Below are 230686 nucleotides of genomic sequence, written 5' to 3' on the forward strand. Positions count from 1 at the left end.
ACTGTACCAGAAGCCCGGGGCAAGACGTACGAACTGGGTGGACCTGATGTCATCAGCTATCTGGACATCCTTCGTCAAATCGCGCTCTCTTTCCATCGCCGACTGTGGCCAGTGCACGTTCCCATGATGCTGATGAAACCCCTGACGACACTCTTACAACGCATCCCTGCTTACCCAATTACGCCAGACCAACTGGCGATGCTTGAGGAAGGCAGTGTTTGTACCGATCCTCACACCGTATATCAGGACCTACACTTATCATATAAACCGTTCCGCATTTGATACCATTGTACGAACGATGGAGGAGGCATGAGAACGGTGGCACAGCCGTCACCCGTCGAAACCTGCATTTTGCTGCACGGATTCACAGGTCTGCCGATGGAACTCGGTCCACTCCAGACCGCCCTCTGCGAAGCCGGTTATGAGGTTGAATCGCCCGCCCTCGCTGGACACGACGGGACATACAAAGCGTTAAGACACGTGACATGGGAAGACTGGGTTCTCAGCGCTGAATCAACCGCGCGCCAAGCCGGCGCGCGAGGTCCCGTGCACTTAATCGGTTTCTCAATGGGCGCACTAGTCGCGGCCATGGTCAGCTTGAGAACACCGGTCACGTCGTTGACACTACTCTCCCCGTCCATCTACTATGCACACCCTGTGCTCGCGCTCAGACAACTGAGGTTGTTCATGCGCGCTAGATTCAAACCAAATGGATTGGAAAGGGCATACGTAGAGCGCCGACCAAGCGGCTTTCTGTGGACACCACCGAATGCACTTCGGGAGTTTCGGCGGTTTGTTGCCATCTCACGCAGACACCTTGCCAACGTTACGGCTCCGTTGTGCGTCATTCAAGGCGTACAGGATGAAATTGTGCATCCTCGTGGCGCCTCGCTTGTATGTGGGTCAACCGCCTCTGTCCACAAAGAACTACACCTGCTCCCGTACTCTCGTCACCACGTCTGCTTAGATGTCGAATCGGACACCGTCGTTCGACTCATTACGACCTTTCTGCGGCAGGCTACGCAGACCGCTCTGGTTGGCAATTAGCCGCCAACTTCAGAGTGAGTTTCCGCAAAGGAAAATTTTCTCCCCGACACAGTTCGACATGTTGCAGCGAAAAACAGTGGTATGCTGTTTGCCGAGTTCCTGTGATTGACGTAGGTAAAGGACTGACAAAGTGAAGGATTATCGAAGCAGTGTCGATGAGAGTCCATTCGTTTGGTGCGTGGCTTGCAACCACCTGGCGGGTGCAGAAGGTGCGAGGCGGATGAAAACCGTATTCCGCGTTCACCCGGAAGCCGTGTACCCATACGGTTTATGCAGTGAACACCAAAAACACGAAATAGGCGGGATACCGCGTATAACGAGGCCTGCTCGGAAATCCTAGCACTTACGGAGGGATTTCATGGAGGTCATTACACCAATGGAACCGGTCGTCGCCGACCACGTTCCTGAGGGCCCACGCTGGATCACGCAGGTGAAGTGGGATGGCGTGCGGCTTCTCACTTACGCTCAGACGGCGTCGTCTGTACGACTTTTCAACCGCCATGGGCGGGAGCGAACCGTACAATACCCGGAACTTCTCGACGTTCACTCTTATTGCTCACAAACGCCGGTGATTCTCGATGGGGAAGTTATTGCTTTAGGCCCGAGCGGTACGCCGGATTTCCATGAAGTGATGCGTCGCGATGGAGTACGAAGACCTGAGCGTGTACCTGGACTCCTGAACACTGTACCAATCGCATACATGGTATTCGATATTTTGTTTTGGCAAGGAAATTGGATCACAACTTGGCCCTTATGGAAACGCCAGGAGCTGCTTCAAAGCGCGTTGTCCCCACACCCGACCGTTCACTATGTCGAGTCAGAGGCAGATGGGACTGCACTTTTTTTTGCCATGGAAATCAAAAAGATGGAGGGTGTTGTGGCAAAACACCTTGACTCGCCGTACCGCGTCGGACAAAAACACGGAGACTGGCGCAAAGTCAAGTTTTACCGCGACGTGACAGCCGTGATTGGCGGATTCACAACCGATCACGCCGGAGTTCCCAACGCACTGGTGTTGGGCCTATACGATGCGCAGGGAGACTTTTGGCTAGTCGGACAAGTAGGACCAGGGAAGCTTAGCCGGACAGAATGGACTGACTTAATTCGGCGGTTGCGAGACTCTGTGGCCCCTGTTTGTCCATTTACACGACGTCCACGAATACAGAGGGTGACTTGGGTCGCACCAACTGTGACAGTCAAAGTGTTATATCGGGAACTGACTCGGGAACGGCTCCTTCGTCAACCGACATTACAGTCGCTGACCACCGCAGCGGCAGCCGCCTGTACGTGGGACAGGGAAGGATTAGCCTCTACCTAAACATTACACCGTTTGTGTCGCGGACGCCTTATCGACGCGACGACGGAGGTTCGTCTTTTCACCGACGATGTAGCTTAGGTAAGGAATCTTGCTCACTACGTACGCGCCAACCGCCGACAAAACATATGACCCGATTGCTGTGAACGGAATCAGCAAGTAGTGGGCGAAGCCGTGCCAGTGCACGTGGTAGTCGATGGCTTCCGTGTAGTGAAGCGCGAGTGGTTGGAAGAGAAAGATGCCAAACGAGACGCCGCCGAAGAACTGGATAATGCGGCTCGTGCGCCGCATATTTGCTGTGGCTCGAACACGGGCCCACTTCATACCGATGAACCACAAACCAATCGATACCACCAAAGAGTAAGGCACCATGATTGGTTGCAGTGTATCCACAGCGATCCAATCCACAAAGTGAAACACTTGATGCGTAAGGAAATAGGTTGCCCAAAGCAAAAGAACCATGAGAACGACAGCGCCCAACACCAACTTAGTATGCGACCACACCCAATCCCGGATCTGCGCGTACTTTATCGAGATGATGGCACCGGCAATGAACCAAAATTGATACGTGAAAATAAGTTCATCGCGGTGGTGAATCAACAGGTTGATGAAAGGTGAAGAGAACTTCCATTGAGCAGGGTCGATGTACACTTGGTTCACGTACAAAATGGCCACTTCGATGACAAAACTCACCGCAAAGACCCACCCCAAGTGATTCTCCACTTTTTTCATAAACTTCAGCGCCAGCGGAAATAGGACGTAGAACTGCATGGACACCATGAGGAAATACAAGAAGAACATATTCGCGGACAATAACGATGCTCCAAATTTGGGCAACAGCACGGCGGGCGCCCAACTGAAGCCGGGTACGTAAGTCCCTTCAAATGCATAGTAAATTGCCGTCCACGCTACATAGGGAATCGCAATCAGTGTAATCCGCTTACGCCAAAACGAAAGGATTGCGTGCTGTCGATCATAGTACGTGTAAAACAGAACAACCCCAGTGATCAGCATGAACGTCTCTCGTGTGAAGTGAAAGTTCATCGTCAACATGTCTAGACCCAAGTTAGAAATTGAACCAGGTGTCGCCTGGACATCGAAAAAGGCCAAGGTGTGGACCAGGATGACACTAAAGATTACGAACGCGCGCATCAAGTCAATTTCATATAAGTGCTGCTTCTTCAGCTGACATCACCTCAATACAAGTCTGTACTTACAAGTATATCTTTGGCATTTAATCCGACAGGGTTCATTCGTAGTATAGCGAAACAACATTTAGACTCCCTTTAACGACGCCAAACAAACATTCCCATTCCAGTCGTTGCCTCTCTCATTACCGTATTGTCCTCAGCTAAGTGAAATCTGAGAGCCGACTGAAAATAAGCTGAAAGTTTCTCGAAATCGACCACTTTCAATCGACATGTACCCGAGGTTCGTTATAGCATCAAGGAGTAGGGGGTAACAGGGGGGGTATAGCGTGAGACACCAGGCAGCAGCTAAGCAAGCGATGAAGAAGGCGGCACAAGCTAAGAGCGGGTCCCCCTGGGCAACTCTACTTGTCTCTGTCAACTCCTTCGCTGTGGTTGCCCTCGCCAGTGTCTACTGGCTAACTCAAAATCAATGGGTGGCAGGGGAGCGTTATTGGGTCATCAGCCGAGCGGCAGCCCTCGCGGCCTTTCTCGTACTGACTGTTGTCGTGGCTATCGGACTGATTCTCAGTCACCCGAAAAATAAAGCGCATTGGCATTTGACTCCTAAGCTGTTGCCTTGGCATCAGGCGCTGATGGCGGCCTTATTCGCACTCATCGGGCTACACCTTTTCTTTACAGCCATCGACAGTAAATCTGGCATCAACGGGATTGCGGTGTTTCTTCCAATTCACTCACAGTACCATCCACTGGCCGTGGAACTAGGGGCAGCTGGACTTTACTTACTGCTCTTCGTCTTCGGCACCGCCTCGTTGCGTAAGTGGGTACGCGTCTGGTTGCCAATTCACAGGTTATCTTGGCTGACCTGGGTGGTTCTCTGCGTTCACGGCTTTTTTGCCGGGACGGACACTCACCTCAGATTCATCTATTGGACAGCGGGAACCTTGTTATTTCTCATGTTCTTCTGGCGCCACTGGACGAACAATGAACGCAAACCGCTCGCACGACCGACCCTCGCCAAGACACGCCAGAGTCAAAAGGAGGTAGAGCCATGAACATGGCGTGGAAAAGAGTGTTGCTCGGCACAGCCGCCGTCGGTTTTACCGGCATGGTCGTAGGGGAGATGCACGCAGCCCACGCGGCGACACCATCAACCGGAACCAGCCAGCCACAAATCAGCCCATCGACACAAGCGCTCCAGAAACAGGCAGTGCAGTTGCAGCGCGAGATTTCTGTCATGAAGCAGAGACTCAAACAGTCCGAAAGCGCGGATAGACTCACTGTGAGCACCCTCACAGCGTTACAGAACAAAGCCGTCACCCTGCAAAAGCAGTTAGCGGCGCGCAAGCAAGCCATAGCATTGCAACAACAGCGTGTTACACAGACGAGTACGCCTCCTGCCGTACAGTCTGTGACAAGAGCATCGGGACACGGCGACGACGGGGGGGACCACCACGATGGCTCGCACGACGACTAAGCGCTGGCAATTAGCAACAGTTGGCGTCATGAGCAGCGCGGCCGTCTACTCGGGATTGGTGTATGAATTAGAGCACACCGTTACAGCACAAAATCAACAACTTCATCGCGCAAATAGCGTCGTGAGTCAGCGCAAAGCACTGACAGCAGAAATTGCACAAAGACGACAGGTCTTGACGCAACTGGAGAAGACAATCAGCCAGGTTCAAACACACACCAAAGAAGTACAGGCAAAACTGAAGACAGTCCAGCACGAAATCACGAATTTGAAATCCGGACTCACCGTTTCTGTCCAGTCGGTTGGAAGTGTACAGTCACTGTCACCCACGGTGTCTATTCCTTCGTCATCGTCACCGCCGCCGGTGCAGTCCGTCACGCGAGCTTCGGCGCCGTAATCTCGAAGCAACAACGTCAGCGAGGCAGCTCTGAAATTACCATCTGCTCATGAAGCCACGAGATGTACTGCTGCATCGCTGACGTGAATGACACAACTTGCCCCTTTGCGATAGTGAGATAGACGGCGGGCGAGTGTTCCCACAGTGGTCCGTTCATTGCGCCCCGCAAAAACACGTACTTTGTAACGACCTCGGCCAGAGCAGCACGGGCAGCCACTGCGGTAACGGCCAACAGCTGTGTAGGTGCACTCGCTCCCAAAGCCGGGTCAATCAGGTGATGCACCGTCCGTCCAGACTTCACCCACGCCTTGCGTCGGACGGAACTCGTGCAGACGGCAACCCGCTCACTTGCCGACAGCGGGATCGTCAGTGCGGCTGCAAGAGGAAATTGGCCTTCCGGGTCTTCAACCCCGATGTTCCATGGGTCACCGTTGTGCTGACAACCGCCAATCACGATGTCTCCGCCAGCATCGATCAGGTAGCCAGTGAGTGGGTGGGTGGAGGTGAACCGTGCAATCACCTCCGCAATAGCATCGACAGCGTACCCCTTGCCAATGCCACCGAGGTCCATAGGTTCATCGATTTCAACAATGGCTCCCTGCGTCAGACGCCCAATTTCACGATAGAGTGGATTGCTGGACAAAGAACCTTCAGATGAGCGCCCAGTGACCGGAGCCCCTGGGTAGCCGATTTCCTCTAGGACCGTAAGTATCCGCGGGTCGAACGCGCCGTTTGTCCATTCCCTCATGGTTTCGGCCAGACTGAGAACATCGGCTAGAGTCCGCGAGATCACGACAGGGTTGCCGATTTGACGGTTCAACAGGGTGAGTTCGCTGTCGCTCCGAAACCTCGACATGCACTGCTCCAGACGCTCTGTGTCTGCTGCCAAAGTGGTGAACAGGGACTCAACCTCTCCGGCCCTGCCCTTGACATGTGAAATATCATCCAGACGAATGCGGAAGGTGGAGCCCATCGCGGAGAACTCATGCTCATAGACGCTCATGTCTGTCACTCACCTTCTGGTCGGATCCGCCAATACACGCCGCCTTCACGAGCCATGAGACGATTTACAATAAACTCTCGCCGCAACGTGGCAAAGTCGGGGTGATACCGCTTCAGAACTTCATTTAAAGTCGCTTCGGGGTATTGCGAACCCCATTCAAACTGATCGACTAGCCACTGAAGGATGACTAAGCGTTTCTTACGACTTGCAGGAATCTCTTTTAAACGTCCTTCGATAAAAAAATCACGTAACACTTTATCTTCCCAAGAGTCACCACTTGCACTGGCAATCACCGACAAATGTTCGGGCTCAAGCCACTGGTGAAGGTTTCGCAACGACTCAACGTCAAATTTGTAGTAATGCACATTGCCTTGCGGTTGCATGTAGACAAGGCCTACGTCACGCAGCTTACTCAAGTGATGAGAGACAGTGGGGGGTTTAAGGCCCAAATAGGTGGACAATTCATCTACACTCGCAGATTTTTCCGCCAACAATCCAAGAATTCGCAGTCGACTCTCATCAGCCACGGCTTTCAGCAGCTTGACTACCGACTCGCTGTCGCCTTGCATAGACATAAAATCGCCTCCATGAATGAACTCAGCTTAAGTTTTCTTCCCGTTGAGTATATACATATATCTAATTTCGATCAATATCGAATTAATGCAGACGTCGAATTACATGAATCATGCACCGTTGCAAAGACGATCCGCAACAGTTGGTTGAACTACGAGATCAGGTGACCACTCCCCATGCCTAAAGCAAGGGGTTTTACGGCGCGTTTGATAAAGGAACGACAAACTGTTTCCTAACATCAGTAGACAGCGACGCACCGTGACATCACGCAGTCGCTTGCCACGTGATGTCACGGTGCACCGGACATTACGCCCGGCGCATATACGCTTTCACGGTCAAAGGAGCAAAGACTGCGACGATAATTGCGGCACCCAACAGGGAGAGAATGAGATCGGACCCGACGGTCCCTGAGTTTGTCAGATCACGCACAGCGCTCACTAGGTGAGAGACAGGATTGATGTTGACGAACCCTTGAAGCCATTTTGGCATCGTGCTGACGGGCACGTAGGCGTTGGACAGGAACGTCAAGGGGAACAGGATGAGCATTGCAATTCCTTGCACACTGGATGCAGTCCTGGCGATGACACCGAAAAACGCGAAAATCCAACTGATGGCCCACGAACAAACGATGACGAGAATCCCCGCGATGGCGACATCTCCAAGACCGCCAGATGGGCGATAGCCCATGATGTAGCCCATGACAAAGGTCAACACGGTGGCGATGGTGTAGCGGATGGTGTCGGCAAGCAGAGCCCCAGCCAGTGGTGAGATGCGTGCGATGGGGAGTGACTTGAACCTGTCGAATACGCCCTTTTCCATGTCCTCACGGAGTTGCACGCCTGTGACAATGGAAGTGGTAATCACGGTCTGCACCAGAATCCCCGGAATGATGACGGGTAGATAACTCTTTACGTTTCCGGAAATTGCACCACCGAAAATGTACGTGAACATCAAGGTGAAGACAATCGGCTGAAAGACGACATCAAAAAGCTGTTCTGGAGTACGGCGGAATTTCAGCAGACCTCTATACGCCATGGTCAGCGAGTTGGCTATCGACTGGCGCAGACTGGTGTGGTTTTTCAGAACGCGCGCCGTCCCTGGCGTAATCATGACCCCGCTCATGCTTTTACCCCCCCGACTTCAATCAAATCCGTCTCTGGTGTGGTGTCTCCATCCTCGACGCCATGGCCTGTAATGGTCAGAAACACCTCATCCAATGTCGGCTTTTGCACACTGACTTCCGCAAGGGCAACGCCTTCTTGACGAAGTGCGATGAGAAGGTCGGTAACCCTGTCGGCTTTGGCCATAGGTGCAGTGATTTTTCCAGTGTTGGCGGAGAAGCTGGCCTCCACCCGCAGTGTCCTTTGCACGAGTTGACAGACCTTCAGTATATCCTCCGAGTTTTCGACACGTAGATGAAGGGAGGATGTGCCTACCGATGCCTTCAACTCATCTACCGTCCCTTCGGCAATGACCTTGCCGCGGTCGATGACGGCAACACGATCGGCTAGTTGGTCCGCCTCATCGAGGTATTGTGTGGTCAATAACACGGTTGATCCCGTTTTTACTAACCGGCGGATGGTGTCCCACATTTGTGACCGGGTGCGTGGATCGAGGCCGGTTGTCGGCTCATCAAGGAAGATGAGCGGCGGTTGAGCAATTAGACTTGCGGCCAAGTCCAACCGCCGCCGCATGCCGCCGGAGAACTTCTTCAGGGGCCGCTTCGCCGCGTCCATGAGGTCGAATTCTTCCAGCAGGTCTTGCGCCTTGCGGCGTGCATCAGCGTGACTGAATCCGAGTAGGCGGCCAAACAGCACCAGGTTCTCCATGGCAGACAATGTCTCATCCACAGACGCATACTGTCCGGTAACGCCAATTAACTGTCGAACGACCTGAGGTTCACGCACGACATCGTGACCAAAAATCCGAGCAAACCCGGCGTCAGGACGCAGTAACGTGGCCAGCATCCGAATCGTCGTCGTCTTACCCGCACCATTTGGCCCTAGGACACCGTATATGGCCCCGGTTGGCACTGCCAAATCCACACCCTCAACTGCCCGATTTGTCGCAAAATGCTTGACTAGGCCTTGGGCTTCCACGGCAAGGTTTTCGTGAAGACTTCTTTGGGTATTTGCGATGAACCCATCCATAAACTCAGTCCTTCCTGTGTCATGAAGTCTTTTACAACATAGTGCATTATTGTGAACTGAACATGAACAGTCGAGCTTGCACGGCGGGTCGTTACAGCGGGTCGTTGCTAATACCCAGCCAAAACAATACGCCAAACCGCTCATGAGTACTAATTCCTCCCACTATTGCCATTTCGACAGAAAATGTCTACGTGACATGGAAAGGCTAGTAATAGGGTAGCCAAAATAATGTCATCAGGAATCCACCCACAGGGGGACTTTGTATCCGACTTTAGTTGGAGACTGGATTACTCTGTTTTTAGGTGAAGATGTGAAATGCGCGAGCTTAAGGTTGCTCGGAGTTCCCTTCTGGAGAAAAACACATTCCGGAATGATGGGTGTACGACGCTATGTGATACGATAAACAATGTAGTACGACAGCAAGATGACTAGCCAGACTAACGGCGCGTAGAGATGCGCAGTCACTCCATTGCAGGATTAATAAATAGTTGCACGACAAGTTGGTCAATAGAGTGAGACACTCTAGTCATACGATGTCAGTACGTCGTTGGGGCGTCATGGAAACGAGGGATATCTGCTTGGTCCAAAACGATTTGTCTTTGGCTATCTTGAATGAGAGGGATATCCCCCAGCTGATTCAATTGTCTGATAGCGTTGGATGGGACTATGATGAATCAGAGATCAAAACCATCATGGAATCTGGCATGATTTATGGTTACAAGACAGTGAGCGGCAAAGTCGCCGCATCTGCAGCCATTGTCCCGTATAACAAAAATTTGGCGTCACTTGGCATGGTGATTGTTCATCCACATTACAGACGACTTGGGTTAGGCAAAACAGTCACAATGAAATGCGTACAGTCACTTCCCAGTTCAGTACCTATCATGCTCATTGCAACGGCTGAGGGAATACCAATGTATGAACGGTTGGGATTTAGGTCAGTTAACAGTGTTCAGAAACTCTTATGTGACTCGTTCCAAAGGCCGATGAATCTTGATACGAACGAATTTATCTTGGAGCGATTCCATGATCGCAACCTGTCGCAAATCATTGACCTGGACCAAGTTGCTGTTGGAGCGAAACGAGACACCTTTTTGATTGCTCGCATAAAGCAAGCAAACCAAATAATCCTTGCCAAGAACACAACTGGGAGAGTAGTCGGATATGCGCTGTCAATTCAAGGAACGGTCAACCTTCTTGTCGGTCCTATTGTTGCACCCGACGCTAAACTTGCTATGCAACTACTAGAACAACTCGCAACAAACAATTCCAACACGATTCGGATAGATGTTCCTCAAGAACAAACTCAATTTACGTCTATGTTGGTTCGGTGCGGATTTGAATTGGTTAGTCAGCCCCCAATCATGCTCTTGAATGGCGATGAACTGCCACCGCGGAGCGGACAGCTATTCGCAATTGCTGCTCAAGTATTCGGGTGATTTATGTTAGAGCCGATGCCGCAGTTACTGTGGTGCGCTAACGCCTGAAGCACCTGCCATCGATATGACTTAAAAGCCAATCTGTAACGCACTCCACAGACAAATGTTCCTCGGCGACGCGAACGACAAAATCATCAATCGCTCGGTATATACCGGTAAGCGAAATAAGGTTTACCTCGTATCTAAGCTGATAGACTTATGCTTAGAAGCAAGTCAACGTCAGTTTGGACCGAAAGGACATTTGCGCCGATGATATCTTCCGCAACAGGGCTACTTGTATCTCATGAAACTCGTCTTGCTCGCTACGCGGACGCGTCTACGAATTTAGCCTTGCTCAGTAATCAACGACTTCAGGAGCGAGTGGCAAATGGTTCGATTCTGTACACCGGCATCGGTGGTACATCGGTGTTCATGCAGCTTGAAGACACGCCAATTTTTGTGAAGATAATACCACTGACGGAGTTAGAAAAACGTACTGAGAATGTCATGTCCACTCGAAACGTGTTCGATCTGCCACCGTATTGTCACTATGGTATTGGCTCTCCTCCAGGTGGCGTTTGGCGTGAAGTGGTCGCACACATCATGACAACCAACTGGGTGCTGACAGGACAGTGCGAAGGTTTTCCCTTGATGTATCACTGGCGGGTGTTGCCCAATATGCGCATGCCACTGTCTGAAGAATTTATGGATATCTCGCACATGGTGGAATTTTGGGATTCTGAGGCTGTGGGAAATCGTATCGTGGCAAGTGAACAATCAACAGACAGTATTGCACTGTTCTGCGAGTACATACCCCATAACCTTCATGACTGGATGAATGAGCAAGTCACAGCGGGGACAGATAAAGCCAATTCAGCCTTCGCGATGGTGGATTCCCAGGCGAGGTCTGTTGTATCGTTCATGAATTCGCAGGACTTACTCCACTTCGATGTTCACTTCGAGAATATTCTAACCGACGGACGTCGCATTTACATCACAGACTTTGGTCTCGTCATGTCGACTCGATTTGAACTGTCCGATTCCGAACGGGCGTTTTTTGAATTGAACAAGGCTCACGACGAGTGTTACGTAGTGACGCACCTTGTAAATTGGCTTGTTGCGGGTTTGCTTGGACTAATGGACCGAAGAGACCGTATTGACTTCATACGTCGGTGTGCTAATGGGTACGACCCAACAGCAGAAGTGGGCTGTGTAGCAGGGAATATCATCAATAAATATGCTCCAATCGCAGCGGTCCTAAATGATTTCTACACCGAATTGCGTGTGGATAGCAAAGCTACGCCATTCCCTGTAGAGGAGATTCAAAGGCTCTCCGAAGCAATTGAGTTCGAACGGAAATCAGTTGCACCATCCATGTAACCCACGCCAGTAACATGGAGGTGCCTTAGCATTCACGATTAAGTTCCGTCGCCAAAGGGTTGCCATGTCCAAAACTACAAATTAAAGGCGTGGGGTCAGTCCGAACCATCTTGCATCCTAAGACTACTCAGGTGGAGAGCGGGATTCGTTGAGAGACGCAAGTCCAGTTCGGGGAAGATCTCGGGTGTCCACCTGCCCCTTGGCCGGTGGCCTGGTCCGAGCCTATTCTACATAACAAGTCTCCTAATTTTGTTAATCTGGTTGAGTGAGGAACTCGTGCTCATCATACGAATCTCCGTTGAGGAGGGCTGAGATGGATAGGCGTTGGTCGCATTTGACCTCGAGTCCTGACATGATGTAGTTTGTAGCATCTGGATTGTCACTAATTGTGTGGATGCCAGTGTAAATGAAGACGTAGGTATGCCAAGAGACGAAAGCGGGGGACTTCAATGAAAGACATTTTGTGGGTTTTATTGGGCGTGGTAATCGGTGTTGGTGGTTTTTGGATCATTACTTATAAACCCGGGTCTGATGTGTTCAAGCCAACTAGCCCAACCAACGTATCTCTGATGTTTGAACAAGCGGTAAACAACAATAGCCTATACAGCGTGAGAGAACTAATGACTCCGCAAACCAAGGACAGCTTTACACGTAATGAGTTGAAGGCAGTCAGAAAGTATGTGAAGGCGGGTACGAAGGAGGAAAGTACTGGGACTGGATATAGCACTTACGAGGTTGTAACATTCGGATCTAAAAATATACCTATTACGCTTTGGCTCGCTCCACCGCTCACCGCCACGAAGAGCCCCCTGTGGTTGATTCAACGCATCACCGAAGGGGCAACAGTGACATCCCCTCCTAAATGACAGCCTTTGGGGGCAGGCTGTTTGCGTAGGTCCCTTAAGCAAACTGGCTTATCTCGCAGACAGATTTGCTCACGGCGGTATATGACTATTCACCAGAGAAATTTCTGAGGTCTGTCATTATCGGGCCAGCAATCTGCAAGTAGAGTACCGCTGGAAAGTGGGGATTTTGCTGCAAACCGACTGGAAGAAGGACCGATTCAGTGCCATTGAAAACCATGAAAACCCTATGATTCTTGCCCGTATGAAAAGTGGCTATGCTGTGATTGGTGATACGCAGTTCCTTCCTGGATATTGCGTTCTATTAGCGTATCCAGAAGTCAATTCTCTTGAGGACCTGAGCTTGCAAGGCAGGACAAATTTTCTACGAGACATGAGTTTGTTGGGCGAAGCCGTTCAGTTTGTGTGCAGTCCACGCCGTTTGAATTATTCCATTTACGGAAACTCGGATGAATTTCTGCATGCTCATGTCTTCCCGAGATACGACTGGGAGCCAGAAGAACGAAGCCTTATCCAGTCTGGAAGTATCCCGGTGAAATGTGGGTTATGCCGGCAGTACAATACTGTGATGAAAAACATTTGTCATTAAAGAGGAAAATCACCGATAAACTAATATCCTTGACTAGTTGTGTGATTTTTTAAATCAATTTGACGTAACCAAACACGGAGCGATTACGTCAAATTGTTGTACGCGGGGGAGGGGCATTAAGAATGAAGCACTATAGGCAATTCGCAGTCGCTGGACTGGCCCTGACCACAGTCGGTATTCTGGCTGGGTGTGGGTCGAACAGCAACAATCATGACGCAGGATCGAAGGTAACTCACGACACCGTCGTTAGCACAAACACTACCAATCATGTGACCACGACCAGCGCCGCATCTGGAAACTCGCCCGCGGTCAACCAAAATGGCACGGAATTAGGCAACAGTGTCACGGAAACAATAGGAGCGGGACATTCTTACCACGGTCAAATTCAAGGCGATGTACTTACGCTGTCTGTGAAACCCAGTACTCTCACATCTTTGCCATCAATCCAACAAACTGCAACGAATAGCGAATTGCGTTCCACATACGGGACCATTCAGGCGTCGTCCGGAAAGAGAACCGTAAACCCACTGCAAATCACTTTGACCAGTCATGGGAGCAAAGGTGTCATTTATGCGGACGACAGCAAGTCACTAAAGTACCTCATGGATTGGCAATTGAGCGGGAACTATCTCTATTTGAATATCGGTGAGCCTGCTCCAAATATGACAACCGCAGATTTCGGTGGAGAAGCGGTTGTCATCAATCTCAAAACCAGGCAGGTCGCCTTCAAGCAGTCTATCGGGATGGAAACACAACAGCAGGAATTCATTACTCCGTCTGCAATGGTGTTGCAGTGGTTCGTTCTAAGTGGACCAGGGAATAGCACTGTGAACGACTATACGAGAATCACCAACTTTTCAACTGGGAAATCCATTACACTCAAAAGCACGATCACGAAGCCTCTGGGTCAGGACCCATATGCCATCGGGAATCGTGTGTACTTCGCAAGTGGTTCAAAAATTTATTTCGTTGACTTTCCTCCAGCCGTATGGAGTGGAGGTTCCCACAAGGCTTATCAACTTGTCCTTAGACCTTCGGTGAAGATTACATCGTGACTTGTTGACCCCATGACTACATAGCCCGGATCGTCCTCCAAAAATCCCATTAATGGTCAGGAAACTTAAGTTAAACGGAGAGGAGGGAGTGTAACTTGTCATTTGCACACATTGTGGCACACCAGACGCGCGGTTCGTCAAAACTCGGACACCTTGAGCATCCCGCCATGTTGAACCATAGGGACCGTCGGTTTCTCCATCACCATACAGACAATCACAGTTGCGAATAAGAAGCGGGGCCCGAGTTTCAAAGGCGTCAGGTCCCCAACTGGCCGAGTTTCCTACAGGACAAGTTGAGCTTGGCAATGCCGACCGAGAAAACTCTCCTCACGCACGCAGACACCGGATGCGATTTTCTGGCTTCAACATTCGACGATGGAAGAAGGGGAAAGAGCGAGTTCTCACCAAACCGAGTCGCAAAACAATTCAACTTTCAAACGCAGCCTGTCTAAGGATTCCAGAGCATTTGCAATGGCAGACGTTGTAGAAAGACGCAACCAGTACCGCTACAACCAGGCAGCCAACCTCCCTCACCACCGGAGGTCTGCAACGAAGAATTTCGGATGCAAGGACGATCACGCTAATGTCTACATGCTCCACAAGCTTGGGCTCTACAAAATAGAGTACCAAAGACAAATGCTCACAACGGAATCCCTATTGTTAGTGACGGAGCATAGTGACCGAGGCTTGACGGTGTAAGTTGTCCGCGAATTGACGGCGTGATTGTCCACTGCCTCAGACAAAGAGGGGGAAGAGTTTCCCCTTCCCCAGTGCTCGTAGATTTTAGACTAGACGTCGATGTTGACTCTGTAGGTTCTTCCCTCGATAAGACCAAGGGGTACACCGTCGGCAATGACGTACCATGAGCGGACCACTTCTAGTCTGACAATCTGATCTTTGTCCATGCGTAATTAATATGCGTCCCCGCAGTGCAGGCCATACCATTCGCCGTCTCCTTCCACTACCCAGCGTTGCAGTTCCCCATCGTAGTCCAGCCTTGCCTCCTTGAGCTTCATGAGAGTCCCCCTGAATCACCCGGTTGATGCGTATTCCGGATGAAAGTAGCCACCCATTCCGGAAATTCGCGGCCACCGATTCCCGTTAATTGCAGCCACTTGTTCCGGAAAGTCACGGCCAGCCATTCCGGAAAATCACAACCACTTGTTTTGACGTCTGTCGCCTCCGTTATCTGCAATCTAGTTACATTCCGGAGAGAGGAGTTGTCGTCGCCGTTGCCTAGGGAGAGGTCACCAATGCGCAAGATTCACCAAATTTTGAGGCTGCACGCACAAGCTGGTCTCAGCGAACGAACCATCGCCAAGAGCGTTTCGCTCTCACGCAGCGGGTACAGATTGGTCACAATTCAGGTGGAATCCCCACCTGAATACGATTTGAAATTAGAATGAGGTAACCACACCTTCCGTAGCTAAATGGCAGGATAACACAAGAAGGACCGTATGGTGGTAATTCACATTTCCACACGTTATAATATCATATACGATATCGTTCTGGGCAGGGCGATGTTCCTCGTCACGGGAACCACGTGAAAGAAGTTTACGTGAAGCAAGCTATAGAAATCCTCAGCCAAAAGGGGTGGATTTGATGGAGAAGGATTTGGATTATTATATGTCATTGCCATATGCCATCACGGTGATTCCGGATCCCCAATCAGGGAGCTATGTAGCAAAGATAAACGAGTTACCCGCCTGCATTACGCAAGCGGAGTCGCTACCTGAATTGATGAATATGATTCAAGATGCAAAGCGTTGCTGGTTAGACAGCGCACTGCAGGATGGTATTGAAATTCCTGAACCAATTGACTTAAGTGATACCGAACCCAGCAAATTTCTTTTGCGTTTGCCAAAATCGCTTCAACGTGATTTGGCTGCCAGAGCAAAGTTGGAGGGTGTAAGTCTTAATCAGTACATGCTTTATCAGCTTGCGCGTTCGGTGGGACCTACAAGCATGCAAGGTCCCGCACAGGATGAGATGGCAGCAACCGTGGCCGGATGAAAATGGCGATTCGTTCAACTGTCATGTCGAGTTAGTGGTCGCTTGTGATGGCTAGAAATAGCGGGTTCAGGTTGAAATTCTTGTCTTTGTTCCACCCATGGCAGATAAAATCCCATAATGAAATCCGCTCAGCTCCGTATGAATATACAGCCGCGCATAGACAATCCATGTGGGACTAAAGGGCAGGAACGTGTTTTTACGGGGGGGATGAAAAATGGATCATCGTGACCCAGAGTCGTGTTCAAACTGTGGTAGCACTGAATTTGTTCACGGGATATTGCAGGGACACGTTAATGAAATGCCCAGACAAACTAGGCGTCCCTACTTCGCCAAGAATTCAGGAATGACTATCATAGCCTGTATCAAATGTGGCATGGTAGTGAGCATGTGGCTTAGAGAACCAGAAACCCTGAAATAGATGGTGCTGTTCGTTTCAAACTAACGGGGGCTTAACCTGAGGAAGTGTTGTCGTTTGTGGTTTACATAAACATTCGTCGACGACAAATCCATCAGATAATTGACTGGTAAGACTGTCCGGGTTGGTAAAATTCTAATTACAATTGAGGGACTAAGATGAACATGCTGGAAATGTACAACTACCATGCTTGGGCAAACAAAACGCTGCTGGAGCGATTGAAGCAACTGCCTTCTGAGGTCTTTCACCGCGAAATCAAAAGTGTTTTCCCTTCGATATCCAGCGTGATCTCCCATGTGTATACCGTTGACTAGCTGTGGTTCTACATCATTTCTGGTATGGACATGCCCGAAGCTTTAGACGTTGAAAAGGCAAGTGGAAAGGGAAAGAACATTGATGAAATCGACGCAATGTTTCAAACCTTATCTGAAACATATAAGGAAACTTTATCTCTAAAGGCAAACCCACATGAGTTAATGTGGCTAAATATCCCATGGGAGGGCAAGCGAGAAACAAGTTTGTCTGAAATGGTAATGCATGTCGTAACGCATGGAACGTATCATCGAGGAAATGTCACAGCCATGATACATCAAATTTGTATGGATTGTTGGTCTCATATACGAACTGTGGATTCTTAGCGCCGCATATACGACGAACTCAACAGTCCTTGACTCAGCCATTATTGTTGTGACCCTTGTCGTTGGATGTACGGGTTTCATGTTGTCTAAGTAACTGAGTATGTGGGATAAACCGGCGGCTTATCTGGAAGAAGGATTTGCTCTCATCCGTACATTAATATTCACCAAGGGATTTTCTGGGTTATGTCGTTAGCGGGCAGAAGAGTGCGACAGTTGGTCTATGCAGGTGTCGAGGTGAAAGGCGGGCGAAGAAAACATGCCGTGGGTGATTTTGTTTATCGTGTTCTCTCTGTCGTGCAGTTTAGTGGTGTTAATAGTAAACCCCAGATGGAGGGATGCGTCTCATTTTGCAAAGCCTCTTTTCCCCATATTGCTGATTGCATGTTTTTCGTTCATCGGTAACGGCTTTCACCAAGTATGGATGAGTGCAAAATTCTCTATCCGTTACAATCATTTGAACCAGTCGTTATTTACTGAGTCTCATAACATGCTCGTTCTATCGCGGAACGAATTTCTTGTATGCGTTGTCTTTTGCAGTTGTTTATCCGTGTGGTTCGCTTACGAATTGACGAGAATCCTTCTCAATAGGAAGCACAGTCTGTAAAACTGCAGTTCCATTTGCGGGGACAAAAGGTCTCCGTAATCTACCTGGAAAGATGATTGAGTGGGACGCTTTGCTATTGACCTATCGGGCAGAAGAGTACGATAAGGGGGGAGCAAATGGAACGATATTTGGCGTCTGTATATTTACAGTATATGTTGCCCCATTTCATAGGTAGTACTCGGGTTCTTTTGGTAAGAAGCCTTCCAACTGCAGCAAGCTCTCTTTCAATAGCAGCCCTCCCCGGTAACCCGTCAAATTACCGTCCTTCCCAATTACGCGATGGCACGGGATAAGAAACGGGATCGGATTAACGCCAATGGCATGGGCAACAGCCCTCACGGCATCTTGTCGACCGATTCTTTCGGCGATATCGCTGTAGGTTCTTGTTTGTCCAGCAGGGATGTCAATTAGTGCTTGCCAAACCGCGATTTGAAAATCCGTTCCTTGTAAATCTAGCGGCAATTCGTGAATATCTACACGTCCGTACTCTAAATATTGATGCAAAGCATCCTTGTAGGCTTTCACTTTCAACGGATCGCGGGTCAGCACACGCCCAGGCAGACGATTTTGAACAAAGTCTTCGACAGCTTCAAAAGACTCGTCTGGCCAAGAAACCAACGCCAACCCCAGATCTGTTGCAACGAGGTACAAAATACATTCCTTGAACTTTACGGTGCCCCAGTAAACTCGTTCAGCCATTGCTATACCCCCTTCGAGACATTAGAATTTTGAATCGAACTTCGATACACAGAAGGTGATTGTCCGAATTGCTTACGGAACACGGTTGAAAAGTGAGATGCACTTATGAATCCTACAGACACTGCAACTTCGGTCACATTCAGGTCTGTATCCTCGAGTAACTCATTGGCTTCCGTCAATCGTTTATGCAGTAAATATTCCGCAGGCGTCAAACCTGCCATCCGCTTGAAAACATGGTGCAAATGATACTGATTGATGTGTAACGCCTTCGAAATTCCGCCGAGCGTGAGCGGTTCACTGTAATGGGCCTCAATGTATTCCTTTGTCCTATGCACGAGTTCCTCCGCTGGCCAGCGAAACTGATCCGGCCGACAACGCTTGCAGGCGCGAAACCCGGCTTCGATGGCTGCGTCCACGGTCATGAAAACAAGGACATTGTCCTTCTTCGGTTCTCTGGACTTACAGGACGGTCTACAGAAAATTCCTGTTGTCTTCACCGCGTAAAAGAATTGTCCATCACAGGACGAATCGCAATGAATGATGGCATTCCACTGTTCATCCAGCACATGCGTTCCCCCCTCTGCCTTTAGTATAGTACCCCTTCTGAAGCGTGATAAGGCCAGTCGGATGAGACGACAAGATTACGAAAGCCAAGAAGCGGGTCAACTGTTACAACAGATGATGAAGTCATCAATTCGAGGAGGAACATCTATGAAAGTAAGAGACATAATCATGCTATTGATTTTAGCCGCCTTGTGGGGCGGATCCTTCCTATTTATGCGCATCGGCGCACCGGTTTTAGGGCCTCTTGTCCTCATTGAACTACGTGTCCTTTTTGCCGCCATCACGCTCGTGATTTTTGCACTGGTAACCAGACACCGAATTCGCATCCTTCATAAGTGGTGGCAGTATTTCGTGCTCGGCGCGACCAACGCTGCGATTCCGTTCACGTTGATTTCATACGCTGAGCTTCGCCTTGACGCGGGTTTGGCGGCTACCCTAAATGCAACCACACCTATGTTTACGGCGATAGTGGCATGGCTATGGACCAAGGAACCGTTTACGTTAAAGAAGTTTTCTGGCGTCGTCATGGGCATTGTCGGAGTTGGCATTTTGGTCGGCTGGGATTCCGGCGCGCGCGGTTCGCAACTTTGGATATCGGTTTCATTCTCCCTGCTTGCGGCGGTTTTCTACGGGATCGCAGGTGTCTTTTCTTCCAAGCATTTCAAAGGGGAAAAACCGATGGACATGGCGATTGGTCAACAGTTGGCCGCCAGTCTTCTGCTGATACCGTTCAGTCTCGCAGTGCTTCCGCACACCATGCCCTCCAAAATCGTCATTTTTTCTGTTCTTGGGTTGGCCATACTCTGTACGGCAGTCGCCTATCTGTTCTATTTCGCTTTAATCCACAGTGTTGGCCCAGTGAAAACATTGACTGTCACGTTTTTAGTGCCGGTGTTCGGAGTGATTTGGGGCGGACTATTCCTTGGGGAAGCGATTACAATCCGGCTTATCATTGGGCTGCTCATCATCTTGGCGAGTGTGGCGCTTGTTGCCAATGTTCGCCTCAAGAAGCCGCAGAGCAATCGTTCAATATCATCGAAAATCTCTTAATCTCGATTTATTGGAGGTTTTCAAATGATGCACCCTGTTGAGGAACACTTATCCTACGGTGTGATAAGTACAGAAAACGTTCTGTCGCTAACGGGGGCGTAAGTTGAGCAGCAATGGAGCAACCGTCGCCGCATGTTTACACAGGGAAGCTTATGTCGCATAGGGGCAGCAATGCTGAAGAGCGGGATGAATAACGCGTAATGTATCGCTTGGGGGTATAATGTGGAAAATGGGTGATATGTGTAAAAGGCGGTGCTGTCTAATGGCATTATCTCGTGAGCAGCTTCATCGCGTAATTGACCATCTCCCTGAGAACAAACTGCCAGCTTTAGCTGACCTTATTGACAAATTAATCGACGAAGACGAGGAGTCCGTATCCGAGGCAGCAATTGTGGAATACAAGCGTATTCGCCAGGAGATGCGACAGGGAGACTTTGTTTCCTTTGATGAAGTCTTCGGTGACAACTGAATGTATAGCCTCATCTTCAGCAAAGACGCTCGGAAGTTTATAGAGAAACAAACCCCACAGACAAAACAGCGAATTCGTAATGCCCTGCTACAATTGGCGGAAGACCCGTTTTCTAACCGGCAGGTCAAGCGCTTGAAAGGTACTGAAGACATTCTCAGATTACGAGTGGGCGACTTACCAGTTGTGTTTTCCATTGAAGACGAAAAACTGGCTATCCTCGTTATTTCGATTGGGAGTAGAGGGGACATCTACAACAGGCTCTAGGTCCCTCCACTCGATGTGGAATGGAGTCATAAAAGCCACGAATCTTTCATGTGAAACCCAGAGCGACTTGGTGCTGAACCTGCATAAACATGCAGAATGTAGCTCGCAGGTCTTGTTGCACGTAGGGGCAGCTTAGTCCCAATGGCATAAGGGGGACCAATTTGAGATACATCAAACCTCTTACCCTGTTTCTGATAATACTGTTGCTTTATCACGTAGCCGTGGGACTGATATGGCAACAAATCGGGTACAACTGGAATTTTTCCCACGGACACATTTTCGGATGGTTAACCTTCGGAATAAGTGAGATTCTATTTCCTGCGTTATTTGTGGCTATTGCATACAGATTTAAACCCGCAATACAGACTCGCTCGTGGACGGTAGGCGCATGGCTGATATGTTGGGTTCCTCTCATGATCAGCACCGTGGTTAGCAACATCGTGTTCAATGACGTGACGGGCTACTATCGTGACTACGTTCTGTCACACATCTCAGGTTGGGGTGAGACTAGGACTGCTGAACATGCGATTGTCCTAATTCAATGGATTTGGGTCACTGTGTTCACGTGGATTTTGATGCCGAACTGGCGACGGGATGCGAACAGGTAGGGACCACGTTCTGTCATTAACGGGGGCATATTTGCAGGAGGCAGATCCGGACGTCGGTTGCATAAAGATTCGGCGGCACTCAGCCTCCGTTACGGAGCTATCGGGCAGTAATGCCCCATCTCAGTCTTTAATATTGAGGTGACAATGTGAGAAGTGAAACTGAAATGTATGATTTGATACTAGGGGTAGCACAAGGAGATGAGCGTATTAGGGCTGTCTATATGAACGGTTCAAGAACCAATCCTAATGTCCCAAGAGACATTTTCCAGGACTTTGACGTTGTGTATGTCGTCACGGAGATCGCTTCGTTTATTAAGGACGAAAAATGGGTAAACGTGTTTGGTGATTTACTAATGATGCAGGAGCCAGACAAGAATAATCAAAGCCAAGGAATGGATACGGACTTCGACCGCTCATACGGCTATTTGATGCGCTTTAAAGATGGGAATAGGATTGACTTACATATTCAAACAAAAGAAGCCATGTTGGATGAGTATGGGGAAGATAAACTTACTATTTCTCTGTTAGACAAGGACAACTGTTTGCCAACAATCTCACCACCGACGGACGCCGACTATCATATTAAGCCACCAAGCGAATCGGATTTCACGAGTTGTACCAACAACTTTTGGTGGTGCCTTCAGAATGTAGCCAAAGGGATTTGGCGTGACGAACTCCCTTATGCCAAGCGGATGTTCGAAGAGGTTGTTAGAGCCGATTTGGATAAGATGGTGGGTTGGTGGATTGGAACAAATCACTCCTTTGAAATGTCAGCAGGAAAGATGGGGAAGTACTTCAAGCGATATCTGACAGCCAAGCACTGGGAGATGTATAGGAAAACCTATTCTGATAGCAATTACGATAATTTCTGGGACTCGATCTTTATCACATGTGAACTCTTTCGGATTATGTCCGAAGGGATTGCAAACGATTTTTCGTTTCCCTATCCATCGGATGATGACAAGAACATGACAGAATACCTGCAACATGTTAGTGCATTGCCCCGAGACGCAAGCGGTATATATTGATCCATCTTGAATGAAAAACATCATCCCTTCTGTCGCTAACGGGGGCGAATGCGCAAGAAGGAATACATCATGAAACAGAACTTATATGCGCGATATCTTATATAAATTCATTATTATTTGGGCATATGCTTCGTCAGAGTCGTCTCCTACGGCTCATCATTCCCCCCGAGTGCGGCATGACACAAAAATTGTTCCGCTGGTTCGTACCTTTCATTCCTCATGACTAGGCTAACGCTACGCCTTGTTAAACTCTTTAAACAGCTGCCTCCCCAATCAATTAGCATTCACGAATTTTAATAGAAATATCAGTAATTCGATGAGATATAGCACCGCCCATTAAATTCGCATACTCCTAGCGTAAATCCCCCTAACGATATGATTTTTACGATCGATATTAGAATCCTCTATAACCCTATCGTTCAAATCAACCCCCATTCTTTAGTACTACGACCCATGTGGAATTCCCATACTTATCCTTATATTATGTCCGATAAGTAAGGGTTATCGGACATGAATATCTTTTTAAATATCTATATTTTTATTATCTAGAATCCTGATAAATAGTAGTACAATTATACTTAATGAAACAATAATGTGCAGAGGTGTTACTGATATGTCGATTACAAGTGAGCGTATGCGCTATGAATTGGCTTCGAATGTATTATCGTCTGATGAAGTCGGAGAAATACTTGGGTGCACAAGGCAGCATGTGAGTTTACTAACTAGAGAAGGACACCTGCATCCGCTCAAGAAAATGAGCAAAGGAGTATTGTACCTCCGTTCCGACATCGATGACTATCTTCTGAAATCTGGCTATGATAATTCATCCTCAAGCAACCGGATCAGCGACATGGAAAACGTCCAGACTCACAAGTTCATAGACGAGTGGGAACAGACTGGTTATCTCAAAGAAGTTCAGGCAGCCTTCCTATATAACAGGACACTGGATGCAGCCATGGACGGGTTCTTTAAACTACAACCTTACTTTCATGGCCCATTGCGTACGGTCAGCAGTCCAACCTTTGTGTTGCGATTTACCGATGGGCAGGAGTTCTGGTACACAGGCGCCAACTGCGGATACGCAGGCACAGGTCCACATTTGGCCGTTAGTTTTCTGGAAAGGTGCGGTTTCAGCCAAGATGACTTGAAACCGGTCTTGAGCAACCAGGTCGTGAAGCTGTTCCGCGACGAAAACGGTACCGTTGATGTGTACGCACATGATGGCGTCGGATCAGATAAGTCCACAGACGTGCGTCTTACACCAAACACATTGCTGTACGCCAAGGATGGGCAACTCGTACTGCTTGAGACCATGTTGTATTCGTCCACCAGTGACCACAGCGTGGAGACTTTGGAGACGTACCGCAAATTCTTGCCGCGTCCAACCGAAGTCATTGTCATGACAAAGGAATCAGCGGAGGCGTCGGGGTATATTCACCAGTCACAAATTAACGAACTGGGGCACAAAACCGTGTTCAACGTGGTGCTCAAAGACGCCTCCGGGCGGGAACTCTGGCTCTCTCCGGCCGTTGATATCAAGTCAGAGCGCGACATCCTCAAACAGGGCACAGTTCGCGAGATATTGAACGCTTGTGGTTGCAACACGGATGTGGAGGACAGTTCCCTTAAGGGATGGATGTTGAGTCTCCTACAGAACGTTGCTCCTCCAAAGAAAGGCCTCTTCGTCTACAAGGCCAACTAAGAGCGGTAGGAGGCGATATGTTTGGCAATCCAGTTGCATCGCACAGTGACTGTGGAAGTATCCACAGAAATTGAACAACTCACGGCAGGGACGGAAGAGTTCCAAAGGCAGTCCAGGATAGCAAGCACTCAAAAAGCGTACAAGTCCGACTGGGAAGTATTCACTACCTGGTGCGTCCGGGTAGGATACAGCGTACTGCCTGCAACGCCCCAGGCAGTCTCCAACTACTTAACGCATTTGTCCCAGCAAGGCAGACGGGTAAGTACAATTGCCAGACACATGGCCTCCATCAGCTTTGCGCACAGGGCGAAGGGGCTGCCCTCTCCCATTGAGTCCGAGTACGTTCGGTCCACTTGGAAGGGCATTCGGCACCAACAGGGCGTGGCGGCGAAACAGAAAGCTCCCATTTTGACAGAGCACCTACGCCGTATGGTTCGGGTTGCACCGGACAACCTGCGCGGCCTCCGGGACCGAGCCATCCTTCTCGTTGGCTTTGCTGGTGCTTTCAGGCGCTCAGAACTCGTCGCTTTGGACGTAGAAGACCTGGAGATGACACAAGAAGGGATCACGATCACCATCCGCCGTAGCAAAACAGACCAGGAAGGCTACGGGCGGAAAGTCGGGATCCCATACGGATCGCGTCCTGAAACATGCCCCGTGCGAACCTTGCAAGAATGGATGAAGCAAGCAGACATTGCTAGTGGCGCGGTGTTTCGACGGGTAGATAAGGCAGGGAGAGTTGGCGTAGTTGGGATCAAGAAAGAGGGAAAAGACGAACATCTGTCCGACCGAACTGTCGCTCGCCTCGTAAAGCACTACGCCGAGGCCATTGGGCTACCAAGCGAGTTGTACGCTGGCCACAGTCTGCGATCAGGACTTGCCACGTCGGCCGCCAAAGCCGGCGCTTCCATGCATTCCATCATGAATCAGACTGGGCACAAGGGTGAGGCGATGGTGCGCCGCTACATTCGGTATGCCTCGCCCTACCAGGACAATGCTGCAACGTACGTGGGACTTTAGCAGATACTCTCATCAAGTGGGCCGCAAAACCCCCTTCTGTAGGCATGGGCAGGACGTAGCCAGGCGGTTCGAAATCAAGCTGCGTTGGAGACGTTCCTGTTGGCCCCTTGATATTGCAGATTTCTCTTGTACAGCCAAGCCTGAGAGAGCAGTCAAGACCAGGGTAGCCAGGGGAGAACTTGTCAAGGAAATCCTTTCGCCTTGATAGGCGGTGGGGGGAACCAAGGCTGATGGCGGTGGATAGATCTGCGAACTTGCGGATTCATTCCTAATTGCGACGCCGTTAGTACAGTTCCAATTGAACTGGAAGAGTCGATCTGCTGGGAAAAACATACGCGAAGTCGGGCGTCAACGTCCATTAACTTCACCAAAAACCCTTAAACGGACAAGTTGCGTCGTCATCCACACTTATGTTAACCAAACCGTCGAACACAGGACACCTTTGCTCTTCACCATGAACAGCGAAAGTGGAGCAATAACTTGACGCGGACATTGAACTCGTCAGAATCAGGACATCAGGCACCGACAACCTACGGACAAAATAGCGTAATAGTAACACTCACTTCAAACCATTCGCGGGGAACAACGGTGGCATTGACTTGCGGGGAGCGGTGAAATTGATCGAGTTCCAGCCGGTTACCGGTGACAAAATCAGTCTATTGAAAGAGATTGTTAATTCAAACCATGCGTATAACACACTGTCAGAGGGTCATTCCGAACTCACTGATAGAGAAATCCTACACATGTATGAATCCTCGAACGGTCATAACGCGGTTATGAATTTTGTTGTGGCTGGCGGTCGTGCCGTAGGGGTGATTGACTACTTGATGGAAAATCCCTATGACAACATGCCGTGGCTGGGTTTGCTCATGATACATAGCCACTATCATGGACAAGGCTATGCTGTTGAGGCGTTGAGGAAATATGAGAGTCTGATGCGGGATCTAGGAAAGGGTACGGTGCGACTCGGCGTCATTAAAGGGAATGACCATGCGTTGAGATTTTGGACTAACAGGGGATTTGCGTTTTATGAGGAGAAGCAAGGAGACAAGTGGACAGTGTTGTGTCTTGAGAAAGTGTTGTGAGAGCCGTGTCGCTAAACGGAAGATTAGCGACGGTAGGAATGTAGAAATCGAGGATACAATTGATGCTAACATACCGCAATAATTCCAGCACCGTGGTTGTAGTTCTTCATGAGATTTATGGGGTAAACGATCATATGAAACAGGTCTGTGAACGACTATCTGAAACCGGATATGATGTAGTCTATTTTGCATTTTAAAATCTGGAAATAGAATCACTGTAATGTGGGAGGGTTTAAATGCTTACCGTGCAAAAGGCAGAATTAAAACACGTAGAAGGAATTTGTGGCGTCTGCACGCGAGGTTATTGGGCTACATACGCAAGTGCACCGAAGGCTTACATACAGAGAATTGTTGACGAATTCTACAATGTCGAGCGTGTTTCCAGAGAAGTACACAACGGCGAGTATTGGGTTGCGCTGGACGGGGAATTGGTGGTGGGAGCGGGTGGAGGAGGAATGATTTCGGAAAGAGAGGGAGAGCTATATGTCCTTTACGTGGAACCAACGAGAAAGTATCAAGGTATCGGAACTCTGTTACTTCATGCGGTGACTCAAGAATTAAAAGAACTGGGTGCGGAAATGCAATGGGTATCGGTTGCAAAGGGAAATCAAATGGCTATTCCCTTTTACGAGTCCCACGGGTTTCAGTTTCAGCAGGAGAGAAAAGCTTATGCATCTTTGGAGGACGAAGACCACGTTTCCTTACGTTACAAGCGCTCCATTTGATCTTGAATCGAATACATGCCAACTGAGTAAAATGGAGGTAACGTCTTGCAAAACGGAGTAGAAGGCAATGAAATGAATGTAAAAAGATACCTAGAGCGTATTGGAATTGTCGACACTATGGCGGTGGATTACGACTCGCTCCGATTGATACAGCTACGCCATATGTTGTCTGTTCCGTTCGAGAACCTACACATCACTAGCAGAATTCCCATCAAGCTGGATTTGGAATCTTTGTATAACAAGATTGTAGAGAGCAGACGGGGAGGCTATTGTTACGAATTAAATGGATTGTTGGCATGGCTTTTGATGCGCATTGGATATCAAGTGTCCATGTTGTCAGGCCAGGTGCTTCGGGACGACGGATCATACGGACCTGAATTTGATCACATGGTTCTAATGGTACACATTGATAAGGACTATATTGTCGATGTTGGATTTGGGGACTCCGTTCGCAGTCCGTTACCACTTACAGGCGACATAGTAACCGATGTTAGCGGGTCATACCGCATCTTACATGAACCTGATTCAGAAGTTCTCTTCTTTCAGAAGTGGATTAACGGCGATTGGATTTCGGAATTTCGATTCACATTAATGCCTCGACACATCGAGGAATTTGACCACATGAACACGTATCAACAAACATCCCCTGCGTCTCACTTTACAAACAATCTTATCGTTACCATCGCAACACTTCGTGGACGAACATCAATATCTGGCGACTCATTTATTGAGACACTGGGTTCTGATAAAAAAAAGCGTCCCATTCGATCTACGGATGAACGAAACAGTTTACTAGAACGCTGTTTTGGGATCATTGTTAGGTGACTCTGAAGTTCGACATTACGAGACACAAGAGTGGCAGAGGGATTTACATCGTAACTTCACGTGCTGTCAATGGCCATTTGTGCTGAAACGAGACTGGTCATTGACAGATACTTATACCCCGCATAATTAGTTAACATAATATATATTATCGGACGTTAGTGAAATAGCACCGCAGGTCCGTGGAGGCATGCTGCTGAATGTTCATCAGTGTCGTCTGGCAGAGTCCCTCTCACCCAAGCATCGGGCTCGGATTGTGCATCAGCCGCAACCGTTTCTGGTCTGACGAGTTTGATGAGAACTCGCGCAGCCCGGCCGTGTGAGCATTGTGCAGATAGAGTCGTCGATCGACACACTGACCACGCTCGGAACGGACGTCGGCAAACGTGAACACGACCTCAGGACAGATCCTGTTCTCAGTCTGATAGGTGGTTGGAGCGCACTGGGTCATCACCCCGCATAAGCCAATATAAAATATTCAGTTTATCACGCCACAGAAGACACCCCGCTTCTTCGACGTGCGAGGCAACAGCGCCACTCTGCGTTTTGTGTCTCAGCAGGCTACTTTCGAGCATACAAGACTGCTTTCCCTCAATGGGTCTTCCTCCCCTACTGCAATTTCGAAATCGTCAGGACCACAACGGTGCAGTTTGGACCCAGGTAACGACGTGGATGTCGCTATTGTCAAAGTTCACTCCCGTCCCGGCGTCACTCAAAGGAAAAAATGTCGCTAAATCGGTTTTCACGCGCTTTTAACGACATTTTCGACATCATCAGGAGCGCAACGGTGGAGTTTGGACGCGAATAACGACGCTGGCGTCGTTATTTCCAAAGTTCACGCAGATCCCAGCGTCATTCAGAGAAAAAAATGTCGCAAAACCGCTTTTCCCGCACGTTTAACGACATTTTCGACATCATCAGGACCACAACGATGCAGTTTGCGACCAGATAACGACATAGTCGTCGCTAGGCCTACATTTATGCCAATCCCGGTGTTGCTCAGGGAAACGGTGTCGCTCCCTTTCGTCCACGCTACGTTTAACGACATTGTCAGCATTCGCCTGGTCGACTCTACAGTCTAATGTTCAATGCCGACGGCCGATTCTCGACGCTGACCTTATCTAACCTGACCCGACTTTCCGACTAACGTCAGGCAAATACGCGCTCTGACTGGGTGGCCGCTTTTGTTCGGCCACTACAACCTTCGGTCTACGATTCGGTGTTCCCGCTGCAATGGGTCTTTGATGCGTAACTTCCGGTAGATCTCCCTGTGCTCCGCCTCTGGCTTCCCCGAGACGCGGATGTGATCTACGCGATTTTGTTCATCTGTCATTGTCACTGTCATTCGTTGGTGGGTGCTGAACACGTCACGGATACTGGCCCAGAGCCGCCTATCCCCTGCTCTCGTAGCTCCCGCTCGGCCACTGCCAACAAATGATACGCCAACACTGAGATCCACAAGTGCGCCTCCGTTCGGTCGGACAACTGGTGGTACACCGGTCGTACTCCCAAATCGGTTTTCAAAGAACGGAAGCACTCTTCCACTCGTCCAAGGGTCATGTACAGGCTCCAGATTTCCTTTGCGCTCAGCTCTGCATGGCGGCTTGAAGCCTCAATCCCGTAGCATCCCGTCAGCACATTTCGCTGTTCTCGCGTCGGTTTCCTCACCCATGTGAGCGCAGTGACTCGCTTTTGCGTCTCGTCACACACAATCTCCATGTCATAGTATTGTGCAATCTTTGCTCGTCTCTCTTGAATTCTCCCGAGACGTTGCTCCACCTTCTCCGGTACCACAATCGTGCCCTTGGTCACCGATTGGCGCATCCGTTCCAGATCCTCCAAGAAGCGTTGCTCCGCCAATCCATCCATGGCCTTTTCTTTCTTCGCTCGACCTTCGCTGATACAGAGCACGTGCGCCTTGCCATCCTAAGTATGTACCTTCTTCGCATATACGGCGTCTGCACCGTCTGCTCGTTCGTCAATCCACGTAAACGTCTCCCTTTTCCTCCCGAAACTCCCGTTCATATGTCTTATGTATGGGGCTACGCTCAACCACTAAGTACGCATATCCATGATTCTGCATGAGCGCGATATTTTCTCGCGCGGCAATCCCCCGGTCCCTGACAAACGTCACGGTCCCAGCCAACATGCTTGTGCTCTCCTCAAGACGTGCTAAGATATTTCCCAATGTCTCAGGCTCAGATTGATTCCCGCCATATACATGGCTGAGTACCGGAAAGCCATATTCATCGACCAACAGGGCAAGGGTGACCAGCCTACAATCAGACCGTTACTCCTTCGAGCGCCCATACTTGGCTAAGGTGTTGCCTTGAGCCGCGCCTTCTAGATGGACATTCGTCAGATCCAAATTTCCGTCCCTTGGTGATGATGGCTCTCCCCTTCGGACTCATCTCATCAAGCAGTTTGGTTGGGTCACGATGCTCCACATCAAGCACACCTCATCTGTAAGACATTCTCTCCGGAGGCACCAGGGTGAAGGGACTTCCTCATCAGCGGGACCTTCCATCAAACACGGGCAGAGGACTGACCAGCAGCCGCAGGTGCAGGCGCTAGACCACTTCGATAATTTTTGCAGCCGTGCATTCAGACGCCCTCCACTGAATCTACATCGAGACGGCTCCCCATCCACCTGTCACCGTGTCAATTGCGACTTCGTGTACCTCGGCTGCACAGTTTTGCAAGCTTCCTTCAGATTCCACCCTGCCACGGTCACCCTCGCGATTGGCTTTACAGTAGTTATGTCACCACCCCCGACACGGAACTTTCGCCCTATAGAAACCGCCCATGCTGGGCGTACCATGAAAATGCCCCGCCGACATCAGTCGACGGGGCATTTTCTAGACTTGCTACGATAGTGGAGGGTGTCAGCCTACCTGAACGAGCCAGTAGGACACAGACCCATTCCCATCGCTAACCACATAAATGTCACCAGGTTGCAGTACCGTATTACCTGGCAACACCTGCCCGCCCCGCAGGACTTCTACTCCATTCACGCTGCCATAGAAGTCGCCTACGGACTGTTCCAATGCAGTCGCCGTGGTGCCGGGTTGCACTGTTACGGTATTCGGTCCGTAGGACACATGGGTTACCACTGCAGGGAAGTTTTCGTACAGAGGGTAAACCTGTGGGTAAACACTGTACTGCTGTGTAGCCGTAGCAGTGGTCGGATTCAACATGTACTCAGACATCTTGAGATCGTACTGTGAATTTGAGTACCAGAACGTCGGCGTGTTGATTGTGTAGCCCGTGGTCATCCAGTCGCTGAGGTAGCTTGATGAAGTGTCAATGACTGTCTGATTGGATCCAGATTTCAGGACCGACAGAGAGACACCGGCGGGGTTATTACTGGTGCTGACACCCGCGTTGGCAGCTTCAACCAAAATCTGGTTGTAACCAGGTTTCAACATTACGGAGCTAGAATTGGGGAAATTACTCGACGGTGCCGCCGAGCCGTAGCCCGAGATGTCTGTGCTAAATGCCGTTGGAACCCCGTTGACATAGGCCATCGCGACGTCGTCAGCTTTCAGTGTGACCGTCACAGGTGTTGACGCAGATTCATACACAGTCGCTAGGAAGAAGGACAAGCCGTTGTTTGTCGGATTAGCGCCTCCCCCGTTACCCCCGAACCACATATACGGCTGACCTGCGTACCCCGCGGACTGCGTGACTGGGTACATGAAACTCTTCGGCGATACCGTCCCAAAGTTAGACGCATCGTAAAACGGGATAGGCGCCGTATCCGTGGGGTCTGACGGATATGTTGTCGTCAGAGTCGTCGAACCTGAGTTCATCATCTGTAACGGAACACCCGGAAGCGTGTCCACCCCTGGTACCGCCGTGAGCACATTGTTCGCTGCGCCCACCATCGTCGGCGGAATTACGTAGGTCGTGGCCGGCGCCGTTACCATGACCATCTGCGTCGGGTTCGTACCGACCGCTGAGAAGGACACGTGTCCTACAGGCTCGTTGAACGTGGCCTGCCAGGCAGTTCCATTCCACGTCGCCTGCTCTGTGGTACCGTACGAGTCTTCGAAGTAGATGGTCGGGTTGCCGACGTTCGTAATGACATTCCCGTTCGCGTCAACGAGGTTACCCGTGACAGTAAACGCCTGCCCTGCCGTCTCAATCGCATTCACGGACAGTGTGCTGCTCGTACTGATGTTGTTCACGTTGCCATTCGACGACAGGTTGATGGTGAACGGTGTCGTGGTACCCGTCGGATACGCTACAGACTCCGTAAACGTGTAGTTACCGTTTGCGGTGGTTGTGACGTCGTACGAGTACTGACCATTACCGAGCGCTTGGAAGTTCGTGAACTGAGCTGTTGTCGGCGACATGTTCGACATGATGTCAGCCGCAGTCAGACCGTTGATTGGATTGCCATACTGGTCTTTGAGCGCCAGCAACAAAGTCGAAGTCTGATCTGTCACCAGGTACGTCGCCCCACCTGTCAGTGCCAACGAACTGTTCGTCGTATCGACTGCAGCCGGCACAACCAAAGTAGATCCGGTACCCTGTGTCGTGCTTCCGTTCGGGGCCATCAGCGTCGCCGTGTACGTGACTGTGCCAGCATGTGTCTCGGTAAACGAGGCAATGTACGCGCCAGCAGCGGAGTTCCAGTGCGCTGTCGCCTTCTGACCGGCAGAGTCCATGATGGTCAACACATAACCGTTCGGCAATGTGCCCGTCACAGGGTCATTATTGGTGCCTGTGAGCGACACGTTGACCTGAACGTTCGCTCCGGCGGTGAACTGAGACACTGGCGTGGTTGTTCCCGGTGCAGACGTCGTCACGCTCGACACTGTCGTCGCTGCCGGGGACACCACGTTCACCGTTTCACTCATGACGACGTTATTCCCGGTCGTCGGAACGATGGTAATGGTGTACGTGTAGGTTTTCTCAGCGTTTTCACTGAACGTCCAGGAGTACGCCCCACTCATCGGCGTAGCAATCTGATGTGTGTTCGTGCCGTCCGAGATTTGCACATACGCGATGGCACTCGCCGGAATCACGTTGCCGTACGCGTCAATCGGCACCACGCTGATTGGTACGTTATTACTGCCAGCCGCTACGTTGCTCGTCGGATATGTGACGTTCGCGCCAGCGACTGCGCCAGGGTTGACGGTCACGGATTGACTCATCGTTGACGTCCCCTGAATGTACGCCGTGAACGTGTAGTTGCCGGCCTTGTCCTCGGTGACGTTCGCCACATATGCCGAGCCATTCCAAGTGGCCGTCCACTGCTGGTTGTTCTGGTCGGCAATCATGACCGTGTGGCCCTGTCCAACCGGGTTCAAGTACTTGTCATTCGGTGTAAACGTGACGTTAAAGGACTGCCCTGCCGTTTGATTGGCTCCAACCGCGACAGTGGAATTGCTCGGGACTGTTAACCCCGGAAGGACGTTCACTGTCGCTGTGTTCGACAACACGACGCCGCCCACCTTGACGTAGAACGTGTCCGGATTGCCGCTGTTCGTCGCCGTCGTCAAGCTGGTTTCATAGGTGTACGTACCATCGCCATTGTTCGTGGCGTATGCCCATGTCGTGCCGTTCGAGCTGACTTGAACGGACTGGTTATTTCCAAGCAGAGTCCCATTGCTATCACGCGGCGTGATGGTCATTGTGAAGTTGTTCTGGCCAGCGATGACGTTTGTCGGCGCCTCGATTGTCGACAGTGAGCTCGCACTGCCAGGGCTGACGGTGACTGGCGCAGCAGCAAACTGGACGCCGTCGACCGTTGTCGAGAACGTGTACGTGCCCGTGTTCATCTCCATGGCCGTGCCCGTGTACACCCCACTGTTCGCAGCCGTCTCTGTAAGCGCGAACGTATGCCCATACTGGTCCGTGACGATGATGCTTGGAACTGTCACTGGATTGAGATACCCATCCTTCAGTGTCAGTGTAAGGTTGATTGGACTGCCAGCCAGCAGCGGTGCCGCACCCATAGCCGTCAGACTGGAATTCGACGTGCTAATGGCAGCCGGTAGCACGTTGACTGTGTAGGTCAGCGTCTGCACTTGGCCGTTTGCTAGCGTGATGGTCGCCGTAAATGTATCCGTCCCAGCTTGCGTCTCCTTCACCGTCGTACTGTAGGTGCTACTACCAGCTGTGCTGGTGGTAGAGGACACCTCTTTATTGGTGTCGGTCATGGTCACTGACTTCACTTGACTGGCTTGCAGCGGGTTGCCGTTTGCGTCACGCGGCACGACCGTCACTGTGACAGAGTTGCCTGCCGTCACGGTACCCGATGGAGTGGCCGTGATGGTCGATCCGTTTGCAGAATACGCCCCGGCAACCACCGTAAAGTTTGCCGTCATCGTCTGACCCGCCACGTAAGCGGTCAGTTTGTAGGTCCCAGCCGTGTTCTCCGTCAAAGTCGCAGTATAGGCGCCATTGTTCCACGTCGGATACAGTGTCTGGCCATTCCCGTCGGTCACGGAGATGTTCAAGTTCGATCCAATGCTGTTCCCGTACTGGTCGACGGGGTTCAAGCTGATAGTGAACGACTGACCCGCAGTCTGCGGAGCGCCAGAGCCACTCCCGACGACGAAGGAGGATGGGTACGTCGTATCGAGCGCCGCTGGCACGACGTTGACTGTAGCCGTGCTGGAGAGTGCCGCACCACCGTCGACACTGGCCGCGAAGGTGTACGAGGTCGCCTTGTCCTCGGTAAAGGTTGCGGTGTACTGTCCGTTCCCCGCGTACGTAGCCTGGGTCCAGCCGCTCTGGCTTGTGCCCTGAACTCCGACCATAACGGTGTGATCGCTGCCGAGCAGGTTCCCACTGGCATCCTGCGGCGTAACGGTGATGGTGAAACTATTGCCGGCCGTCGCCTGTTGTGGGCCGGACACTGTGCTTCCTACGCTTGCGTTACCTGCAGCCACTTGAATTTGGCCAGTCGAGAACTGGTCGCCGTTGACTGTGGTTGTGAAAGTATAGCTGCCAGCCGTCGACTCTGTCGCAGTGCCTGTGTACACACCGCTTCCTTGTGCCGTTTCCGTCAGCGGGAAGGCCTGCCCGTACTGGTCATACACAACCACGCCAGATGCGTCGATACCGTTGTTGTTCGCATCCTGCAGTGTAAGCTGGAGGTGAATTGGATTGCCGACCTGCAACGGAGTGGCATAGGTAGCGCTCAGTTTCGAGGTGGCCTGGTCAATCGCACCTGGCAGCACATTGACGGTGTAAGTCAAGATTTGAGCAGGACCATTCTTCGGTGTAATCGTCGCCGTGAACGTGTCTGGGCCCGCTTTGGTCTCATTCACCGTGATGCTATAGGTACTGCTGCCCGGGTTGCTTGTGCTGGTGTACGAGTTCCCATTCTGGTCCGTGATGGTCACAGACTGCACTTGGCTCGCTAACAGCGGGTTGCCGTTCGCGTCACGCGGCACGACCGTCACGGTGACAGGGTTACCTGCCGTCACGCTGCCAGACGGGGTCGACGAGATGGTGCTCCCCGATGCAGAAAATGCGCCTGGATTGACTTGGACTGATGTGGTCATGGTCTGCCCAGCCACATTCGCTGTCAGGTTGTAGGTTCCGACTGTGTTTTCGGTGAACGTCGCGGTGTATTCTGTACCGTTCCACGTCGCGAACACCGTTTGACCTTTACCATCCGAGATGGCAATGCTCTTGTTGGAACCGATGCTGTTGCCATACTGGTCGACTGGGCTCAGCATCACTGTGAATGGCTGTCCGGCCGTTTGCGTAGCACCGTTCACGATTGTGAAAGTAGACGTGGCCGTATCGAGTGCACCCGCCACGACGTTGACCTTTGCCGTGTTCGAAAGCTGTTTGCTGCCGACCATCGCGGCGTAGGTGAACGTGCCCGCTGTGTGGTCGGTGAACGTGTAGGTGTACTGGCCGTTTCCAGCATAGGTGGCTTGTTGCCAGGTGCTTGTGCCTGTCCCCTGAATACCCACCAGAACCGTTTGGCCATTCCCGAGCAGATTGCCCTGGCTGTCGCGCGGTGTCACCGTGATGACGACATTGTTGTCACCTGCCGTCACCTCGCCCTGCGGGCCAGAGACAGTGGACATCGAAGCAGCGTCGCCCGGCGTCACCGTGGCGGTGTTTGTGCCATTCGAAATGCTGGCACTTTGGTCAGTTGCTGTGAACGTGTACTGACCAGCCTTCATTTCTGTCGCGTTGGAGACCTCATAGTACCCAGAATTCCCGTTTTGGACCCACAGCGCGGACCAACTGTGTCCGTTTTGGTCGGTAACCGTGATTGTCTGTCCAGTCAGGACGTTGCCAAACTGGTCTTTCGGGTACACTTTGATGTCAATTGCGTTACCCACTTGCTGTCCGTTTGGTTGCGACACCATAATGGTCGAATTTGACGCGTCCAGTGAACCTTGATTGACTGTCACTTGCGGTTGTTCAGACAGGGTCGTCGTCGTGTTCCCTTGCACTACCGATGCCGTGTAGGTGTACACACCCGGCTTCAACTCCGAGAAGTTCGCGATGTACCCTGTGCCGTTCGGATTCGGATTGGCCACCGCCGTTTGCCCCATGCCGTCCGAAACTTGGAGCGTTTGTCCAGCTTGCAACGCAGTGACGTTGCCGTTTGAGTCACGCAACACCACCGCAATCGACACATTGCCGTTGCCGACAGTCACGCTGTTCGACGAAGCCGTAACGGTCGATTGCGAGGAATATGCGCCCGGACCCTGTGTAACAGTCGGTTGCTCGGACAGCGTTACGCCGTTCATAGCCGCCACAAAGGTGTACTTGCCAGCGGTGTTTTCCGTGAAGGTCGCCTCATAGTCGCCGTTCGTCGCGTTCCATGTCGCCGTCTTTGTCTGCGTGCCGTCAGACACTGTGACGGTCTGTCCAGAGCCAATCTTGTTGTTGAAGGCGTCTTCTGGCACGACCGACACGGTAATCGGGCTGCCAGCCACGCTGCCACCGCTCGCGCTGACGAGTGAAGTGCCCGCGTTCACAGCTGCCGGGTTCACGGTGACATTGGCAGTATTCGTAATCAGGGTCGAGTTCACCGTGGCGGTGAATGTATATGATCCCGCCTTTGTCTCGCTGAACTGCACTTCATAGTCGTTGTTGGTAGCGTTCCAAGTCGCGGTTTCTGTCGTGGTACCGTCGCTCACGGTGACCTGTTGGCCACTGCCAAGCGGATTGCCGTTCGCGTCCTTCGGCACGACCGAAATGGCGACGTTGGAGTTGCCAGCGGTTACCGACGTGCTCGCAGCAGTCACAGTTGTCTGCGACGAAATCGACCCAGCGCTCACGACGGTCTGCGGCTGGCTGTCTAGCTGTGTGCCATTAATGGTTGTGGTGAACGTGTACGTGCCAACGGTCGACTCGTTGAACGTTACCTCGTAGTCCTTGCTCGTAGCATTCCAGACAGCAGCTTTGGTGGTTGTGCCATCAAACACATTGACCGTTTGACCCATCAACTCGTTGCCGTACTGGTCCTTAGGAACGACGTGCACGACAACGCCACTTCCAGCCGTCGCAGTCGCCGGAGCGCTGACGGTGGACACGGAAGCGCTCACATTCGCAGCCGAAACAGTGAGGGGTGCCGTCTGCTGCAGGGCGACTCCGTCTACGGTTGCGCTGAAGGTGTATGTCTGAGCTGTCGTCTCCGTGAACGTGGCTTCGTAGTCATTGTTCGCCGCGTTCCAGACTGCCGGCTTCGAGTTACCGGCGCCGTCCGAGACTTCCACTGTCTGACCGGACCCGAGGGGTGCGCCTAGGACATCGTTGGGCTTGACGAAAACTGTGACGGACTGCCCAGCGACGGTGTGTGACGCTGATGTGCTGATGCTAGACTTGGTGCTGCTCGCTTGGACGGTTCCACTGAGGTTCAACACGTAGCCGTTCCAAGTCGTCGGGACTTGCAACTGGTCGAGCGTGGCCTTCACGTACCAAATCGGAATGTACGTGGTGTCGATTCCCGACGATGGGTCTGGGCGAACAATCTCTGGTGCTGCTGTGACGTACTTGCCATTCACATAGACCTTAAACGCACTCTGACCCGGCGTTCCGTGTGCTCCAACGACGATAGTCGAATTGGGCTCCGTGATGTTCAGAATTCGGGTTACGCCATCCCACTGCGATTTCAGTCCAACTTGTGCCATCGCTCGTTGTATGTACCACACTGGCATGTATTCAGTGTAATGACCGGTACTTGGGTCGATCGCGGCAAAACCGTACACTTGCGAGACAACCGTTCCATTCACTGCAATGTTCTTGAGTTGCATCTGCCCCATTTGAGTCGTACTAGCGGATGCCTGTGGAATTGCGATTGGCGCCAGTAAAGTCGACAACGCGACTACTGGTCCTAACACATGTCGTGCTTTTCTCACTACCCTTCCCCTACCTTTCATTTCTCTAAATTATTCCTCTTAAACATATGTGCGTTTTCACTAAAATGCAATAGAAATCGACTCAAAAGTCTAGATTTCAACCCTATCAGATTCCAAACTAGAACCAGGTGGATGGGATGTAATATTTCCTCACACAAATGACCTACGTAAAAACCTCATCAGCTCACTGGCCTGTTGGTGCGTGTATGTGCGTGCTGTGTGGAGATTATGCGCCATCGGCTTGCGCGCCGCCCACCAACTGGTCCACTCGAGGTCAGGTCGTAGAACGAACACATCTCGCCCCGCGAGGTCGCTGGTTTGTTTCGCCTCGTCGAGCAGTGTCGCCATCGAACGAGCCATCACGTCAACTGTCGTGACAGGTCGCCAAGTCGCAGGTAGTTGATGCACATCAATGGCTATGACCCGGTCGCAACCTGCGTTTCTCAGAGCTTGAACAGGGACGATGTCTCGTACGCCCCCATCCACGAGCAACCAACCACGCAAGGGAACAGGTGTCAGCATTCCCGGCATCGCGCAGCTACCAAGTACCTCGCGGGGCACGTCGGTGCTGCGATAGGCTGTCCCCTGCTCGATAGTCTCCGTGTGATTGGTGAAGACCACTGCCTTTGTGGAGAAAAGGTCTGTTGCGACCAGCGAGTAGTCCATTTGCGGCTTGCGGTCTGCCAGAAGATTGCGGATGTACTTCAGTAGTTTGTGACCTCGAAGAAGTCCGTTCGGCACAGGGATTTGATTGATGTGAACGGATTTGCGAACAATGTTCAAGACCGATGTGACCACTGGGAAGCCATAGTCGGAAAGCAGCAGCCCTGGAAATCGTCTGACCATGGCGTCAAAGTCACGATATCTGTAGCCGTACGCATACAGCGCGGCGACTAGCGACCCCGAACTGCTGCCGGCAACGTGGTCGATTTGCACCCCCATCTCCTCGAGTGCGCACAACACACCTGCGTGCGCGACGCCTGCCAACTCTGCGCCACAAAGTGCTACTCCAACACGCGGACGCGGATGAACGTTAGCCACTCGTCTCCACCCCCTCACCTCATGACCTGCTTGGCGGAACGACAAGTCGTGAATCAGTTCATTCTATCGGCCCCACGTGGGATTGATACTGAAAGTCACATCACAGACCGTGAGAAGGAAAAAAAGGTTGCTTCACAGGGGGAGTCCCTGCGAAGCAACCTGTGAATCTGTACCGCGAGAAGCCGTTAGCCAATCGTGATTGGGTAGGTGGTCTGATTGCCCGTCGCGTCTTGCGTCACCAGCACATCTCCGGCCACAAGGACCGTGCTGCCACTGACTGGGGCACCGGTGCTGTCCTGTACAGAGAAGGTCAGCGGCACGGACGAATTGGTCGATGTGACGTCCGACGTCAGTTGTGCAGCAGTCGTGCCCGCGGCGACAGTCACGCTGTTCGGATTAAAGCCGATGTTGGTGATGACTGTGGTGTTCGTTGCACGGATGGGGCCTGCATTGATGGACCACTTCGACGTGTTCGTCACCACGAGCGAGTTAGGGTTCAACATTTCCTCGTCAATGGTATAGTTTCCAGCCGTGCTGTACCAAAACACCGGCAATTGCGTCGTGTAACCAGTACTCATCCACTGGTTCAGGTACGTTGACGAAGAGTTGATAATCACATTGCCGGAAGGTCCCGTCATGGAGAATCCGACCCCAGCGCTGTTGTTGCCCCCTGGGTGAAATGCATTCGCAACCTCGAGCACAATCTGGTGCAACCCTGCGCCGAGCGAAATCGTCGTCTTAGTGGGCGGCATGGTCACTCCGACAGTCGCCCAGCCACTGTTGTATCCGCCAATGTCTGTGTTGTACGCCACCGGCGTGCCATCGACCCAAGCCAACCCGACGTCGTCGACTTGCGGGATGCTGACAGTCACCTGCTCCGCTTGCGGCAAGTTGACGGTTGCTGTGAAGAATGTCAACCCGTTCGGGGTATTAGATCCGCCGTCGTACCCGGACGGGTCCGTGATCCACAAACTGTTGCTATACCCCATGGACATGATTGGCTTCACATTGAAGTTCTTCAGCGACGTCGTCGGGAACTTGCTCAGGTAATAGAACCCGATGTCGGTGCCCGTGTTGCCCGTATCCGCAGCGGTTGGACCGGTGCCGGTCAGCGTCGACAAGCCAGCACCGTAGTTCGGCACTTGCATTGCCTGACCCGTGCCGCCACTGACAGACCCGACAAACTGGCTCGTATCACCCGCAGGCGGGGTTGCAGTGGGCTGAATCGGACTGCTCACGTTCGCGGGCTGGACCTGCGTGATGGCGCCAGTCGTCAAACTCTGGCCGTCCACAATGTCAAATCCGACATTGCCCGCCGGCTCCGTGAACGACACCTCGTAATTCTGATTCGTGGCGTTCCAGACTGCGGTCTCGGTTGTACCATACGAATCGGTGATGGTCACGTTGTTGGCGCCAACTATCGGATTTCCGTACTTGTCCACTAACGTAGCACTGACTGTGAACGCCGTGCCAGCGCTCACCGATGCGGGAGCACTGATAGTGGACTGGCTCAGGTTAAGCTGATTTGCATTTCCGGTAATCGTCTCTGGGCCTGCGGTCACGTATGTGATAGTTCCTGCTGGGTCTGTCACGGCGACTTTCACGGTCAGGTTTTCTGCCTTCGTGTCTGTCACGGCGAAGGTGTAGGTACCCGGTGTCGACGTCTCGGTCACAGAACTGAACTGCACATCGGCAGCTGTTCCGCTCACTACGGACGGTGTGAAATCAGCACTTGTAAGCCCGGTGATGGGGTTTCCATACTGGTCCATAAGCTTCAACGTGTACGTCATCGCCACGCCCGCTGTCCCTCCGCCGGTTGGACCGTTCAACACGGTGTAGCTTGTCCCACTGATGAAAGGCGTGAGCGGCACGATGTCTGTCGTCGGGGTTTGATCCAGGGTGAGCGAACCACTGTGTGTCGTGACCACCGCCGTGTACGTGACCGGCCCAGATGTGGTGTACGTGAACTGCGCCACATACGCATTCGCTGCGGCATCCCATGTCGCCGCAACCGAATTGTGCCGGGAGTCTTGGACGGTAATCGTCTGCGGTTCAGTGATGGTGACGGCGTATTTGTCCTTAGGAACCACAGTCACGTTCACAGTTTGCCCAGCCAGTACCGAACTTGGCGCACTGACTGTCGACCACGTCGGGTCAACCACAGCATGCACCGTTGCTGTGCCTGTCTGACTCAATGCCACACCGTTCACAGTGGCGGAGTACGTGAATGTTTCTACGTTCGGAACGCTTTCCGTGAAGATGGTCTCATACGCCTGGTCAACCGGGTTCCACTGTGCAGTCTGTTGCGTAATGCCGTCAGATACCACGACGTACTGGCCATTGCCAACAAGTGCCCCGTTTGTATCGTACGGGATGACTTTCACTTCTACCGAACCGTTGTAGACGGTGGGGGTCGGCACGATGAGTTGCGAGGTCGTAGCATCAATCGCGCTCGTGACCGTCACAGACACCCCAGTGCCAAGCGCAACGCCATTCATCCCGGCCGTAAAGTTGTACGTACCCGGCGTGCTCTCCGTAAATGTCGCTTCGTAGTCTTGGTTGGCACTGTTCCACGTCGCCGCTGTGGTATGCCCGGCTCCATCGCTCACAGTGACTGTCTGATTGTCCCCAATCGGATTAGCGTACTGGTCTTTCGGCACCACGTGAATCGTGATTGGGCTGCCAGCAGAAACGCTAGTTGGACCCGTAATCGTCGACTGCGAACCGCTGACCACCCCAGCCGTGACAGTAACAGACGGAGTTGAATTCAGCACAACACCATTGACCGTCGTAGCTGTCGCATAGGTACCCGCAGCGTCGATTGCGAACTGCGCTTCCCAATCGTTGTTGGCAGCATTCCAGGTTGCCTGTTTGTTCGTGCCGTTGACCGTGACTTCCACAGTTGGATTCTGAGCCAGTCCAAGCAGGTTCCCGTTCGCATCTTTCGGAGTCACCGCCACAGTGAACGTTGCCCCTGCCGTAACAGTGGTCGGCGACACGGTGACCGGTGAGTTCTGGTCAACGTTTCCGGCATCCACAACTGTCGTCGGTTCAGCAGTTAATGCAACACCGTTTATGGTCGCCGTAAACGTATAGTTACCGACGGCGGTTTCCGTAAACGTAGCGCGGTATGTGCCAGTGACACTGTCCCATACGGCCGTCACCGTGTGGCCAGCCCCGTCCGAAACGCTGACCGTCTGCCCTGAACCAATCGGGTTGCCGTAAAAATCCTTTGGCGTAACAGATACGGTAATGGCTTGTCCAGCCAACGCGCTGGTAGGAGCCGTCACGGTTGATTCCACACTGTCAACCGCACCCGCTACGACGTTGACCGTGTACGTGCTGTTCAGAAGTTGCCCATTGACATTCGCCTTGAACGTGAACAATCCGGCTGTGCGCATGTCGAAGGTGTACTCATAGTCCTGGTTCGCCGCGTTCCACGTGGCCGTCTCCGGTGTTCCAGTGTAAATGTACACAGTCTGACCGGCGCCCAGCGGGTTGCCGTTTGTATCCTTGGGTACCACGGAAATCGTCACGTTCTGGGTACCCGCTGTGACGTTCCCAACTGGTCCAGTGATGGTGGAATTCAAGTCGAGCGCACTGTTCGTCACATTGGTGGAAGCCGTCTGTGTGATAGCCACACCGTTCACAATTGCGCTAAATGTGTACGTTCCGGTGCTCCGCTCTGTGAAGGTAGCGGTATAGGCGCTGCCATTCCAGCTCGCGGCCTCGCTGTACTTGCCATCCGTAACCAGTACCGTTTGACCCAAACCAAGCGGATTGCCAAAGCCGTCAATTGGTGTCACCGTCACCGTGATGGGCGTTCCCGCGGTCACGCTCGTTGCACTCGCCATGACCGTCGTTCGGGATGCGCTCGCGCCCGCCGGCACAACCGTGACTCCAAGTGTATTGGTGAGGAGTTGATTGTTTACGGTGGCCGAATACGTGTAGCTGCCTGCCACCGTCTCGCTAAACGTCACCTCATAGTTCTGGTTGGCGCTGTTCCACACCGCCGTCTGCATCAGACTGCCATCCGACACCTCGACAGTCTGTCCAGAGCCGAGCGGATTGCCGTTCGAGTCTTTCGGAACCACTGCAATGGTGACGTTTGAATTCCCTGCGGTAACGTCCCCTTGCGGGCCCGTGATGGTCGACATCGATGACACGGTTCCAGCAGAAACGACAGTCTGATTGGCGCTTGTAAACGTTACGCCCTGCACGGACGCCGCAAACACATACGCCCCTGTCGTAAACTCTGTGACCTGCGCCTCATAGTCCTGATTCGTCGCGTTCCACACTGCCGTCCACGAGTGTCCTTGACCATCCGAGACGGTGACAGTCTGCCCAGACAAAATCGGGTTTCCGTTTGCGTCCTCCGGCTTGACGGCGACAACGAACGAAGCCCCTGCCACAGCCGTGGTCGGAGATGTCACGGTCGACTTCGACGCACTGGCCGTACCCGGCACAACACTTACGGTTACGGTCTGGTTGAGGAGCGTCCCATTGACCTGCACGCTATACGTGTAGGTGCCGGCGGTCGTCTCGTTAAAGGTGTAGTAGTAATCCCCATTCGTGCTGTCAAATTGCGCCTGTTTCCAGCTCACCGTCGGCGACCCAGTCCCATCCGATATCTGGACGTTTTGCGAGGCGCCCAATGGATTGCCGTTTTTATCCCGCGGAATGACCTTAATGGTCACGTTTCCGGACCCTGCTGTGACGGCCGTTGTCGGCCCGCTCACACTCGACAGCGACGCGACCGTGCCAGGTCCGAGCGTCACAGGCGTCGCCGCGAAGCTGACGCCGTCCACATGTGCCGTGAACGTATAGGTGCCAGACTGCAACTCCGTCGCATTGACTTCGTAGTTTGCGTTCGTCGGATTCCAGGTCGCCGTCCAGCTGTTGCCGTTGCCATCCGTCACTGTGACAGACTGTCCGGCACCAATCAGATTGCCGTTCGCATCCTTTGGCGTTACGACAATCGCAATGGGGTCTCCTGCGATTCCGTCGCTGATTGCGGTGATGCTTGACGTTCCAGCGTTGACTGCTGCAGCAATAACCGTTACTTTTGCCGTCTGCGTGAGAGACGTTACAGCGCCTGCGTCTGTCACGGTCGCAGTGTACGTAAAGGTGCCTGCCTGCGTCTCGCTGAACGTCGCAACATACCCGTTGCTTCCGTTCCACGTCGCTTGCTGCGTCTGTCCGTTCCCATCAGAGACCGTGATGTTCGTGACCTGCGCTGGCGTGATGACGTTGCCACTCGCGTCGCGAGGTACGACCGTAATGCTGACATTGTTGTTGCCAGCGACCACGTTCCCCTGCGGACCTGTCACCGTCGAGAGAGACGACACAGTAGCCGGAGCCACGTCTTGTGTCGGTTGCATGGTAAAGGTCACGCCGTCCATTTTTGCCGTGAAGGTGTACTTCCCTGCGGTCGTCTCCGTGAAGGTGGCCTGATAGTCCTGGTTTGCCGAGTTCCATGTGGCCACAACGGTATGTGTACCGTCTGTCACAGTCACCGTCTGGCCCGACCCGATGGGATTGCCAAGTGCATCTTTCGGGACGACCAAAACGGTTATCGGTTGACCAGCAACGCCGCTACCTGCAGCTGTCACCGTCGATGTGCCACCGTCCACAGCCGCCGGCACAACCGTCACTTGCGCAGTGTCACTGAGCGTGACGTTGTTGACCTGGGCCGTGAACGTGTACGTCTGTGCAATCGGCTCGCTGAAGGTGGCTTGATAGGAGCCCGTCACGGCGTTCCACTTGGCGGTCAGGGTTTGTCCCTTCCCATCGGAAACGGTGACCACTTGATTTGCACCCAGCGGATTGCCGTTTGTATCCTTTGGTACCACGGAAATCGTCACGTTGTTGGAACCCGCTGTGACGTTCCCGACCGGTCCAGTGATGGTGGAATACAAGTCGAGCGCACTGTTCGTCACATTGGTGGAAGCCGTCTGTGTGATGGCCACACCGTTCACAATTGCGCTAAATGTGTACGTTCCGGTGCTCCGCTCTGTGAAGGTAGCGGTATAGGCGCTGCCATTCCAGCTCGCAGCCTCGCTGTACTTGCCATCCGTAACCAGTACCGTTTGACCCAAACCAAGCGGATTGCCAAAGCCGTCAATTGGTGTCACCGTCACCGTGATGGGCGTTCCCGCGGTCACGCTCGTTGCACTCGCCATGACCGTCGTTCGGGATGCGCTCGCGCCCGCCGGCACAACCGTGACTCCAAGTGTATTGGTCAGGAGTTGATTGTTTACTTTGGCCGAATACGTGTAGCTGCCTGCCACCGTCTCACTAAACGTCGCCTCGTAGTTCTGGTTGACGCTGTTCCACACCGCCGTCTGCGTCTGACTGCCATCCGACACCACGACAGTCTGTCCAGAGCCGAGCGGATTGCCGTTCGAGTCTTTCGGTACCACTGCAATCGTGACGTTCGAATTCCCTGCGGTAACGTCCCCTTGCGGGCCCGTGATGGTCGACATCGATGACACGGTTCCAGCAGAAACGACAGTCTGATTGGCGCTTGTAAACGTTACGCCCTGCACGGACGCCGCAAACACATACGCCCCTGTCGTAAACTCTGTGACCTGCGCCTCATAGTCCTGATTCGTCGCGTTCCACACTGCCGTCCACGAGTGTCCTTGACCATCCGAGACGGTGACAGTCTGCCCAGACAAAATCGGGTTTCCGTTTGCGTCCTCCGGCTTGACGGCGACAACGAACGAAGCCCCTGCCACAGCCGTGGTCGGAGATGTCACGGTCGACTTCGACGCACTGGCCGTACCCGGCACAACACTTACGGTTACGGTCTGGTTGAGGAGCGTCCCATTGACCTGCACGCTATACGTGTAGGTGCCGGCGGTCGTCTCGTTAAAGGTGTAGTAGTAATCCCCATTCGTGCTGTCAAATTGCGCCTGTTTCCAGCTCACCGTCGGCGACCCAGTCCCATCCGATATCTGGACGTTTTGCGAGGCGCCCAATGGATTGCCGTTTTTATCCCGCGGAATGACCTTAATGGTCACGTTTCCGGACCCTGCTGTGACGGCCGTTGTCGGCCCGCTCACACTCGACAGCGACGCGACCGTGCCAGGTCCGAGCGTCACAGGCGTCGCCGCGAAGCTGACGCCATCCACGTGTGCCGTGAACGTATAGGTGCCAGACTGCAACTCCGTCGCATTGACTTCGTAGTTTGCGTTCGTCGGATTCCAGGTCGCCGTCCAGCTGTTGCCGTTGCCATCCGTCACTGTGACAGACTGTCCGGCACCAATCGGATTGCCATTCGCGTCCCTTGGCGTTACGACAACCGCGATGGGGTCTCCTGCGATTCCGTCACTGGTTGCGGTGATGCTTGACGTTCCAGCGTTGACTGCTGCAGCAATAACCGTTACTTGCGCCGTGTCGCTCAGCGTGACGTTGTTGACTTCGGCCGTGAACGTGTACGTCTGTGCAATTGACTCGCTGAAGATGGCTTGATAGGAGCCCGTCATGGCGTTCCATAGAGCGGTCAGGGTTTGTCCCTTCCCATCGGAAACGGTGACCACTTGATTCGCACCCAGCGGATTGCCATTCGTATCTTTTGGCACCACGGAAATCGTTACGTTCTGGGTACCCGCTGTGACGTTCCCGACCGGTCCAGTGATGGTGGAATTCAAGTCGAGCGCACTGTTCGTCACATTGGTGGAAGCCGTCTGTGTGATGGCCACACCGTTCACAATTGCGCTAAATGTGTACGTTCCGGTGCTCCGCTCTGTGAAGGTAGCGGTATAGGCGCTGCCATTCCAGCTCGCGGCCTCGCTGTACTTGCCATCCGTAACCAGTACCGTTTGACCCAAACCAAGCGGATTGCCAAAGCCGTCAATTGGTGTCACCGTCACCGTGATGGGCGTTCCCGCGGTCACGCTCGTTGCACTCGCCATGACCGTCGTTCGGGATGCGCTCGCGCCCGCCGGCACAACCGTGACTCCAAGTGTATTGGTGAGGAGTTGATTGTTTACGGTGGCCGAATACGTGTAGCTGCCTGCCACCGTCTCGCTAAACGTCACCTCATAGTTCTGGTTGGCGCTGTTCCACACCGCCGTCTGCATCAGACTGCCATCCGACACCTCGACAGTCTGTCCAGAGCCGAGCGGATTGCCGTTCGAGTCTTTCGGAACCACTGCAATGGTGACGTTTGAATTCCCTGCGGTAACGTCCCCTTGCGGGCCCGTGATGGTCGACATCGATGACACGGTTCCAGCAGAAACGACAGTCTGATTGGCGCTTGTAAACGTTACGCCCTGCACGGACGCCGCAAACACATACGCCCCTGTCGTAAACTCTGTGACCTGCGCCTCATAGTCCTGATTCGTCGCGTTCCACACTGCCGTCCACGAGTGTCCTTGACCATCCGAGACGGTGACAGTCTGCCCAGACAAAATCTTGTTGCCGTTTGCGTCCTCTGGCTTAACGGCGACAACGAACGAAGCCCCTGCCACAGCCGTAGTCGGAGATGTCACGGTCGACTTCGACGCACTGGCCGTACCCGGCACAACACTTACGGTTACGGTCTGGTTGAGGAGCGTCCCATTGACCTGCACGCTATACGTGTAGGTGCCGGCGGTCGTCTCGTTAAAGGTGTAGTAGTAATCCCCATTCGTGCTGTCAAATTGTGCCTGTTTCCAACTCACCGTCGGCGACCCAGTCCCATCCGATATCTGGACGTTTTGCGAGGCGCCCAATGGATTGCCGTTTTTATCCCGCGGAATGACCTTAATGGTCACGTTTCCGGACCCTGCTGTGACGGCCGTTGTCGGCCCGCTCACACTCGACAGCGACGCGACCGTGCCAGGTCCGAGCGTCACAGGCGTCGCCGCGAAGCTGACGCCATCCACATGTGCCGTGAACGTATAGGTGCCAGACTGCAACTCCGTCGCATTGACTTCGTAGTTTGCGTTCGTCGGATTCCAGGTGGCCGTCCAGCTGTTGCCGTTGCCATCCGTCACTGTGACAGACTGTCCAGCACCAATCGGATTGCCATTCGCATCCCTTGGCGTTACGACAACCGCGATGGGGTCTCCTGCGATTCCGTCACTGGTTGCGGTGATGCTTGACTTTCCAACGTCGACCACTGCAGCGATAACCGTCACTTTTGCCGTCTGCGTGAGAGACGTTACAGCGCCTGCGTCTGTCACGGTCGCAGTGTACGTGAAGGCGCCTGCCTGCGTCTCGCTGAACGTCGCAACATACCCGTTGCTTCCGTTCCACGTCGCTTGCTGCGTCTGTCCGTTCCCATCAGAGACCGTGATGTTTGTGACCTGCGCCGGCGTGATGACATTGCCACTCGCGTCGCGAGGTACGACCGTAATACTGACATTGTTGTTGCCAGCGACTACGTTGCCCTGCGGACCTGTCACCGTTGAGAGAGACGACACAGTAGCCGGAACCACGTCTTGTGTCGGTTGCATGGTAAAGGTCACGCCGTCCATTTTTGCCGTGAAGGTGTACTTCCCTGCGGTCGTTTCCGTGAAGGTGGCCTGATAGTCCTGGTTTGCCGAGTTCCACGTAGCCACAACGGTATGTGTGCCGTCTGTCACAGTCACCGTCTGGCCTGACCCGATGAGATTGTCAAGCGCATCCTTCGGGACGACCGAAACGGTTATCGGTTGACCAGCAACGCCGCTACCTGCAGCTGTCACCGTTGATGTGCCACCGTCCACAACCGCAGGGACGACCGTCACTTGCGCAGTGTCACTCAGCGTGACGCTGTTGACCTGGGCCGTGAACGTGTACGTCTGTGCAATCGGCTCGCTGAAGGTGGCTTGATAGGAGCCCGTCGCGGCGTTCCACTTGGCGGTCAGGGTTTGTCCCTTCCCGTCGGAAACTGTGACCACCTGATTTGCGCCAAGCGGGTTGCCGTTCGTATCCTTCGGAACCACGGAAATCGTCACATTGGATGTGCCAGCAGTGACAGCGCCCTGCGGACCGCTGACGGTCGAGGCTGTGTCCAGTTGCCCCACCGTAACAGCGGTCTGTGGCTGCTGAGTAAACGTCACACCATTCATTTTCGCCGTGAATGTATAATTGCCAGCTTTCGTCTCGGTGAACGTTGCCTCATAGTCATTGTTCGCGCTGTTCCAAGTCGCCGTGACGTTGTGCGTCCCGTCTGAGACGGTCACCGTCTGACCACTTCCGACCGGGTTCTGGTAGGCGTCTTTTGGCACCACCTGTACAGTGATGCTGTTTCCAGCCGTTGCCGCGGTTGGCGCGTGCACTGTGGACTCGGCGGCACTGACCGATGCAGGGTTAACCGTGACCTGTGCGGTATTGACCAAGTTGGTGTTGTTCACTGCGGCCGAATACGTGTAGGTGCCTGCGACAGTCTCACTGAACGTCGCCTCATAGTCCTGCCTCGTGCTGTTCCACACCGCTGCCTCTGAATGACTGCCGTCTGACACCACTACACCCTGTCCATCACCGAGCGGATTGCCATTCGAGTCCTTCGGTACCACTGCAATGACGACATTCGAGTTCCCCGCAGTCACCGTGCTTTGCGACGCAGTCACCGTGCTGAACGAGGACAGGGTGCCCGGATTGACGACAGTGCTTGGTTGTTGCGAAAACGTTACACCGTTCACGGCCGCCACGAATTTGTACGTACCCACCTTCAACTCTGTGAATGTCGCCTCATAGTCTTGATTTTGAGCGTTCCAAATCGCGACCTTGGTGCTACTCCCATCAGACACCGTGACGGTCTCTCCGCTGCCAAGCGGGTTCCCCTGCACATCCTTGGGTACAACCTGAACTGTGATGTTCTGCCCAGCGTTTGCGGAAGATGGAGCAGATACCGTAGACTCGGCCCCGCTGACTTGTCCGGCAACTACCGTGACGTTAGCCGTGTTCGATAAGAGTGTGCCGTTGACCGTGGCATCAAACGTGAAACTTCCAGGCTTCGTCTCACTGAATGTCGCTTCATAGTCGTTCTTCGCAGCGTTCCAAGTCGCCGTTACTGCTTGTCCTGCTCCGTCCCAAACAACCACCGATTGACCAAAGCCAATCGGATTACCGTTTGCATCGAAAGGTTTGACAACAATCGTGACGTTGGCTGAACCCGCCGTCACTGGGGAGGTTGGACCGACAACCGTTGACAGCGACGCTAACGACCCAGGTCCGACGACCGTTGTCGGTGCTTGCGCGAAGGTCGTGCCGTTCATGCTGGCTGTGAATGTGTATGACCCGTCCTTGCTCTCCGTGAACACTGCTTCGTAGTCTTGATTCGCAGCGTTCCAAGTAGCGGCCATCGTTTGCGTTCCGTCGGTGATTGTCACTGTGTCCCCTGAGCCCAGGGCGTTGCCGTAGTGGTCCTTTGGCACAACTTGAACCACTATCGCACTACCAGCGATAGCCGCTTTGGGTGCGGTCACTGTAGATGTCGAGCCGCTGAGGCCAGCTGGCACCACTGTCACGCCTGCTGTTCTCAGTAGCGGTGTCCCGTTCACCAGGGCACTGAAGCTGTACTGTTTCGCCGTTGTCTCGGCAAACGTGGCCTCGTAATCTTGGTTAGTCTGGTTCCACAGAGCAGTCACCGTTTTGCCTGTCCCGTCGGACACCGTCACGACTTGGCCTGATCCGAGCGGATTTCCGTTCGAATCTTTGGGCGTTACGTGAATCGTGACAGATTGACCAGCCGTCATCGTTGAGACGGATGAAGTGATTGTCGATTGTTGTGCGCTGACAACCCCGCTCACCGCACCGCCCAGGCTGAGGACTGTCCCGTTCCAACTCACCGAGACATTCAACTGACGCAGGGTGGACATTATGTACCAGATGGGTACGAACGTCGTCGCTTGACCCGAATATGGGTCGGTCCTGACAATCTTGTTACCGGATGTGACATACTTACCGTTCACATAGATTTTGAAGCTGTTCAGTCCGGGCTGAGTGTTTGTAGAACCGACAACCAGCGTATTGTTCGTGGTGATGTCAAGTGAGTTGGTCGTACCATTCCACTGAGAGTCTATTCCCAGTTTTTTCATGGCAAGTTGGATATACCACAGCGGTAAGTATTCGGTAGCGTGGCGCGTGGCCGGATCAATCGCGGCGAAGCCGTACGGTCTCGCGAATAAGGCGCCATTTACGTCAATCTCCTTCACCTGCATCGGCGACGACATGGCAACACCCGCCGATGCAGCCGGGATCGCTACAGGCGCTAACATGGTAGAGAGTGCCACAATTGGCCCTACCACAAATTTTACCTTTTTCACAGCCCTTCCCCCTACCTACTAATGAAAAGTCTCTGTACTTTTCAAAAATAGATTCTTGACAGGCAAAAATCAACAACAATCGACAAAATGAGCCAATCTCTCTGCATAGTTCAGAGAACCCAAAGATATTTTCGACAGATGTGGTATACTAAAGGAGATACCCTGAACGGCCAACTGCTTTATCACGCTATTCCATGAGCACGGTTGACCACGCAGAAAAGGGGCCAAGCGGCATGTTACGAGAGACCCTGCAGACGATGGAACGCCTCCTTGTCGAACTGACCGATCTGAACACCGCGCTTGACAAGGCTTTAATCGTGGCCATCACCGATGTTCAGGGCACGATCACGTTTGCAAACGGAAAGTTTTGTGAAATCTCCAAGTACTCGCTGGAAGAACTACTGGGCGCGAACCACCGCATTATCAATTCAGGTCATCACTCGAAAGAGTTCTTTCGTCAAATGTACCGAACCATTGCCAACGGAGAAATTTGGACTGGAGAAATTAAAAACCGAGCCAAAGACGGCTCGTTTTATTGGATGCATACCATCATCGTGCCGCTCATGGATGAGCACGGCAAGCCTTACCAATATGTTTCCTTCCGAAATGAGATTACAGAGCGAAAACTAGAGGAAGAAAAACTGGACGCGTTAATCGCGACGATGCCAGACATCGTGCTGTTCCAAGATGGAGACGGGCGGTGGCTGAAGGCGAACGACGCGGCCACGCGCCTGTTCACGCTTGAACCAGAAGTGTACCGCGGTCTGACCTCCCGAGAGATCAGCGCGGAGTACCCCCAGTGTCAAGTGGCGCTGCAGCCGTTTGCCGAAAGCGACAACCGAGTGTGGGATGCTGGCGAGACAGCCTATGAGGAATGCGCCATCGCGCAAACAGACGGCACGGAACGCATTTATCAAGTCACCAAAGTCCCGGTTTACCACAAGGGCGGTGAACGAAGCGGCATGATTGTGATTGGCCGTGACGTAACCGAGCAGAAGAAAGCTGAAGAGGCGCTTCGGCGCAGTGAGACCATTGCTGCAGTTGGGCAACTAGCGTCCGGAATTGCGCATGAAATTCGCAACCCACTCGCAGCCATTAAGTGGTCTGTGGAAGTGCTGCGAAAAGCAAACCCTGAAACTGAACAGCAAATTGACCTCATTGTCTCTGAACTCGATCGGGTGGATAGTATCGTTGGTGAACTTTTGCTCGTCGCCAAACCGCACGATAAACAGTTCGGCATCATGAACATTCACGACATCATCCAGAGCGTCGTCACGCTGATGGTAGGTCATGCAAGAAAAAGCCGCATCACCATTTCCACTGACGTGCCGGAAACGCTCCCCCTGCTCTACTGCGAACCACATCAATTAAAGCAAGTTTTTATTAACCTCATTAAGAATGCCATGGAAGCCATGGACCGTGGTGGGTACATCCGCGTGGAGGCAGATGTGGACGCTGCCCAAGACATCCACGTCTACATCACAGACGAAGGGACTGGAATTCCCCCGGAACTTCTAAAACGTCTAGGGGAGCCGTTCCTCACCACTAAGGAGAAGGGGACTGGACTTGGCCTGATGGTCACGCACAAAATCATCCAGGATCACAACGGCACGCTCAAGTTCTACGCACATCATCCGCAGGGCACAGTAGCGGAAGTGGTGCTGCACAGTGTGAACTCGGCTACCCCGTCCGTTTTGTGGTACGGCAAAGAGAAGTAAGAGAGGCTGATGCAACCATGGCGCAGCACCCGGGCGTGTTCGCGCGGATGTTACAGCGACTGGCCATTCTTGATCAACGGGTGATTCGCGTCATGGACCTACACACCAACCTGATGACTGCTGTCATCGTCCTGGGGTTGTGCTCGTGGGGCCTCGTTACCGGTCATTTGTGGTTCGTCATCCTACTCATCAGCACTGGCGCCGCGGGCTACTACTTCGGTGCCACCAGCGCCCTCGCCCTGTCCGTGTTCGGCGTCTTGGGACTGACGGTACGAGCAGGCTACCACGGCTTTAACCTGACTTTAACCACAGCCCTCTTCGAGTGGGTTGGCTTGCTGTTGGTTGCGCGTCTTGGCGTTCAGCATCGTCAAGAACGCGCCGCACTGGCTCATCAGTCAGATGTCCCCGCCTCCCATCGCGATCACGTTCTGCCTTGGCACGTCAGCAACAACGTCCGTACGTCACTCGCGGCTGTACGGTTTCTGCTCTTCCCCGTGCAGGACGACCGCAACCGTCAAGCCTTGGAAACTGCGGTTGCAGAACTCGCCCGGCTAGAACAACTGTTTGAAGCGATTGAAAAGGAGCACGCGGCAGGTAGTCCGTCAGAGTCTCACGAGGTGAAGTAGTCACATTCGGAGTCACCCCTTGCAACTGGCATAGCAAGCCTTCCAAATATACTCATCCGGAGTTTCGACAGAATCAGGACACAACCGTGATGTCGCCCTCCATATAACCTACGTGCGACATTGCCCAACCGTTGCCGTCGCACCGGATCACACCGACAAAACAGTAAGAAATCTAGCCATGACGACTCGTTCGAACAAACAACAAGAGGTGGCACGAAGGCCACCCTTGAAATATGTCGTCGAGGTTCGGCGTGGAACTATTCGTTATTTGTTCTCAGTGGTAGCGTGAGCCTATTCGTGGTGTCTTACCACGATGACTGGAACGCGCGCCCGGTGAGCGACTTCTTCGCTGACGCTACCGAGAAGGAAGCGGTTGACGGGGCCGAAGCCGTGACTGCCCATGACGATTGCGTCTAGTTGCGCGTCCTCCGCAGTGAGACAGATAAGCACCGAAGGTTGGCCCTCTGCTTCCATGTGCTGGTGGCGGTCGGCGTACTTGGCAAAAGTCTTCGTTGTTAATTGTTCTCGAAGCATCTTCGCCCATGCCCGTTCACGGCTCGCAGTCTCAGTCACCACTTGACCGAATGGCGCGTACATTGCGTCGTTCCTCACATATAGGCTCTGCGCTGTTAACGTGGGGAACTCTTCAAGCAGATTCTGAACGAATGCGGCAGCTTCCTCACTGCCGGGAGACCCGTCTGTTGCAAACAGGATTCGCGACAATTTGAAGGTCGCTGTGTCAATGTAGCTCGGGACGATTAGAACAGGAATACTCGTTCGGCGTGTCACCTCGCGGCTGACGGAGCCCAGTACCATCCGGTCCAGTCGACCATGTCCGTGACTGCCAACGACAATCATTTCTGCGCTATCTGCCTTGGCCACGTCGCAAATGACGCGCGCCGGCGACCCAGCGTCATGCGAATACACCACACGGTCGGCACAATCCCTGTAGACGCCAGAGGCCAACCTTTGTTCGATCTCGCTGGCCACGTGTTCTTCGTGGTGCTTGGTTGTTTCTGGACTGATGTCATACCCGTACGCAGCCTCTACCGACACATACAACACATGCAGCTTCGCATCAGGCCATTGGTCAAGCAATCTGCGCGCCGCGAGCGCGGCTGCTTCCGATGCTTTCGAACCGTCCGTAGCAAACAGAACTGTTCGCACCTTAATCCTCTCCCTCCCGTCGACGCTCTGATTCCGTGTCGATGTGTACGCTGAGAATATAAACTCAGGCAGGAAATTCCGGGAGATTACAAAAGTCTAATTATTATCAGCCATTTGGATGAGCAACAAATAGTCCGAATAGATTATCAGGTTACAGTCCTGCAGTAAGTTCCTTTATCTCCGTTCGCAGACCACGGACCACTCCATCGCAGTCAGCGATTGGACTCGCCCATGTTCAATCTGCACGCCAAAACACTGCTGAAACGATGTGTCTCTGTCTTTGAGCCAGGTTTCCACCGTAGCCGCGTGCACATCGTCTCTTGCCATTCTGCTCATCCATGGTGTAAACGTCAGGGTCTTGTTGCGCAGTGACTCCCTATGGATGGACAACCCACTCCCCGTCAGCCACGCCTTCCACTCCTCAATGGATGCGCACCGTACGTGGCTATCATCTCGCAATAACTCCAGTTCGTTAAAAGCATCTGCGAGTGCGCGGTCGGCGGGCACCACGTTGTCTACAAGCAGCAAACGTCCGCCAGGTCGCAGCACGCGCGCAGCCTCTTGGACGAACTGCTCTGGGTGCGGAAAGTGGTGTGCCGCAATCCGGCAGGTGACCGTCTCAAAAGACGCGTCCAAAAACGGCAGGTGTTCGGCATCTGCCACGACATATGTCAGATTGTCGACGTTGCGCAAATGGGTACGCGCAGTGGCCAGCATGGCAGGCGTCATGTCACTCACCACTACATGGCGAACGAGGGGCGCGAGGGCACCTGCAACGTGTCCACCGCCCGTCGCGACGTCGAGTGCAATCCCCTTTGCTGCGGGCTCGAGTTGTTCCATCAACTGTTGCAAGACCTCCGGGTCTGCATGGGAACGACTCCTCACATACGCCTCTGCTCGCGGGCCAAATTGTGCGACTACACGGTCCTTCTTATCCTCTTCCGGCATCCCGCTTCCGCCTCCCAACCTTGCCTGCGTTTCAGCCGCACAACTCGCTTCAAAAGTATGGGGCGAGCGACAGACGAGTTCCTCTTTTTGCATGCGACTCAACTGTTTAATCGCCCACTCGCGTCTCATGGCCGATGGCTTGTCACTGCAGACCTCGACGTAGCACAGTTCAACAGGTCTACGCGACCGCGTGTACTTCGCGGCCCGCCCAGTTTGGTGTGCCCGCACACGTCGCTCCAGGTCTGTCGTATACCCAGTGTAAAAGCTTCCGTCGCGGCATCGCAGGATGTATACGTACGCATTCACGGGCCTGTCTTAAGGAACCAGCAGTGAGTAGCCGCCATCGACGATGAGCGTCTGACCGCGGACCATGCGCGCCTCTTCCGAACACAGGAAGAACACCGCATTCGCAAGGTCTTCAGGCTGGAGCATCTGCCCGGTTGGGTTGTTGCGACCAGCTTCGAGCAACTGTTCCCGGTTCGGGAAGTGATTGAGTGCATCTGTCTCTACGACACCGCCCGACACCGCATTGACGGCAATGCCAAGCGGTGCGAACTCAACCGCCAAATAGCGGGTAATCGCTTCCAGCGCCGCCTTTGACACTCCGACAATCGTGTAATTTGGAAGGACGCGCACCGAGCCGATACTGGACATCGCCACCATCGCACCGCCCCCAGTCTTCTCCATCCGCACTGCCGCTTGTTGTGCCGCAAAGAAAAATGCGCGAGCATTGATGTTTTGCGTCCAGTCCCAATGCGACGCCTCCACTTCAAGAACCGGTCGCTGGACACCGGATGCTGCGTTGCTGATAAACACGTCTAAGCGACCAAACGAATGGTCGACTTCATCAAACAAGCGCTTGATGTGCTCCACATCGCCGACATTGGCTTTGACCAGATGCACCGTTGCTCCGCTTGCTTCAAGTTCTGCCTTGGTCTCCTCCGCCTTGCTCCGACTGCGCAAGAAATTCAGAACCAGGTCGTATCCGGCATTCGCGAACTTGAGTGCGACAGCTTTTCCAATGCCGCGAGTCCCTCCCGTAATCAGTGCGACTTTCCGACCGTGCATGCTTGTCCATCATCCCTTCTCGAACATTGTATTGATTGTAACATCATCGGCGCGAGGGCACCTGCATCAGCCACGCTCAGCTGCCCACTCCACGACCTCTGCAACTGTGGACAGCCCCATCGCTCGACACAGAGTCAATTGCCGCGCCCACACCTGCGCCGTCATCGCGACATCTGCGTCGGCCCGATGACGGTCTGTCACGGGCACTCCCAAACGGTCGCACACAGACTCCAGCGTCGGTACTTCCGGCAGTCTCCACAGGGCTCTGGCGACGACAGACGTGTCGATCACGATGGGTCGCAACGGCATCCGCCACATTCGCTTGGTCTGGCGCTGCAAAAACGACAGCTCGTGGCGCGCGTGATGCGCGACCCACACTTTGTTTACAGACAGCGACAGCGCGCGGAACAAAACGTCACGGATTGGCTGACCGCGTACCACTTGCTCCGGAGTCAGTCCTGTCAATGCCCACACCCGCTCTGTCACGTCTGCGACGGCATCCAATTGTACGACTTCATAGAACGTGTCAAACAGAGTCGGGTCTTGCCCGCTTATGCAGGCCGCTGCAAGCGACAGTATGTGGTCGGAAGTTGGCGAGAAGCCACTTGTCTCAATGTCGATCACGAAGTACCTCACCGACTCGAGCGGCGCTTCCCAGACAGCCGCACCCAACTCTCCGTCACGGACAGGCTGCTCCTCGTCGTGTCCAAGCTGATTGGCGCGGTCTGCGCCGTACCACCACTTCACACCCGCTCACCTCGGTTTCGGAAACCGCCGGCACACCATGTGCTCTAGCTCTTTGGCCACGCGTAGGTGCTCACGCAGCTCAGCCTGCTCTTCTTGGGATAGGCGTCCTGCATCCACCCAGTCGCGCAGTGGGTTCCCATCGAGAACGGCTTTCGCGTGACTTCTCAGGCGAAGTGACCATGCGAATGAGACGGCAGCCATAACCTCGGTCGCCTCCCCCTGCGTCAGCACGCCCAAAGCAGCAAGCTCAGCACATCGCTCTCGCGTTGACAGGCGAGTGATACCTGCGCTCATTGCGAGCAGACGAATCGAATGGACCATCGGCGCCACGAGCCGTTCCTTTACAGAAAACACCTTTCTCTCCCCGACCTGGTCCAGTACCACGCGGCCAAAGGGCCCGAGACCAACCGTTCCCCGGATGCCGAGGTGAGCCATCTCCCAACGCAAGAACGACGAACTTTCGATCGCAGTACGCACCGGCAATACCACTTCGTCCCACTCGCGTGCCCTCGCGTGAACTCGACTATCAACGAGCATGAACAGGTACCTCGCGTGATCCCAATCCGGATGCGACAAGTACTGCTGCACGCGGGTTTGCCACGAAGCTTCGGTGCCAATCCACCTTGGATTGGTCGCCATGACAAAGCCTTCGCAAGGCGGGCAGAGGACACTGCTCATGACCCGAATAAACGTGTAGAGATGTGGCACAACAGCTGCAGCCGAGTCTTCGTCAGACGCGAGCACGGCGTGGTCAAGGTCACTTCCCAAAAGGTCTTCGCGGCGTGCTGCGGACCCAAGCTGAACCAACGTCACTTTGTCACGCAACGGGTCGGGCAGTGCGCTGTGCCACGCCGACACAATCTGCGCACAACGGATGCGAGCAAATGCGCTCATCCAGGCTTCCACCGAAGTTCCTGTGGCGAGTGCAGACACTGTCATCTCCGCGACCGCCACACTCCAATTTCTCAGGGCCTGTGAATCGTGGAGAACGAACGTCCAATCGTAGTCGAGCCCAGGCATCTCCACAAAACCAGCCTCCACCCTGGTGTCAAGTAACTTCACACAAATATCTGTTCTGCCCTCACTGTACCCCCCACTGCAGCATGCGTCAATTGCTAACAGCGCGATCACCAGGTATGAACTCCTCGTAAAGCGGACGCAAGTTATTGAGGATTGGAAGTGAATCTAGCCGACTCCCAAGGAATGCGGTAGGATGAATTCAGTGAAACAACTTGGAGCGGAGGAAACCTGACATGAATGAAGCGGCACGACAGGTCATCGAACTGGCCCAAGCATCGCAAGTCCGCTTCGTGCGCTTACAGTTTGTCGATTTGCACGGAGCGTTAAAGAGCGTGGAAATCCCTCGCCATCAACTCGGAGCGGCTTTTCAAACGGGTGTCTTCTTTGACGGCTCATCTGTCGCGGGGTTTGTCCGCAGCGAAGAGTCAGACATGATTTTGCAACCGGATGCCTCGACTTGGCGCGTCATCCCGTTGGAAGTTGACCCGCGCTCTGTCGGTCAGTTGACCTGTGATGTCTGCCTGCCAGACGGATTTTCATTCTCTGGAGACTCGCGGTCTGTTTTGCGCAAAGTGCTCCTCAGGTCTGCGGAACTAGGATTCACGGATGTGCAATTGCGACTTGAAGTGGAATTTTACTTGTTCCGGCAAGACAAAGACCGTCATCCAAGATTGGAACCGAGTGATAACGACGGTTACTTTGACATGAGCGCATCGCTCGAAGACACGTGTCTGCGTCAAATTGCTGAAAGTTTGACAGCGATGAACGTTCCGGTCGCGGCTATCCACCATGAAGTTGGGCCGGGCCAGTACGAAGTGGTCCTCGACGCACTGCCGGCACTCGCGGCAGCGGATGCGCTTCTGACGGTCAAAATGGTGGTCAAGTCGGTCAGCGCTCGTCACCACCTGTTCGCGACATTTATGCCAAAACCGCTGCAGGGTTTCGATGGCTCCGGGCTGCACGTATTTCAGTCTCTCCTGACAAAAGACGGCAGTGCCTTTACCGATTCGACGCACCCCGATGGCTTGAGTCTGTCAGGACTCCACTACATTGCTGGACTTTTTCAACATGCGCCCGGTCTGACTGCGCTCACGAACCCACTCGTGAACAGCTACAAACGACTCGTGCCTCGCCTTGAAGCCCCTGCGTTCATCTGCTGGGCTGTGCGGTATCGCAACCCGTTTGTCCGGGTAACGCGACACACCGACGCACGGACGTGGATTGAACTGCGCTCACCAGACGTCACCTGCAACCCTTATCTTGCCTTCGCAGCGATGATTTCAGCGGGACTTGACGGTGTGACGCGCTCGCTCGCACCACCCCAAGCCGTAGAGGCAGAAGTGAGCGCGATGTCCAATGAGGAGCGCCTCCTGCGCGGAATCTTCACCTTGCCCACCAACCTGGCCGAGGCGCTGTCGGCACTAGAGGAAGACGTATGGCTTGAAGAGACCATCGGCGAGCACCTGCTCACACGCTTTTTGAACTCAAAGTCGCTGGAGTGGCAAGCATATCAGAATACAGTGCACGCTTGGGAGCACGATCAATACCTCGAACTCTAGCGGGCATACAACAAGAACCGCCAGACGTAGACGTCCGGCGGTCGAAATGGCAACAGAGTTATTTACGACAAGTCCGTTCAACACAGCAACCTTTCGCTTAACTGTCCAGAGCCGTTCTCTCTGCAGACCGCCGGTCACCGAAAATCTTCGGTAGTTCGTCCGTCGACAGCATCTCCGGGTAGGCGGCCTCATTGTGCAGGACGAGGTCGAGACCCATAATTTCTTCTTCCTTCGTCACGCGCAGACCCATCACTAAGTCAATGACTTTCAGCAAAATGTAGGTGCCAAGTCCGGAAAACGCCCACGTTGCTCCGACGCCGATGAGTTGAATCACGACCTGGTGCGGATTGCCGTAAAACAGCCCGTTGTGACCTGCGGAGTTAATCGCCGTAGTCGCAAACAGCCCGGTCGCGATAGCGCCCCATGTACCGCCAATGCCGTGCCCTCCGAATGCGTCGAGCGCATCGTCGTAACCCAGTTTCTCTTTCATAAACGTTGATGCAAAGAAACAGATGATGCCACCCACGAAACCGACAACGATCGACCCACCAGGGGTAACAAAGCCTGCAGCAGGAGTGACCGCTACTAGGCCTGTCACTGCGCCAGCACAGGCACCGACGAGTGTGACATGCCCCGTGCGAAGTTTCTCAACCAGTATCCAGCCGAGGGCTGCCGCCGCAGTTGCTGTGTTGGTGGTCAAAAAAGCCGTTGACGCCAACCCATTCGCGGCGAGAGCGCTGCCTGCGTTAAAGCCGAACCACCCGAACCACAACAGAGCGGTGCCAAGCAAAACGAACGGTACATTGTGAGCTCGAATCGACTTGGAGCCGTGTTCCGCGCGTTTGCCAAGGTAAATTGCTGCAACAAGTCCTGCCACACCGGAGCTGATATGAACGACCGTACCGCCCGCAAAATCCAGGATGCCCAGTTGCATCAGCCACCCACCGCCCCACACCCAGTGTGCCAACGGGTCGTAAATGAGTGTCGCCCACAAAGTTGTAAACACGAGGAAGGCCGAAAACTTCACGCGCTCTGCCAGGCCACCCACTATGAGCGCGGGCGTGATCACGGCAAACATCATCTGGAAAATTCCAAACGCTGTAGCTGGAATGGTTCCGGCGTAACTGTTCGGCGTGGAACCGACACCATTCCACAGCACCCATTGCAAGTTCCCGATTAGGTGATGCACGTCCGGCCCGAACGCCAAGGAATAACCCACAACAACCCACTGTAAGGAGACGACAAGAATGACAGCAACAACTTGCAGCATCGTCGTGATGACATTCTTTTTGCGCACCAGCCCACCGTAGAAGAAGGCCAATCCAGGTGTCATCAACAGGACCAACGCTGATGAAGCAAGTACCCAGGCCGTGTCACCCGACGAAATCACCGGTTTGGTTGTGGCAGCAAACGTAACACTCGGGAACAACAGCGCAACGAGTCCGACGAGCGCCCCCCACTGCCACCTAAATCGCCCTGAGCGGCCGATTTCACGCTCCATTCCTGCCCCCTTCAACCCAGGTGTTCGGAATCCCTGCCATGTCATGATTCTTCCCTCCTCTTCTGTATGGTCTTAGAATACGAAGTGGAGGGAAGATACGCAACACAATATGTTATGTTTTATAACATTATTAATTAATTTCTAAAAATCAGCGGCATTTATGTTAGGTTATATTACCTACCGAGGGACTTGACACCTTTGTGCAAACGCTGAACAGCTTCTTCTAGCACTGACCGCGGGCATCCAACATTGATTCTCTGGAATCCGGCGCCTTCGTCACCATATGTCTCGCCAGCCTCCAAACCAAGACCCACCTCTTGCACCAACCACTCTTGGAGTTGCACCGGCGTCATTCCGAGTTCGCGAAAGTCGAGCCAGACCAGATAGGTCCCTTCCGTATCCCGAACGCGAACACGTGGCGCAAGGGATTGCAATTGCGACTTCAGATAGGCGATGTTTCCTGCCAAGTAGCGAAGCAAGTCGTCGAGCCAGGCGTCGCCGCCCCTGTAGGCGGCCTTTAAAGCCTCTGCGCCGAGGACGTTAATCGACCCAGCGGTCTGCAGTTGAATCATGTCGCGGTAGCGAGTACGCAAGTCTTCCCGTTCCGTCACGACGAGCGCTGTATTCAGACCCGCAACATTAAACGTCTTGCTCGGTGCGAGCGTCGTGATCGAATTCATGGAGAATTCTTTCGAAATACTCGCAAACGGCGTGTGCCGGTGGGGAGCGTAGACCAAATCACAGTGAATTTCATCCGCTATCACCGTCACCCCGTGTCTTAGACAGATGTCTCCGGCTCGTTCGAGCTCCTCGCGCGTCCAGACCCGCCCAACTGGGTTGTGCGGACTGCAGAGGATGAGCAGTTTCCCACCGGCCGCAGCTTTCTCTTCAAGGTCATCATAGTCCATCACGTACTTGCCCGCTTGCTCTTGCAGAGGATTTGTCAGCAACTGACGATGGTGACTCTTGATTAAACGAGCAAACGGGTGATAGACCGGAGGTTGAATAATGATGCCGTCCCCCGGTTCTGTCAGGGCTTGAATTAAGTAATTCAGTGCCGGCACGACTCCAGAAGCCTGAGAGACCCACTCCGGCTGTATTGTCCACTGATGCCTGCGCAAAAGCCAACCGACGACAGCCTCGTTAAACGCGTCATCGCGAACCGTGTAGCCAAATACACCGTGCCCAACCCGCTTATGTAACGCTTCAATGACGCACTCCGGCGAAGCAAAGTCCATGTCTGCGACCCACATCGGAATCACGTCATCGCGCCCGAATTTCTGCATGCGCCCATCCCACTTAATGCTCGCTGTCTCTTCACGGCCTATCACGTTGTCAAATCGACTGTCCAATCCAGTGACCCCCTTATCGAACGCGCCGTAAAACCCCTTGCTTCAGCCTGCCTTTAGGCATGGGGAGTGGTCACCCTCCTCCATTTTAGCAGTGAACTAGTCCTCAGAACAGGCGTCCAGGGAGTGCGATACGCGCAGCCATCCTATGAACCGACTCACGCACGCACTCCAACAAGGCGCTCGTCGGCCGACCAACACCGAACAGCTGACGCGAACGTAAACAGCCCCGGCACTACGCCGGGGCTGAACGCTTGATAGACGCTGGAATACGGCTGCGAACTCAGGCCACAGTCGGTTGCCGGAACGGTTTGCCAACCGGCAGCACGACGCGCCCTGCCGTGGCGTTGGTGACAACCGCTGCTGAAGTGTAGAGCGCGAGCAGGCCGCACAAGAGACCGACCCAACCGCCTGCAGTGCTACCGAAACTAGCGTCGAAATTGCCGATTGCGAGTAAGAAGAAGGCCAGCCACAGTGTCAGGAACACCCAGAACAGAGCCTTATTAAGGAAGAATGTGCCAATCCAAAGATAGAAGGTCAAGATGCCAAAGAACAAGAGGAACCAGCCGACGCCGACTGTGGTCCCAGATTTCACAATCAGGTAGAACGCAATCCAGAACGCGCCGTACGAGCTAAACGCCGTTGCGCCAAACGTGTTGCCTTTGCGGAACTCCCAAATCCCAGCCAACAGTTGAGCGCCGCCGCCGTAGATGAGCGCCAAGCCGAGCACAACACCGATGGCTTTGCCGCTGACCTCGCCCGTATTAATCAAACTCAAAATGCAGGTGGTGATTCCGAATCCGGCCAGACCTAATGGCCCCGGATCGGCAATTTTGGTTTCGGACATACGAACCCTCCTCGGAAAATCAATACTGTTGGTGCACGACTGCAAAAAGACGGGAAAGATAGCGAAACACACCGCGTCTGACCAGACCAGCCTGAATCCGCTTACTTGAACATGCGAAGGTGCGCCCGAGGTCTCTTGCCGCGCGTACGCGAACGTTAAAGTCTATCTTTTCTGTGAACGGCGGCGATAGGAATACGAGACTCGCACGCTTCCACCACCTCCCTTCCCGCTACACCGACTGGCATGGCAGGTGCGCAAGCAACTGCCTGCGCACCCCTGCAATCCCTCAGTCTTTGTAGAGCTTCTTCAACTCTTCGACGACGCTGGCGTCCGCGAGTGTTGTCGTATCGCCAATCACGCGTCCCTCGGCGATGTCCCGCAACAGTCTGCGCATGATTTTTGCGCTGCGGGTTTTCGGGAGTTCGGCCGTGAAGATGATTTCCTCCGGTCGAGCCATCGCGCCAATGGCAGCTGCAACGTGTTGCTTCAATTCCGCAGCCAGCGCATCATCGGCTGTTGCGCCTTCTTTCACCGTGACAAACGCTGTAATCGCTTGGCCTTTGACATCATGGGACCGCCCAATCACGGCAGCTTCTGCTACAGCCTGATGACCTACCAGCGCGCTCTCGACTTCCATGGTGCCAATGCGGTGGCCAGAGACGTTAATCACGTCATCAATGCGCCCGAGAATCCAGATGTAGCTGTCATCGTCGAGGTGAGCCCCGTCTCCCGGTAGATACGTCCCGTCAAATTTCCCGAAGTAGGTGTTTTGGAAGCGTTCATCGTCGCCCCACACCGTGCGCAGCATCGACGGCCACGGTTTTTTAATCACGAGGTAACCGCCATTGCCTGCGCCGACAGAGTCGCCATTCTCGTCCACCACATCCACCGCAATCCCTGGGAGTGGCCGTGTTGCAGAGCCAGGTTTCGTCTCAGTGATGCCGGGAAGCGGCGCAATCATGGCGCAACCAGTCTCCGTTTGCCACCACGTATCGACGACTGGACACTGCTCCTTGCCGACGTGCACGTGATACCACATCCAAGCCTCCGGGTTAATCGGCTCGCCAACGGTGCCAAGCAAGCGCAAACTCGAGAGGTCGTGCTTCTCAACGTGCTGTGGCCCCCACTTCATGAATGTCCGAATGGAAGTCGGAGCGGTATAGAAAATGGTTGCGCCGTACTTCTCGATAATTGACCAGAAGCGGTCGCGGTCAGGGAAATCGGGCGCACCTTCATACATCACGGTCGTCGCTCCCGCTGAAAGGGGGCCATAAACAATGTACGTATGTCCCGTTACCCAGCCGATGTCGGCGCTGCAAAAGTGGATGTCGTCTTCTTTTAAATCAAAGACGCTGCGCATCGAGGTATTGACACCGACCATGTAACCGCCTGTGGTGTGCACGATGCCCTTTGGCTTGCCAGTTGTACCAGACGTGTAAAGCAGGTACAGAATGTCCTCTGCGTCCATTTCAGCTGCAGGGAACGGCGCCGTTGAGGCTTTTGCCATCAACTCGTTCCAGTCGTGGTCACGGCCGTCGACCATCTGTGCGCCGGCAGCTTTCCCGACACGCGGTACGACAACGACAGTATCGACAGAAGTGCCTTCGACGGCCTCGTCAGTGTTGTTCTTTAGCGGCACAACGCCGCCTCGCCGCCAGCCGCCATCGGCCGTAATCACAATGTTGGAGTCAGCGTCGAGAATTCGGTCTCGCAGCGACGCAGCCGCAAATCCACCAAACACAACAGAGTGAATGGCGCCAATCTTGGCGCAAGCTAGCATGCTAATCGGAAGTTCCGGGATCATCGGAAGATAAATGGTCACCCGATCGCCACGTTTGACGCCAAGGCTGGTCAGCACATGTGCCGCTTTGTCCACTTCGCGGCCGAGCATGTCGTACGTGAACACTTTGCTGTCGCCTGGTTCACCTTCCCAAATGATGGCCGCTTTGTTTTTGCGCGGCCCTTGGCGGTGACGGTCTACAGCGTTGTAGGCCGCGTTCAGCTTTGCGTCGACAAACCACTTCGCATGCGGGGGATTCCACTCGAGAACCTTCGTCCAAGGTTTGAACCACGACAAATTCTGAGCTTGTTCCGCCCAGTACGCCTCTGGGTCCGCAAGTGCCTTGTCGTAAATGTCTGGGTCGTTGAAGTTTGCTTGGGCGCGAAACGCTTCTGAGGGGGCAAACTTCCGGTCTTCCTTAAGCAGCGTATCTAAGCGGTTTGGATCCACGGACATGCCAATTCCCCTTCCAATGTGAATTTTTGTTGAACTGCAAGCGACTGAACAACGCCGAATCTTCAATCTGCCGTAAACATTATGAAAGCGCTCACCGAAAGTATACCATGCACGGTTCGAATGAACGAGGAATTTGTTACTAGAATTAAGGAAAATCCCTAGTCCATTCGAACTGTTTTTGCCATCTTCGACAGCGATTCAGAAGGTCTTCGCTTTCACGTAAGCCGTGAGACTCTCAGTTAACTCATAGCGAAGAAACGGAGTGATGAGGTAAATGCCGCGGAAGCACTCGGTTGCAACGTCCAGAATTTCCTCAGCAACCTTCAGCCCCATTTCGGTTGCCGTCTCTTCAGGCGCACTCGCCATGCGCGCGAGGACGTCTTCAGGAATGGCGATACCTGGCACTTCATTGTGCAGGAACTGTGCATTTCGATGGCTCACCAGCGGCATAACACCGATGAAGACAGGTACTCCAAGACCGTCGGTGGCACGCGCGAGTTGCTCTACCCTCTGCGGTTCAAAGACCGGCTGTGTCATCACATAGTCAGCTCCGGCGTCAACTTTGCGCTTCAGCCTTTCGAGCGCGCGGTCAAAATTGGCGACATAGGGGTTGAACGATGTGCCGACGACAAACCTCGATGGCTGTCGCATGGGTTGTCCGGAAAATGCAATGCCCGCATTCAAGCGTTTCACCAGTCGAGTCAACTCTGTCGAGGACACATCGTACACCGATGTCGCTCCAGGCAAGTCACCGAACCGGGTCGGATCGCCTGTAACGAGCAAAATATGACGAACCCCCAGCACTTCCAGCCCCATCAAGTGCGACTGCTGACCGATCAAATTGCGGTCCCGACAGGTCACGTGCACCAGCGGTTCGATGCCTTCCTGTTTTAACAAGGCAGCCAGCGCCATGTTGCTGACGCGCACATGCCCGAGCGAGTTGTCCGCCATCGTGATGAAATCTGCACCTGCGTCGCGCAGGGCACGCGCGCCGGCCAAAAACCGTTTGGACTGCACGGTCCTAGGCGGATCGAGTTCGACAATGACGGTCGTTTTTGTCGCAGCCTGCGCGACAATCGTCGCTGCGCCCGACACTGGTGTCTCGACATGGGCTGCTCTTACCTCAATCCGAGGCTTTGCCTCTGCCTGCGACAGTATTGGGGTCTGCGCGCCCGCCTCGACGTTTGCCACCCGAAGCGCAAGTTGCTCGATGTGTGTCGGTGTCGTGCCGCAGCAGCCACCAAGCCAGCGAACGCCCTGCCGCCAGAGACGCTCAGCGATGTCCGCAAAGTACTCCGCACTGCCTGTGTAGCGAAGGTCGTTGTCTTCACGCTGCAAAATGCCGGCGTTTGGCACTGCGGCGTAAGCAACACCAGGATGGAGCGTTATTTGTTCATACGTGCGAAGAATCCCCGAGGGACCCAGTCGACAATTGAGTCCAACGACCGTGGCACCAGCAGAACGCATAGCTTCAAAGGCCTCTGCGACGGGCACGCCGTCGACGGTCACACCGATCGTCTCTGGCGATAGATTCGCCAGGACTGGAAGGTCCGTCAGTGAGCGAACGACCTCAAGGGCATATACCATTTCAGTTGCCTCCGCGAACGTCTCAAGGACAATGCCATCGACCCCCGCCGCTAGCAGCGCACTCGCCTGCTCGTCGTACTCACCGCCAATTTCTTTTTGTACGTCAGGGTCAAGCGCGCCAAACCCAGCTGCTCGAGCGCCGCCGATCGACCCGATGGTGCCAAAGACGAGCGGACGGCGTCGATTGGCGCCGAGTCTTTCGGGATGAGGCTGGTCGAGAAACTCCTGCACGGCAAGCCGTGCAACATGCACAGCAGCTGTGTTGATGGACGCCACTTCACGCTCAGCGTGATAGCGTGCAAGACCACTTTTGTGGGCGCCAAACGTGTTAGTCTGAATGAAGTTGGCGCCAGCATTCAGATATGCCTTGTGCACGTTTGCGACCCACTCCGGCATGGATACGGACAGAGCTTCGTAGCAGGTGCGAATCGGCACGCCCCACTGGTGAAGGAGTGTGGCCATCGCGCCGTCGCCGACCCAAGTCTCTGCCAGCAATGTGTCCCGGGTAATCGGCGACTCGCTTTGGTCTCCATCGTGCCTCATCCTTCTACCACCTCCTCCGTCTCGGGCGACTGCGCAACCGACTCTCGTTCAGACGCATCGGCGTTGAAGTAACGCGCGTCCGGATGCGAGAACACAAGTGCGGATACGCTCGCTTCGGGCTCCATCATAAATCCATCTGTCAGTTCCACCCCAATGTCTTGTGGACGCAGTAACGCAAACAGTTTTTCTTGGTCTTCCAGGTTGGGACAGGCTGGATACCCAAACGAAACGCGAATCCCTTGATAACGAGCCATAAACCGTTCACGCATTGTCATGTCAAGCTTGTCAGGAAAACCCCATGCGTCACGAATCAAGTGATGTACCCGCTCCGCAAATGCCTCCGCCAACTCCAGCGCCAACGCTTGCAGCGCAAACGCGCGCAGGTAGTCCCCCGCCTCTTTCCACGCCTCTGCCCGCTCACGCACGCCGCGACCGGCCGTTACAGTCAGCATGGCGACATAGTCCATCACACCACTCTGTGCTTCACGGACAAAGTCCGCTAGGCACAGGTACGGGCGCACCCGCTGCCGCGGAAATTCAAACGTAGCCGCAACCTGGTCAGGCTTATCCGGGTCGTGGACGAGAAGCTTGTCGCCGACTGCTTGTGCAGGAAAGAATCTGTACATCCCGTGTACCGACAGCCAACCTTCGCGGGCACCATCCGTGAGCAGGGAGTCGACTAGAGCCAGCAGTTCAAGTGCTCGCTCGTCTCCGCTCGCCAACAACTTATCGACGTTTCCACGCAGACCGAGGTGCTTGCCAAGTAGCATCTGCAAGTTCAGATACGGGCGAACGTGCGTCAGCGGGTACGGACTCAGCACATGTCGGTCGAGGTCAGGCGGTAGGTAAACAGGTACGTCGCGGCGCACGTCGGACCGTTTGGCAGGGCCTGCTTGTCCAATCGTCTTGTCACTCCCCGCCGCGGTAGACGCCATCGCCTCTGACTGCTCCTTTGCCAAAGCAACCAGCACATCTTGACGGCTACTCGGCGTGGTCAAGCGGTTTGCTAAGTCAAGTCCGTCCATCGCGTCTTTTGCGTACAACACCGGCCCCCCGTACTGTGGAGCAATCCGTGTCAGCGTGAACCGTTTGGTCAGCGCTGCCCCACCCACGAGGAGCGGTAATGAGACGCCCGCAGCCCGCAGGTCATCGGCGGTTGTCACCATTTGTTGCGCCGACTTCACGAGCAATCCAGACAACCCAATCAGGTCTGGCTGGTGCCTGCGCACCGCCTCGATTAACTGTTCCGGCGGAACCTTAATACCGAGGTTGATGACTTCGTACCCATTGTTTGTCAGAATAATCTCGACGAGGTTCTTACCAATGTCGTGCACGTCGCCTTTCACGGTCGCAAGCAGCAGTTTGCCCTTCGTCGCCGTCTGTGTCTTCTCCATGTATGGTTCGAGATAGGCGACCGCAGCTTTCATCACCTCTGCGCTCTGCAGCACTTCAGCGACGATCAACTCGTTGTTGTTGAACAGGCGACCAACTTCACTCATGCCGTCCATCAGGGGTCCGTTGATGATGTCAAGTGGCTTTGCCTTTGTCAACATTTCGTCGAGGTCCTCTGTGAGGCTCGTTTTGCTGCCGTCCACGATGCGACGAGCCAACCGCTCTTCAACTGGCAGACTTTCCGTCAGCGCTGATGTCGACTCCGGTTTTTTACCGCGGTAAAAAGCTGTAAATTCCGCAACCAGGGCGTCCGTCGTGTGAAACAGTAATTCCTCCGCCAACTGCCGTTCTGAATCGGCGATTGATGCGAACCGCTCGAGTTTCTCGCTGTTCACAATCGCGTAGTCGAGCCCTGCTTTCGTGCAATTGTAGAGAAACACAGAGTTGAGCACTTCTCGGCCTGATGGCGGTAGACCAAACGATACATTGCTGACGCCGAGAATCGTCGGGCACAGCGGCAGGTGCTGTTTGATCAACCGAATCCCTTCCACCGTTTCCAGAGCCGCGCCCAAATACGCTTCGTCGCCGGTTCCGGCAGGGAAAGTCAGCGGGTCAATGATGATGTCTTGTGGTTTCATGCCACACTCTTTGGTCAGAATGCCGACTGTGCGGACCGCAACGTCAAGCTTCCGCTGACGAGTGACAGCCATTCCCTGTTCATCGATGGTGCCAATCACGAGCGCCGAACCATAGCGGGTGGCTAGCGCCGCGAACTCCCGCAGTCGGTGCTCTCCGTCTTCCAAATTGGCAGAGTTGATAATTGATTTGCCCTGGGCGTGTTTGAGTCCGAGCTCGACCACGCGAGCGTCTGTCGAGTCGATCATTAGCGGCACCTTTACCCTGCGCACGACGCGCGGCAAGAATGCCGCCATGTCAGCGACCTCGTCGCGGTCCGGGTCAGCGAGGCAAATGTCAATCACGTGCGCACCGGCGCGCACCTGATCGCGCGCCACTTCGGCTGCCGCATCGTAGTCCTCGTCGGCAATGAGACGACGAAACTTGCGAGATCCGATCACATTTGTCCGCTCGCCGACCAAGAGCGGGCGGTTATCCGCTTCAAGCAGCAATGACTCGAGGCCAGAGACCATGTGCGCGTGCTCGCCAGTAGCCTGGCGCGGCGCCTTGTCGCGTACGGCGGCCGCCAGAGCTCGAATGTGATCAGGCGTCGTCCCACAACACCCACCCACGACATTGAGCCACCCTTGGTCAGCAAATGCGCCTAGTTTCACGGATAGACTCGACGGTGTTTCATGGTAATGGCCGTCTTCGTCAGGTAAGCCCGCATTTGGGTAGCAACTGACTGCACAAGTCGCGAGCGTGGAAAGTGCGCGCAGATGATCGCGCATAAACTCTGGGCCAGTTGCACAGTTCAGGCCAACGGCCAGCGGTTTCAGATGTTCGACGGCCACGTAAAAGGCGTCAATCGTCTGACCCGCGAGTGTCGTTCCCATCGGTTCAATGGTGCCCGAAATGAAGACGGGGACGTCGACCCCGGTCAGCACACGCGCGCGCTCAATACCAAGACCCGCTGCCTTGACGTTGAGCAGGTCCTGAGCGGTTTCTAGCAGCAACAGGTCCACTCCGCCTTCGATCAGGCCTCGTGCCTGGAGTTCGTACGCATTTGCCAGTTCATCGAACGTAACGCCACCCGTAACCGAGAGGTTTTTCGTCGTGGGGCCCATAGACCCAGCTACGAACCGTTCGCGACCGGTTGCCTCGAATTGCTGCACCGCCCGCACCGCAATGCGCGCAGCAGCCACGTTGATTTCTAAAGCGCGGTCTGCCAGTCCATACTCGGCGAGTACAATCGGCGTAGCGCCAAACGTATTCGTCTCAATGATGTCCGCGCCAGCTTCCAAGTACGCGGTGTGAATCGCCTCTATGACTTCAGGGCGCGTGAGATTCAGCACCTCGTTGCACCCGTCTGTCTCAGGTCCGCCAAAGTCTTCCTCTGTCAGGTCTTGTTGCTGTAGCATCGTCCCCATGGCGCCGTCGAGGACCAAAATCCGCCTCTGCAGAGCTGCAGCAAGGCGCTCGCGTGTCGTCATCAAATTTACTCTCCCACTCTCACAGATACCGTGCTGACCGACTGGCAACAGGGCGTTTTGAATACATTGTACCATGGCCAAAACAGTTGCTTTTTTCGCTCTTTTCCTCGTTAACGTACCGTCTCAGTCAGTTCCTCCGCAAGCACGGTGACGCCGTGCGGGCGCAACGACACAAACAAGAACACGGCGAGCAAGGCCATCGCTGCGGCGCCCCACCACAGAGTCGACGCGAAGCCGATGATTTTCATCAACCACATAAACAGCGGCGCCCCAAATGAGAAACCGAACATATACGCCGCGTTCAGGATGCCGTTCATCGCCCCACGCACCAGTTCAGGCGATTCGTCGCCAACCATCCACTGAAAAATTGTGCAAAGAAAGGCCGATCCCGCACCCCACCCGACCCCGATTGCAAGCACAAAACTGAGGTGTCCTGCATAGGCGAGCCAAACCGTCAAGGCCGCTAAACCAAGCGCGCTGCCGACCATCACCTCGCGCAGTCGGACGAGTTGCGGTCGGTTCGCCAGCCAAGCGGTGAACAACACCCAAGAAACTCCAATAGGAAGAAACAGGGCGCCGCTTTTCCAGCCCGAAAGCGGCGCTCCCAGCGCGTATGGCAAGAGTGTACAGACGCCAAAGTAGACGACGCCAAACACGACTGCGCCGACGATGGCCGAATACAGCCGTGGGATGCGCAGCGCGATCCGTAAACTTACAGCATAGTCAGACAGCTTGACCTTCTCCGGCCGCGCGCTCTGACGCGGCGGGACAGAGATGAAGCCAGTCAAGAGCGCAGCCGGCAGGCCCAAAGTATACAGGGCAAATACGCCTCGCCAGTTTATCCCGTCACTGACGCCACCAAGAAACGGGGCAAGTGCCTCAGCTACTGCAACTGCAGCACCGAAGCCGGCTAACGCCCGCCGCCGTTCGGGACCCTGGGGATAGGCGTCGCCAATCAGACTATCGACCATCGGCATGATGCCGGCGGAGCCAATGCCCATGACAACGCGGCCCACCACCATCGGCAACGTCTTCGGGTCATACAGCGGGACGGTGCCGCCGAGAACAAACAAGACAAGGCCGCCAACGAGGATACTTCGACGCCCGAGGTAGTCAGAAGTCATCCCAAGCAGAGGCGTCGCGAGTACATACGCTAGGGCGTAACTACTGACAAGCCAGCCTATGAAAGCCGTTGGTTGGTGCAGGTGAACTGCAACATCGTGAGAAGCCGGGAACAAGACCGAATTGGGAAACATCGCGACACTCGCCGCGAACAGCAACGCAAGCAACGTGTAACGGGAGCGCTTGGCGGTCACAGTGCGCGCACTAAGCCCCCGTCGACCAGAATGGACTGTCCGGTGGTATATCCGTTGGCTGCGGACCCTAAATACACAGCCATGGCGGCAAACTCGTCGGGGGAGCCGTATCGCCCGAGAGGGATATTCTCTTCTGTCAACCTACGAACTTCGTCCACGCTCGTCTGCAGTTTATCAGCGCGCATGGCATCAAGGCTCGCCACGCGCCCCGTCGCAATGCGACCAGGCCCCAGCACGTTGACAAGAATGTTATCAGCGGCTAGTTCTAGCGCCAAACTCTTTGACAGGCCGACAATACCCGCCCGAAAAGCGTTAGATAAGATTAGGTTCTCGAGCGGTTGCTTGATCGATGAGGAAGCAAAGTTCACAATCCGCCCCCACTTGTTTGCACGCATGTGTGGCAGTGCCCGTCGCGTACAGCGAACAATGTTCAACAAGCAGAGGTCAAACGCGTTTTGCCAGTCGGTGTCGGATACACTGTCAAATGTGCCCGCCCGGGGCCCGCCCGTGTTGTTGATGAGTACGTCCACCCCACCGAAGACATCCTCGACGCGGTCAAACAGGCGGTCAATCGCGGCGCCGTCCGTGACGTCTGCCACGGTGAATTCAACTTCGCGATTGTCAGTCTCCGACTGAATACGCTTGACCGCATCTGCCAACGCAGTCTCTGACCGGCTCGCCAACATAACGCGCGCTCCCTCTCTTGCAAACGCTCGTGCAGTGGCAAATCCCAAGCCCTGACTTGCTGCCGTCACGAGGACGGTTTTCCCTTTTAGCCCGACGTCCATCGGTATCGTCCTCCTCCAGTCGTATCACTCATACGTTACAAAAAACACAGCGGAATGTCACGCCCTCGCAGGGTTAGTATAGCTCCAGCAAGAGCAGGTGAAACTACCTCCAAATGGAAACAAGGAGTGCTGAGCGTTGGGCCAAAGTGTCACGATGAAAATACTGAACGCGCACCTCGCCGCAGGGCAGAGGCCTGTACCTGCGGGAGAAGAGATTCTGGTTACGGTTGATCAGACTTTGACTCAGGACGCCACAGGCACGATGGCGTATCTCCAGTTTGAGGCGATGGACGTGCCACAGGTACGCACCAAGCGGTCGGTCAGTTACGTCGACCACAACATGCTGCAAACAGGGTTTGAGAATGCAGACGATCACGCTTTTCTCCAATCGTTTGCTGCCAAGCACGGGATCTATTTTTCACGCCCAGGCAACGGCATCTGTCATCAGGTCCACCTCGAGCGTTTTTCCGTGCCAGGGCAGATTTTACTCGGCTCCGACTCGCATACGCCGACAAGCGGCGGCGCAGGGATGATCGCAATTGGAGCAGGCGGATTAGACGTAGCGGTCGCTATGGCGGGTGGCCCGTTCGGATTACCGATGCCAAAAGTGGTCGGTGTCCGATTGACTGGCAAGCGACAACCTTGGGTGGCAGCCAAGGACATCATCCTCGAAATGTTAAGGAGACTGACTGTCAAGGGCGGCGTAGGCAAGGTCTTCGAATACCACGGCGAGGGAGTCGCAGACCTGACGATTCCCGAACGGGCGACCATCTGCAACATGGGAGCTGAACTCGGAGCGACAACTTCCATCTTCCCAAGTGACGAAAGAACCCGGCTGTTCTTGCGCAAACAAGGGCGTGAATCGGACTGGACTGCGCTTGAGGCAGACCCAGACACGAGCTATGACGAAGTGATGGAGATCGACTTGACTCACCTCGAGCCGCTGATTGCCCAACCGCACAGCCCGGACAACGTGACCACCGTACGAGAACTCGCAGGATTGCCGCTAGACCAGGTGTGTATTGGCTCTTGCACCAACTCCAGTTTTCACGACCTGGCCATCGCGGCTCACGTACTGCGCGGAAAGCGAGTCGCAGAAAACCTGTCGATGACTTTGACACCTGGTTCACGGCAGGTCTTTGCCACCATCGCTCGTGACGGAATTTTGGCCGACCTGATTGCAGCTGGCGCGCGTGTGCTCGAGGCGGCCTGTGGTCCGTGCATCGGCATGGGGCAGGCGCCAAAATCTGAGGGAATCAGCCTACGCAGCTTCAACCGCAACTTTGAAGGGCGGTCTGGCACGCCGAACGCGAAGGTCTACTTGTGTAGCCCGGAAACAGCCGCGGTGTCGGCCTTGCGCGGAGTGCTAACGGACCCAAGAGAAGGCGGAGCGTACGTGGAGACAAGGGAACCTGACGAATACGACACGAATGACGAAGGCATGGTCTTACAGCCGTCTGACGACCCCACGGCTGTCCACGTCGAACGTGGACCAAACATCAAGCCATTGCCACTGCGTGGGCCGCTGGAAGACACCATCGAGGGTGCAGTGCTCCTGAAAGTCGGCGACAACATCACCACCGACCACATCATGCCGGCGGGGTCGAAGATTCTACCTCTGCGTTCAAACATTCCGGCCATCAGCGAGTTCGTCTTTGTGCGCATCGACCCCACTTTCCCCGAACGCGCCAAAAAAGCTGGCGGCGGCATAGTCATCGCAGGGTCAAACTACGGACAAGGGTCAAGCAGGGAACATGCCGCGCTTGCGCCCATGTACCTGGGCGTGAAAGCCGTGATCGCTAAGTCGTTTGCGCGCATTCACCGTGCCAACCTGATCAATTTTGGAATTCTTCCGCTGACATTTGAAAGAGAAGCTGACTACGACGCGCTCGAGCGGGAGGACGCACTGGTCATTCCGGACGTACGGGGTCAACTGAAGCAAGGCTCCTTGATTGAAGTCCTCCAGACTGGGTCAGGTCGGATAATTCGCTGCCGCTCTGAACTGTCGGAGCGTCAGTTGGAAATTCTTCTGTCAGGTGGACTGTTGAACCATGTTCGAAGTGGACATGCGAGTGGGCAGTCGCAACCCGCGGTCGATGCCGCCTCTCACCTTGCTACTGCGACAATGGTATCGACAAACGGGCAGTCGCGCCCGGGACGCCCGGCCTCTTGAACAAGAACGCCCGGCCGACAATCGAGCAAATGCTCACGTCGGCCGGGCTTGGGTGTGGGGTCACTGCCCGCTCACTTGGAGTGTCTCGCGAGGTGCGGGACGTTCGCACGGTGATACTGCTTCCATGGGATAGGCACAATCACCGCGTCATCCACGACGCGGTTCCGCTCACTCACAACCGCCTCAAAGTGTCGATTGTTCTTAAGTGACCCAGTGAACGTGAACGCTTCGTTGTGGTTCTCCGTGTGTTGGTTGGACATCTGTGAACCACCCCCTGCGTGTCAACCTTCCCCCACCAAGCAATGTTCATTCACCAATGACCCGTGTTTTATCGCGCAGCCAAGCGGAAAGTTCACGAATTGGCAACCGCACTTGTTCCATCGTATCGCGATCACGAACTGTCACAGCACCGTCGTCCTCCGACTGAAAGTCAAACGTGATGCAATAGGGTGTACCGATCTCGTCGTGTCGACGATAGCGTTTGCCGATTGAGCCAGACTCATCGTAGTCAACCGTGAACGACTGAGACAACTCTCTGTAAAGGGCCTGTGCTGGTTCCGCCAGCTTTTTAGACAGTGGAAAAACAGCTGCCTGGTAAGGAGCCAAAACCGGATGGAAGTGAAGCACTGTACGCACATCGCCATCGGGTAAGGACTGCTCTTCATACGCATCGGCGAACACCGCGAGCAACAGTCTGTCGACGCCAATGGAAGGTTCAATACAGAACGGAATAAACGATTCACCGTCTTCACCATCGACCTGAAAGTCCTCGTGCGAGTGCTGCGCGTGCTGGGACAAGTCATAGTTGGTTCGGTTTGCAACTCCAAGCAGTTCGCCCCAACCAAACGGGAAGTGATACTCCACATCCGTGGTCGCCTTGCTGTAGTGAGACAGTTGCGCTGCCTCGTGATCGCGCAGTCGCACGTTCTCCGGTCGCATGCCGATAGCGAGCAACCAGTTATGGCAAAACTGCCGCCAATATGTGAACCACTCGTCATCAGTACCCGGTGCACAGAAAAACTCCAACTCCATCTGCTCGAACTCCCGTGTACGGAAGGTGAAGTTTCCGGGAGTTATTTCGTTTCGGAAACTTTTTCCAACTTGACCAATACCAAACGGCAGCTTTTTCCGCATGGTCCGACGCACATGCTCAAAGTTCACAAAAATACCCTGAGCTGTTTCTGGCCGCAAATAGATCTCATTGCCTGCTTCGTCCGTGACCCCCTGATGCGTTTTAAACATCATGTTAAACTGCCGAATCGCCGTGAAGTCATTCCCTCCGCAGTCCGGACACCGTACGTCATAGACTCGGATAAGTTCCTCCATTTCGTCAAACGAAAGCCCGTCCACGACACGCTCTTCGCCATGCGCTTCAATTGCCGCCTCGATCAATTTATCGGCGCGGTGTCTTGACTTGCAGGTACGGCAGTCGATCATTGGGTCGTGAAAGTGACCTACGTGGCCAGATGCCACCCAAACCTGGTTGTTCATCAAAATGGCACTGTCGAGACCCACGTTCAGCGGCGACTCGTGAATAAATTTCTGCCACCACACGCGCTTAATGTTATTCTTCAACTCGGCACCGAGCGGCCCGTAATCCCACGTGTTTGCAAGTCCGCCGTAGATGTCCGAACCCGGGAAAATGAACCCCCGGTGCTTCGCCAGCGCCACGAGTTGTTCCATTGTCACAGCCACAAGCTTCCCCCGTTTCCTATGAAAACATGGGCTTATGATACTCGATAACGGAGGACTGGCGCAACGCGCCACTCATCGTTGGCGTGCATTGGCCTGGAGTGCTGTGTGCATATCCGCTAAAATACAGCTAAGTGAGCCGACACTTCTGTTAGCGAACAACATACAAGATGAAGGGGTGCTCACACCTTGACGATAGAGTTTGTCTTCTTCGACATCGACGGGACACTGGTCTACAACCGCAAACTCGTTCCAAGTTCGATCGACGCGATTGGCAAGTTGCTTGCACGTGGCATCGGTGTGGCGCTGTGTACGGGGCGTTCAGTATTACAGACGATTGAACTGCAGCAGCGACTGGGTATTGACATAGCTGTCTACTTCAACGGCGGCTTGGCGATGGCACATCAGGAGGTCGTATCTACGCGCCCACTGCCGGTGGGGGTGGTCAGACGCGCGCGCAGCTTTTTCGTCGAACGGCAACTACCTGTCGTCATGCACACACGCACTAAAAGTGTGACACCTGCTCAGCTTCCGGGGTCACTACATTCCCTCATGCAGTCGTACGACTACCCTGAAGTCCGTGTAGACAAAACAGACGCATACAGTGATGAAGATGTGTTTCAGGCAAATGTGTTTATGGCGGAGGACTGGGACAAAGAGGTCTTAGAATTATTCCCTGAATGCATGATATACCGCTGGCACGAAGAGGCAATTGACCTTCAAAAGGCCGGCAACGACAAGTCTCTAGGCGCCCTAGACGTACTCCGCAAGATTGGTATCGCACCTGAACGCGCGGTGCACTTTGGTGATGCTTGGAATGACGTTGGCATGTTCAAGGCACTTGGTACCGCCGTTGTCATGGGAAACGCTTCAGAAGAACTCAAACCTTACGCAGATTACGAAACAACCAGCGTGGACCAGGACGGAGTCGAGCGCGGCCTGCGACACTTGGGCCTCATATAACTCAAGGGTTCTGTGGCAACTGCAGAACTTCCCCAACATACAGCCTACCGGCTGCGTTCAGGTGATTTTGCGCAATGATTTCACTCACCAGTTGGCGTGGATCACCAGCACCACTCATTTGACTTGCAATTGACCAGACGGTGTCTCCAGGCGCCACAGTGTACGGCACACCCGTCGATGCCGCAGACGCTACTCCTACCCAAAAATGAAACGCGAAGCTAGCCCCCACAATCCAGCACAGAGCGAACAACCCCCACAGACGCGTGCGCGTCTTGCGCGTCACCCGGTGAGTCTCGTAAGCAGCACTTTGCGCCGATTTCATGCGTCCCATTTCACTCAGTGACACCATCACAACCGCCCCCTGCGAACATTTGTTCTGTTTCTATTAAAATACGAACACACGTTCTTGTCAAGCGATATGCGAACAAACGTTTGCGAACAGCTGTTCTATTTGTTATACTTAGGAAAACTTTTGATGGAGCGGAGGCGCGGTCATGGCGAAACTGTCTCGACGACAAGAGGAAATACTCAACTACATCCGCGCATGTGTAAAGGAACAGGGGTATCCGCCGTCCGTTCGAGAGATTGGTGAAGCTGTCGGATTGGCTTCCAGTTCGACTGTGCACGGTCACCTCGAGCGTCTCCAGAGCAAAGGCTACCTTCGACGCGACCCGACGAAGCCGCGCGCCATCTTGCTGCTCGATCAAGGCGCTGCACAAGAACCTCAACTTGCCGCGCCGACGCCTGTTCAAACGACGCGCGGAGCTGTCTTTGCGCCGATCGTCGGGAAAGTCACCGCAGGTGTCCCGATTACGGCGGTGGAGGATGTGGACGAGTACTTTCCACTGCCTGAAGATATGGTCAGAGACCAAGAGGTGTTCTTGTTGCGCGTCACAGGGGATTCGATGATTGATGCTGGCATCTTGGACCGCGACTTCGTCATCGTGCAGCGACAGCAAACAGCCCGCAACGGTGATATCGTCGTAGCCATGACGGACGATGACGAAGCCACAGTGAAGCGCTTTTTCCGAGAAGCAGACCACATCCGCCTGCAGCCTGAGAACGCATCAATGAAGCCACTCAGGTATCCGAACGTCACCATTCTGGGCAAGGTCATTGGAGTTTTCCGAACGGTCGTGTGATAGCGTCAATCGGTTGGTGTGTCAGGACACGAAAACAGCCTGCGGTCTACGCGACCACAGGCTGTTTTCGATGTTCTGCTTAGTACAACTGCAGGTACTGTTCGCGTTCCCACTCGGACACCTGTGTCCGGTAGACGTTCCACTCGATCCGTTTGGCTTCAATAAAGTGTGAAATGATGTGCGCTCCAAGCGCTTCACGCAACACACCGTCACCTTCGAGGAGTTCGAGAGCGCGCGACAAATTGTCTGGCAAGCTCACAATACCGATCGACTCCTTTTCAGCATCCGACATCCGGTAGATGTTGCGGTTGACCGGGGGCGGAGCTTGCATCTCTCGCTCAATGCCATCGAGTCCCGCCGCAAGCATGGACGCAATCGCCAAATACGGGTTACAAGAGGGGTCCGGGCTTCTCACTTCAATGCGCGTACTCTGTCCGCGCGCAGCCGGAACGCGAACCAGCGGCGAGCGGTTTTTTGCCGACCATGCAACGTAGTTCGGAGCTTCATACCCAGGCACGAGGCGTTTGTAAGAGTTCACGATTGGATTACAAACCGCCGTAAACGCGGGGGCGTGGCGCAGGATGCCTGCGAGAAACTGTAGTCCAATCTCACTCAGGCCTGCCTCCCCATTCTCATCCGCGAACGCATTCTCACCATCGCGGAACAACGACATGTGGCAGTGCATTCCGGAGCCGTTGATACCGTAGACTGGCTTTGGCATAAATGTTGCGTGCAGACCGTGTTGACGAGCCACCGTCTTCACGACAAGTCGGAACGTCGCGATGTCGTCAGCGGCTTCGAGAGCATCCGCGTACATGAAGTCAATTTCGTGTTGGCCAGGCGCCACTTCATGGTGTGACGCTTCAATTTCAAACCCCATCGACTCAAGTGTCAGGACAATCTCACGCCGGCAATCTTCGCCGAGGTCGAGCGGCGCCCAGTCAAAGTAGCCGCCTTCGTCGCTGACTTCCGGTGTCGGCTTCCCATCCGCGTCCATCTTGAACAGGAAGAATTCCGGCTCGCAGCCGACATTGAACGTGTCAAATCCGAGCGACCGCGCACGTGCAGCAACGCGCTGCAGTGCAACGCGCGGGTCGCCCGGAAACGGATCGCCGTTAGGCTGCCGAATGTCACAGATGAGCCTCGCCACTCGGCCATAGTTTGACTCCCACGGGAAGACCAACCACGTACTTGTGTCCGGTGCCAAGTACATGTCCGACTCTTCGATCCGAACAAAGCCCTCGATAGAAGACCCGTCAAATGCAATTTTCCCATCAAGGGCTTTGGACAACTGGTCCACAGGCACCTCGACATTTTTGATGATCCCGAGTAAATCCGTAAACTGCAACCGAATGTAGCGAACATCTTGTTCCTTGGCGAGTTCGAGAATCTCAGCCTTGTCAAAGCGCTTGCGCATATGAACCACCCCTGTCCGGATCAACACAAGACCCTCAACACTGCTTACCTGTGTCGGTATAACCGAGACAGGTCACCTTGAAAGAGGGACATCGCTCGTTCCGTCTGCCCTTCCTGAATTTCTTTCTGCAACCATTCGTACAATTCAGCATCCGACGGCTCAGCCGTACTTTCTTGCACTGTTGCCGTCCCCGCTCGTCCCGACTGGAGTTTCGCTTTGACACCAGACATGTTGTATCCGTCATCGAGCAGACTGCGCACGTCCATAAGCCGCTCTACGTCCGCGAATGAAAACAACCGTTGCTTGCCCTCTGAACGCGCCGGGCTGATTAGCCCGTGCTGTTCGTAGTAGCGAATCTGGCGTGCTGACAGACCCGTTAGCTTTTGCACAATCCCGATGGAAAATAGCGGCAGCTGCCGACGCATGTTCAAGTCCACGGATATCCCCCCGCCCGCGCTGTAATCGCTGCCCCCATCTTATCATCCGGAACTACAATGCAAAAGCAGCGGATGTCAAAGTTTTTTACATCAACGATGTCACGATACGCTCCAATGTCAGATACACGTGCTCGTAGGTGAGTCCGCCTTGAAAATAGACACGGTAGGGCGCCACAACCGGGGCATCAGCGGACATTTCAATGGTGGAACCTTGCACAAACGTGCCGGCGGCCATCACCACCCGATTCGCGTAACCCGCCATCTCCCCGCCGTCGGGATGAACAAACGAGTCAATCGGTGCGCTAGCTTGTACCGCCTCACAAAACGCTAACAGCTTTGCTTCGCTGCCGAGACTGACGCGGATTACCAAGTCCGAACGCGCCTCATGCCACAACGGGGACACGTCGTAGCCGAGTTGCTCGAACACTGCTGACGCGAGGACAGAGCCTTTCACAGCTTGGGCGACGACGTGCGGAGCCATAAATAGTCCCTGATAGAACGGTCGCAGAAACCCCGCAGTCGGTCCGACTTCGGCGCCAACCCCTGGCGCTGTGAGCACCGCAGCCGCCCGCTCAACCAGGTCCGCGCGCCCCGCGACATACCCACCAGTTGGGGCTAGACCGCCGCCAGGGTTCTTGATCAGCGAGCCCATAACGAGGTCTGCGCCGATGTCGGTCGGCTCTGTCGTCTCGACGAATTCACCGTAACAGTTGTCAACGGCGATGAGGACGTCACTGCGCATCGCCCGGACAGCGGCAATTGCGTCTGTAAGGTCTGTCATGGTCAGCGCCTGACGCTCAGCGTAACCGCGTGAACGCTGAAAAAACACAACGCGCGTGTTCGTTCGCAGTGCCTGTTGCACACCGTGAAGGTCTACTTGTCCGCCGTCTGTAAGTGGGACAATTGCGTGCGATACCCCCCACTCCGCGAGGCTCCCTGCAGTTTCCCGAATGCCAACCACGGCCTCCAGCGTTTCATACGGTTTGCCAGTAGCAAATAACACTTCGTCGCCTGGGCGGAGCATGCCAAACAAGCCAACCTTCAGCGCGTGTGTCCCAGATACAAACTGTGGTCGCACGAGGGCACTTGGCGCATGAAAGACGCGTGCGAACACGCGTTCGAACTTGTCCCTTCCCTCGTCACCGAGACCATACCCGGTGGTGCCGTGCAGGTCTGCGTCGGCAACGCGCTCAGCGTGAAATGCATCAAGCACCTTGGCCTGGTTCGTTCTCGCAATCGCATCCATCCGCACCAGCGCCTCTGCGACTGTCTGCTCAGCACGAGCCACAACCTGGCTCGCCTGTTCAGTGACTTGCAAGTTGGTCATGGCTGTACCTCCGTCGAAGTCGCAATAGCCCTGTCGTAATCGGACTGACCAAAACGAGTCGCTTGCCGGCGGTCCATTTCGACAGTCACTTTCATCTCCCCAGCTTCGTTTGCTTCTGCACAGATCACGCGCCCTTGACGAGCTACGTCTGCCCAAAAAACCTCCGAATCTTGAGGGCCAGACAGTGTCACTCGAACCGGGTCAAGGCCCAGAACCGCGTCGACGGCGCTGTACAGCTCAGCCATTCCATCCCCTGTTCGCGCAGAGCCGTAGACTGTGACCGCAGCGTGGCGGTCCGGAGGTGGAGCCTGTCCCACGCGGTCGAGTTTGTTGTAGAACGTAATAATCGGCTTTCCGTCTGCCCCGAGCTCGCGCAGGACATGATATGTCGTGTCTGCGCGAGCTGCAGTATCAACGCTTGCGTCTAGGACATGGACAACGACATCTGCCGCCACCACTTCCTCCAGCGTCGCCCGAAACGCGTCGATGAGCAAGTGCGGCAGGTCCTGCACAAAGCCGACCGTGTCCAGCAGAACCAGTTCCCCAGTCCGTCCGGCACGGACACGTCGAGCCAATGGGTCAAGGGTGTCGAACAGCCGCGCATCGCCTCGTGCTGATGCGCTCCCTGCGCGATCGCTCAGCCAGCGCCCCAAAACTGTGGTCTTCCCGGCATTTGTATAGCCGACGAGGGCGACCGTCGGAACGTTAGATGCCCGGCGTTTGCGCTGCTCTGCGCGCTTTGACTTCGCTTCCCGCAACTGGGATTTCAAGTGGGAGATGCGGTCGCGAATGCGCCGACGGTCGACCTCGAGCCGCGTTTCACCAGGTCCTCTGGTGCCAATGCCGCCGCCAAGGCGCGACATCTGCACGCCTCGCCCGGTCAACCGCGGCAACAGGTATTGAAGCTGTGCCACCTCCACTTGCAGGCGTCCAACCTTGGACTGTGCTCGCTGCGCAAAGATATCGAGAATCAGCTGTGTCCTATCGATTACACGACATCCCATCCGGTCGGATAGGTTCCTGATTTGCGCTGGACTAAGTTCACCGTCAAAGATGACCAGCGACACCTCGTCAACTTCAACCGCTTCGGCCATCTCCAAGATTTTCCCGCTGCCAAGATACAGAGCTCCGTCCGGTTCTGGGCGTTCCTGAACAAATACGCGGACAACTTCGCCGCCGGCTGCGTCAGTGAGCCCTTGCAGCTCGTCTGTTCGTTCTTGTAACACCTCAGGATGTTCGCTCGGACGTTTTCGTACGCCGAGGATGACCCGGTCTGGGTCGGTAGGTCGTTTCATCCGCTCACCCCTTCGTGCCACATTGTATCGCAGATTGGGCAGTGTCCCAACTCGTGCGCACAAGCTCGCAGTTCCAACGGCACCTTGGCTTTCGCTTTGCGCATGCCTTGGCGGTAGCCAACGCGCCGCCCCATCGCGTAGCCGCAGAGCAACACAATCGCCACCCCGCCGAGGATGAAGGCCAGCCACTGAGTCATTGTCATACGTCAATCCCCCTGTCGTCATCTGAAGCCTTCCACAGGTGCTTGGTCGTTAGTTCAGCAGCAACGGTCAACGCCGTGACGGCGACCAGTACGACTGCAGTCAAAGCTGCGTTGGTCAACACGGCAACGCACAGCGCGACCAGCGTTAGCAACAGTGTCTCGGCAAAACCGATCCGAGCGGCCAGATTGGTCTGCCCGGACTTGCTGTCACCGGTCAGGTCCATCACGTCGTCCAGCCAATCGACGACAGCCATGATGGCGACCCCCCAGAGCGCCAATCTCCAGCCAACCAGACTGGCGGAGAGTGCAAGGGCAAGCGCGATCTCGACGTATGATGGAAGGCGTGACGGCAGTGGGTCGCGCCAAGTCGTAAACATCCCAACTGCGTAACTGCCAAAAAACACAGACAGCGCAAGTGCAGGGTCAAGGTCCACCGCGATGACGGCGAGCACCAGCGCATAAGGCAGCGTGGCGCGCCCGAGTTGATGGGCGAGTGTTTGACGCCCCCGTTCTAGGTCAAAGTTCACATCCAACGCGTCGTCCATTAACTTGATGGCTGCGCCCATCAAAAGTGCGCAACCAAGCCAGACCGCCCACTCATGCCAAACGCCAGACATGTTGCTTCACCTCTCGAAACCCATTCTGATGAAGGGCTGAGACAGGCACGACGCGGTGCCGAGTAAAGCGTTTGGAGAGCTCCCGATACCCTTGTTTTGCTCCTGGCAAATCCATCTTGTTTGCGAGGATCAAGTATCCGCGCTTGTGCTCGCCAAGTTCCGCGATTTGGTCGTCAAGCTCACTCCATCCACGCTCCTGACCTGCTCGGTTCGGCTTGCGCAAAGGCCCAACTTCACCAATTGCAGCAGCGTCAACCATGTGTAACACCACGTCCGCGTTGACAATCGCTCGCAGAGTCTGGGCCATGGCGCGCCGTAACTCGGCCTCGGGGTGAATTCCGTCGGTAAGCCCTGTCGTATCTGTAAGGAGAAACTGGCGCACGCCCTTTCCTCGCTCAAAATCCAGACACACGGACTGCAGGCAGCGCGTCTTATGGGGCAGTTCACCGGACAGAGTCTCGGCCGCCGACTTGGGCGACGTGCGGACGTGCTCGGTGCGTCCGTCCGTCCGCTCGACCAACCACGTCATTTCTCGAACCCCGATATACTGCGCGAAATAAATGCAAAACAATGTCTTTCCGACATTGGCCTTGCCTATCACGACACTGTGTCTCATACGGTTCCCCCCCACACTAGGTCTGCAGCTTCGAGGGTAACCATGGCTTCACGGCTTGGGTCCGGTGCGTCAAACAACCGCAAGGCATGCTGTCGAATTGTTGCTTCGAGCATGTTGCGCACCCAGCGCGCGTTGCTGAACGCAGAACTGCGCAGCGTATCCGTGCGCAACCGCTGCAACTCATGTCGCAACTTGGCCTCCGCTTCCACGCTGAATCGATACTGGCGTTCAGTCGCCATTTGTCTGGCAATACCCAGGAGAGCCGTCACCGAGTAGTCAGGAAACTTCAAATGAATCGGGAATCTGCTCGGCAGTCCAGGATTAGTCGAGAGAAACCATTCCATTTCATCTTCATAACCCGCGATAATCGCGATGAACTGGTTCCGGTAGTCCTCCATGCCTTTCACGAGGCAGTCGATGGCTTCTCGACCAAAGTCCTTTTCTCCGCCCCGCGCTAGCGAATACGCTTCGTCAATAAAGAGCACGCCACCGAGTGCCGATTTGATATGCTCGCGCGTCTTCTGCGCCGTGTGGCCGATGTACTCACCAACGAGGTCTGCCCGCTCGACTTCCACCAGGTGGCCTTTGGAGAGCAGCCCACACTCGTGAAAAAGACTTGCAAGGAGCCTCGCTACCGTGGTTTTTCCTGTTCCTGGATTGCCCGTAAACACCATGTGCAGAACGACCGGTTCCGTCTTCAAGTGCGACTGCCGACGTCGCTCCTGCATATACAGAAAGGCGAAAACCTGCCGAACTGTTGACTTCACTTCTTCCAACCCGACCAATGCATCTAAGTCCCCAAGCAGCGCGGACAGACGCTGTTTGGTGATTCGTGGCGTTGTGTCAGCAGTTCGTTGCGACGTGCCGTTCAGTAGGGACAACGCCTCCGCGAGCGCAATCTGCCCTTCTTGATAGTCCCGTATCACGTCGTTTCGCTGCGACCTCGGAATCGGTGTTTTTGGCCCTGTCCGCAACGACTATCACCTCGACCTCTGGAACGTGGCTTACGCGAGTAGGCGAGTGGTTGATTCCCTCTTGACATCTCCCAAATGTCTCGCGCAGTACCCTAACCTATGCAGAGACTCGAAACTGGGTGATCGCCTAGCAGGCGGGCCTCTGCCGGGGCCCGCCTGCTTTAGTCGTTGTTCTCAGTGAGCTACGCTTTCGAGCGCCGACGCAGAATATCCGGAATTCCATGAAGGTCCTCCGACGGTCGTCGCATCACAATGTCGTCCAATCCATCGCGCCAGCGAAACGGCAGGAGCGGCCAGAAGTAAGGCACCCCAAACGAGCGCGTGAAGATGAGCAACAACAACCATGACCCGGCACCGATCACGAACCCAAGTGTGCCTAATACCGCAGTCCAACCAAGTATCCACATGCGACTGATCTGATTTGCGCTGCCGAGTTCGAAGGATGACGTCGCGTACTGCGAAATCACAACGAACCCCATGTACACCAACACTTCTGGTTGCAACAACTGAATCTTCGAGGCGAACTGGCTGAACAACAGGGCGGCCACGATGCTGACTGATGAGCCAAGTATGCTCGGGGTGTTTAAAATCGCAAGGCGGAGCATATCGAGGGCGATTTCGGCAACCAACAGCTCCGCCCACAGCGGCAATGGGTCACCGTGTTGTGCGATGAAGAAACTGAGTGCCTTTGGGACGGATTGCGGATAGTCATTGACCAACAGAAACAGTCCCGGCAGAAATATGCTGACTAACACAGAGACCAAGATAACCCACCGCAGATATGTACCGACAAGCGGATACGAGTGATACTCCTGTGGGTTTTGCAGGTGTTGAAAGAACGTCACGGGCGCAATGATGACCTCGGCGGTCGTGTCGAGGACAATCACGATTTGCCCTTCGAGAAGCGCTGCGGACGCGATGTCGGGACGTTCGGTGTAACGCACAATCGGGTACGGGTTCCATTTGACGTGGCCGATGATATCTGTAAGTTGTTGCTCTCCCATTGTCATCGAGTCGGACTGCACAGACTTCAGGCGCTGCCTGATCTCGTTAACGCGTTGTGGGTCGGCCACATCCTTCAGGTACATCAAACTGACGTCCGTCTGCGAGCGTTTGCCGATCTGCATCAATTCAACGCGCAGGCGGGGGTCACGCAGTCGTCGGCGAATCAGCGCTGTATTCATCAACATTGTCTCTGTGAAGCCATCGTGAGGTCCACGCACGACGTGTTCTGTCGTTGGCAGCGTGATGCTGCGCATGGGATAGATACGGGTGTCGATCAACAGCGCTTGGTCAAACCCCTCAAGAAAAGTAATCAAGGGACCAGACAGAATGAACCGAATGGCGTCAGCCATTTTCGGCACTGGCTGCACCTGAACAAACGCAATGTGTTTGTTCAAATAGTCGATGAGTTCATCGAGCGTGAACGACTCTTGGTGTTGCTGTTTAAACGTCACCACGTTCGCTTGCAGGTTTTCCAGAATCAACACCATGTTCATCGTCAGGAAAAATCCGTTGGTGACGTACGACACCATCTTTATATCCCCGAACTCAAACGGTTTCGCAAGGATATCCCAGCTCGTACCGATGCCAATCAGGTCGTTCACATAGTCCACGTTGTCTTGCAAATGCGCGGAAATCGCGTGCTCCGCGACACCTGTTGGCGCAGAGCCTGCACGCTGGTGCACAGCAACCCCTCCTTGAAGTGACTCCGTTTACTCTTCCCCGACGGTTCACCTTGCGATACCTCATTCAGGACAGACGCTGCAAAAAAGGAATCCGCGGACATAAAAAAGAATTGCCCTGAGAGACCAGGACAACTCTTTTGTCTGGCGGAGTGAGACGGATTCGAACCGTCGATACGCGATTAAGCGTATACTCGCTTAGCAGGCGAGCGCCTTCGACCAACTCGGCCATCACTCCACGTGTTTTGGATGGTGCGCCTCCAAAATCGTGCTCACACATCATACCATCGTTGTGTCCTTCTGTGCAACCTATTTGAATGAGAAAAACCTGTCGCCCACCTCCCCGTGTCACCAGTTCTCCCACACGGATGGCATTCGACGGCGGCGCGAATTGAGCACGTCGAGTCGCTCAGAAAGTTCACGCCGAGAATACTCGGTTCGCCGCGGTTCGCCAACAAGCTCCGGGCTACTCTGTCGAAGACTGTCCATGACTCGAGTGAAAATGCCGACCGCTGTCTACACACTCGCTTGATAGCCGACGTTGACATCAACCACTCCGAAGAAATTGCACGTGATGGCTCCTCCGCAAAACAAAAAGCCCTTGTAGGAGGCACCTTCATGCCCTACAAGGACTTCGCTGGTGGGCGGTAACGGGCTCGAACCGCTGACCCCCTGCTTGTAAGGCAGGTGCTCTCCCAACTGAGCTAACCGCCCATTGTGATTGTTCACATATAACACTGTGGAGCTCCCAATCGGATTCGAACCGATGACCTCATCCTTACCATGGATGCGCTCTGCCGACTGAGCTATGGGAGCATGGCTCCCCGAGTAGGATTCGAACCTACGACCCTCCGGTTAACAGCCGGATGCTCTACCGCTGAGCTATCGAGGAATAAATTCATGTGGTGGAGGTAGTCGGATTCGAACCGACGGCCCCCTGCGTGCAAGGCAGGTGCTCTCCCACTGAGCTATACCCCCATGAACTTACTGCGTGCTTGCCATTCCTGCCCTTGCAGGAATCACTGGTCGGAGCAGCGGGATTCGAACCCACGACCTCCTGCTCCCAAGGCAGGCGCGCTACCAAGCTGCGCTATGCTCCGATGATACCTGCATGTCCACCACAACCAGGATGGCTGGGGAGGAAGGAATCGAACCTTCGCGTGACGGAGTCAAAGTCCGTTGCCTTACCGCTTGGCTACTCCCCAACATGGGGTGAGTGATGGGAATTGAACCCACGAATGCCGGAATCACAATCCGGTGCGTTAACCACTTCGCCACACTCACCATGGCAGGGGCGGCAGGATTCGAACCCACGACATGCGGTTTTGGAGACCGCCGTTCTACCAGCTGAACTACGCCCCTATCATTCCCGCTCGAAGAGCGGGTGTCGCCGAGGGATGCAACGGCTGTAGTCAATAACCTACAGGTGGTGGAGGGGGAAGGATTCGAACCTTCGAAGCTTCCGCAACGGATTTACAGTCCGCCCCATTTGGCCACTTTGGTACCCCTCCGCAAAATCCTGGAGCCAGCGACAGGAATCGAACCTGCGACCTACTGATTACAAGTCAGTTGCTCTACCTGCTGAGCTACGCTGGCACCCTAGCCATCAGCGACAAGAGATAACTTATCACACTGAAATCCGCGTTGTCAACGCCGATTTTCAGGGCATTGTGACAGGTATTTCTTGGCTCTGATTCGTTACTCGCCTTTCTCCTCGTCGACAACCTCTGGGTTCAGAGCAACACTACGCATCGGAATGAAGGTGGAAATGGCATGCTTATAGACCATCTGTTGCTTGCCATCTGACTCCACCACGATGGTAAAGTTGTCGAAAGCCTTGATCGAGCCACGGATTTGAAACCCGTTCACCAAGTACACGATAACTGGAATGCGGTCTTTTCGTACCTGGTTGAGAAATGTGTCCTGAATATTAACAGGTTGCTTCGTCATATCAGCAGCCTCCACTCACGGGGAATGCTGTTCCACTCCCCATCTCTATAGTGTCTCATACATATATCCGTTTCTCAGACCTCTGTCAACCCCAAGCGGCAACACAGCCCTGACTGCGCAGCAACTGCAACGCACCGTCTACCCTATTCGCGGCGCGCGAGCTCAATTCCTTCCGTGATCTGCAAAGCGAGATCACAAATCGTTTGAAAGTCATTAGCTGACAACGCACCCGTCTGGTCAACGGTGAACCAGTGCACGCGCTCATCCCGCAGAAACCAAGACAACTGCCTTTTCGCCAGCCTGCGAGTCGCCTGCTTAATCGCAGCGACGGCCTCTTCTTCCCTGGTTTCCCCCGTCACATATGCGGCCCACTCTTTGTAGCCGATGGCCTGCATGGCCGTTGTGTTGCGCGTACAGCCGGTGTCGAGCAACTGCCGAACTTCCGCGTCTAGTCCTGCCGCGACCATGGCATCCAAACGCGCGTCCACACGCCTATATAAAGCCGCCCGATCCATGACTAGGCCGACCTGCACCGCGTTGTACCTGCCCCCTTTGGCCCGCCACTCGTAGGTCTGAGACAACTCTTGTCCACGCAACTCTGCGACTTCCAGAGCACGTATGACCCTGCGCGTGTCATTGGGGTGGAGGCGATTGGCAGAAGTCAAATCGACCTCACAAAGGCGCCGGTGCAGTTGTGCGCTCCCGTGTTCGAGTAGATACGCCTCCCACTTCGCTCGCACGCTCGCCGAACCGGCTTGCCGGGCGAAGTCGAGGTCCTCAACAATCGCGCGAATGTAGAGCCCCGTTCCGCCGACGACGATGGGCAGACGACCGCGCCGGATGATGCCGGCGATGGCAACGTCCGCATGCGTGACCCAGTTAGCTACCGTAAACGACTCGTTTGGTTCCACGAGGTCGAGGCCGTGGTGTGGCACCCCCTGCGTTTCTGACTGCGTCACTTTAGCCGTGCCGATGTCCATGCCGCGATAGACCTGCATGGAATCTGCAGACACTACCTCTCCGCCAACCGCTCGCGCGACCTCGATGCCAACGTGACTTTTCCCGACACCCGTTGGCCCGACAATGCACAGCACAGGTGCCCGCGAAGCCGTTTTCATCAGCTCATCTCTCCTCGCGGTTTCTTCCACACGGCAAAAGCTGTGCGTCCGTGTGGGCGGTCCGGGGTAAGACCAAACCGCTCGAACTCCCCGAATCCCGGCCGTTCCTTCAAGACGACACACCTGCGCGCCACGCGTTTCGCCTCCCGCCATGCGTCGTCCTGTACGGCCAAGGATGTCGCGAACGAGCGCACGACCTCCACCTCCGAACGCCGCTTCGTGGCGTGCCGAAACATCGGGTCGAAGTACACGACGTCCACACTGTTGTCAGGTTGTTCAGTCAACCACAAGTTGTGGTCAGTGTGACGAAGCGTGATCGCGGACGCGTCCCGCCTGAGGTTGTTGACTGTATCGGAGTACCAAGCGGCGCCGCTCGTCAGCGCATCTTCGAATAAGCGCAAGAGCGGCCACGACGACTCAAGAGCGATGACGTGTCCCGCCCGTCCTACAGCCGCCGCAAACACCAAGGTATCTGTGCCTCGACCGAGTGTCGCGTCGGCGACGGTATCGCCAGGACGAATCTCGGCAGCAAGAAGCAGCCGCTCAGGTTCACCCCTTCGCCACTGTGCGATGCGCTGCCAAGCAAAACTAGGGTGAAAGTAGAGGCCTTCGTCGCCCGATTCGGCGGTGTAGAGCACTGGCTGTCGGTCTGCAACGATAACCACATCAACGCTCTCGTCGGCGAGCACCTGCGCGATGCTGCGGTCCCCTCGCGCAACCTGAGGACAACAGAACCACTCAGCGAGCCGGCTCGCCTCTGCCAGAGCGCGAGGCGTCTGCTTCCACGGCGTCGTCACGACAGCGGCAGAGGGCTGTGCAAACCCCATTCCCGCGTCGACGGGCGGCCCAGGGTGAAGTACGTGATCACGAAACAATTCTACGAAACTCCTTCTCCAGTACGGTGTTCGACAGCTGAATCAAGATTGGTCGTCCGTGCGGACAGTGAAACGGATCGGCCAAGTCGGAAATGGCCCGACAGAGCGCGTCCATCTCCGGTCCTGCGAGTCGATGGTTGGCTTTAATCGCGGCTTTGCAGGCTTGCGTGACAATTCTGTCCCGAATCGCCTCCGCTGCACTCTCTGGCAACCGCTCGTCCGCGAGTGATGAAAACAGACCTTCGGCCAGTGCGCTAATGTCCAGTCCCTCCCACACTTCCGGGACACTGCGCAGCAGGATGTCTGCCCCCCCAAACGGTTCCCACTCAAAGCCAAGGTCAGTTAAAACTTCCCGGCGCTCGTTGATGACTGCCAACTGGCGGGGGGTCAAGCGAAACGTCAGGGGTGTCAGCAGCGCCATCCGTCCACCGATGCGACTGCGCACTTGAGCGTCAAACCGCTCATACAGCACGCGTTCGTGAGCAGCGTGCTGGTCGATGATGTACAGGTTCTCCCCATCTTCGGCCAAGATGTACATGCCAAGCGCTTGACCGATGGGCCGGAGTCGCAGGCGCTCTGACAAGGGGTCTCGCACACTCGGTTGCTCGCTTGTTGTTGAATCTGCCTCCTGGCGGAGAGGTGCCACGTCTGTGTCCTGAGGCTGGTGAGGGGACTGCTTCTCCGCAACCACCTGCGAGTCTGGTTGCGTTGGCGAACCTGCCAGCGGGGCTAGCGTTGCCGCAATCTGCTGTTCGGTGATTGCAGTTGAGCCTTTGTTCTGGCGCCAGTCTACCTTCCCTCGCGCTAGCTGTGCGTCCCGAGTTGGCTTCGTGGCCTCGAACGGAGTTGGCGCCTGCTCGCGCACCAGCGGTCGAACCCCGTCTGGGAGCGTCAGTTTCGTCTGCGTGCTGCGTTCGTCCGGCACCCGCGTGTGCAATTCGACGTTTGGAACCAGAAACGCACTGTCAAGAGCGGCTGCCACAGCGCTCGTGACCATACGGCAGACATCCTGCTCTTCGCTGAACCGCACTTCTGCCTTGTGCGGGTGAATGTTGACATCGACTAACGCCGCGTCCATCTCGAGGTTCAAGACATAAAGTGGGTGCTTACGCGTCATTAGACGCGCACCATACCCGGCAACGACGGCCTGATGGACTGCGTAGTTGCGAATGGGACGGTGGTTCAAAAAGATATGACCGTATGCCCGCGTTGACTTTGCCTGCGTAGGTCGTCCGATCCAGCCAGTGACTTGGTAGTCTGGGCTCTCGCCGCGAACGGCCAGGAGTTGCTTCGCTTCGCCCGGAGCAAACACGTTTGCGGCCACATCGAGCAGGTTGGACCGTCCTCCGGATTGAAAGACTATGTGCCCACTCGTCTCGAGCGTGAACGCCACGTCTGGCCGCGCCAAGGCAGCCCGCTGCACGACCTCGACACAACGGGCCTGCTCGGTATGTACGGAGCGCAAGTACTTCAGACGGGCTGGCGTATTAAAAAAGAGGTCGCGCACCACTACCGTTGTGCCGACTGGTACGCCAATCGGTGCAGGGTCGCCGTGAAAGCGTGACCCCTCCACCTTCACTTCCGTGCCCGCTTCCGCCTGCCGCGGGCGTGTCTGCAGAGTTACTCGGGCGACAGCCGCAATCGACGCGAGAGCCTCGCCGCGAAAGCCCATCGTCGCGATCTTCAACAAGTCGCGCGCTGTGCGCACTTTGCTCGTGGCGTGCCGTGAAAAAGCCAGCAGTGCATCTTCCTCATCCATTCCACAGCCATCGTCTTGTACCGTCATGGCAGCAATGCCGCCTTCCTCCAGAGCGACTCGAATTCGCGTCGCTCCTGCATCGAGGCTGTTTTCAATGAGTTCTTTAACACAGGCCGCAGGGCGTTCGACCACTTCACCCGCCGCAATCTGGTTGGCCAAGGCCTCCGGCATCACTTGGATGTTGCCCATGACAACGCCTCCTTTGCGCGGTCGGTCAGAGCGAACAGAACCCTCATTGCCTCGCGTGGGGTGAGATTGTCGACGTCGAGTTCCGCCAGAGCAGTCACCAACTCCGTCTCTGCTGCCGACGCAAAGAGTGACACGGGCTGCGCATTAACGCCTAGACCCGGCCCATCTGTACCCTCACTCGCTGCGGCTGTCGCCATGTACGTCGAATGCATGTGCTGCGCCTCGCGCAGAACAAGTAATTCCGTTGCGCGCGCCAACACTGGCGCAGGAATGCCTGCCAACTTCGCAACCTGTATCCCATAGCTCTTGTCCGCAGGGCGAGGCACGACAGTGTGCAAAAACGTGATGTCACTTCCCGATTCACGCACAGCGACAGAGTAGTTGACGACAGAAGGCAACTGCTCTGCCGTTTCCACCAACTCGTGATAGTGCGTCGCGAACAGCGTGAGCGGTCGCTGCCCTTCTTGCTGCAGGGCTTCCATCACCGCTTCGGCAATGCACAAGCCGTCATAGGTACTTGTGCCCCGGCCAATTTCATCGAGCAGCACTAGACTCCGGTCCGTCGCCTGTCTGAGAATCTGCGCGAGTTCCACCATTTCGACCATAAACGTACTCTGACCGGCGCCAAGGTCGTCGGACGCGCCGATGCGCGTGAAAATCCGGTCGACGACGCCGATTTCAGCCGCAGCCGCAGGCACGAATGAGCCAATATGCGCGAGCAAGACGATAAGCGCGACTTGCCGCATATAGGTGCTCTTGCCAGCCATGTTTGGACCCGTCAGCAATATGAACGCCTGGTCGCTCCCAAGTCTGACATCGTTCGCGACAAACTGTCCCGGGAGCGCCGCCTCGACGACAGGGTGCCGGCCCTGCTCAATCACAAGCCCACGTTCGTCGGAAATACGCGGACGTCGGTACTGCTGTACTGCCGCGACTTCACCGAGCGCGCACAGCGCGTCGATCACGCCCAAATGGCGCGATGCTTGTTGCAGGTCTGCGAGGCGCGCCATCACCTGGTCGCGCAGCGCCACGAACAGTTCGTACTCGCGGAGCACGGCCTGTTCCTCGGCGTGAAGGATCTGCGCTTCGCGCTCCTTGAGTTCCGGAACCACATAACGCTCGCCCGTAGAAAGTGTCTGACGCCGCTCATACTCTGTGGGGACCAAGTGCTGATTCGCCTTGGACACTTCAATGTAGTACCCAAACACTTTGTTGTACCCGACTTTGAGCGCCTTGATCCCGGTGCGTTCCCGCTCGCGTTGCTCTAGCGCAGCCAGCCAAGTTTTCCCTTCCTGGTTGGCGCCCTTTAGTTTGTCGAGCAGAGAGTCAACACCTGTTCGGATTATCCCGCCATCCCGTACTGAAACAGGGGGTTCATCAACGAGAGTTGTGAGCAGTCGCTCTGTCAACTCCGCACAGTCCGGCAGAGCCTGTGCAGCTTCTTGCAGCACCACGCTGTCACTCTCCGACAGTGGCCCAGCAAACAGAGGCAGCGCCGCGAGAGACCTCGCAATCGCGAGTAAGTCGCGGCCATTCGCCGTTCCGAGCGCCACTTTGCCAGACAGCCGGTCCAGGTCATACACCGAGCCTAGTGATTTTTGCACGTGATCGCGTAAAAAGACGTCTTCCACAAACGCCTCGACGGCATCGAGCCGCTCTTCGATCGCGCTGTTGCGTCCGAGCGGGCGCTCTAGCCACTGTCGCAGCGTACGGGCACCCATCGCTGTCTTCGTGTTGTCGAGCAAATCGAACAGTGATCCCTTGCGCTGTCTCGAGCGGCTGGTTTCGAACACTTCGAGATTGCGAAGTGCCGCGTAATCGAGCACCATACAGTCTTCCTGGAGCAAATTCTGCGGCGACCTGAGGTGTGCCATCGAGAGCCGCTGCGTCTCTTGCACGAACTCCAGCGCAAGCGCAAGCGCTTCGGTGGCAGCAGGTCGCAGACCGAGGTCAAGCGGTGTTAAACTCGCCACACCGTACTGACTTCGCACCGTCTCGGCAGCCCATTCTAGAGAATGTCTGTGCGGCTTTCGCATTGTCAGTGCACAGATATCGAGAGTCTTCCGCCACGGCTCCAGCCAACGAAACGCATCGTCCTCGGACGCCGATTCGTAGACCAGGATTTCCGCGGGTGGCCGTTGGAGCAACTGCTCGCGGATGACTTCCATCCGATCGGTCTCGGCAGTCCAGACGGCGCCCGTTCCTACGTCGATCATCGCAAGCCCGTACGCCTTGTCCGCTCTCACAACTGCAGCTAGCCAACGCAACAGAGCCCCTTCGTCGTACGTGGCGGTACCAGGAGTCACGACGCGCACGACCTCGCGCTTGACCAGGCCTTTGGTCTGCTTCGGGTCCTCCGTTTGATCACACAGCGCCACCGAGTAACCGTGGTCAATCAAGCGGGCAATGTACTGTTCAACGGCGTGGAAGGGTACACCGCACATTGGGATTCGACCGGCGCTGCCTGCATCCCGCCCTGTCAGCGTGATCTCCAGGACCCGACTCGCTGTCAGCGCGTCGTCAAAGAACAGTTCATAGAAATCGCCAAGCCGGAACATCAACAGCTCGTGCTGGTAATTCGCTTTGATATCGAGATACTGCTGCATCATGGGGGTGTGTGACACCGTGCAACCTCCTCGGCTGATGGGGGGATGTCGTTACTTGCCGCAGTCGCACCCATTGCCGCCGTGCCCGTTGCCACACCCCTGGCGCGGCCCTAGTTCGACTGGTACCTGGTCAGTCAAACGCGTCAAAAGTAGTTGCATCACGCCCTGCACCATTTCGTTCAACTCGTCCTTCGCTTCAAGGTACTGCAAGGCAACCGGGATTTCGCCCATTTTTTGCTCGACATCTTGCACATCTTTACGAGCAGTCTCCACCTTCGGATGCAACGAATCAAACCGTTCTTCCAAAACCATCTGGGCGTTCGTCTTCAACTTCAACTCTTCAAACAGCGCCTGAGCACGCTGGTTTCGCTCCATTTTGTCCCGCGCCTGCCAATACCGATGAGCTGCATCCGAGCGAGCGATTTGCGTCGCAATCCGCGCTGCCTTCTCCTCTAGAACGTTCTGCATCATCAAACCACCTCCTCTGATTGCGCGACGAGTCGCCCTTTGAGCGTCCACGTCTGTGGTTCCAGCACCTCGACACTCACCAAGCGGCCTGCCAGCGAGAAATCGCCTGGAAACAGTACCAGTTTGTTGCTGCGGGTCCGACCAGCGAGTACATCCGGGTTCGTTTTGCTCTTGCCTTCCACCAACACTTCCACGACCTGCCCAGAGAGCCGTTCGTTGTGGCGGCGACTGATTTCGTACTGAAGATCGTTCAAGCGCTGCAAACGCTGTTTTTTGACCTGAAGTGGCGTCTCATCGAGAAAATCCGCAGCCGGCGTATGTTCACGTGGTGAGTAGATGAACGTAAACGCATTGTCGAACTGGACTTGTTCAACGAGCGACAGCGTATCTTCAAACTGTGCGTCGGTCTCGCCTGGGAATCCGACGATAATGTCGGTCGTCAGGACGACATTCGGCATCTTGGCGCGGATCTTCGCGACGAGTTCGAGGTAGAATTCACGCGTATACGTACGGTTCATGCGTTTCAGCACCTGGTTGTTGCCGGACTGCACGGGCAAGTGAATGTGCTCGGTTACACGGGGCGACTGTGCAATCGCATCGATCAGGTCGTCAGTGAAGTTCCACGGGTTGGAAGTCGTAAAACGAACGCGTTCAATCCCCTCCACCTCGTTTACTTGCCGAAGTAGCTCTGCAAACGTGGTGTCACCGAGGTCAACACCGTAGTCATTGACGTTCTGGCCGAGCAACGTGACTTCTTGAACGCCGCTTTGCGCCAGCAATCGCACTTCTGCCAGGATATCCGCAGGCAGCCGACTGCGCTCCGCACCCCGCGTATAAGGCACAATGCAGTACGTACAAAACTTGTTGCACCCGTACTGAATGTTGATCCACGCCCGAACGGCGTCCTTGCGCGCTTTCGGGAGGTCCTCCACGGTCTGAGCCGCACGGTCCCACACTTCCATCACGGTCTCCTGGCTTGCGCGCGCGTCTGTGACGAGTTTCGGCAAGCGGTGAATGTTGTGCGTACCGAACACGACATCAACCCACGGAAACTTCGTCTGCACAAGTTTCTGCACACCTTCCTCTTGTGCCATACAACCACACAGACCAAGCAACAGTTCCGGGTTTTGCGCTTTGAGCGGACGCAGGCGACCAATTTCTCCGAACACCTTGTCTTCCGCGTTCTCACGCACTGCACATGTATTGAAGAGGATGAAGTCCGCTTCTTCATCCTGCACTCCCGCTTCATATCCCATGGCTAAGAGCAGCCCGGCCATAACCTCCGTGTCGTGTTCGTTCATCTGACAACCATATGTCTTGATCACGTACCGATACGGCGACCCATCTGCCTTGCGCCCAACTTGAAAGTCTTTCGCGAGCGCGTCCGGATCAACATAGACTCGCTCGACAGGGTGTTGCCGATGTGTACCGAAAGTCAGCCCCGCCCCTGGGCGAAGCCGTCCCGCTCGCAACTCTGTGATCAGGTTTTCCACCCAATTCACCTCACTGTTTTATGAGAAGCGCGCTCTTGCGCGTCAAGCATGGAGAATCTGTCGATATAATATCATGATACCACACAGAAGAGGCAGGTCCCGGCCTCCACCAAGACCTGCCTCCTGTTCCACCTGTTCCATTCGAGCGTCAAAGCTGTCACAAGTGCAGTTGTCCAGTCAGTGAGACCACTGCGGTTCCCCGTACGTACACAGCCAATCCGTCGTCAAGCCGTGCAGCGCGCCCGTAAACGACACTGGACCGCCCCATTTCGTAGCCCTGTTCAAAAGCGAATGTCGCACCTGCGTCAATCACGTGCGACCGATACAACAACGCTGTCAATGCGCCTGTTGCAGTGCCCGTCGCAGGGTCTTCGGGCACACCCACAGCTGGTGAAAAGTCCCGCGTATGAAAGTCGTGGCCTGGTTCGACCCCACCTCGAGCGTACACGTGGGTACTAGCTGCACCGAGGCTCTGATTCCACGCTGACAGGCGCCCCAAGTCAGGCTGCAGTTGTTGCACGGTCGCGACTGTGCGCAGCGGGACAAACACGTCCCACAGGCCGGTGTAACTCATGCCCATTGGCAGGTCGTCATCGATCAGTGCAACGCTTATCCCAAGCATCTGCGCAGCAGTCAAGGCGTCGAACGCTCCGTCTCGAAACTGCGGCCTGGCCTGTCCCATTTCGGCCCACGGCTGCCCATCCGACCAACCGTAGCGGATTGGCAGCACACCGACGTTGGTTTCAATTTTACACTCCCCCACTTGCGCCCCGGCAGCGTCCACTCCCGTCATCAAGCGTCCTGCCGCCAGGAGCCCTGACACGGAGCCAATCGTCGCGTGCCCACACAAATCCACCTCACTCGTGGGGGTAAAATAGCGCAAGCGGAAGTCTGCCTGTCGGCTGTCCTTGGCCGACAGCACGAAGGCAGTCTCCGATGCGTGAAGTTCGCTCGCAATCGACTGCATCTGTGCCGCTGACAAACCGTCAGCGTCCGGTACAACACCAGCCGGGTTGCCAGTCAGCGGCCGATTCGTAAACGCATCCACCAGCCAAACCGTTTTCGCCATCTGCATCGCCTCCAGGCGGGACGCAACGTCCCTCCCGGTAGTTTAGACGATCTCAACCGGGCTGTGCACGCGTAACTCTTCGAGATGTTCCAGCACCCCCTGCAATGCCCGTTGCCGGATGTCTGGTTCGTCAAATTTCATAGGTTTCGCGTTCGCTTCAAAGAACCAGATATCACCTTGACGGTCGATCCCGATATCGATCGACATTTCGCCGAGGGCCCCGCTGTACTGCCGATCGACCGTGTGGGCCAACTCCACTGCAGCTTCTTCAAGGCTGCGCTCGACCATCGCGGACCGCGTCCCAAACCACTTTTGAATGACCGGGTCGGCAGCCATAATATACCCGCCGTTCGGAACGTGCGTGGTGATGACGCCCTTGCCGGCAACACGAACGCCTACCCCAGTCACGCTCCAGCGGCCAACATGCTTTTGCAGCAACACACGAAAGTCACATGGACTCTCGTTCCACTCAATCAGCGGAACTGCTGCCTGCAACACGTAATTGCCGCCGAGGCGCTGGCGCATGATGTCCGCCCACAGGCCTTCGAAGCGGTTGGAAGGATAACTTTGACAGACCGAGCCTTTCATCACGGACAAACGGTATCCTTCAACGGTTCGCTCCGCCAACATCATCCCGTGCCCAACGCTCCCGCCTGACGGTTTTAAATACACGCCACGGTGGCGCGACAACAACCCCCGCAGACGAGCCATGTCAAGCGATGTCACAGTGTCTGGCAAGTAGCGCGAAGCCCTGGATGCCGCAATCGCCTGGTACAGTTCCGCTTTGTTGAAATAGGAAGGATTGAACATCGGGATGCCAAGGCTTTGAAACCGTGCCCGCGCCGTCCCAACGACCGGCAAACGCTCAAGAAACCGCGTCGGAATGCGGTTGTATACGGCTTGCGGGTACGGACAAGGGAGTGCGATCCACTTGCCTGTGCCGATTCTGACGTACCCTCGCCACCACGTATCCTCAGTCACGCGCGCAGCTGGTAAGACGTAGACAAATTTGCGTTCACGTCTCGCAGCGCGCAGCAAGTCGCGGTATTCGGCGCGGTTGCCGTGAAAAGGCTTGCGGTGCGACCCCGCCAAGATTGCAAAGACGGAGCCCGCGACCACTTGCTCACCCTGTTTTCTCAGTTCCACCGGGTGTCGGTAAACCACGTTCTCAGGAACGGCCCCCCACCACGGCACCTGCACGTTGGAAACAGCGACCGTCAGAGCCCCGCCCGTGCCAACTGATTGGCGCCGAAGTGCAAATCCTCCATGTACGCCAAGGCGGATTTGCCCGCCAGTGCGAGACCAAACGAGTTCCCCGTTCGCTGCATTGCTCAACTGCGTTCACCCCCAACCAGACACCTGTCAAAACACGACGAGGTAGTAACCCCACGACAGCAAGTCAGCCAGTAGCTTGTGTCCCTCTGCGCCGACGCGGTTTGCGAACACGCTCTGGCTTGCGCTCTGCAAGTGGTAATCCCCACGCCGTTCTTACATCCTGCGCCTCATCCCACGTCCAACCGCTTTGAATCATCTGGTACAACCAGTCGAGGTGGTCGCGAAACCGCTCATAGATCGGCAGTTGGCGCAAATGGCTAAAGTTGCGCTCTACGATCGGCAAGAGCGCTGGGGTGTCTCCACGATAAAACGCAATCTGCACATTCTCCTCATATAAGTCGAAGACTGGCAACTCGCGATGGTACGTCGCAACAATATATGCAAGGCAAAACGCCGCGGTTGTGACATCCGGATCAATCACGAAACTCGCTGGCGTTCGATATTCAAAGCCACCGTAGTCCTTGAATCGAACATCGCCGAGCGCTCCGTACTTCGGGCGCCGCAGCTGAGAGGTACGCTGGTCTTCCACCATCATCAAAGGCAGGCCCAAATAGTTATCCAGCGCCTTGACGAGTTGACTGGAGAACGACACATTCGAGAAATGCATATGCATGCCCGTAGAGTAGGGACGAAACGGCATACTGCCTCCTCGCCACTCGACTTGTCGACGGTTGATGGTTCGCACGGCTTCCAACATCGTCTCGCGCAGTTTGTTAACGAGTCCGAGCGGACTCGGGTCAGGGTCCGGACGCAGCTCCATGAGCGGGAGTCGCTTGCCGTCAAATTGCACACTTCGGTCGTCGCACCCAACCTTGCCCTTGCGGGAAAAGTAGTTGCTTGCGAGTACCATCTTCCCGCTCGGACTTCGCAGCATCAGTTCGACATCGGTGCCGAGCACGACATTCGTGATTGGCTGCCTGCCGTGTCGTTCGTATCGCTCCATCCATGACTGCACTGCATCGCTGTACAGTTCGAGCACACGCCCCTCGAGCACCGGCCGCGCCGTGATGTCGATTACGTGCAGCAATCCTTTTGGAGACATGCCAATGCTGACCATGCCAAAGTCGAGACCTACGGCATGCAGCGCGCGAACGGCCAAGTGAAGAACGCGGCGGGTCACTTTTTCATCGTCAAATCCAATTTCTCGAAACGAATCCTGGATACGTGCAATTCTGTTGTTGATCCAAGCGGGACTCGTATCTGACCGAAAGCACGCAAGCGGCGTCAGGTCGAACAAAGGTACGCGGTACTGTCTTGAGAACCGTACACTTGGGTTTGCGGTACCGGTCTTGCTCTGCTCAGGCTGCGCAAATCGGATGCCCGTGCGGCGCAACAAGCGGCCCATCGCTGCGCGCGACTGCGTGCGCAAGACGGCATCGCGAGGGTTCAGGACTAAACCTGCGCCCGGGTCACTCTCATCTGTTGCTCCCCAACGTATGACGACGTCATGAAAGTCAACCGCGCTTGCCGATCGGTAGGATGCCAGACGTGAAACCCGCCGTTGCAATCGTCGTGCAGACGGCTGCCCAGCATGCAGCAAGTAGCACGCCACCGGCCACATCTCCTTTCTGAGTCGCAGTCAACTTCTATTGCGCTAACCAGACGGCGTACTCGATCGGTCGTGTGAACGACAAGTCTACAAGGTCCTGCCGTCCTTTTTCTGTAGTTGGTGATTTCCACGGTTTAGAATTCGCCTCAATCACCCAGATGTGACCCGTTTGGTCGACACCAATGTCTAGTCCCATCTCTCCGAACACCTTCCCTGAGGACTTCTCCATCACCTCTGTGACGCGACGCGTCACGTGCATCAACTCTCGTTGGCAAGCTTTCGCCTGTGCCTGCCTTTTAAACACCTCGGTGAACACCGTATGCACCGGGAGTGCCTCTCCGCCACTACTTATGTTCGAGGTGAAATCGCCTACTTTTGCGACCCGGGCAAACATCTTGGTGCGCCGCCACTCGCCGCTTCCGTCGCGTTGCAAGAGAATGCGGATGTCAAAGGGTCTGTCTTGGTACTGTGCCAGCGCAATTCCCTGCTGAAGGACATACGGCCTCGCCGCCAGGCGACTGCGAAAGACCTTTACGACTTCCTGCGCGTTCGGTGACGAACCATGCATAGGAGGTTGCTTAGCCCGTTTCACGTCGTAATTGCAGGAGCCGTCTGGGTGACGGACGATTCGTACGATACCAAGCCCTAGGCTGCCGTGTACCGGTTTGAGGAATGTGACTGGGAATCGCTGTAGAAAACTTACAGCTACCGCCGCCTGGGTATATCGCACAGTCTGCGGAATGTGTGGCCGTAAACTTTTGTCTTGCTGCAGCCAATCGTGAACTGCCCACTTGTCGAAGAAGCCATCGTTGAAAATCCTCTGCCCGTAGAGGTTAGACAGTTGCTCTCGGAGCTCGGCATAGCCCTTGCTGCGCTCTCGTTTGCGGGAGACCATCTGATCGTAAATGACGTCCGGCAGCGGCAGTCTGCGTCTTTTCCAACCGTCCGAAGTCTTGATGTAGCCGAGAACGGTTCCGTCTTCAAAGTCCACTTCGTCCATGCGAAACAAGTAGCCTAATGCTTTTTGTTCAGATGCCGCCGCGACCAGCTTCTCCAGCGCCTCGAGAGCTCGGTTGCGCACAAGGGTGTGTTCCTTAGGCCGCCACGTTGGATGACACAAGATGCCAATGAGCGGGCCAATGCGGATTCGGTTCGGCCTCACCGTCGCAAAGAGCGCCGAATCCGTACCGTTAAGGCACAGGCGTCTGCTGACAGCCTCGGTCATCACTAGCATGTCACGGGGAACATTGGTGTCCACAAGGACAGCAACTTCCGTACTCTTGACGCTGCAAAAGCATGTAGTCATCCCGAGACCAAGGCGCAGGCGGGCCCGTCTGTCGGGGTGCAGGTAGACGAGCGATTCAGTACCCGGAACTGTGCGGATTCTAAGCTGTTCTTTGCCGTCCTCCACCCGAACACCCCCCTTTGCCTAGTCGACCGATGCCGAGAAACCGGTCGCGTGGATAGCATATTCAAGCAGGGTAGCGAGTGACATCTCTCGTAACTCAGGCGATAGCTGTCTCAGCATTCGGCGGCCAGGTGTGGGGTTGACTTCAAAGATCGCCAGTGTGTCGTCGTCACGCAGCGCCATGTCAAGGCCGGCTTCAGCAAATTGTCCAAATCTCCGTGTCAATTCGCTCGCGACGGCAAGCGCCGCGTTATCTAGTTCTCGGATCACTTGACTTCCACGCGTGCCGCCGAGTTGCTCACGAAGCAGCGTCACTGCATCCACCGCCTCACCACCCGTGTGAATGTTCGTCGTCACGGCCCCGTCCTGGCCGACGCGCGCTACTCGCGCCATAATCATGGGTTCATCGACAGACTGAATTAGCCAACGCAGGTCAAACGGCTGGCCGTAGCGTGTAGTCGGCAAAGTCACGGTGTCTTGGACCAGACAACGCTTCAACCCAGTGCCTTGCCAAAATTGACGAAAACCAGCAATGCCGTCAAAGACCTGGCTCCGTACACTCATCGGCCGGACGGCTCCGTTCACCTGATGCCCGATTGGAGCGTCGCCCCGAGCGGAGGGTTTTGCGCGATTCGCAGACGACACTTCCCACGACGCCCGAACTCGTTTACCCTCTCGATCAAGTCGGACTACGGACACTCCCTGTGCGCCTGAAACGGGTTTCACATACACATTGTTGCGGTTCAAAACTGCTCGCCAAACCTGTAATGCGTTGGTGGCAACCGTCGACCGCGGCGCAAATGGCCGCAGTTGCGGAACACTTTTCAACAACTGATAGAAGAAAAACTTGTTGCTGCAGGTTGCCGGCAAGGTGTGTAGTCTGGCCGTCCGGCTAAACCAAGCCAAGTCGGCTCTGGCAGTCTCCTGGTCTCGCTGTGCAAAAGAACCTGATCGTCTGATCACGCCATCGGGTGTGGGCAAGAGGCACGTACGCCAAGAGTGGCTAGCGATATCGTAGCGCCAGCCCTGATGACTCTGGCGGAACCCTGGTCCAATCACGACAAGGTCGACGCCTCGACGCCCTGCTTGTACCGACAAGTCCTCGAACAATTGCGTCTGTTCTCCGAATCGTCTCCGCTCGTCGGACGTGGTCCTGGCGTACACCGCAAAACACGGACCAAGACGCCAGTCACCGTCCGCTTCGTCTGAGCACAACCAGCATTGTTGTTTGGGCAGTCGGAGAGTCGTTGCTATAGCTGGGCTGACAGAGAGTAAAAGTTGCTTTTGTCCCGCTTTGCTTGCGCGTCCCTGCACCTTCATCAACTGTACTCGGCCAACGGTGACCGTGCGGTCCGCATACCGCAACGTCCGCGGGAAGTTTGCCTTGGACCAACCTGAAAGCCTGATGCCAGCCCCAGACAGACGTTTGTCGACTGTCACCTCTACCAGCATGAAACTCCCCTCTTTCAGGACGGACTGACCTCTACTGGAATAAAAAAAGGGGCGTTGCCGCCCCTCTGTCAAACAGACAACCTTGGCTGTCGAGGCCTTGGCTGTACTCGGTCAGTCTTCAATCTCGACTTCTTCGATCAACGCGTCATCCTCGTCGTCGACAAAGTCCTCATCTTTTTTCTCATCTGCCAATTCACAAGTCACAACCAACAGTTTCGTCTGCCCCGTTACTTCAACACCGATCTCTTTCTCCACGCGTACGAGGATCTCCGAACCGTTCCCCGTGACGGTCGCGTCCAGGCAATTCGGAGCCTGAATGATTCGCACGTCGACTTTTCGGCTGTCTCGGTCGGCAGTCGTGTCGAGGTCGCGCAGCGCAATTTGCTCGACATAGGAGACGGTATCCTTGGCAACCGCCGTTTCCGAATTGCTGTTGTAGGAGTACCATACATTGACGTCAAAACGGCCATGGACTTCAACGTAGTCTCCCACCAAGTCTGCGTCACAGGTGTGGTTCATCACCCAGCATCCGCCAATCGTACTTGGGCGATTCGTGGGGCGCACAGTATACGTCGTCTGCGAATACTTGCTGCCCCGCCCGCACACCGCATTGGCTACAACTTCGCGGTAACTGAGGTCTTTGTTTGAGAGCACCATGCGGCAACCTCCTCTGTCATGAGCGTCACCGGACATCTGCCACAGTGGCATTCGCCCAAGGTGCGCCGGAATAATGCATCAGTATGCTCGGGCGCCGAATTTGGTGCGACTCGCAGGTTCGCCGTGCCCATTTGCAGGTCGCACGGCGCGCGAGCATCCTCGCCCCATCCTATGCCAAGCGCACAGCCACTGTTATTCCGGCGCTACCGACTATGACAGAATCTGTCGCAGGTACCGTTCGAAGTTGCCGGCACATACTTTGGCCGCCACGTTTTCGCCATAGCGCTTTGCGATGCCGAGGCGAAGCGTGCCGTAGTCCGCAGCGGATGATAGCCCCGGCACTGGGTGTGACGTGCCGTCGAAGTCCGACCCAAAGCCCACGCAATCCTCCGCGCCGAGCTCGAGCAAGTGCTCAAGGTGGCGCAAAGCGTCATCCACAGTGACGTCAGACGGGTTACCTAGAAAACTGGCTTCAAACGTCAGTCCAATCCACCCGTTGCGGCGGACGACCTCCTGGATTACGTCATCGTTCAGGTTCCGTGGGTGATTGTACACTGCCCGCGCGTTGGCGTGTGACGCCATGACAGGTGCATCAACGAGGTCAAAAACGTCATACACACCTCGGTCAGATAAATGGGCAATGTCTACCCACATTCCAAGCCGCACGAGTTCACGGACGACCTCACGGCCAGCGCGCGTGAGCCCGGCACCGCGTGGCTCGCGACATCCGTCAGCCAGTTCATTCGCATCGTTCCATGTGAGTCCCATACCCCGCACGCCGAGGTCGTACAAATTGCGAAGCACGTGTACTTGGCCGTGTAAACACCCACCGCCTTCCAGAGACAGTAAACCAGCAATACGCCCCTTCGCCATTGCCGTTTCTGCGTCCTGCCAAGTCCGAACGGCCTCGACAGTGCCACTGGTCACGACCTGCCGATAAAAGCAGTCCAGTTCTCGGAGTACTTGTTCAAGTTGGTCTTGTGGAGACAAATGCGGCCACACAAACAACGCAAACACCTGAGTCCCGACTCCGCCCGCGGTGAGTGCCGTGTGTCCCGCTGACAGGCGGCCATCGTCAAAGGACAACCCCTCCTCGACCATCCGCATCAACACGTCCACATGTGCATCCGCAACTCTCTCACTCACGAACGCGCCCCCTCTCGAAAGATCGCAAACGGCGGAACAGTCCATCCTGTCCCGCCGCAAAACGACACATAATGCCAAATAAAGTCCCAACCGTAAAATGATTAATCAGACATCCATGAACCCGTGAAAGTCAACGAGGTTCGACAATCAGCTTGATCGCTGTACGCTCTTCTCCGTCAATGACGATATCCGTAAAAGCAGGGATACATATTAAGTCCACGCCGCTTGGCGCAACAAACCCACGCGCAATCGCGACCGCCTTGACCGCTTGGTTCAGCGCTCCGGCCCCAATCGCCTGTATTTCCGCCGTCCCTCGTTCACGTAGTACACCTGCTAATGCCCCAGCTACGGAATTCGGGTTCGACTTTGCAGAGACCTTTAATACATCCACTCGGGCTACCTCCTCATCGACATCGAGACTGGGACAATATATCGATATTCGCCGCGTGAGGAAGTATTCCTTTTCACTGTAAAGATTCACAAGCTACCAGGTTCGACGACTTGCCATGGTTCAATCGCGGTGGCTCGACCTTGGTCGTCAAAGTCAGCTTGAACTGCACAAAACTGTCGTGGACCCGATGCCACGGTAAACCGTGTCGGCAGATGTGTGCGCATGCGCCGAATTACACTTTCTCGATCCATACCGAGGATGCCAGTTCGCGGTCCCACCATACCAACGTCTGTCATGTATGCAGTGCCACCGGGTAAAATCTGCGCGTCGGCCGTCGGCACATGTGTGTGCGTTCCGAACACTGCCGATACGCGCCCTGCGTACGCCCATCCAATCGCCAGTTTTTCCGAGGTGGTTTCGGCATGCATATCCACCAGCACATGGTGAACATCTGGGTGCGCGTCGAGAATACTGTCCAAAGTCCGGAACGGACAGTCGAGCTGACTCAAAAACGTGCGTCCCATGAGATTCACCAGAAGTACCGACTTACCCTGGACGCGACAGACAGTGTACCCCTGTCCCGGCGTACCTGGTGGATAATTGGCGGGTCGCACAATCCGCTTATCGTCATCGACCCAATCCGCAAAGTCCTTTTGGTCCCATGTGTGGTTGCCAAGGGTCAACAACTCTACACCTGCGTCGTACAACATCTCCGCGATCTTCCTTGTCAACCCGCGACCTTCGGCCGCATTCTCAGCGTTCGCAACGATAAGGTCCGGTTTTCGCTCTGCCAGACCAGAACCGAGAATTTGAGCGACATACTCGCACCCCGTTCGCCCGACAATGTCCCCAATAAATATGACACGCATAACCAGCGCCCCCATTTCCTCAGTCTAGAGTCCTGACGAAAAAAATAGAGCAGCCGGATGGCCACTCTATTTTGCGTATTCCACGGCTCTAGTTTCTCGAATCACAGTCACCTTGATTTGACCTGGGTAATCCAGTTCATGTTCAATTTTCTTTGAGATATCTCTTGCAACGCGCACCGACTCGGCATCATCGATAATTTCTGGCTTGACAATGATCCGAACTTCCCGGCCAGCCTGAATCGCATAGCACTTTTCGACGCCTTCGTAGGACTCTGCGATCGCTTCGAGTTTCTCTAACCTCTTCATGTAGATCTCGAGCGTCTCGCGACGAGCACCTGGCCGAGCAGCAGAAATGGCGTCGGCCGCAGCCACAATCACCGAGACTGCCGATGAAAATTCGACGTCACCATGGTGGGCTGCGATAGCATTAATCACAACAGGATGTTCTTTGTACCGCTTGGCCAAATCCACGCCAATCTCAACATGCGAACCCTCGACCTCGTGCGTCACAGCTTTGCCAATATCGTGTAACAGGCCGCCACGCTTTGCTAAGGTCACATCGAGACCGAGTTCTGCAGCCATCAGTCCGGCCAAGTGCGCCACTTCAATCGAGTGCTTCAACACGTTTTGGCCGTAGCTGGTGCGGAATTTGAGCCGACCCAGAAGTTTTACCAAGTCTGGGTGCAAACCATGAACGCCAGTTTCAAACGTCGCTTGCTCGCCTTCCTCACGCACCAAGTCTTCGATGTCGCGACGCGCCTTCTCGACCATTTCCTCGATGCGCGCCGGGTGGATGCGTCCGTCTGCAACTAACCGCTCCAGTGCAACGCGAGCTACCTCACGTCGCACCGGATCGAATCCGGAAAGAATGACAGCCTCCGGTGTGTCATCAATAATGAGGTCAATTCCGGTAAGCGTCTCAAGCGTTCGGATGTTCCGCCCTTCTCGACCAATGATCCTGCCCTTCATCTCGTCGTTCGGCAAGTTCACTACGGAAACAGTAATTTCGGCCGCGTGGTCAGCTGCACAGCGCTGAATTGCGGTGGCAATGATGTCGCGTGCCTTCTTTTCAGCTTCCAGTCGAGCTTCCTGTTCAATCTCCTTCATCAAAACCGCGGCATCGTGGCGGCTTTCACGTTCCACCGTCGACAATATCAACTCGCGCGCGTTGTCCTGCGTCAGGCCCGAGATGCGCTCGAGCTCTTTGAGCTCCCTCTGGTGCAGCACTACGATGTCTGAACGCATTTCGTCTAACTGCTTTTCACGGTTTCGAAGTTCGTCTGACTTTTGTTCCAACAGTTCAAGTTTCTTGTCCAGTGTTTCTTCCTTTTGAACAACTCGCCGTTCCAACTTTTGCAGTTCATTCCGGCGTTCACGTAGCTCACGCTCAGCCTCTTGGCGTGTACGATGAGCTTCTTCTTTGGCTTCCAACAAAGCTTCCTTTTGTCGGGCTTCCGCTTCGCGCTGTGCGTCTTCGATAATTTTCAAAGCACGCGATTCCGCGGCGCCAATCTTGGCTTCTGAAAGCGAACGCCGAATGGCATAACCAAGCAACAAACCAACCAATAGAGCTACTACACCCACAAGAATAATCCATACAGCCATCATTCAGAAACTGCCTCCCTGCTCCACAAGGCACACACGAGTCACTGTCCCTGGATGCAAAAACGTCTTCGAGCTAGAGGCCGTATAGCATACGCAGATCAATTGTACCTGTCGGTGTCAAACCTTGTCAAGAAAGTGTCGATTCTGGCACTTGCTTCGACAGACGCACTCTACACGTCCTCAGCGCCCCATGCGTCAGACTGCAATTCACTGAGCACGAGGCGAATGACATCTGACGGAAATCCGCGTCGTTGCAAGTGGAGAGCAAGTTTCACAAGCCGCTTGTCTGGTGGCGTTCTTGCCTGAATCCGCCAGTACTTTTCAGCCACCCGTCGGGCAGTTGCTCGTTCGGCGTCACGTGCCCGCTCACTGTCCACCACTTCGTGTGTCAACTCGTCTGTCACGCCTCGCTGACGCAAGCCGTTCACAATTTGTGCCCGACTCCACGACGTTTGCTTAGCTTCGTGGTAAGCCTCCACGTACTGCTCGTCTGACATCCAGCCCTCTGCGGTCAACTCTTCAACAACTTGCCGGGCAGTCCCTTCATCGACATCCTGACGACGCAAGTGACGCACGACTTCGGTTGATGTTCTCGGTCGATAACGCAAGTAACGAAGTGCGATTTCTCTCATTTCAGACCGTTTAGCCACCTCTTCGAGCTTTCTCACATCACGTGAATGAAGAACTTGACCTACTGTGAGGGAAAGCTCGGTCCAGACGGTTATCGGAATGGCGAGTGGTGGGTGTACGGCAAAGACCACTCTCATCCAGTGAGAGCGGTCTTCCATGGGTTGATAGGATTGAATCAAATCCGGTGCCAATGAATTGTCGAACTCACTCTTCAAAGTCAAACACTTCGTTTTCGGCCGTCGCCTCAACGCTTGTCGTCGAACCGCCGACGTTGTAGTAAACGCGCACTTGCTGTTCAATTTCCTCGGCAATTTCCGGGTGCTCTTTGAGGTACATTTTTGCGTTCTCCCGACCTTGTCCAAGGCGTTCGTCACCAAACGAATACCATGCTCCACTCTTTTGAATGATGTCCACGTCTGCAGCCATGTCGATGATGCTGCCTTCTCGCGAAATGCCTTCGCCAAACATAATGTCGACATCGGCCTGTTTGAACGGCGGTGCTACCTTGTTCTTGACGACCTTGATGCGCGTCCGATTTCCGACCACATCATTACCCTGCTTCAGTGCTTCCGCCCTGCGAACATCCAGGCGCACAGTTGCATAGAACTTCAACGCCCGGCCGCCTGTGGTAGTTTCCGGATTGCCGAACATGACTCCCACTTTCTCACGAATCTGATTGATGAAAATAGCGATTGTCTTCGATTTGCTGATAGCGCCTGCCAGCTTGCGCAGCGCCTGGGACATGAGCCTAGCCTGCAAGCCTACGTGAGAATCTCCCATGTCGCCTTCCAGTTCATTCTTTGGCACCAGCGCAGCCACCGAGTCAACGACGACAATTTCCACGGCGCCACTGCGCACTAAAGCTTCAGCAATCTCCAGTGCTTGTTCTCCCGTATCTGGCTGCGAAATTAGCAATTCGTCAATATTGACACCCAGTTTGGATGCGTATGCCGGGTCGAGCGCATGTTCTGCGTCGATAAACGCCGCTTGTCCACCCCGTTTCTGGACTTCCGCGACGCAGTGCAGGGCCACTGTTGTCTTACCGGACGACTCCGGCCCATAAATTTCCACAATCCGTCCACGCGGCAGTCCACCGACTCCGAGCGCAATATCGAGCGCAATTGACCCCGTTGAAATCGTTTCAATATTCATTGCCGCAGATGCTTCCCCAAGTTTCATGATTGACCCTTTGCCAAACTGTTTCTCAATCTGCTTGAGCGCCATCTCCAGAGCCGCTTGTCGGTCGTTCATGTTCCACCATCCTCCACCATAGTTACCTGCAAATCCATTCAGAAAATGCGCCTGCTGACGTGGCGCAGAGAGTCGGCGAGTCAGAGCACAGATAGAAACTTCGTTTTAGTCCGCCTGCTTCCTGCTCCCTATTGTATCAATTTCATGTGATTATGCAAACATCTGTTCGTATAGAAAACAGCCGCCCGCAGGCGGCCGTTTTACGTTGACTGAAATTCGCTTCAGCGCATTCTTGAGCGGGGCTTCGCAGGTTCGAGATTGACGCGTGATCCGTTGATGCGACTCTGGCGCAGGGCTTCATAGACAAACGGCGCAGACTCTTCCTCCACCTCCACAAACGTGAAGCGGTCGAAGATGTCAATCTTGCCTACAGCCTGCCCGGGCACGCCAGCCTCTTCCGCAATCGTGCGAACCAAATCAGACGGGCTGATTCGAGCGGAGCGGCCGACATTCACAAAAAACCTCACCATGCCCGGCGTCGCTCCAGTGTCGCCGAAGTCGTAATCAGCTTCCTCGCGTGCCTTGAGGTCATCTGCCGACGCCAGTTTCAACAGAGCCGACGCAACGTCAATCGGGTCGTGGTCGTCGACAATGTTGCCAAGGATGGCGTGGTAGTGTCCAAGTCCGCCCTCATGAATCGTCTCGAGAATACGGTTGCGCCAGATTTCCGCCTGACGCTCCGCTACGTCTGCCAAAGACGGCACTTCGCGGGCCACCATAGTCGCCCGCGTTTCGCGTTCAATCTGTTTCAACAGCTTGAACTCTCGCGGCGTTACGAACGTAATCGCTAAACCGCGCTTCCCGGCGCGTCCCGTTCGGCCGATCCGATGGACATAGGACTCAGGGTCTTGTGGAATATCGTAGTTGACGACATGGGTCACGTTCTCCACATCGATACCGCGCGCCGCGACATCAGTGGCAACCAACAGTTCGATGTCGTTTGTGCGGAACTTCTTCATGACGCGGTCGCGCTGCGCCTGACTCAGGTCACCGTGCAAACCGTCCGCCAGGTAACCGCGCGACATCAGAGCCTCACACAGTTCATCGACGCCTCGTTTGGTGCGGCAGAAAATGATGCCTAGAGACACTTCTTCACTGTCAATCACGCGACACAAGCTCTCTAGCTTGTTGCGGTCAAGCACTTTATAGTACACCTGATCAATCAGCGGAACTGTCATCTCGCCGCGGTTGACCGTCACGTGCTCTGGCGACTGCATGTACCGATTGGCCAACCGCCGGACTTCATTTGGGAAAGTTGCCGAGAACAGCAGTGTTTGCCGTTCCGACGGCGTTTCGCGCAATATCGACTCGATGTCTTCGATGAACCCCATGTCAAGCATCTCGTCCGCCTCATCGAGGACCACCGTGCGGACGTTTGACAGCTTCAGTGTGCCGCGGCGAATGTGGTCGAGGACACGCCCTGGTGTCCCAATTACCACCTGCACACCCTGTTGCAGGGCGCGGATTTGGTGACCGATCGACTGCCCTCCGTAAATCGGCAGTGTGCGCACACGCTTGTATTTCGCGATTTTTCGAATCTCGGCCGCAACTTGAATTGCGAGCTCTCGCGTAGGCGTCAAGACGATACCTTGTACCCGGTTTTCCGGAGTCGCCTGTTCTACCAGCGGGATGCCAAATGCTGCTGTCTTACCTGTTCCTGTCTGTGCCTGTCCGATCACGTCCTTGCCTTGCATCACTACCGGGATACAAGCCGCCTGAATCGGGGAAGGCTCTTCAAAGCCCATCTCGTCGATGGACTGTTGGACCTTTCGTCCTAGTTCAAATTCATCAAAAGCACTCATACGCTCACCTTTCACTTTGTCATAGTGGGCTCTGACGGCTGCCTTCTACCCGTTGCCACAGCCGCCACAGCATAGATTTTGCTGTTCGCAATCGAATCTGATCTCGCGACCCTCGCATCTGCATACGGAATACCTCAGTTCCATGAGGCCCGGCAAGTGCACCGTACACCAATCCCACCGGCTTTTCTGGAGTTCCTCCGGTAGGTCCCGCCACGCCGGTGACAGACAGACCGTATGAACTCATGAAGGCCTTGCGCACGCCCTCCGCCATCTCCGCTGCCGTCTGCTCCGAGACTGCTCCATGAGCCGCAAGCGTGTCTGCAGAAACCGCGAGTTGGCTCATCTTCACCTCGTTCTGATATGCGACAGTCCCTCCAAGAAAATACTCAGAGGCGCCTGGTACAGCCGTAATCATAGAGGAAATCAGCCCGCCCGTGCAACTTTCGGCGACCGCCAGGGTCTGTGCGGTCTCTCGAAGAACACGACCTGCCACGATTTCGAGCGTGTCGTCATCAGTCCCGTACAAGTAGGCCAAAAACCGCTCTCGCAACTTCTGTTCAATCGGAGCAATGCGCGCTGCTGCACTGGTCGCATCGACATCGTAGGCGCTAATTCGCAATAACATTTCGCCCTCTCCAGCGAGTGGGGCGACCGTAGGATTTGCCATCGAGGTCAATTCCGGGATCTGCTCATCCACATCGGATTCACCGATACCACAGAAGTGTAACACTCTAGACACCAACGTGCGTTGTCCAGGAAACAGTGCCTTCAGTCTTGGCAACACCTGTGCTTGCAGCATCGGCAACATTTCACGCGGTGGCCCCGGGAGCAAAAAGTAGTGCACGCCGTTCCCAAAAACGTACTGTCCCGGCGCCGTCCCGTTCGGGTTTTGCAGTAGCTCCCCACCGTCGATACACATCGCTTGCTTGAGATTTTGTTCTGGCATCGGTCGATTTCGCCTAGAGAAATACGACTCGAGCTCGCGAAGAGCAGGTTCTGACAGTTGCAACGGTCGGTCAAGGAACGCCGCCAACGCCTCTTTCGTCAAGTCGTCGTTGGTAGGTCCGAGGCCGCCAGTTACCACGACAACATTGACGCGCTGCGCCGCCACCTGAAAAGCATGGACAATGCGGTCCAGGTTGTCGCCCACAACAGAATGGTAATACAGCGGCAACCCATGACGCGCGAATTCTAGCGAGATCGTGCGGGCATGCCCGTTTGCGATCTGACCTAGGAGAAGCTCTGTCCCAACGGCCAAGTGTTCAGCACGGCAGGAGTTTTCCACGTCAGCTGGTCACATCCATGATTTGTTTGTTTTTTACGAAATAATCCACTCCCGACCACACGGTCAGTACGACCATCACATACATCATCAAATCCGCGAACGGAAACCCGACATATGATACTGGGAAGTTGTTCAACATCAACGCTACCATCGCCACAATCTGTGTGAACGTCTTCCACTTTGCAATCCGGCTCGCAGCCAGCACGATGCCTTCTGCAGCCGCAATCAACCGAAGTCCAGTGACTGCGAACTCGCGGCTGATGATGAGAATTGCAATCCAGGCAGGAAGTCGCTGCATTTCAACCAGGCTGATCAGAACAGCTGAAACAAGCAACTTGTCGGCAAGCGGATCGAGGAACGTACCAAACCGGGTGATGAGGCGTCGTTTGCGAGCGATGTACCCGTCGAGACCGTCGCTGGCCGCAGCGACAATAAACACCAAGGCGGCGATCATCTCGCTACCGGTGGTCGTCTGATTGTTGATGGTGACAGCCCAAAATTGATAGCGCAACAGAAGGAACAGGATGACAACCGGAACTAAAAAAATTCTGGCTATCGTAATGCGGTTAGCCAGATTCAATCAAGGTCACGCCCCTGTCTTCTTGTGCTGGAACTCTACCAAGCGCGGCAACTTCCTTCAGTATAGCTCACCGAATTTCCGGGTGTCAAAAAGGAACATCGCTTTACCGGTAATTGACGAACTGCAACGGAACCGGTATATCCGAACTCTGTAACAGTTGAATGACCGCCTGTAAATCGTCCCTGTTCTTTCCGGAAACACGCACTTGGTCACCCTGAATCGAGGCTTGTACCTTGATTTTAGAGTCCTTCACCAACTTTGTGATCGTTTTGGCCGTATCCTGGTCGATCCCCTGTTGCAGTGTGACCGACTGACGGACCGCCCCTCCCGACGCTGGCTCGACTTTCCCAGGCTTCAACGCCTTTAAGGACACGCCACGCTTCACGCACTTTGACTGCAGGACATCGTACACAGCTGTCAGTTTATATTCATCATCGCTGTATAGGCTGATCAAGTCCTCGCTAAATTCGATTTTGCTCTTGCTGTTTTTGAAGTCAAACCGCGTTTCAATCTCTTTGTTTGCCTGATTTACTGCGTTATCAACCTCTTGCAGGTCAAGTTTAGACACGATGTCAAACGAAGCATCTTTCGCCACACAAATTCCCCTCACTCTTTCAGTATCGTACCTTGCTTCTGGTCCCTTCTCCGATGATTATGATCAACCCCCAGACTTTTCAAAAACCAAGTGGTAGGGGTTGGTCTGCGGAGGCAGTGTTACAGACTGACCATTCACCGTGACACTGACAGACGGCGGGTGCCCAACGTAGATGTTTACAGACTGCTTGCCTGTCCATGTCGTCGAAGTTCCCGGTTGGAGCATTTGACTGCTGTCAACCACCGCTCCATCCGCTGTTACACTCACCCAACAAGCACTCCCAGCGACGCTCAGTGTGACAGACAGCGGACTCGTAGTCGTCACGAGATAGGTTTGCGTCGGCGGATTGCTTGACTGGAATGGCTGCGCCGTCACTTGCACAGCGCTGCCAGTACCGCTTCCGGGCGTCGTCGAATTCACCGTGTTTCCTGGCGGCGAACTCGCTGTTTGATTCGTACCCGGATTGACCGTGTTGCCCGTTATCGCATTGCTTGGGTTTGTGGCGTTGCTTCGGCTTGTGCTGTTGTTTGTAGCCGCCGACGTATTCGGCTGGTTATTTGCAACATTAGTAGCCGGTGCTCCGCCTGCAGGCTGCTTCGCTGGATGCCTGGAGTTGTGCAACAGCAACAATCCGCCGCCAAGGACGATGAGGACCCCCACTACCACGGCAGCCTGTCCGCCAAAGCCCCGGCTGGCACTGCGGCGAACGACGGTGGTTTTGCGGGGTGGGCGATTGGCTGTCGCCGAGCGCTCTCGCCAATCCCCTCTTCCGGACCCATCAACGGCCTCGTTACCAGACCGCCCTTGCTCCGGTTCGACAACAGGCGTTGCCACTTGAACTGCGGGCCGCGTATCCGGTGCAGCTGAGTCGCGGACTGTGGTGGTCGGCTCCGATTTGTGGGTCGCTTCCCCAGGTGTCTGATCTAACTCTGCCTTACCGGATTCGGACACCTGCATCAGGTTCTCTTGTGGCAGGTCAACATAGGCGCGCAGTAGATCGAATCCGTCGAGGTTGACAGACTCCGCGTACCGCCGCACAAATCCACGGGCGTACACATCTCCAGGCAAGACGTCCCAATCTCCAGCTTCCAGCGCTTCGAGATAGCGGATCCTTATCTTCGTTCGTTCCTGCAGTTCCTCCAAACTCACACCGATGTCTTCACGCCGTCGGCGCAGAATGTCGCCAAGCGACTGCAGAGGTGTCAAAGCCAGCACAACCTTTCGAACCAATCTCCAGCAAGCGCATGCTCACCTACTCTTGCCAGCGGGCCGCTTCCTGTTCGTACGCTTCTGACTCAATCTGTTCCTGCGGATGGCGACGCAGTTCAATCACCATGTCAAAGAAAGACCAGTCAAAGCGCGTGTGTTTGACAAAAATGTCTGGGTGCTCAATTACAATCGGCGACTGCAGTCCAATCACTTCGTCGACGACGCGCATGTGCGTTTCGTCGCCTCGAAGCGAAGTCACCGCCCCATCGATAATGTAGACGAATCCACCCGACGAAAAGTTCTCATCGGGCAACTCTTTCAGCAGTGTCTGCTTTAACAGCGTCGAAGAAACAAACGTCCAGCGCTTGTTGGCATAGACACTGGCAGCTACGATTGACTCCGTTTTACCGACGCGCGGTTGCCCGCGAACGCCGATGACCTGTCGCCCTGGGCGTTTCAACAACTCTCCTAGAAAGTCGACCAACACCCCGAGTTCATCTCGCACAAATCGATATGTACGCATTTCGTCATCGCCGCGCTCGATGTAGCGCCCATGCCGCAAAGCGATCCGGTCACGGAGGGAAGGCTGACGCAGTGCCACCATTTCGATATCGTCTAAACCCCGAACGATCGTCTTCAACAACTCGGCGGTTTCAGCCCGCTCACTCTTTAACAGAAACCCTCGACCGTCTTCCGAGACGTTTGCGAGTTTCATAATGTTAAAGCCGAGCATTCCCAGCAAAGAAGCAATGTCTCCCAACAAACCTGGCCGATTGTGCACAATTCGGTACTGGAAGTAAAATTCGACTCCACGCGAGTCCGCACCTAATCCATCGTGTCTGTAAACATTCGGCATTCGGAAGAATACTCCTCCCTCTAGCTTTCCAATGGTACAGGCAGTTCTATACCTGTGCCTAGTTAAGAACCGACGCCACTCGCTTGAAGGGCGATTGGACTCCAAGTTGTCTGTAACTGCGACGGTATGCCGCGCCACGCGCTTTGCAGTACAGAAGCTTGACCTTCGACAGACAGTTCCACGCTATTCACTTGATTTTGCACTGACGATGGCACTCGTTGGCCATCGAGTGTAATCAACGGCGGAGTCGCCGAGGTAATAACCGAGGATTGGCTCCGCCCTGAAACATAGTCTGACAAGACCTTTTGCATGGCGCTGATACCTGGGACCGCAGGCTCACCTGCGACTTGACCGGTGGCAGATTGCTCACACAACGAAATCAACACAACCCCCGCCGTCCTCAACGTCGTCATTTGGCTCTGACTGAGCGACTGGGTTGTGACCACGATTCGCGGCAAAGACCCGGTTGCTCCTGTCGTACTGCCGGAAGACAGTGACGGAGGCGCGGTCGTATTTCCTGGCACAGTGCTGTTCCCAATACTGTTGCCCGTCGTACTTCCGCTCACACCTTGTCCAGCCGACAAGCTAGTAACCGGGACGCTAACCATACCTACTCCTGAATTGGCCTTGAATGCGCCAGCGAACGCCATCCTTACGTCCGACAGCGGCAAAATCGGTTGACCACCTGTCAACCAACCGATCGACGTCGCTTGCAGACTCACAGCCAAATCTCCAGCCAGCGCGCCAAGGGAGTAACTCACTGTTGGCGTGTCAGGCACCACTTGGCTGACGTTAGTCGCCCCTGGATTAGGCACGGATTGGGCGCCAAACAAGGCGAAGGACACCTTGGCATGCGTTTTGGCAAACGCCAACTCCGAGTTTGGTACGGTTCCCGTCTGCACGACCACGACCAGCCCTACTTTAGGGTTTGCAACCGCATCGGCAAGCGCACTTGGAACCTGGTTTGACGATGTGGACACCGTTTTGACCTCGACACCGGCTTGTTGTGCGGCGTTCTCTACGTCTGCGCTGTTCCAATGCGCCGGGTGGTTCACGAACACCACCACTGCTGTCGGTTTGTGGACTGTTGGTTGCATGGTTCGCAAGTCTGGTGGCCCACAACCTTCCAAGCTGAGCAAGAACACTGCTGCTGCGGCCGCGCCTATCCTTGTTTGCCAGCGCTTTGTGGACAACCGATCGCTCCCCCTCAGGATGTTCTGTCTGTGTCCCATTGTAACATGAGGAGACGCGAATCTCTTGTTGAGTTGACACTTCGCGTCTTGCCTTTCGCACGATGAACCGAGATAATGCAAGAGAGGTGAGTTAGGATGCCAGACTTTCGCGGAGAGCACTTATCCGTGGCTAAGACCTTCTACCAGCTAAACTTTTATCTGCGCGCTGTCGGACTGCCATTCACGGTATCTGACCTGTACGCAGCTGCCTATCGAGAGCGCCGCGGCGCAAATTATGACGACCGTTGGATACAGTGCTTAGGGGAGAACCCCGATGTCACAGAGTCGCTCTCTGAACCCTTCACGACTCACACCATTGTGGAAACACTCATGCGCACCGGTCACGAACCAGTGGTACGTGCTTTGATGCGTGAAGTGCGCCGCCATGGAATTGGCTTTACACAGGCCTATATGGCAGGTTCTCCCCGTAGCCGCTGAGTTGGGGCGACTGCGGGGAATTACCCTGCCGTTGTACTCGCAATTTCAAACCAACGGTCGTTTACACCCTCACCTGTAATTGCGGGTAGCGATGACAAAGTCGACAACCACCCGCCACCAGTCGCCGCAGAGGCGGTCAGCGCTTGATACGAAGCTTTCCCTAAGGCCGCGCCAGCGACAATTTGTCCCCCTACGGTAAAGTAGACTTGAGCTTGTTCAACTGGCTGACCACTGGCAAACACTCCCTGAAAATACACTGGCACATCGTGCTTTACTTCTGGCCTCCAAGTCGCGCTACTGGTGTTTGCACTATCGCCAAGGTCGACTGTCGCCGACACATCGTATCCAGTTCCTGTTGCAGACGGTGTGACGACGAGTTCCGGGCTTCGACCTTGCAATCCTCCGAGTTGGTCGGCAATCGCAACGACCGCTGCGTTGGGTACGTTTGTCGCTGCGGCCGTAGAAACACCTATGGTCGCGCTCGGAAGCGAGCCCGCCGCTCCAGAAGGAAGGAGTTTGTGTACAGAGTAGGCATACACCAGCGCAAGAACAGTCGCCAACCCAAGTCCAATCCGCCACCCTACTGCAGAACGCGCACTCACCGCCATGGTCCGCACCCTCCTTGCTTGTCCTAGTTCAACCTATTCAGGAGGGGCGGCAAATATACGGGTTTGACTTCACGAGCACTCATTCAAGCTCCAGGCAGTTGCATAGACTCACGAATTGCGCGCCACTGTTCCTTGGAGATCAGCAGTTCACGCGGCTTGCTACCCTCAAACGACCCGATGAACCCTCGTTGTTCCATCTGGTCAATAATGCGAGCCGCACGAGAGTAACCGACGCGGAATCTCCGTTGGACCATCGACACCGACGCTGAACCCGCCTCCATCACGAGGTCCATCGCGTCCACAAACAAGCCGTCAAGGTCTGGTGCCGGTTGCGCCGTCGCTTCTTCTTCGTGATTCAAGTCCACCGTGTAAATCGCATTCTGTTGATCCCGGACGAATTTGACCAACTGCTCAATTTCACGCTCCGAAACGAACGCACCTTGCACCCGAACTGGTTTTGAAGCGCCAACAGGCAAGTACAACATGTCGCCGCGGCCTAGTAGTTTTTCCGCTCCGCCGCCGTCAAGAATCGTGCGCGAGTCTGCCATCGACGAGACAGAGAACGCGATTCGGCTTGGAATGTTCGCCTTGATGACGCCCGTAATGACGTCGACAGAGGGACGCTGAGTCGCCACAATTAAGTGAATTCCGGCGGCGCGCGCCATCTGCGCGATCCGACAAATCGCATCTTCCACATCCCCTGGCGCGACCATCATCAAATCCGCCAATTCGTCGACAATCACCACGATATAAGGCAGCGGGTCGATACCTTCGGCCTGCAAAAGTTGGTTGTAGCGTTCGATGTCACGGGCACCTCGGTCCGCAAACTGCTGATAGCGGTTTTCCATCTCCGCAATAATCTTCTTGAGCGCAAACGCTGCCTTTCGCGGGTCAGTTACGACCGGCGCCAAAAGGTGAGGAATACCGTTGTACCCGCTCAATTCCACCATCTTGGGGTCAATCATTAGCAGTTTGACTTCATGCGGCTTTGCCCGCACCAAGAGAGACGCGATGATGCCGTTGATGCAGACGCTTTTTCCCGAACCAGTCGCGCCTGCGACCAGTAAGTGCGGCATTTTCTGCAAGTTGCCGACGATCGCCGCACCAGAGATATCGCGCCCAAGCGCAATCGCGAGTTTCCCGGATTCAGTCTGGAACTCAGGGGACTCGAGCACTTCTCGCAACGAGACCACCGCGATTTCCGGGTTCGGCACTTCAATCCCGATGGCTGACTTGCCGGGGATTGGCGCTTCAATCCGGATGTCGCGCGCAGCCAGAGCGAGGGCAATGTCGTCCGTCAGGCTGACAACTTTGGACACTTTGACACCAACCGCAGGTTGAATCTCATAGCGCGTGACGGTCGGCCCACGACTAATCTCGAGCACTTTCGCCTGGACGCCGAAACTCTCGAGTGTGACTTGCAGTTTTCTGGCATTTTCCTGCGCGTCACGGTGATTAAAGCCGCCTTTTGGGACATCGGGTAGCGCAAACATGCGGATGGGCGGCAACTTGTAGTTGTCGTCTCGTACGGCGACACCAACAGGGTACGGTTCTTGACGCCCACGTCCAGTCTCTTCGCGTTTTCCCTCACTGCGGCGAAGTGGCGCCGACGCCTGTTCAGGGTAGTGCATAACGAGTTGACTGCCGTGCTGTTCAAGCACACCGGTTGGGTTCGCCGTTTCAGGTGTATCTGTCGCATGTTGTACAACAATCGTTTCATTCGGGTGTTTCGCGCGCAGACGCGCCGCAAAATCGTGGACCACGGGACCTTGTGTCCCGGCGGAGACATCCTCGTCGACAACTTCGCCGTCGAGGACAACGGGACCACTTCGACTGCGTCTTCCAGGTGGCTGCCTAGAGGCGGATTTCTTTTCAGACTTGGTGTCTTGTTCGCGCTCCGGGCCAAACAACAGCGAAGCGTACTGTTTGCTGCCCTGCCACAGGCCTTCAATGCGCTGCTCGACCCAACGTGTGCCACGTTGTACAACTGCGACCAAAGACCGCTGCGTCACCAGAGCCCCGCCAATCAGAGCGCCGATGAACAGGACAAGAATTGTACCAAGTGTAGAGAACAGGTAGTGAAAGACAGAAAAGAACAAATATCCGACGAGTCCTCCACCCGCCCCGTTCGGCGGGATGGTTGCGCCAGGCACTGCCAACACTTGATCGCTCATCTGTCCAATCGCATTCCATGTCGCCTGAAACAAAGAAGCTGCCTGTAAGTCAACTGTCTTTTGAAACAGGTCGAGTTCCATCAGCGTCAACCAGACCAGGAACAGAATAAGCAGACCCATATGGCGGTTGTTCCAAGGAAAACGAGAGCGCTGAACCATCATATAAATAGCGGCGTACCCAATGAAGACAGGAACCAGCCAACTCCACGACCCTGCCAAGTAGATAAACGCCACGTCCACATAGCGTCCAACGAGACCGAGCCTTCCCAACGCCAGCGCCGCAAGCGCAAACGTGAGAAGGCCAGTCAATTCGAATCGAAGCACTTGCTGTCGGTGCTGTTTCTTCCCCATGCCACGCCTCCACGCACTGAACTGGAAGCCGGCGGGACGGGGTCCCATGGCCGAATGCCTCCGTATTACTGATTCGCGTCAGACATCTCAATGTCCTGCCGCAAATCTACTCCGGCATTGGCAGCCGTACACGCATCCCCGGTTGGCAGTCAGCGCGCAGGAAATCTGCCGGTCTGGCGCTCAGGACCCGCTCGATGCGACCGGTTCCGTCGCCAAGCGGCGTAACGAGCATCGAGACTCCCCCTTGCTCCAACAACTGTGGCGGCGTTACGGCGGCGCCAAACCCGGCAAACACTTCGTCCTCGCAAAGGACAGTCCAAATCAGACTCACTGGGGCACGCCTCCTTGTAGATTCGCGTATGCGCTCCGCGCTGCAATGAGCTCGTTCAACTTTTCAATGGCTCTGCCAACGCCGCCAACTTCGTGAATTAACCCGTAACGCACGGCATCTCGGCCAACTACTGTGGTGCCGATATCCCGGGCCATTTCCCCAGTGTTCAACATCAGTTCGCGAAACACAGACTCGCTGACGGCAGAGTGCGCCACAACAAAACGCGTCACCCGCTCTTGCATTTTCTCCATGTACTCAAACGACTGTGGCACGCCAATCACCATACCGGTCAATCGAATCGGATGAATCGTCATCGAAGCCGTCTCAGCAATGAAGGAGTAGTCGGCACTCACGGCAATCGGAACGCCGATCGAGTGTCCACCGCCGAGCACTAAAGACACGGTGGGTTTGTTTAAACTGGCCACCATTTCCGCAATGGCAAGTCCCGCCTCAACATCTCCACCAACCGTGTTTAAGATGAGTAGCAGCCCTTCAATTTTATCGTTCTGTTCAATCGCGACCAACTGCGGGATCAGGTGCTCGTACTTCGTTGTTTTGTTCTGCGGCGGCAATACAATGTGCCCTTCCACTTGACCGATGATCGATAGACAATAGATGTTCGACTCGTCCGCCTGCACCGGAGCGGTTTGTCCGAGCGCTTCCACGCTTGCCACCACACCCACGGATTCTCCGCCCGGCACAGCGCCCGGTTCTTCCTGTACTGACCTGACCCGACGCGCCTGTGTATCCCCTGCCAGTGTACCCACACTCCCTTCTGCCTGTAGTATGAGGTGTAGGTGGAGTTGGCATACAAAAGCGGCCCATGAGAGAGCCGCTTGTTCAGACTTTGGTTCAGGTACAGCAATCAGGCATCGACCTTCAGCAATCAGGCTTCCATGATGATGGGCAGAATCATCGGGCGCCGCCGCGTCTGCTCAAACAGGAACCTGCCAAGAGCGTCCCGCACAGCTGTCTTCAGCGACGACCACTCATTGATGTTATCCGACACCATTTTCGTCAACGTCGTTTCGACGAGTTTATTCGCTTCGTCTAGCAGCGCTTCGGACTCCCGGACGTAGACGAAACCGCGCGAGATGATATCCGGTCCAGACATAATCACGCCACTTGTCTTCGAAAGTGTGACGACCACCACTAAAATTCCATCTTGAGACAACAACTTGCGATCCCGAAGCACAATGTTGCCGACGTCCCCGACACCAAGGCCATCGATCATCACCGTACCAGACGGAATCTTAGCTCCTAGCCGCGCAACTCCATTATCTACCTCGACTACATCGCCGTTGTCGAGAATAAAGACGTCTTCCGGCTTGACTCCCGTCGCCTCCGCAAGTTCACTGTGAATGCGCTGCATGCGAAACTCACCGTGCACAGGCAGGAAGTACTTCGGTTTGGTCAGAGACAGCATCAGCTTTAGTTCTTCCTGACTGCCGTGACCTGAGACGTGAACGCCTCGGTAAATCACGTTCGCACCGACTCGGAACAACTGGTCAACCGTGCGAAAGACATACTTTTCGTTGCCAGGAATCGGGTTACTCGCGAGAATCACCGTGTCACCGGGCAAAATTTCGACCTTCCTGTGTGCAGAGCGCGCCATCCGGGTCAAAGCCGACATCGGTTCTCCCTGGCTTCCAGTCGACAGGATGACGAGTTTGGTCGGTTCCATCTTGCCGATGTCGTCAATGTCAACCAGCGTATTAGGTTGCACCTGAAGATACCCGAGTTGTGTCGCAATCGTGATGTTGTTCACCATACTGCGGCCGACAATAGACACCTTGCGGCCAAATTTTTCAGCCGCATAGATAACCTGTTGCACGCGGTGGATGTTCGAGGCAAACGTCGCCAAAATAACGCGTCCTGGTGCGGTGCTGAGAATCTCATCAATCGCCTTACCGACAGTGCGCTCTGATGGCGTAAAGCCTGGCCGCTCTGCATTGGTGCTGTCGGCCACAAGCATCATCACGCCTTCGTCACCGTACGCAGCCAACTTGTTCAGTTCAGCCGGGCGCCCGTCAACGGGGGTCTGATCAATTTTGAAGTCCCCCGTGTGAATGACTAGTCCTTCCGGGGTCCGAATCGCAAAACCACCTGTATCTGGAATACTGTGCGTCAGATAAAAGAACGAAACGTCAAATACGCCGGCCTTGATTTTACTGTTGCCGTCGATGCGGTTGAGTTTTGCGCTATCGAGCAACCCGTGTTCACGGAGTTTGTTTTCTACGAGACCCAGTGTCAGCCTTGTCCCATACACTGGGACATTCAGAGATTTCAGCACATAGGGCAGTCCGCCGATGTGGTCTTCGTGTCCATGCGTCAGAAAAATCCCACGTACTTTCTCGCGGTTATCTGTGAGGAACGTAATGTCTGGAATCACTGCATCAATTCCAAGCATGTCCTCTTCCGGGAACTTCACACCCGCATCCACAACAATAATGTCATTTCCGTACATGTACGCGTACATGTTTTTCCCAATCTCTCCGCAGCCCCCGAGTGGGATTACGGACAGTCTGTTTTTGCTCTTTGCCAAGTCGGCACCTCCGTCGTTATCATTCCCTCTTGCAAGACAAAATCCGGGCACACTTCACCCGTTTAGTCCACACATACCTCCGAAACTCGGCACTACGGTGTCATCACAACCCACACCGACCTAACCTACAGCGCCTACCGTCTCCGCTCCGGCAAGTCACATAAGTTCGCAACGAGTCTCATACAGATGAGTGATGATGTTCGTTCTTTGAAAACCAAAGCCGCACCAGTCACTTAGCGATATTATACCGTTGCGGCTCAGCGAACACAACTTGGCGGGAAGACGCAAAAAACCGGACGGTTCCCCGTCCGGTTTCGGAAGTTCGGTTTTAACTCAGTTACACATGAGCTTGCTCAAGCTTGCCAAGGCGTTCAAGTTCGATCGACAGCGACCGCAGCACTTGATTCGGCGCGCTGATGAGCGGCAAACGAACATCCCCTGCTGGCAAGTTCAACAACTTCAAGGCAGCTTTCAGCGGCGCAGGGTTCGACACTTGGAACAAGCCTTCGAAGACCGGCAACAAGCGACCGTTCCAATCCGCTGCTTCCTGGATGCGACCGTCCATAAAGGCTGTAATCATCGCCTGCATCTCTTGACCCACTACATGCGATGCAACGCTGACGACACCGGTGCCACCTAACGCCAGTACTGGCAACGTCATTTTGTCATCGCCGCTGTAGAGCAGGAAGTCATCAGGTTTATCGGCGGCAATGCGTCCAATTTGCGTAATGTCACCACTTGCTTCTTTGACCGCAACGATGTTCGGAACGGAGTTGGCCAGCCGCAAAATCGTCGACGGCTCGATATTCACTCCACATCGACCTGGGATGTTGTACAACATCACCGGGATTGAAACTGCATTCGCGATGGCCGAGAAATGTGCATACAAACCATCTTGAGTGGGCTTATTGTAATACGGTGCCACGAGCAAAAGTCCGTTCACGCCCATCGCTTCGGCTTCCTTCGACAGCTCGATTGATGCGCGTGTGTCGTTACTGCTCGTTCCTGCGAGTACAGGGATGCGCCCGTCGGTCGCCTGTAAAGTTCGGGCAAAGACACGCAGTTTCTCCTCGTGTGAGAGTGTTGGCGACTCTCCCGTCGTTCCGCATGCCACAATCCCCGTTGTACCCGTGTCAATACAGTGATTCACCAACACATCGATGCCCGGTTCATCTACCTGCCCATCTTCCGCAAATGGTGTAATGAGCGCGGTAACTAACCTCCCAAGGTCCATCTTGCCACCTCCGCCCGGCAGCGACGGCGCTACCTCCGGCTACCCTCTGATAGATTGTTACAGCGTCTGTCATGTAAACTTTGTCCTAACAGCCCCCGACAGGAAAAGCTGTCGTCATTCGACTTTAGACTTGCACGACGGACTCCCCGAGTTCAAACTTTGCGTGCAGCGCCCGTACGGCAGCTTCCATCTGCGAGCGGCGCACCAGGCACCAAATCGTGTTGTGCGAGTCCGCTGACTGCAGAATACCGATGCCTTCGCGCGACAGGGCGTCGACAATGCGAGCCATGATACCTGGCATACCAGTATAGGTCCCAACGACAGAGACTTTTGCGCACTCAGGTAACACACTCGGTTCAAACCCGTGTTCCTTGAGTGTCTCCACGGCGCGCGCCGCGTCTGCATCCGCCACCGTATACGCCACCCGGTCCAGCGATACCGAAATGAAATCTACACTGATGCCACGCGCCGCCATCCACTCAAAAATGTTCGCTTTGGCGACTTCAGGCCCTTCCACCTGAATTTGCGTGATATTCGAGGCTTGCGTAACTCCCGTTACGTAGCGGTCTTGCAGGACACTACTCTCGAGCACAGACCACGCGTTCGTGACAAGCGTGCCCTCATCCTTGGAGTGCGTGCTCCGCACACGAATCGGGATGTTTTTCTGCATAGCAATTTCGACAGCACGAGGGTGGATCACTTTTGCACCCTGATAAGCCAAATTGCAGATCTCGGTATATGTCACCCTGTGGATCATGCGCGCGTCTGTGACAATGCGAGGGTCCGCTGTCATGATGCCCTCGACGTCCGTAAAGATATCCACATAGTCAGCGTTTAACGCCACGCCTAGCGCGGTTGCAGTCGTGTCGCTGCCGCCACGACCGAGGGTTGTCACATCCCCGTCAGACGTCGCGCCTTGGAACCCCATGACAACGACAATCTGCCCCTCACGCAACGCTTCGAGGATTCGCTTCGGTCGAATTTCTAGAATGCGCGCATTCCCATGTTGGTCGTTTGTGACAATACCGGCTTGCCCACCGCTCATCACGGTGGCTTGATGACCGCGGGACCGCAACATAGCGGCGAATACGACCGATGAGATGGCCTCACCACACGACATCAAGATATCTAGGTCACGCGCGTTGACAGCGCTGAGTCCATCGAGTATAGAGAGCAGAGAGTCGGTTGCGTACGGTTCTCCGCGACGCCCCATGGCGGACACAACCACGACAACTCGGTAGTCTTTCGCCAAAGCATCTTCTATATGTTCAGCGGCCTTGAGCCGCGACTCTAGGGTCGCGACAGATGTTCCGCCAAACTTCTGCACCAGAATCTTCACGCACGAACCCCCTTCCGCAGTTCCACTGCAACGGCCGCTCCCTGCACAGTGGTCGCGCTTCTCTTGGACCTGTTAAATGAGCCCTTGCTCAAGCGCACACTCGGCAAGCAACACCGCGCCCTTGCCCGCACCCATCTTTGTGTTGTGGGAGACAAGCACGTACTTAACACCGCCAAGGATAGGCTCCTCCTCAATGCGACCCACTGACGTAGTCATCCCGTCACCACGGTCCCGGTCAAGGCGCACTTGCGGACGGAACGGGTCATCAAAGACGTGAATCCACTCATCCGGCGCGGAGTGAAGATTGCGACCTCGCACTGGATTGTGTTCGCGAAACACGCGCTTTACCTCAGCAACTGAAACCGACTCCGAAAAACCAGCAAAAACTGCCTCCGTATGGCCATCGAGCACAGCCGCTCGCGTGCAGATGCAGTTGATGTCGATAGATGCGGGCTCGATTCCGTCATCCGTCTGTGTACCGAGAATCTTCATGACCTCTCGACGCACCTTTTCCTCTTCCTTCGGGATGAACGGGATGATATTGTCGAGGCTGTCGAGGGTGCGGACGCCAGGACTCCTTCCTGCTCCGCTCACCGCCTGCATCGATACCATCAGTACGCGATTCACTTGGAAGTGTTGGTAGAGCGGCTGCAGTGTAATGGCTAGACCCGTTGTCGTGCAGTTCGGAATTGGCAACACAAAGCCCTTCCAGTTTCGGGCCGCCTGTTGTCTTTTTACTAGCGCCGCATGATGGTCGTTGACTCCTGGAACAATCAGTGGTGTATCCGATTCGTACCGGAATGCGCTCGCAGTCGAGAACGTCGGGCGAACCGCACCGTATTTTGGCTCAAGTTCAAGCGCCAGATCAGATTCGACAGCCGTAAAAATGACATCCACACTGCCTGGCTCAAAGCGTTCAGAAGACACCACTGGTACATCCTTCATATCATCAGGCAAATCAGCGCCCAGCGACCATCGGGAGGAACCATCTGTCTCCTGGAGCGCCTCTTTGTACGTCCGTTTATCTCTCGAAGTCACCATTTGTACGACTTCAAACTGTGGATGGTTGGAGAGTGCCAGAACAAACTGTTGCCCCGCCATCCCTGTTGCGCCGACAATGGCTGCCTTCAAACGAGTCACAGGTAGTCCACTCCTTTGTCTTTTCGCCCGGAATTACGCCCGTGGGTCCCGCCAGCGCTCAATCAGCACTGGCTGCAACTGGCGCTTCTCGAGCGCAGCCGCACACGTCTCCGGGATCAAATTCATCGCCGAAACTAATGAATTCATTTTAACATGAGGAGCGTCCTGCCCAAATGGAACAAAGAAAATATTTTTCATATTGATTAATTTTGCGATGTTATACAGGTTAAGCCCCAGTCCATCATTCGTCGAGACCCCGAGTACCACCGGACGGTCGTTGCGCATTGTAGATTTTGCCGCCATCAAGACGGGTGAATCCGTTACTGCATTTGCAAGCCGGCTGAGCGAGTTGCCCGTGCAAGGCGCAATTACCAAACAGTCGAGACGTTTGGAGGGGCCCAACGGCTCCGCCTCTGGAATCGTGGTGATCGCAGGGCTTCCTGCCAACTCCTCGAACTTCTGCGCCCACTCGCCTGCTTCGCCAAATCGAGTACTCACTTGCATCACTGTGTTTGACAAAATGGGCACCACTTGTACTCCAAGTTCAACGAGTCTCGAAATGGTCGGAGCGACTTCTTCATAGGTACAGTGTGACCCAGTGATAGCGTAGCCTATAGTTTTTCCGGCTAGTTCCACAGCTTATTCCTCCCCATCCGTAAAACCCTGTGCGAGAATGCGACACAGCGAGTCTGCGATAATCCGGCCTGCCGTTCGCGGCGCGACAAGTCCAGGCAGGCTTGGCGCGAGCAACGCCGTCATCCCATGTCGCTCCGTGTAGCGAAAGTCCGTCCCGCCAGGTTTTGATGCGATGTCGATAATGACAACACCGCGGTTCATCCCGCTGAGGACTTCGGCAGTCAGAATGGGGTGCGGTATCGTGTTAAACACAACATCGGCATCTGCGACTGCCGTTCTAAGGTCGGTCAAAGTGTACGCCACAGCAGCCATCTCCCGAACGCGCGCTCGGTGTGCTGAATCTCGCGCAACAACCCGCACATGCGCTCCGAGGGCAAGCAGAGTCCGCGCCAGTGTCTGTCCACACCGTCCGAAGCCGAGAACTACGGACTTGGAGCCGTGCAGTGTGATGGAGGTGTGCTCCATCGCCAGCGCCACCGCTCCTTCCGCCGTCGGAATAGAGTTGAGAATGGCAACTTCATCAAGTTCCATGAGTCGCACCAGACGTAAGTGATGTGTCTCGCAGACCTGTCTCAACCATGGTCCCGCAATGCCGGAAAACACCATACTTCCCGCGCGCATTGCTGCAAAGTGAGCCTCTGTGAGAGTGAGCGGGGCGTCACAGAACTGACTGTCGACTCGGCCCGAGTGATCTGTGCCGGCGATTGGCAGCACCACCGCGTCCACATCTTTGAACACAGTCACAGATAATGGCGCAGTTGCAGTGTCCGTAAACGTCCGATTCAACCGGTCAAAGCCCACAAGCGTCGCGCTGGCGTCGAGTTCGGTCGCTTGCGCGATGACTTCGACCATCCGCGCGTCACCTCCAACAAACAGGAGTTTGCGACCCGTTAGCATGGCAGCCAGACCCCTTTCTCCAGCCAGTGTGCTGTAGCATATGTGCCTGGTGCCAGGTGGGTGCGCGCCCACTCTTCTAAGCGGTGTCAGCCAACACAAAAAGGCGTGTCCGCGTATAGACTGCATACACACGGACACGCCTTGGTCAGAACGCAAGTAAATACGGTGTTGTCGACCTTCGCGGATGTTACTCGAGCTTTGTTGCTGCCACTCCCGTCGAGCCGAAACCGCCCGTCCCACGCGACGTCTCCCTCAGTTCTGCTGCTCTCGCCAACTGAGCTCGGTAGACGGGGGTAAACACTACCTGCGCAATGCGGTCTCCCGGTTGAATTGTAAAGACGTCATCACCGAAGTTCGCCAGCAGCACCTGCAGTTCGCCCGTATAGTCGCTGTCAATGACACCGACGCCGTTTGGAAGGCCAATCCCAAACCGCCAAGCCAGTCCACTTCTCGCGTAGACAAGCGCGACGACAGCGGCGTCGTGCCACTGCAGCGCAATGCCTGTCGGCACCCGCACCCGCTTGCCTGGCTCAATGGAAAGCGGCGCTTCGATGCAGGCATGTAGGTCCATGCCAGCCGCTCCTTCAGACGCGTACGTCGGCTCGTAATAGGAGTGAAACAATGGTGAAACAGGCACATAGTTGACATGAAGTTGGTCAGGACGGCCGTTCACGACGTCCAACGAGCAAATTCCTCCTCTTGCACGGGTCCAACAGCGGCGGTCGCAAACGGTTGGCTCAGCACTCTCCCGGCGACCCTGGTGATGTCTTCGGGAGTCACCTGGTTGATTTTTTCGAGCGACTCATCAAGCGTCACCTCGCGGCCAAGCAACAACTCGTTTTTCCCCAACCGACTCATTCGACTGCTGCTGCTCTCGAGACTGAGCATCATCGATCCTTTGACTTGGTCTTTACCTTTTTGCAGTTCTTCTTCAGTCAGACCGTGCGCAGCAATGTCTGCACATGTCTGTCGAATAAGGGCGGCAACCTCTCCGCCTTGTTCCGGAGAAGTACCAGCATAGACACCGAACATGCCACAGTCGCGGTACGCGGAGTGAAACGAGAACACGGAGTAAGCCAGACCACGTTCCTCGCGAATCTCCTGAAACAACCGCGAACTCGGTGAGCTCCCAAGTGCGTTGTTGATCAAAATCAGCGGGTACAAATCCAAATCACCCGCTGGAATTCCCGGGGTTGCAAGGACTAGGTGGACCTGTTCCGTATCCTTCTTACGAAAACTTGACTGTGCCTGAAACACAGGCGGCGTCACATTGTGCATGTCCTTCGTGAAGCGATTGTCGGCTGCCGCGAACAGCCGATCGACTTCCGCGACTGCGGCAGCTTGCGAAATGTTCCCAGCAATCGCCACGACAATGTTTTGCGAACTGTAACGATCACCGATATAACGTAAGATGTCGCCCTGCGTGAAACGGCGCAGATTGTCTTCGAGACCCAAAATCGTGTATCCAAGCGGGTGACCGAAGTAGACATTTTCCGTCAGAACATCCATGACCAATTCGTCCGGCTCGTCCTCACCCATGCGAATTTCTTCAATCACAACTTTTTTCTCTTTCTCCATCTCTTCCGGTGCAAACTGGGAGTGAAACAGCATATCAGCCAGTGTGTCAAGGGCAAGAGGAAAATGCTCATCGAGAACCTTCGCGTAGTAACACGTGTACTCTTTCGATGTGAACGCGTTGACCTGCCCGCCGATGCCATCGAACACAGACGCTAGTTCACGTGCTGAGTAGCGGCGCGTTCCCTTAAAAAACATGTGCTCTAAAAAGTGGCTGATACCGTTGTTCTCAAGGGTTTCATAACGTGACCCTGTGCCAATCCACACGCCGATACTGACCGAGCGGATCGTCGGAATTTCCTCTCCAACCACGCGAACTCCGTTCGGCAATTGCACGCGGTAGGCCATGGTCAGCCACTCCTCTCTCTTCCGGTCTGGTGGTGTTTCGACCGAACGACTGCGCCCTTCCTGGGGCAGCTTCAACATCTTCTACTATAACAAAACTACGCGTGGCCACTCAACACGGCCGGCGGCGGCGATATGCGCTGCTCGGCCACGACCGCCTCGACCGTCTTAAACTGATATCCCGCCGCGCGCAGTCGGTCGATCAACTGCGGCAATGCCTCTGCCGTCGGCGCAGTGGGATGCATCAACACCAGTGCTCCCGGATGAGCGTTGCGGACAACTCGCGTCACAATGCGGTCAGGTGAAGGTCTCATCCAATCTACTGAGTCGTCAGACCACAACACCGTGTACATACCGGCTGCGCGAGCAATCCGCACGGTTCGATCGTCGTATGAACCCGCTGGGGGAGCGAGCAAATCAACGCGGCGGTGCAGAGTCTGCTCGATAATGTGATTTGTTCCTTGTACCTGACTTTGAATCTGTTCGTTAGAAAGTTTACGAAAATCCGGATGCCCACTGCCATGACTGCCGATTGCGGCTCCAGATTGACCTAACTCCTGAGCTAGTTTCGGGTGCTTGCGCACCCATGCTCCGTCTAGAAAGAAGGTAACTGGAACCTGCTTCTCGCGCAACGTCTGCAACACTGAGGGTACGTACTCTTCTCCCCAAGAAACATTAAACATCAGGGCAACGGACCGTTCTGCCTCAGGCCCCCTGTAGATCGGCTCAGGCGGCAACTGCGCCAACCGACGGTCCGCAGGTACGCTCTGCCACACCAAATGCAACCGACCGTCAGCGGCATTGCGAGTAGCCTTCACGCTTGCCGACTGGTCCAGCGAATAGCCACAGAGACCAGGGACTGCGTGCCAGACGCGGTCGACGGTGGCGTTTAGCGGCTGCATCTCGTAGGTGTCGGCTGCTGCCACAAGCGCCTCTGCAAGCTTTGCATCAGACGCATCTGCAGCTACCCGTGCAGGTTGACTTTGTGACGTCGCTGGAACGGAAGCAGGGAATGAAATCGGCCACAGCGCGGACATGACTAGCGCTGGCACGGCGCGTACAAACAGGTCGAACATGCCATGACTTCCCCCTCTGTCTCAGAGTTCATCTTCCTGCATAGCGTACCCCTGTCATAAAAAAATCCTCCCCAAATGGAGAGGATGTTCCGTGCAAAGGCTTGTCCCAACCTGAAACGTTGATTCATTTGGCGAAGCTTTATCGCCTGGCGTCCTGTGGCGGGCGTCCTTCCCGGCGCGGGCCCCGATCCTGTGGTCGACCTGGTCCACGTCCAGCGAAACCTCCACCCTGGCCGCCGCGCGGTGCAGCAGACGGCGTCGGCGCCGAAGCTGGCAATGGGTTGCGCTTCTCCTCTGCAGTGGCGCGTTCCGGACCCACTTCCTGGAGCGCGTCTTTACGGGAGAGGTTGACTCGCCCCTGACCGTCAATTTCGGTGACTTTAACGAAGACCTCGTCACCCACCACACACACATCTTCCACTCGATTGATCCTGTTTTCATCGACCTGAGACACGTGCACCAACCCGTCCTTACCTGGAAGCACCTCGACAAATGCGCCGTATTTCTCGACGCGCGTCACCTTCCCGAGGTACACTTTCCCGACCTCCACGTCACGGGTGATGTTCTCAATCATTTCCTTTGCGCGGGCTGTTCCTTCGGCTTCAGTGCCGGAAATGAACACTTGACCATCTTGCTCGATGTCGATCTTCACACCCGTCTCTTCGATAATCTTGTTGATAATGCGCCCGCCCGGTCCAATTACATCGCGGATTTTGTCGGGGTGGATGCGCATTGTGATGACGCGCGGCGCAAACTTCGACAATTCCATGCGGGGTGACGAAATGGCCTCCATCATTTTTCCGAGAATGAACATCCGCCCCGTGTGCGCTTGCTGGAGCGCACGTTCCAGTACCTCGCGGTCGATGCCCGCGATTTTGATGTCCATTTGCACTGCCGTTACACCAGCAGCTGTCCCTGCAACCTTGAAGTCCATATCGCCGAGGTGGTCTTCGAGGCCTTGGATGTCCGTCAGGACGGCGACTTTGTCGCCTTCCTTCACCAAGCCCATGGCAACACCCGCGACCGGTGCTTTAATCGGCACACCTGCATCCATCAAAGCCATTGTGCTGCCGCAGATGCTCGCCTGAGAAGTTGAACCATTTGACTCAAGGATTTCCGAAACCACGCGAATCGCGTACGGAAACTCGTCCGGTCCTGGAATGACAGGATCGAGCGCACGTTCACCGAGTGCTCCGTGGCCAATGTCGCGACGGCTTGGAGCGCGCAACGGCCGTGCTTCACCGACGCTAAACGGCGGGAAGTTGTAGTGGTGCATATAGCGATTCGACTCTTCTAGGCCGAGTCCGTCCAAAATCTGCTCGTCACCCATCGCCCCGAGGGTGCAGATGGAGAGCGCCTGTGTCTGGCCCCGCGTAAACAGACCAGACCCGTGTGCCCGTGGCAGCAACCCAACTTCACACGTAATCGGACGAATCTCGTCGAGTTTTCGGCCGTCCGGCCGGATGCCGTCATCGAGAATGGCGAGGCGAACTTCTTCCTTGAGAATGTCATGCAGGACTTCCCCAATAGCCTTCACCTGTTCCGGATACGCTTCGGCAAAGTGTGCCTGCGCATCCGCGTTAACCGCCTCGATGGCCGCCTCGCGCGCCAGTTTGTCCGGATTCTGGACCGCCGTGCGAATCGCTTCTGTCGTGTATCCGCGAACGGCTTCATTCAACTGCGCATCGACTGCGTGCAACTTCACCTCGCGCTTTGGCACACCAGCTTCCGCGGCGAAAGCTTCAATCTCCGCGATAATTTGACGAATCGTTTCATGTCCGTAAAGGATGCCTTCGAGGATGGTCGATTCCGGGATCTCGTTGGCTCCCGCCTCAACCATCACAATCGCGTCTTTAGTGCCCGCGACGGTCAGGTGAAGGTCGCTTTTCTCCGCTTGGTCAACAGTCGGGTTAATCACCAGTTGCCCGTCGACTCGACCAACGATGACTCCTGCAATTGGACCCGCAAACGGAATGTCCGAAATCGTCAGAGCGGCCGAGGTGCCAATCATCGCCGTGATCTCGGGTGCACAGTCTTGGTCGACAGACATCACGATGTCTACGACTTGGACGTCGTTGCGAAAACCTTCCGGAAAGAGTGGGCGAATTGGGCGGTCGATCAGTCGCGAAGCCAAAATCGCCTTTTCACTTGGGCGACCCTCACGCTTAATAAAACCACCCGGAATCTTCCCAACAGCGTAGTAGCGCTCTTCGTAGTTCACCGTGAGGGGAAAGAAATCAAGGTCTTTTGGCTCATTGGAAGCCGTCACCGTCGCAAGTACCGTGGTGTCCCCGTAGGAGACGAGCACAGCGCCAGTCGCCTGTTTGGCGAGTCGCCCCGTCTCGAGCACCATCTTGCGGCCAGCGACATCAAATTCACGTCGTTTGACCATACTTGTCCAACATCCTCCTTCTCGTGACCGCTGTCTGATGCGTGCACAGTACTAAGATACCGGACAGCGGTGTTGCTCCATGTTCAACCCGTATGTACGCTATGTGCATTTCTCGCTTTGCCAGGTCGATTCCTGCCCTCGGCTTATCGTCATGCGGGATCGAAAGAAAGCGGGCAAGTGCCCGCTTCGATTCGCAAACGGGCCAAGGCGACCCGTCCTCGGTTGATATGCACCAAACTACCGGCGCAGACCCAGAGTTTGAATCAGCTCGCGGTAGCGGTTGACATCCTTCTTGCGCAGGTAGTTCAGCAGATTGCGGCGGTGGCCGATCATCTTGTACAGGCCGCGGCGGGAGTGATGGTCCTTCTTGTGAACACGGAAGTGGTCAGTCAAGTAGCTGATCTTCTCCGTCAAGATGGCAATCTGCACCTCTGGAGAACCAGTGTCCGTTGGGTGCACTTGGAATTTCTCCATAATCTCTTTCTTCTTCTCGTTCGTCAACATGATGAGTTCCTCCTTGTCATCGAAGCCTATCCCTGGTGCGGAGAAAGCGTTTGGAGGGAACGACTATCCACGCAACAGTTCATTGTCTCGCGCTGTACACGGACGTGTACGGCTTCGTTTCGCGAGACGATAGACATTATAGCATACCGAGCATCCGTTTCACAAAATCCACGTCGTGGCCAATTTGTGCTGTGAGGGCTTCGACACCGTCAAACTTCTGTTCATCCCGAACACGGCGCAGAAACGAGACACGCAAAGGTTGCCCGTATAAGTCCCCTGAGAACCCAAACAGGTGTGCTTCCACTCGCAAATCCTGCCCGTTCACAGTTGGCCGCGTACCCACATTGACAACGCCGAACCAGTGACGGGTGTCGTCCTCCGACTGCATCTCGATCGACGCGGCGTAAACGCCGTTTTGGGGCATCACGAAGCTCTCGAGACCGCCGAGATTTGCGGTTGGAAAGCCAATCAGTCTGCCCCGCGCGTCGCCGTGCACGACGTTCCCCACGAGCGCATACGGCCGTCCAAGCAAGGCTTCTGCAGCCTCGACACGGCCAGCAGCGAGGTGACGTCGCACCTGGGAACTGCTGACTTTTACGCCGTTCTCCTCGACCGGACCGACGATGGTGACTGGAACACCAAGGTCTCCGCACAACCGCTGTAAATCTTCGACGGTCGCTCGTCCACCCTGTCCGAAGCGGAAGTCCTCCCCGACCACAACCCGCTGCAGTTGAAGCGGTGCCAAGTGTTCGTAAACGAAGGTTTCAGCAGGTGTTGCTGCATACTCTGCCGTAAAGTGGACGTCAAAAAAGCGGTCCACACCTTGGCGCTCCAACTGGCGAAGTTTCTCGTCTCCAGGCGTTAAAAGTCGGGTGTACGCTGCGTTTCCAGTCAGGGCATAGACCGGGTGCGGCCAAAAGCTCATGACCGCAAGCCGTGCTTGGCCCAAGTCTTCGCGAGCGTGGCGCAAAATCGCCTGATGGCCAATGTGTACGCCGTCAAACTTGCCAATCGCCAGCACTAACGGCTCGTTACTCCGAGGTGGGGCACTCGTCACTGGAATCCGTTCCATCACTGTTCCCTCTTCCAAAACACTTTTTTCGGGGCGACAGTCAACTCCTGCACCTGCCACGCCACCTCCGCCACCGCTGCCAGTTCACTCGTGGTTTCCGAAAACACTGCGGCAGTAAGGCGTGTTCCCATCGGTCCGGCGGCAACCGTCGTCCGTTGTTCTTGCGGCAGCGATTCGCCACGTTCCCCACCTTCACCAGGCCAGAAGCGGGTCGGGATGCGCACGGTCTGCCCCATCGCCAACCGCTCGCACCAAGCATCAGGCAAACGCATCTGCGGCAACGCATCTGCAGCCAGGGCTAGCGGCAACAGCGCAGAGTCCGGCATTGCGGTGTTCTGCCAGACATCAAGCGGCATAGCTTGTTCGACAGTAAATCGCCCAGACCGCAAGCGTCGGAGCGCCCCGAGGTGCGCGGGCACGTCAAGCGCTTCGCCAAGGTCCCGGCAAAGTGCGCGAATATACGTACCCTTCGAGCAATCCACCCTGAGTTGTGCAGTGGCTCGGACGCCCGCGACAAACCCCAACACCTCAATGTCGCTGACAACGACTTCGCGTACAGGCGCGTCAAAATCCTCACCTTCGCGCGCAAGTTCGTACGCTCTGCGGCCGCCAATGTGCACAGCCGAGACCCGCGGCACACGCTGTTGCAACTTGCCGATAAAACGCTGCGCGGCCGTCTCCACATCGGTCCGGCTCAGTTTCTCTGCCGATGCCTCGCGAAGCACCCGGCCGGCCGCGTCATCCGTATCTGTCGATGCGCCGAAAACAATCGTCGCTTCGTACACCTTGTCGTCGGCGCTCAGGTACTCCACAAGGCGACACGCATCCCCGACGCAGACGACGAGCACGCCTGTGGCATCGGGATCGAGTGTACCTGCATGGCCAACCCTGCGCGTTTGCAACACCCGGCGGACCCTGCCTACGACATCGTGCGATGTCATCCCTGTCGGCTTGTCTACGATGAGCACCCCGGATTTCGTCATCGCTTCAAGCCTGTGCAAGTGCAACTTCGACTTGCTGCACAACTGCGTCCATAGCGGCATCGAGGTCCATTGGCAGAACGCAGCCCGCGGCCCGCGCATGACCACCTCCGCCAAATGACTGAGCGATGTGGGAGACATCCACTCGGAACTTGGAACGAAGCGAAACTTTCACTTTCCCGTCGACGGTCTCGCGGAACAACATCCCCACTTCAACCGTGTCAATGCTGCGCGCGAACTCCACAAGCCCTTCTGCATCATCGTCAACAGCTCCAGCTCCATCCAGCATACCGCGCGTGATGTAGAGTGCCGAGTACTGCCCATCTGCGGAAACTGCCAGATTTGCCAGAGCCATCTGCATTAAATGCACCTGCTCCCAGGTCCGGGACTGGAGCGCAGGTTCCGCTATGTCGTATGGCCGCACCCCTGACGCAAGCAAAGCAGCAGCGATTTGGTGCACATCGCGGGTGGTGCTCGGATAGGCGAAACCGCCTGTGTCTGTGAGAATACCTGTGTACAGACACTTCGCGAGGTCGACCTCGAGCGGCACGGACAAACCGCAGGCCACGTGATAAATCAGTTCGCATGTCGCTGCAGCTGCGGCATCCACCCACACCGCGGAGCCGTAGTGAGGGTTGGTTTTGTGGTGGTCGATATTTACGAATTGCGCCCCGTCGGCGAACGCGTCTGAGACCAGCCGGAAACGCGCTGGGTCGGCGCAATCGACAGCCACGATGTGGCTATAACGCCTCGTTACCGGGTCCGTGACGACATCTGCGCGTTCGAACATTGGCAAGTAATCAAAACGCTTTGGCAACGGTTCACTAACTAAAAACGCCCACTGTTTGCCCAGTGCCTCGAGAATGTGCGCGATGGCGAGAGAACTCCCGATTGCATCTCCGTCCGGATTTTCATGCGTGACAATCAGCCACTCATCTGCGCTTTGAAGGGCGCCAGTGACCACATCGAGACCTGCGCGGTCTCGCGGTGCCGGTTCCCACATCAAGAACGTGATCCCCCTTTCGTTCCACTCCATTGCATATGTATCGGCAAAACGAAGCACGGCCCCGCCCCAAAGATTCAGGACGGGGCTCGTGTCGACAATTACTCTTGCGGCTCGTCTCTGCGCGCGCCACTTTGGTCGTGCAGTTCGCGCAAAACCGACTCAATGTGCGCACTGTACTCGCTTGACTCGTCAAGACGGAAAACCAGTTCCGGCGCCACCCGCATGCGCAGTCGCCGGCTCACTTCGCCACGGATAAATCCAACCGCGCGCTCCAGAGCCTTAAGCGTCTGCTCCTTTTCCGTACTGTCACCGTACACGCTGACGAACACCTTGGCATGCTGCAAGTCACCAGCCACTTCGACACGTGTAACGGTTGCGAAGCCAATCCTCGGGTCCTTCACGCCGGTGCGCATCAAATCCGCAATTTCCTTCTTCATCTGTTCGGCCACACGAGCCGTCCGTATGCGCGCCATTTGAACACCCCCGGTTCTCGGCTGAAACTGCGCGTTTCGTTCACGCAAACAGGTTTGAGCGAACTGTCATTATTGTACCTTGACAGCCTCCATTTTAAAGACCTCAACAACGTCGCCGACTTTGACATCCGTAAAGCGTTCCAAGGTCACACCGCATTCAAAGCCAGTCTGCACTTCGCGAGCGTCGTCCTTAAACCGCTTCAAGGACTCTAAGGCTCCTTCATACACAACCACACCGTCGCGAACTAGACGAGCCTCTGCATCGCGAACCATTTTCCCATCCGTGACATAACAGCCAGCGACTGTACCAATACGGGAAATCTTGAACACCTCACGCACCTCGGCGTGACCGAGTACCGCTTCTTTGTATTCAGGATCGAGGAGACCCTTCATAGCAGACTCGAGTTCCTCAATCGCGTTGTAGATCACGCGGTACAAACGAATGTCCACTTTCTCCGATTCCGCAGCCCGCTGCGCATTGACATCCGGACGTACGTGAAAGCCGATGATCACGGCGTTCGACGCCGACGCGAGCGCAACGTCCGACTCCGTAATGGCCCCAGCGCCGCGGTGGATGACTTTGACGCGCACACCAGATACATCGATTTTCTCGATCGACTGTACGAGCGCTTCAACCGACCCCTGAACGTCAGCTTTCACAATCACGTTCAGTTCCTTCATGTTGCCCTCTTGAATCTGTTTGTACAGGTCATCAAGCGTAACGCGCGAGGTAACCTGAAGCTGTTCAACCTTTTCCCGGTTTGTCCGTTTCTGAACAAGGCTGCGTGCTGCACGCTCATCATCGTAGACGACGAACAAATCGCCAGCGCTCGGAACATCACCAAAGCCTTGGATCTCGACCGGTGTCGAAGGGCCTGCCTCTTTCACGCGCTTACCGAGGTCGTCAATCATGGCGCGCACCCGGCCATACGTGGTGCCTGCAACGACAACATCGCCGACTTTGAGCGTACCGTTTTGCACCAACACTGTTGCCACAGGACCGCGGCCCTTATCAAGTCTGGCTTCAATCACGGTACCACGTGGACGGCCGATCGGGTTCGCTTTCAACTCGCGCAAGTCAGCCACGAGCAGAACCATTTCCAAGAGTTCTTCCAAGCCTTCCCGCTTCAGCGCCGAGATGTGGGCAAACACGGTGTCGCCGCCCCAGTCTTCCGGCACTAAACCATGACCGACCAACTCCTGCTTAACGCGGTCAGGGTTTGCGTTCTCTTTGTCGATTTTGTTCACTGCGACAATAATCGGCACGTTCGCCGCCTTCGCATGGTTAATGGCTTCCACCGTCTGTGGCATCACACCATCATCAGCAGCAACAACTAAAATTGTCACATCTGTGACCTGTGCACCACGTGCCCGCATCGTGGTAAACGCTTCGTGACCAGGCGTGTCAAGGAACGTGATCTGACGGTCGCCCACATCCACTTGGTAGGCACCAATGTGCTGCGTGATACCGCCTGCCTCACTTGCGACAACCTTGCTTTCACGGATGGCGTCAAGCAATGTCGTCTTCCCGTGGTCAACGTGACCCATAATCGTGACAACCGGCGGACGAGACTGCAACACTTCCGGCGCTTCTTCCTCGATGAGCATGTCAACGGCTTCCTCATCAACCGGTTGTGTCACGGTCAGCGTCACGCCATACTCGCCAGCGATGAGTTCCATTGCATCTGTCTCAATCTCTTGGTTAATCGTCGCCATAATACCAAGGAAAAGCAATTTCTTGATGACCTCAGAAGGCTCGCGGCGAATCAGTTTCGCGAAGTCGCCCACAGACATCGGTCCGTCAACGGTAACCTCTTTCGGCAATTCGATCTTGCGAACTTCATTTGATACTGCGCCACGGCCACCCCGTCGGCGGCCGCCGCGCAATTTGTTTTCGTTAAACTCTTCTTTGCGGTTGCGATCATAATCTGGCTTGGCGCGTCCGCGGTCTTTGTTGCGCGCAGCCGTACTCGTGGGCTTGGCGCCAGCCGCCCCTGCCGCAGCCGGACGTGCTCCAGCGCCGCCGCGGTTCCCGAAGCCGCCACCTTGACCGCCACCGCTGCGAGCTCCAAAGCCGCTGCCTTGACCGCCGCCGCTGCGGGCTCCGAAGCCACTGCCTTGACCGCCGCCACTGCGGTTCCCAAAACCGCCGCCTTGACCGCTGCCGCCACTACGGTTCCCATAGCCACCACCTTGACCGGCGCCACCGCTGCGGTTCCCGTAGCTCCCGCCTTGACCGCTGCCACCGCTGCGGTTCCCGTAGCTCCCGCCTTGACTGCCACCTGCGCCACCTGCGCTGCGGTTCCCGTAGTTGCCGCCTTGACCGCCGCCAGCACTGCGGTTCCCGTAGTTGCCGCCTTGACTGCCACCTGCGCCACCTGCGCTGCGGTTCCCGTAGTTACCACCTTGACCGCCGCCTTGACCGCCACCAGCGCTGCGGTTCCCGTAGTTGCCGCCTTGACCGCCGCCTTGACCGCCACCAGCGCTGCGGTTCCCGTAGCCGCCGCCTTGGCTAGAACCACCACTGCGGTTCCCGTAACTACCACCTTGGCCAGCACCACCACTGCGGTTCCCGTAGTTGCCACCCTGACCGCCGCGATTTCCGTATCCCTCCGAAGAACGTTCGGTACTGCCAACGGGACGCGGTCCGCGATTGTCATTGCGGGAACCGTAAGAGCCTCTCTCGCCCTCAGGACGAGCAGGCCTGCCGGCACTCTGCTGAGCTGACCCTTCCACCGGGCGTGGTGTCCCTTCAGTCGCTGGACGTGCCGACTGCATCTCTTTGTTGGCCGAGCTATGCTCCACCTGCTGTGCGGCATGCGCGGTTTGCCCCACCTCTGTGCGCTGCACTTGAGCTACGTCTTCACGTGGCATTTGTGGAGCGTCTGCACGTTGCGTGTGTCCACCGTCTGCGCGTGGTGCTTGAGCAACTTCAGTGCGCGCTGTGTGTCCGGCATCCATGTGCGGAGAAGTGTTTCCTTGTCCTGACTCGACCCCGCCAACATGAGCTGCGCCCGGGCGCATTTCAACGCGGGGACTTCCACTGCCGGTCCTAGTATCGGTCTGCCGGGTCTGACCTTGTTGCCGCTGCTCTTCTTGTCTGGCCAAGCGAGCCTGACGCTCCCGTTGCCGCTGCTTTTCGCGCAACTCACGTTCCACCTCGCTCGCGTGGCGTTGTGCCGCCCGTTGTTTGACATCAGAAAAAAACTGTTCCACTTTATTGACCATCGAATCGTCCATGACGCTCATGTGATTCGCCACCGGGACATCAAGTCGATTCAAAATCGTGATAATTTCCTTGCTCGACATATTCAATTGCTTGGCATACTCATACACCCGAAGTTTCGTCAAACGCTTCACCCCCGCGAAATTCCCCGATACAATTTAGGATTGTCGCTGCAAACCCGGGGTCGGTTACAGCAACCACGACAATATTTGAACGGCCGCACACACGACCTAGTTCTGAGCGAGTGAAGGTCCTGACCAGCGGAATTTTGTAGAACGCACACTTGTCACGGTACTTCTTCTCTGCGTTCGCGCCGGTATCCGCGGCAAGGAAGACAATCGCCGCTGTTCCATCACGGACCCTTTCCAACACTGCGTCACTGCCGATCACTGCCCGACGCCCTCGAAGCGCCAAGCCGATCAACTGCAGGCAACGCTGTTCCGCTTTAGGCAGCCTTGCATCCGCCGATACAACCTGTGCCTCAATCGGCGGTTGTCCTCCGTGCCGCACCTCGTGGTGGTCTTCACTCGTGCCCTTCATCCACCCGCCTCCTGTAGCTGTGCTGCCAAGTGATCGTACAAAGGAGCCGGTATGGAGGTTTTCAGGGACCGCTCAAGCGCCTTACGTTTCCTGGCCAAAGTCAAACACTCGGCCTTGGCGCAAAGATATGCCCCGCGCCCATTGCGCTTCCCAGTGGCGTCTAGTGCGATGTCGCCCTCGGGCGTCAACACCACGCGCACCAACTCGCGCTTTGGGAGCATTTGTCCACAACCGACGCATTTTCGGAGCGGGATCTTCTTTACGTGCGGTTGCAACGGGCCTCACCTCCTTCACAGATACCAACTCCGCAGCGATTCACGCACAAACCCTACGGTTCGCGTAACCAGTCGCTGGAGAGCGTACCCACTTCGTCGTCCTCATCAGGTTTAGCTGACATTTGGCCAAACACACCGAATTCAGCCGCCTGTGATTCACTCTTGATATCAATCTTCCACCCCGTCAGTTTCGCCGCAAGTCGGGCGTTCTGCCCTTCCTTGCCAATCGCGAGCGACAGTTGGTAGTCTGGCACAATCGTCCGAGCGACCTTTCCCTCTTCGAACGTCTGCACTTCAACGACTTTGGCAGGTGACAAGGCGTTCGCGACAAACTCCGCTGCATCCTCGCTCCACTTTACGATGTCGACCTTCTCACCGTGAAGTTCACCGACGACCGCCTGCACTCTCATGCCCCGCGCGCCTACACAGGCGCCAATCGGGTCCACTTCTGGATTGCGTGAGTGCACCGCGATCTTGGAACGATGCCCGGCTTCTCTAGAGACAGCCTTTATTTCCACCACTCCATCGTAGATTTCGGGTACTTCCAGTTCAAAAAGACGCTTCAGGAACCCCGGATGTGTACGCGATAGTACGACCTGCGGTCCTTTCGAAGTCCGCTCCACCCGTGTGATCAACGCCTTCACGTGGTCCCCGCTCTTGATATTATCCGTTGGCATGACTTCGTTGTGTGGCAGCACCGCCTCAGTCTCACCCAAGTCGATGTACACAACCCGCGGATCGACCCGTTGCGCGATACCTGTAACAATCTCCTCTTCGCGGTCAACGTACTTGTTGTAGACAATTGAGCGTTCCGCTTCGCGGATGCGTTGGGTGACAACCTGCTTTGCCGTCTGTGCTGCAATTCTCCCGAAGTCTCGTGGTGTCACCTCAATCTCAACAATATCGCCAACCTGATAAGTCGGACTGATGTCGAGCGCGGCATCGAGGCTGATTTCGAGGCGTGGGTCGGAGAGTTCTTCGACCACATCCTTGCGGGCAAACACTCGGAGTTCCCCTGTATCGCGGTCAATCTGCACGCGGACGTTCGCCGCGGAATTGAAGTTGCGTTTATACCCTGAAATCAGCGCCGCTTCAATTGCTTCAAGCAGAGTGTCTTTGTCGATGCCCTTTTCCCGCTCGAGTTGTGTCAGCGCCTCAATGAAATCTGCGTTCATGGCGCTCCGTCCCCCCTTTCATGCCAGGCCACTCCCCGGCTCACACACTTAGAATTCAATTGCCAGCCGAGCAGACGCCACGGCGTCCACCGGGATGTGCACATGTTTTCGTACACCCTTTTCGCGCACTTCGAGTTCTGCACCATCTGCACCATAAGACAAAAGCACACCTTCGAACGCCTTTTGCCCATCGAGCGGTTGATACAGCGACACATGCACGTAACTGCCCACGGCCCGCTCAAAGTCGGCAGGCTTTTTCAACGGACGCTCGGCGCCGGGCGATGAAACTTCAAGGAAATACGCTGTAGGAATCGGATCGACTTCATCGAGGCGATCGGACAACTGCTCGCTGACCTTGCTGCAGTCATCAATGTCTACACCACCCGGTTTGTCGATGAAAACGCGCAGAAACCAACTACCGCCTTCCTTCTTGTACTCGACGTCCACAAGTTCAAGTTCGTGGGCCTCCAGGATGGGCAGTGTCAGTTGTTCTACGATGTCGACCACACGTTCCTTCGGCACTCGTCGTTCCTCCCTCGATCTGTGTCCGCGTGTCGCGGCACATTCGCACCCGGGTTTGTGCCCTGTCAGAGAGCGGCACCGTCGTCACGCCGTACAGGGCTGTCATAAATTGAAGAGTGGGTTGCCCCACTCTTCGCGCCACAACCTATACGAAGCTTAACCGATCATATTATATCATCGTACCCCGCACCCTGCAAACCGGAACCGCATCGTGACACTTGTGCACATTGCCAATAAGCTAAGGGCATGGTAAGGTAAATTGTCAACATCCAATCGATCACCGAAGTCCCGCGTCTAAGTGGGTGCGGGGCGTGGAGGCATGCGCTTCTTTCGGAATTCAACTGAGGTGAAGGATCACATGAACTCAAAATTTGCAGACCGGTTGCGCAATGTCGCCATCGTCGCACACGTTGACCACGGCAAGACCACCTTGGTCGACCAGTTACTGCGCCAGTCCGGCCTGTTTCGCAGCAACCAGCAGGTCCAGGAACGGGCGATGGATTCGAACGAACTCGAACGAGAACGCGGCATTACCATCTTGGCGAAAACAACAGCCATCCCGTACCATGACCTGAAGATCAACATCGTCGACACCCCGGGTCACGCTGATTTCAGCGGCGAAGTGGAACGTATCGTCAAAATGGTCGACGGCGTATTGCTTGTCGTCGACGCTTTCGAAGGTGTCATGCCCCAGACCAAGTTTGTCCTGCAAAAGGCTCTGGCACAAGGTCTGGCACCGATTGTGGTCGTGAATAAAATGGACCGTGAAAACGCACGTCCACAAGAAGTGGTGGATGAAGTACTCGACTTGTTCATTGAACTCGGAGCGAACATGGAGCAGTGCGACTTCCCAGTCGTCTACACGTCCGGGATGCGCGGTACGGCCTCAGTGGACCCGTCAGTCATGGGCGAGAACATGGAACCACTGTTCTCGGCGATTGTAGAACACATTCCTTCGCCACAAGTTGATCCTGACGGACCGCTGCAGTGGCAAGCGACGATGCTCGACTACAACGAATTTCTCGGGCGCATCGGCATCGGCCGGATTGTCCGTGGACAGATTTCGCTTGGCGACACAGTCGCCATTCTCGACCGCGACGGTGGAGTACGCAAGTCGCGCATCACCAAACTCTACACCTTTGAAGGACTACGCCGCGTCGAAACCGAGTTGGCTGAAGCCGGTGACATTGTCGCGCTCGCAGGCCTCGGCGACATCACTGTGGGAGACACGGTGGCTGACGCGACTAATCCGGAAGCACTCGATGTTTTGACAATCGACGAACCGACACTGCAGATGTCGTTTCTCGTGAACAACAGTCCACTCGCCGGCCGCGAAGGCACGTACGTCACGTCGCGCAAACTACGCGAGCGTTTGTACGCTGAAATGGAGTCGGATGTCAGTCTTCGGGTGGAAGACACAGAAGACGCCGATACTTTTCTCGTATCGAGCCGCGGTGAGTTGCATTTGTCCATTCTGATTGAGCGGATGCGCCGCGAAGGCTACGAGATGCAGGTGTCCAAGCCACACGTCATCCTGAAAGAGGTAGACGGTAAGCGCATGGAGCCGATCGAGCGCCTGATGGCGGATGTCCCGAACGATGCCGTCGGTGCCGTGATTGAAGCGCTCGGTGTACGGCGCGGTGAAATGCAGGACATGACACCATCGACCCTTGGTGACACAACGCGGCTCGAGTTTTCCGTTCCCGCGCGAGGTCTCATCGGCTTTCGCAATGAGTTTTTGACGATGACCCGAGGGTACGGCACGATGCACCAGTCGTTCGCAGGCTACGAACCGTGGAAAGGCGAGGTACAAACACGCCGGCAAGGGGTCCTGGTCGCCAGCGAAAGCGGCGTTGCGACTACGTACAGTTTGCAGTCTCTCGAAGACCGTGGCGTGTTTTTCATCACGCCTGGAACGGTCGTTTACGAAGGCATGATTGTCGGTGAACACGCTCGCGAGAACGACCTGACGATCAACATTGTGAAACAGAAGCACATGACCAACGTTCGCTCAGCGACAAAGGATGAGACAACACGCCTGAAATCCCCGCGCAACCTTTCGCTGGAGCAGGCGATTTCCTACATCGAGGACGACGAACTGTGTGAGATCACGCCGCAGAACTTCCGTCTGCGCAAACGCAAACTCGCGAAGACTGCTCGTGAAAAGGGCGCCAAGCAGTCCGTCACCTCCTAAACTCCGTGCCCGAAGAAACTGCCTACGCAACAAAAACAGGGCTGTCCGAACAGGCAATTCAATGCCTCCGAGGACAGCCCTGTATTTCGTCGCGTCTCTACTCGAGCTCAGGAAACAGCCCAAGCTGAATGATTTCGACCCCCTGTGCCGTCAGGGCCTCGCGCACCCTTCGCCACGCTGCCACCTCGCCAGCGTGACGGGCTGAGTGAGTCCACAATAGGTCGACGAAGAACAGATAGATGCCAAGTTTGTCACCAACGGGTCGCGACTCGATACGGCTCATGTCGAACCCGTTGTCATACATGGGCTGCAGGGCGCGCAGGAGTCCCCCTGGCACATTCGGTACGTTTGCCAGCAGGAGCGACAGCGTCCAGCGCCCACCGTCCGGGCGAACGCGCGCCACGCGGGCATTACCAAACAGGGCAAAACGAGTTTCGTTGCCGGTCGCGTCTTGAATCGGGCGGTCCGATGGCTGCAAGCCGTACTTGGCCGCAGCAGTGCGCGTACCGATGCCAGCCACCCGTCCGTCACCTGACTCGGCAACTATTTCCGCAGCTCGGGCCGTGCTCGCGACTGCCGTCTGCCGCGCCCGAGGAAGATGCTCGTGCAACCAAAGCTCGCACTGCCCCAGTGCTTGCGGGTGCGAGTACACTTCCTCGACGTTCGTCAGGTCAGTGTCTGGCACCGTAATCAGATACTGTTCCACACGAATGCGCAAGGACGCGAGAATCTGCAGGCGAAGCGCCGCCTCACGAACAGGGTCAGGCTCTACAGAGCGCCGTGCGACACGTCCGAGCACGTCCCAAGTCGCCGTGACTGAGCCCTGTGCAGTGTTCTCGAGGGGTATACACCCAAGCACATCCAGAGAACCCGTCTCTTCATCGGCGACGGCTTGTATCACTTGCGGGATGGTCGGCTCTGCAACGAGTTCGAGGTCGCGAAGGCCAAGCAAGGTGCCGAACCTAGCAGCCGCCTCATGTGAGAATGTGGCCTCTGGGCCGAGGTAGTGCAGTTTCATCAAACCCCTCCTAGCGATGGCGTCCACATCACCAATCTGATGCACAGATCAGAACAAGGACAACTGATTGCTCTCTGGCAAGCCGGTCAGACAACCCATACCGTCGAGAATTTCGATCACGGTCTTCGACACCCGACTGCGCGTCTGTAAATCCTCGATCGACAAAAACGGTCCATCTTCCCGTGCCTGTGCCAAGTTTGTTGCGGCAGACTCGCCAACCCCAGCAATCGCCGCAAACGGCGGCAGCAACCTGTCTTCGCCCACTGTGCGAAAACGCGCAGCGTCGGACTCGTAGAGGTCAACCGGTAGAAATTTGAAGCCTCGCACGACCATCTCCAACGCAACCTCGAGGACGGTCAGCAAACTCTTCTCCTTCGGTAGAGCTGCGTTGCCCTTTTGTTCGATCTCCTCAATCTTTCGCTCAATCGCGGTGCGTCCACTCACTAGCAAAGGAATGTCGAAATCGTCTGCGCGCACTGAGAAGTAAGTAGCGTAAAAGGCGAGCGGGTAATGTACCTTGAACCAGGCAATGCGCATCGCCATCAGCACATAGGCGGTCGCGTGCGCTTTCGGGAACATGTACTTGATCTTTTTCCCGGACTCGATATACCATTCCGGGACGTCAAACGAACGCATGTACTCGGCGTCTTCGTCCTTGACACCTTTACCCTTTCTGATTGACTCCATGATTTTGAACGCTCGACCTGGCTCAAGCCCTTTGTGAATCAAATAGACCATGATGTCGTCGCGCGCGCAAATGACTTCAGACAGAGTTGCAGTCCCACCCCGAATCAGTTCCTGGGCGTTGTTCAACCACACATCGGTGCCGTGCGACAGGCCGGAAATGCGGACGAGTTCAGAGAACGTCGTCGGCCGCGTGTCTTCGAGCATCTGCCGGACGAACTTCGTCCCAAACTCCGGGATCGCGTACGTTCCCGTCACCGACCGGATGGCCTTCGTATCTACCCCGAGCGTCTCGGTGCCACGGAACAAGCCGAGCACGGCGGGGTCGTCGAGGGGAATTGTCTTTGGGTCCACACCCGTTAAGTCCTGCAGCATGCGAATGACAGTCGGGTCGTCGTGACCCAGAATGTCTAGTTTCAAGAGACAGCTCTCAAGGCCAGAGTGGTAGTCAAAGTGGGTAGTGAGCGTCCCTGCATTCTTGTCATCTGCAGGGTACTGTACGGGTGTAAAATCGTATACCGACACATGCGCAGGAACGACAACCTGACCGCCAGGGTGCTGCCCGGTCGTCCGCTTGACGCCAGTACAGCCGGTCACCAACCGGTCGATCTCGGCGTTTCGCATCACCAATCCGCGTTCTTCCGCAAACTTACGCACGTACCCGTACGCAGTCTTCTCGGCCACTGCGGAGATGGTGCCTGCGCGAAAGACGTGGTCACGACCGAACAACTCTTCCGTGTACTTGTGGGCCCGCGGTTGATACTCACCAGAGAAGTTGAGGTCGATATCCGGAACCTTGTCGCCTTCAAATCCAAGAAACGTCTCAAAGGGAATGTCCTGACCGTCCTTCAGAAGCGCAGTGCCACATGACGGACACGTTTTGCTCGGCAGGTCAAATCCGGAACCATAGCTGCCATCCTCGAAGAATTCACTGTACTGGCAGTTGGGACACAAGTAATGCGGCGGCAAGGGGTTCACTTCTGTAATGTCGGTCATCGTAGCAACTAATGACGAACCGACAGAACCACGGCTACCGACTAAGTATCCATCCGCCAGCGACTTCGTGACCAGTTTGTGTGCGATGAGATAGATCACGGAGAAACCATTCGTGATAATCGAGTGGAGTTCCTTTTGCAGGCGCTTCTCCACAATTTCCGGCAGGTTATCGCCGTACATCCGTCGCGCCTTGCTGTACGACAGGTCGCGAATTTCATCCTCTGCCCCGTCGATCACGGGCGTGAACAACTCGGTTGGAATCGGACGCACATCCTCGATTTGAGCCGCAAGCGCTGCTGGGTTGTGGACCACGACCGCAGGTGCGACGTCGCCGAGGTAGCGGAACTCCTCGAGCATTTCATCGGTCGTCCGCAAGTAGAGTGGAGGCTGCTTACTGGCGTCCACGCCATGTTGAGACTGCAGGAAAACCTCGCGGTAAATACCGTCTGCCGGGTTCAGGAAGTGCACATCCCCGGTCGCGACGACCGGTTTGCCAAGACGGGATGCGATCTCGATAATCTGTCTGTGAATATCTCGCACACTCTCATAGCTCTGAACCAGTTCCTCCCGGAGCAGGTTCTCATAATGAGACAACGGTTGAATTTCAAGGTAGTCGTAAAAGCGACAGACTTCTTCAATCTCTTCTATGCTTTTTCCACGCAGAAACGATTGAATGAGTTCACCGTTTTGGCAGGCGGTGCCAATCAGCAAACCTTCCCTGCGACGGACCAGTTCACTTCTCGGAATTCGCGGCACACGGTACAAATACTGCGTCAGGGAGAGCGATACAAGTTCATACAGGTTTCGCAGTCCCGTCTGGTTTTGCACCAGCACAGTGGCATGAAACGGTCGCACTTTCGACGTGTCGGCTGTTGCTGCGATGCTTTCAACCGCAGTGAGGTCAGTTAAACCGCGCGATTCGAGTTCGGCCAGCATATGCGCAAACACCTTGCCGGTCGCTTCCGCGTCCGCGAGGGCGCGGTGATGATTGACAAGTTCCACGCTGAACTTCTGCGTGAGGGTTTTTAAGCGGTAGTTCTTCGCGCCCGGATACAGCGACCGCGCAAGCGCCAGCGTGTCAATCACTGGCGGACGCCAGACAGGCAGTCCAACCCGCCCACGACACTGTGCCAAGAAGCCGACGTCGAACTCAGCGTTGTGTGCGACCAACACTGCCCCTTCTGCAAACTCACTAAAAGCGACCAGAGCCTCTTCCAACTCCGGTTGACCAACGAGCATGTCTTCGGAGATCCCGGTTAACTCCGTGATCTTTGGAGAAAGGCCGCGCTTTGGGTCAATCAATGTCTCGTAGTTGCCGACGATCTTCTTTCCCTTCATGCGCACGGCCGCAATCTCAATCAGGGTGTCTTCACGCGCGTTCAGACCGGTCGTCTCAGTGTCGAACACGACGTACTCTGTTTCGTCGCTGAGCACTCTGCCGTCGGTGTAGTAGACAATCGGGGTCCCGTCGTCGACAACGTACGCTTCGACTCCGAGGATGACCTGAACGCCGTGCTTCTTGCCCAAGCTATACGCTTCTGGAAACGACTGCACAACGCCGTGGTCAGTGATCGCGATGGCCTGGTGTCCCCACTTTGCAGCCGTCTTGATGAAGTCCTTGACTGGCGTCACTCCGTCGAGCGCGGACATTGGCGTGTGCAGGTGAAGTTCCACGCGCTTTTGCGCAGCCGTATCCACCCGCGTCGGCAGTTCTAAGGGCGCGATATCCTGAGCCATGAAGACGATCTCTTTGGAGTATGTGTCAAACTGCACCTGTCCCTGAAGACGCAGGTACACTCCGTCCTCGAGTGGCGCAAGGGCATCCGTTTGGCGGTCGTTGTTGCTAAAGAACTTCGCGGTGATGGAGTCTGAGTCATCGGTCACGTTGAACTGGAACAAGACACGACCGCTTGGCAGTGTGCGTTGCTCGTATTTGAACAGGCGCCCCTCGATGATGACAGAACGCATTTCGTCGACAATCTCGTGGATGGGAGTAGCTGGTCGATCCGGGATTCGACCGATGGTCATCGGCGCAAGCGGTGTGTCGTCGCCCCGGCGCTGGCGCCAAGGCCGCTCTCCGCCGCCAGAACGGTCCGGCGCAGCAGGTTCTTCCGCCTTGCGTTTTTCTGCCTCAGCTGCCTGCGTCATGACTTCCTGTACCTGTTCGCGCTCGGTCCGTTGAAGCTGCTCCCACATCGCCTTGGCGCGGTCCTCAGCCGCCACGTCGACAGACAATTGAACATCAACGTCGACACCGAAGGACTCCTGTGCAATACGCGTGAGCCTGACACTCGCTTGTTTACGCTCGAGCGCCGCCTGTTCCGTGTCATTCCCAAGTAAAAACAGGACGGCCGCATACGGTTCCTCAGAGTCCGATGCACCGTCGTCGCGTTTGTCGTGACCAGTGACGCGCACCGTCGCGTGGCGAAGCAAATTACCGACCACTGGCTCGTCACTGACAAACCGTTCAACGAGGGCGGCGACAATGGCATCCCACTGGAACCGACTCGGGTGTTCTTGCCAAGCCGGCGCCAACACTTCGACGAACGCACTCCCATCGGAGGACAGCGCGGCTGAGGCTGCCCGAACCTGGTTGCTACGTTCAACTGCAGCGCGCGCCTGAGCCGCCAATTCGTCAGCAACTACGTCAGTGGAGCCTGAGTCAGCAAACCCGACAGTTGCCACGGACGAAAACACAGTTGGCAAAAACACGTCCACCCGCCTTGTAGACAAGTGGACGACAACGCGTTCAACACTTCCTTCCGGAAGACGCTGCACAGGGGCAGCACCAGCTGTCGCTATTGGTTTCAGCGGCTCCGGGACGGCCATTGGTCATTTCCTCCTGTCACTTGACAAGACCAAGAACTGTTCGAAAGGCCTCTTCTATGGGTAAGACTTGCACTTCGCCGGTCCGTCGAATCTTCAGTTCGACATTGCCTTCTTTGACTTTGTTTCCTACCGTGATGCGCACGGGTAGCCCGATCAAATCCGCGTCTTTGAACTTGACGCCAGGGCGTTCGTCGCGGTCGTCAATCAGTGCGTCAACACCTGCCGCAAGGAAGCGGTGATAGAGCGAGTCGGCCACGCTCCCCTGCTCCTCGTCGCGGCTGTTGACGGGTACGACATGTACGTGGTAAGGCGCAATGGCAATTGGCCAGATAATGCCGTCTTCGTCATGGAGTTGCTCAATCACTGCAGGGATAATCCGCGACGTGCCAATCCCGTAGCAGCCCATAATAATCAGCTGTTCTGCACCCGACTCGTCCGCGTAGCGCGTGTTAAACGCCTGCGTGTACTTGGTGCCAAGCTTAAACACATGCCCGACTTCAATACCGCCCATGAAGACCAGCGGCGCACCGCACTGTACGCACGCATCCCCTGCTCGCACAACTCGGATGTCCGCGGTCTTGGCCACAGTGAAGTCGCGATTGGGGACCACATGCACGTCGTGGCTATCGGGCACCTTCGATGCAACTACGCCATCCGTGATGGAAAGAATGTCACGGTCAAAAACGACTGGCAGTCCACAATCTGGCCCGACAAAGCCGACCGGCTTGCCGGTGAAGCGCGACACTTCTTCTGCGCTCGCCAGCTCCAACGTGCGAGCGCGAAGCACCTTCTTTAGCTTCACTTCGTTTACTTCATGGTCGCCACGCAAACAGGCCGCAATGGGTTTCCCATCTGCCATGTAGACCAACACTTTAACAATCTGCCCTGCGTCGACACCGAGCAAAGCCACCAATTGCTCGATTGTACGCGCATGAGGTGTCGCCACGGTCTCAGACGCTGGTGTACTTGTTGCATCCGCCACCGACAAAGCTTGTCCCACTGCCTTTTCGATGTTTGCTGCATACGAACACTTCGAGCAGCCAGCGATTGTGTCTTCCCCGGCAGCAGAGATGACCATAAACTCGTGGTTTCCACCTTCGCCGCCAATCGCACCGGAATCGGCCTCGACGGCCCTATACTCAACTCCAAGCCGGTCAAAGATGCGGCAGTACGCGTCGTACATCGCTTGGTAACTACGGTCGAGCCCTGCCTCGTCTACGTCGAACGAGTACGCGTCTTTCATGCGAAACTCCCGTCCGCGCAGCAACCCTGCGCGAGGACGCCGCTCATCGCGAAACTTGGTTTGAATTTGATAGAGCGTAAAAGGGAGCTGTCGCCACGAGCGAACCTCATTTTGGACCAAGCTCGTGATTACTTCTTCGTGTGTGGGTCCAAGCGCCATGGTGCGGTCGTGTCTGTCTGAAAAACGCACCAACTCCGGACCATAGTCGTCCCATCGGCCGGACTGCTGCCACAACTCGGCAGGCTGCATAGCGGGCATAAAAATCTCCTGAGCCCCGGCTCTGTCCATCTCTTGCCGGACAATCGCTTCGACTTTCGCTAACGCCCGGTACCCGAGCGGTAAAAACGTGTACACGCCTGCTGAGAGTTGACGAATCAACCCGGCCCGCAGCATCAAACGGTGACTGACAACATCGGCCTCAGCAGGTGTTTCACGCAGTGTGTTCAAAAACAGTCGACTCTGTCTCATGATTTCCCTCCCACGCCCGAGGGCCGCCGTGCAGCGGCCCTACACATCCGTCAAAACAGTCGGGTTACATCTCGCACCGTAATCACAACCGCAAACAGCATCAAAAGCGCAAAGCCAACAAAATGAACCAGACCTTCTCGACGCGGGTCAAGCGCCTTGCCACGCACCATCTCCACGAGCATAAAGAGCAACCGGCCGCCGTCCAGGGCTGGAATGGGGAGCAGGTTGAACAAGCCGAGGTTGAGGCTGAGCAAAGCCGTGATCATCACGACTTGCCAGATGCCAGACTGAGCCTGTTGACTAATCACGTCGGCGATGCCAACGGGTCCAGATAGGTCCTGATACTGGTGGTGGGCCACGACCTGCCCGTACAAGTGCAGAGTCTGAACCGTATCCGTGTAGACCGCGGAAAAGCCGCTGCCTACCGCTCTCACGGGATTCTTCGTGACCGGTTCCATGACACCAACTTGCGGGATGTGCGCTCCAGCGTAGGTGACCAGTCGCGGTTTGACAACGATTGTTTTCGTAGCCCCCTGCCGGTCGACCACAATCGCCAGCGGCTGCGGCGGATTGCCTTTATCAGCCTGAATCACCCGGACCAATTGGATCCACGAAGAGACTGGCCGTCCGTTGACAGACTCCACTCGGTCGCCTTGCATCAATCCTGCCTGTGCAGCGGCTGAACCGGGGACAATCTGGCCGAGCGTCGGTGTGTTCAGGCCAATGCCATTGTGCATGTTGATGAGCGTGAACAGCACACCGGCCAGCAAGAAGTTCATGAACGGCCCCGCCAGAATCACTGCGGCCCGTTGCCACAGCGGCTTGCCGAGCACTTGCTCATGCGGTTCGACGATTGGAATCGAATTACGCGCGCTTGTCATCAACTTCGCATGCGGCTTGACCGGGTACGTCACCACCCCGTCCGCAGTGACTAACGTCATCTCCATGCGGTGCATCAAGTCAAGGTCTTTCAATGTAGCAACTTGTCCGTTGGGCAGGTCCGACGGCTCTCCGACTGCGGTAATCCGACCGTCCTCGTCGATCACGACAGCGAGCTCTTCTCCCTTTCGGAACAACGCGTCCTGCGGCAGTTCACCCGCCAGTTGGACCATACCACCGATGAGAAACAAGCGCACCGAGAACTCTGTCCCATTACGAAACCAGCGCACGAGTTTGGGGCCAAACCCGATGGCAAACGCCGGCACGGCCACACCGGACTTTTTCGCCACGATGTAGTGACCATACTCGTGAATCACGATGCTGACCACGAACACCAGGACAATTGCGACAATGGATTTGAGGACGCCCAATACGATCAACTCGTCCACCCGCCCTTCTCCATTATCCTATGAGCAGTCTTGCGCGCCCAATCATCCATCGCGAAAATGTCGTCCAAATCAGACGGCTGGCCTGACGCACAGACTGAAAGAACATCTTCTACCAGTTTCGCCATTCCAAGAAACGTCATTCGCCCTTGCAAAAATCCTTCGACAGCGACTTCGTTTGCGGCATTCAACACACATGGCGCATAGCCGCCAGCACGCCCAGCCTCGAAGGCTAGGCGCAGACTTGGGAAACGCGCGGTATCCGGGCTCTCGAACGTAAGTTGCGACAACGCCGTAAAATCCAGACGTGGCCAAGAACTTTTCCGGTGTACTGGAAATGTAAGAGCGTACTGAATCGGCACTCGCATGTCCGGCGCTCCTAGTTGAGCGATCACTGACCCATCGGCGTACTCGACCATCGAGTGGATGACGCTCTGCGGGTGGACGACTACGTCGATTTTATCATAAGCGGCCGCAAACAAATGGTGTGCCTCAATGACTTCGAGCCCTTTATTCATGAGGCTTGCGGAATCAACCGTGATCTTTTTGCCCATGACCCAATTGGGATGAGCAAGCGCAGCCTCCACACTAGCCTGTGCCAAGTCGGTGGGACTCCACGTGCGAAACGGCCCTCCCGAGGCAGTCAAAACATACCGCGTCACCTCAGACGCCGCCCCACCCTGCAGACACTGAAAAATCGCAGCGTGTTCGCTGTCTACAGGCACAATTTGTGCGCCTTTGGAACGAGCAAACGGCATCACTAGGTCACCGGCCGCAACCAACGTCTCTTTGTTCGCCAGTGCTATTGTGGCACCCCGTGCAATCGCCAGCCAAGTCGGGCGCAGCCCGAGCGCCCCCACAATACCCGTGACCACTACGTCTGACTCCACCTCAGCCGCCTGACCCAAACCAACTTCGCCAACGCCGAACTCAGGCAATGGGTCGAGATCCGATAACAATGCTCGCAACTGTGAGAGCGCAGTATCGTCTGCGACTGAGACAAACTTCGGTCGATGGCGACGCACTTGCTGCGCGAGTTTTTCAACGTTCTTTCCGGCAGCAAGCGCGACAACTGACCACTCGCCTGCCGACATGGACTCCACTACTGAAAGCGTGTTTGTGCCAATGACTCCGGTTGACCCAAGTACAGTGAGAGTGCGCGCCATACGTTCGACCCCTTTCTACTCAGTCGTCAGAAAAACCATCGAGCGTGAGCTACAGTGATGAAGAACAGGGCAAAGGGGGCGGCAAAGAGGAGACCGTCGACGCGATCGAGCATGCCACCGTGACCAGGCAGTAAGCGACCCGAATCTTTGACACCAGCCGACCGTTTATAGGCAGACTCCACGAGGTCGCCAAGCTGCGAGATGACCGAGATGACGGCACCGAGCAGCGCAAGTGAAAGCACATGCGGCCTAGGCACGGAGATGATGCCGACGATGACTGAACTAAGCGCCGCTGCTACAAATCCGGTGATTGCGCCGCTGACGGTCTTCTTTGGACTGATGTCCGGCCACAACTTGTTGCCCTTGAACAATCTGCCGCCAAAGTAGGCGGCTGTGTCTGTGGTCCACACTGCGATGAGCACCAGCCACAACCACATCTGGCCGTGCGGCAACGCCCGCAACAGATCGAGCGACAGACCGCCGTATCCTATGTACAGTGCACCAACAAACGTAGTACCGGCCTGGGAAACCGTGACACGGTTCCGCCAGGCCACAGGGAACAACAGCGTGATCGCAACCATCGTCTCTAGTGCAATCGGCAGGTGCCAGTACGGCCACCACTCAACCGCGATGATCACCAGATAGACCCACAGCGCGAGCGCACTTTTCCATGTGGCACCGAGCATAACGGCGAACTCGCCAACGCAGATCACGGTCGCCACAAAGACAACCGCCTTCCAGACCCACACATCTCCAAACACAATGGCGAGCAGGACGATAAGTCCCGCCAAAAAACCGCTCCAGATCCGCTGTGTCAGCATGTCCCCACCTACTTCAGCCCACCAAATCTGCGCATTCGCCCGGTGTATTCTGTCAGGGCCTGCCGCAGCTGATCGCGGTCAAAATCCGGCCACAAGACGTCAGTAAACCACAGCTCAGCGTATGCAGCCTGCCAGATTAAAAAATTGCTCAGTCTGACTTCCCCACTCGTCCGAATCACCAAGTCTGGGTCAGGGAGCCCGTGTGTCGAGAGGTGTATCGCAAACTTGTCTTCGTCCAACGCGTCTGCATCCAGCACCCCTGCCGCCACTTCCCGCGCTACCGCGCGAACCGCCTCCACAACCTCAGCTCGACCACCGTAGTTGAGCGCAAAGTTGACTGTCATTCCGTCGTTGGTTTTGGTCCGTTCGAGAGTGCGCCTGACAGTCTCCTGAGTGTGCGTTGGAAGCTTTGTCGTATCTCCGATAAACCGAACCTGCACACCGCGATCGACAAGCTCATCGATCTCTGACCGGAAAAACTCCTCTGGAAGCCGCATCAGGTACTCCACTTCCCCTTCAGGCCGTTTCCAGTTTTCCGTAGAAAACGCATACAGGGTCAGACACGGGATACCAAAGTCGTCGCACGCGCGAATCACTTCTCGCACAGTCTTCATACCTGCGTGGTGACCCGCAATCCGGGGGAGCCCACGACGATGGGCCCAGCGCCCATTTCCATCCATAATGATGGCGACGTGACGCGGCAGCTCACCCTGTGGCGCTTCGTTTTGGCCGTCTGCGCTCGCACTCTTGCGCCTTCTCCCGAATAAGTTGAGCAAGCTGCACCCTCCCCGCGTGGCGGTTCGCAACATGTTACGAAGCAGGTCGATCCCTGTCAGATCTCGAGGACGTCTTGTTCCTTTGCCACCGTCATCTTATCGATCTCACCTACGTGTCGGTCTGTCAAGGCTTGCACCTTTTCCATCCCGCGCCGTACATCGTCTTCGGATACATCCCCGGCCTTTTCCGCTTTCTTCAGCTCGTCGTTGGCGTCGCGACGCACGTTTCTCACAGCAACCCGCGCTTCCTCAGCCATCTTCCGCACCTGTTTCACAAGTTCCTGCCGACGTTGCTCTGTCAAAGCGGGGACAATCAGACGAATCACGGCACCATCGTTGTTGGGGTTGAGTCCCAAGTCAGATTTTTGGATCGCCCGTTCAATTTCTCCAAGCATCGACTTATCCCAAGGTGCAATCGTCAACATGCGTGGCTCCGGAGAATTCACGCTCGCAACTTGGCTGACAGGCATCTGCGAGCCGTAGTACTCAACGGTCACTTTGTCCAACATGGCCGGAGTCGCCCGTCCTGCTCGGACAGACGTGAGGTCGCGGCGCAACACCTCGACCGCCTTTTGCATCCGTTCTTCCGCAGACTTCTGAATCTCGTCAAGCACGGATCGTCCTCCTCACATAAGTCCCGATGTTCTCTCCCATCACAGCCCGTAAGATGTTCCCTTGCTCTTGCAGCGCAAACACAATCAGTGGAATGTCATTGTCCATACACAGGGACGTAGCAGTCGAATCCATAACGCCAAGCCCTTTGTTGAGCACGTCGATAAACGTCAGTTCATCGTACTTCACCGCGTCTGGGTCGATCTGCGGATCCGCAGTGTACACACCGTCAACTCCATGTTTCGCCATCAAAATCACTTCGGCCTCGATTTCTGCCGCGCGCAGGGCCGCTGTCGTGTCAGTGGAAAAGTACGGGTTGCCCGTGCCACCGGCAAAAATCACAACCCGCTTCTTCTCCAAATGACGAATCGCTCTGCGTCGGATATACGGCTCAGCCACCTGACGCATTTCAACCGACGTCTGCACTCGCGTGTCCACAGACAGTTTCTCAAGAGCATCCTGGAGAGCTAGCGCGTTCAACACCGTCGCCAACATCCCCATGTAGTCTGCAGTTGCGCGGTCCATCCCCTGGTTGCTGCCTACGGCACCACGCCAGATGTTTCCGCCCCCGACAACCACGGCGACTTCAACGCCGAGGCGAGCCACCTCGCCCACTTGTGCCGCGATGTCGTCGACCACCAGCGGGTCAATTCCGAACCCACGCTCGCCAGCAAGCGCCTCTCCACTCAGTTTGAGCACGACTCGTTGATACTTCGGTGTTGGCATACTGCCATCCTCCGTCCTGTCTTCTCACAAGGCTCGGGTCATGCGGGAAGGGGAACACCGAAGTGTCCCCCGTCCAGCTTAGCGGCGCACCTGCGCCATGACTTCTGCCACGAAATCCGTCTCTTCCTTTTCAATCCCTTCACCGACCACAAACCGGGCGAAGCGGCGAACGGAGATTTTTTCGCCGATTTGTGCAATTTTCTCCTTCACCAACTGTTCCACCGTCTTGTCGGGTTCCTTGACGAACGGCTGTTCGAGCAAGCAGACGTCCTTGAAGAACTTGTCGATGCGTCCGTCCACAATCTTGTCCACGATGTTCGCGGGTTTGCCTTCGTTCAGTGTTTGCGCCCGCAAAATTTCGCGCTCTTTCTCAACTCTGTCCGCAGGCACTTCCTCGCGACCGACGTACTCTGGGTTTGACGCTGCAATGTGCATTGCGATGTCTCGCACAAATTGTTTGAAGTTGTCCGTTTTGGCGACAAAGTCTGTCTCGCAGTTCACCTCTACCAGCACACCAATGCGACCAGCGCCGTGAATATACGCCTCGACTACTCCCTCTGCTGCAACGCGACCAGCCTTCTTCGAAGCCGATGCCAGACCTTTCTCGCGCAGAATTTCAGTTGCGCGCTCCATGTCTCCGTTCGCCTCTGTCAAAGCCTTTTTGCAGTCCATCATACCTGCGCCCGATGTTTCGCGCAGCTGTTTGACCATTGCCGCTGTAATTTCCACAGTGTTCCCTCCTGTTGTCGAATCGCTCTTTCAAGTATGGGGCCTTCCAGAAAAAAGGTGACGAGGCGTAGCGCTCTCGTCACCCCTCACCTCTGACGTCATTCCAAGTGGCTGAACGTGCCAAAGTTCGGCGTGCGCCCCCGCGAATTACGCGGTGGTCTCGTCTTCGCCACCCTGTGCGCCTTCAAGCACAGCGTCGGCCATCTTTCCCGTCAGCAGCTTTACGGCGCGAATCGCATCGTCATTGCCTGGGATGATGTAGTCGATCTCATCCGGATCACAGTTGGTATCGACAATCGCGACAATCGGAATCCCGAGCTTCCGAGCTTCCGCCACCGCGATGCGCTCTTTGCGAGGGTCTATCACAAACATGGCGCCAGGCAACGACTTCATGCCTTTGATGCCACCAAGGAACTTCTCCAAGCGGTCTTTCTCCTTGCGCAAAAGAATAACTTCTTTTTTCGGCAAGACAGAGAAAGTTCCATCCTCCTCCATCTTCTCGAGGGTCTGCAACCGCGCGATACGCTTTTGAATCGTCGGGAAGTTGGTCATTGTGCCGCCGAGCCAGCGCTGATTAATGTAAAACATGTTCGACCGCAATGCCTCGTCGCGCACAGACTCTTGAGCCTGCTTCTTTGTGCCCACGAACAGCAAGGTTTTGCCGGAAGCAGACAGGTCACGCACAAAATTGTACGCCTCTTCAACCTTACGGACCGTCTTCTGCAAATCAATGATGTAGATTCCGTTGCGCTCTGTGAAGATGTACTTTGCCATCTTCGGATTCCAGCGACGGGTCTGGTGGCCAAAGTGCACCCCAGCTTCGAGCAGTTGCTTCATAGAAATGATCGCCATAGTAAACCTCCTGTGGTTTTTCCTCCGCCTGCATCCACTGCCCCGCCACCCAAGTTCCTCTCAGGCACCGACAGAGCATCCGCAAGCGTGTGTACTCCGCGAACAGCGGGCTGTCACACTGCACTCTAATATAACACAGTGGCTGGAAAGCAGGCAACCAAAGCTCCTGTCGCTTCCGCAGATTTCATGCCACCTAGAGGATGAACTGACTGACATCGCGGTTGACCACGATTGACTGGAGTTTTTCATCGACATACTGCGGCGTGATGACAACCTCTTCGAGATGAACGTCCGGCGCTTCAAACGAAAGTTCCTCAAGAACCTTCTCCACTAAGGTGTGCAGGCGTCTGGCGCCAATGTCCTCGGTTTCCGCGTTCACCTGCGCCGCCATTTCCGCAATCCGCGTGATGGCCTCGTCGGTGAACTTCACCTGAATCCCTTCAGTCTGCAGAAGCGCTGTGTATTGTTTGAGCAGCGCATGCTGCGGTTCGCGCAGAATGCGGCCAAAATCCTCCGCGCTTAAACTCGTGAGTTCAACTCGAATCGGGAATCGACCCTGCAGCTCAGGGATGAGGTCAGACGGTTTGGAAATGTGAAAGGCACCAGCTCCGACAAACAATACGTGATCCGTCTTGACTGGGCCGTGTTTCGTGACAACCGTCGAACCTTCAACGATCGGCAGAATGTCACGCTGCACACCTTCGCGCGACACGTCAGGGCCACGGTGTTCACGGCCAGCAATCTTATCCATTTCATCAATGAAGATGATCCCGTGGTTCTCCGCGCGGTGCACCGCTTCCGCAACTACGCTCTCCATGTCGATCAGCCTCTGTGCTTCCTCCTGAGTCAGCACCTGTCGCGCTTCGCGTACGGTCATCTTCCGCTTGCGGGTGCGCTTTGGCAGCAGGTTGCCCAGCATCTCCTGCAAGTTGCCCGCGCCTTCCGCACCCATGCCCGGCATGAAGTTGAACGCCTGCGGAGTGGCTTGTTCCTCTACGTCCACTTCCACGAGGCGGTCTTCCAATTCGCCCATTTCCAGTTGCCGAAGGAGCCGCTTTCGTTCAGACCGCACACTCTCGGACGCGTTATCCGACTCGCTGGAGCCACTCATGCCGCCAAGCAACATCTCGAACGGATTGCGATTATTTCTCTTCGCGTTCGGGTCAGGGACAAGCGCTGCCGCAATTCGTTCATTGGCGAGGTCCTGCGCATGGTCCTGTACCCGCAGAGCGTATTCAGCCTTGACCATGCGAACCGCGGTTTCCACAAGGTCGCGCACCATCGACTCGACATCACGACCCACGTACCCTACTTCCGTGAACTTTGTTGCCTCCACCTTGATGAACGGCGCACCGACGAGTCTGCTCAACCGCCGCGCAATCTCCGTCTTGCCAACGCCTGTCGGCCCAATCATCAGGATATTCTTTGGTGTAATCTCTTCCTGCAGTTCCGGCGGCAGTTTGGCACGACGTGTCCGATTTCGCAGAGCAATCGCCACCGCTCGCTTTGCCTGTTTCTGTCCGACAATGTACTTATCGAGTTCCGCCACAATCTGCGCAGGTGTGAGTTCGGCATTGGCCACTTGTACTCGCCTCCCCTGTCTTCTAGCAAATCCACAGCGCGCATGCGCCTATTACGTGCCCTATCTACTCCCTAGTCAGGGACTCTACAACGATGTGGTCGTTTGTAAACACACAGATCTCTGAGGCGATTCGAAGCGCCTGTTCGGCAATGTGCGCGACGCCGAGGTCAGTATTGCGGTCCAGGGCGCGTCCCGCTGCGAGGGCGTAAGCTCCCCCAGACCCAATCGCGCAGACGCCATCGTCAGGCTCAATGACTTCGCCCCCGCCAGAGAGGATGAACAGGTGTTCCCGGTTCATACACAAAAGCATCGCTTCAAGCTTTTGCAGTACCTTGTCTGACCGCCACTCCTTGGCGAGTTCTACCGCCGCTCGCTGCAGGTTCCCATGATATTCCTCGAGCTTTGCCTCAAACTTTTCAAACAGCGTAAACGCGTCAGCGACTGAACCCGCGAAACCGGCAACCACTTCGCCGCCGTATAGCCTGCGCACCTTTCGTGCACCGTGTTTCATAATCATGCTGTTCCCGAGTGTAACCTGCCCATCCCCCGCCATCGCCGCTTCGCCATTTTTGAGGATCGCGAAGATGGTCGTTCCGTGCAGTTGCATCTCCATCGTGCCTTCATCCCTCTCTACAGACGTTCAACCGCTCTGCATCACGCTCTCGGGTGCGCCTGATGGTATACCTGCGCGAGTCGATCACGCGAGGTATGCGTATAAATCTGAGTCGTAGACAGACTCGCGTGGCCAAGCAGTTCTTGCACGACCCGAAGGTCGGCACCGCCATCAAGCAAGTGCGTAGCAAAACTGTGTCGGAGTGCATGCGGACTGATGTGTGACAATCCCGCAACGCGACGAATGTGCAAGTCAAGAATGCGCCGTACGCTGCGGTCCGTCAACCGACCACCGCGGCGATTCACAAACAGCGCTTGCGCTGCAACCTTTCCGTTCGAGTCGACAAACACGTGCGCCGACCGCGCGTCTAGGTATCGGACCATGCTCTCAATTGCCTTGTGCCCGACAACCACATAGCGCTCTTTGCCGCCCTTGCCAAAGACGAGAGCTGTACCCTCCTGCAGCGACACATCCGACACATCAAGCCCTACGCACTCACTGACTCGAACCCCAGCAGCATAGAGAAACTCCAGCAGCGCTCGGTCGCGCAGTGACCACAAGTCTGTGCCACTAATGGACTCAAGCAACGCCTTGACTTCTTCAGGATAGTAGAAACTCGGCACCGGCTTCGGCTGTTTGGGCAAGGACAGCGCTCTGGCCGGATTCACCTCGAGCTCACCCTCGCGAATGAGAAAATCAAAAAAGCTGCGGTAGCAGGACAGTCGACGAGCGAGCGATGATTTTGCCAACCCGCGCTCGAGTTCTCCTGCCATGAAACTGCGCAGGTGCGACGGTCGTATCGCCTTTACATCAACCACACTAGTTTGACCCAGAAAGTTAACAAGAGCTTCGAGGTCTCGCCCGTACGCCTCCACCGTTCGGTTGGACGAGCCGCGAGTCATGGTGCGCTCTCGGAGAAAGGCATCTACAGCAAAGTCAAGGCCGTTCATGAGGCACTCCGAGCACAAGTGTCGAGAGGTCTTCGAGCGCCCGTTCCGACAGAGCCAAAGCGCGGTCGCGTTTTTCTCGAATCCTCGTCGCAAGTGGTGGAATAATTCCGAACGTCGCGTTCATCGGCTGAAAGTTCCTCGGGTCTGCGTGTGTGATGTAGTGCGCAAGGCTGCCAATCGCGGTGGTCTGGGGAAAGCTGACCAGCGGCTGTCCTTTTACCAAGCGCGCGGCGTTTCGACCAGCGACCAGACCAGCCGCTGCTGACTCCACGTATCCTTCTACACCTGTCAGTTGGCCAGCAAAAAACAAGGTCTCACGCCGTCTGGTCTGGTATGTCGCAAGAAGAGCCTGCGGGCTGTTGATGTACGTGTTCCTATGCATCACACCGTATCTCACAAATTCCGCCTGCTCCAGCCCAGGAATCATGCGGAACACACGGGATTGCTCGCCCCACTTCAAATGCGTCTGGAATCCAACGAGGTTTAGCAAGGTTGCTGCAGCGTTGTCCTGGCGCAACTGTACGACCGCGTACGGTCGTCTGCCCGTGCGCGGGTCTGTCAGTCCCACAGGCTTCATTGGTCCAAACAACAGTGTTTTCGCACCGCGCTGCGCCATGACTTCAATCGGCATGCAGCCTTCGAAGTACTTCTCCTCTTCAAAGTCGTGCAGAGGAGCGGTTTGAGCGCTGACCAAGGCATCGTAGAACGCTGTAAACTCCGCTTCCGTAAACGGGCAGTTAATATAGTCCGACGCGCCGCCCTTGTCGTAACGCGAGGCGAGAAAAACCTTATCAAAGTCTACCGACTCTTTTGTGATGATCGGCGCAGCCGCATCAAAAAAATACAAGTGGTTCTCCCCGAAGAAGTCTGCAATCGAGGCCGACAGCCGATCCGAGGTGAGTGGGCCTGTGGCGACCACCACAACCCCATCCTGCGGAACTGCTGACACTTCTTCGCGCACCACTTCGACAAGCGGATGACCCTCCAGCCGTGCTGTTACAGCTGCAGAAAAGCCTTCACGGTCCACCGCGAGGGCGCCGCCAGCGGGCACCGCGTGCTCGTCAGCAGCCGCCATCACGAGCGAATTAAGTCGACGCATCTCTTCTTTCAACAGCCCCACCGCATTTGTCAAACCTGCTGCGCGCAGTGAATTGGTGCACACTAGTTCAGCAAATTGACTTGTGTGGTGGGCTGGGGTTTTGCGAATCGGTCGCATTTCATACAGTTTAACTCGAACGCCTTGCTGCGCAATCTGCCATGCGGCCTCAGATCCGGCAAGGCCAGCGCCGATTACAGTCACGACCACGGTGGCACCCCCCTACCGGCTGTGTCGATACAACTACGACCTCACGTTGGCCTGAGCGCGCGTGGGTTCCGCAGCGGCTGTGCCGGCGTGTGCAGACTCGTTGCTGCAGACGATTGTGACTTGCCCTTTGTTGCGCTTCTCCACCAGCGGATGAGAACACGTCGGGCACAGTTGCCCTGTCGGCTGATTCCAAAGCACGTAGTCGCAATCGGGATAGCCGCTGCAGCCATAAAACACTTTACGCTTCTTCCCCCTGCGCTCCACGAGCGGCTTGCCGCAGTGTGGACAGTTGACCCCGACTTCTTTGGTAATCGGTTTCGTGTTGCGACAGTCCGGGAATCCCGGGCAGGCCAGAAACTTGCCATATCGCCCCTGCTTAATAACCATCATGCGACCGCATTTTTCGCACTCCACGTCAGACACTTCATCTTCAATATGGACGTGTTCGAGTGTGCTTTCCGCCCGCTCAAGGTCAGCCTCGAACGACTCGTAAAACTGTCCGAGCAGTTTGACCCAGTCCACGTCACCGTCTTCCACCTCATCTAGCTCTTTCTCCAGGTGAGCCGTGAAGTCGACGTCAATCAGTTGGTGGAAGTTCTCAATTAACAGGTCCACGACGATTTCACCGAGTTCTGTGGGCACAAATCGCTTTTGTTCCAGAACCACGTAACCGCGCTTCAAAATCGTATCGATGGTCGGCGCGTACGTGCTAGGTCGGCCAATCCCCAGTTCCTCCATAGATTTCACCAAACTCGACTCGGAGAAACGCGGAGGTGGTTGTGTGAAGTGCTGTTCCGGTTTCAACCCAGGGTCGGGGAGATTTTGTCCGTCCTCCACCGGCGGCAACAGCTTCGACGTGTCGTCCTCATTCGTGTTGTCATCCGTTCCTTCGGTGTACACCGCCATAAAGCCAGGAAACTTCAGCACAGAACCGGTCGCTCTAAACAACGCACGTCCCGCGCGAATGTCCACCGTTGTGGTGTCGAGCAGTGCAGGGGTCATCTGACTCGCCACGAAGCGCTCCCAGATGAGCTTGTAGAGCCTGTATTGGTCTCGACTGAGAAATGACTTTACAGACTCTGGGTCACGTTCCACGCTCGTCGGTCTGACACCTTCGTGAGCGTCTTGTGCACTCGATTTCGTGCTGTACTGTTTGGCCTCCGTGGGAACGTACGCGGCACCGTAACGGTCTTTAATCAAAGCGCGCGCCTCAACTTGCGCCGACTCGGATATCCGTGTAGAGTCCGTCCGCATGTAAGTGATTAACCCCACGCTGCCTTCCGCCCCGACATCGAGACCTTCGTACAGCTGTTGCGCCACCGACATCGTCTTATACGCCCGGAAACCGAGTTTACGCGCTGCCTCCTGTTGTAGGCTGCTGGTGGTGAAAGGTGCGCTCGGATTGCGCCGACGCTCTGAACGCTTCACTTTTTCCACTTGGTAAGTCGCACCCGTCAAAGCAGCCAGCAACTCGTCGACAGCGCCGCGGTTCGACAGCGGCGTTTTTTCCTGGCCGTAGCCGACGAAGCGAGCGGTGAGTGCACCTTCGTCGAGAACGAACAGCGCGTCTACACTCCAGTACTCCTCTGGGATAAACGCCCGAATCTCGCGCTCACGGTCGACGATCAGGCGAACAGCGACAGACTGCACACGACCAGCCGACAGACCTTTTTTGACCTTTCGCCACAGTAGCGGACTCAAGCGATAGCCAACTAATCTGTCTAAAATACGCCGAGTCTGCTGGGCGCGAATCAAGTCTTGATCTAACTTGCGCGGCTCTGTAAAGGCGTCTTTGACAGCGTCCTTTGTAATTTCATGAAAGACAACGCGGCATGCGTCGTTTGGGTCGAGTTCCAGCAACTGCGCCAAGTGCCAGGCAATCGCCTCTCCCTCGCGGTCCGGGTCAGCCGCCAGAAACACGCGCTTCGCCTTTTTGCTGGCTGTGCGCAGAGACTTGATGAGGTCTCCCTTACCGCGAATCGTAATGTAGTGGGGTTCAAAGTCATGGTCCACATCGACGCCGAGCTTGCTCTTCGGCAGATCCCGCACGTGTCCCATGGACGCCTTCACTGAGTAGCGCTTCCCCAGGTATTTTTCGATCGTTTTCGCCTTGGCTGGCGATTCGACGATGACGAGGTAATCGGCCAATGGTTTTCCTCCTTGATTCGGAACGTCCACGGCGGTGCAAAAGTTGCTCACATCTTAGCACCTGCAAAAACCACTTTGCAAACCTTACCAGTTTCACACTAGTGCCCGCGGCGACGACGCTGGTACAACCCTCCAGGTACTCGTTCAATAAAGCCAGCGAGTTCGAGTTCAAGGAGACCTGCAAACACTTCAGATGCTGATGTCTGGAGTTGATGCTCAAGTTGCGTTGCCGTCACGGGAGCATCCAGATAGTCGTACATGGAACGCCAACGCGCAGGCACAGTTCGTTGGTCCACTGAACTGCATGATAACCCCCAGTCTGTCAACACATCCAGCGGATCAACCAAAATGCGGGCCCCATCCTGCAGAAGCTTGTGCGAACCGCGAAAGTGCACAGACGTAATTGGGCCAGGCACCGCGTAAATGTCGCGTCCGAGATCGAGCGCCGCTTCCACGGTCCGCAGCGCACCACTTCTCTCCCCCGCCTGAACGACGATGACAGCCTGTGCCAGTGCCGCGATTAGGCGGTTGCGCTCCGGAAATCGATACTTTTCAACAAGGCTACCAGGCGGGTATTCACTGACGACCCAGCCTCGCTCGCAGATTTTCTCGTAGAGCGCCTGATGGCTGGAAGGATAGCATACATCGACTCCGCATGCCAATACAGCCCCTGTCGTCCCACCAGCGTTGAGTGCCGTTTTGTGCGCTTCAGCGTCAATGCCAAGTGCCAATCCCGATACGACATCGCAACCACCCTGAACCAACGTTTCGGTCACCCAACGGGTGGCCTCGAGTCCGTACGAAGAAGCTCGCCTAGTCCCCACAACTGCCACTCTGTGTTGTGCGAGTCCGAGCGACTTACGCCGCCCGCGGAGAAACACAATGTGAGGTGCATCGTCGAGGTCGTTCAACGCGCCGGGCCAGTCGTCATCACCTGGCAACAGGCAGTGAACGCCGCGTTCAGCGAGGTGCTCCTCAACTAAATCATCAGAAAAAGCGTGCCTCCAACCGTCCAAGCGCTCTGCCGTCTGTTCGTGCATTTTACATACGGCACGCCAGTCCGCACGGTCTGCCGACCAGACAGCTTGCGCACTGCCAAGCCCGCGCACGAGTTTGCGCGCGACAGAAGGTTCAAGCGCAGGACAGAGAGCCAAGGCAATCCGCAAAACTCGCTCGTTCACTGGCGCCATCATGCCACCTCTTTACTCCCATCATCCGATCACGGTCTCATTGTCAAGCAGACCTGCCGAGCTGTCCACTTCCATGGCAGATGTTTGGTGAGTCCTGGAGACGCAAAAACGCAGGGGGCACTTTCTGCCACCCTGCGTTTTTCGCACATTGCCTAGCAATTACGCCTTCACCTTGCACTTTTCCAGTAACCCGCGCTCTTCGAGCAACGCCTGCAGTGTGGAGCCCATCTCGGACGGTGTCGGCGCCACGCGAATGCCGCACTCCTCAAACTTGGCAATCTTCGAGGCCGCCGTACCGCTACCGCCAGAGACAATCGCACCGGCGTGACCCATGCGACGTCCCGGAGGGGCAGTTGCGCCAGCGATGAAGCCTACGACCGGTTTCTTCATGTGGTCCCGGATCCACTCCGCAGCTTGTTCCTCCGCAGTGCCGCCGATTTCGCCGATCATGATGAGGGCTTCTGTGTCTGGGTCTTCATTGAACATCTTCAGGACGTCTAGAAAATTCGTTCCATTCACGGGGTCTCCGCCAATTCCCACCGCTGTTGACTGGCCAATCCCGCGGACTGTCAGCTGGTACACTGCCTCATAGGTGAGCGTTCCGCTGCGCGAAATCACGCCGACGTGACCAGGAGTGTGGATGTACCCGGGCATAATACCAATCTTGCACTCGCCGGGCGTAATCACACCTGGGCAGTTGGGTCCAATCAGGCGTGTGTGACGCCCTTCCATGTAGCGGCGTACTTTAACCATGTCGAGCACCGGGATGCCCTCGGTGATGCAGATAACGAGGTCAAGTTCCGCATCAACGGCTTCCATGATGGAATCCGCTGCAAACGCAGGTGGCACGTAAATGACAGACGCGTTGGCGCCAGTCTCCTCCACGGCCTCCGCTACAGAGTTGAACACGGGCAAGCCCTCTACTGTCGTGCCACCCTTGCCTGGTGTCACACCGCCGACCATCTGCGTACCGTATTCAATCGCTTGCTTGGTGTGAAACAGGCCCGTTGCACCAGTAATCCCTTGTGTAATGACCTTTGTGTCCTTGTTGACAAGAATGCTCATGGGTCGTCTCCCCTCCTCAGACCATAGCCACCATTTTTTGTGCTGCGTCCGCGAGTGAGTCAGCGGCAACGATATTCAGGCCAGATGCCCCAAGAATCTCTTTGCCAAGGTCTACATTGGTGCCTTCCAGCCGCACGACGAGTGGCTTGTTCAGGCCGATCTGACGAGCAGCCGCCACGACGCCGTTGGCAATGACATCGCACTTCATGATGCCTCCGAAGATGTTGACGAGAATTCCCTGTACCTTCTCGTCCGACAGGATGATTTTAAACGCTTCTGTGACCTTCTCTTCCGACGCACCACCGCCGACATCAAGGAAGTTGGCCGGCGCCCCGCCATAGTACTTAATCGTGTCCATCGTCGCCATGGCAAGGCCTGCACCGTTTACCATGCAGCCGATGTTCCCATCGAGGGCGATGTAACTAAGGTCGTACTTGGAAGCTTCAATCTCCTTTGGATCTTCTTCCTCCAAGTCCCGCAATTCCTGAATGTCCGGGTGGCGATACAAAGCGTTGTCATCGAAGTTCAGCTTCGCATCGAGTGCCATGACGTCGCCATCGCCAGTTACAACCAGCGGGTTGATCTCGGCGATCGAGCAGTCCTTAGCGACAAAACACGTATAAAGTCCGGTCATGAATTTTACAGCCTTGTTCACGAGTTTGTCGGGGATTTGGATCGAGAATGCCAGTTTTCGCGCCTGAAACGGCAACAGTCCAACAGCGGGGTCAATGATTTCGCGGAAGATTTTCTCCGGAGTCTTGGCAGCTACCTCTTCAATCTCCATGCCGCCCTCCGCGGACGCCATCATGACGACTCGTCCGAGCGCGCGGTCTAGCACAAGACCTATGTAGTACTCTTTCTGGATGTTCGTCAACTGCTCAATCAACAGCCGTTTGACAACTTTCCCCTGCGGCCCGGTTTGGTGGGTCACGAGCGTCTTGCCGAGCAACTCACGCGCGTGTGTCTCAACTTCCCCCAAAGACTTCGCCAACTTGACGCCGCCAGCTTTGCCGCGGCCGCCTGCATGAATCTGTGCTTTTACCACACCTTGTCCACCAAGTCCCTTGGCCACTTCCAGCGCTTCTTCCACACTGAAGGCGACCTTTCCCTGGGGCACAGCGACGCCGTACTCTGCAAGTACGGACTTGGCTTGATACTCGTGAATGTTCATCCGCTGATTCCTCCCTCACCTGCGTTGTACCGGACAGGCAAAACTCGGGACCCACCGCGAGCGATGCGTCCGGGCACGGAAATCCACTCCTTTGTCAGAAAACGCAAGGCAGGGACTGGCTGTCCAGTCCCCTGAAACAGGTCCTCTATTAAGATAGAACACCAGAAGGTGATTTACAACTTACTGAAAAACTCGAACTGCAGTTGAAACTTTGACGCTTGCGACTAACGAGGAAGTTGAACGTAGAGAACCAAAGCCGCCGCAAACGACACTGCCATGGATAAGACATCCACTGTCAGCAACAGGCGTGCGTATCTGCGGCGTAGTGCAAACAGGATAGACGCCAAGGCTGCGCTGAGGACGGCAAACAGCCAGGCCAGCAAGATGCTGTTGACTTGACCTGCAAAAGGGATACATCCGATGAGGGCAGAGACGGCGGCAGCAGCCGACAAGCAGACCGTCAGCCATACTAACGCATCAAACCGCGACCTCTTTTCGCGGAAGCGATCGGCGCGGCGCTTTGCTTTCCACACGCGCATATCAATGACACGACCCTTCTCGGTCGCGTTCCCCTGATCCCGTCGAGTACGCTGCGACGTCCCCTTCGATCCCTGCACGCTTGTTCCTCCCGTCCCGGAAGATATACCCTTCCCTATCTTCGTTCCGTCGTACTCTGATGGTACCGTCACATTCCTCAATCTGCAATACACTGACGTTCCAAGAATGTGCCTTGCGACGATTTTTCTGCACGTTATTCGTTCTGAACACATGCTCATACTGTGCATCATCGCACGCTTTGGGCCGTCGTGTTATACCGAGGTGACGGACGCGCGTGGCAGATCTACCTGCGCGCCGCGGACATTACATCGGTGAACGGAAGGTGAGCCTACACATGCTTGGCACCGCACACGGAGCCGTACTAGAAGGGATGGATGCGACGGTCGTGCTCGTCGAAGCAGACGTCACCGCCGGCATTCCGCAATTTCAGATTGTCGGTTTACCGGATTCCGCAGTCAGCGAGTCGAAACTTCGCATTCGCTCTGCAATCCGGAACGCCGGACTGCAGTTCCCAAGTCAACGCATCACTGTCAACCTCTCCCCTGCCAGTGTGCGCAAACGCGGCCCCGGCCTCGACTTGGCCATCGCGGTAGCTATTCTGCGTGCATCCGGCCAACTTCCCGGCGATACGGAGCGGCCGGGGCGCGGAACAAAACCTGTCATTGTCGGTTTCTGCGCCGAACTCGGCCTCTCTGGTCAACTTGTACCGATTGGTGCACTGGTGAATCTCGCTCTGGCGCTGCGCCAACACGGCCGTGTCGAGATGTGTATCAGTACAGGCCAGGTCAGCCGCTGCGTTGCGTTGCCGAACGTCCAGTACTACCCATTTGACTCGCTTGCGTCCGTTGTTCAGGCGCTGTCCGTCAAGTCCTCCTGGCCAGCCCCCGTTCACCTTGCCACGGACCCATTTTCACCAACAGGCGAAGGGGCTCAAGGCAACGTAGATATGTCTGAAGTCGAAGGCATGGCAGAGGTCAAACGAGCACTCACTATCGCCGCGTCAGGCGGTCTGCACGCTCTACTCGTAGGTCCGCCCGGTTGTGGCAAAACAATGCTGGCCGAGAGAGTGTCGACCATCCTCCCTCAGCTCGACGATGAGTCTGCCCTTGAGGTGTATGCCATTCATCAAGCCGCACAGTTGGCTACCCCGCCGTCGCGGACGCCGCCTCTGCGCAATCCTCATCACAGCGTCACGGCCGCTGGTCTAATCGGCGGCGGGTACCCGCCGCTCCCGGGTGAAGCCACCCTCGCTCACCACGGGGTACTGTTGCTTGATGAAATGGCTGAGTTTGACAGAACTGCACTGAACACGCTGCGAGAGCCCCTCGTGAACCGGCACGTCCGACTTGCGCGGTCTGGAAAAACAATGACACTCCCTGCGGACTTTCTCCTCCTCGGCACAATGAACCCTTGTCCATGCGGCGCTCGGGGGTTCGGCGAGTGTCGTTGTGCAGAGCGAGAAGTCGAACGGTACTGGTCTCGCTTATCCGGACCGCTGCTCGACCGGATCGACTTGGTCATAGTCGTGTCACCGACAACACCTTCATTCGCTCGCAAAGTCGAAGAAACCTCTGCTTCCATGCGGATGCGCGTGTCCGCCGCGCGGGCACTGCTCTCCACTGCAAGTGGAAACCGGTCGCAGACAGGCCACTCGTTTCACCCAGAGCCGTTGTCAATCTCCGACAGACCCCTGCAACTCTTGACAGAATCCGCGCGTCAACTACGCCTGTCGCAGCGAGCTAGCGCATCCGTCCGACGTATTGCATCGGCCATCGCTGCTCTCGACGGCCGTACGCACGTGCTGGCGGCAGACGTGCAAGAGGCGCTGGGACTGCGGGCCGTTCCGGTTTCGAGTTCTTCACACAGTTGGTAGTACGAGTCATCTGGGAGCAGTGGCTAAAGACCGAGGTTGCGGATGTGGTCAAACGAGGTGATTTGGCCGAAACGCACGTAAACCGCCACTGCGTCGATGCGCAGGGGTTGTGCGTCTGTGCGATGCAAGTAGTTGAGCAGAAATGGCACGAGTCGCTGCAATTGATGGGCCTTGGCGCCTGCGATCGACTCTGCAGGCGACCCGAAAGCGGGGCCGCTACGGCTGCGCACTTCCACGACCACCAGCACGCCCCGGTCATTCGCGACAATGTCGAGTTCCCCGACGCGACAGCGCCAGTTTCGTTCCAGGACTGTCCAGCCGAGGGTGCGCGTCAAGTACTGACACGCGAATTCCTCAGCGATTCGCCCCGTTTCCTGCCGGGTCAAAGCCGGCGTCATGAACCGACACGAAGGTGTTCCCGCACCGGCGCAAACGACCTCCGGTGGTGAGGAGAGGGTCCGACCTGAGTAAGAGCCAAGAGGTGCTCCGCTGTGCCATAACCCGCGTTTCTCTCGAAACCATACTCCGGGTGCACCGCAGCTAACTCAGCCATCATCTCATCCCGGCGAACCTTCGCAATGACTGAGGCCGCAGCAATGGAGAGGCACTTCGCATCACCGTCCACCACAGGTACAGACGGCAGTGCCGTTCCTGCAAAAAGGGGTGGGTACGGCCCGTCCACAAGCGCCAAGGGCGGCGAAACCGCAAGGCCCTCGAGCGCCCGGGCCATGGCGATGCGAGACGCACTGAGGATGTTGTGCTGATCAATTTCAGCGACGCTTGCGACACCGATGGCCACCGCCTGTGCTTGTTCTAGGATGACCTTTGCCAGGGACTCCCGTCTAGCCTTCGTCAGTTGCTTGGAATCTCGCACGCCAGACAGAACTCTCCAGTCCAAACCAAGCACAACAGCCGCAGCGACGACAGGTCCCGCCAAACAACCGCGGCCAACCTCATCCACACCCGCACAGATGACAGCCTGATGCCCTTCAATAAGTTGCCGTTCATAGTCCCACAGGGTCTGCGCATGCGCCAACTCTCGTGCTTGTCTCTGCGCCGTCACACAATCAACCGCCCTTAGCCAAACAAAGTCTGTTGTCCTCAGTGTACCGACCCACCGACCCCTCCGCTAGATCAACTTTGTACACTTTCATCACGATTAGGCGGAGTCTCGAACGTGATCCGACCGAGTTGTCCTGTTTGCAATTCTCGCAACAACAGTTCTGCAGCGCGCTCGGTATCGAAGACACCGCCCGAACGCAGCAGCCCTCGCCGTTTGGCGATCGCTGCAATCACCGGCTCAGCTGACTCCCACAGTTGTAGTGGGTCTGCTTGAAGTCTTGGAATCGGGTCAATCTCATACCGACTCTCGACAATCCCCGGATAGTGGTTGCTGCACCACACCACAAAGTAAGCGGCAACCATCGGCAGGTCCACTACTTCGCCCTTCACCGCTCCGCTCATAGCCAAGGCAAATGCGCCCGCCTCGTTGTCAAGCTTAGGCCACAGCACGCCTGGAGTGTCGAGCAATTCCGCATTACCCAAGCGAATCCACTGTTGTTGCTTCGTGATTCCGGGTTTGTCCCCCGTCTTCGTCGCCGCACGCCCGGCCAAGCGGTTAATGAGGGAGGACTTGCCGACGTTCGGGATGCCGACGACCATCGCCCGGACCGGGCGTGGACGGATGCCGCGCTTAGCGTCACGGGCCCGTTTCTCTGCTATCGCCTCGTTCAATGCCGGGACGATGTCGCGCACGCCACTCCCTGTCCTCGCGTCGATCCCAACTACAGGGGTCCCGCGGCCGGAAAAGTACGCACTCCAAGCAGCCGTCTTGGCTGGGTCAGCGAGGTCTGTTCGCGTCATCACAACAGTCCGGGGTTTACTCCCGATGAGTTCCCCGAGCATCGGGTTGGCACTCGCGATCGGCAGTCGAGCGTCAACGAGTTCAAGTACGGCGTCCACTTGCCGCAAAGACTCTGTCATCTCTCGGCGGGCCTTCGCCATATGACCTGGGAACCAATGAATGGGTTGCACGTAGGTATCCTCCTGTTCAAGCACGTCCGCTTTACCGCTCAGCTATGTACGGTTCGCAGTGATGCCCAAATCCCCAAATACTAAAAAGCGGCGAGACGCAACTGCGCCCCTCCGCCGTTTGAGCACTCTAGCGAGGCAAGCAGGAGCCGTCTGCATGACGGCGACCTGCTCTGCTCCCTCGCTCAACGAATTTCTTTGATACGTGCAGCCTTACCACTTAAGCCGCGCAGGTAGTGCAGTTTCGCGCGCCGCACCTTGCCACGGCGAATCGCTTCGATCTTCTCAATCTTGGGAGAATGCACTGGGAACGTGCGTTCCACACCTACGCCGTATGATATCTTTCGCACTGTATATGTTTCGCTGATCCCGCTTCCGCGGCGGCGAATCACAATGCCTTCGAACACCTGGATGCGCTCGCGCTGTCCTTCACGGACTTTCACGTGCACCCGAAGTGTGTCACCCGGGCGAAATGCGGGGACATCCGTACGCAGTTGTTCTCTTGCAATGGTCTCTAACAGGTTCATTTCAGAGGCCTCCCTTCACACAGGTGTTCGTGCCGTGCTTGCCACGACAGAGGACCACCGTAATCACACCGACCCATTCTAGCACAGGCACCCTCGTCGAAGCAATGAGAATCCACACTCACGCCAAGCGCCTGCTGTTCAGGGCGTTTGCCGGTGAATGCGAACAGTGACACTCATCCCCGGACGCAAGGCGGAACCAGCGTATCCGGACATAGTAATTCGAACCGGGACGGTTTGTGTGACACGTGTGTACGTCCCACTCGCGTTATTCGTCGACGGAATCAACGCAAAGAACGAATTTGTAGTCATGCCGATAGACTGGACAGTACCTTTCAAGGACAGTGACGGGTAAGAATCGACAGAAATATCCACGGCGTCTCCAACATTGACATTGCGGAGCTGTGATTCACTGATATTCGCTGTGATGTGCAGGTTTGAAAGGTTGACTACTTCCCCGAGCGGTTGCCCGGGGCTAACGACTTGGCCTGCGGACACATTCGACTGTACCAGGGTGCCGTTGGTGGGACTCAGTACCTGCGCGGCATTGGAGACCGCTTGGGCAACCCCTGGCGCAGAAGCGGCAGCGCCAAGTTGTTGCTTCTCGAGCGACGTGTCCACCTGACCGACAACCTGCCCAGCTGCGACCTGGTCACCCACCGTTACGTTCCAGCTGTTCAGCTTGCCAGCAAACTCGGCGTTCAACGGGACGACCTGTCCCTCAATAAAAGCATTGTTCGTCGTCACATAGTGGCTTTGCTGGTAGTAGTAGCTATACCCTCCATACACCGCCGCCAGAACAACAATAAAAGCGACCACGTTCAACAGGACGATCCGCCGAACGTTCATACGACGACCCCTTCCCACAACCTTGCGCGTGTTGTTTTAGCCGAGAAACATTTTAACACAGGATAGACATCTCTCCAAGGCAGTTCTCCACAAAAAGGACAGCCACAGACTCTGCATCGGCAGATTCCGTGGCTGCACCTACTTGCCTTCCCGTGTACTAACTTACGTCACGCTACGAAGGTTCAGGATTTCGACCTGACTCTACTCTTGTCGCTTCGTCCTCTTCAGCATCTTCATCGAAGCCCGCTTCTGCCTCTGACAAACGTTGCAGCGCTTGGACAATCTCCATGTCACGTGAGTAGTCGGGCAGCTCAGGTAACTTGGTCACGGCGGACACCCCCGGATTGAGTGATCAATCGCGGGTTCCACTGGAAAAACAGGTTTGCCGCTTTCCCCTGAACATCAGGTTCACTTGGCTCCTATACGCTTACGGAGTTAGCTGACGGGTTGGGACGTAGGTTCGCCCTTCGCGCGTAGCACGATTCACCCCTGTACGCAATACCAAGACTGCGCACACATAATTGGTTCCTCCGCTTCCATTGGAACTCAGCGATAGTTTACGTAACTCATTATATGCCATATTCGTCACCCAGGCAACGACCGCCCGGTCCAGCTATGGCAGAGCCGACACTTGATTCAGCAGGGATGGGGGAATCGTCACATCTGCGGCCGGTTTATTCAAGTTCGAGATCTCCGTATTCGCAACGACGGTCAGATTCTGGTGTGCCCCGGATGTCGACCCAGTAAAGGCCACCTCGCGCAACACGCCTGTGCGCTGACCGACGTAAAACGCCATTAAGATATCACCGGACTGCGCGGTGACAGCTGATGTGGCAGAACTTGTCACCCCACCGACAAGCCCTGTCGAAACACCACTGGAGGCCAGCAGTGACGACGGGATTTCAGCCTCGTAGACCGTACAGTACTCGTCAATTACGTACTGCCTAGGAAATTGCTTCAACGTGATGCCTTGATTCATCGCAGCCGATACCAGTTTCTGATATGGACGGTACACATCTACCTTGCCAACAGGTGTGGAAGGCATCCACTTTCCGTTCTCCGCTTGATACGCAGCTTTCCCCTGCTGGTAATACAGGTCGGATTGACCATCCAACGACACAGCCAACAGCGTCGTGTCAGGCGCGTTGACCTGCCCATACAGTGTAAACGAACTTCTTGCCCGACCGTTCACCACCGTAGCGGCCGTATTGATAATGTACTTCTTGAGTTTCTCTCCGAGCAAAACACCATTTTGCACAGGCGCCCACCCGTTAGAAGTTGCAGCACCTTGCGACAGTGCTTGCAACTGGCCAACAGGCGGCGCTATGGCCTGCTCCGTGGACGGACCACAACCAGAAACGACCGCCACTATGGCCAGCCCTGCAGCAACTGTTGCGAAGGGACGGACCTCCCGATTCATCGTTCGACCCCCTTCCCAACCGCTCTGACCCGCAGACGCAGCGCGTATCCGCCTGCGATAATGAGGGCGAGCAACACAGATGCAATCGGTACGACAGGAATGTCGTGACGCTTGAGCACCACGAATTTCCCCGTGCCGGACACAGTCGCCAAGAGGTCAGGGACCCGTGCGGTCGGCGAAAACTGAACGGGTATCACTTTCGCAATTCCTGGCCGGTAAACGCGCCAGTTACGCACCAGTGACCCGTTTTGATAGCTGTACGACGTAAAGTAGCGAATCGTCGAAGGCTGCATCAGACTGATGTCATTGGTCAGGATTTCCGGAACCTTGTCTCCACTAAACAGGACAGACGCTTCAAACCGCAACGAGCGATTCGGCGCTTGGTACACCTGCTTCCAAGTTCCATTGGAGTTCGCCTGTATGATAATCGCGGGTGAACTGTTGACAAACACGACATTCCGTCCGGATGCATCCAAGGCGCCAATGATCACGTCTGTCGACAACGGGTGGGCCGCGTTGCCTTGGTAGGTTGCGACCACTGCACCACCGTTTGCCAGGGATATGACTTTGAGGGTGTTCAGTCCTTCAAACAGGACTTGATTCATTTGTAGGTTGGTAAAGTGGCCAAAACCAATGACTTGCCCTTCGCCCGTCTTGACATGAACCGACAGTCCGTTGCTTGTCCCCTGGAGTACGCCGTGTACGACTTGCAGGCCCGTGCTGCGCGGAGAAACACCAAGTTCGCTCAAAACTTGGTCCCAGTTGCTTTGTTCCTCTAGCTGCACCTGTTTCGATAGCACAACCAACTCACTGGACATCGCAGTCGGATTAAGGCCTACTTTCGCGATCTGATCTGGCGTCAATACAGGAGTAAACGACTCATAAACACGTCCTCCAGACACTGACCAATGGGCCAACGTAAAGGGAAACTGTGGGTCCAAAGTAATCGGATTCACAGCCGAAAGTTCCTGCGGCGTCGGCTTTCGCAAACCGACCCTGCTATTACTCCCCGACAGAGACACCAGTTCGTAGAGGTGGTTGTATGAAGTCAACACGTTTTGCAGTTGATCAGTCGAAGCCGTTGCATTCATGACCCGTTGCGTAAAGCCGGTTGTCGTCTCACGAACTTTCTTGACGGTAACTACCGCCTGACCTTGCGGTGTCTGCACTGCGGCCAGCGGCAAGCTCTGAAAGTCCGTGGACGACACAGGCAAATTGCCGCTCGATACAATCACAAAACGAGTAAAGTAGGGCCACTCAGAGAACGGCAACCACGCACTAATCGCAGACATGGCAACTGCAGTGACGACCAAGTGCCGCATCCGAACTTTTCCCACCCATGCTGCCAAGGCGATTAAGCCCAAGCACATCACGACCGCCAAAGCCACGGCACGAAGTGATGGGCTGTTCGCCATGTCAGACAAGCCTTGCCCGACGAGCAAGGCAAACATGGTAAAAATGACCCATCTGCGGCGACTTGATGTAGGTAACCCGAGCAGCCAGACGGTGCTAATCAGTACAACTCCAACGACACCAAGAATGCCGTAGTCTTCGACAATCGGCGTTAAAATCCAAACGTTCACAGCGTTGACGAACACAGCCCAAAGAAGGTACCCAAGCCAGAGCAGCCACGTACGCGGCTTAGACTTCATCCGTGAGTCCCCCTTTGTCAAAGGAGCGGCTCCAAATCAAAAGCAGCATGGCATAGACAAAGTAGATGCTGGCCATTCGTGCATCCTCAAACACGTTTTCAATCGAATTGTGCACGAGTACAGCCACCAAACCCGTCACCAAACCAATGGCGGCAAAACGATACGGTTTTGGCGCTTTGCGGACGACGGACCGGAACAAGTCTCGCACCAGTGCAAGCTGCATTGTCAAGAACAGAGTCAACCCGACAATCCCCATCTCGCCAAGTATCTTTGCATAGTAGTTGTCGGAGTAAAGACTCAGGTTGTAGTCAGACGCAACGGCTCCACCGTACTTGCCAAGCCCCGTGCCAAACAGCGGGTTCCCACTCATCACGCTGAAAGCTTGCGCCCACCGGATGATCCGACCACCCTGGCTCGCCTTTAAAATGTAGACCGGCGAGAACAAATCCGCGATCCGATGGTGAATAGGTGGTAGAAAAAACCCAACAACACCAAGCACCACAAGTGCGAACAGCAACCGGCGGTCGACCAATACAGCCATCACCACCATCGCGACGGCGAGGGCCATCCATGCACCTCGGGTGAACGTGAAGCCCAAAGTCGCGATGCACAGAAGGACCCCGATGGAGTACAAGATTTTGCGCCAACGGTTTCGTTCAGACCAGGCCATTCCCGCAATGAATGGGGTCATCATGGCCATGTAAGCGCCCAACTCATTCGGACTGCCAAAGACGGAGAAGGCTCGGCTGCGCACATGCTCATTAACGTCCGCCCAAGTGGGCGGAATCGGGGTGGCGACCGCGTACTGATAGACACCGTCAAACGCGATCAGAATGGCAACAATGACGGCAACGTGGAGTAGCCGCGGAACATCTTCAGCTGCAACCAAAAACGGGAGAAGCAAGGGAAACAGTATGTAGTAGACATCCATCCGATACCCTTCAAGCGCAATCACAGGTTGATTGAGACCTGCGAACAGCAGCGCCAACCCGTATAGCAAAAACACCACTGCGAACTTCGTCCACGGAAACTGTTTGGGACGGACTCCTGCCAAAAACCGACTTAAAGCGACGACGGCCAGGATGATAAGGACTACCTTGTCCCAAATTGCGCCGAGCGGATCGCCATGCAGCCGCAGCGCGTAATCAACGAGCGGAAAAGCCACAAGCCCATATACGGACCAACGAACCCAGCGGTTCTCCGCAATGCTTGCAACATCCGGTCGGTTCAGCGCCGAAGCCATCGCCGACTGTCCATCCAAAGCATTCACCTCTCCTGACCAAACTGCCTGACATTATACCATAGTGCGACTGCAATACGTCACGCGCCATCCGAACTCTTTACTAGTTGGAAGATAGGTTCTAGGCGGCCGACAAGCGTGCCCTGGTGATTCTTTGTCGCAGGGTGATGCGCTGCCTGCAACCGCTCGATGACATCCGCAGGGACGAGGCCAGTCTGCAGTAGCGTTTCAACAACGCTTGGCTCGGATGCTCGCGAGTTACCATCATCGACTTTCACACACAAACCGACGCCGTGGTCGACAAGCCCAACGCAGTACACCCCTTCGGCACCTGTCTTTCCGAGCAGATGGCCGGGGTATGCGCCCATCAGCGTGGTGCAGAAACGGTCGGTCCCTGCAACAAGCTCAGGGTAGCGCATCATGGCCTGCGTGATTCGTGACATTGCCTCCGCTCTCTCGCTGGACACGCCGACTGGTCGGGCAAACCGAGCGTATGCCATTGCGAGGCGAGCGAGCGGCACCCCAAAGACAGGCACACCGCACCCATCTACGCCAACAGCAATGTCAGCCACCGGGACTTCACACAACTCCGACACAACAGCGAGAATCCGTTGTTGTACCGGATGATTCAAGTCCAAGTACCCAGCAGGGTCTGCACCAAGAAACTTCGCCATGGCGAGCATCCCCGCGTGCTTACCGGAGCAGTTATTGTGAATCGCGGTGACCGGGCTGCCAGTTCGCAGCAACTGCTCGTAAGCCTGACTACGATACGGAGCGTGCACACCGCACTGCAAATCTGCGTCAGTAAACCCGAGACGTGCAAGGAGCGCACTCACGCGTTCAACGTGCATCTCTTCACCGCTGTGAGAGGCACAACAGAGGGCAATTTCCGCGTCGGTCATGTCGAATGCATCAGCGGCCCCGCTTTCCACAAGCGGCAAAGCTTGCATTGGCTTGGCAGCTGACCGAGCGTATGTAACGCGTTCGGGATCTCCAAGCGACCACAGCAACTTTCCCTCCCCGTTCACCACCGCGATATCGCCATGATGCCGACTTTCAACTATGGAGCCACGCGTCACGTGCACGAGTAGATCGCTCATTTCCAGGTCCCCTTTGCCGACACAGAACACCAAATTGACCAGCGTCCAATAAAGCCCCTGTGATTCGGCCATAATAATGACGGTTCAAAACGACCATTGGTTCTCCTCCTTGTACCAATGGAAACAGGAGGTCGTGCAACTTGGAGATCGACCACATTCACAGCCTCGTTACCGACATCGTGGATTTAGAACAACAAGGTGCCTCTTTGTCGGCTGGCTGGTTGCAATTTGAACGCGGTGATTCAGAAGACATTGAGAAACTCCACACGCTCTCCGACCGCTCGCACCAACGCCTGTCAGAACTATCCGCACGACTTGAAGACATACTGGGGCGGTTACAACCAAGTGAGGAACGCCGGCGGATGGAGCAAGCGTACAACATTACACAGGAGCTTTTGCAGTCCCGTACCGCAAACCAATCCCTACTTACCAAGATGCTGTCGTCCGATCAGGAATTCTATGAGTACTTTCGCGCCCTCGCAATCAAAGAGCAAGCTGCACAGAAACAGTCGAAGCAACTGGAAGAGCTTCTGCGCTTGTCTTAAACTGGAGAATAGCAGACAAAGCACAAAGATACCCCGGCACGGCTGAACACGAGCGCATGTCAGGGTATCTTTGGTGCCGTCCTAAAACAGGCGCCAATGGCGAGACCGAACAACTCGTCCGGTCATCACGGCCGGGTAGTCAATGCGCGACTGCCTGCGCCAGCCCCGCGCAGCAAGTCCGGCAATGTACAGAAGAAACAAGATAAGAATACCAGTGACAATCCATTTCGTTGCACTGCCGTGAATCAGCGCGAGCGCCAAGACTTCAAACACAACAGCGACGACCACGAACGTTGTCAAGCTACGGCCAAATCGTGACATGCCAAGGCCTCCTCGGTGGACTCCACCCATCATTGTACGAGGCCAGACGGTAGACTGCAATGCACCGCACGAACTATGCCTGTGTCTTTTTATGTGTTCCCGGCGGCTGTGTGATGTGCTGCGGCAGACGCTGCCACTGCGCAAGCGAAGTTGACGGACTAAATGCCCACTCATGCCTTCCCGTATCCCGGTACATACCAAAGTGCAGGTGGGGCGGAAACTTACCCGCAGTGCCGGGCGGACCGTAGCCCGTGCTGCCGACGTAACCAATCACTTCTCCTGGTTGAACCAAATCACCCTGCTTGACTCCTTTGGCAAAACTTGATAAGTGTGCGTAGTAGTAATAAACGTTTTGAGTGTCTCGGATACCGATGCGCCAACCGCCAAATCGGTTCCACCCCATCAACTCCACATAACCGGCGCTGCACGCTAGCACCGGTGTGCCATAGGAAGCAAAGATGTCCACACCCTCGTGAATCCGCCGCCCACCGTAACTCCGACCGGCACCAAAAGTGTGTTTGACCGTGTAATTGTACCGCTTAGCCACAGGGAAACAATGTTCTTGCGAGGTCAACCCAAATCGTTTAAACAGGGCAGCAAAGCGGAAGATGCGGTCCATAGCAACAGGGTCTTGAAACAGGTCCCACACAGCAGAGCGTTCGTCCTCATCCCTGCTACCGCCAGACAACCATGCCGCCAAAACGGGAACGCGGTCGGCTGGGTCCCACGGCAGGGCAAGACCGTCATGGTTTCCGTCGCGACCGAGTCCTTGAAATAACCGAATTGACCACGCATCAACATCATGAGAGTTTGGGTTTGCCAGACCTGCCCACGCAGAGTCAGCGAACGCAAATCCGTAGTACGGTGCCGCAGCGCGGTCAGCCTTCGACTTTGTTATCTGCGCGTACCGGTCTACCGCTGCGAGAAGTGTCCAGTCAATGCCGTAGACTTGCGCACTTTTCTTGTATATAGGTACGAGGTTCTCTTGGGCTGGTACAGGAGCCTTGGCACGGTGCTGCACCTTCGGGGACTTTGCGCTTGTCTCCAGTGCACCTGTTATCGGCGCAGCAAGGGCCGAGGGCATGGAGGCAAAAGTCACACAGAGCGCAACCGCCATGCCCACGACATGAAGTTGTCTGGCCGAACGCCTTTGCACGCGTCGACATCGCATGGTCGAACCCCCTCCGACATATCGTTCGGTCTTACGCTGTCCAATGCCATACCGCTCTATTCAAACATCAAAGGGGCGGTTGGCACGAGTGCCGACCGCCCCTGTATTCGAATTCATGCTCATAGCACGTCGCGCAAGAACCGCCCGACGGGACTACCTCCTCCCTTGAACTCGCTCTCCGAACGCCAGCGAAGACCTGCTGATTCGACGAATCCGCCATACCGCCTGCGCACCGCACTCGATCCACAGTTCTACCGGATACAACTCTCCGTCTACTTCGTTAGCAACCCCCCTCGCCTCCGACAGGGTGGCAAATGGGCCCTCCCGGTACGCCCGAACATCGTCTGCCAAGTGGTAGTAGGTCCAATACCGACCAGACGGCACTCCATCACCGACGCGATCCGCCTAATTTTGAACCGATGTAGGTTCCATCGTAATCGCCTCTCTCTACTGCTATGTCGATACGGCGTGTCTCATTCAGGGTTTGCGCAGTATGATATGCTTCCGATCAGGAGGTGTCTGCATGCCGAATCTGTCCTCGATTGAGATACAAGTGCGGTCTACCGAAATTGACGTCAATGGACATGTCAACAACGCAAAGTACTTGGAGTATCTGGAATGGGGGAGGGAAGATTGGTTTGAAGCGAACGGACTTGATTACGACACCCTCAAATCACAGGGCGCTGTGACAGTCACTGCGAAAGTGACTGCCAACTATCGACGCGAGGCAGTCCAAAACGACCGGCTGCGAGTCCAGACATCGTTGCTGTCTGTCGGCAACAGCAGTTTCCGTATGAGCCAGGAAATCACCAATCAGCAGGGGCAACTCGTCCTCGATGCGGAATTCGTGATCGTCACGGTCGATCCTGCTACTCACACCTCTGTTCGCGTCCCAGACTCAATTCGAGGTGTTCTGCCTTCCCATGGCCGTTAACACTACCAGTCGACCGTAAGCCCGACGCGCAGATTCAAGGCGACCCTAAGGACGGGCGTGTCATCACGACCTCACAACGTCTCAACCATACGCAATTGTTCAGCGCTGTAACCTAGTTGCTGTAAGGTATCTCGAAACTGTTTGGGAAGAGGCGCAAACAACCGCCTTCCATCCGGCAAGACCATCAACGCTGCGTGCAGCCACTGATGCTCCTGTTCGCCCTCTGACGCATCCTGTGGCGCTAGAGCGGACGTTCTACCGCCATATTTCACATCGCCCCAGAGCGGATGGCCGATCGACTGAAAGTGCGCACGGATTTGGTGTGTCCGTCCACTCACGAGTTCTACTAGTGCAACGCTCGTGCGCCCTACGGCTGCCTTTCGCGTGTAGCGACTCAACGCTGAATGACTCCGCTCATCGAATTCCCGCGCGACGACCGTTCGGTTGCCGACTTCACGACGGAGAGCCGCATCAATCGTACCGGAAGGTGGAATCGTACCGCGGACTACGGCCAAATACCACTTTTGTACTTCATGACTGGCTATCTGGTCGGACAGTTTCGAGGCTGTTGCTGCGTTTTTGCTGAACACAACGATGCCACTCGTGTTCCGGTCCAGCCGGTGCACAGGTGCAACGGAAAATACAGTTGGCCGATCCTCTGCAGCATCGCGATCACGGACATCGCGATCATACAGAAACGCCTGCACGCGGTTCACAAGTGTATCCTTTTGTTCACCTGCGTCACCGTGAACAAGCAAACCCGCTGGCTTGTTCACTACCAACATGTCACTGTCTTCGTAGATCACGTCGATTTCCCGCGACACTCCCCCGTACTTCTTCGGGGCTCTGGTCGATGCCTTGAAGTCGGTTTCAGCCATGTACAACTGCACCGTGTCTCCCGTTTGTAAAACATCCTCTGTCTTCACACGCTTGCCGTTTCGCTTCACTCGCCCGGTGCGCAACATCTTGTAAACACCAGACAGTGGGACCCCGGGCAACAACTGCCGGATGAAGCGGTGCACCTTTTTACCTGCATCGGTCGACTGCACGACTACTTCGATCACGCCGCTCTCACCTCTCACTTTCTCCATCGTCATTCAGGTATGATAGCACGAGGTGCTGACTCACTCCTAATCGCCACGAATCAGTCCTAAACGCCACGTTCGGAAGACTCCAAAGCCCGACAATCCATCCAACGGATCTATTGTTCGCTACACGCCTCCTCAGGTCAGGGTACATCCGCCCGTACAGCCCACTTGTTGATCACGCAACGCTGCGGCGGATACCCCTTCCTGGGTATCCGCCGTGCGAGGTGGACGAAAGCGAAGTTTCCCTTTACGACTTCCGTCGATGTAAGAAGCAAAATGAACGCTGTCACACTCTGAAGCCCACGCCTGGTGGCCTCGCGCTCTCCACTGCGCTGTGACACTCTCCGTTGGTACGCGCGCGAGCCACGGATTGGCGCATGCAACTGGGTCTACCGTTGCCACCGTAGATTGGGAAGACTCGGTGCCCCTGGCGAGCCATTGGTCAGAACCGCCGGCATTGATGCATGGCACCCATCGGGGCGGCTTGCATCGTGGCGGCCTTCATCGTGGCGGCTTGCATCGTGGCGGCTTGCATCGTGGCGGCTTGCATCGTGGCGGCTTGCATCGTGGCGGCTTGCATCGTGGCGGCTTGCATCGTGGCGGCTTGCATCGTGGCGGCTTGCATCGTGGCGGCTTGCATCGTGGCGGCTTGCATCGTGGCGACCTTTGCCAGCCTGTGAATCAACTGCGGTTCGTGGCCTTAACGCCCTCTGAGGACCTTACCGATTTCGCTTAACGCTCTGTCGACTCGTTATCATGTGATTTGTTTACATAATCAGGTGGCTAACGTCCTCAGAACGCGTTATCCTCTGTTAGATCCCGGTTTCCGGCCACCACTGGTCCCGATAACGCGTTGCTGGGACGTTATCGCCTCGAAATGGCCATTGTGCAAGCGAATAACGTCCTGACGGCGCGTTAGTGTTTGGCGATAACGCTATCGGAAGGTCTTATTGGTCTCATCCCGCCCAGGCATATACCCCTTCCGGGGTATCCGCAATGCCAGGTGGACGAAGAGTACTCCATTGGAGTATGCCGCGGCGCGGCATACCATTTGAACTTGCCCCTCGACTTCGGCGCCTGCCTGGCACTCACGCTCTAGCGTAAGGTTATCGCATTGTGATAACACTTTTGTGACGATGGCGATCCTCACTGCGGACGACCCACTGCCCCATGATGGCGAGATGAGTCCAACGCACTTTTTGTTCGTTATCCGCTCGTTGTTTACATAACTAGACCTTCGAATGGTCAAATTGTTCGCTCGCCTTCGCCAAACCCTCGTTCTTAGCCGATTTTGGCTCCGTAACGCATTTATTGTTCGCTATATGCCCGTCTGAGGGCCGATTTTCCCGTATAGCGAACTTTTTGATCACGCAACGCCTCAGTGGATACCCCTACCGGGGTATCCACAGTGCTATGTGGCTGAAATCGACGTTTCAATCCGTCGCTTCCCCTGGTGTAAGGAGCAAAATGAACGCTATCACACTGTGGACACCACGCCATGCGGCCTTCCGCTCTCCGCTATGCTATGGAACTCTCCATCTGTACGCACCCGAGCCACGGAATCGGCGACGTCCGGGCGCATATACCCCCATAGGGGTATCCGCTATGTCGACGTTATCTACACTTACGCAATCGGTCTCCGCTTACGCAGCCGACCCTCTCGCCCACCGAAGTCTAGGACTCCATTGGAGTATGCCGCGCTGCGGCATACCATTTTAACTTGCCCTGTCCCTTTGCCTTTATCTCTGCCGGTCCCTTGCCTTTATCTCTTCCTGTCCCTTGCCTTTCCCCATTCGCTCGAACCCTGTGCTTCCGACTTCCCCTAACCCGCGCATAAGAAAAGGCCCAGCACACTCGGTGCTGAGCCTTCCCACTTCTCTCGCCTGGCGGCGTCCTACTTTCCCAGGGGTCTGCACCCCAAGTATCATCGGCGCTGGAGGTCTTAACGGTCGTGTTCGGGATGGGTACGCGTGTGTCCCCTCCGCCATTACCACCAGACATCAGGTACATCAAACGGTCGGCTGTGCCATACCGTTCCCTGTACCCCAGAAACCAGATAACGACTCTGCCCTATGCTCGTACTCGTCAACCAACGAATCTGGTGAAGCCCTCGACCGATTCGTATCCGTCCGCTCCACACATCACTGTGCTTCCACTCCGGACCGATCTACCTCATCATCTATGAGGGGTCTTACTCCGTTAACCGGATGGGATACGTTATCTTGAGGCTGGCTTCGCGCTTAGATGCTTTCAGCGCTTATCCATTCCCGACGTAGCTACCCAGCGCTGCGCCTGGCGGCACAACTGGGACACCAGCGGTCGGTTCATCCCGGTCCTCTCGTACTAAGGACAATTCCTCTCACGTATCCTGCGCCCGCGGCAGATAGGGACCGAACTGTCTCACGACGTTCTGAACCCAGCTCGCGTACCGCTTTAATGGGCGAACAGCCCAACCCTTGGGACCGACTTCAGCCCCAGGATGCGATGAGCCGACATCGAGGTGCCAAACCTCCCCGTCGATGTGAACTCTTGGGGGAGATCAGCCTGTTATCCCCGGGGTAGCTTTTATCCGTTGAGCGACGGCCCTTCCACTCGGCACCGCCGGGTCACTAAGCCCGACTTTCGTCCCTGCTCGACCTGTCCGTCTCGCAGTCAAGCTCCCTTTTGCCTTTACACGCACCGCGCGATTTCCATCCGCGCTGAGGGAACCTTTGGGCGCCTCCGTTACTCTTTAGGAGGCGACCGCCCCAGTCAAACTGCCCACCTGACACTGTCCCTACCCCAGTTTCATGGGGCCAGGTTAGAAGACAGGCATGTCAAGGGTGGTATCCCAACGTCGACTCCACACAGGCTGGCGCCCATGCTTCTCAGTCTCCCACCTATCCTGTACATGACATACCCATCTCCCATATCAAGCTACAGTCAAGCTCCACGGGGTCTTTCCGTCTAGCCGCGGGTAACCTGCATCTTCACAGGTATTACAATTTCACCGGGTCTCTCGTTGAGACAGCGCCCAAGTCGTTACGCCATTCGTGCGGGTCAGAACTTACCTGACAAGGAATTTCGCTACCTTAGGACCGTTATAGTTACGGCCGCCGTTTACTGGGGCTTCAATTCAGAGCTTCGGGTTGCCCCTAACCCCTCCTCTTAACCTTCCAGCACCGGGCAGGCGTCAGCCCCTATACTTCGCCTTTCGGCTTTGCAGAGACCTGTGTTTTTGCTAAACAGTCGCTTGGGCCTTTTCACTGCGGCTCTTTCGAGCGCCCCTTCTCCCGAAGTTACGGGGCCATTTTGCCGAGTTCCTTAACGAGAGTTCTCCCGCGCGCCTCCGTGTTCTCCACGCGCCCACCTGTGTCGGTTTCCGGTACGGGCACCTAGCACTCGCTAGAGGCTTTTCTTGGCAGTGTGAAGTGCGGGACTTCGGTACTGTACTTCCCTCCCCATCACAGCTCACGCTTCTCAGAGGACGGATTTGCCTATCCTCTACGCTCGCTGCTTGGACGCCCTCTTCCATCCGGGCGCTTCCCTGCTCCTCCTGCGTCACCCCGTCGCTCAAACGTGTTTCGGTGGTACGGGAATTTCCACCCGTTGTCCTTCGACTACGCCTCTCGGCCTCGCCTTAGGTCCCGACTTACCCTGGGCGGACGATCCTTCCCCAGGAACCCTTGGGCTTTCGGCGGACAAGATTCTCACTTGTCTTTTCGCTACTCATACCGGCATTCTCACTTCCATGCGCTCCACCAGACCTTCCAGTCCAGCTTCTCCGCCCATGGAACGCTCCCCTACCACGTACCATTCGGTACATCCAAAGCTTCGGTGCCTGGTTTAGCCCCGTTACATTTTCCGCGCAGCAGCACTCGACCAGTGAGCTATTACGCACTCTTTGAATGGTGGCTGCTTCTAAGCCAACATCCTGGTTGTCTGTGCACCGCCACATCGTTTTCCACTTAACCAGGCTTTGGGACCTTAGCTGTTGGTCTGGGCTGTTTCCCTTTTGACCACGGATCTTAGCACTCGTAGTCTAACTGCCAAGGTGCAACAAGACGGCATTCGGAGTTTGACTGGACTTGGTAACCCTGGTAGGGCCCCGCATCCAATCAGTGCTCTACCTCCGTCCCTCATCCCTTGACGCTCGCCCTAAAGCGATTTCGGGGAGAACCAGCTATCTCCGAGTTCGATTGGAATTTCTCCCCTACCCCCAGTTCATCCCCCGGCTTTTCAACGCCGGTGGGTTCGGGCCTCCATGCGGTGTTACCCGCACTTCACCCTGACCAGGGGTAGCTCACCCGGTTTCGGGTCGATGACAACGAACTACTCGCCCTCTTCAGACTCGCTTTCGCTGCGGCTCCGGCTTTCCCGCCTTAACCTCGCTCGCTGTCATCACTCGCCGGTTCATTCTACAAAAGGCACGCCGTCACATGTCATGCATGCTTCGACTGCTTGTAGGCACACGGTTTCAGGTTCTATTTCACTCCGCTCCCGCGGTTCTTTTCACCTTTCCCTCACGGTACTATCCGCTATCGGTCGCCAGGGAGTATTTAGCCTTAGGAGGTGGTCCTCCCAGATTCCCACGGGGTTTCTCGTGTCCCGCGGTACTTGGGTACTTGTGCCACGAAGTTGCATTCGTTTCGCCTACCGGGCTCTCACCGTCTCTGGCCGGCCTTCCAATGCCGTTTGGCTACAAATGCAGTTTTTGACTTCGCGAGGAGTTTGCAGTCCCCTCCGCACTAGCCCCACTACCCCAGTCCTGCAACGGCTGCAACCTTACACAGCACTGGTTTAGGCTCTTCCGCGTTCGCTCGCCACTACTTGCGGAATCACTCTTGTTTTCTCTTCCTCGAGGTACTTAGATGTTTCAGTTCCCTCGGTTGCCTCCACACACCTATGGATTCAGTGTGCAGTAACAGCCCATGACGGCTGCTGGGTTCCCCCATTCGGACATCCACGGATCAAAGCTCGCTTACAGCTCCCCGTGGCATTTCGGTGTTCGCCCCGTCCTTCGTCGGCTCCTGGCGCCTAGGCATCCTCCGTGCGCCCTTCCTAACTTCACCTGTTGCGACGCAGCAGTTTCCCACTCCGTCACTCGAACACAGTTACCCACTGTGATCATGTCGGTTGACGTTTCTTACATAGGAGTCGTTATCCAGTTTCCAAGGTACAGTTCAGCACCGTGCGCAAGCACACGAATACCGAGTTGAAGTCACCAATGCGCCGCACCAGGACAAACCCGGGCGGGTCATGGCTCCCTCAAAACTAAACACGCCTGTCGTCGACGATCTGCTTCGCATGACTTTGTCGCTGCGGCTCATGGCTCACTCACGTACCTGCGTACGCTCGCTTCACCATTCCCCTTGCTCCTCGTCCTGCTTGCATCTCGTTGCCGACACTGAGCGACAGTGCCTCTTACTCCATAGAAAGGAGGTGATCCAGCCGCACCTTCCGATACGGCTACCTTGTTACGACTTCACCCCAATCATCAACCCCACCTTCGGCGGCTGGCCCCCTTACGGGTTACCCCACCGACTTCGGGTGTTGCCGACTCTCGTGGTGTGACGGGCGGTGTGTACAAGGCCCGGGAACGGATTCACCGCGGCATGCTGATCCGCGATTACTAGCAATTCCGGCTTCATGCAGGCGGGTTGCAGCCTGCAATCCGAACTACGAACGGTTTTCAGGGTTTTGCTCCACCTCGCGGTCTCGCTTCCCGTTGTTCCGCCCATTGTAGCACGTGTGTAGCCCAGGACATAAAGGGCATGATGATTTGACGTCATCCCCGCCTTCCTCCGACTTACGCCGGCAGTCACCTGTGAGTCCCCGCCTTTACGCGCTGGTAACACAGCTCAAGGGTTGCGCTCGTTGCGGGACTTAACCCAACATCTCACGACACGAGCTGACGACAACCATGCACCACCTGTCTCCCCTGCCCCGAAGGGAAGCCACATCTCTGTGACGGTCAGGGGGATGTCAAGCCCTGGTAAGGTTCTTCGCGTTGCTTCGAATTAAACCACATGCTCCACTGCTTGTGCGGGCCCCCGTCAATTCCTTTGAGTTTCAGTCTTGCGACCGTACTCCCCAGGCGGAGTGCTTATTGGGTTTCCTTCGGCACTGAGGGTGGTACCCCCCAACACCTAGCACTCATCGTTTACGGCGTGGACTACCAGGGTATCTAATCCTGTTTGCTCCCCACGCTTTCGTGCCTCAGCGTCAGTCACTGTCCAGCAAGGCGCCTTCGCCACTGGTATTCCTCCGCATATCTACGCATTCCACCGCTACACGCGGAATTCCCCTTGCCTCTCCAGTACTCAAGTCACGCAGTTTCCAAGGCAATCCCAGAGTTGAGCCCTGGACTTTCACCCCAGACACACGCGACCGCCTACGCACGCTTTACGCCCAGTGATTCCGGACAACGCTTGCCCCCTACGTATTACCGCGGCTGCTGGCACGTAGTTAGCCGGGGCTTCCTCTCTCGGTACCGTCTCGACGAAGGCTTTCCACTCCTTCGTCCGCTCTTCCCGAGTGACTGAGCTTTACAACCCGAAGGCCTTCTTCGCTCACGCGGCGTTGCTCCGTCAGGCTTGCGCCCATTGCGGAAGATTCCCTACTGCTGCCTCCCGTAGGAGTCTGGGCCGTGTCTCAGTCCCAGTGTGGCCGTCCACCCTCTCAGGTCGGCTACGCATCGTCGCCTTGGTAGGCCGTTACCCCACCAACTAGCTAATGCGCCGCGGGCTCCTCCATCTGCGGTGCAGTTGCACCTTTCCCAACAAGGAGATGCCTCCTCGTTGCCTATCCGGCATTAGCACCCGTTTCCAGGCGTTATTCCGGTCAGTTGGGCAGATTACCCACGTGTTACTCACCCGTCCGCCGCTGACCCCGAAGGGTCCGCTCGACTTGCATGTATTAGGCACGCCGCCAGCGTTCGTCCTGAGCCAGGATCAAACTCTCAAATAAGTTTGCTGCTCATTTATGCTTCCTTAACTCCAGCCGAAGCCAAAGCCAATTCTGCTTGCGATACACTGTCGCTCTCTTGCGTGTTTAGTTTTCAAGGAACCATTGTCATGCTCGTATTCACCGCTTGACCGAAGCACCCGTTTGAAGCGGCGACGAGTATCTTACCATGCCTCGTCGACCCTGTCTACTGGATGTTTCTGGCCGTTCACCATCTCGCAAGCGTTTCTGCAGCGGTTCAAGACTAACCCTGAAACCGAGTGGAAACCTTGTCAGACAGCCAACTGAAAAACCCGAGAAACCTTGATGTGACGCGGTTTGTGGGGTCTTTCTCAGCGGCACCGCCTCGCGGCGACATCGACTAATATACCACACCACAATTGCGGGATCAACCTACAAACGCAAATTATCGTCATCAAATTCCACCGGTCGACATAATTCGCATCCCTGACTTGCTCATTCGTCCTGTGCTAAATGTCGTCAACCGGTAGCTGCCGCTTGCGCAAGCCAAACATCCAAACCGAACATCGAAGCCAACCGCCAGAAGCCGTGTGACGGCCCAACCGTCAGTAAATCCGCAGAAACTCACCCGAAAATTTCCTCGAACGCTCGCCGCACGGCCTTCATACCATGGATTAGACCTCAGACGGACGACGCACTCGGGATACAGGCTCAGCGTCGTTTGTCTGGGGTCCACGTAACTCATGCACAGTCAAGACGCCGCTGTGACTGCATATCCTCACACATCATCCTCTGCGTCCGGGAGTTGCCCATTCTGCCAACTCGACACAAGATCCCGCTCGGCTTGCGTCAGGTCCGCCGAACTCAGTAAGTCCGGTCGCCGGCGCCACGTTCGCCAGAGCGATTGCCGGCGACGCCAGAGAGCGACTTCTTTGTGATTGCCCGACACTAGCACTGGCGGCACACGCCACCCCTGATAATCGGCCGGCCGCGTGTACTGAGGATACTCCAAGAGACCAGAGGCAAACGAATCGTCGTGTGCAGATGCGCCATTCCCCAGTACACCTGGCACCAGGCGAATCATTGTGTCAATCATGGCCATCGCCGCAATTTCCCCGCCAGTCAAAACAAAGTCACCCAGCGAGACCTCATCTGTCGCAAGATGCCTGCGAATTCGTTCGTCAAAACCTTCGTAGTGCCCACAAACAAGCACCAGCCGCTGGTCGGATGTGACCAGTTCCTCCGCGACGCGTTGCGTGAACGGGCGTCCTTGCGGACTGAGGAGAATGACGCGCGTTTGCACCGCTACATCATCGGTAATGCTCTCGATAGCACGAAACAGCGGATCCGGTTTGAGGAGCATACCGGCTCCTCCCCCAAACGGAGAGTCGTCCACAGTTTTGTGCTTATCCGTCGCGAAATCTCTGAAGTTGACAAACGTTAGCTTCAATCGTTCCTGCGTTAACGCTCGCTTCCACATGCTTTCTGCGACCAAACCGTCAAACATGCCAGGGAAGAGGGTGAGGACGGCAATGTCCAGACACTCAGTCATACCTCGTCTGGTCCTCCTGCGTCAGGTAGAGTCTGGCCGTCAGCGAGTGACTGATGGCTTGCGCCCCCGCGTCGCTCATCGCTCACATCTGTCTCATCGTCTATCAGCCCTGGCAGGACACGAATCGTCATCACGCCCGCAACGAGGTCGACCCCTAGTATGCAGTCCGGGATCGCCGGTATGAGAATGTCGCCACGCTTTTTTCCATGCGATCCCGCCGTTTTCCCAGCTCTATTCTGCGCTCCGCTCGGTCGCACGACGTAGACATCGTTGGCTCCAGGCGTGAGGACCTCCGTCAGCACACCAATCTCCTCACCGGTTTCCGAGACCACACGTAAACCCACTAGTTGATGAAAGTAGTATGTGCCTTCGGGCAGCGCAGCCAGTTGACTGTCTGCTACGCAGAGTTCTAGACCGCGCCACGACTCGACGTCGTCGATCGAACCGAGACCCGTAAACGCGACCAGCCAAAATTGTTTGTGCCGTCGGGCTGTATGTACAATCACTTCACGACTAGGCCGCTCGCCAGCATGGCGAAGGTGCAGGACTGACCCAGCCCGAAAACGCTCCGTTTCAAAATCTGTACGAGGCAGTACTTTGACTTCTCCGCGCAGACCGTGTGTACCCGCAATCACACCAACGGTGTAGAAGTTGTCTCCCAACCGCATCACCTCCAGACAGATGGCAAAGGCCGACGCCCGCGGGCGTTGGCCTCTTCTGAGATCTGCTCGCTTTGGCAGTATCTCTCTGTTGTCGCATGTCACCGACCGTCGCAATTGCGCGCATCGGAAGCTGACTTACTCTCTGACGGATTCCCCACCACTGCGGATCTCATAGACAATTCCGTCTTTGATCACGATTTCAGCACCGCGCAAGATTTTACCCCAATCATCGCCGACGCGAACGTCAACGGAGGTCTCGACGTTCATGTTCTGAATCTCCGTTCCCAGTTCCATTTGCTGAATCTGCTGGATCTGCTGAATCAGCTGCTCACGCTGTTGCTCACGATTCATCCGCTCCTGCTCGATCTGTTCGCGCACCTGTTGCGCCACGTCACCACCAGCAGCCATCGCTTGCTCTAGCGCTTCTTTCCCCTGAATCTCAAGTTGCTCCAGTTCTTCCGTCAGATGGTCAATCTGCCGACGGTGTTCGGTCAGAATTTGTTGCTTCGTCAATTCAGTCAAAATAAACTTTACCGCTACTGGCTGTCGAATACTCAGCATTCCAGTCCGCCCCCTTTGCCGTTTGCACAGCCCTCGTCACGTTTCTAGTCAGTTCTCATGGATGTCGACGATGACGCGCTTGCTCTGTCGATACGCCGCCGCACTGACGACGTTTCGCACCGCTCTTGCGATTCGACCCTGCCGTCCAATCACTTTACCCAAATCGGAGGGAGCCACCGTCAAGTGGAAGACGGTGACGTCATCTCGATCTTCTTCGGTGACAGACACTGCCTCCGGGTGCTCGACCAAGGACTGCGCGAGGAACGTGAGTAATTCCTTCATACATACCCTCCTATCTCGCTGGCTGTCTCATGCAAGTATGCCAGGCGAGCGAACAATGCCAGGAGGCGCCGCGTCCAACGGACACGACGCCACAGCGACTACTTCTGAAGTTTAGCCTCATGATGCTTTTTGAGGATACCTGCACGGTGGAGCAGTTCACGTACCGTATCGGACGGTTGTGCACCTGTCTGCAACCAGCGCAGCGCTCGCTCTTCGTTGATCGAAACCTGAGCAGGATCAGTCAGTGGATTGTACGTACCAATTTCTTCAATAAACCGGCCATCGCGCGGTGAACGAGACTCTGCAACCACAACACGATAAAACGGAGACTTCTTGGCGCCCATACGCTTCAAACGAATCTTCACTGCCATTGTTCATCCAACTCCTCTGCGGTATCACCGCGTAAATGGGTGTTCCATACAAGCGTCGCAATTTCCTGCTTAACGCTTTTTCTTCTTCTTGTGTCGGCGACGAGTCTCGCTCCCGCCGCCTGCCAGTCCGGTACCGATATCCGCCAGTTGAGTGTCGCTCCCACCAAGTTCGGCGAGATCGCCCATTCCATTGCCCATTGACTTCAACGCTTTGCGGGCACCACGTAGACCCAGTTTCTTGCCCATCCCGCCGCCGAATTTTTTCATCATTTGGCGCGTCTGCTCGTACTGATTCAACACCTGGTTGACTTCACGGACCGTCACGCCGCTGCCGTTGGCGACTCTGCGGCGGCGACTGGCGTTCATCACATTCGGATCCGCTCGCTCCTCTTTCGACATCGACGAGATAATTGCGTCGATTCGCTGGAACCGCTTGTCGTCAAGGTTGACGTTCTCCAGGCCTTTTAATTGATTGGCGCCCGGGATCATCTTCATGATCTGATCCAGCGGTCCCATGTTGCGGACCTGCTGAAACATCGCGCGAAAGTCATCGAGTGTGAACTGCGCGGACAGAAGTTTCTTTTGCATCTCTTCCGCTTGTTCCATGTCGACTGTCTCTTGCGCCCGCTCAATCAGGCTCATGACATCGCCCATACCGAGAATCCGCGACGCCAACCGATCCGGGTGAAAAACCTCAAGTGGTTCAATTTTTTCCCCGGTGCCACCGAATTTAATTGGGCAACCTGTGACCGCCCGCACCGTCAGTGCGGCGCCGCCGCGTGTGTCACCATCGAGCTTGGTGAGAATCACCCCGGTGAGCGTCAGTCGCTCATGAAACGTCTGTGCAACGTGGACGGCGTCTTGTCCTGTCATCGCGTCGACGACAAGGAGCAGTTCATTTGGCGACACCGCCTGTCCGATGCGTGACAGTTCGTCCATCAACGCGTCATCCACGTGCAGACGACCAGCCGTATCGATGATCACGACGTCTGCCCCAAGCCGCTCAGACTCCGCCATCCCGGCTTTCGCGATGCGCACAGGGTCTTCATGCGTACCCATATCGAAGACTGGAATGTCGATTTGCTTGCCGAGCACTTGCAGTTGCGTGATTGCGGCCGGACGATACACGTCCGCGGCGACAAGCATCGGCCGATGACCGTGCTTCCGAAACGACAAGGCTAACTTCGCCGCCGTCGTGGTTTTCCCAGCCCCTTGAAGGCCAGCAAGCATCACCACAGTGGGCGGTTTCGGAGCCATGTTCAGACGCGCCTCTTCCCCGCCCATTAAAGCAGTCAGTTCGTCGTGTACGATCTTGACCACCTGCTGGCCGGGAGTCAGGCTCTTCTGCACCTCTTGCCCAATGGAGCGCTCGCGCACGCGTTCGACAAAGTCTTTAACCACTTTGACGTTTACATCTGCGGCGAGCAAAGCCAGGCGCACCTCACGCATCGCAGCCTGTACGTCTTCGTCTGTCAGCTTCCCTTTGGACTTGAGCTTTCCGAGAGCTTTTTGCAGACTGTTTGATAACCCTTCGAACACGGCGCTCACCCCGCTTCCATTTGAAACTCTTTCGCCAAGGCCGTGATGCAAGCACGGAGTTCCTCGCGCACCGCCTCCGGTACAGCACCCTCCACCTGTTGCCAAGCCACCGTCAGCCTTTGCACCTGTTCCCGCTGGCGACGGTGAGACTCAAGCAAGTGCAGCGACGCTTCAAACGTTTCAAGTTGCTGTACCGCTCGGTGCAAACTGTCGTGCACAGCTTGACGACTGACGTCAAAGTGTGATGCGATCTCAGCGAGTGACCAGTCGTCCAAGTACGACAGTTCTACCATTTGCCGCTGTCGTTCGGTCAGGAGAACACCATAAAAGTCATACAAATCTCCGACGCGCGTGACCTTTTCCATCATACGGGCGTGATCGTCCACTGTCAAGCTCACATCCTTTACAGGTAGAACTACTGCTCCTGAGCCGTTTAGGACGAACAAATCGCGTCAGCAAAGTCCTTCGCGTCAAACACTTCCAGGTCGTTCATCTGCTCACCCAAGCCAACCCACTTCACCGGGATCTCAAGCTCGCGAACAATCGGCAGAATCACTCCGCCCTTTGCCGTTCCGTCCAGTTTAGTTAAGACGATTCCGCTGACAGAAACCGCCTCGCGGAAGACCTGCGCCTGACTTACAGCGTTCTGTCCAGTCACCGCGTCTAGCACCAACAGCACCTCATGAGGCGCCCCCGGGAGCTCGCGCGCCGCGACTTTGTACACTTTCGACAGTTCGGCCATCAGGTTCGCTTTGTTGTGCAACCGACCCGCTGTATCACAAATGATCAAGTCTGCACCGCGAGCCTTGGCAGCGGCAATCGCGTCAAACACAACTGCCGCCGGGTCAGATCCGGGAGACTGGCGCACGACGTCGACCCCAACACGCGCGCCCCATTCCATTAACTGTTCAATCGCCGCTGCACGGAACGTGTCGCCAGCGGCCAATATGACCTTCTTGCCTGCTGACTTGTAGTGGTGGGCGAGCTTTGCGATGGATGTCGTCTTCCCAACCCCGTTGACGCCAACCACCAATACTAATGTCGGTCCCTCTGCAGCGAATTGCATCTGTGAGTCCACCCCAGACAGCGCCTTCGTCATCGCGTTCGCAAGCAGGCTTGGCAATTCCTTTGGGTCGCTGATGCGTTCCTTTTGCTGCTGCCGCCGAACCTGATCGACGAGCCAGATGGTCGTATCGAAGCCAACATCAGAAGCTAGTAGCGCTTCCTCCATATCGTCGTAAAACTGGGCGTCAATGCGGTTCCCTTGCAGCCATCCACCAAGGCGCCCCCAGATGTTCGAGCGGCTCTTTTCGAGGCCCTTTCGAAAACGGTCAAACAAACCCATGCTTTCACCTCACGCAGTCTCAGTCTCCGGTTCATTGTCCAGCCGCACGCTAATCATGGTGGAAATACCGGACTCCTGCATCGTCACTCCGTACAGCGCATCTGCCTCTTCCATCGTACCGCGGCGGTGCGTGATGACGATAAACTGAGTCTCATCGGAAAACCGCCGCAGTTGCTGCGCGAAGCGCACCACGTTCGCTTCGTCGAGTGCAGCTTCCACTTCGTCTAACACGCAAAACGGCACAGGTCGAACGCGTAAGATGGAGAATAACAGCGCCATAGCCGTTAACGCCCGTTCCCCGCCAGAGAGCAGGTTCAAGTTTTGCAGCCGTTTGCCCGGCGGCTGCGCCATCACGTCAATGCCAGTAGACAGTAGGTCGTCCGGATTGGTCAAGGTCAGGTCAGCCCGCCCACCGTTGAACAGAAGTTTAAACATCACTTGAAACTCGGCCTTGATCTGTTCGAACGTCGTGACAAAGCGTTTCGACATCTCTTCGTCGATTTCTCCAATCACGTCTGTCAACTGCGCCCTCGCAGCGAGCAAATCGTCTCGCTCCCGACTGAGGAAATTCATCCGTGCGGACACCCGCTCCCACTCTTCGATTGCACCTTGGCGGACATCACCAAGCGCCCGAATCTTGTTGCGCAGTCCGTCGGCAGTTCGCCGGGATGCTTCGAGGTCAAGGGCTGGTTCGAAGTGGCTAGAAGCCCACTCGTAAGTCATTTGATACTGTTCGCCAAGGCGTTCGAGCAAGTGGTTGAGTTCGAGGTCTGTCCGTTCGACCGCCGCAGTCGCACGGTGAACCTGCTCCTCAGCTGCCGTAAGTACAGCTTGTTCCCGCTGCACCTGCTGTTCTACACTGAGTACGTGTGCCTCAAGGTCCTGCCTGCCCTGACGCCAAGTCACCAGTTCTGCCTCCAGCAGAGCGACCAAATTGGCGGTCTCGACTGCCGTCTGACCCCCTTGCTCAATGCTCTGCTGTGTTGCGGCAATCACTTCTTGTGCAGCCCTGAGTTCCTGTTGCAACAGGACCTTGCGCTCGTTCAGCCGCCGTTGGCGTAGGTCGAGTTCCGCAATTCGCTCCTTCAAGCTCGACCGTTCCTGCGTCAGGGTCGCCACTTCCACTTTGAGAGAAGTCATCGACTCCTGTGCTTGCTGAACGGATGCGTCCCAAGTGTCAAGTGCGGACCGGAGGTCCTTCAATTCTTGTTCAAGTGCCGCGAGGGCGAGTTCTGTCTCCGCCAGTTTCGTTTCGGCCTGGTCACGTCGGGCAGCCCACGACGTTCGACCCGCGACAACCTGCTCCTGTTCCCAGCGCAAACCCTCCACACGCTCAAACGCGGCTTCCGCTTTCGCCCGCCACTCGCGAATCGACGCGTCGCACTGGTCCATCGCTCTGCGCAGTTCCCTCGCGTCGTTCTCCACCTTGCGCGCATTCACTTGCAGTTGCTCTGCCTCTGCGCGCAAAGCGTCGCGAGTCTCGCGTTGTTCCGCCAACTGCTGCTCAGTATCCGCAAGACGAGCGGCTAGGTCCTTCTGTTCACGCGTACGTCCGAGAAGTCCAGGGCCCTTGCGTGTGTGACTGCCGCCAGACATAATGCCCCCTGGACTGACGACGTCGCCGTCCACAGTTACGACCCGCACGCGGTAGCCGAGTTTGCGCGCCATCTCGTTCGCCGCTTCGAGCGTGCGAGCCACCAACACGTTCCCGAGTAAGTGCTCTACAGCCACCCGGAAACGCACATCCGTTTGCACGAGTTCGCTCGCCGTGCCAACAAACCCGTCCACAGTCTGCGCTAGCCGTCGGTCTGAATCGGACAGCTGACGGCCTTTCACGACATCTAAAGGCATGAACGTAGCTCGTCCCGCCTGGCGCGATTTCAGCATGGCAATGGCCTGACGTGCGGCCGCTTCGGTAGCGACTAAAATATTCTGTTGCGCCGCTCCGAGTGCAGTCTCCACGGCCTGTTCGTACTCGCGCTGGACGGAGATGAGCCCCGCCAAAGCGCCGAAAACGCCGTCAAGCCGACCCTTTGACGCTGCTTGCAAGACCGTTTTGACACCTTGGGCATAACCGTCATAGCCCTGCTCCAAGTCCTTCAACAGTTCAAGCCTCGAGTGCAGCGAAGCTACGCTGGACTCTTTCTGGTGCATGAGCGCTGTCGCCTGCGCTTCGTCGCGGACGCAGCGCTTGAGCGCTTCACCTAACTCATTCTGCCGTCGCGACAGCACAGACAACGCAGCTTCACTTGCTGTTTTCTTATCCATGAGAAGCGCGATTTCGGACGTACAAGCATCAATCTCTGCCTGCCACCTGGTCAACTCTGACGTGAATCTGGCCTCCCGCCGCTCTTCACTCTGCAGCGATTCGTCGGCAGCCTTCATCTCGTTACGATACGTAGCTCGCTGATGGTGTCCTTCGATGACTTCGCTGTTAACCCGCTCAATCTGCGCTTCAATGCCGCTCTTCACGGCAGGGTCGACACCGTGGACAGCAGCCTCAAGTTCTGCGGTTTTTGACTCGAGCACACCCTGAAGTTGTTGCAGGCGGTTGCGCTGCACCGTAGCCTGAGCCAAAATATCCGTACGTTCGGCTTCGAGTTGACGCAACTGCTCCGCCTTGTCTTCCGTTTCTCTCTGTGCACCCGCGAGGCGTTCTTGCAGCAGTGCCAAATCACCTTCGGTTCGCTGTCTCTGTTCTACCGCGCCCATCAGGCGACGCTGTATGGTCTCGACGCCTGCTGTTTGTCTTTCCAGTTCTCCCCTCGCCTGACGGAGACCCACTTGGGAATTTGTCAGTGCTGCGGCCGCTTCGGTCCGACGGCCTGTCCACTCCCCCACCTGCTCGGTAACTCCGTGCAAGCGCTCTTGCATTCTTGAAACATCGTGAAGAAGAATCGAGACATCTACGTCTCGCAACTGAATCTGCAGTGTTTCGTACTCTCTGGCGCGGGCAGCTTCCTTCTCGAGCGGTCCAGCCTGGTCCTCGAGTTCGGCCAAGATATCATCTACGCGCACAATGTTGGCCGCCGTCTCCTCGAGTCGACGCTCGGCCTCTTTCCGCCGGAATTTAAACTTTACGATACCCGCTGCATCTTCAAACGGCCCACGTCGGTCTTCAGGTCTCGTCGAGAGCATTTGCTCAATCTTGCCCTGCCCGACAATCGAGTACGATTCCCGTCCAAGCCCTGAGTCCATAAACAACTCGTGAATGTCCCGCAGGCGACAGGTCGTCTGGTTGATTAGGTACTCACTGTCCCCAGACCGATACAGCCTCCTGGTCACAGTGACCTCTTCATACGCAACAGGCAAGTGGTGATCCGCGTTGTCTAATGTCAGTGAGACTTCACAGAAGTTAATCGACTTGCGGCTGTCACTCCCAGAGAAAATCACATCTTCCATTTTACTGCCGCGCAGACTGCGAGCACTCTGCTCGCCGAGGACCCATACAATGGCGTCGGAGATATTGCTCTTTCCGCTTCCGTTTGGCCCCACTACTGCTGTGATGCCAGACGAAAACTCGACCCCCGTCTTGTCCGCGAATGACTTAAACCCGAGGATGTCGATTCGCTTGAGGAACACCGTCCAGCCCCCCGTTTAACTGCTCGTTCATGGCGCCGAGCGCACATCGAGCGGCGCTCTGTTCCGCTTCCTTCTTTGAACGCCCTGCGCCAACCCCCATCACGTCTTCTCCGATTAAAACGTTAGCGACAAACTCTCGCGCATGCGCGGGGCCACGCTCCTCCACGATGCGGTAGCGCAACTCACGACCCGCCTGTTGTTGCACGCGCTCCTGCAGGGTCGTCTTGTAATCTGGTTGAACTGTGTCAGGTTGTAGAACTGCAATGACATGGTCATGCACGAATTGCCTAGCCGGTTCCATGCCCTGGTCGAGATACAGCGCACCGATAAACGCCTCGAATACATCGGCGAGCAGTGCCGGACGTTCACGACCACCTGACCGCTCCTCTCCTTTGCCGAGCCGTACGTACTGATGAAACCCAAGACGGCGGGCAAACCGGACGAGTGCGGGCTCGCAGACAATCGCTGCCCGCATGCGTGTCAACTCACCTTCTGGCAAGTCTGGGCGGGCACGGTACAAGTGGTCGCTCACGACAAGTTCGAGCACAGCATCACCAAGAAATTCCAACCGTTCATTGTCTTCCATAGCTGACTTTCGGTGTTCGTTGCGGTACGAGGCATGTGTAAATGCCTGCTTCAGCAGGGCAACAGACTGAAAGGTCACGCCAGCGCGCACCTGAAGCTCCTCCCACTGATTCAACATAACCCCAACTCCTTATGCGCAAACCACCCGTCTAATCACAGGGTCACAAGGGCCCGATAAGAAAAACCCCCGGCTCACGCCGGGGATGCGTCAATAGCACGGCCGTGCACCTAATCCGCGTACTTGCGGAAGATGAGCGACGCGTTGTGGCCCCCAAACCCAAACGAATTAGACATCGCTGTGTTGACCACCGCCTCTCTGGCGTGGTTCGGGACATAGTCCAGATCACAGTCGGGATCCGGTGTTTCATAATTAATTGTAGGTGGAATAATGCCTGCTTGAATCGTCCTCAACGTCGCCACGGCTTCAACCCCACCCGCGGCACCTAGCAGGTGCCCTGTCATGGACTTGATGGAACTGATGGCAACGCGATACGCGTGTTCGCCAAACGAGCGTTTGACTGCCATCGTCTCAAACTTGTCGTTCAAGTCTGTAGACGTTCCGTGAGCATTGATGTAGTCAATGTCAGACGGCTCCAAACCAGCGTCGTCTAGTGCCATATTCATGGCCTTACTCGCGCCGCGCCCTTCTGGCGCCGGCGCCGTGATGTGGTGAGCATCGCCAGTCAAACCGTAGCCGATAATCTCACCGAGGATCGTCGCGCCGCGCCCGAGCGCGTGCTCAAGGTCCTCAAGAACGAGCACACCTGCGCCTTCGCCCATGACGAAGCCGTCGCGGTTGGCGTCAAACGGCCGCGATGCGCGCTCCGGCTCATCATTGCGAGTCGACAACGCCTTTGCGTTGCTGAAACCTGCAAGGGCTATGTCGACAATCGCAGCTTCCGAGCCGCCAGCGATCATGACATCCGCCACACCTCGCTGAATGAGCTTGTACGCGTCGCCAATTGCATGTGAACCGGACGAACACGCAGTCACTGACGTGCTGTTCGGTCCGCGCGCTCCAAACATGATGGAAACCTGTCCGGACGCGATGTTCGGAATCATCATCGGTACAACGAACGGACTCACACGCTTGGGCCCACGTTCCATCAACACACGGTAGTTCTCGAGCAGCGTGTGAATGCCGCCAATGCCTGAACCGATGTACACACCGACACGGTCTGCGTTCTCGTCCGTAATGCGCAGACCCGATTCAGCTAAAGCCTGCACGCTCGCCGCCACGGCCAGCTGTGCGAATCGGTCGACGCGGCGAGCTTCTTTGTGGTCCATGTACTGTGCCGGATCGAAGTTGCGAACTTCGCCACCAATCCGAACAGGATAGTCAGAAACATCAAACGCTTCAATCAAAGATACACCGGACTTACCTGCAACAACGTTGGACCAGAAGGTCGGCACGTCATTGCCGAGTGGGGTCACTACCCCTGTACCGGTGATCACGACACGTCGTGTCATTCCTTCACCCCACATCGTTCCCGCGGTCACGACGGACAGGCCAATGCCCTACACCGCAAACATTTACCTCTATATTCCAGAGCGCCTCGAATAGAAAGTCCCGGCTCTCGCTCGGGACTGTCGTTGCAGCGCTATCCGTCCTTTATTGGTGCTGTTCGATGTATGTAACTACATCTCCTACGGTGCTGATCTGCTCAGCGTCTTCGTCAGAGATCTCCATATCGAACTCGTCTTCCAACTCCATGATGAGTTCCACGACGTCCAGGGAGTCAGCCCCCAGGTCGTCTTTGAAGGTCGCCGCCGCGACAACTTTCGATTCATCTACACCGAGGCGGTCGACAATGACATTTTTTACGCGTTCAAACGTATCGGACATGCTTTCACCTCCTGCAGTGAGTATACTACATGACCATCCCGCCGTCGACATTCAAGACCTGGCCCGTGATGTAATCTGCATCGTCGGAAGCAAGAAAGCGGACGGCGCGCGCAACTTGCTCTGGGAGCCCGACTGCCCCGAGTGGGATCTGCGACTGCAAACCTTCAAGCAAATCGGCAGGCAGAGATGCAGTCATCTCTGTGCTGATGTATCCAGGCGCGACCGCGTTCACTGTGATGCCTCGCGGAGCGAGTTCACGAGCCGCCGCCTTGGTCAGGCCAATCAGTCCTGCTTTCGCGGACACATAGTTGGCTTGCCCGGCGTTCCCAGTAACACCCACCACAGAACTGACGTTGACGATGCGGCCATAGCGCTGCTTCATCATTTGTTTCGCGCCTGCGCGGATGAGGTGAAACGCCCCTTTCAGGTTGGTGTCGAGCACAGCGTCCCAGTCCTCGTCCTTCATCCGCACCAACAGCGCGTCACGCGTGATACCGGCGTTGTTGACCAGGACGTCCAAACGCCCAAACGCAGCCAACGCTGATTCTACCAACCTGCGCGCCTCTGACGCAACACTTACATTCGCCTGTTCAACAATCGCAGCTCCACCCACATCTTCAATCAGACGCGCTGTCTGCCTAGCGTCATCCTCTCGGCCCGCGAAGTTCACCACGACTGACGTCCCGGACCGTCCTAGCTCAACAGCAATCGCGCGACCAATCCCGCGCGAAGCGCCTGTCACAATCGCTACCCGTCCCGACCCCATCGCCCCCTGTCGACCATCATCTGTCGTTCACCAGACGCTCTCCTGTCACCGGCCGACTGTAGCCAGTGTCTCTCTAAGCGATGCTTCATCTTCTACGTGGCAGGTAACAATTCCTCTGTCAACCTTTTTGATCAATCCAGACAACACAGTACCCGGCCCAAACTCTACGAAACCTTCAACACCGAGTTCCATGATTGCCCGGACGTCGTCTTCAAAACGCACCGGGGAATACAGTTGACGCGCCAGCGCGTCGCGAATCGCGTCCGGCTGCGCACGCAGGTGTGCATCCACATTTGCCACGACCGGCACGCTTGCCTCCTTTACGTCCACAGCCGCGAGGGCGTCATCTAGTTTGCCCGCTGCCGACTTCATCAAACTGCAGTGAAAAGGACCACTTACAACGAGCGGAAGCACTCGACGCGCCCCCTTCGTCTTGGCCAACTCGCTGGCCCGCGCCACCGCCGCCGTAGTACCCGAGATCACGATTTGTGACGGGCAGTTGAGATTCGCCAGTTCTACAAGGTCCTCGCCATTTGACGCTTCAACACAAACTTCCTGCAAGGTGGCTTCATCCAGTCCGAGGACCGCCGACATCGCACCCTTACCAGCTGGAACCGCTTCATCCATTAATTGACCACGCTTGTATACAAGCTGCACGGCCGTTTCAAAGTCAAGCGACCCTGCTGCAACGAGGGCTGAGTACTCGCCTAGACTGTGTCCGGCGACAGCCACAGGCACCGCTGCATCACCGGCGAGCGTGGCAAACAGCCGCCACGCCGCCACGCTGACTGTGAGCAGTGCTGGCTGCGTGTAGTAGGTCAGCCGCAGTTGGTCTTCCGGGCCTTGGAGGAACAGTTTTGACAGTGAAAACGGAAGCGCGTCGTCGGCCTCGCGCACGGTATCTCGGACCACCTCGTAGCTGTCCATCAGTTCGCGTCCCATACCAACGTACTGCGCACCTTGTCCAGGAAAAACATATGCCAACTTCAAATTGATATGTCTCCTTCCAGTCGAATTACAGTCGAACCGCCGCAGCCCCCCACGTCAACCCAGCCCCGAAGCCAACGAGGACAACCACATGGCCAGGTTCTGCTCGGCCTGAACGAATGGCTTCGTCGAGCGCGATTGCAATCGAAGATGCCGATGAGTTTCCGTACTTGTGAATGGTCAAAACGACCTTGTCTTCATCGAGTCCAAATCGCTTCCGTGCTGCCTCGATAATCCGAATGTTCGCCTGATGAGGCACCAAGACGTCAATTTCTTCACGGCTCAATCCGGCTCGCTCAAGGACCTTCTCCGTCGAAGAAGCCATCGCTTTAACAGCGAATTTGAACGTCTCTTGGCCTTCCATCTTCAGATAGTGCATGTGCGCATCGATTGACGCGTAGCTCGCCGGCATCCGCGACCCGCCAGCAGGCATGTGCAGAAACTTCCCGCCGCTTCCATCCGCACCTAAGTCGAAGGCAAGTAAGCCTCTGTCTCCTTCAACAGGACCCACGACAGCTGCGCCAGCACCGTCCCCAAACAGCACCGCAGTACTGCGGTCTGTGTAGTCCACAATGCGCGAGAGCACATCGGCCGCAATCACCAGTACATATCGGTACTGACCCGTCGCGACAAACGCGGACGCGACTGATAGACCATACAGGTATCCGCTGCACGCCGCTGAAAGGTCAAAGGCGGCAGCGTGAGTCGCGCCAATACGGTCCTGTACCACACAGGCCGTAGATGGAAACATGGTATCCGGCGTCACTGTCGCGACCAAAATCAAGTCAATTTCTTCAGCTCGCACGCCGGCCATCGCCATTGCCCGCTCACTTGCTGGCACTGCAAAGTCGGAAGTCGCCTCGTCAGGCGCTGCAATTCTCCGTTCCTTAATTCCCGTGCGCGTGACAATCCACTCGTCGTTTGTATCCACCATCTGCTCGAGGTCTGCGTTGGTCAAGACTCGGCTTGGCAGTGCGGATCCTGTCCCAAGAATACCGGCGCGAATCGTCACGAAAAGGCCTCCTCTTTACTCTTCTCTTGTCATCTGCTCGGTCAACGTGGCGAGCAACTGTCCTTTGACAAAGCGTTTCGCCTGTTCAAGTGCTGTGTACCACGCCCGCTCTTTACTGCTCCCATGTGCTTTCAAACAGCCACCGGCGACGCCGAGAAACGGAGCGCCTCCGTACTCCGCGTAGTCAAACTTTCGGCGCAGCCCAGCCAACGAAGGGCGCGCCATCGCACCAGCCAGTTTGCTCTGCCAGCCCGACATGAAGGCACGTTTGAGTTCCGAGAACAGACCCAGACCAAGACCCTCAATCGTCTTCAAAACGACGTTGCCAACAAAGCCATCCGTCACAACGACATCACATGTTCCGTCCAAGATGTCCCTAGCCTCGACATTGCCGACAAAGTTCAGACCTGACTTCTCGAGTTGAATAAACGTCTCCTTCGTCAAAGCGTTTCCTTTTCCAGGTTCCGTTCCGATGTTGACGAGTCCAACGCGTGGATTGTCCACACCAAGTACACCGCGTGAGTACACCGACCCCATGCGCGCAAACTGAACCATATTCTCCACATCAGCGTCCGGATAGGCGCCGGCGTCCAGCAGAAGTACACCGCGTCCGCGAAACGTTGGCAAAACGGGGGCCAACGCAGGGCGGTTAATCCCAGGGATGCGGCCAATCACGAACAGGCCAGCAGCCACGAGCGCGCCCGTGTTCCCGGCCGAAAGCATCGCATCCGCTTGCCCGTCGCGAACCATCTGTGCAGCCGTCACCAACGACGAATCCTTCTTGCGTTTCACAGCGCGCACAGGTTCATCTTCTCCCGTGATCACGGTCGGCGCATCGACGATCGATATATTCCCTGGCGCCGATGTCGGCCACACCGCTTCGAGCACGCTCTCTTGTCCAATCATGTAGATCTCTACATCCGGGTTTGCCCGAGCGAATTCAACACACGCGCTGATGGGTGCTCCAGGTGCGTGATCGCCGCCCATCGCATCAACGGCTAATTTCATCCTTCACCCTCCAATCGAAGACAGTGGTCGGTCGGCCGGACCTTTCACGACCCAAATCACCCCGTCCAACACTGTCTCGGTACCGACACGCGACGTCACTTGACACTTCGAGGCGCCAAACCGTCTAGCGACGACGTCCGCTCTCGCCACTACAGTTTCTCCTAATCGCACAGGTGAGTAATAACGCAATTCTGTCTTAGCTGTCAGCGCGACGTCTGCATCCACCACGGCTGTCGCAAGCGAGTTGACTTGCGCAAACAACACGTGCCCGCGAACAATACCAGACCGTGAGAACACGTGCAAAGGCGTGATCACTAGAGACGAGGAAGCAGTGCGGTTCAGTTGCAGTTCAAGTACATCGCCCACAACCTCTCGCTCCTGCAGCGACCTAACCCCGTCTTGCCTTGCCGCGGCCACGAGGCGGGTGCGCTCTCGCACCTCGGGGATATGCAGCGTAGCACGGTCAAGCCGGATTGTCGCGACACTCACCGCAAAGTAATCCGCCAACTGCTCGTCAGTGGCAAAGGGATTCTCGGTTAGGTACCGAACCAGAGCCATTCTGCGCTCCGACTTTTTCAGAGGGGATCCCTCCGTTTTTATGACCTGATACTAAGAACTAGTGTTAAGTTACTCGAACTCCGGACAAAAAGCAAGCTGCGATCGTGACGCTGACAAAACTGAAACAGGCTGCCTAAGCAGGAATTCTGCTCAGACAGCCTGTGGTCGCCGAGTCCAGGACATGCGGTTCACAGAGCATGACTCCGTGAAACCAAGCACAGAAAATCACCGAACGCTTACGACACTCCGGCCTTTGTAATAGCCGCAGTTCTTGCAGACATGGTGAGGAACAGTGTACTCACCGCACTGTGGGCAAGGAATGAGCCCTGGTGCCTGTAACTTAAAGTGGGTGCGGCGAAGCCGCTTGCGCGTCTTCGACGTTCTATGCTGAGGTACCGCCACGCCCGAACACCTCCTTCGTCAATCAACTTGTTCATCTTACTCTGGTTCGTCTTTTGAAAGCAAGCCCTCTAGCGCTGCCCACCGCGGGTCTTGCACAGCGCGGTCACAGTTACAGCGATGGTCGTTGAGGTTCGTGCCACAGACCGAGCACAACCCTTGACAGTCATCTCGACAGAGTGGCCGAAAATCAATCACCAGATTGACGACTTCTTCAATGTACGGCGTCAAATCCACCTGTGAGCCTTCGACAAGATGCACGTCGTCTTGACGGACGCGTTCCGAAAACTGCTCATCAAAGTTCGCGACGAGCGGACTGTCGTACTCTTCCAAGCAACGAGAACACTCGTAACGAAGCAACGTCTCGAGGTGTCCCCGAACACGACAGATACCGGCCGTACCAATCGCCATCAGGTCACAAGCAATCGGCGCCAAACGAATGACCTGCTGGTTCTCCGCCGCGATGCGTGGAATGTCGACTGCGCCCTGAATCGGGAGAACATCGCCCGCATCGTGCAGTTCCCGAAAATCCAACAACAACAACGACGTCACCTCGTTTGCAACGGAACTTAGTATACGGGGCATGTGCAGACGTGTCAATGCCAAACCGTTGTCACCCTGTATCGACAGCATCGGAACTGACATCTATCCCGCGCCCCGCCAATTGCGCGAGAATCTGTTCCATGTTGGCCACAGCCGCTTGGTAGCCGCTCTCAATCGCTTGATTTGCTTTGTGAAACTGCGAACTCCCCACACCCGACACGTCCGGTTCAATATAGATGTCTGCTGTCTTGGCCCGCATTTTATACACTTCATCCTGCATCAAATCAAGCGACTGCAAAATGACATCCACAACCCCTTGGGGTGGCCTCTCACGCTGAACCGAAGAGACATCTACACCAATGACGACGTCTGCCCCGAGGTCGCGCACGGCCTCAATCGGCACCCTGTCTACAACCCCGCCATCGACATAGACTCTCCCATTCTTGACAAACGGCACAAAGACGCCGGGAATCGCCACGCTGGCACGGACGGCGTCGGCAATTGATTCCGTGCGAAATACGACCCTCTGTTTCGCTACAAGGTCTGTAGCGACAATCGCAAGCGGCTTGTCTGCAGCGTCCACTGTGAGTCCCCGAGTCAACATGTGGATTAGCTGATGCACCTTGTCACCCGAAATCATGCCCATCTTCGGAACTGTCAAGTCCACCCAGTGCCGCCAGCGCAGCGTGACGGCCAACTGTTCCATAAAGACCGTACGCATTCCCGTGGCGTAAAACGCCGCTACCAGTGCCCCCATGCTCGATCCAGACACGACATCGATTGGTACGTGATGCTGCTCAAGCGCCTTTAGTACCCCCACATGAGCAAATCCCCGAGCTCCGCCCGACCCCAGTGCTACCCCGACAACAGGTCGATCCATGTTGGCGTCACCTCGTTGGCTGAAGATGCCCGGAAGACGCGTCGACTAGTCCACAGTTTCCATTAGTAGTCAGTGATTCGCAACAGCCGACTGAACGGCCACAACAACACAATCAGGTACAAAACGAGTCATGTCGCCGCCATGCCAAGCAATATCTTTCACAAGTGACGAACTAATGTAGCTGTACTCCGCCTTGGCCGCCAGGAACACGGTTGTCACCTCTTCGTCGAGTTGGCGATTCATGTGCGCCATGTTCACTTCCATGTCAAAGTCTTGAACTCCGCGGATGCCCCGGACTACCGCGCGCGCCCCGATGCGTTTTGCGTAATCCATCAATAGACCAGAGAAACTGTCGACTTGTATATTCCGCAAGTGGGCAGTGGCTTCCTGAATGAGACGCACCCGCGTTTCAAGCGTCAACAATGGCCTTTTCGCGGGATTAGTGAGGACCGCAACGGTCACTTCGTCAAAGAGTAGACTCGCACGCTCCACGATATCAAGGTGACCGTTGGTGATGGGGTCGAAACTGCCCGGATAGACCGCTTTGCGCATACTACACCTCACATCCGACGGTAGATAGAGACGGCAATGTCGCCATACCGCTTGTTTTTACGTTGTTCCAAGCAACCATAGGTGTCGGCCAAAGTTTGGTGCACTGGATGTTCGCATACGACTCCATGTGTCAGTCCTCCGGGCGACTGTCCGATCACCGACAGCACCTCATCCCACAGCGACGCCGCGTACGGTGGATCGACAAAAACCCAAGCGACCGGAACACCTAGTGAAACAACCCGAGACCAGCCTGTACGCCAGTCACACCGCCATACAGTGACACGCTCTTGTGCCTGGCACCGCCTGACGTTCTCGGCAACAGCCCGCAAGCTCGCCGCGTGCGTGTCCGTAAAGTATGCACCCTCGGCGCCGCGACTTAACGCCTCGAGTCCCAGTGCCCCAGAACCCGCGAAGAGATCAACCGCAGCGCCGCCTGGCCAGTCGATGCCTAGCAAGTTAAACATGGACTCTTTCACGCGATCAGTGGACGGGCGCGCTACACTCCCCTTTGGGGCAACCAGCGTCAGTCCTTTCCATGCTCCAGCGATAATCCGCATCGACTCCTCCTGACCCTGCCAAACGTACGAAACAGTCGTCACCAGCAGGAATGACTTCACTGTACAGTACCATAGCAAAACCTATCCACCCAAACCATTACACGTAATCCGCAGTCTTCTGATCGGACAAGCAACTGACCAAGAAATTTTAGACTGCTCGAGTATACGATGGCTTATTCTGGTTATGCTATAGCTAGCAACGGCGAGAGCTGTTGTAGGCAACCGTGGGTGAAGGCTTAGGATTCCCCATAGGCTCTTCCTCCGGTTTCTCCTCTCCCAGAACATGTCTGACGTTCGTAGAACGCCAGACGGCAGAAACCCCACGCGTACCCGGGCGTGGGTTTTCTGTGTATACACTGTCTCCCCGGTCCCGTACTGCTTCGTCGTAGTATAATTCAGATAGACAGCGGAAGAGGGAGCGGATGGGATGAAATTCTATGCATGGACACTGAGACAGACCCGCGACGCGATTCGCACCGGCCAGGTCACAGCAGAAGAAATCACGCGTTTGTTTATCTCGAGAATCGAACAACACAACCCAGCTCTGCGCGCGTATATCACGATAGCCGACAACGCCATCGAAGCAGCACGGGTCCAAGACGCCAGATTGAGGAACGGCGATCCGGTAGGCCCTCTATGCGGAGTTCCAATTGCTGTTAAGGATCTATTTGACACAGACTTTCTGCCGACTACGTACGGAACAAAGGGCAGAGACAACGTCGTACCTTCAGCCACCGCCACGGCAGTTCAGCTTCTCCAGTCGGCAGGGGCCGTGATCATTGGAAAAACAAACTTACACGAGTACGCCTATGGTACAACTTCAGAGAATCCACATTTCGGAACTTGCTTAAATCCATGGAACCGGGCAAAGATCGCTGGGGGTTCAAGCGGAGGAAGTTCTGTTGCAATTGTCGCCGGGCTGTGTACGGCCGCCCTAGGCACCGACACAGGCGGCAGCATCCGCATCCCTGCAGCCCTCACAGGGCACGTCGGACTGAAACCAAGTTACGGCCTTGTGCCAACTGCCGGAGTCTACCCGCTAGCACCTTCTCTCGATCACGTCGGCCCCATGACACGTACCATAGACGACGCAGCACTGATGCTCGAAGTGCTGAGCAGTTCTGAACGCCATCTGTCGGCTCCGTCATGGACAAAGGACTCCATCACGTCTGACACTCCCCCACACATTCGTGTCGGTGTGCCGAGACGATTTTTCTTCGACAAATGCCATCCGTCAGTCCTTCAAACTATACAGGAAGCGCTCAACCGCATCGAGCGTTCGTGTCCGGAAGTCGTGTTTGAGGAAGTCACCGTGCCACTCATCGATGAGGTCCCGGACGTGCAGAACGCTACCATCGGAAGCGAAGCCCGCGCAATTCACGAGAGCAATCTGCGCGCTCACCCAGAGCGCTACGGCATAGATGTGCGCCAACGCCTTGAAGCAGCCGACAACATACGCGGATGGGAGTACCTCCGCGCTCAATCTGTGCGTGCTGTGTTTCGCCTCGAAGTAGCACACTTACTCGAACAGGTAGATGTCATAGTCACACCAACTACGCCACTCACTGCCACAGATATCGGGCAGGCAAAAGCGCACATCCGAACCCTTGAAGTCGGTGTGCGAGCGCATCTCACCCGTTTCACCAACCCGTGGAACTTGTCTGGTTTCCCTGCACTGACTATGCCGTGCGGACTCACCCCAGATGGTCTACCCGTCGGTCTGCAAGTTGTCGCAGGGCCTATGCAGGACAAACGCCTGCTGCAGATTGCCCGCAGATTTGAGGAAGTACTGGAGTGGACGTCACTCGCACCTGAATTTCGCTAATGTGGTGCATAACCAAGCCCGACCCCAGTGTTTGACGCTCAGGGTCGGGTTCCACGGTCTGAGCGAAACACGAAGAGCCGCATACAGAGGTAGCTAAACGTCGAGGAGATCAGCATCGCCAGTCCTTTCGACAAGTTGCTGCTGACAAAGAGTGGAATGGCGTGGGAAAACACAAGGTAAGTCGATAGCCAGACAACGACAAGGTCGTTGACGGCCACATTGATACCTGCTTGGACAAAAAACAGCACACGTTCCCTGCGGCTGCCGCTAGCTGCATCTGCAAACGTCCAGCGGCGGTTCCACACATAGCTGTTGATGAGCGCACAAAGAACCGCAGCTGTGTTGTAGACGAAGAGGGCGAATGCGGACCGTGTAGGCGCCACCAAGAGCAGCGCGTTTAGCACAACTAGGTCCACAACTGCATTCGCAAAGCCTACGATCAAGAACTTGGAGTATCGCTTTAACGTATGTCGCATGTTCATGACGATGGGCATCTGCGAAGCAGTCAAACCGCCTTCTCCTTCCTCACAGGCAGGAAACTCTTCTCGATCGACCGTGATTACCTCTGTGGGTTCTCGGCCATCCGCCATGGTTCTCACCTTGACCCGTGGACTGGATTTCCCGCAATCGCAGCGTGTCGCTGATAGACTGATTCATACGCGCCAAGCAGTTGCCGGGTGGGACCTGCCCAATCCAACTCTGCCGCAATTTCTCCGGCGCGCGCCAACACAGCTGCGCGGCGTTCCTGATTGTCAAACATTTCACGTAAGGATTCGAGCATAGAGCCTGGGCTGGCAGGGTCAAAGATGAACCCTGCCTTCCCTCCCTCCAACACCTCGCGCGTCGGCGGACTGCTGGCCGCCAGGACGGGCAGGCCGCTGGCCATCGCTTCAAACAGCACGAGTCCCAAAGTTTCCGTCGTAGACGGAAACACGAATCCATCTGCTGCAGCATACGCGTCAGCGAGTTCATCACCGTGCAGAAAGCCAGTGAAGACGGTGTTTGTACCTGCAAACACTCGCTCCAAATCTGACCGGCTGGGGCCGTCACCCACCACAGCAAAGTGAAGGTCTGGCATCTCGTCAAGACACCTGCGCACTTGGTCGATCCCTTTTTCTGGTGCGAGACGTCCCACGTAAATAAGCAGTTTTTGACCGTGGTCGGAAGTTCCTAACAGCCTTTCCCGCATTTCCTCGGTACGAGTCGCTTGGCCGTACATTTCGACGTCCACGCCGCGGTCCCACAGGATTAAATTGCGAAAACGCTGGCTCTCGAGCTCCTTCAGTGTCGCGCGTGACGTGCACAAGTTCGCTTCAGCTCTGTTGTGCAGTGATCGAAAGTACCACCAAAGAGCAGGCTCCAAAAAATTCAAACGGTAGTGGCGCGCATACGCTGGTACATTCGTATGGTATGAAGCGACCAGCGGAATGTGGTAGCGCCATGCGTAGTAAATACCGCCAAGACCAATAAAGGCTGGGTTCAGAACGTGAATGATATCCGGTTGGAATTCACGCAGAACTTTCCCAATGCGCATTCTAGGAAGTGCAAAGTCTTTGTCCGGGTATAGGAAAAACCGGAAAGTCGGCATTCCAACGACCCGTGCCGAGGCGTATTCGGATAGCCCACCTTCAGGAGCAAACAGCAGGATCTCATGGTTGGTAGCCTCAAGGTGGCGAAGAGTCGCGCATAATCGCGTGACGATTCCATCCGTTCCTGGTAGGAACGTCTCGGAAAACATTGCAATCCGCATGCACTTACCTCCAGTTAGCGCTTGGCGCGATCACATCAAAATTCACACGCTCGCGGTAACGCATCGCTGTATCGATCAATTCCACGATTAACTCATCCGACAAGAGATGGGGTTGCAGACCCAAATCGAGCAGTTTCGTGTGAACCGCGTGGTAGTAGTGCTCTTCTTTCTCGACACGCGGGTTGTCCAAATGTGTGATCTCCGCTTGAATGTCAAATCGCTCGGCAGCAACCCGTTGAACGCGTTCGGCGAGCTCTTGGATGGAGAATTGTTCGGTAAATTGGTTGAACACCCGGAATTCTCCGCGTTCCGCTGGCTGCAGAGCGGCCAATTCGATGCACTGTAACGTGTCACGGATGTCGAGGAACGCGCGCGTCTGCCCTCCCTTTCCGTATACCGTCAATGGATGACCAGTTGCCGCCTGGATGCAAAAGCGGTTCAGCGCCGTGCCAAATACGCCGTCGTAGTCAATTCGATTGTAAAGCCCTTCGGAGAGACGGGTTTCGTCAGTCCACAGGCCATACACCACGCCCTGGTTCAGGTCTGTCGCCCGGATGCCCCACGACTTACAAGCAAACATAATATTGTGGCTGTCGTGCACTTTTGACAGGTGATAGAACGAGAAGGGTTGCTTCGGATAGGGAAGTACATCTTCGCGGCCTTTGTGTTGAATCCGAATGTAGCCTTCCTCAATATCTATGTTTGGAGTTCCGTACTCACCCATTGTACCGAGCTTGATCAGGTGACAATCCGGAGTGATGTCCTTAATTGCATACAGCACATTCAGGTTTCCAACGACATTGTTCACCTGTGTAAACACAGCGTGTTCACGGTCAATCATGGAATACGGCGCAGACCGCTGCTCCGCAAAATGCACAACTGCCTCTGGCTGGAACTCGCGGAACACTCGCTCCACAAAGGGGTACTCCTGTAAATCACCGATGTAAATCGGCACCTCTTTGCCCGAAGTTTCACGCCACAGAGCAACGCGATCTTCGAGAGATGCTATCGGGGTCAACGACTGCGTGCCGAGCTCTTCGTCCCATTGTCTGCGGATCAAGCTGTCTACAATCGCCACTTCGTGACCACGTTTTGACAGATGAAGCGCTGTCGGCCAGCCACAAAACCCGTCGCCGCCGGCAATCAAAATTCTCATCCCTGTAGTACCTCCATCGCATCAAATTCGTCGGATGGCAAGAACTCTAGCCACCGCGCCTGCCAACTCACAAACAAACAGGAACAGCGTGATAGACTGTTCCAATACAATGTACAAGTTTTGCGGCGTTCGGGCAAGGATGAGTTGCGAATTACGGTCAGCCACAAATTTTCCTGCCTACTCACGAACGCAAAGGAAAGAGGGTTGCACCCGCTGTGTCTGGGCACAACCCTCTCTGGAGATTAATCCGTCTCACCACGGGCCGTAGTAATCACCCATCTGTTCGCCGGCCTGAACCATCCATGTCCAGTAGGTTCGCAACCCCTTCCCGCAGACGTGCATCACGTATTTTACGGGCCGCATACCCATCACCTCACTTGGGTATAGTGTCCCCGCAGCATCCTGAATTATTCCGTCTCTGCGCGAACCGCCACGGTTTGCCCCATCATCACGGCATCACCACGCTTGACCAGCGGTTTGAGACTAAGTCGAGACGACACGACAACAATCACGGTCGACCCCATTTCAAACCACCCAAGCTCATCACCGCGCTGCAGACACAGGTTCAACTCGCCCTGTTGAACTGCTCGCCGGCGTGGCGCTTGGACCGGTGGACCGTACACGGTCCGGATTCTGCCTACGACGGTCGCCCCGACTTTGACGATAGCAACCGCTCCTTGGTCTGTGTCTACATTCGACACAAGCCGCTCATTTTTTGCAAACAGACCCGGAATCAACTGTACGCCCAGTGGATTGACAGGATAGAGTGTACCGGGAATGTAGCGCCACGAAGTCACCGTACCGTCGAGCGGCATGTGAATTCGGTGGTAATCCCGAGGACTCAGATAGAACGTGAAGTACAGTCCACCCTCAAAGGTTGCCGCATCTTTTGCGTCTGCCAACAACGCGGATAACGTGTACGTTACACCCTTTGCCTGTAACAACAAGCCAGCGGAGACAATCCCAACTTCGCTGACTACTCCATCCACTGGCGCCAAGAGGCCCACCGATTCAATCGGACGAACGTCAGACCTCAGCCGACGCGTAAAAAAATCCCGCAAACTTCTGTAAGCGTCCGCGCAATATTCCGCATCTTCGATGCGAATTTGATAATGTCTGCTGTACCACGGGATGAGCATGCGGCTCAATGAGGTGCCCGAAAACCAACCGACGACCGCCGTCAGAGCACGTTTGGGCAAGACCTGCAAAGCGAACTTGCGCATACAGTCAGCCACTCCTGTCTCTTACCACGTCCATCGTATCGACCGCGGTCGGAACAATCAAGAGCGGAGTTGCCTGCCTCTACAGGCGTGACAAAAGCGGCCAACACAGCGGCCGCTTTTGTCACATTAGATGATGAAATGCTTAGAATCCAGAACGGCCAGCGAGCTGCTGCTCTGCCAACGCCACCATCTTGCGAACCATATGACCACCGATGGCACCCGTGTCACGGGTAGTCATCGTACCCCAATATCCGTCTTGCGGGGGCGTGATGCCAATTTCCGAAGCCACTTCGTACTTGAACTGGTCGAGAGCTTTGATGGCGTTAGGTACAACCGGGGTATTTCTCTTCTGTCCTTGCGCCATGTATCTCACCTCCCCTTTTGATGTAGGCCTAGTATGCTACAGAGGGAAGTAATTATGATTTCCACATTATGGGCTATTGAGAAGCTCACAAAAACTACGCGCGGTACCAGCCTGCATTGGGGATATGTTCCATCCAGTCCCGCAGTTTGCCGTACCGCGGCAGCAGCCAAAAATCGGGCTGCGACAAGAGTTGACTGGCTTCGTCACGCGCAACCTCCATCACTTTCAGGTCCCGCGTCAGGTCGCCAACAGAAAACTCCGGCAAACCGCTTTGCCGCACACCGAGAAACTCACCAGGTCCGCGTAGTTCCAGGTCTCGCTCCGCGATCACAAAGCCATCTGTCGTATCGACCATCGTTTGCAACCTTGCTCTGGCCATGTCATTTCCAGCGTCCGACAGCAGTACACACTCGCTCTCTCTCTCACCACGACCAACTCGACCGCGAAGTTGGTGAAGTTGCGCTAGACCAAACCGCTCAGCATGGTAAATCAGCATCACTGTTGCAGACGGAACATCGATGCCTACTTCAATGACGGTTGTGCTGACCAGGACGTGCACTTCACCAGCGAGAAAACGCCGCATCACCGCGTCCTTGTCCGCGGTTGACATGCGCCCGTGCAGCAAATCGGTTTGGTAGCCGGCAAACTCGTCCTGCAGGCGTACGACGAGTTCTGTCGCCGAACGAATATCCGTCAGCGCCTCTGAGGAGTCTACCAGCGGCGCCACCACATAAACCTGCTCTCCGCGCGCCAAGTGCCGACGAGCCAGTCGAATTGCATAAGGCTCACGTGCAAACGGTAACCACACTGTGAAGATCGGTTGTCTGCCAGCTGGGCGCTCACGCAAGACGGACACATCCAAATCACCATAGACCGCCAAAGCCAACGTTCGTGGGATTGGCGTAGCCGTCAGCATCAACACATCTGGCACATGGCCCTTGTCGCGCAAGACAGAGCGCTGCGCCACACCAAACCGATGCTGTTCATCCGTCACGACCAGCCCCAGGTCATGAAATTGCACCCTGTCGGTCAGCAGAGCGTGTGTGCCGATTAACAAATCGATTTGACCTACTGCGAGCGCCTGCAAAGTTTCCTGTCGTGCTGACTCCGTGGTAGCACCAGTCAACAATCGCATCCGAACACCGAGAGAACCCAGAATTGGTTCCGCGTTTCGAAAGTGCTGTTCCGCCAACAATTCCGTAGGCGCCATCAAAGCACTCTGCGCGCCAGACCGTGTCGCAGCGAAGACCGCGTAAAAGGCGACCCATGTCTTCCCCGAGCCAACATCTCCCTGTAGCAGACGAGCCATAGCACGAGGAGCGCGCATGTCAGCAACAATTTGTGAACATGCCGCTCTCTGCGCTTCGGTAAGGGGATACGGTACAACTGCGGCAAACTGGTCCATGACATCATCTGGCACATTGTGTGCTGTGCCTTCCTGTACCCCTGTCTCTTGCGCACGGTACCACTGAAGTTGTAGTTGAAAAAGAAAAAACTCTTCGAAAGCCAATCGTCGATGAGCCTGATGCAAATCTTCTGAGGAGCGAGGACGGTGCATGGCAAACACCGCCTGGGGATGAGAGATCAGGCGGTACTTCTCGCGGTATTGTACAGGCAAGACATCAGGCAAGCGGTCACCAAATTGCGTCAGTGCGCGTTCCATCACGGACTGTAGTTGCGCAGACGACATTCCGCCAACACTCCGGTAGACTGGTGTGAACGCCCCACCAAGATGCGCAGCCGCCAAAGAAAAATCCGTTTGACTGACGACGATGACCTTACGCACAGCGTCGTAGCGGCCTGACACGACTAGGACCTGCCCATCGACCAACTTTTGTCGAAGATATGGTTGATTGAACCACATAGCTGTCAACCGCACGCGCCCATCGATCCGGACGGCCGCAGACACAGTCGAACGTTTCCCGGTCCAGCGGATTTTCGCTGCCCCTTCGACCACTGCCCGCGCCGTGACCTGGGTGCCGTGCACAAAGGCTTCAAACGGCTTTACACTTTTGTCTTCGTAGCGCACCGGAAAGAAGTGCAAAAGTCCGTCCACTGTACGGATTCCCGCATCCTCCAGAAGAGCCGCCTTTGCCTTACCGATGCCTACCACGTGTGAGACAGGAAGAGATTGTTCCATGCAACTTACTCCAGCGCAAAAATGTAGTCGTAAACAGGTTGACCGCCTTCACGGACCTCAACTTCAATACCGAACTCGTTCTCAACTTCATTCGTCAAACGTTCCAGTTCATCGGAGGCAACGCCTGACCCATAAAACACAGTCAATAGTTCAGCGTCCTTGACCCCCATGGCTGATATGACGTTCAATGCGACAGCGAGCCTGTCGTCACCCACTTCAGTCAAGTCTTGGTCAACCAACCCTAAGTACTGATTTGCCTTAATCACCCGCTCTTGAAACACGCTGTCGCGCACTGCACGTACTACTTGGCCAGCGTTTACCCCGGCCATCGCAGCCTCCATCCGCTGTGCGTTGACCTCAGCCGAATCCTCGCTGCGCATCGCCATCAACGCGGCGATTCCTTCGGGTATCGAACGACTCGGGACTACCTGCACAGACTCACCCAATACATCACGTGCCTGATTAGCTGCCATGACGATGTTCCGGTTGTTCGGCAAAACAATTGTCTCCACGGCGTTGGCACGGCGCACAGCATCGACAATGTCCTCTGTGCTTGGGTTCATGGTTTGCCCACCCGAGACGACGATTGTCGCTCCAAGGCTTGTGAACACCTGTTGCAGGCCTTCTCCCGCTACCACGGCGACGACCGCAAGCTCGGTTGGCTGTCGCGTATCCTGTGCGGTTTGAATGTCTGTGTGCTGTTCTGTCATGTTATCAATCTTAATTTTGATCAGTGTACCGTGTATCAACGCATCCTCGAGGACACGCCCGGGGTGCAGCGTATGGACGTGCACCTTCACCAGGTCTTCTGCAGATACAACGAGCAGTGAGTCACCATAGGTGGCTAGCTGCTGACGCAGCACTTCCTCGGTGTCCGCTGCACGTGCCCCGTCCACCCGAATCAGTGTTTCCGTGCAGTACCCAAACTCTCCTTCGTGGTCGATATGAGCCGCCGCAAAGTCCAACACAGGCTCGGTCGACATCGTCCCCGCAGGTGAAACCGTTTCACCTTCACCTGCTGCCTCTTCACCGCGTAAGAAGGCCAAGAATCCCTCGTAGATATAAACTAAGCCCTGACCACCCGAATCTACAACTCCGGCTTCCTTCAGCACGGCGAGTTGCTCAGGGGTTCGACTCAGCGCGACGCGCGCAGCGTCACAAACCTTTGCCATCCACGCTTCTAGACCGTGCTCCTGACGGGCTTCACGCGTGCCTGCAGCTGCTGCTTCACGGGCAACTGTCAATATCGTACCCTCGACCGGCTTTGCGACGGCCCGGTAAGCAATGGAAACGCCTTCCTGAAGAGCAATCGAGAAGCTCGTGACGTCTAGATAGTCAGCACGTTGCGCTGCTCGGATGAAGCCACGAAACAACTGAGACAAAATCACGCCCGAATTTCCTCGAGCTCCCATTAACAGGCCAGAGGCGAGCGCTTGTGCCGCTCCGAATAGCGTCTGGTCTGTCCGAGCCAAGAGGCGTACCACGCCGGAAGCAAGGGACAACTCCATATTGGTGCCGGTGTCACCGTCAGGCACCGGGAATATATTCAGCGAGTTCACCACGCCCACATGCCGCTTTAGCCGTGCGTGCCCGGCAGCGACTAACTGCGCAAATGCCTCGCCGTTCAAACGATCCAACGAAGTCATGCAGTGCCTCCTATCGATCGCTCGAAACTCGAACTCCCTGCACCAAGATGTTGACGCGATCGACCTGAATACCAATGGATTGGTTTAGCACATAACGAACTTTTTCTCGCACATTTTGTGCAACTTCGTAAATGTTCGTGCCGTAACTCACAATAATGTACAGGTCCACGTCGACTCCGTCATCCGAGATCTGAACCTCTACGCCTTTACCAGGGTTGTCCCGTCCCAGAAGTTCACTCAAACTGTCCTTAACCTGTCGGCGCGACGACATGCCGACCAGGCCGTAACAATCAATCGCCGCCAGCCCTGCGAGGGTAGCAACGACATCCTCCGCAATTGATATCGTTCCTAGCGGAGTTTCCAACGTTTTCGGCATCGGGGCACCCCCTGCAATCTGCTGCTTTCTGCAATTGTACTATACCATGGCGTGTTTCAAAAACCACGCCCGGCAAGCAAAATCGGAGACCGGCCGAAAAGGCCGTGCCTTGCGAAAAGCACAGCTGCTGTGGTAGTATGTTTCGGTGTGTAAAAGCATCCGTGATCAGACGATCACGCGAATGCCCCTCTCGGCGTCGCGGTTGGCGACTGAGTGGCGATTGGCGCGTAATCGGCCAACGTGCAAGGAGGTGCAACGATATGGCAAGACGCTGTGAAGTCTGTGGAAAAGGGCCTGTGACTGGAAATCAAGTGAGTCACTCGCACATCCTCAACAAGCGCCGCTGGCTCCCAAACCTTCAGTCCGTGAAGGTGAACGACAACGGCACGGTGAAACGGATCCGAGTGTGCACCCGCTGCCTGAAGGCTGGCAAAGTGACACGCGCTGTGTAATTGACTTACTAGTGAATGAAAAACAGGAAGAGCACCTCTCGGTGCTCTTTTTCTGTGTGGAGCAGACGTCACGCAGCCTGCCGTCCAACAAGATGGGGATGGAAGAGTGCGAGTGCGCCGCGCGCCCGCAACCGACACGGCGGCCAACATGTGTACGCCATTTTAGTCTTTGGTGAACGCGCCGATAAAGGCCTTCACGATGCCACCCAAAAATTTGGGAAGCTTGATGGTGTAGAACTTCAAGCCGTTCCCCTCCTTCTGCTCTCCCGCGCGCGTCTGTCCGATAGGCGAAAGTCCCGCCATCTCTACATCTATATTCACGGGAGCCGAAAATGTGTGCCATCGCCTACTCAGGCCAGAGGCAATTCGCAGGCTATAGCACCGCCTCTCGAAGCTCCGAGATCGCCTTAGCTCTGTCTACACGGTTGAACACAGCCGAGCCCGCAACAAACACGCTCGCTCCCGCAGCGGCTGCATCGGCAATTGTCGACGAAGTAATCCCGCCGTCCACCTCGATCGGCACATTTTGGTGTCCCGCTGCATCCAAACGCTGTCTAGCTTGTTGAATCTTACGCAACGTATTCGGTAAAAATGCCTGCCCACCAAAACCCGGGTTCACGGTCATCACGAGCAACATGTCAATATCGTCCACCACGGATTCGAAGGCATCGAGACCTGTGCCTGGGTTCAACGCCAGACCAGCCTGTGCGCCGAGGGCACGAACCTGTTGCAGGACGCGGTGAACGTGGGGCGTAGCTTCTGCGTGCACGGTCACAATGTCTGCACCTGCGCGGATAAACGCCTCTACATACAATTCTGGGCGCTCAATCATGAGGTGGACGTCAAGTACGTTCGTGACGCGTGGACGCAGTGCAGAGACGACATTTGGACCCATCGTGATATTCGGTACAAAGTGACCGTCCATGACATCGACGTGGATCCAATCTGCACCGCCTGCAATCACGGAGTCAACCTCACTCCCGAGGCTGGAAAAATCAGCAGCGAGAATTGATGGTGCGATAATGGTCTTCAATACCGGTGTTCCTCCCTGTCCCGCAATTCGTGCCAGAGTGAGCAATATGACTCGTAGCGACTTTCTGCAAGCGCCCCCGTATCAGCAGCCGTTCGCACTGCACACTCGTCCTCGTCCACGTGTTGGCAGCCCCTGTACGGGCAAGCCGCAGCGAGTGGTTGAAACTCGGGGAAGTAGTTGCGCAACTCCGTCGACGGTACATCGAGCTCAAGCGAACTGAAGCCTGGCGCGTCCACGATATAAGTGTCGGGCTCCAGTTCAAACAGTTCAACATGGCGGGTAGTGTGCTTACCGCGGCCAGCCTTCTCACTGATCTCACCCATTTTGACACCAAGTTCAGGCGCAAGCGCGTTGGCAAGCGTCGATTTGCCGACTCCGGATGGACCGACGAACACACTGACATGCCCTCGCAGCCGCGTACGTACAGTCTCTACGCCTTGACCAACTTTGCCGACGACGGGAAATACAGCAAAGTCTGCAGCTGTGTATACGCCTGTTATGCCCGTAAGCAGATCTGGGTCTGCGAGGTCGACTTTCGTGATCACAATCACGGGCGACAACCGCGCAACGACCACAGAGACCAGCAGCCTGTCGAGCAGATGCGGCATAAACGCAGGGTCGACGGCAGACAAGACCAGCACGGCTTGGTCTACATTGGCGACTGGAGGTCGGATTAGTTCTGTCTGGCGTGGCAGCACTTCGTAAATAATCCCCTCAGTCATGCCTACCAGCTCAATTGTGACACGGTCACCAACCAGAACGGTTGTTCCGCGCTTGCGGAATACACCGCGGGCCCTACAACGCCTGACCTCCTGTCCAGTCGTCACATCGAAGAACCCGGACAGCGACCGCACCACAACTCCCTCTTGCAAAGGTCATCCTCCTGTTCTCACCATTCAGTACTGGACGGGGTAATCTTGCTGGAGCTTGCCGTTCTCATAAACCTGAATCTCGCCTTGCGAGTTCGGCGTCAAGTACATGGTGATGTTCCACGTTGAAGTCGACGTAATGGTTTGGCTGACGACCTGTTCGTTCTGCGACACTGCGTCCGACTTGATGATTTGTACCACGACGGGATTTCCGCTCGGGTCTGCCACTTTGATTGTGACTGGGCGCACATGCGTGTTCGGCGGCAGATTATCAAGCGACGCCCCGGTAGAGTTGGTGGTTGATCCTCCGGTGCTGTTGCCGGTCGAATTGCCGGGACTATTGCCAGCGGAATTACTAGCCACCCACAGGTCAATTGATGTACCGGCAGGGACCGTATCTCCCGGATTGTAAGGGAACATCTTGACGATTGTCCCATTCGGCGCAGCAAACTGAATTTGTGTCACTTGGCCCACAGCAAGATGCGCGTTTTGCAGGATCTGTGTTGCCTGTGCCACGGTCTTCCCATACACGTTCGGCACCTGCGTCTCAGCACCTTGGCTAATGTTCAACACAATGTGCGTATTCGGAGTGACCATCGAGTTTGCTGGTGGATTGGACGAAACGACATCGCCGACTGCGACGCTCACACTCTGTACTGTGTTGTCTGTCACATTCGAGAAACCGTCACTGCTCAGTGTCGATTTCGCCTGGTCTGCCGGCATCCCCGCCAAGTCAGGCACCTGAATCTTGTGGGCACCGTCGCTGACGTACAGTTGAATGTCGCGCGTCTCTTTGACTTGTTGCGGCCCTGTCGGGTTCTGTGAATAGACGTAACCCTTCGGTTGCTGTGAGTTAAAAGCGTCCTGAACGTGAATCTGAGTCTGCGGAATCCCCGCCTTCTCAATCAGAGCGACCGCCTTAGCCTGGGGTTGCCCGACTACATTGGGCAGATTGACATTGGGCACTTGAGCGATGCCCATGACAATGTAATATGCGGAGAGCACGCCGACGACGAGCACTGCCAGGACAATGCCAATCCACATCAGGGTCCGCCAGACCCGCCGCCGCCGCGACGGAGGTGTAAGTTCCTCCTCAGATTCTTCGTCGTTGTCTTCACGTTCAGATTCCGTTGCCCGCATCCGGCCGCCGACAGCTGGAATGCTGATCGTTTCGTCAATCGCATCGCTCGGAACGCGAAATTTCGGCAAGTTAGGGTGAATCAACGCCGTCAATAAGTCCGCCTTTACCGCGCGCATGTCCGCATACCGCAAGTCAGGGGATTTCACCAAACAGCGCAAAATGATGTTCTCCACACTTTGCGGGATCAACGGGTTCAGTTCCCGCGGTTCAACAAAATCCTCACGCAAGTGTTTAAGCGCAACACTCACGGGGGAATCCCCGGAAAACGGCAGCTTCTTCGTGAGCATCTCGTACATCACCACACCGAGTGAATAGATGTCACTCTTCGCGCTCACTGTTGCGCCACGCGCTTGTTCCGGCGAGAAATAGTGCACAGAGCCGAGGACAGACGTGTCGTTGTGGTGAGTGATGGTGTTGCCTGTCACGGCACGCGCAATACCAAAATCCGTCACCTTGACCTGTCCACGCTGTGTGATGAGGATGTTGTGCGGCTTCACATCGCGGTGAATAATTCTGTGGTCATGCGCGTGGGCCAGCGCGTCGCAAATCTGCTCGGTGATGTCAAGCGCTTCATGCACAGGCAGAGGTCCACGGTCACGGATTAAGTCTTTCAGTGTCGGGCCATCTACGTACTCCATGACGATGTAGTACTCTCCGTCCGACATCCCGACGTCGTACAAATTCACGATATTCGGGTGTGACAGCCGAGCAGCTGATTGGGCTTCCTGGCGGAACCGATTCACAAACTCCTCATCACCAGCGTACTGAGCGCGCAACATCTTGACTGCAACAGTGCGGTCAAGCAGGGTGTCCACTGCTTTATAGACGATCGCCATGCCGCCGCCGCCGATGACTGTCTGCAGCTCATAACGTCCACCAAGGCGTTTTGTCACGCTCCTTCACCCCCTGGTGCATGGACAGCAACAATCAGGGTGATGTTATCGGGAGCGCCGCGCTCGAGGGCGAGGTGGAGCAGACGGTCTGCCTCGTGCTCCATGACCTGCTGGCTGTCGGCTCCTGTCACGACTTCAAGAAATTTTGCGAGTTCCTCATGCGAAACCAAGTTAGAGAGTCCGTCAGAACAGAGCAACAGCGCATCACTCGGTTGCCACTCGACGGTGCGCACGTCTGCCTGGTTGGATGCAAGTGTGCCAAGCGACCGTGTGACGATGTTTCGTTGTGGATGATGCTGTGCCTCGGCCTCGGTCAACTGCCCTCGCCGCACAAGCTCTGCCACCAGAGAGTGGTCACTTGTGACTTGCACCAGTTCTCCAGCATGCCAAAAGTAGCCTCGGCTATCACCCACGTGGGCAAACACCACCAAGGACTCATTCGCCAGCGCTGCGACAACAGTTGTTCCCATACCAGCGTAGGCATCTACTTCCTGCGCAAGCTTCCAGATGC

196 protein-coding genes, 11 tRNA genes, 3 rRNA genes, 1 pseudogene and 1 riboswitch (2 of these 212 only partly in view) are annotated in these 230686 nt (G+C 55.6%); of the genes and pseudogenes, 39 read left to right on the plus strand and 172 right to left on the minus strand.

Translation table 11 applies throughout. From position 1 onward, the window contains the following. The 3 genes from JC200_RS00295 to JC200_RS00305 form a co-directional block, all read left to right on the plus strand. Positions 1-282 carry the end of a complex I NDUFA9 subunit family protein gene (locus tag JC200_RS00295; protein WP_274434207.1) on the plus strand. The gene continues 597 nt to the left of window position 1, outside the view, so the window shows 282 of its 879 coding nt (coding positions 598-879); its start codon lies off the left edge, out of view; it ends in the stop codon at positions 280-282. A 36-nt stretch (positions 283-318) separates the two neighbouring features. Next, the gene (locus tag JC200_RS00300; protein ID WP_274434208.1) at positions 319-1047 is read left to right on the plus strand and encodes an alpha/beta hydrolase; all 729 of its coding nucleotides are present in this window, start codon (positions 319-321) and stop codon (positions 1045-1047) included. 358 nt (positions 1048-1405) lie between these two features. Continuing rightward, positions 1406-2365, plus strand: coding sequence for an ATP-dependent DNA ligase (locus JC200_RS00305; protein ID WP_274434209.1), 960 nt, complete (start codon positions 1406-1408; stop codon positions 2363-2365). Between the two features lie 3 nt (positions 2366-2368). Here the strand turns inward: JC200_RS00305 and JC200_RS00310 are convergent, their stop codons facing one another. Next, positions 2369-3517 carry an acyltransferase gene (locus JC200_RS00310; RefSeq protein ID WP_274434210.1) on the minus strand — a complete coding sequence of 383 codons (1149 nt, stop codon included), beginning with the start codon at positions 3515-3517 and terminating at the stop codon, positions 2369-2371. Positions 3518-3839: 322 nt separating this feature from the next. On the opposite strand from JC200_RS00310, the gene JC200_RS00315 reads away from it, so the two are divergent. The 3 genes from JC200_RS00315 to JC200_RS00325 are packed head-to-tail and all read left to right on the plus strand — an operon-like array spanning position 3840 to position 5381. Beyond that, positions 3840-4565, plus strand: a complete 726-nt coding sequence (locus JC200_RS00315; RefSeq protein WP_274434211.1) for a hypothetical protein — start codon at positions 3840-3842, stop codon at positions 4563-4565. After that, the gene (locus tag JC200_RS00320; protein ID WP_274434212.1) at positions 4562-4987 is read left to right on the plus strand and encodes a hypothetical protein; all 426 of its coding nucleotides are present in this window, start codon (positions 4562-4564) and stop codon (positions 4985-4987) included. The genes JC200_RS00315 and JC200_RS00320 overlap by 4 nt, the downstream gene beginning before the upstream one ends. Next, positions 4968-5381, plus strand: a complete 414-nt coding sequence (locus JC200_RS00325; protein ID WP_274434213.1) for a hypothetical protein — start codon at positions 4968-4970, stop codon at positions 5379-5381. Before JC200_RS00320 ends, JC200_RS00325 begins: the two co-directional genes overlap by 20 nt. A 16-nt stretch (positions 5382-5397) precedes the next feature. Here JC200_RS00325 and JC200_RS00330 read toward each other — a convergent pair whose 3' ends face one another. The 4 genes from JC200_RS00330 to JC200_RS00345 form a co-directional block, all read right to left on the minus strand. Further along, complete coding sequence (locus JC200_RS00330) at positions 5398-6384, minus strand: FAD:protein FMN transferase (protein ID WP_274434214.1); 987 nt, start codon at positions 6382-6384, stop codon at positions 5398-5400. Between the two features lie 5 nt (positions 6385-6389). Then, complete coding sequence (locus JC200_RS00335; RefSeq protein WP_274434215.1) at positions 6390-6959, minus strand: DUF2087 domain-containing protein; 570 nt, start codon at positions 6957-6959, stop codon at positions 6390-6392. Between the two features lie 304 nt (positions 6960-7263). Further along, entirely contained in the window at positions 7264-8079 is an 816-nt protein-coding gene (locus JC200_RS00340; protein ID WP_274434216.1) for an ABC transporter permease, read from the minus strand. After that, positions 8076-9107: an ATP-binding cassette domain-containing protein gene (locus tag JC200_RS00345; RefSeq protein ID WP_274434217.1), complete on the minus strand. Its 1032-nt coding sequence runs from the start codon at positions 9105-9107 to the stop codon at positions 8076-8078. The genes JC200_RS00340 and JC200_RS00345 overlap by 4 nt, the downstream gene beginning before the upstream one ends. A 578-nt stretch (positions 9108-9685) precedes the next feature. On the opposite strand from JC200_RS00345, the gene JC200_RS00350 reads away from it, so the two are divergent. From JC200_RS00350 to JC200_RS00370, 5 genes are all read left to right on the plus strand, one after another. Continuing rightward, entirely contained in the window at positions 9686-10546 is an 861-nt protein-coding gene (locus JC200_RS00350) for a GNAT family N-acetyltransferase (protein WP_274434218.1), read from the plus strand. A gap of 411 nt (positions 10547-10957) precedes the next feature. Continuing rightward, positions 10958-11905 (plus strand): protein kinase family protein, encoded by a 948-nt coding sequence (locus JC200_RS00355; RefSeq protein WP_274434219.1) that lies wholly within the window; start codon positions 10958-10960, stop codon positions 11903-11905. A 449-nt stretch (positions 11906-12354) separates the two neighbouring features. Next, on the plus strand, positions 12355-12771 hold the full coding sequence (locus JC200_RS00360) for a hypothetical protein (protein ID WP_274434220.1): 417 nt from the start codon (positions 12355-12357) through the stop codon (positions 12769-12771). A 157-nt stretch (positions 12772-12928) separates the two neighbouring features. After that, positions 12929-13357 (plus strand): HIT family protein, encoded by a 429-nt coding sequence (locus tag JC200_RS00365; protein ID WP_274434221.1) that lies wholly within the window; start codon positions 12929-12931, stop codon positions 13355-13357. A gap of 122 nt (positions 13358-13479) precedes the next feature. Next, complete coding sequence (locus JC200_RS00370; RefSeq protein WP_274434222.1) at positions 13480-14412, plus strand: hypothetical protein; 933 nt, start codon at positions 13480-13482, stop codon at positions 14410-14412. Between the two features lie 911 nt (positions 14413-15323). On the opposite strand, the gene JC200_RS00375 is transcribed toward JC200_RS00370, so the two are convergent. Next, a complete protein-coding gene (locus JC200_RS00375; RefSeq protein WP_274434223.1) occupies positions 15324-15428 on the minus strand; it encodes a DUF5348 domain-containing protein in 105 nt (34 codons plus the stop codon). Positions 15429-15665: 237 nt separating this feature from the next. On the opposite strand from JC200_RS00375, the gene JC200_RS00380 reads away from it, so the two are divergent. The 3 genes and pseudogenes from JC200_RS00380 (at position 15666) to JC200_RS00390 (ending at position 17478) form a co-directional block, all read left to right on the plus strand. Beyond that, on the plus strand, positions 15666-15818 hold the full coding sequence (locus JC200_RS00380) for a hypothetical protein (protein ID WP_274434224.1): 153 nt from the start codon (positions 15666-15668) through the stop codon (positions 15816-15818). A 196-nt stretch (positions 15819-16014) separates the two neighbouring features. Continuing rightward, the gene (locus JC200_RS00385) at positions 16015-16425 is read left to right on the plus strand and encodes a type II toxin-antitoxin system HicB family antitoxin (protein ID WP_274434225.1); all 411 of its coding nucleotides are present in this window, start codon (positions 16015-16017) and stop codon (positions 16423-16425) included. A gap of 588 nt (positions 16426-17013) precedes the next feature. Continuing rightward, a pseudogene (locus JC200_RS00390) lies at positions 17014-17478 on the plus strand (DinB family protein). Positions 17479-18247: 769 nt separating this feature from the next. On the opposite strand, the gene JC200_RS00395 reads toward JC200_RS00390, so the two are convergent. Next, a complete protein-coding gene (locus JC200_RS00395; protein ID WP_274434226.1) occupies positions 18248-18781 on the minus strand; it encodes a methylated-DNA--[protein]-cysteine S-methyltransferase in 534 nt (177 codons plus the stop codon). Between the two features lie 2 nt (positions 18782-18783). Further along, entirely contained in the window at positions 18784-19347 is a 564-nt protein-coding gene (locus JC200_RS00400) for a bifunctional transcriptional activator/DNA repair enzyme AdaA (RefSeq protein WP_274432755.1), read from the minus strand. A gap of 145 nt (positions 19348-19492) precedes the next feature. Here JC200_RS00400 and JC200_RS00405 point away from each other — a divergent pair, with 145 nt between their 5' ends. From JC200_RS00405 to JC200_RS00460, 12 genes are all read left to right on the plus strand, one after another. Continuing rightward, positions 19493-20395 carry a DMT family transporter gene (locus JC200_RS00405; RefSeq protein ID WP_274432756.1) on the plus strand — a complete coding sequence of 301 codons (903 nt, stop codon included), beginning with the start codon at positions 19493-19495 and terminating at the stop codon, positions 20393-20395. Positions 20396-20657: 262 nt separating this feature from the next. Next, positions 20658-20864, plus strand: coding sequence for a hypothetical protein (locus JC200_RS00410; protein WP_274432747.1), 207 nt, complete (start codon positions 20658-20660; stop codon positions 20862-20864). Continuing rightward, complete coding sequence (locus JC200_RS00415; RefSeq protein ID WP_274434227.1) at positions 20865-21128, plus strand: type II toxin-antitoxin system RelE family toxin; 264 nt, start codon at positions 20865-20867, stop codon at positions 21126-21128. It abuts the gene before it with no gap. 413 nt (positions 21129-21541) lie between these two features. After that, positions 21542-21736: a hypothetical protein gene (locus JC200_RS00420; RefSeq protein ID WP_274434228.1), complete on the plus strand. Its 195-nt coding sequence runs from the start codon at positions 21542-21544 to the stop codon at positions 21734-21736. A gap of 146 nt (positions 21737-21882) precedes the next feature. Continuing rightward, positions 21883-22764, plus strand: coding sequence for an aminoglycoside 6-adenylyltransferase (locus JC200_RS00425; protein WP_274434229.1), 882 nt, complete (start codon positions 21883-21885; stop codon positions 22762-22764). Between the two features lie 613 nt (positions 22765-23377). After that, positions 23378-24466, plus strand: a complete 1089-nt coding sequence (locus JC200_RS00430) for a helix-turn-helix domain-containing protein (protein ID WP_274434230.1) — start codon at positions 23378-23380, stop codon at positions 24464-24466. A gap of 21 nt (positions 24467-24487) precedes the next feature. Next, positions 24488-25486 carry a site-specific integrase gene (locus JC200_RS00435; protein ID WP_274434231.1) on the plus strand — a complete coding sequence of 333 codons (999 nt, stop codon included), beginning with the start codon at positions 24488-24490 and terminating at the stop codon, positions 25484-25486. 611 nt (positions 25487-26097) lie between these two features. Further along, positions 26098-26571, plus strand: coding sequence for a GNAT family N-acetyltransferase (locus tag JC200_RS00440; protein ID WP_274436649.1), 474 nt, complete (start codon positions 26098-26100; stop codon positions 26569-26571). Positions 26572-26633: 62 nt separating this feature from the next. Beyond that, positions 26634-26768 (plus strand): dienelactone hydrolase family protein, encoded by a 135-nt coding sequence (locus JC200_RS00445; RefSeq protein WP_274434232.1) that lies wholly within the window; start codon positions 26634-26636, stop codon positions 26766-26768. Positions 26769-26807: 39 nt separating this feature from the next. Continuing rightward, on the plus strand, positions 26808-27296 hold the full coding sequence (locus JC200_RS00450; RefSeq protein ID WP_274434233.1) for a GNAT family N-acetyltransferase: 489 nt from the start codon (positions 26808-26810) through the stop codon (positions 27294-27296). A 45-nt stretch (positions 27297-27341) separates the two neighbouring features. Then, positions 27342-28121 carry an arylamine N-acetyltransferase family protein gene (locus JC200_RS00455; RefSeq protein ID WP_274434234.1) on the plus strand — a complete coding sequence of 260 codons (780 nt, stop codon included), beginning with the start codon at positions 27342-27344 and terminating at the stop codon, positions 28119-28121. A gap of 197 nt (positions 28122-28318) precedes the next feature. Continuing rightward, positions 28319-28441: a hypothetical protein gene (locus JC200_RS00460; protein WP_274434235.1), complete on the plus strand. Its 123-nt coding sequence runs from the start codon at positions 28319-28321 to the stop codon at positions 28439-28441. A gap of 1018 nt (positions 28442-29459) precedes the next feature. Here JC200_RS00460 and JC200_RS00465 read toward each other — a convergent pair. From JC200_RS00465 to JC200_RS00485, 5 genes are all read right to left on the minus strand, one after another. Next, on the minus strand, positions 29460-30029 hold the full coding sequence (locus tag JC200_RS00465) for a hypothetical protein (RefSeq protein WP_274434236.1): 570 nt from the start codon (positions 30027-30029) through the stop codon (positions 29460-29462). Positions 30030-30096: 67 nt separating this feature from the next. Then, positions 30097-30267, minus strand: coding sequence for a hypothetical protein (locus tag JC200_RS00470; protein ID WP_274434237.1), 171 nt, complete (start codon positions 30265-30267; stop codon positions 30097-30099). A 736-nt stretch (positions 30268-31003) separates the two neighbouring features. After that, the gene (locus tag JC200_RS00475) at positions 31004-38467 is read right to left on the minus strand and encodes a beta strand repeat-containing protein (protein ID WP_274434238.1); all 7464 of its coding nucleotides are present in this window, start codon (positions 38465-38467) and stop codon (positions 31004-31006) included. A 150-nt stretch (positions 38468-38617) separates the two neighbouring features. Then, a complete protein-coding gene (locus JC200_RS00480; protein WP_274434239.1) occupies positions 38618-39508 on the minus strand; it encodes a patatin-like phospholipase family protein in 891 nt (296 codons plus the stop codon). Positions 39509-39693: 185 nt separating this feature from the next. Next, positions 39694-51750, minus strand: coding sequence for an invasin domain 3-containing protein (locus JC200_RS00485; protein ID WP_274434240.1), 12057 nt, complete (start codon positions 51748-51750; stop codon positions 39694-39696). A 233-nt stretch (positions 51751-51983) separates the two neighbouring features. On the opposite strand from JC200_RS00485, the gene JC200_RS00490 reads away from it, so the two are divergent. Together JC200_RS00490 and JC200_RS00495 are read left to right on the plus strand one after the other, a co-directional pair. After that, positions 51984-53468 carry a PAS domain S-box protein gene (locus JC200_RS00490; protein ID WP_274434241.1) on the plus strand — a complete coding sequence of 495 codons (1485 nt, stop codon included), beginning with the start codon at positions 51984-51986 and terminating at the stop codon, positions 53466-53468. A gap of 17 nt (positions 53469-53485) precedes the next feature. Continuing rightward, complete coding sequence (locus JC200_RS00495; RefSeq protein WP_274434242.1) at positions 53486-54094, plus strand: hypothetical protein; 609 nt, start codon at positions 53486-53488, stop codon at positions 54092-54094. 291 nt (positions 54095-54385) lie between these two features. On the opposite strand, the gene JC200_RS00500 is transcribed toward JC200_RS00495, so the two are convergent. From JC200_RS00500 to JC200_RS00520, 5 genes are all read right to left on the minus strand, one after another. Continuing rightward, positions 54386-55261, minus strand: coding sequence for a universal stress protein (locus JC200_RS00500; protein ID WP_274434243.1), 876 nt, complete (start codon positions 55259-55261; stop codon positions 54386-54388). Between the two features lie 174 nt (positions 55262-55435). Further along, positions 55436-56515 (minus strand): methyltransferase domain-containing protein, encoded by a 1080-nt coding sequence (locus JC200_RS00505; protein ID WP_274434244.1) that lies wholly within the window; start codon positions 56513-56515, stop codon positions 55436-55438. 9 nt (positions 56516-56524) lie between these two features. After that, complete coding sequence (gene fabL / locus JC200_RS00510; protein ID WP_274434245.1) at positions 56525-57277, minus strand: enoyl-[acyl-carrier-protein] reductase FabL; 753 nt, start codon at positions 57275-57277, stop codon at positions 56525-56527. Between the two features lie 66 nt (positions 57278-57343). After that, positions 57344-58024 carry an exonuclease domain-containing protein gene (locus JC200_RS00515; RefSeq protein ID WP_274434246.1) on the minus strand — a complete coding sequence of 227 codons (681 nt, stop codon included), beginning with the start codon at positions 58022-58024 and terminating at the stop codon, positions 57344-57346. Between the two features lie 6 nt (positions 58025-58030). Then, on the minus strand, positions 58031-59044 hold the full coding sequence (locus JC200_RS00520) for a putative nucleotidyltransferase substrate binding domain-containing protein (RefSeq protein WP_274436650.1): 1014 nt from the start codon (positions 59042-59044) through the stop codon (positions 58031-58033). 233 nt (positions 59045-59277) lie between these two features. Between JC200_RS00520 and JC200_RS00525 the strand changes: the two genes are divergently transcribed. Further along, the gene (locus JC200_RS00525; RefSeq protein ID WP_274434247.1) at positions 59278-60603 is read left to right on the plus strand and encodes a glutamine synthetase family protein; all 1326 of its coding nucleotides are present in this window, start codon (positions 59278-59280) and stop codon (positions 60601-60603) included. Between the two features lie 97 nt (positions 60604-60700). On the opposite strand, the gene JC200_RS00530 is transcribed toward JC200_RS00525, so the two are convergent. The 8 genes from JC200_RS00530 to JC200_RS00565 form a co-directional block, all read right to left on the minus strand. Then, the gene (locus JC200_RS00530) at positions 60701-61990 is read right to left on the minus strand and encodes an ammonium transporter (RefSeq protein ID WP_274436651.1); all 1290 of its coding nucleotides are present in this window, start codon (positions 61988-61990) and stop codon (positions 60701-60703) included. A 287-nt stretch (positions 61991-62277) separates the two neighbouring features. Further along, complete coding sequence (locus tag JC200_RS00535; RefSeq protein WP_274434248.1) at positions 62278-63456, minus strand: MalY/PatB family protein; 1179 nt, start codon at positions 63454-63456, stop codon at positions 62278-62280. A 280-nt stretch (positions 63457-63736) separates the two neighbouring features. Then, positions 63737-64300 (minus strand): acetate uptake transporter, encoded by a 564-nt coding sequence (locus JC200_RS00540; RefSeq protein WP_274434249.1) that lies wholly within the window; start codon positions 64298-64300, stop codon positions 63737-63739. A gap of 286 nt (positions 64301-64586) precedes the next feature. Next, on the minus strand, positions 64587-66536 hold the full coding sequence (acs, locus tag JC200_RS00545; protein ID WP_274434250.1) for an acetate--CoA ligase: 1950 nt from the start codon (positions 66534-66536) through the stop codon (positions 64587-64589). A gap of 198 nt (positions 66537-66734) precedes the next feature. After that, positions 66735-68666 (minus strand): bifunctional homocysteine S-methyltransferase/methylenetetrahydrofolate reductase, encoded by a 1932-nt coding sequence (locus tag JC200_RS00550; protein ID WP_274434251.1) that lies wholly within the window; start codon positions 68664-68666, stop codon positions 66735-66737. Then, complete coding sequence (gene metH, locus JC200_RS00555) at positions 68663-72166, minus strand: methionine synthase (RefSeq protein ID WP_274434252.1); 3504 nt, start codon at positions 72164-72166, stop codon at positions 68663-68665. Before metH ends, JC200_RS00550 begins: the two co-directional genes overlap by 4 nt. 110 nt (positions 72167-72276) lie before the next feature. After that, on the minus strand, positions 72277-73482 hold the full coding sequence (locus JC200_RS00560; RefSeq protein ID WP_274434253.1) for an MFS transporter: 1206 nt from the start codon (positions 73480-73482) through the stop codon (positions 72277-72279). Then, positions 73479-74270: an SDR family oxidoreductase gene (locus tag JC200_RS00565; protein WP_274434254.1), complete on the minus strand. Its 792-nt coding sequence runs from the start codon at positions 74268-74270 to the stop codon at positions 73479-73481. The genes JC200_RS00560 and JC200_RS00565 overlap by 4 nt, the downstream gene beginning before the upstream one ends. 136 nt (positions 74271-74406) lie before the next feature. Between JC200_RS00565 and JC200_RS00570 the strand changes: the two genes are divergently transcribed. Then, positions 74407-76443, plus strand: a complete 2037-nt coding sequence (locus JC200_RS00570; RefSeq protein ID WP_274434255.1) for an aconitate hydratase — start codon at positions 74407-74409, stop codon at positions 76441-76443. Between the two features lie 71 nt (positions 76444-76514). Here JC200_RS00570 and JC200_RS00575 read toward each other — a convergent pair whose 3' ends face one another. Then, on the minus strand, positions 76515-76703 hold the full coding sequence (locus JC200_RS00575) for a hypothetical protein (protein WP_274434256.1): 189 nt from the start codon (positions 76701-76703) through the stop codon (positions 76515-76517). Positions 76704-76749: 46 nt separating this feature from the next. Beyond that, complete coding sequence (locus JC200_RS00580) at positions 76750-78138, minus strand: glycine--tRNA ligase (protein WP_274434257.1); 1389 nt, start codon at positions 78136-78138, stop codon at positions 76750-76752. A 186-nt stretch (positions 78139-78324) separates the two neighbouring features. On the opposite strand from JC200_RS00580, the gene JC200_RS00585 reads away from it, so the two are divergent. Further along, on the plus strand, positions 78325-79098 hold the full coding sequence (locus JC200_RS00585) for a Cof-type HAD-IIB family hydrolase (RefSeq protein WP_274434258.1): 774 nt from the start codon (positions 78325-78327) through the stop codon (positions 79096-79098). Between the two features lies 1 nt (position 79099). Here the strand turns inward: JC200_RS00585 and JC200_RS00590 are convergent, their stop codons facing one another. Continuing rightward, entirely contained in the window at positions 79100-79447 is a 348-nt protein-coding gene (locus JC200_RS00590; RefSeq protein WP_274434259.1) for a LysM peptidoglycan-binding domain-containing protein, read from the minus strand. A gap of 145 nt (positions 79448-79592) precedes the next feature. On the opposite strand from JC200_RS00590, the gene lexA reads away from it, so the two are divergent. Beyond that, entirely contained in the window at positions 79593-80240 is a 648-nt protein-coding gene (gene lexA, locus JC200_RS00595; RefSeq protein ID WP_274434260.1) for a transcriptional repressor LexA, read from the plus strand. Between the two features lie 79 nt (positions 80241-80319). Here lexA and glnA read toward each other — a convergent pair whose 3' ends face one another. The 46 genes from glnA to JC200_RS00825 form a co-directional block, all read right to left on the minus strand. Continuing rightward, positions 80320-81657: a type I glutamate--ammonia ligase gene (gene glnA / locus JC200_RS00600; protein ID WP_274434261.1), complete on the minus strand. Its 1338-nt coding sequence runs from the start codon at positions 81655-81657 to the stop codon at positions 80320-80322. A gap of 44 nt (positions 81658-81701) precedes the next feature. After that, a complete protein-coding gene (locus tag JC200_RS00605) occupies positions 81702-82094 on the minus strand; it encodes a MerR family transcriptional regulator (protein WP_274434262.1) in 393 nt (130 codons plus the stop codon). A gap of 85 nt (positions 82095-82179) precedes the next feature. Next, positions 82180-83421 (minus strand): methionine gamma-lyase family protein, encoded by a 1242-nt coding sequence (locus JC200_RS00610; protein ID WP_274434263.1) that lies wholly within the window; start codon positions 83419-83421, stop codon positions 82180-82182. Then, positions 83418-84716 carry a GTPase HflX gene (gene hflX / locus JC200_RS00615; protein ID WP_274434264.1) on the minus strand — a complete coding sequence of 433 codons (1299 nt, stop codon included), beginning with the start codon at positions 84714-84716 and terminating at the stop codon, positions 83418-83420. Before hflX ends, JC200_RS00610 begins: the two co-directional genes overlap by 4 nt. Next, positions 84713-84919 (minus strand): hypothetical protein, encoded by a 207-nt coding sequence (locus JC200_RS00620; RefSeq protein ID WP_274434265.1) that lies wholly within the window; start codon positions 84917-84919, stop codon positions 84713-84715. Before JC200_RS00620 ends, hflX begins: the two co-directional genes overlap by 4 nt. Continuing rightward, entirely contained in the window at positions 84916-85536 is a 621-nt protein-coding gene (locus JC200_RS00625) for a hypothetical protein (protein ID WP_274434266.1), read from the minus strand. The genes JC200_RS00620 and JC200_RS00625 overlap by 4 nt, the downstream gene beginning before the upstream one ends. Then, positions 85517-86152 (minus strand): GTPase, encoded by a 636-nt coding sequence (locus JC200_RS00630; RefSeq protein WP_274434267.1) that lies wholly within the window; start codon positions 86150-86152, stop codon positions 85517-85519. Before JC200_RS00630 ends, JC200_RS00625 begins: the two co-directional genes overlap by 20 nt. Then, positions 86149-87126 (minus strand): AAA family ATPase, encoded by a 978-nt coding sequence (locus tag JC200_RS00635; protein ID WP_274434268.1) that lies wholly within the window; start codon positions 87124-87126, stop codon positions 86149-86151. Before JC200_RS00635 ends, JC200_RS00630 begins: the two co-directional genes overlap by 4 nt. 182 nt (positions 87127-87308) lie before the next feature. Then, positions 87309-88814 (minus strand): spore germination protein, encoded by a 1506-nt coding sequence (locus JC200_RS00640; RefSeq protein WP_274434270.1) that lies wholly within the window; start codon positions 88812-88814, stop codon positions 87309-87311. A gap of 142 nt (positions 88815-88956) precedes the next feature. Next, positions 88957-89049, minus strand: a tRNA-Ser gene (locus tag JC200_RS00645). Positions 89050-89449: 400 nt separating this feature from the next. Further along, positions 89450-89525 (minus strand) — tRNA-Val (locus tag JC200_RS00650). 26 nt (positions 89526-89551) lie between these two features. Beyond that, positions 89552-89627 (minus strand) — tRNA-Thr (locus tag JC200_RS00655). 1 nt (position 89628) lies between these two features. Then, a tRNA-Asn gene (locus JC200_RS00660) sits at positions 89629-89703 on the minus strand. A gap of 11 nt (positions 89704-89714) precedes the next feature. Further along, a tRNA-Ala gene (locus JC200_RS00665) sits at positions 89715-89789 on the minus strand. Between the two features lie 45 nt (positions 89790-89834). Continuing rightward, positions 89835-89911 (minus strand) — tRNA-Pro (locus JC200_RS00670). Between the two features lie 30 nt (positions 89912-89941). Beyond that, a tRNA-Gln gene (locus JC200_RS00675) sits at positions 89942-90016 on the minus strand. A 3-nt stretch (positions 90017-90019) separates the two neighbouring features. Next, a tRNA-His gene (locus JC200_RS00680) sits at positions 90020-90095 on the minus strand. Positions 90096-90097: 2 nt separating this feature from the next. Continuing rightward, positions 90098-90173 (minus strand) — tRNA-Trp (locus tag JC200_RS00685). A gap of 65 nt (positions 90174-90238) precedes the next feature. After that, positions 90239-90322 (minus strand) — tRNA-Tyr (locus tag JC200_RS00690). A gap of 9 nt (positions 90323-90331) precedes the next feature. Then, a tRNA-Thr gene (locus JC200_RS00695) sits at positions 90332-90407 on the minus strand. A gap of 102 nt (positions 90408-90509) precedes the next feature. After that, a complete protein-coding gene (gene hfq, locus JC200_RS00700; RefSeq protein ID WP_274434271.1) occupies positions 90510-90761 on the minus strand; it encodes an RNA chaperone Hfq in 252 nt (83 codons plus the stop codon). Between the two features lie 143 nt (positions 90762-90904). Next, positions 90905-91879, minus strand: coding sequence for a tRNA (adenosine(37)-N6)-dimethylallyltransferase MiaA (miaA, locus tag JC200_RS00705; protein ID WP_274434272.1), 975 nt, complete (start codon positions 91877-91879; stop codon positions 90905-90907). After that, on the minus strand, positions 91879-92754 hold the full coding sequence (locus JC200_RS00710; RefSeq protein WP_274434273.1) for a class I SAM-dependent methyltransferase: 876 nt from the start codon (positions 92752-92754) through the stop codon (positions 91879-91881). The genes miaA and JC200_RS00710 overlap by 1 nt, the downstream gene beginning before the upstream one ends. Further along, a complete protein-coding gene (gene mutL, locus JC200_RS00715) occupies positions 92744-94702 on the minus strand; it encodes a DNA mismatch repair endonuclease MutL (RefSeq protein WP_274434274.1) in 1959 nt (652 codons plus the stop codon). The genes JC200_RS00710 and mutL overlap by 11 nt, the downstream gene beginning before the upstream one ends. Further along, positions 94684-97326: a DNA mismatch repair protein MutS gene (gene mutS, locus JC200_RS00720; RefSeq protein ID WP_274434275.1), complete on the minus strand. Its 2643-nt coding sequence runs from the start codon at positions 97324-97326 to the stop codon at positions 94684-94686. Before mutS ends, mutL begins: the two co-directional genes overlap by 19 nt. 33 nt (positions 97327-97359) lie before the next feature. Continuing rightward, a complete protein-coding gene (locus JC200_RS00725; protein WP_274434276.1) occupies positions 97360-97779 on the minus strand; it encodes a YlbF/YmcA family competence regulator in 420 nt (139 codons plus the stop codon). Further along, positions 97779-99269: a tRNA (N6-isopentenyl adenosine(37)-C2)-methylthiotransferase MiaB gene (miaB, locus tag JC200_RS00730; protein WP_274434277.1), complete on the minus strand. Its 1491-nt coding sequence runs from the start codon at positions 99267-99269 to the stop codon at positions 97779-97781. Before miaB ends, JC200_RS00725 begins: the two co-directional genes overlap by 1 nt. A gap of 157 nt (positions 99270-99426) precedes the next feature. Further along, positions 99427-100338 carry a PhzF family phenazine biosynthesis protein gene (locus JC200_RS00735; RefSeq protein ID WP_274434278.1) on the minus strand — a complete coding sequence of 304 codons (912 nt, stop codon included), beginning with the start codon at positions 100336-100338 and terminating at the stop codon, positions 99427-99429. 42 nt (positions 100339-100380) lie between these two features. After that, positions 100381-101673 carry a YheC/YheD family endospore coat-associated protein gene (locus JC200_RS00740; RefSeq protein WP_274434279.1) on the minus strand — a complete coding sequence of 431 codons (1293 nt, stop codon included), beginning with the start codon at positions 101671-101673 and terminating at the stop codon, positions 100381-100383. A 64-nt stretch (positions 101674-101737) separates the two neighbouring features. After that, positions 101738-103225: a putative amidoligase domain-containing protein gene (locus JC200_RS00745; RefSeq protein ID WP_274434280.1), complete on the minus strand. Its 1488-nt coding sequence runs from the start codon at positions 103223-103225 to the stop codon at positions 101738-101740. Between the two features lie 34 nt (positions 103226-103259). Further along, positions 103260-104633, minus strand: a complete 1374-nt coding sequence (locus tag JC200_RS00750) for a YheC/YheD family endospore coat-associated protein (RefSeq protein ID WP_274434281.1) — start codon at positions 104631-104633, stop codon at positions 103260-103262. 18 nt (positions 104634-104651) lie between these two features. Next, a complete protein-coding gene (locus JC200_RS00755) occupies positions 104652-106082 on the minus strand; it encodes a YheC/YheD family protein (RefSeq protein ID WP_274434282.1) in 1431 nt (476 codons plus the stop codon). Positions 106083-106193: 111 nt separating this feature from the next. After that, positions 106194-106739, minus strand: a complete 546-nt coding sequence (cotE, locus tag JC200_RS00760) for an outer spore coat protein CotE (RefSeq protein WP_274434283.1) — start codon at positions 106737-106739, stop codon at positions 106194-106196. 210 nt (positions 106740-106949) lie between these two features. Next, on the minus strand, positions 106950-107885 hold the full coding sequence (locus tag JC200_RS00765; protein WP_274434284.1) for a dipeptidase: 936 nt from the start codon (positions 107883-107885) through the stop codon (positions 106950-106952). 130 nt (positions 107886-108015) lie between these two features. Further along, entirely contained in the window at positions 108016-108276 is a 261-nt protein-coding gene (spoVS, locus tag JC200_RS00770) for a stage V sporulation protein SpoVS (protein WP_206652915.1), read from the minus strand. Positions 108277-108362: 86 nt separating this feature from the next. After that, on the minus strand, positions 108363-109145 hold the full coding sequence (locus JC200_RS00775) for a TIGR00282 family metallophosphoesterase (protein WP_274434285.1): 783 nt from the start codon (positions 109143-109145) through the stop codon (positions 108363-108365). 66 nt (positions 109146-109211) lie between these two features. Continuing rightward, complete coding sequence (gene rny / locus JC200_RS00780; protein WP_274434286.1) at positions 109212-110753, minus strand: ribonuclease Y; 1542 nt, start codon at positions 110751-110753, stop codon at positions 109212-109214. Positions 110754-110920: 167 nt separating this feature from the next. Beyond that, positions 110921-111595: a regulatory protein RecX gene (locus JC200_RS00785; RefSeq protein ID WP_274434287.1), complete on the minus strand. Its 675-nt coding sequence runs from the start codon at positions 111593-111595 to the stop codon at positions 110921-110923. Further along, positions 111585-112631 carry a recombinase RecA gene (gene recA / locus JC200_RS00790; RefSeq protein ID WP_274434288.1) on the minus strand — a complete coding sequence of 349 codons (1047 nt, stop codon included), beginning with the start codon at positions 112629-112631 and terminating at the stop codon, positions 111585-111587. The genes JC200_RS00785 and recA overlap by 11 nt, the downstream gene beginning before the upstream one ends. Positions 112632-112852: 221 nt before the next feature. Next, complete coding sequence (locus tag JC200_RS00795) at positions 112853-114433, minus strand: DEAD/DEAH box helicase (protein ID WP_274434289.1); 1581 nt, start codon at positions 114431-114433, stop codon at positions 112853-112855. Between the two features lie 19 nt (positions 114434-114452). Further along, positions 114453-115718 (minus strand): competence/damage-inducible protein A, encoded by a 1266-nt coding sequence (locus JC200_RS00800; RefSeq protein ID WP_274434290.1) that lies wholly within the window; start codon positions 115716-115718, stop codon positions 114453-114455. A gap of 1 nt (position 115719) precedes the next feature. Then, positions 115720-116298: a CDP-diacylglycerol--glycerol-3-phosphate 3-phosphatidyltransferase gene (pgsA, locus tag JC200_RS00805; RefSeq protein ID WP_274434291.1), complete on the minus strand. Its 579-nt coding sequence runs from the start codon at positions 116296-116298 to the stop codon at positions 115720-115722. Positions 116299-116401: 103 nt separating this feature from the next. Then, on the minus strand, positions 116402-116893 hold the full coding sequence (locus JC200_RS00810; protein WP_274434292.1) for a YajQ family cyclic di-GMP-binding protein: 492 nt from the start codon (positions 116891-116893) through the stop codon (positions 116402-116404). A 63-nt stretch (positions 116894-116956) separates the two neighbouring features. Next, the gene (locus JC200_RS00815) at positions 116957-118123 is read right to left on the minus strand and encodes a helix-turn-helix domain-containing protein (RefSeq protein ID WP_274434293.1); all 1167 of its coding nucleotides are present in this window, start codon (positions 118121-118123) and stop codon (positions 116957-116959) included. Positions 118124-118145: 22 nt separating this feature from the next. Then, positions 118146-118958 (minus strand): DUF3388 domain-containing protein, encoded by an 813-nt coding sequence (locus JC200_RS00820; protein WP_274434294.1) that lies wholly within the window; start codon positions 118956-118958, stop codon positions 118146-118148. Positions 118959-119020: 62 nt separating this feature from the next. Beyond that, entirely contained in the window at positions 119021-120151 is a 1131-nt protein-coding gene (locus tag JC200_RS00825) for a type 1 periplasmic-binding domain-containing protein (RefSeq protein ID WP_274434295.1), read from the minus strand. Positions 120152-120286: 135 nt separating this feature from the next. Between JC200_RS00825 and JC200_RS00830 the strand changes: the two genes are divergently transcribed. Next, the gene (locus JC200_RS00830) at positions 120287-120628 is read left to right on the plus strand and encodes a hypothetical protein (RefSeq protein ID WP_274434296.1); all 342 of its coding nucleotides are present in this window, start codon (positions 120287-120289) and stop codon (positions 120626-120628) included. A 20-nt stretch (positions 120629-120648) separates the two neighbouring features. Here JC200_RS00830 and JC200_RS00835 read toward each other — a convergent pair whose 3' ends face one another. The 24 genes from JC200_RS00835 to rimP all read right to left on the minus strand — a co-directional run bounded on the left by JC200_RS00835 (position 120649) and on the right by rimP (position 147044). After that, positions 120649-121236 carry a hypothetical protein gene (locus JC200_RS00835; protein ID WP_274434297.1) on the minus strand — a complete coding sequence of 196 codons (588 nt, stop codon included), beginning with the start codon at positions 121234-121236 and terminating at the stop codon, positions 120649-120651. An 83-nt stretch (positions 121237-121319) separates the two neighbouring features. Next, complete coding sequence (locus tag JC200_RS00840; RefSeq protein ID WP_274434298.1) at positions 121320-123761, minus strand: FtsK/SpoIIIE family DNA translocase; 2442 nt, start codon at positions 123759-123761, stop codon at positions 121320-121322. Positions 123762-123867: 106 nt separating this feature from the next. Continuing rightward, on the minus strand, positions 123868-124092 hold the full coding sequence (locus tag JC200_RS00845) for a YlzJ-like family protein (RefSeq protein WP_274434299.1): 225 nt from the start codon (positions 124090-124092) through the stop codon (positions 123868-123870). Further along, positions 124089-124793 (minus strand): ClpP family protease, encoded by a 705-nt coding sequence (locus JC200_RS00850; RefSeq protein WP_274436652.1) that lies wholly within the window; start codon positions 124791-124793, stop codon positions 124089-124091. Before JC200_RS00850 ends, JC200_RS00845 begins: the two co-directional genes overlap by 4 nt. Positions 124794-124978: 185 nt before the next feature. Continuing rightward, positions 124979-126637 (minus strand): ribonuclease J, encoded by a 1659-nt coding sequence (locus JC200_RS00855; RefSeq protein WP_274434300.1) that lies wholly within the window; start codon positions 126635-126637, stop codon positions 124979-124981. Between the two features lie 337 nt (positions 126638-126974). Next, positions 126975-127871 (minus strand): 4-hydroxy-tetrahydrodipicolinate synthase, encoded by an 897-nt coding sequence (gene dapA / locus JC200_RS00860; RefSeq protein ID WP_274434301.1) that lies wholly within the window; start codon positions 127869-127871, stop codon positions 126975-126977. A 124-nt stretch (positions 127872-127995) separates the two neighbouring features. Further along, entirely contained in the window at positions 127996-129210 is a 1215-nt protein-coding gene (dapG, locus tag JC200_RS00865) for an aspartate kinase (RefSeq protein ID WP_274434302.1), read from the minus strand. 72 nt (positions 129211-129282) lie between these two features. Then, positions 129283-130350 (minus strand): aspartate-semialdehyde dehydrogenase, encoded by a 1068-nt coding sequence (gene asd, locus JC200_RS00870; RefSeq protein ID WP_274434303.1) that lies wholly within the window; start codon positions 130348-130350, stop codon positions 129283-129285. 33 nt (positions 130351-130383) lie between these two features. Continuing rightward, entirely contained in the window at positions 130384-130986 is a 603-nt protein-coding gene (locus JC200_RS00875) for a dipicolinate synthase subunit B (protein WP_274434304.1), read from the minus strand. Between the two features lie 3 nt (positions 130987-130989). Next, complete coding sequence (gene dpsA / locus JC200_RS00880; RefSeq protein WP_274434305.1) at positions 130990-131883, minus strand: dipicolinate synthase subunit DpsA; 894 nt, start codon at positions 131881-131883, stop codon at positions 130990-130992. A gap of 187 nt (positions 131884-132070) precedes the next feature. Continuing rightward, positions 132071-132556 (minus strand): dUTP diphosphatase, encoded by a 486-nt coding sequence (gene dut, locus JC200_RS00885; RefSeq protein WP_274436653.1) that lies wholly within the window; start codon positions 132554-132556, stop codon positions 132071-132073. Beyond that, a complete protein-coding gene (locus tag JC200_RS00890) occupies positions 132553-133806 on the minus strand; it encodes a M16 family metallopeptidase (protein ID WP_274434306.1) in 1254 nt (417 codons plus the stop codon). The genes dut and JC200_RS00890 overlap by 4 nt, the downstream gene beginning before the upstream one ends. A gap of 95 nt (positions 133807-133901) precedes the next feature. After that, positions 133902-134879, minus strand: coding sequence for a polysaccharide deacetylase family protein (locus tag JC200_RS00895; RefSeq protein WP_274434307.1), 978 nt, complete (start codon positions 134877-134879; stop codon positions 133902-133904). 139 nt (positions 134880-135018) lie between these two features. Continuing rightward, positions 135019-137271 carry a polyribonucleotide nucleotidyltransferase gene (locus JC200_RS00900; protein WP_274434308.1) on the minus strand — a complete coding sequence of 751 codons (2253 nt, stop codon included), beginning with the start codon at positions 137269-137271 and terminating at the stop codon, positions 135019-135021. A 237-nt stretch (positions 137272-137508) separates the two neighbouring features. Further along, positions 137509-137775 (minus strand): 30S ribosomal protein S15, encoded by a 267-nt coding sequence (gene rpsO / locus JC200_RS00905; protein ID WP_443111859.1) that lies wholly within the window; start codon positions 137773-137775, stop codon positions 137509-137511. 136 nt (positions 137776-137911) lie between these two features. Next, on the minus strand, positions 137912-138847 hold the full coding sequence (locus tag JC200_RS00910; RefSeq protein WP_274434309.1) for a bifunctional riboflavin kinase/FAD synthetase: 936 nt from the start codon (positions 138845-138847) through the stop codon (positions 137912-137914). Beyond that, on the minus strand, positions 138847-139929 hold the full coding sequence (gene truB, locus JC200_RS00915) for a tRNA pseudouridine(55) synthase TruB (RefSeq protein WP_274434310.1): 1083 nt from the start codon (positions 139927-139929) through the stop codon (positions 138847-138849). Before truB ends, JC200_RS00910 begins: the two co-directional genes overlap by 1 nt. Further along, positions 139835-140830, minus strand: a complete 996-nt coding sequence (locus JC200_RS00920; RefSeq protein ID WP_274436655.1) for a DHH family phosphoesterase — start codon at positions 140828-140830, stop codon at positions 139835-139837. Before JC200_RS00920 ends, truB begins: the two co-directional genes overlap by 95 nt. A 101-nt stretch (positions 140831-140931) precedes the next feature. Beyond that, positions 140932-141306, minus strand: a complete 375-nt coding sequence (rbfA, locus tag JC200_RS00925) for a 30S ribosome-binding factor RbfA (RefSeq protein ID WP_274434311.1) — start codon at positions 141304-141306, stop codon at positions 140932-140934. A 69-nt stretch (positions 141307-141375) separates the two neighbouring features. Then, the gene (infB, locus tag JC200_RS00930) at positions 141376-144615 is read right to left on the minus strand and encodes a translation initiation factor IF-2 (RefSeq protein WP_443111937.1); all 3240 of its coding nucleotides are present in this window, start codon (positions 144613-144615) and stop codon (positions 141376-141378) included. A gap of 19 nt (positions 144616-144634) precedes the next feature. After that, on the minus strand, positions 144635-145072 hold the full coding sequence (locus JC200_RS00935) for a L7Ae/L30e/S12e/Gadd45 family ribosomal protein (protein WP_274434313.1): 438 nt from the start codon (positions 145070-145072) through the stop codon (positions 144635-144637). Further along, positions 145069-145347, minus strand: a complete 279-nt coding sequence (gene rnpM / locus JC200_RS00940; protein ID WP_274434314.1) for an RNase P modulator RnpM — start codon at positions 145345-145347, stop codon at positions 145069-145071. Before rnpM ends, JC200_RS00935 begins: the two co-directional genes overlap by 4 nt. 53 nt (positions 145348-145400) lie before the next feature. Beyond that, positions 145401-146522, minus strand: a complete 1122-nt coding sequence (nusA, locus tag JC200_RS00945) for a transcription termination factor NusA (RefSeq protein WP_274434315.1) — start codon at positions 146520-146522, stop codon at positions 145401-145403. Positions 146523-146570: 48 nt separating this feature from the next. Continuing rightward, entirely contained in the window at positions 146571-147044 is a 474-nt protein-coding gene (gene rimP / locus JC200_RS00950) for a ribosome maturation factor RimP (RefSeq protein WP_274434316.1), read from the minus strand. 358 nt (positions 147045-147402) lie between these two features. Between rimP and typA the strand changes: the two genes are divergently transcribed. Next, entirely contained in the window at positions 147403-149238 is a 1836-nt protein-coding gene (typA, locus tag JC200_RS00955) for a translational GTPase TypA (protein ID WP_274434317.1), read from the plus strand. A gap of 97 nt (positions 149239-149335) precedes the next feature. Here typA and JC200_RS00960 read toward each other — a convergent pair whose 3' ends face one another. The 20 genes from JC200_RS00960 to JC200_RS01055 form a co-directional block, all read right to left on the minus strand. Continuing rightward, positions 149336-150256, minus strand: coding sequence for a prephenate dehydratase (locus JC200_RS00960; RefSeq protein ID WP_274434318.1), 921 nt, complete (start codon positions 150254-150256; stop codon positions 149336-149338). A gap of 48 nt (positions 150257-150304) precedes the next feature. Then, positions 150305-154765, minus strand: coding sequence for a PolC-type DNA polymerase III (locus JC200_RS00965; protein ID WP_274434319.1), 4461 nt, complete (start codon positions 154763-154765; stop codon positions 150305-150307). 16 nt (positions 154766-154781) lie between these two features. Then, a complete protein-coding gene (locus JC200_RS00970) occupies positions 154782-156476 on the minus strand; it encodes a proline--tRNA ligase (RefSeq protein ID WP_274434320.1) in 1695 nt (564 codons plus the stop codon). Between the two features lie 50 nt (positions 156477-156526). Further along, the gene (gene rseP, locus JC200_RS00975; RefSeq protein WP_274434321.1) at positions 156527-157804 is read right to left on the minus strand and encodes an RIP metalloprotease RseP; all 1278 of its coding nucleotides are present in this window, start codon (positions 157802-157804) and stop codon (positions 156527-156529) included. Further along, on the minus strand, positions 157792-158967 hold the full coding sequence (locus JC200_RS00980; protein WP_274434322.1) for a 1-deoxy-D-xylulose-5-phosphate reductoisomerase: 1176 nt from the start codon (positions 158965-158967) through the stop codon (positions 157792-157794). Before JC200_RS00980 ends, rseP begins: the two co-directional genes overlap by 13 nt. Before the next feature lie 26 nt (positions 158968-158993). After that, a complete protein-coding gene (locus JC200_RS00985) occupies positions 158994-159788 on the minus strand; it encodes a phosphatidate cytidylyltransferase (protein ID WP_274434323.1) in 795 nt (264 codons plus the stop codon). 8 nt (positions 159789-159796) lie between these two features. Further along, positions 159797-160564 (minus strand): undecaprenyl pyrophosphate synthase, encoded by a 768-nt coding sequence (locus tag JC200_RS00990; RefSeq protein WP_274434324.1) that lies wholly within the window; start codon positions 160562-160564, stop codon positions 159797-159799. Between the two features lie 56 nt (positions 160565-160620). Continuing rightward, positions 160621-161178: a ribosome recycling factor gene (frr, locus tag JC200_RS00995; protein ID WP_274434325.1), complete on the minus strand. Its 558-nt coding sequence runs from the start codon at positions 161176-161178 to the stop codon at positions 160621-160623. Next, entirely contained in the window at positions 161171-161902 is a 732-nt protein-coding gene (gene pyrH, locus JC200_RS01000; protein ID WP_274434326.1) for a UMP kinase, read from the minus strand. The genes frr and pyrH overlap by 8 nt, the downstream gene beginning before the upstream one ends. A gap of 78 nt (positions 161903-161980) precedes the next feature. After that, positions 161981-162631, minus strand: coding sequence for a translation elongation factor Ts (gene tsf / locus JC200_RS01005; RefSeq protein WP_274434327.1), 651 nt, complete (start codon positions 162629-162631; stop codon positions 161981-161983). 147 nt (positions 162632-162778) lie between these two features. Continuing rightward, complete coding sequence (gene rpsB, locus JC200_RS01010) at positions 162779-163483, minus strand: 30S ribosomal protein S2 (RefSeq protein WP_274434328.1); 705 nt, start codon at positions 163481-163483, stop codon at positions 162779-162781. A gap of 193 nt (positions 163484-163676) precedes the next feature. Then, on the minus strand, positions 163677-165065 hold the full coding sequence (gene hslU, locus JC200_RS01015) for an ATP-dependent protease ATPase subunit HslU (RefSeq protein ID WP_274434329.1): 1389 nt from the start codon (positions 165063-165065) through the stop codon (positions 163677-163679). Positions 165066-165129: 64 nt separating this feature from the next. Continuing rightward, entirely contained in the window at positions 165130-165678 is a 549-nt protein-coding gene (gene hslV / locus JC200_RS01020) for an ATP-dependent protease subunit HslV (RefSeq protein ID WP_274434330.1), read from the minus strand. Between the two features lie 41 nt (positions 165679-165719). Continuing rightward, positions 165720-166628 carry a tyrosine recombinase XerC gene (locus tag JC200_RS01025; protein WP_274434331.1) on the minus strand — a complete coding sequence of 303 codons (909 nt, stop codon included), beginning with the start codon at positions 166626-166628 and terminating at the stop codon, positions 165720-165722. Continuing rightward, positions 166615-167934, minus strand: coding sequence for a methylenetetrahydrofolate--tRNA-(uracil(54)-C(5))-methyltransferase (FADH(2)-oxidizing) TrmFO (trmFO, locus tag JC200_RS01030; protein ID WP_274434332.1), 1320 nt, complete (start codon positions 167932-167934; stop codon positions 166615-166617). The genes JC200_RS01025 and trmFO overlap by 14 nt, the downstream gene beginning before the upstream one ends. A gap of 33 nt (positions 167935-167967) precedes the next feature. Beyond that, a complete protein-coding gene (topA, locus tag JC200_RS01035; RefSeq protein ID WP_274434333.1) occupies positions 167968-170082 on the minus strand; it encodes a type I DNA topoisomerase in 2115 nt (704 codons plus the stop codon). A 98-nt stretch (positions 170083-170180) separates the two neighbouring features. Next, the gene (gene dprA, locus JC200_RS01040) at positions 170181-171272 is read right to left on the minus strand and encodes a DNA-processing protein DprA (RefSeq protein ID WP_274434334.1); all 1092 of its coding nucleotides are present in this window, start codon (positions 171270-171272) and stop codon (positions 170181-170183) included. Between the two features lie 159 nt (positions 171273-171431). Continuing rightward, positions 171432-172337, minus strand: a complete 906-nt coding sequence (gene sucD, locus JC200_RS01045; RefSeq protein ID WP_274434335.1) for a succinate--CoA ligase subunit alpha — start codon at positions 172335-172337, stop codon at positions 171432-171434. 16 nt (positions 172338-172353) lie between these two features. After that, positions 172354-173508, minus strand: coding sequence for an ADP-forming succinate--CoA ligase subunit beta (sucC, locus tag JC200_RS01050; protein ID WP_274434336.1), 1155 nt, complete (start codon positions 173506-173508; stop codon positions 172354-172356). Positions 173509-173732: 224 nt separating this feature from the next. Next, positions 173733-174125 (minus strand): hypothetical protein, encoded by a 393-nt coding sequence (locus JC200_RS01055; RefSeq protein ID WP_274434337.1) that lies wholly within the window; start codon positions 174123-174125, stop codon positions 173733-173735. A gap of 215 nt (positions 174126-174340) precedes the next feature. Here JC200_RS01055 and JC200_RS01060 point away from each other — a divergent pair, with 215 nt between their 5' ends. Next, positions 174341-175939, plus strand: coding sequence for a YifB family Mg chelatase-like AAA ATPase (locus tag JC200_RS01060; RefSeq protein ID WP_274434338.1), 1599 nt, complete (start codon positions 174341-174343; stop codon positions 175937-175939). A 23-nt stretch (positions 175940-175962) separates the two neighbouring features. On the opposite strand, the gene JC200_RS01065 is transcribed toward JC200_RS01060, so the two are convergent. The 10 genes from JC200_RS01065 to JC200_RS01110 form a co-directional block, all read right to left on the minus strand. Further along, the gene (locus JC200_RS01065) at positions 175963-176325 is read right to left on the minus strand and encodes a YraN family protein (protein ID WP_274434339.1); all 363 of its coding nucleotides are present in this window, start codon (positions 176323-176325) and stop codon (positions 175963-175965) included. 8 nt (positions 176326-176333) lie between these two features. Next, a complete protein-coding gene (locus tag JC200_RS01070; protein WP_274434340.1) occupies positions 176334-177002 on the minus strand; it encodes a ribonuclease HII in 669 nt (222 codons plus the stop codon). A gap of 71 nt (positions 177003-177073) precedes the next feature. After that, a complete protein-coding gene (ylqF, locus tag JC200_RS01075; protein WP_274434341.1) occupies positions 177074-177973 on the minus strand; it encodes a ribosome biogenesis GTPase YlqF in 900 nt (299 codons plus the stop codon). Between the two features lie 182 nt (positions 177974-178155). Then, positions 178156-178497: a 50S ribosomal protein L19 gene (gene rplS / locus JC200_RS01080; RefSeq protein ID WP_274434342.1), complete on the minus strand. Its 342-nt coding sequence runs from the start codon at positions 178495-178497 to the stop codon at positions 178156-178158. Positions 178498-178635: 138 nt separating this feature from the next. Further along, a complete protein-coding gene (locus JC200_RS01085; RefSeq protein ID WP_274434343.1) occupies positions 178636-179343 on the minus strand; it encodes an HlyD family secretion protein in 708 nt (235 codons plus the stop codon). Positions 179344-179515: 172 nt separating this feature from the next. Continuing rightward, positions 179516-179671, minus strand: coding sequence for a hypothetical protein (locus JC200_RS01090; RefSeq protein WP_274434344.1), 156 nt, complete (start codon positions 179669-179671; stop codon positions 179516-179518). An 81-nt stretch (positions 179672-179752) separates the two neighbouring features. Further along, a riboswitch (cyclic di-AMP (ydaO/yuaA leader) is annotated at positions 179753-179905 on the minus strand. Between the two features lie 51 nt (positions 179906-179956). After that, positions 179957-180763, minus strand: coding sequence for a hypothetical protein (locus JC200_RS01095; protein WP_274434345.1), 807 nt, complete (start codon positions 180761-180763; stop codon positions 179957-179959). Further along, positions 180760-182415: a hypothetical protein gene (locus tag JC200_RS01100; RefSeq protein WP_274434346.1), complete on the minus strand. Its 1656-nt coding sequence runs from the start codon at positions 182413-182415 to the stop codon at positions 180760-180762. The genes JC200_RS01095 and JC200_RS01100 overlap by 4 nt, the downstream gene beginning before the upstream one ends. Beyond that, positions 182405-183676, minus strand: a complete 1272-nt coding sequence (locus tag JC200_RS01105; protein ID WP_274434347.1) for an O-antigen ligase family protein — start codon at positions 183674-183676, stop codon at positions 182405-182407. Before JC200_RS01105 ends, JC200_RS01100 begins: the two co-directional genes overlap by 11 nt. A gap of 59 nt (positions 183677-183735) precedes the next feature. After that, positions 183736-184755 carry an asparaginase gene (locus JC200_RS01110; RefSeq protein WP_274434348.1) on the minus strand — a complete coding sequence of 340 codons (1020 nt, stop codon included), beginning with the start codon at positions 184753-184755 and terminating at the stop codon, positions 183736-183738. 140 nt (positions 184756-184895) lie between these two features. Between JC200_RS01110 and JC200_RS01115 the strand changes: the two genes are divergently transcribed. Then, a complete protein-coding gene (locus tag JC200_RS01115; protein ID WP_274434349.1) occupies positions 184896-185300 on the plus strand; it encodes a hypothetical protein in 405 nt (134 codons plus the stop codon). Positions 185301-185381: 81 nt separating this feature from the next. Here JC200_RS01115 and JC200_RS01120 read toward each other — a convergent pair whose 3' ends face one another. Together JC200_RS01120 and JC200_RS01125 are read right to left on the minus strand one after the other, a co-directional pair. After that, positions 185382-185621 carry a hypothetical protein gene (locus JC200_RS01120; RefSeq protein WP_274434350.1) on the minus strand — a complete coding sequence of 80 codons (240 nt, stop codon included), beginning with the start codon at positions 185619-185621 and terminating at the stop codon, positions 185382-185384. 73 nt (positions 185622-185694) lie between these two features. Then, complete coding sequence (locus JC200_RS01125) at positions 185695-186792, minus strand: M23 family metallopeptidase (RefSeq protein ID WP_274434351.1); 1098 nt, start codon at positions 186790-186792, stop codon at positions 185695-185697. A 523-nt stretch (positions 186793-187315) separates the two neighbouring features. Here JC200_RS01125 and JC200_RS01130 point away from each other — a divergent pair. Continuing rightward, complete coding sequence (locus JC200_RS01130) at positions 187316-187726, plus strand: acyl-CoA thioesterase (RefSeq protein ID WP_274434352.1); 411 nt, start codon at positions 187316-187318, stop codon at positions 187724-187726. A 71-nt stretch (positions 187727-187797) separates the two neighbouring features. Here JC200_RS01130 and JC200_RS01135 read toward each other — a convergent pair whose 3' ends face one another. The 27 genes from JC200_RS01135 to rsmD form a co-directional block, all read right to left on the minus strand. After that, complete coding sequence (locus tag JC200_RS01135) at positions 187798-188790, minus strand: RluA family pseudouridine synthase (RefSeq protein WP_274434353.1); 993 nt, start codon at positions 188788-188790, stop codon at positions 187798-187800. A gap of 466 nt (positions 188791-189256) precedes the next feature. Next, positions 189257-189469: a hypothetical protein gene (locus JC200_RS01140; protein WP_274434354.1), complete on the minus strand. Its 213-nt coding sequence runs from the start codon at positions 189467-189469 to the stop codon at positions 189257-189259. A 1226-nt stretch (positions 189470-190695) separates the two neighbouring features. Beyond that, positions 190696-190812, minus strand: a 5S ribosomal RNA gene (rrf, locus tag JC200_RS01145). Between the two features lie 100 nt (positions 190813-190912). After that, positions 190913-193865, minus strand: a 23S ribosomal RNA gene (locus tag JC200_RS01150). Between the two features lie 363 nt (positions 193866-194228). Further along, positions 194229-195762 (minus strand): 16S ribosomal RNA (locus JC200_RS01155). Together the 16S, 23S and 5S rRNA genes form the textbook arrangement of a ribosomal RNA operon. Before the next feature lie 736 nt (positions 195763-196498). Then, positions 196499-197272, minus strand: a complete 774-nt coding sequence (trmD, locus tag JC200_RS01160) for a tRNA (guanosine(37)-N1)-methyltransferase TrmD (protein WP_274434355.1) — start codon at positions 197270-197272, stop codon at positions 196499-196501. Further along, positions 197269-197934, minus strand: a complete 666-nt coding sequence (rimM, locus tag JC200_RS01165) for a ribosome maturation factor RimM (RefSeq protein ID WP_274434356.1) — start codon at positions 197932-197934, stop codon at positions 197269-197271. The genes trmD and rimM overlap by 4 nt, the downstream gene beginning before the upstream one ends. A gap of 135 nt (positions 197935-198069) precedes the next feature. Continuing rightward, entirely contained in the window at positions 198070-198495 is a 426-nt protein-coding gene (locus tag JC200_RS01170) for a YlqD family protein (RefSeq protein ID WP_274434357.1), read from the minus strand. Between the two features lie 48 nt (positions 198496-198543). Next, on the minus strand, positions 198544-198777 hold the full coding sequence (locus JC200_RS01175; protein ID WP_274434358.1) for a KH domain-containing protein: 234 nt from the start codon (positions 198775-198777) through the stop codon (positions 198544-198546). A 98-nt stretch (positions 198778-198875) separates the two neighbouring features. Continuing rightward, complete coding sequence (rpsP, locus tag JC200_RS01180) at positions 198876-199148, minus strand: 30S ribosomal protein S16 (RefSeq protein WP_274434359.1); 273 nt, start codon at positions 199146-199148, stop codon at positions 198876-198878. A gap of 69 nt (positions 199149-199217) precedes the next feature. Further along, positions 199218-200687: a signal recognition particle protein gene (gene ffh / locus JC200_RS01185; protein WP_274434360.1), complete on the minus strand. Its 1470-nt coding sequence runs from the start codon at positions 200685-200687 to the stop codon at positions 199218-199220. A 5-nt stretch (positions 200688-200692) separates the two neighbouring features. Continuing rightward, a complete protein-coding gene (gene ylxM, locus JC200_RS01190; protein ID WP_274436435.1) occupies positions 200693-201073 on the minus strand; it encodes a YlxM family DNA-binding protein in 381 nt (126 codons plus the stop codon). Positions 201074-201120: 47 nt separating this feature from the next. Further along, positions 201121-202032, minus strand: coding sequence for a signal recognition particle-docking protein FtsY (gene ftsY / locus JC200_RS01195; RefSeq protein ID WP_274434361.1), 912 nt, complete (start codon positions 202030-202032; stop codon positions 201121-201123). 9 nt (positions 202033-202041) lie between these two features. Next, positions 202042-205614, minus strand: a complete 3573-nt coding sequence (gene smc, locus JC200_RS01200) for a chromosome segregation protein SMC (RefSeq protein WP_274434362.1) — start codon at positions 205612-205614, stop codon at positions 202042-202044. Then, the gene (gene rnc / locus JC200_RS01205) at positions 205580-206317 is read right to left on the minus strand and encodes a ribonuclease III (protein ID WP_274434363.1); all 738 of its coding nucleotides are present in this window, start codon (positions 206315-206317) and stop codon (positions 205580-205582) included. Before rnc ends, smc begins: the two co-directional genes overlap by 35 nt. A gap of 110 nt (positions 206318-206427) precedes the next feature. Next, on the minus strand, positions 206428-207669 hold the full coding sequence (fabF, locus tag JC200_RS01210) for a beta-ketoacyl-ACP synthase II (protein WP_274434364.1): 1242 nt from the start codon (positions 207667-207669) through the stop codon (positions 206428-206430). Between the two features lie 142 nt (positions 207670-207811). After that, on the minus strand, positions 207812-208045 hold the full coding sequence (locus JC200_RS01215) for an acyl carrier protein (RefSeq protein ID WP_274434365.1): 234 nt from the start codon (positions 208043-208045) through the stop codon (positions 207812-207814). A 25-nt stretch (positions 208046-208070) separates the two neighbouring features. After that, positions 208071-208811, minus strand: coding sequence for a 3-oxoacyl-[acyl-carrier-protein] reductase (fabG, locus tag JC200_RS01220; RefSeq protein WP_274434366.1), 741 nt, complete (start codon positions 208809-208811; stop codon positions 208071-208073). Positions 208812-208856: 45 nt separating this feature from the next. Next, positions 208857-209801, minus strand: coding sequence for an ACP S-malonyltransferase (fabD, locus tag JC200_RS01225; RefSeq protein WP_274434367.1), 945 nt, complete (start codon positions 209799-209801; stop codon positions 208857-208859). A gap of 25 nt (positions 209802-209826) precedes the next feature. After that, positions 209827-210810: a beta-ketoacyl-ACP synthase III gene (locus JC200_RS01230; protein WP_274434368.1), complete on the minus strand. Its 984-nt coding sequence runs from the start codon at positions 210808-210810 to the stop codon at positions 209827-209829. A gap of 15 nt (positions 210811-210825) precedes the next feature. Then, the gene (plsX, locus tag JC200_RS01235; RefSeq protein WP_274434369.1) at positions 210826-211818 is read right to left on the minus strand and encodes a phosphate acyltransferase PlsX; all 993 of its coding nucleotides are present in this window, start codon (positions 211816-211818) and stop codon (positions 210826-210828) included. 3 nt (positions 211819-211821) lie between these two features. Next, positions 211822-212418: a transcription factor FapR gene (fapR, locus tag JC200_RS01240; RefSeq protein ID WP_274436436.1), complete on the minus strand. Its 597-nt coding sequence runs from the start codon at positions 212416-212418 to the stop codon at positions 211822-211824. A 183-nt stretch (positions 212419-212601) separates the two neighbouring features. Further along, positions 212602-212778, minus strand: a complete 177-nt coding sequence (gene rpmF / locus JC200_RS01245) for a 50S ribosomal protein L32 (RefSeq protein ID WP_274434370.1) — start codon at positions 212776-212778, stop codon at positions 212602-212604. A 36-nt stretch (positions 212779-212814) separates the two neighbouring features. Then, on the minus strand, positions 212815-213318 hold the full coding sequence (locus JC200_RS01250) for a YceD family protein (protein WP_274434371.1): 504 nt from the start codon (positions 213316-213318) through the stop codon (positions 212815-212817). Positions 213319-213388: 70 nt separating this feature from the next. After that, entirely contained in the window at positions 213389-214198 is an 810-nt protein-coding gene (locus tag JC200_RS01255; protein WP_274434372.1) for a patatin-like phospholipase family protein, read from the minus strand. A gap of 69 nt (positions 214199-214267) precedes the next feature. Then, a complete protein-coding gene (gene coaD / locus JC200_RS01260) occupies positions 214268-214750 on the minus strand; it encodes a pantetheine-phosphate adenylyltransferase (protein ID WP_274434373.1) in 483 nt (160 codons plus the stop codon). A gap of 8 nt (positions 214751-214758) precedes the next feature. Then, the gene (gene rsmD, locus JC200_RS01265) at positions 214759-215385 is read right to left on the minus strand and encodes a 16S rRNA (guanine(966)-N(2))-methyltransferase RsmD (RefSeq protein ID WP_274434374.1); all 627 of its coding nucleotides are present in this window, start codon (positions 215383-215385) and stop codon (positions 214759-214761) included. Positions 215386-215734: 349 nt separating this feature from the next. On the opposite strand from rsmD, the gene JC200_RS01270 reads away from it, so the two are divergent. Beyond that, a complete protein-coding gene (locus tag JC200_RS01270) occupies positions 215735-217132 on the plus strand; it encodes an amidase (RefSeq protein WP_274434375.1) in 1398 nt (465 codons plus the stop codon). A gap of 38 nt (positions 217133-217170) precedes the next feature. On the opposite strand, the gene JC200_RS01275 is transcribed toward JC200_RS01270, so the two are convergent. The 9 genes from JC200_RS01275 to JC200_RS01315 form a co-directional block, all read right to left on the minus strand. Beyond that, complete coding sequence (locus JC200_RS01275; RefSeq protein ID WP_274434376.1) at positions 217171-217722, minus strand: GtrA family protein; 552 nt, start codon at positions 217720-217722, stop codon at positions 217171-217173. A 5-nt stretch (positions 217723-217727) separates the two neighbouring features. Further along, the gene (locus tag JC200_RS01280; protein ID WP_274434377.1) at positions 217728-218882 is read right to left on the minus strand and encodes a glycosyltransferase family 4 protein; all 1155 of its coding nucleotides are present in this window, start codon (positions 218880-218882) and stop codon (positions 217728-217730) included. Positions 218883-218886: 4 nt separating this feature from the next. Next, a complete protein-coding gene (locus JC200_RS01285; RefSeq protein ID WP_274434378.1) occupies positions 218887-220038 on the minus strand; it encodes an NAD-dependent epimerase/dehydratase family protein in 1152 nt (383 codons plus the stop codon). A 21-nt stretch (positions 220039-220059) separates the two neighbouring features. Next, positions 220060-220203, minus strand: a complete 144-nt coding sequence (locus JC200_RS01290; protein WP_274434379.1) for a hypothetical protein — start codon at positions 220201-220203, stop codon at positions 220060-220062. A gap of 242 nt (positions 220204-220445) precedes the next feature. Then, entirely contained in the window at positions 220446-221261 is an 816-nt protein-coding gene (gene asd / locus JC200_RS01295; RefSeq protein ID WP_274434380.1) for an archaetidylserine decarboxylase, read from the minus strand. Positions 221262-221403: 142 nt separating this feature from the next. Then, positions 221404-221625 (minus strand): alpha/beta-type small acid-soluble spore protein, encoded by a 222-nt coding sequence (locus JC200_RS01300; protein ID WP_274434381.1) that lies wholly within the window; start codon positions 221623-221625, stop codon positions 221404-221406. Between the two features lie 94 nt (positions 221626-221719). Next, positions 221720-223765: an ATP-dependent DNA helicase RecG gene (recG, locus tag JC200_RS01305; protein ID WP_274434382.1), complete on the minus strand. Its 2046-nt coding sequence runs from the start codon at positions 223763-223765 to the stop codon at positions 221720-221722. Positions 223766-223770: 5 nt separating this feature from the next. Then, a complete protein-coding gene (locus JC200_RS01310) occupies positions 223771-225411 on the minus strand; it encodes a DAK2 domain-containing protein (RefSeq protein ID WP_274434383.1) in 1641 nt (546 codons plus the stop codon). A gap of 10 nt (positions 225412-225421) precedes the next feature. After that, positions 225422-225787 (minus strand): Asp23/Gls24 family envelope stress response protein, encoded by a 366-nt coding sequence (locus tag JC200_RS01315; protein WP_274434384.1) that lies wholly within the window; start codon positions 225785-225787, stop codon positions 225422-225424. Between the two features lie 260 nt (positions 225788-226047). Here JC200_RS01315 and rpmB point away from each other — a divergent pair, with 260 nt between their 5' ends. Beyond that, positions 226048-226239, plus strand: coding sequence for a 50S ribosomal protein L28 (gene rpmB / locus JC200_RS01320; protein WP_274434385.1), 192 nt, complete (start codon positions 226048-226050; stop codon positions 226237-226239). A gap of 162 nt (positions 226240-226401) precedes the next feature. Here the strand turns inward: rpmB and spoVM are convergent, their stop codons facing one another. From spoVM to JC200_RS01345, 5 genes are all read right to left on the minus strand, one after another. Beyond that, the gene (gene spoVM, locus JC200_RS01325; protein WP_274436437.1) at positions 226402-226482 is read right to left on the minus strand and encodes a stage V sporulation protein SpoVM; all 81 of its coding nucleotides are present in this window, start codon (positions 226480-226482) and stop codon (positions 226402-226404) included. A 130-nt stretch (positions 226483-226612) separates the two neighbouring features. Further along, the gene (gene rpe, locus JC200_RS01330) at positions 226613-227263 is read right to left on the minus strand and encodes a ribulose-phosphate 3-epimerase (protein WP_274436438.1); all 651 of its coding nucleotides are present in this window, start codon (positions 227261-227263) and stop codon (positions 226613-226615) included. A 5-nt stretch (positions 227264-227268) separates the two neighbouring features. Then, positions 227269-228144: a ribosome small subunit-dependent GTPase A gene (rsgA, locus tag JC200_RS01335; protein ID WP_274434386.1), complete on the minus strand. Its 876-nt coding sequence runs from the start codon at positions 228142-228144 to the stop codon at positions 227269-227271. A 24-nt stretch (positions 228145-228168) separates the two neighbouring features. Further along, positions 228169-230175 (minus strand): Stk1 family PASTA domain-containing Ser/Thr kinase, encoded by a 2007-nt coding sequence (pknB, locus tag JC200_RS01340; protein WP_274434387.1) that lies wholly within the window; start codon positions 230173-230175, stop codon positions 228169-228171. Continuing rightward, positions 230172-230686, minus strand: the 3' portion of a protein-coding gene (locus JC200_RS01345) for a Stp1/IreP family PP2C-type Ser/Thr phosphatase (protein ID WP_274434388.1). 250 nt of this gene lie beyond the right edge of the window; 515 of the gene's 765 nt are visible here — the last part of the coding sequence; its start codon lies off the right edge, out of view; its stop codon occupies positions 230172-230174. Before JC200_RS01345 ends, pknB begins: the two co-directional genes overlap by 4 nt.

The sequence above is a fragment of the Alicyclobacillus sp. ALC3 genome, assembly GCF_028751195.1.
Taxonomy (GTDB): domain Bacteria; phylum Bacillota; class Bacilli; order Alicyclobacillales; family Alicyclobacillaceae; genus Alicyclobacillus_L.

Bases quoted from the DNA above. Each gene is read 5' to 3' on its own strand.
- JC200_RS00420 (WP_274434228.1), top strand. From the start codon at position 21,542: ATGATCAGCACCGTGGTTAGCAACATCGTGTTCAATGACGTGACGGGC.
- JC200_RS00540 (WP_274434249.1), bottom strand. From the start codon at position 64,300: ATGTCCGAAACCAAAATTGCCGATCCGGGGCCATTAGGTCTGGCCGGA.
- JC200_RS00965 (WP_274434319.1), bottom strand. From the start codon at position 154,765: ATGGCCGTCCCGGAGCCGCTGAAACCAATAGCGACAGCTGGTGCTGCC.
- sucD (WP_274434335.1), bottom strand. From the start codon at position 172,337: ATGAGCATTCTTGTCAACAAGGACACAAAGGTCATTACACAAGGGATT.
- JC200_RS00415 (WP_274434227.1), top strand. From the start codon at position 20,865: ATGTATAGCCTCATCTTCAGCAAAGACGCTCGGAAGTTTATAGAGAAA.
- dpsA (WP_274434305.1), bottom strand. From the start codon at position 131,883: ATGCTAACGGGTCGCAAACTCCTGTTTGTTGGAGGTGACGCGCGGATG.
- dapA (WP_274434301.1), bottom strand. From the start codon at position 127,871: ATGGACCTTGGGAGGTTAGTTACCGCGCTCATTACACCATTTGCGGAA.
- hflX (WP_274434264.1), bottom strand. From the start codon at position 84,716: ATGAAACGACCTACCGACCCAGACCGGGTCATCCTCGGCGTACGAAAA.
- metH (WP_274434252.1), bottom strand. From the start codon at position 72,166: ATGACGACACGCGAGCGCCTTGCTGCAGCTCTGCAGAGGCGGATTTTG.
- rbfA (WP_274434311.1), bottom strand. From the start codon at position 141,306: ATGGCGCGCATACGGACGGCTCGTGTGGCCGAACAGATGAAGAAGGAA.
- JC200_RS01140 (WP_274434354.1), bottom strand. From the start codon at position 189,469: ATGCAAGCCGCCACGATGCAAGCCGCCACGATGCAAGCCGCCACGATG.
- JC200_RS01120 (WP_274434350.1), bottom strand. From the start codon at position 185,621: ATGTCACGATTTGGCCGTAGCTTGACAACGTTCGTGGTCGTCGCTGTT.
- JC200_RS00565 (WP_274434254.1), bottom strand. From the start codon at position 74,270: ATGGACGTCGGGCTAAAAGGGAAAACCGTCCTCGTGACGGCAGCAAGT.
- ftsY (WP_274434361.1), bottom strand. From the start codon at position 202,032: ATGGGTTTGTTTGACCGTTTTCGAAAGGGCCTCGAAAAGAGCCGCTCG.
- rpsB (WP_274434328.1), bottom strand. From the start codon at position 163,483: ATGGCGATCATTTCTATGAAGCAACTGCTCGAAGCTGGGGTGCACTTT.
- JC200_RS00470 (WP_274434237.1), bottom strand. From the start codon at position 30,267: ATGTTGGCTGGGACCGTGACGTTTGTCAGGGACCGGGGGATTGCCGCG.
- JC200_RS00820 (WP_274434294.1), bottom strand. From the start codon at position 118,958: ATGCCGAATGTTTACAGACACGATGGATTAGGTGCGGACTCGCGTGGA.
- JC200_RS01215 (WP_274434365.1), bottom strand. From the start codon at position 208,045: ATGTCCGATACGTTTGAACGCGTAAAAAATGTCATTGTCGACCGCCTC.
- sucC (WP_274434336.1), bottom strand. From the start codon at position 173,508: ATGAACATTCACGAGTATCAAGCCAAGTCCGTACTTGCAGAGTACGGC.
- JC200_RS01125 (WP_274434351.1), bottom strand. From the start codon at position 186,792: ATGCGATGTCGACGCGTGCAAAGGCGTTCGGCCAGACAACTTCATGTC.
- JC200_RS00355 (WP_274434219.1), top strand. From the start codon at position 10,958: ATGCAGCTTGAAGACACGCCAATTTTTGTGAAGATAATACCACTGACG.
- JC200_RS00935 (WP_274434313.1), bottom strand. From the start codon at position 145,072: ATGAAGGGCACGAGTGAAGACCACCACGAGGTGCGGCACGGAGGACAA.
- recA (WP_274434288.1), bottom strand. From the start codon at position 112,631: ATGAACGACCGACAAGCGGCTCTGGAGATGGCGCTCAAGCAGATTGAG.
- cotE (WP_274434283.1), bottom strand. From the start codon at position 106,739: ATGGTGCTCTCAAACAAAGACCTCAGTTACCGCGAAGTTGTAGCCAAT.
- JC200_RS01280 (WP_274434377.1), bottom strand. From the start codon at position 218,882: ATGCGGATTGCAATGTTTTCCGAGACGTTCCTACCAGGAACGGATGGA.
- typA (WP_274434317.1), top strand. From the start codon at position 147,403: ATGAACTCAAAATTTGCAGACCGGTTGCGCAATGTCGCCATCGTCGCA.
- rny (WP_274434286.1), bottom strand. From the start codon at position 110,753: ATGATGGCTGTATGGATTATTCTTGTGGGTGTAGTAGCTCTATTGGTT.
- JC200_RS00625 (WP_274434266.1), bottom strand. From the start codon at position 85,536: ATGTCTGGCGTTTGGCATGAGTGGGCGGTCTGGCTTGGTTGCGCACTT.
- acs (WP_274434250.1), bottom strand. From the start codon at position 66,536: ATGTCCGTGGATCCAAACCGCTTAGATACGCTGCTTAAGGAAGACCGG.
- infB (WP_443111937.1), bottom strand. From the start codon at position 144,615: ATGTCGAGCAAGGAAATTATCACGATTTTGAATCGACTTGATGTCCCG.
- JC200_RS00980 (WP_274434322.1), bottom strand. From the start codon at position 158,967: ATGGCGCGCACTCTCACTGTACTTGGGTCAACCGGAGTCATTGGCACA.
- JC200_RS00370 (WP_274434222.1), top strand. From the start codon at position 13,480: ATGAAGCACTATAGGCAATTCGCAGTCGCTGGACTGGCCCTGACCACA.
- fabL (WP_274434245.1), bottom strand. From the start codon at position 57,277: ATGCACGGTCGGAAAGTCGCACTGATTACGGGAGGGACTCGCGGCATT.
- JC200_RS00550 (WP_274434251.1), bottom strand. From the start codon at position 68,666: ATGAGGCACGATGGAGACCAAAGCGAGTCGCCGATTACCCGGGACACA.
- JC200_RS00395 (WP_274434226.1), bottom strand. From the start codon at position 18,781: ATGGCTGAACGAGTTTACTGGGGCACCGTAAAGTTCAAGGAATGTATT.
- JC200_RS00610 (WP_274434263.1), bottom strand. From the start codon at position 83,421: ATGACCAACTTGCAAGTCACTGAACAGGCGAGCCAGGTTGTGGCTCGT.
- JC200_RS00495 (WP_274434242.1), top strand. From the start codon at position 53,486: ATGGCGCAGCACCCGGGCGTGTTCGCGCGGATGTTACAGCGACTGGCC.
- JC200_RS01170 (WP_274434357.1), bottom strand. From the start codon at position 198,495: ATGCTGAGTATTCGACAGCCAGTAGCGGTAAAGTTTATTTTGACTGAA.
- lexA (WP_274434260.1), top strand. From the start codon at position 79,593: ATGGCGAAACTGTCTCGACGACAAGAGGAAATACTCAACTACATCCGC.
- JC200_RS00985 (WP_274434323.1), bottom strand. From the start codon at position 159,788: ATGCTGACACAGCGGATCTGGAGCGGTTTTTTGGCGGGACTTATCGTC.
- JC200_RS00330 (WP_274434214.1), bottom strand. From the start codon at position 6,384: ATGAGCGTCTATGAGCATGAGTTCTCCGCGATGGGCTCCACCTTCCGC.
- pyrH (WP_274434326.1), bottom strand. From the start codon at position 161,902: ATGCCAACACCGAAGTATCAACGAGTCGTGCTCAAACTGAGTGGAGAG.
- asd (WP_274434380.1), bottom strand. From the start codon at position 221,261: ATGCGCAAGTTCGCTTTGCAGGTCTTGCCCAAACGTGCTCTGACGGCG.
- rpsO (WP_443111859.1), bottom strand. From the start codon at position 137,775: ATGTTGACGAACGAGAAGAAGAAAGAGATTATGGAGAAATTCCAAGTG.
- JC200_RS01085 (WP_274434343.1), bottom strand. From the start codon at position 179,343: ATGAACGTTCGGCGGATCGTCCTGTTGAACGTGGTCGCTTTTATTGTT.
- rpmB (WP_274434385.1), top strand. From the start codon at position 226,048: ATGGCAAGACGCTGTGAAGTCTGTGGAAAAGGGCCTGTGACTGGAAAT.
- JC200_RS00795 (WP_274434289.1), bottom strand. From the start codon at position 114,433: ATGAGTGCTTTTGATGAATTTGAACTAGGACGAAAGGTCCAACAGTCC.
- rnc (WP_274434363.1), bottom strand. From the start codon at position 206,317: ATGTTGAATCAGTGGGAGGAGCTTCAGGTGCGCGCTGGCGTGACCTTT.
- JC200_RS01270 (WP_274434375.1), top strand. From the start codon at position 215,735: ATGAAATTCTATGCATGGACACTGAGACAGACCCGCGACGCGATTCGC.
- JC200_RS00305 (WP_274434209.1), top strand. From the start codon at position 1,406: ATGGAGGTCATTACACCAATGGAACCGGTCGTCGCCGACCACGTTCCT.
- JC200_RS00340 (WP_274434216.1), bottom strand. From the start codon at position 8,079: ATGAGCGGGGTCATGATTACGCCAGGGACGGCGCGCGTTCTGAAAAAC.
- recG (WP_274434382.1), bottom strand. From the start codon at position 223,765: ATGGAACAATCTCTTCCTGTCTCACACGTGGTAGGCATCGGTAAGGCA.
- JC200_RS00380 (WP_274434224.1), top strand. From the start codon at position 15,666: ATGCGCAAGATTCACCAAATTTTGAGGCTGCACGCACAAGCTGGTCTC.
- JC200_RS01100 (WP_274434346.1), bottom strand. From the start codon at position 182,415: ATGAAGTCTAAGCCGCGTACGTGGCTGCTCTGGCTTGGGTACCTTCTT.
- JC200_RS01175 (WP_274434358.1), bottom strand. From the start codon at position 198,777: ATGAAGGAATTACTCACGTTCCTCGCGCAGTCCTTGGTCGAGCACCCG.
- miaA (WP_274434272.1), bottom strand. From the start codon at position 91,879: ATGAAAACGGCTTCGCGGGCACCTGTGCTGTGCATTGTCGGGCCAACG.
- glnA (WP_274434261.1), bottom strand. From the start codon at position 81,657: ATGCGCAAGCGCTTTGACAAGGCTGAGATTCTCGAACTCGCCAAGGAA.
- JC200_RS00520 (WP_274436650.1), bottom strand. From the start codon at position 59,044: ATGCCTGGGCTCGACTACGATTGGACGTTCGTTCTCCACGATTCACAG.
- JC200_RS00835 (WP_274434297.1), bottom strand. From the start codon at position 121,236: ATGGCGGTGAGTGCGCGTTCTGCAGTAGGGTGGCGGATTGGACTTGGG.
- JC200_RS00900 (WP_274434308.1), bottom strand. From the start codon at position 137,271: ATGGTCAAACGACGTGAATTTGATGTCGCTGGCCGCAAGATGGTGCTC.
- JC200_RS01110 (WP_274434348.1), bottom strand. From the start codon at position 184,755: ATGAGCGATCTACTCGTGCACGTGACGCGTGGCTCCATAGTTGAAAGT.
- JC200_RS00375 (WP_274434223.1), bottom strand. From the start codon at position 15,428: ATGAAGCTCAAGGAGGCAAGGCTGGACTACGATGGGGAACTGCAACGC.
- JC200_RS00590 (WP_274434259.1), bottom strand. From the start codon at position 79,447: ATGGTGTCACTGAGTGAAATGGGACGCATGAAATCGGCGCAAAGTGCT.
- JC200_RS01255 (WP_274434372.1), bottom strand. From the start codon at position 214,198: ATGGATCGACCTGTTGTCGGGGTAGCACTGGGGTCGGGCGGAGCTCGG.
- JC200_RS00320 (WP_274434212.1), top strand. From the start codon at position 4,562: ATGAACATGGCGTGGAAAAGAGTGTTGCTCGGCACAGCCGCCGTCGGT.
- JC200_RS01310 (WP_274434383.1), bottom strand. From the start codon at position 225,411: ATGACTTCGTTGGATCGTTTGAACGGCGAGGCATTTGCGCAGTTAGTC.
- JC200_RS00830 (WP_274434296.1), top strand. From the start codon at position 120,287: ATGCCAGACTTTCGCGGAGAGCACTTATCCGTGGCTAAGACCTTCTAC.
- JC200_RS00410 (WP_274432747.1), top strand. From the start codon at position 20,658: ATGGCATTATCTCGTGAGCAGCTTCATCGCGTAATTGACCATCTCCCT.
- fabF (WP_274434364.1), bottom strand. From the start codon at position 207,669: ATGACACGACGTGTCGTGATCACCGGTACAGGGGTAGTGACCCCACTC.
- hfq (WP_274434271.1), bottom strand. From the start codon at position 90,761: ATGACGAAGCAACCTGTTAATATTCAGGACACATTTCTCAACCAGGTA.
- JC200_RS00775 (WP_274434285.1), bottom strand. From the start codon at position 109,145: ATGCGTGTCATATTTATTGGGGACATTGTCGGGCGAACGGGGTGCGAG.
- JC200_RS00920 (WP_274436655.1), bottom strand. From the start codon at position 140,830: ATGTGGGAACCGGCACCGCGAGACCGCGCAGGTCTCGATGTGGTCACT.
- JC200_RS00960 (WP_274434318.1), bottom strand. From the start codon at position 150,256: ATGAAACTGCACTACCTCGGCCCAGAGGCCACATTCTCACATGAGGCG.
- JC200_RS00910 (WP_274434309.1), bottom strand. From the start codon at position 138,847: ATGGAACGGATTCCAGTGACGAGTGCCCCACCTCGGAGTAACGAGCCG.
- JC200_RS01025 (WP_274434331.1), bottom strand. From the start codon at position 166,628: ATGAACGGCCTTGACTTTGCTGTAGATGCCTTTCTCCGAGAGCGCACC.
- nusA (WP_274434315.1), bottom strand. From the start codon at position 146,522: ATGAACGCAGATTTCATTGAGGCGCTGACACAACTCGAGCGGGAAAAG.
- JC200_RS00325 (WP_274434213.1), top strand. From the start codon at position 4,968: ATGGCTCGCACGACGACTAAGCGCTGGCAATTAGCAACAGTTGGCGTC.
- JC200_RS00385 (WP_274434225.1), top strand. From the start codon at position 16,015: ATGGAGAAGGATTTGGATTATTATATGTCATTGCCATATGCCATCACG.
- JC200_RS00445 (WP_274434232.1), top strand. From the start codon at position 26,634: ATGCTAACATACCGCAATAATTCCAGCACCGTGGTTGTAGTTCTTCAT.
- JC200_RS00405 (WP_274432756.1), top strand. From the start codon at position 19,493: ATGAAAGTAAGAGACATAATCATGCTATTGATTTTAGCCGCCTTGTGG.
- JC200_RS00430 (WP_274434230.1), top strand. From the start codon at position 23,378: ATGTCGATTACAAGTGAGCGTATGCGCTATGAATTGGCTTCGAATGTA.
- hslV (WP_274434330.1), bottom strand. From the start codon at position 165,678: ATGGAGATGCAACTGCACGGAACGACCATCTTCGCGATCCTCAAAAAT.
- JC200_RS00895 (WP_274434307.1), bottom strand. From the start codon at position 134,879: ATGTTCGACCTGTTTGTACGCGCCGTGCCAGCGCTAGTCATGTCCGCG.
- rplS (WP_274434342.1), bottom strand. From the start codon at position 178,497: ATGAACCTGTTAGAGACCATTGCAAGAGAACAACTGCGTACGGATGTC.
- JC200_RS00725 (WP_274434276.1), bottom strand. From the start codon at position 97,779: ATGATGCAGAACGTTCTAGAGGAGAAGGCAGCGCGGATTGCGACGCAA.
- fabG (WP_274434366.1), bottom strand. From the start codon at position 208,811: ATGGGGTCGGGACGGGTAGCGATTGTGACAGGCGCTTCGCGCGGGATT.
- JC200_RS00525 (WP_274434247.1), top strand. From the start codon at position 59,278: ATGAATGAAGCGGCACGACAGGTCATCGAACTGGCCCAAGCATCGCAA.
- JC200_RS01315 (WP_274434384.1), bottom strand. From the start codon at position 225,787: ATGCCGAAAACGTTGGAAACTCCGCTAGGAACGATATCAATTGCGGAG.
- rpsP (WP_274434359.1), bottom strand. From the start codon at position 199,148: ATGGCAGTGAAGATTCGTTTGAAGCGTATGGGCGCCAAGAAGTCTCCG.
- JC200_RS01130 (WP_274434352.1), top strand. From the start codon at position 187,316: ATGCCGAATCTGTCCTCGATTGAGATACAAGTGCGGTCTACCGAAATT.
- JC200_RS00490 (WP_274434241.1), top strand. From the start codon at position 51,984: ATGTTACGAGAGACCCTGCAGACGATGGAACGCCTCCTTGTCGAACTG.
- JC200_RS00335 (WP_274434215.1), bottom strand. From the start codon at position 6,959: ATGTCTATGCAAGGCGACAGCGAGTCGGTAGTCAAGCTGCTGAAAGCC.
- trmD (WP_274434355.1), bottom strand. From the start codon at position 197,272: ATGACTGAGTGTCTGGACATTGCCGTCCTCACCCTCTTCCCTGGCATG.
- JC200_RS01095 (WP_274434345.1), bottom strand. From the start codon at position 180,763: ATGAATCGGGAGGTCCGTCCCTTCGCAACAGTTGCTGCAGGGCTGGCC.
- JC200_RS01300 (WP_274434381.1), bottom strand. From the start codon at position 221,625: ATGGCGCAAGGACAGAAGAGAAATACCCCGGTTGTACCTAACGCCATC.
- JC200_RS00970 (WP_274434320.1), bottom strand. From the start codon at position 156,476: ATGAGACAGAGTCGACTGTTTTTGAACACACTGCGTGAAACACCTGCT.
- JC200_RS00460 (WP_274434235.1), top strand. From the start codon at position 28,319: ATGTTCATCAGTGTCGTCTGGCAGAGTCCCTCTCACCCAAGCATCGGG.
- JC200_RS00360 (WP_274434220.1), top strand. From the start codon at position 12,355: ATGAAAGACATTTTGTGGGTTTTATTGGGCGTGGTAATCGGTGTTGGT.
- JC200_RS00620 (WP_274434265.1), bottom strand. From the start codon at position 84,919: ATGACAATGACTCAGTGGCTGGCCTTCATCCTCGGCGGGGTGGCGATT.
- JC200_RS01275 (WP_274434376.1), bottom strand. From the start codon at position 217,722: ATGGCGGATGGCCGAGAACCCACAGAGGTAATCACGGTCGATCGAGAA.
- coaD (WP_274434373.1), bottom strand. From the start codon at position 214,750: ATGCGCAAAGCGGTCTATCCGGGCAGTTTCGACCCCATCACCAACGGT.
- JC200_RS00840 (WP_274434298.1), bottom strand. From the start codon at position 123,761: ATGGGGAAGAAACAGCACCGACAGCAAGTGCTTCGATTCGAATTGACT.
- dprA (WP_274434334.1), bottom strand. From the start codon at position 171,272: ATGGCGCCAGTGAACGAGCGAGTTTTGCGGATTGCCTTGGCTCTCTGT.
- JC200_RS01285 (WP_274434378.1), bottom strand. From the start codon at position 220,038: ATGAGAATTTTGATTGCCGGCGGCGACGGGTTTTGTGGCTGGCCGACA.
- JC200_RS00345 (WP_274434217.1), bottom strand. From the start codon at position 9,107: ATGGATGGGTTCATCGCAAATACCCAAAGAAGTCTTCACGAAAACCTT.
- JC200_RS00575 (WP_274434256.1), bottom strand. From the start codon at position 76,703: ATGTCCAACCAACACACGGAGAACCACAACGAAGCGTTCACGTTCACT.
- JC200_RS00755 (WP_274434282.1), bottom strand. From the start codon at position 106,082: ATGCTGGTAGAGGTGACAGTCGACAAACGTCTGTCTGGGGCTGGCATC.
- JC200_RS00450 (WP_274434233.1), top strand. From the start codon at position 26,808: ATGCTTACCGTGCAAAAGGCAGAATTAAAACACGTAGAAGGAATTTGT.
- truB (WP_274434310.1), bottom strand. From the start codon at position 139,929: ATGCGCGGGCCGCGGGCTGCGTTCTGCCAATGGACCTCGATGCCGCTA.
- plsX (WP_274434369.1), bottom strand. From the start codon at position 211,818: ATGAAATTAGCCGTTGATGCGATGGGCGGCGATCACGCACCTGGAGCA.
- JC200_RS00890 (WP_274434306.1), bottom strand. From the start codon at position 133,806: ATGGCCTACCGCGTGCAATTGCCGAACGGAGTTCGCGTGGTTGGAGAG.
- JC200_RS00630 (WP_274434267.1), bottom strand. From the start codon at position 86,152: ATGAGACACAGTGTCGTGATAGGCAAGGCCAATGTCGGAAAGACATTG.
- mutL (WP_274434274.1), bottom strand. From the start codon at position 94,702: ATGGGCAACATCCAAGTGATGCCGGAGGCCTTGGCCAACCAGATTGCG.
- JC200_RS00735 (WP_274434278.1), bottom strand. From the start codon at position 100,338: ATGGCGAAAACGGTTTGGCTGGTGGATGCGTTTACGAATCGGCCGCTG.